At 66.3% G+C, this 230686-nt stretch carries 203 protein-coding genes and 3 pseudogenes (1 of these 206 cut by a window edge); 79 read left to right on the top strand and 127 right to left on the bottom strand.

What is annotated here, in order from left to right; genetic code table 11:
* Window positions 1-339 precede the first annotated feature (339 nt).
* The 3 genes from HWX09_RS14045 to HWX09_RS14035 all read left to right on the top strand — a co-directional run bounded on the left by HWX09_RS14045 (window position 340) and on the right by HWX09_RS14035 (window position 4111).
* Window positions 340-1905, top strand: coding sequence for a sensor domain-containing diguanylate cyclase (locus HWX09_RS14045; RefSeq protein ID WP_027781783.1), 1566 nt, complete (start codon window positions 340-342; stop codon window positions 1903-1905).
* A 144-nt stretch (window positions 1906-2049) separates the two neighbouring features.
* Entirely contained in the window at window positions 2050-3435 is a 1386-nt protein-coding gene (locus HWX09_RS14040) for a cache domain-containing protein (protein WP_027781784.1), read from the top strand.
* A gap of 31 nt (window positions 3436-3466) precedes the next feature.
* On the top strand, window positions 3467-4111 hold the full coding sequence (locus HWX09_RS14035) for a response regulator transcription factor (RefSeq protein ID WP_027781785.1): 645 nt from the start codon (window positions 3467-3469) through the stop codon (window positions 4109-4111).
* An 87-nt stretch (window positions 4112-4198) separates the two neighbouring features.
* Here HWX09_RS14035 and HWX09_RS14030 read toward each other — a convergent pair whose 3' ends face one another.
* Entirely contained in the window at window positions 4199-4795 is a 597-nt protein-coding gene (locus HWX09_RS14030; RefSeq protein WP_027781786.1) for an ABC transporter substrate-binding protein, read from the bottom strand.
* A gap of 326 nt (window positions 4796-5121) precedes the next feature.
* Here HWX09_RS14030 and HWX09_RS14025 point away from each other — a divergent pair, with 326 nt between their 5' ends.
* Together HWX09_RS14025 and HWX09_RS14020 are read left to right on the top strand one after the other, a co-directional pair.
* Window positions 5122-7755 carry an MMPL family transporter gene (locus HWX09_RS14025; protein WP_027781787.1) on the top strand — a complete coding sequence of 878 codons (2634 nt, stop codon included), beginning with the start codon at window positions 5122-5124 and terminating at the stop codon, window positions 7753-7755.
* Window positions 7748-8752 (top strand): VacJ family lipoprotein, encoded by a 1005-nt coding sequence (locus HWX09_RS14020; RefSeq protein WP_027781788.1) that lies wholly within the window; start codon window positions 7748-7750, stop codon window positions 8750-8752. The genes HWX09_RS14025 and HWX09_RS14020 overlap by 8 nt, the downstream gene beginning before the upstream one ends.
* 114 nt (window positions 8753-8866) lie before the next feature.
* Here the strand turns inward: HWX09_RS14020 and HWX09_RS14015 are convergent, their stop codons facing one another.
* The 5 genes from HWX09_RS14015 to HWX09_RS13995 form a co-directional block, all read right to left on the bottom strand.
* The gene (locus HWX09_RS14015; protein ID WP_051421306.1) at window positions 8867-9523 is read right to left on the bottom strand and encodes a phosphorylase; all 657 of its coding nucleotides are present in this window, start codon (window positions 9521-9523) and stop codon (window positions 8867-8869) included.
* A 54-nt stretch (window positions 9524-9577) separates the two neighbouring features.
* A complete protein-coding gene (shc, locus tag HWX09_RS14010) occupies window positions 9578-11551 on the bottom strand; it encodes a squalene--hopene cyclase (protein ID WP_027781790.1) in 1974 nt (657 codons plus the stop codon).
* Window positions 11552-11563: 12 nt separating this feature from the next.
* Window positions 11564-12817: a hydroxysqualene dehydroxylase HpnE gene (gene hpnE / locus HWX09_RS14005; RefSeq protein ID WP_027781791.1), complete on the bottom strand. Its 1254-nt coding sequence runs from the start codon at window positions 12815-12817 to the stop codon at window positions 11564-11566.
* Window positions 12818-12829: 12 nt separating this feature from the next.
* A complete protein-coding gene (hpnD, locus tag HWX09_RS14000) occupies window positions 12830-13678 on the bottom strand; it encodes a presqualene diphosphate synthase HpnD (protein ID WP_027781792.1) in 849 nt (282 codons plus the stop codon).
* Between the two features lie 258 nt (window positions 13679-13936).
* Complete coding sequence (locus HWX09_RS13995) at window positions 13937-14269, bottom strand: hypothetical protein (protein WP_027781793.1); 333 nt, start codon at window positions 14267-14269, stop codon at window positions 13937-13939.
* Between the two features lie 190 nt (window positions 14270-14459).
* Between HWX09_RS13995 and HWX09_RS13990 the strand changes: the two genes are divergently transcribed.
* Window positions 14460-15341: an alpha/beta fold hydrolase gene (locus tag HWX09_RS13990; RefSeq protein ID WP_027781794.1), complete on the top strand. Its 882-nt coding sequence runs from the start codon at window positions 14460-14462 to the stop codon at window positions 15339-15341.
* An 18-nt stretch (window positions 15342-15359) separates the two neighbouring features.
* On the opposite strand, the gene HWX09_RS13985 is transcribed toward HWX09_RS13990, so the two are convergent.
* Genes HWX09_RS13985 through HWX09_RS13975 form a run of 3 tightly spaced genes read right to left on the bottom strand, consistent with a single transcriptional unit; the run spans window position 15360 to window position 17282 of the window.
* Window positions 15360-16298, bottom strand: a complete 939-nt coding sequence (locus HWX09_RS13985) for a diguanylate cyclase (protein ID WP_027781795.1) — start codon at window positions 16296-16298, stop codon at window positions 15360-15362.
* Window positions 16295-16921: a chemotaxis protein CheC gene (locus HWX09_RS13980; RefSeq protein WP_027781796.1), complete on the bottom strand. Its 627-nt coding sequence runs from the start codon at window positions 16919-16921 to the stop codon at window positions 16295-16297. The genes HWX09_RS13985 and HWX09_RS13980 overlap by 4 nt, the downstream gene beginning before the upstream one ends.
* Entirely contained in the window at window positions 16914-17282 is a 369-nt protein-coding gene (locus tag HWX09_RS13975; RefSeq protein ID WP_011548759.1) for a response regulator, read from the bottom strand. The genes HWX09_RS13980 and HWX09_RS13975 overlap by 8 nt, the downstream gene beginning before the upstream one ends.
* 472 nt (window positions 17283-17754) lie before the next feature.
* Between HWX09_RS13975 and HWX09_RS13970 the strand changes: the two genes are divergently transcribed.
* Window positions 17755-20001 carry a hybrid sensor histidine kinase/response regulator gene (locus HWX09_RS13970; protein WP_027781797.1) on the top strand — a complete coding sequence of 749 codons (2247 nt, stop codon included), beginning with the start codon at window positions 17755-17757 and terminating at the stop codon, window positions 19999-20001.
* Between the two features lie 66 nt (window positions 20002-20067).
* Here HWX09_RS13970 and HWX09_RS13965 read toward each other — a convergent pair whose 3' ends face one another.
* Entirely contained in the window at window positions 20068-20622 is a 555-nt protein-coding gene (locus HWX09_RS13965) for an NAD(P)H-dependent oxidoreductase (protein ID WP_027781798.1), read from the bottom strand.
* A gap of 369 nt (window positions 20623-20991) precedes the next feature.
* On the opposite strand from HWX09_RS13965, the gene HWX09_RS13960 reads away from it, so the two are divergent.
* Window positions 20992-21591 (top strand): RNA polymerase factor sigma-70, encoded by a 600-nt coding sequence (locus HWX09_RS13960; protein WP_027781799.1) that lies wholly within the window; start codon window positions 20992-20994, stop codon window positions 21589-21591.
* Window positions 21569-21787, top strand: coding sequence for a zf-HC2 domain-containing protein (locus HWX09_RS13955; protein WP_027781800.1), 219 nt, complete (start codon window positions 21569-21571; stop codon window positions 21785-21787). Before HWX09_RS13960 ends, HWX09_RS13955 begins: the two co-directional genes overlap by 23 nt.
* Before the next feature lie 138 nt (window positions 21788-21925).
* On the opposite strand, the gene arsC is transcribed toward HWX09_RS13955, so the two are convergent.
* A complete protein-coding gene (arsC, locus tag HWX09_RS13950) occupies window positions 21926-22282 on the bottom strand; it encodes an arsenate reductase (glutaredoxin) (protein WP_027781801.1) in 357 nt (118 codons plus the stop codon).
* Window positions 22283-23263: 981 nt separating this feature from the next.
* Between arsC and parA the strand changes: the two genes are divergently transcribed.
* Together parA and HWX09_RS13940 are read left to right on the top strand one after the other, a co-directional pair.
* Window positions 23264-23926: a ParA family partition ATPase gene (gene parA / locus HWX09_RS13945; protein WP_006480195.1), complete on the top strand. Its 663-nt coding sequence runs from the start codon at window positions 23264-23266 to the stop codon at window positions 23924-23926.
* 23 nt (window positions 23927-23949) lie between these two features.
* Window positions 23950-25011: a ParB/RepB/Spo0J family partition protein gene (locus HWX09_RS13940; protein WP_027781802.1), complete on the top strand. Its 1062-nt coding sequence runs from the start codon at window positions 23950-23952 to the stop codon at window positions 25009-25011.
* Window positions 25012-25103: 92 nt separating this feature from the next.
* On the opposite strand, the gene HWX09_RS13935 is transcribed toward HWX09_RS13940, so the two are convergent.
* Window positions 25104-26471 carry a replication initiation protein gene (locus HWX09_RS13935; protein ID WP_027781803.1) on the bottom strand — a complete coding sequence of 456 codons (1368 nt, stop codon included), beginning with the start codon at window positions 26469-26471 and terminating at the stop codon, window positions 25104-25106.
* 1823 nt (window positions 26472-28294) lie between these two features.
* Between HWX09_RS13935 and HWX09_RS13930 the strand changes: the two genes are divergently transcribed.
* On the top strand, window positions 28295-29476 hold the full coding sequence (locus tag HWX09_RS13930) for a DNA-binding protein (protein WP_027781805.1): 1182 nt from the start codon (window positions 28295-28297) through the stop codon (window positions 29474-29476).
* A gap of 136 nt (window positions 29477-29612) precedes the next feature.
* On the opposite strand, the gene HWX09_RS13925 is transcribed toward HWX09_RS13930, so the two are convergent.
* The 3 genes from HWX09_RS13925 to HWX09_RS13915 all read right to left on the bottom strand — a co-directional run bounded on the left by HWX09_RS13925 (window position 29613) and on the right by HWX09_RS13915 (window position 31865).
* The gene (locus HWX09_RS13925; protein WP_027781806.1) at window positions 29613-30632 is read right to left on the bottom strand and encodes a tyrosine-type recombinase/integrase; all 1020 of its coding nucleotides are present in this window, start codon (window positions 30630-30632) and stop codon (window positions 29613-29615) included.
* Between the two features lie 102 nt (window positions 30633-30734).
* The gene (locus HWX09_RS13920) at window positions 30735-31112 is read right to left on the bottom strand and encodes a DUF2471 family protein (RefSeq protein ID WP_027781807.1); all 378 of its coding nucleotides are present in this window, start codon (window positions 31110-31112) and stop codon (window positions 30735-30737) included.
* Window positions 31113-31253: 141 nt separating this feature from the next.
* On the bottom strand, window positions 31254-31865 hold the full coding sequence (locus tag HWX09_RS13915) for an XRE family transcriptional regulator (protein ID WP_027781808.1): 612 nt from the start codon (window positions 31863-31865) through the stop codon (window positions 31254-31256).
* 158 nt (window positions 31866-32023) lie between these two features.
* On the opposite strand from HWX09_RS13915, the gene HWX09_RS13910 reads away from it, so the two are divergent.
* From HWX09_RS13910 to HWX09_RS13895, 4 genes are all read left to right on the top strand, one after another.
* Window positions 32024-33223, top strand: a complete 1200-nt coding sequence (locus tag HWX09_RS13910; protein WP_027781809.1) for a glycine C-acetyltransferase — start codon at window positions 32024-32026, stop codon at window positions 33221-33223.
* 13 nt (window positions 33224-33236) lie between these two features.
* Window positions 33237-34265: an L-threonine 3-dehydrogenase gene (tdh, locus tag HWX09_RS13905; protein ID WP_006480187.1), complete on the top strand. Its 1029-nt coding sequence runs from the start codon at window positions 33237-33239 to the stop codon at window positions 34263-34265.
* Between the two features lie 553 nt (window positions 34266-34818).
* The gene (locus HWX09_RS13900) at window positions 34819-35424 is read left to right on the top strand and encodes a TetR/AcrR family transcriptional regulator (RefSeq protein WP_027781810.1); all 606 of its coding nucleotides are present in this window, start codon (window positions 34819-34821) and stop codon (window positions 35422-35424) included.
* Window positions 35425-35488: 64 nt separating this feature from the next.
* The gene (locus tag HWX09_RS13895) at window positions 35489-35968 is read left to right on the top strand and encodes a nuclear transport factor 2 family protein (protein ID WP_027781811.1); all 480 of its coding nucleotides are present in this window, start codon (window positions 35489-35491) and stop codon (window positions 35966-35968) included.
* Between the two features lie 478 nt (window positions 35969-36446).
* On the opposite strand, the gene HWX09_RS13890 is transcribed toward HWX09_RS13895, so the two are convergent.
* Complete coding sequence (locus HWX09_RS13890) at window positions 36447-37532, bottom strand: tartrate dehydrogenase (protein ID WP_027781812.1); 1086 nt, start codon at window positions 37530-37532, stop codon at window positions 36447-36449.
* Window positions 37533-37647: 115 nt separating this feature from the next.
* Between HWX09_RS13890 and HWX09_RS13885 the strand changes: the two genes are divergently transcribed.
* Window positions 37648-38571 (top strand): LysR substrate-binding domain-containing protein, encoded by a 924-nt coding sequence (locus HWX09_RS13885; RefSeq protein WP_027781813.1) that lies wholly within the window; start codon window positions 37648-37650, stop codon window positions 38569-38571.
* Window positions 38572-38636: 65 nt separating this feature from the next.
* Here HWX09_RS13885 and argC read toward each other — a convergent pair whose 3' ends face one another.
* Entirely contained in the window at window positions 38637-39578 is a 942-nt protein-coding gene (argC, locus tag HWX09_RS13880) for an N-acetyl-gamma-glutamyl-phosphate reductase (protein ID WP_027781814.1), read from the bottom strand.
* A gap of 121 nt (window positions 39579-39699) precedes the next feature.
* Here argC and HWX09_RS13875 point away from each other — a divergent pair, with 121 nt between their 5' ends.
* A complete protein-coding gene (locus HWX09_RS13875) occupies window positions 39700-40584 on the top strand; it encodes a LysR family transcriptional regulator (protein ID WP_027781815.1) in 885 nt (294 codons plus the stop codon).
* Window positions 40585-40625: 41 nt separating this feature from the next.
* Here the strand turns inward: HWX09_RS13875 and HWX09_RS13870 are convergent, their stop codons facing one another.
* From HWX09_RS13870 to HWX09_RS13855, 4 genes are all read right to left on the bottom strand, one after another.
* Complete coding sequence (locus HWX09_RS13870) at window positions 40626-41090, bottom strand: hypothetical protein (protein ID WP_027781816.1); 465 nt, start codon at window positions 41088-41090, stop codon at window positions 40626-40628.
* 60 nt (window positions 41091-41150) lie between these two features.
* Complete coding sequence (locus HWX09_RS13865; protein WP_027781817.1) at window positions 41151-42368, bottom strand: patatin-like phospholipase family protein; 1218 nt, start codon at window positions 42366-42368, stop codon at window positions 41151-41153.
* A gap of 126 nt (window positions 42369-42494) precedes the next feature.
* On the bottom strand, window positions 42495-43280 hold the full coding sequence (locus HWX09_RS13860) for a 3-hydroxybutyrate dehydrogenase (protein ID WP_027781818.1): 786 nt from the start codon (window positions 43278-43280) through the stop codon (window positions 42495-42497).
* 52 nt (window positions 43281-43332) lie between these two features.
* On the bottom strand, window positions 43333-44073 hold the full coding sequence (locus HWX09_RS13855) for an acetoacetate decarboxylase (RefSeq protein WP_027781819.1): 741 nt from the start codon (window positions 44071-44073) through the stop codon (window positions 43333-43335).
* Window positions 44074-44507: 434 nt separating this feature from the next.
* Here HWX09_RS13855 and HWX09_RS13850 point away from each other — a divergent pair, with 434 nt between their 5' ends.
* A complete protein-coding gene (locus tag HWX09_RS13850; RefSeq protein ID WP_027781820.1) occupies window positions 44508-45089 on the top strand; it encodes an undecaprenyl-diphosphatase in 582 nt (193 codons plus the stop codon).
* Window positions 45090-45113: 24 nt separating this feature from the next.
* On the opposite strand, the gene HWX09_RS13845 is transcribed toward HWX09_RS13850, so the two are convergent.
* The 3 genes from HWX09_RS13845 to HWX09_RS13835 all read right to left on the bottom strand — a co-directional run bounded on the left by HWX09_RS13845 (window position 45114) and on the right by HWX09_RS13835 (window position 47073).
* Window positions 45114-45347, bottom strand: coding sequence for a hypothetical protein (locus tag HWX09_RS13845; protein WP_027781821.1), 234 nt, complete (start codon window positions 45345-45347; stop codon window positions 45114-45116).
* Between the two features lie 152 nt (window positions 45348-45499).
* Complete coding sequence (locus HWX09_RS13840) at window positions 45500-46321, bottom strand: siderophore-interacting protein (protein WP_027781822.1); 822 nt, start codon at window positions 46319-46321, stop codon at window positions 45500-45502.
* Window positions 46322-46359: 38 nt separating this feature from the next.
* Window positions 46360-47073, bottom strand: a complete 714-nt coding sequence (locus HWX09_RS13835; RefSeq protein WP_027781823.1) for a PadR family transcriptional regulator — start codon at window positions 47071-47073, stop codon at window positions 46360-46362.
* A 356-nt stretch (window positions 47074-47429) separates the two neighbouring features.
* Here HWX09_RS13835 and HWX09_RS33620 point away from each other — a divergent pair.
* A pseudogene (locus HWX09_RS33620) lies at window positions 47430-47633 on the top strand (winged helix-turn-helix transcriptional regulator); the annotation flags it as partial.
* Window positions 47634-47754: 121 nt separating this feature from the next.
* On the opposite strand, the gene HWX09_RS13825 reads toward HWX09_RS33620, so the two are convergent.
* Window positions 47755-48654, bottom strand: coding sequence for a LysR family transcriptional regulator (locus HWX09_RS13825; RefSeq protein WP_027781824.1), 900 nt, complete (start codon window positions 48652-48654; stop codon window positions 47755-47757).
* A gap of 75 nt (window positions 48655-48729) precedes the next feature.
* Here HWX09_RS13825 and HWX09_RS13820 point away from each other — a divergent pair, with 75 nt between their 5' ends.
* Window positions 48730-49518 (top strand): class III extradiol ring-cleavage dioxygenase, encoded by a 789-nt coding sequence (locus HWX09_RS13820; RefSeq protein ID WP_027781825.1) that lies wholly within the window; start codon window positions 48730-48732, stop codon window positions 49516-49518.
* A 30-nt stretch (window positions 49519-49548) separates the two neighbouring features.
* Window positions 49549-50166 carry an NAD(P)H-dependent oxidoreductase gene (locus tag HWX09_RS13815; protein WP_027781826.1) on the top strand — a complete coding sequence of 206 codons (618 nt, stop codon included), beginning with the start codon at window positions 49549-49551 and terminating at the stop codon, window positions 50164-50166.
* 409 nt (window positions 50167-50575) lie between these two features.
* On the opposite strand, the gene HWX09_RS13810 is transcribed toward HWX09_RS13815, so the two are convergent.
* Window positions 50576-51532 (bottom strand): LysR substrate-binding domain-containing protein, encoded by a 957-nt coding sequence (locus HWX09_RS13810; protein ID WP_051421307.1) that lies wholly within the window; start codon window positions 51530-51532, stop codon window positions 50576-50578.
* Window positions 51533-51788: 256 nt separating this feature from the next.
* Between HWX09_RS13810 and HWX09_RS13805 the strand changes: the two genes are divergently transcribed.
* Together HWX09_RS13805 and HWX09_RS13800 are read left to right on the top strand one after the other, a co-directional pair.
* Window positions 51789-52700 carry an EamA family transporter gene (locus HWX09_RS13805; RefSeq protein ID WP_027781828.1) on the top strand — a complete coding sequence of 304 codons (912 nt, stop codon included), beginning with the start codon at window positions 51789-51791 and terminating at the stop codon, window positions 52698-52700.
* A 62-nt stretch (window positions 52701-52762) separates the two neighbouring features.
* Window positions 52763-53788 (top strand): alpha/beta hydrolase, encoded by a 1026-nt coding sequence (locus tag HWX09_RS13800; protein ID WP_027781829.1) that lies wholly within the window; start codon window positions 52763-52765, stop codon window positions 53786-53788.
* Between the two features lie 205 nt (window positions 53789-53993).
* On the opposite strand, the gene HWX09_RS13795 is transcribed toward HWX09_RS13800, so the two are convergent.
* Window positions 53994-54515 carry a DUF2867 domain-containing protein gene (locus HWX09_RS13795; RefSeq protein WP_027781830.1) on the bottom strand — a complete coding sequence of 174 codons (522 nt, stop codon included), beginning with the start codon at window positions 54513-54515 and terminating at the stop codon, window positions 53994-53996.
* A 122-nt stretch (window positions 54516-54637) separates the two neighbouring features.
* A complete protein-coding gene (locus HWX09_RS13790) occupies window positions 54638-55219 on the bottom strand; it encodes a TetR/AcrR family transcriptional regulator (protein WP_027781831.1) in 582 nt (193 codons plus the stop codon).
* 255 nt (window positions 55220-55474) lie between these two features.
* Here HWX09_RS13790 and HWX09_RS13785 point away from each other — a divergent pair, with 255 nt between their 5' ends.
* Window positions 55475-56605 carry an alpha/beta hydrolase gene (locus HWX09_RS13785; RefSeq protein WP_027781832.1) on the top strand — a complete coding sequence of 377 codons (1131 nt, stop codon included), beginning with the start codon at window positions 55475-55477 and terminating at the stop codon, window positions 56603-56605.
* 155 nt (window positions 56606-56760) lie between these two features.
* On the opposite strand, the gene HWX09_RS13780 is transcribed toward HWX09_RS13785, so the two are convergent.
* The 5 genes from HWX09_RS13780 to HWX09_RS13760 all read right to left on the bottom strand — a co-directional run bounded on the left by HWX09_RS13780 (window position 56761) and on the right by HWX09_RS13760 (window position 61707).
* Complete coding sequence (locus tag HWX09_RS13780) at window positions 56761-57852, bottom strand: porin (protein WP_027781833.1); 1092 nt, start codon at window positions 57850-57852, stop codon at window positions 56761-56763.
* Window positions 57853-58027: 175 nt separating this feature from the next.
* Window positions 58028-58750, bottom strand: coding sequence for an SDR family oxidoreductase (locus HWX09_RS13775; RefSeq protein ID WP_027781834.1), 723 nt, complete (start codon window positions 58748-58750; stop codon window positions 58028-58030).
* The gene (locus HWX09_RS13770) at window positions 58728-59849 is read right to left on the bottom strand and encodes a 2,3-butanediol dehydrogenase (RefSeq protein WP_027781835.1); all 1122 of its coding nucleotides are present in this window, start codon (window positions 59847-59849) and stop codon (window positions 58728-58730) included. Before HWX09_RS13770 ends, HWX09_RS13775 begins: the two co-directional genes overlap by 23 nt.
* Window position 59850: 1 nt before the next feature.
* Window positions 59851-61155, bottom strand: coding sequence for an MFS transporter (locus tag HWX09_RS13765; RefSeq protein WP_027781836.1), 1305 nt, complete (start codon window positions 61153-61155; stop codon window positions 59851-59853).
* Window positions 61156-61173: 18 nt separating this feature from the next.
* Window positions 61174-61707 (bottom strand): 2,4'-dihydroxyacetophenone dioxygenase family protein, encoded by a 534-nt coding sequence (locus tag HWX09_RS13760; RefSeq protein ID WP_027781837.1) that lies wholly within the window; start codon window positions 61705-61707, stop codon window positions 61174-61176.
* Between the two features lie 177 nt (window positions 61708-61884).
* Between HWX09_RS13760 and HWX09_RS13755 the strand changes: the two genes are divergently transcribed.
* A complete protein-coding gene (locus tag HWX09_RS13755) occupies window positions 61885-62865 on the top strand; it encodes a helix-turn-helix domain-containing protein (protein ID WP_027781838.1) in 981 nt (326 codons plus the stop codon).
* Window positions 62866-62960: 95 nt separating this feature from the next.
* Here the strand turns inward: HWX09_RS13755 and HWX09_RS13750 are convergent, their stop codons facing one another.
* From HWX09_RS13750 to HWX09_RS13735, 4 genes are all read right to left on the bottom strand, one after another.
* Window positions 62961-64526: a GMC family oxidoreductase N-terminal domain-containing protein gene (locus HWX09_RS13750; protein WP_027781839.1), complete on the bottom strand. Its 1566-nt coding sequence runs from the start codon at window positions 64524-64526 to the stop codon at window positions 62961-62963.
* 158 nt (window positions 64527-64684) lie between these two features.
* Complete coding sequence (locus tag HWX09_RS13745) at window positions 64685-65653, bottom strand: helix-turn-helix domain-containing protein (RefSeq protein WP_027781840.1); 969 nt, start codon at window positions 65651-65653, stop codon at window positions 64685-64687.
* Window positions 65654-65855: 202 nt separating this feature from the next.
* Window positions 65856-65999, bottom strand: a complete 144-nt coding sequence (locus tag HWX09_RS13740) for a hypothetical protein (RefSeq protein WP_155257278.1) — start codon at window positions 65997-65999, stop codon at window positions 65856-65858.
* A 37-nt stretch (window positions 66000-66036) separates the two neighbouring features.
* A complete protein-coding gene (locus HWX09_RS13735; RefSeq protein WP_027781842.1) occupies window positions 66037-66984 on the bottom strand; it encodes an aldo/keto reductase in 948 nt (315 codons plus the stop codon).
* A gap of 474 nt (window positions 66985-67458) precedes the next feature.
* On the opposite strand from HWX09_RS13735, the gene HWX09_RS13725 reads away from it, so the two are divergent.
* Window positions 67459-68298 carry a DUF3304 domain-containing protein gene (locus tag HWX09_RS13725; protein ID WP_230469050.1) on the top strand — a complete coding sequence of 280 codons (840 nt, stop codon included), beginning with the start codon at window positions 67459-67461 and terminating at the stop codon, window positions 68296-68298.
* Between the two features lie 122 nt (window positions 68299-68420).
* Here the strand turns inward: HWX09_RS13725 and HWX09_RS13720 are convergent, their stop codons facing one another.
* Window positions 68421-69041: a LysE/ArgO family amino acid transporter gene (locus tag HWX09_RS13720; RefSeq protein WP_027781845.1), complete on the bottom strand. Its 621-nt coding sequence runs from the start codon at window positions 69039-69041 to the stop codon at window positions 68421-68423.
* 110 nt (window positions 69042-69151) lie between these two features.
* Here HWX09_RS13720 and HWX09_RS13715 point away from each other — a divergent pair, with 110 nt between their 5' ends.
* Window positions 69152-70045, top strand: a complete 894-nt coding sequence (locus HWX09_RS13715) for a LysR family transcriptional regulator ArgP (protein ID WP_027781846.1) — start codon at window positions 69152-69154, stop codon at window positions 70043-70045.
* A gap of 48 nt (window positions 70046-70093) precedes the next feature.
* Here the strand turns inward: HWX09_RS13715 and fnr are convergent, their stop codons facing one another.
* From fnr to HWX09_RS13700, 3 genes are all read right to left on the bottom strand, one after another.
* On the bottom strand, window positions 70094-70840 hold the full coding sequence (fnr, locus tag HWX09_RS13710; RefSeq protein WP_027781847.1) for a fumarate/nitrate reduction transcriptional regulator Fnr: 747 nt from the start codon (window positions 70838-70840) through the stop codon (window positions 70094-70096).
* Window positions 70841-70943: 103 nt separating this feature from the next.
* Window positions 70944-71411: a universal stress protein gene (locus tag HWX09_RS13705; protein ID WP_027781848.1), complete on the bottom strand. Its 468-nt coding sequence runs from the start codon at window positions 71409-71411 to the stop codon at window positions 70944-70946.
* 506 nt (window positions 71412-71917) lie between these two features.
* On the bottom strand, window positions 71918-72325 hold the full coding sequence (locus HWX09_RS13700) for a DUF3005 domain-containing protein (protein ID WP_027781849.1): 408 nt from the start codon (window positions 72323-72325) through the stop codon (window positions 71918-71920).
* A gap of 278 nt (window positions 72326-72603) precedes the next feature.
* Between HWX09_RS13700 and HWX09_RS13695 the strand changes: the two genes are divergently transcribed.
* Both HWX09_RS13695 and epsC read left to right on the top strand, forming a co-directional pair.
* Entirely contained in the window at window positions 72604-72837 is a 234-nt protein-coding gene (locus tag HWX09_RS13695) for a hypothetical protein (RefSeq protein WP_006480138.1), read from the top strand.
* Window positions 72838-72974: 137 nt separating this feature from the next.
* The gene (epsC, locus tag HWX09_RS13690; protein WP_027781850.1) at window positions 72975-73895 is read left to right on the top strand and encodes a serine O-acetyltransferase EpsC; all 921 of its coding nucleotides are present in this window, start codon (window positions 72975-72977) and stop codon (window positions 73893-73895) included.
* A 57-nt stretch (window positions 73896-73952) separates the two neighbouring features.
* Here epsC and HWX09_RS13685 read toward each other — a convergent pair whose 3' ends face one another.
* The 3 genes from HWX09_RS13685 to HWX09_RS13675 form a co-directional block, all read right to left on the bottom strand.
* Window positions 73953-74756, bottom strand: coding sequence for an SDR family oxidoreductase (locus HWX09_RS13685; RefSeq protein WP_027781851.1), 804 nt, complete (start codon window positions 74754-74756; stop codon window positions 73953-73955).
* Window positions 74756-75391, bottom strand: coding sequence for a GTP cyclohydrolase I FolE (gene folE, locus HWX09_RS13680; protein WP_027781852.1), 636 nt, complete (start codon window positions 75389-75391; stop codon window positions 74756-74758). Before folE ends, HWX09_RS13685 begins: the two co-directional genes overlap by 1 nt.
* Before the next feature lie 96 nt (window positions 75392-75487).
* Complete coding sequence (locus tag HWX09_RS13675) at window positions 75488-76414, bottom strand: LysR family transcriptional regulator (protein ID WP_027781853.1); 927 nt, start codon at window positions 76412-76414, stop codon at window positions 75488-75490.
* Between the two features lie 164 nt (window positions 76415-76578).
* Between HWX09_RS13675 and pobA the strand changes: the two genes are divergently transcribed.
* From pobA to HWX09_RS13640, 7 genes are all read left to right on the top strand, one after another.
* Window positions 76579-77811 (top strand): 4-hydroxybenzoate 3-monooxygenase, encoded by a 1233-nt coding sequence (gene pobA / locus HWX09_RS13670; RefSeq protein ID WP_027781854.1) that lies wholly within the window; start codon window positions 76579-76581, stop codon window positions 77809-77811.
* 142 nt (window positions 77812-77953) lie between these two features.
* On the top strand, window positions 77954-78670 hold the full coding sequence (locus tag HWX09_RS13665) for a 3-oxoacid CoA-transferase subunit A (protein ID WP_027781855.1): 717 nt from the start codon (window positions 77954-77956) through the stop codon (window positions 78668-78670).
* Window positions 78671-78690: 20 nt separating this feature from the next.
* Window positions 78691-79347, top strand: a complete 657-nt coding sequence (locus HWX09_RS13660) for a CoA transferase subunit B (protein WP_027781856.1) — start codon at window positions 78691-78693, stop codon at window positions 79345-79347.
* 88 nt (window positions 79348-79435) lie between these two features.
* Window positions 79436-80809 (top strand): 3-carboxy-cis,cis-muconate cycloisomerase, encoded by a 1374-nt coding sequence (locus tag HWX09_RS13655; protein ID WP_027781857.1) that lies wholly within the window; start codon window positions 79436-79438, stop codon window positions 80807-80809.
* Window positions 80809-81594, top strand: coding sequence for a 3-oxoadipate enol-lactonase (gene pcaD, locus HWX09_RS13650; protein WP_027781858.1), 786 nt, complete (start codon window positions 80809-80811; stop codon window positions 81592-81594). Before HWX09_RS13655 ends, pcaD begins: the two co-directional genes overlap by 1 nt.
* Window positions 81595-81604: 10 nt before the next feature.
* Window positions 81605-81991 (top strand): 4-carboxymuconolactone decarboxylase, encoded by a 387-nt coding sequence (pcaC, locus tag HWX09_RS13645; protein ID WP_027781859.1) that lies wholly within the window; start codon window positions 81605-81607, stop codon window positions 81989-81991.
* A 194-nt stretch (window positions 81992-82185) separates the two neighbouring features.
* On the top strand, window positions 82186-83544 hold the full coding sequence (locus tag HWX09_RS13640) for an MFS transporter (protein ID WP_027781860.1): 1359 nt from the start codon (window positions 82186-82188) through the stop codon (window positions 83542-83544).
* Between the two features lie 131 nt (window positions 83545-83675).
* Here the strand turns inward: HWX09_RS13640 and HWX09_RS13635 are convergent, their stop codons facing one another.
* The 5 genes from HWX09_RS13635 to HWX09_RS13615 all read right to left on the bottom strand — a co-directional run bounded on the left by HWX09_RS13635 (window position 83676) and on the right by HWX09_RS13615 (window position 96427).
* Window positions 83676-83924 (bottom strand): hypothetical protein, encoded by a 249-nt coding sequence (locus tag HWX09_RS13635; RefSeq protein ID WP_027781861.1) that lies wholly within the window; start codon window positions 83922-83924, stop codon window positions 83676-83678.
* Window positions 83925-84034: 110 nt separating this feature from the next.
* A complete protein-coding gene (locus HWX09_RS13630) occupies window positions 84035-84652 on the bottom strand; it encodes a LysE family translocator (RefSeq protein WP_027781862.1) in 618 nt (205 codons plus the stop codon).
* Window positions 84653-85088: 436 nt separating this feature from the next.
* Window positions 85089-85340 (bottom strand): DUF1488 domain-containing protein, encoded by a 252-nt coding sequence (locus HWX09_RS13625; protein WP_027781863.1) that lies wholly within the window; start codon window positions 85338-85340, stop codon window positions 85089-85091.
* 327 nt (window positions 85341-85667) lie between these two features.
* The gene (locus HWX09_RS13620) at window positions 85668-94250 is read right to left on the bottom strand and encodes a glucoamylase family protein (RefSeq protein ID WP_027781864.1); all 8583 of its coding nucleotides are present in this window, start codon (window positions 94248-94250) and stop codon (window positions 85668-85670) included.
* Window positions 94251-95308: 1058 nt separating this feature from the next.
* Window positions 95309-96427, bottom strand: coding sequence for a helix-turn-helix transcriptional regulator (locus HWX09_RS13615; RefSeq protein ID WP_027781865.1), 1119 nt, complete (start codon window positions 96425-96427; stop codon window positions 95309-95311).
* Window positions 96428-96664: 237 nt separating this feature from the next.
* Here HWX09_RS13615 and HWX09_RS13610 point away from each other — a divergent pair, with 237 nt between their 5' ends.
* On the top strand, window positions 96665-98749 hold the full coding sequence (locus HWX09_RS13610; protein ID WP_027781866.1) for a hypothetical protein: 2085 nt from the start codon (window positions 96665-96667) through the stop codon (window positions 98747-98749).
* Window positions 98750-98927: 178 nt separating this feature from the next.
* Here the strand turns inward: HWX09_RS13610 and HWX09_RS13605 are convergent, their stop codons facing one another.
* From HWX09_RS13605 to HWX09_RS13595, 3 genes are read right to left on the bottom strand one after another with little or no spacing between them, the layout of a single operon-like run.
* On the bottom strand, window positions 98928-99662 hold the full coding sequence (locus HWX09_RS13605; protein WP_027781867.1) for a polysaccharide deacetylase family protein: 735 nt from the start codon (window positions 99660-99662) through the stop codon (window positions 98928-98930).
* Between the two features lie 31 nt (window positions 99663-99693).
* Window positions 99694-100254, bottom strand: coding sequence for a hypothetical protein (locus HWX09_RS13600; RefSeq protein WP_027781868.1), 561 nt, complete (start codon window positions 100252-100254; stop codon window positions 99694-99696).
* Window positions 100251-101405 carry a glycosyltransferase gene (locus tag HWX09_RS13595; protein ID WP_027781869.1) on the bottom strand — a complete coding sequence of 385 codons (1155 nt, stop codon included), beginning with the start codon at window positions 101403-101405 and terminating at the stop codon, window positions 100251-100253. Before HWX09_RS13595 ends, HWX09_RS13600 begins: the two co-directional genes overlap by 4 nt.
* Before the next feature lie 608 nt (window positions 101406-102013).
* Here HWX09_RS13595 and HWX09_RS13590 point away from each other — a divergent pair.
* From HWX09_RS13590 to HWX09_RS13580, 3 genes are all read left to right on the top strand, one after another.
* The gene (locus tag HWX09_RS13590; protein ID WP_027781870.1) at window positions 102014-103321 is read left to right on the top strand and encodes a dicarboxylate/amino acid:cation symporter; all 1308 of its coding nucleotides are present in this window, start codon (window positions 102014-102016) and stop codon (window positions 103319-103321) included.
* A 454-nt stretch (window positions 103322-103775) separates the two neighbouring features.
* Window positions 103776-105710: a hypothetical protein gene (locus HWX09_RS13585; protein WP_027781871.1), complete on the top strand. Its 1935-nt coding sequence runs from the start codon at window positions 103776-103778 to the stop codon at window positions 105708-105710.
* Between the two features lie 269 nt (window positions 105711-105979).
* Entirely contained in the window at window positions 105980-108865 is a 2886-nt protein-coding gene (locus tag HWX09_RS13580; RefSeq protein WP_027781872.1) for a beta-propeller fold lactonase family protein, read from the top strand.
* 111 nt (window positions 108866-108976) lie between these two features.
* On the opposite strand, the pseudogene HWX09_RS13575 reads toward HWX09_RS13580, so the two are convergent.
* A pseudogene (locus HWX09_RS13575) lies at window positions 108977-109177 on the bottom strand (GNAT family N-acetyltransferase); the annotation flags it as partial.
* Window positions 109178-109309: 132 nt separating this feature from the next.
* On the opposite strand from HWX09_RS13575, the gene HWX09_RS13570 reads away from it, so the two are divergent.
* Window positions 109310-110140 (top strand): peptidyl-prolyl cis-trans isomerase, encoded by an 831-nt coding sequence (locus HWX09_RS13570; RefSeq protein ID WP_027781873.1) that lies wholly within the window; start codon window positions 109310-109312, stop codon window positions 110138-110140.
* A 25-nt stretch (window positions 110141-110165) separates the two neighbouring features.
* On the opposite strand, the gene HWX09_RS13565 is transcribed toward HWX09_RS13570, so the two are convergent.
* From HWX09_RS13565 to HWX09_RS13490, 16 genes are all read right to left on the bottom strand, one after another.
* Window positions 110166-110603 carry a GNAT family N-acetyltransferase gene (locus HWX09_RS13565; protein ID WP_027781874.1) on the bottom strand — a complete coding sequence of 146 codons (438 nt, stop codon included), beginning with the start codon at window positions 110601-110603 and terminating at the stop codon, window positions 110166-110168.
* A 42-nt stretch (window positions 110604-110645) separates the two neighbouring features.
* Window positions 110646-111599: a hypothetical protein gene (locus tag HWX09_RS13560; protein ID WP_027781875.1), complete on the bottom strand. Its 954-nt coding sequence runs from the start codon at window positions 111597-111599 to the stop codon at window positions 110646-110648.
* 238 nt (window positions 111600-111837) lie between these two features.
* Window positions 111838-112797: a hypothetical protein gene (locus HWX09_RS13555; protein ID WP_051421308.1), complete on the bottom strand. Its 960-nt coding sequence runs from the start codon at window positions 112795-112797 to the stop codon at window positions 111838-111840.
* Window positions 112798-112879: 82 nt separating this feature from the next.
* Window positions 112880-114346, bottom strand: coding sequence for a xylulokinase (gene xylB / locus HWX09_RS13550; protein ID WP_027781876.1), 1467 nt, complete (start codon window positions 114344-114346; stop codon window positions 112880-112882).
* Complete coding sequence (locus HWX09_RS13545; protein ID WP_027781877.1) at window positions 114343-115278, bottom strand: AraC family transcriptional regulator; 936 nt, start codon at window positions 115276-115278, stop codon at window positions 114343-114345. Before HWX09_RS13545 ends, xylB begins: the two co-directional genes overlap by 4 nt.
* A 29-nt stretch (window positions 115279-115307) precedes the next feature.
* The gene (gene ugpC / locus HWX09_RS13540; protein WP_027781878.1) at window positions 115308-116501 is read right to left on the bottom strand and encodes a sn-glycerol-3-phosphate ABC transporter ATP-binding protein UgpC; all 1194 of its coding nucleotides are present in this window, start codon (window positions 116499-116501) and stop codon (window positions 115308-115310) included.
* A 317-nt stretch (window positions 116502-116818) separates the two neighbouring features.
* Window positions 116819-117853, bottom strand: coding sequence for an NAD(P)-dependent alcohol dehydrogenase (locus HWX09_RS13535; protein ID WP_027781879.1), 1035 nt, complete (start codon window positions 117851-117853; stop codon window positions 116819-116821).
* Window positions 117854-117863: 10 nt separating this feature from the next.
* A complete protein-coding gene (locus tag HWX09_RS13530) occupies window positions 117864-118706 on the bottom strand; it encodes a carbohydrate ABC transporter permease (RefSeq protein WP_027781880.1) in 843 nt (280 codons plus the stop codon).
* Complete coding sequence (locus HWX09_RS13525) at window positions 118694-119602, bottom strand: sugar ABC transporter permease (RefSeq protein WP_051421309.1); 909 nt, start codon at window positions 119600-119602, stop codon at window positions 118694-118696. Before HWX09_RS13525 ends, HWX09_RS13530 begins: the two co-directional genes overlap by 13 nt.
* Window positions 119586-120860 (bottom strand): sugar ABC transporter substrate-binding protein, encoded by a 1275-nt coding sequence (locus HWX09_RS13520; RefSeq protein ID WP_027781882.1) that lies wholly within the window; start codon window positions 120858-120860, stop codon window positions 119586-119588. Before HWX09_RS13520 ends, HWX09_RS13525 begins: the two co-directional genes overlap by 17 nt.
* A gap of 201 nt (window positions 120861-121061) precedes the next feature.
* Entirely contained in the window at window positions 121062-122051 is a 990-nt protein-coding gene (locus tag HWX09_RS13515; protein WP_027781883.1) for an amidohydrolase family protein, read from the bottom strand.
* Entirely contained in the window at window positions 122029-122976 is a 948-nt protein-coding gene (locus tag HWX09_RS13510) for a hypothetical protein (protein WP_027781884.1), read from the bottom strand. The genes HWX09_RS13515 and HWX09_RS13510 overlap by 23 nt, the downstream gene beginning before the upstream one ends.
* Before the next feature lie 46 nt (window positions 122977-123022).
* Window positions 123023-124315, bottom strand: coding sequence for an MFS transporter (locus HWX09_RS13505; RefSeq protein ID WP_027781885.1), 1293 nt, complete (start codon window positions 124313-124315; stop codon window positions 123023-123025).
* A gap of 97 nt (window positions 124316-124412) precedes the next feature.
* Window positions 124413-125330 carry a dihydrodipicolinate synthase family protein gene (locus HWX09_RS13500; RefSeq protein WP_027781886.1) on the bottom strand — a complete coding sequence of 306 codons (918 nt, stop codon included), beginning with the start codon at window positions 125328-125330 and terminating at the stop codon, window positions 124413-124415.
* An 8-nt stretch (window positions 125331-125338) separates the two neighbouring features.
* Complete coding sequence (locus HWX09_RS13495; protein ID WP_027781887.1) at window positions 125339-126511, bottom strand: L-rhamnonate dehydratase; 1173 nt, start codon at window positions 126509-126511, stop codon at window positions 125339-125341.
* Window positions 126512-126560: 49 nt separating this feature from the next.
* Entirely contained in the window at window positions 126561-127607 is a 1047-nt protein-coding gene (locus tag HWX09_RS13490) for a 4-hydroxythreonine-4-phosphate dehydrogenase PdxA (RefSeq protein ID WP_027781888.1), read from the bottom strand.
* A gap of 168 nt (window positions 127608-127775) precedes the next feature.
* Between HWX09_RS13490 and HWX09_RS13485 the strand changes: the two genes are divergently transcribed.
* Window positions 127776-128723 (top strand): LysR family transcriptional regulator, encoded by a 948-nt coding sequence (locus HWX09_RS13485; RefSeq protein ID WP_027781889.1) that lies wholly within the window; start codon window positions 127776-127778, stop codon window positions 128721-128723.
* Between the two features lie 101 nt (window positions 128724-128824).
* On the opposite strand, the gene HWX09_RS13480 is transcribed toward HWX09_RS13485, so the two are convergent.
* Window positions 128825-130096 (bottom strand): MFS transporter, encoded by a 1272-nt coding sequence (locus HWX09_RS13480; protein WP_027781890.1) that lies wholly within the window; start codon window positions 130094-130096, stop codon window positions 128825-128827.
* A 120-nt stretch (window positions 130097-130216) separates the two neighbouring features.
* Between HWX09_RS13480 and HWX09_RS13475 the strand changes: the two genes are divergently transcribed.
* Complete coding sequence (locus HWX09_RS13475; protein ID WP_027781891.1) at window positions 130217-130459, top strand: hypothetical protein; 243 nt, start codon at window positions 130217-130219, stop codon at window positions 130457-130459.
* Between the two features lie 22 nt (window positions 130460-130481).
* Here HWX09_RS13475 and HWX09_RS13470 read toward each other — a convergent pair.
* Both HWX09_RS13470 and HWX09_RS13465 read right to left on the bottom strand, forming a co-directional pair.
* Window positions 130482-130904: pseudogene (locus HWX09_RS13470) on the bottom strand (HAMP domain-containing sensor histidine kinase); the annotation flags it as partial.
* Window positions 130905-131392: 488 nt separating this feature from the next.
* Window positions 131393-131548: a DUF3309 family protein gene (locus HWX09_RS13465; protein ID WP_034185249.1), complete on the bottom strand. Its 156-nt coding sequence runs from the start codon at window positions 131546-131548 to the stop codon at window positions 131393-131395.
* Between the two features lie 205 nt (window positions 131549-131753).
* On the opposite strand from HWX09_RS13465, the gene HWX09_RS13460 reads away from it, so the two are divergent.
* The 6 genes from HWX09_RS13460 to HWX09_RS13435 all read left to right on the top strand — a co-directional run bounded on the left by HWX09_RS13460 (window position 131754) and on the right by HWX09_RS13435 (window position 137365).
* On the top strand, window positions 131754-132428 hold the full coding sequence (locus HWX09_RS13460; RefSeq protein WP_027781892.1) for a histidine phosphatase family protein: 675 nt from the start codon (window positions 131754-131756) through the stop codon (window positions 132426-132428).
* Between the two features lie 19 nt (window positions 132429-132447).
* Window positions 132448-133479 carry a phosphotransferase gene (locus tag HWX09_RS13455; RefSeq protein WP_027781893.1) on the top strand — a complete coding sequence of 344 codons (1032 nt, stop codon included), beginning with the start codon at window positions 132448-132450 and terminating at the stop codon, window positions 133477-133479.
* Between the two features lie 69 nt (window positions 133480-133548).
* Window positions 133549-134313 carry an SDR family oxidoreductase gene (locus HWX09_RS13450; protein ID WP_027781894.1) on the top strand — a complete coding sequence of 255 codons (765 nt, stop codon included), beginning with the start codon at window positions 133549-133551 and terminating at the stop codon, window positions 134311-134313.
* 7 nt (window positions 134314-134320) lie between these two features.
* A complete protein-coding gene (locus tag HWX09_RS13445) occupies window positions 134321-135079 on the top strand; it encodes a glucose 1-dehydrogenase (RefSeq protein WP_027781895.1) in 759 nt (252 codons plus the stop codon).
* A 34-nt stretch (window positions 135080-135113) separates the two neighbouring features.
* On the top strand, window positions 135114-136358 hold the full coding sequence (locus HWX09_RS13440; protein ID WP_027781896.1) for an acyl-CoA dehydrogenase family protein: 1245 nt from the start codon (window positions 135114-135116) through the stop codon (window positions 136356-136358).
* Window positions 136359-136459: 101 nt separating this feature from the next.
* Complete coding sequence (locus HWX09_RS13435; protein WP_027781897.1) at window positions 136460-137365, top strand: LysR family transcriptional regulator; 906 nt, start codon at window positions 136460-136462, stop codon at window positions 137363-137365.
* 115 nt (window positions 137366-137480) lie between these two features.
* Here the strand turns inward: HWX09_RS13435 and HWX09_RS13430 are convergent, their stop codons facing one another.
* From HWX09_RS13430 to HWX09_RS13335, 20 genes are all read right to left on the bottom strand, one after another.
* Entirely contained in the window at window positions 137481-138602 is a 1122-nt protein-coding gene (locus HWX09_RS13430; protein ID WP_027781898.1) for a J domain-containing protein, read from the bottom strand.
* A 97-nt stretch (window positions 138603-138699) separates the two neighbouring features.
* The gene (locus HWX09_RS13425) at window positions 138700-139407 is read right to left on the bottom strand and encodes a GntR family transcriptional regulator (RefSeq protein ID WP_027781899.1); all 708 of its coding nucleotides are present in this window, start codon (window positions 139405-139407) and stop codon (window positions 138700-138702) included.
* 64 nt (window positions 139408-139471) lie between these two features.
* The gene (locus HWX09_RS13420) at window positions 139472-140509 is read right to left on the bottom strand and encodes a proline racemase family protein (protein ID WP_027781900.1); all 1038 of its coding nucleotides are present in this window, start codon (window positions 140507-140509) and stop codon (window positions 139472-139474) included.
* Window positions 140510-140521: 12 nt separating this feature from the next.
* Window positions 140522-142003, bottom strand: coding sequence for an aldehyde dehydrogenase family protein (locus tag HWX09_RS13415; protein WP_027781901.1), 1482 nt, complete (start codon window positions 142001-142003; stop codon window positions 140522-140524).
* 15 nt (window positions 142004-142018) lie between these two features.
* Window positions 142019-143311 (bottom strand): FAD-dependent oxidoreductase, encoded by a 1293-nt coding sequence (locus HWX09_RS13410; RefSeq protein WP_175888581.1) that lies wholly within the window; start codon window positions 143309-143311, stop codon window positions 142019-142021.
* Entirely contained in the window at window positions 143308-144324 is a 1017-nt protein-coding gene (locus HWX09_RS13405; protein WP_027781903.1) for a 4-hydroxyproline epimerase, read from the bottom strand. Before HWX09_RS13405 ends, HWX09_RS13410 begins: the two co-directional genes overlap by 4 nt.
* A gap of 56 nt (window positions 144325-144380) precedes the next feature.
* Window positions 144381-145259 (bottom strand): dihydrodipicolinate synthase family protein, encoded by an 879-nt coding sequence (locus tag HWX09_RS13400; RefSeq protein ID WP_027781904.1) that lies wholly within the window; start codon window positions 145257-145259, stop codon window positions 144381-144383.
* A gap of 24 nt (window positions 145260-145283) precedes the next feature.
* The gene (locus HWX09_RS13395; RefSeq protein ID WP_027781905.1) at window positions 145284-145949 is read right to left on the bottom strand and encodes an amino acid ABC transporter permease; all 666 of its coding nucleotides are present in this window, start codon (window positions 145947-145949) and stop codon (window positions 145284-145286) included.
* Between the two features lie 10 nt (window positions 145950-145959).
* Complete coding sequence (locus HWX09_RS13390; RefSeq protein ID WP_027781906.1) at window positions 145960-146631, bottom strand: amino acid ABC transporter permease; 672 nt, start codon at window positions 146629-146631, stop codon at window positions 145960-145962.
* 10 nt (window positions 146632-146641) lie between these two features.
* A complete protein-coding gene (locus HWX09_RS13385) occupies window positions 146642-147481 on the bottom strand; it encodes an amino acid ABC transporter ATP-binding protein (RefSeq protein WP_034185250.1) in 840 nt (279 codons plus the stop codon).
* 100 nt (window positions 147482-147581) lie between these two features.
* Window positions 147582-148415 (bottom strand): transporter substrate-binding domain-containing protein, encoded by an 834-nt coding sequence (locus HWX09_RS13380; RefSeq protein ID WP_027781908.1) that lies wholly within the window; start codon window positions 148413-148415, stop codon window positions 147582-147584.
* A gap of 404 nt (window positions 148416-148819) precedes the next feature.
* Window positions 148820-149143: a DUF4148 domain-containing protein gene (locus HWX09_RS13375; RefSeq protein ID WP_027781909.1), complete on the bottom strand. Its 324-nt coding sequence runs from the start codon at window positions 149141-149143 to the stop codon at window positions 148820-148822.
* Window positions 149144-149296: 153 nt separating this feature from the next.
* Window positions 149297-150262, bottom strand: coding sequence for a LysR family transcriptional regulator (locus HWX09_RS13370; protein WP_027781910.1), 966 nt, complete (start codon window positions 150260-150262; stop codon window positions 149297-149299).
* Window positions 150263-150297: 35 nt separating this feature from the next.
* A complete protein-coding gene (locus HWX09_RS13365; protein WP_034185251.1) occupies window positions 150298-150591 on the bottom strand; it encodes a hypothetical protein in 294 nt (97 codons plus the stop codon).
* A 450-nt stretch (window positions 150592-151041) separates the two neighbouring features.
* Window positions 151042-151989 carry a transcriptional regulator CynR gene (gene cynR / locus HWX09_RS13360; protein WP_027781912.1) on the bottom strand — a complete coding sequence of 316 codons (948 nt, stop codon included), beginning with the start codon at window positions 151987-151989 and terminating at the stop codon, window positions 151042-151044.
* A gap of 209 nt (window positions 151990-152198) precedes the next feature.
* Window positions 152199-153611: an efflux transporter outer membrane subunit gene (locus HWX09_RS13355; protein WP_027781913.1), complete on the bottom strand. Its 1413-nt coding sequence runs from the start codon at window positions 153609-153611 to the stop codon at window positions 152199-152201.
* The gene (locus tag HWX09_RS13350; RefSeq protein WP_027781914.1) at window positions 153605-154504 is read right to left on the bottom strand and encodes an efflux RND transporter periplasmic adaptor subunit; all 900 of its coding nucleotides are present in this window, start codon (window positions 154502-154504) and stop codon (window positions 153605-153607) included. The genes HWX09_RS13355 and HWX09_RS13350 overlap by 7 nt, the downstream gene beginning before the upstream one ends.
* Before the next feature lie 2 nt (window positions 154505-154506).
* Window positions 154507-154731: a DUF1656 domain-containing protein gene (locus tag HWX09_RS13345; RefSeq protein ID WP_027781915.1), complete on the bottom strand. Its 225-nt coding sequence runs from the start codon at window positions 154729-154731 to the stop codon at window positions 154507-154509.
* Window positions 154728-156794 (bottom strand): FUSC family protein, encoded by a 2067-nt coding sequence (locus HWX09_RS13340; protein ID WP_027781916.1) that lies wholly within the window; start codon window positions 156792-156794, stop codon window positions 154728-154730. The genes HWX09_RS13345 and HWX09_RS13340 overlap by 4 nt, the downstream gene beginning before the upstream one ends.
* 497 nt (window positions 156795-157291) lie before the next feature.
* A complete protein-coding gene (locus HWX09_RS13335) occupies window positions 157292-159670 on the bottom strand; it encodes a DNA polymerase II (RefSeq protein WP_027781917.1) in 2379 nt (792 codons plus the stop codon).
* A gap of 140 nt (window positions 159671-159810) precedes the next feature.
* Here HWX09_RS13335 and HWX09_RS13330 point away from each other — a divergent pair, with 140 nt between their 5' ends.
* Window positions 159811-160395: a TetR/AcrR family transcriptional regulator gene (locus HWX09_RS13330; RefSeq protein ID WP_027781918.1), complete on the top strand. Its 585-nt coding sequence runs from the start codon at window positions 159811-159813 to the stop codon at window positions 160393-160395.
* 89 nt (window positions 160396-160484) lie between these two features.
* Entirely contained in the window at window positions 160485-161225 is a 741-nt protein-coding gene (locus HWX09_RS13325; RefSeq protein WP_027781919.1) for an SDR family oxidoreductase, read from the top strand.
* 71 nt (window positions 161226-161296) lie between these two features.
* On the opposite strand, the gene HWX09_RS13320 is transcribed toward HWX09_RS13325, so the two are convergent.
* Window positions 161297-161758, bottom strand: a complete 462-nt coding sequence (locus HWX09_RS13320; protein ID WP_027781920.1) for a nuclear transport factor 2 family protein — start codon at window positions 161756-161758, stop codon at window positions 161297-161299.
* A 49-nt stretch (window positions 161759-161807) separates the two neighbouring features.
* Entirely contained in the window at window positions 161808-162830 is a 1023-nt protein-coding gene (kdgT, locus tag HWX09_RS13315) for a 2-keto-3-deoxygluconate transporter (protein ID WP_027781921.1), read from the bottom strand.
* Between the two features lie 280 nt (window positions 162831-163110).
* On the opposite strand from kdgT, the gene kduI reads away from it, so the two are divergent.
* The 4 genes from kduI (at window position 163111) to HWX09_RS13295 (ending at window position 166135) form a co-directional block, all read left to right on the top strand.
* Complete coding sequence (gene kduI / locus HWX09_RS13310; protein WP_027781922.1) at window positions 163111-163947, top strand: 5-dehydro-4-deoxy-D-glucuronate isomerase; 837 nt, start codon at window positions 163111-163113, stop codon at window positions 163945-163947.
* Between the two features lie 4 nt (window positions 163948-163951).
* Entirely contained in the window at window positions 163952-164758 is an 807-nt protein-coding gene (gene kduD / locus HWX09_RS13305) for a 2-dehydro-3-deoxy-D-gluconate 5-dehydrogenase KduD (protein ID WP_027781923.1), read from the top strand.
* A 59-nt stretch (window positions 164759-164817) separates the two neighbouring features.
* The gene (gene kdgR / locus HWX09_RS13300; protein ID WP_027781924.1) at window positions 164818-165699 is read left to right on the top strand and encodes a DNA-binding transcriptional regulator KdgR; all 882 of its coding nucleotides are present in this window, start codon (window positions 164818-164820) and stop codon (window positions 165697-165699) included.
* A gap of 76 nt (window positions 165700-165775) precedes the next feature.
* Entirely contained in the window at window positions 165776-166135 is a 360-nt protein-coding gene (locus tag HWX09_RS13295) for an SH3 domain-containing protein (RefSeq protein ID WP_227789593.1), read from the top strand.
* A 17-nt stretch (window positions 166136-166152) separates the two neighbouring features.
* Here HWX09_RS13295 and HWX09_RS13290 read toward each other — a convergent pair whose 3' ends face one another.
* Window positions 166153-167760: an EAL domain-containing protein gene (locus tag HWX09_RS13290; RefSeq protein WP_027781926.1), complete on the bottom strand. Its 1608-nt coding sequence runs from the start codon at window positions 167758-167760 to the stop codon at window positions 166153-166155.
* 428 nt (window positions 167761-168188) lie between these two features.
* On the opposite strand from HWX09_RS13290, the gene HWX09_RS13285 reads away from it, so the two are divergent.
* Window positions 168189-168485: a hypothetical protein gene (locus HWX09_RS13285; RefSeq protein ID WP_027781927.1), complete on the top strand. Its 297-nt coding sequence runs from the start codon at window positions 168189-168191 to the stop codon at window positions 168483-168485.
* Between the two features lie 22 nt (window positions 168486-168507).
* Here the strand turns inward: HWX09_RS13285 and HWX09_RS13280 are convergent, their stop codons facing one another.
* The 4 genes from HWX09_RS13280 to HWX09_RS13265 all read right to left on the bottom strand — a co-directional run bounded on the left by HWX09_RS13280 (window position 168508) and on the right by HWX09_RS13265 (window position 172842).
* Window positions 168508-168813 carry a hypothetical protein gene (locus HWX09_RS13280; protein WP_027781928.1) on the bottom strand — a complete coding sequence of 102 codons (306 nt, stop codon included), beginning with the start codon at window positions 168811-168813 and terminating at the stop codon, window positions 168508-168510.
* A 106-nt stretch (window positions 168814-168919) separates the two neighbouring features.
* Entirely contained in the window at window positions 168920-170545 is a 1626-nt protein-coding gene (locus HWX09_RS13275) for a histidine-type phosphatase (protein ID WP_027781929.1), read from the bottom strand.
* 179 nt (window positions 170546-170724) lie between these two features.
* Complete coding sequence (locus tag HWX09_RS13270; RefSeq protein WP_027781930.1) at window positions 170725-171159, bottom strand: phosphatase; 435 nt, start codon at window positions 171157-171159, stop codon at window positions 170725-170727.
* 324 nt (window positions 171160-171483) lie between these two features.
* Window positions 171484-172842: an NAD(P)/FAD-dependent oxidoreductase gene (locus tag HWX09_RS13265; protein ID WP_027781931.1), complete on the bottom strand. Its 1359-nt coding sequence runs from the start codon at window positions 172840-172842 to the stop codon at window positions 171484-171486.
* A gap of 100 nt (window positions 172843-172942) precedes the next feature.
* Here HWX09_RS13265 and HWX09_RS13260 point away from each other — a divergent pair, with 100 nt between their 5' ends.
* Complete coding sequence (locus HWX09_RS13260; RefSeq protein ID WP_006480013.1) at window positions 172943-173896, top strand: LysR family transcriptional regulator; 954 nt, start codon at window positions 172943-172945, stop codon at window positions 173894-173896.
* Window positions 173897-173916: 20 nt separating this feature from the next.
* On the opposite strand, the gene HWX09_RS13255 is transcribed toward HWX09_RS13260, so the two are convergent.
* Complete coding sequence (locus HWX09_RS13255) at window positions 173917-174111, bottom strand: hypothetical protein (RefSeq protein WP_027781932.1); 195 nt, start codon at window positions 174109-174111, stop codon at window positions 173917-173919.
* 192 nt (window positions 174112-174303) lie between these two features.
* Between HWX09_RS13255 and HWX09_RS13250 the strand changes: the two genes are divergently transcribed.
* Both HWX09_RS13250 and HWX09_RS13245 read left to right on the top strand, forming a co-directional pair.
* The gene (locus HWX09_RS13250) at window positions 174304-175221 is read left to right on the top strand and encodes an AraC family transcriptional regulator (RefSeq protein ID WP_027781933.1); all 918 of its coding nucleotides are present in this window, start codon (window positions 174304-174306) and stop codon (window positions 175219-175221) included.
* A 325-nt stretch (window positions 175222-175546) separates the two neighbouring features.
* Complete coding sequence (locus tag HWX09_RS13245) at window positions 175547-176434, top strand: NAD(P)H-binding protein (protein WP_027781934.1); 888 nt, start codon at window positions 175547-175549, stop codon at window positions 176432-176434.
* A 25-nt stretch (window positions 176435-176459) separates the two neighbouring features.
* On the opposite strand, the gene HWX09_RS13240 is transcribed toward HWX09_RS13245, so the two are convergent.
* Together HWX09_RS13240 and HWX09_RS13235 are read right to left on the bottom strand one after the other, a co-directional pair.
* A complete protein-coding gene (locus HWX09_RS13240) occupies window positions 176460-177662 on the bottom strand; it encodes a benzoate/H(+) symporter BenE family transporter (RefSeq protein ID WP_027781935.1) in 1203 nt (400 codons plus the stop codon).
* A 187-nt stretch (window positions 177663-177849) separates the two neighbouring features.
* Window positions 177850-178875 carry a fatty acid desaturase gene (locus HWX09_RS13235; protein ID WP_027781936.1) on the bottom strand — a complete coding sequence of 342 codons (1026 nt, stop codon included), beginning with the start codon at window positions 178873-178875 and terminating at the stop codon, window positions 177850-177852.
* A 301-nt stretch (window positions 178876-179176) separates the two neighbouring features.
* On the opposite strand from HWX09_RS13235, the gene HWX09_RS13230 reads away from it, so the two are divergent.
* On the top strand, window positions 179177-180001 hold the full coding sequence (locus tag HWX09_RS13230) for a PhnD/SsuA/transferrin family substrate-binding protein (RefSeq protein ID WP_027781937.1): 825 nt from the start codon (window positions 179177-179179) through the stop codon (window positions 179999-180001).
* 45 nt (window positions 180002-180046) lie between these two features.
* On the opposite strand, the gene dbpA is transcribed toward HWX09_RS13230, so the two are convergent.
* The 7 genes from dbpA to HWX09_RS13195 form a co-directional block, all read right to left on the bottom strand.
* Window positions 180047-181444, bottom strand: a complete 1398-nt coding sequence (dbpA, locus tag HWX09_RS13225) for an ATP-dependent RNA helicase DbpA (protein WP_027781938.1) — start codon at window positions 181442-181444, stop codon at window positions 180047-180049.
* 1 nt (window position 181445) lies between these two features.
* Window positions 181446-181643, bottom strand: a complete 198-nt coding sequence (locus HWX09_RS13220; RefSeq protein ID WP_027781939.1) for a hypothetical protein — start codon at window positions 181641-181643, stop codon at window positions 181446-181448.
* 442 nt (window positions 181644-182085) lie between these two features.
* Window positions 182086-183771 (bottom strand): malate dehydrogenase (quinone), encoded by a 1686-nt coding sequence (mqo, locus tag HWX09_RS13215; RefSeq protein ID WP_175888580.1) that lies wholly within the window; start codon window positions 183769-183771, stop codon window positions 182086-182088.
* Window positions 183772-184485: 714 nt separating this feature from the next.
* Window positions 184486-184920, bottom strand: coding sequence for a TA system VapC family ribonuclease toxin (locus HWX09_RS13210; RefSeq protein ID WP_208456039.1), 435 nt, complete (start codon window positions 184918-184920; stop codon window positions 184486-184488).
* On the bottom strand, window positions 184917-185144 hold the full coding sequence (locus HWX09_RS13205) for a DUF2191 domain-containing protein (RefSeq protein ID WP_027781942.1): 228 nt from the start codon (window positions 185142-185144) through the stop codon (window positions 184917-184919). Before HWX09_RS13205 ends, HWX09_RS13210 begins: the two co-directional genes overlap by 4 nt.
* Before the next feature lie 212 nt (window positions 185145-185356).
* Window positions 185357-185644 (bottom strand): hypothetical protein, encoded by a 288-nt coding sequence (locus tag HWX09_RS13200; RefSeq protein ID WP_027781943.1) that lies wholly within the window; start codon window positions 185642-185644, stop codon window positions 185357-185359.
* 69 nt (window positions 185645-185713) lie between these two features.
* On the bottom strand, window positions 185714-186202 hold the full coding sequence (locus HWX09_RS13195; protein WP_027781944.1) for an Lrp/AsnC family transcriptional regulator: 489 nt from the start codon (window positions 186200-186202) through the stop codon (window positions 185714-185716).
* Between the two features lie 126 nt (window positions 186203-186328).
* On the opposite strand from HWX09_RS13195, the gene HWX09_RS13190 reads away from it, so the two are divergent.
* The gene (locus tag HWX09_RS13190; protein WP_027781945.1) at window positions 186329-187366 is read left to right on the top strand and encodes a histone deacetylase family protein; all 1038 of its coding nucleotides are present in this window, start codon (window positions 186329-186331) and stop codon (window positions 187364-187366) included.
* A gap of 70 nt (window positions 187367-187436) precedes the next feature.
* The gene (locus tag HWX09_RS13185) at window positions 187437-188579 is read left to right on the top strand and encodes a branched-chain amino acid ABC transporter substrate-binding protein (RefSeq protein WP_027781946.1); all 1143 of its coding nucleotides are present in this window, start codon (window positions 187437-187439) and stop codon (window positions 188577-188579) included.
* A 44-nt stretch (window positions 188580-188623) separates the two neighbouring features.
* Here the strand turns inward: HWX09_RS13185 and HWX09_RS13180 are convergent, their stop codons facing one another.
* Window positions 188624-189046, bottom strand: coding sequence for an NUDIX hydrolase (locus HWX09_RS13180; RefSeq protein WP_027781947.1), 423 nt, complete (start codon window positions 189044-189046; stop codon window positions 188624-188626).
* A gap of 295 nt (window positions 189047-189341) precedes the next feature.
* On the bottom strand, window positions 189342-190211 hold the full coding sequence (locus HWX09_RS13175) for a mechanosensitive ion channel family protein (RefSeq protein WP_027781948.1): 870 nt from the start codon (window positions 190209-190211) through the stop codon (window positions 189342-189344).
* A gap of 332 nt (window positions 190212-190543) precedes the next feature.
* Here HWX09_RS13175 and HWX09_RS13170 point away from each other — a divergent pair, with 332 nt between their 5' ends.
* From HWX09_RS13170 to HWX09_RS13160, 3 genes are all read left to right on the top strand, one after another.
* Window positions 190544-191884 carry a M23 family metallopeptidase gene (locus HWX09_RS13170; protein WP_027781949.1) on the top strand — a complete coding sequence of 447 codons (1341 nt, stop codon included), beginning with the start codon at window positions 190544-190546 and terminating at the stop codon, window positions 191882-191884.
* Between the two features lie 186 nt (window positions 191885-192070).
* The gene (locus HWX09_RS13165; RefSeq protein WP_155257279.1) at window positions 192071-192250 is read left to right on the top strand and encodes a hypothetical protein; all 180 of its coding nucleotides are present in this window, start codon (window positions 192071-192073) and stop codon (window positions 192248-192250) included.
* 91 nt (window positions 192251-192341) lie between these two features.
* Window positions 192342-195641: an autotransporter outer membrane beta-barrel domain-containing protein gene (locus tag HWX09_RS13160; RefSeq protein ID WP_027781950.1), complete on the top strand. Its 3300-nt coding sequence runs from the start codon at window positions 192342-192344 to the stop codon at window positions 195639-195641.
* Window positions 195642-195713: 72 nt separating this feature from the next.
* Here the strand turns inward: HWX09_RS13160 and HWX09_RS13155 are convergent, their stop codons facing one another.
* The gene (locus tag HWX09_RS13155; protein WP_027781951.1) at window positions 195714-196205 is read right to left on the bottom strand and encodes a GyrI-like domain-containing protein; all 492 of its coding nucleotides are present in this window, start codon (window positions 196203-196205) and stop codon (window positions 195714-195716) included.
* A 521-nt stretch (window positions 196206-196726) separates the two neighbouring features.
* Here HWX09_RS13155 and HWX09_RS13150 point away from each other — a divergent pair.
* Window positions 196727-199591, top strand: a complete 2865-nt coding sequence (locus HWX09_RS13150; RefSeq protein WP_027781952.1) for a filamentous hemagglutinin N-terminal domain-containing protein — start codon at window positions 196727-196729, stop codon at window positions 199589-199591.
* Between the two features lie 306 nt (window positions 199592-199897).
* Window positions 199898-201670: a ShlB/FhaC/HecB family hemolysin secretion/activation protein gene (locus tag HWX09_RS13145; protein ID WP_155257280.1), complete on the top strand. Its 1773-nt coding sequence runs from the start codon at window positions 199898-199900 to the stop codon at window positions 201668-201670.
* A gap of 75 nt (window positions 201671-201745) precedes the next feature.
* Here the strand turns inward: HWX09_RS13145 and HWX09_RS13140 are convergent, their stop codons facing one another.
* The 3 genes from HWX09_RS13140 to HWX09_RS13130 form a co-directional block, all read right to left on the bottom strand.
* Entirely contained in the window at window positions 201746-202480 is a 735-nt protein-coding gene (locus HWX09_RS13140; RefSeq protein WP_027781954.1) for a fucose-binding lectin II, read from the bottom strand.
* Between the two features lie 202 nt (window positions 202481-202682).
* A complete protein-coding gene (locus tag HWX09_RS13135; RefSeq protein ID WP_027781955.1) occupies window positions 202683-203552 on the bottom strand; it encodes a fucose-binding lectin II in 870 nt (289 codons plus the stop codon).
* Between the two features lie 120 nt (window positions 203553-203672).
* A complete protein-coding gene (locus HWX09_RS13130; RefSeq protein ID WP_027781956.1) occupies window positions 203673-204062 on the bottom strand; it encodes a fucose-binding lectin II in 390 nt (129 codons plus the stop codon).
* Window positions 204063-205020: 958 nt separating this feature from the next.
* Between HWX09_RS13130 and leuA the strand changes: the two genes are divergently transcribed.
* Entirely contained in the window at window positions 205021-206730 is a 1710-nt protein-coding gene (leuA, locus tag HWX09_RS13125; RefSeq protein WP_196236950.1) for a 2-isopropylmalate synthase, read from the top strand.
* Window positions 206731-206801: 71 nt separating this feature from the next.
* Here the strand turns inward: leuA and HWX09_RS13120 are convergent, their stop codons facing one another.
* Window positions 206802-207515, bottom strand: a complete 714-nt coding sequence (locus HWX09_RS13120; RefSeq protein WP_027781958.1) for an autoinducer binding domain-containing protein — start codon at window positions 207513-207515, stop codon at window positions 206802-206804.
* A 196-nt stretch (window positions 207516-207711) separates the two neighbouring features.
* Here HWX09_RS13120 and HWX09_RS13115 point away from each other — a divergent pair, with 196 nt between their 5' ends.
* Entirely contained in the window at window positions 207712-208527 is an 816-nt protein-coding gene (locus HWX09_RS13115) for a helix-turn-helix transcriptional regulator (protein WP_027781959.1), read from the top strand.
* A 24-nt stretch (window positions 208528-208551) separates the two neighbouring features.
* Here the strand turns inward: HWX09_RS13115 and HWX09_RS13110 are convergent, their stop codons facing one another.
* On the bottom strand, window positions 208552-209898 hold the full coding sequence (locus tag HWX09_RS13110) for an aspartate aminotransferase family protein (protein WP_027781960.1): 1347 nt from the start codon (window positions 209896-209898) through the stop codon (window positions 208552-208554).
* Window positions 209899-209954: 56 nt separating this feature from the next.
* On the bottom strand, window positions 209955-211316 hold the full coding sequence (locus HWX09_RS13105) for a condensation domain-containing protein (protein ID WP_027781961.1): 1362 nt from the start codon (window positions 211314-211316) through the stop codon (window positions 209955-209957).
* Window positions 211317-211712: 396 nt separating this feature from the next.
* Here HWX09_RS13105 and HWX09_RS13100 point away from each other — a divergent pair, with 396 nt between their 5' ends.
* From HWX09_RS13100 to HWX09_RS13080, 5 genes are read left to right on the top strand one after another with little or no spacing between them, the layout of a single operon-like run.
* Window positions 211713-212495: a DUF3050 domain-containing protein gene (locus HWX09_RS13100; protein ID WP_027781962.1), complete on the top strand. Its 783-nt coding sequence runs from the start codon at window positions 211713-211715 to the stop codon at window positions 212493-212495.
* A complete protein-coding gene (locus HWX09_RS13095) occupies window positions 212492-212881 on the top strand; it encodes a cupin (protein ID WP_027781963.1) in 390 nt (129 codons plus the stop codon). The genes HWX09_RS13100 and HWX09_RS13095 overlap by 4 nt, the downstream gene beginning before the upstream one ends.
* Complete coding sequence (locus HWX09_RS13090; RefSeq protein ID WP_027781964.1) at window positions 212878-213804, top strand: diiron oxygenase; 927 nt, start codon at window positions 212878-212880, stop codon at window positions 213802-213804. Before HWX09_RS13095 ends, HWX09_RS13090 begins: the two co-directional genes overlap by 4 nt.
* Window positions 213805-213813: 9 nt before the next feature.
* Window positions 213814-217374, top strand: a complete 3561-nt coding sequence (locus HWX09_RS13085) for an amino acid adenylation domain-containing protein (RefSeq protein WP_027781965.1) — start codon at window positions 213814-213816, stop codon at window positions 217372-217374.
* A gap of 54 nt (window positions 217375-217428) precedes the next feature.
* Window positions 217429-217917 (top strand): SRPBCC family protein, encoded by a 489-nt coding sequence (locus HWX09_RS13080; RefSeq protein WP_027781966.1) that lies wholly within the window; start codon window positions 217429-217431, stop codon window positions 217915-217917.
* Between the two features lie 29 nt (window positions 217918-217946).
* On the opposite strand, the gene HWX09_RS13075 is transcribed toward HWX09_RS13080, so the two are convergent.
* Window positions 217947-218933: a LysR family transcriptional regulator gene (locus HWX09_RS13075; protein WP_027781967.1), complete on the bottom strand. Its 987-nt coding sequence runs from the start codon at window positions 218931-218933 to the stop codon at window positions 217947-217949.
* 118 nt (window positions 218934-219051) lie between these two features.
* A complete protein-coding gene (locus HWX09_RS13070; protein WP_027781968.1) occupies window positions 219052-219825 on the bottom strand; it encodes a helix-turn-helix transcriptional regulator in 774 nt (257 codons plus the stop codon).
* 175 nt (window positions 219826-220000) lie between these two features.
* Between HWX09_RS13070 and HWX09_RS13065 the strand changes: the two genes are divergently transcribed.
* Genes HWX09_RS13065 through HWX09_RS13055 form a run of 3 tightly spaced genes read left to right on the top strand, consistent with a single transcriptional unit; the run spans window position 220001 to window position 224192 of the window.
* A complete protein-coding gene (locus tag HWX09_RS13065; protein ID WP_230469053.1) occupies window positions 220001-221428 on the top strand; it encodes a TolC family protein in 1428 nt (475 codons plus the stop codon).
* A gap of 59 nt (window positions 221429-221487) precedes the next feature.
* Complete coding sequence (locus HWX09_RS13060; protein ID WP_027781970.1) at window positions 221488-222612, top strand: HlyD family secretion protein; 1125 nt, start codon at window positions 221488-221490, stop codon at window positions 222610-222612.
* A complete protein-coding gene (locus HWX09_RS13055) occupies window positions 222609-224192 on the top strand; it encodes a DHA2 family efflux MFS transporter permease subunit (protein ID WP_027781971.1) in 1584 nt (527 codons plus the stop codon). The genes HWX09_RS13060 and HWX09_RS13055 overlap by 4 nt, the downstream gene beginning before the upstream one ends.
* Window positions 224193-224594: 402 nt before the next feature.
* Here HWX09_RS13055 and HWX09_RS13050 read toward each other — a convergent pair whose 3' ends face one another.
* On the bottom strand, window positions 224595-224897 hold the full coding sequence (locus HWX09_RS13050) for an H-NS histone family protein (RefSeq protein WP_080681205.1): 303 nt from the start codon (window positions 224895-224897) through the stop codon (window positions 224595-224597).
* A 495-nt stretch (window positions 224898-225392) separates the two neighbouring features.
* On the opposite strand from HWX09_RS13050, the gene HWX09_RS13045 reads away from it, so the two are divergent.
* On the top strand, window positions 225393-225959 hold the full coding sequence (locus HWX09_RS13045) for a hypothetical protein (RefSeq protein ID WP_034185252.1): 567 nt from the start codon (window positions 225393-225395) through the stop codon (window positions 225957-225959).
* A 105-nt stretch (window positions 225960-226064) separates the two neighbouring features.
* Here the strand turns inward: HWX09_RS13045 and HWX09_RS13040 are convergent, their stop codons facing one another.
* From HWX09_RS13040 to HWX09_RS13015, 6 genes are all read right to left on the bottom strand, one after another.
* Window positions 226065-226733, bottom strand: a complete 669-nt coding sequence (locus tag HWX09_RS13040; RefSeq protein ID WP_080681271.1) for an acyl-homoserine-lactone synthase — start codon at window positions 226731-226733, stop codon at window positions 226065-226067.
* Window positions 226734-226972: 239 nt separating this feature from the next.
* Window positions 226973-227758 carry a LuxR family transcriptional regulator gene (locus tag HWX09_RS13035; protein ID WP_080681206.1) on the bottom strand — a complete coding sequence of 262 codons (786 nt, stop codon included), beginning with the start codon at window positions 227756-227758 and terminating at the stop codon, window positions 226973-226975.
* Between the two features lie 287 nt (window positions 227759-228045).
* The gene (locus tag HWX09_RS13030; protein ID WP_027781973.1) at window positions 228046-228975 is read right to left on the bottom strand and encodes a 3-oxoacyl-ACP synthase; all 930 of its coding nucleotides are present in this window, start codon (window positions 228973-228975) and stop codon (window positions 228046-228048) included.
* On the bottom strand, window positions 228972-230009 hold the full coding sequence (locus tag HWX09_RS13025) for a hypothetical protein (RefSeq protein ID WP_027781974.1): 1038 nt from the start codon (window positions 230007-230009) through the stop codon (window positions 228972-228974). Before HWX09_RS13025 ends, HWX09_RS13030 begins: the two co-directional genes overlap by 4 nt.
* Before the next feature lie 8 nt (window positions 230010-230017).
* Window positions 230018-230590 carry a GNAT family protein gene (locus HWX09_RS13020; protein ID WP_034185253.1) on the bottom strand — a complete coding sequence of 191 codons (573 nt, stop codon included), beginning with the start codon at window positions 230588-230590 and terminating at the stop codon, window positions 230018-230020.
* Between the two features lie 2 nt (window positions 230591-230592).
* Window positions 230593-230686: the end of an acyl-CoA dehydrogenase family protein gene (locus HWX09_RS13015; RefSeq protein ID WP_027781976.1), read on the bottom strand. It continues 1016 nt past the right edge of the window; only the last 94 of its 1110 coding nucleotides appear in the window; its start codon lies off the right edge, out of view; its stop codon occupies window positions 230593-230595.

Genomic DNA, 230686 nt, shown 5'->3' with positions numbered 1-230686 from the left:
TCGCCGTAACGCTTCGCCCGATATTGGCAAGCCCGGGATTACACGATAATTTGACCCCGATCAACGGTTTGCAACATTTTCCGCACACGCAAACACGCGCGTTATACTCCGTGGCATTCGCGTCGCGCGATTCGTCAGATCGTCGAATTGCAGCAGAAGTTACCTGTGAATACAGGCTTCATCGGTTTATCTGGCCGCGCTTGTCGATAACCCGAGCCCGTTTTCTCCGCTGAACGCAACGCGTGCACGGGAAGGGCTGCGCACCGGATCGCCACCGGTAGTTATACGAACAATCGCATCGGCCCGCGGCACGGCGGCGATGCCCCCGATCCACCGACCATGGCAGAAACCGACTACGCAATGCCCAGCGAATCCGGCCTGACGAGCCGTGTCGCCGCTCATCTGCGCCGGTTCCTGCTGCCGCACCTGATCTTCTATGCGGGGCTGCTGATCGCGCTGATCCTGCTGCTCCTGTGCGGGATCGTGCTGTACGAAGGCCGCATCGACGCACGCGACCGCTCGCGCAGCATGCAGCAGAATCTCGCGCTGATGGCGTCGTGGGACATCGAACGCAACATCGAGATCTATTCGCTGTCGCTGCAGGCCGTCGTCGAAGGCATGAACGACCCCGCAGTCGTCGCGTTGCCGATGTCGCTGCGCCGCCAGGTGCTGTTCGATCGCGCGACGACGGCCAAGTACCTCGGCGGCATCTACGTGCTCGACGCAAAGGGCGACATCGAGGTCGACGGCAAGAGCGACGTGCCGCGCAAGGCCAACTTCGCCAACGAGCCGTACTTCACCGTGCACCGTGATCATCCCGACGTCGGCCTGTACGTCAGCGATCCGTATCATTCGCGCCTGCGCGGCGGCTCGCCGAGCATCGCGCTCAGCCGGCGGATCACGCGGCCCGACGGCTCGTTCGGCGGCGTTGCGGTCATGTCGATCCGGCTCGAATATTTCCAGAACCTGTTCTCGCGCCTGTCGCTCGGCGATCGCGGCTCGGTTGCGCTGATCAACACGCACGGCCTGATGCTCGCGCGCGAGCCGTACGACCCCAAAACCGTCGGCCGGGATATCAGCCGCGCGAGCACGTTCCGGCAATTCATGACCGCCAGCGAAGGCAGCTTCGCCGATACCGCGTCGATCGACGGCGTGCGGCGCCTGTACGTGTTCCGGCACCTCGACAGCCTGCCGCTCATCGTCATGGTCGCGCGCTCGGAAACGGACACCTACGCCGCGTGGTACGACCGCGCGATCCCGATCGGCTCCGCGATGGCCGTGCTCGCGATCGGCTTCGTCGGCCTGTCGCTGCTGCTCGACGTGCAGTTGCGCAAGCGCCATCGCGCGGAAACCGAGCTGCAGGCGCTCGCGCGCACCGACGGCCTGACGGGCCTCGACAACCGCCGGATGCTCGACGTCACGCTGGCGCGCGAATGGCGCCGCGCCGCGCGCTCGCAACATGCGCTGTCGCTGCTGTTCATCGACGTCGATTACTTCAAGCGCTACAACGACACGCAGGGCCATCAGGCCGGCGACGACGCACTCGCCGCGGTCGGCCATTGCATCGCCGGTTGCCTGCGCCGCCCGGCCGACTATGCGGCGCGCTACGGCGGCGAGGAATTCGTCGTGGTGCTGCCGGACATCGACACGGACGGCGCGGTGACGATCGCCGAAACGATCCGTGCGGGCGTCCTCGATCTCGGCATCCGGCACGACGCCGGCACGGTCGGCCGCCTCACGGTGAGCATCGGCGTGACGACCAGCTATCCCGAACTCGACGACAACATCCAGGCCGCGCTGAAGCGGGCCGACGATGCGCTGTATCGGGCGAAGGAAGGCGGGCGCAACCGCATCGTCGTGCAGGCGGCCACGCCGGTCGACGATCTCCAATCGCGGCGGGCCTGAGCGTACGGGCAGCGGGGCGGCCGCCGGCCGCATGCAAAATCGCCGACAATGTCGGCTCGATACGCCGCCGCGCCGCCGCACGGCCGATGCGGCCGGCCGCACCTCGCCGGCCGCACCTGGCCGGCCGCACCGTTTCGCACCACCATGAGACTCAAGGCAAAGATCTTCCTTCTGGCCATCGTGCCGTTCCTGCTCGCGATCGCCGGCATCGGCTTCGGCGTGCGCCAGCAGGCGACGTCGCTCGCACGCACGCAGCACGCGACGATCCAGGCCGCATACCTGTCGAGCAAGGAAGTCGAGCTGAAACACTACGTCGAGCTCGCGACGAGCGCGATCATGCCGATCTACGACGCGAGCGGCCGCAATGGGCGCGACGACGCGCTGCTGCGCACGCAGGCGCTCGCGGTGCTGCAGAAGATGGATTTCGGGCCCGACGGCTATTTCTTCGTCTACGACCTGCACGGCAATTCGCTGATGCATCCGCGCGAGCCCGAGCGCGTCGGCCACAACTTCTGGTCGATGCGCGACCCGCAAGGCGCGCTGACCATCCAGAAGCTGATCGGCGCGGCGTCGCAGGGCGGCGGCTACGTGCGCTATGCATGGCAGCGGCCGTCGACGGGCCGCGTCGCGCCGAAGCTCGGCTACGTCGTCGCGCTCGAGCGCTGGGGCTGGATGGTCGGCACCGGCATCTATCTCGACGACGTCGACAACGCGCTGCAGCGCATCGACGCACGGGCGTCCGCGAACATCGAGCGCACGATGAGCTGGCTCACCGCGATCGCGCTCACCGGCGCGGCGGCGATCGCCGTATGCGCGCTGGTGCTGAACGTCAGCGAGTCGCGCAGCGCCGACGCGAAGCTCAAGCTGCTCGCGCAACGCGTCGTCGAGTCGCAGGAGCAGGAGCGCGCGCGGCTGTCGCGCGAACTGCACGACGGGATCAGCCAGATGATGGTGTCCGCGAAGCTGATGCTCGAATCCGCGCTCGCGCGCTTCGAACGCGGCACGTCGCGCGTGCCCGAAGCCGAGCAGGCGCTCGCGTCGGGCGTCGGGCGGCTCGGCGACACGCTGCGCGAAGTCCGGCGCATCTCGCATGCGCTGCGTCCGTCGATGCTCGACGATCTCGGCCTCGCGGCCGCGCTCGAGCAACTCGTGCGCGAGCTGGGCGCCGAAAGCGGCGTCGACATCGGCTATACGCAGGTCGCGCACAGCGGCACGCGGCCGCTGCCCGAAGCCGTCAATACCGCGCTGTTCCGGATCGCGCAGGAAGCGCTGAGCAACATCGTGCATCATGCCCGGGCGTCGCGCGCGGCCGTCACGCTCGACGTCGGCGCGCAAGCCGTCACGCTGACGATCGCCGACAACGGCTGCGGCTTCGACGCCGAACGCTCGCAGGCCGACGCACGCCGCGGCATCGGCCTGCGCAACATGCGCGAGCGCCTCGACGCGCTCGGCGGCACGCTGTCGATCACGTCGCAGGTCGGCCACACCGTCGTGGCCGCGCGCGTGCCGCTGCGGCGCGCCGCCGCCTGAACACGCGCCCCCCAACCCGAGACCTTTGCCCATGAGCACCCCCGACACCGCCCGGCCCGCCGCCCGACTGCTGCTCGTCGACGATCACCCGCTCGTGCGCGACGGCTTGCGGATGCGGCTCGAAGCGGCCGACCTGTCGGTGGTCGGCGAAGCCGGCAACGCGGACGAGGCGCTCGCGCTCGCCGCATCGCTCGAACCCGATCTCGCGCTGATGGACGTCGGGATGAACGGCATGAACGGCATCACGCTCGCCGGCGTGTTCCATGAGCGTTTTCCGGGCATTCGCGTGCTGATGCTGTCGATGCACGACAACGTCGAGTACGTGACGCAGGCGGTGCGCGCCGGCGCGAGCGGCTACCTGCTGAAGGATTCGCCCGCGAGCGAGATCGTCCGTGCGATCGGCGCGGTGCTGGCCGGGCAGACGTTCTTCAGCGAAGGGCTGGCCGCGCGGATGATCCAGGCCAGCGCGACCGCGTCGCCGCTGGACCGGTTGACGCCGCGCGAACGCGATATTCTCGACGCGCTGGCCGAAGGGCTGTCGAGCAAGCAGATCGCGCAACAGACGGGGCTGTCGGTGCGCACGGTCGAGACGCACCGACTCAACCTGAAACGCAAGCTGGAGATCGAAGGGCAGGCCGAGCTGATCAAGTTCGCGGTCGAGCATCGACGGCGGTAGGCGCGAACGCGTGCGCAGTCCACGCGCCGCCATGAAAAAAGGCGCCCGAGGGCGCCTTCCATGCATCCGGACCCCGCGCAGCGGCGCTCAGTTCGTCCGCGAATTGTGCTTCTGCAGATACGCGATCAGCCCGTCGATCCCGCCCGTCGCGAGCTGGCTCTTGAACTGGCCCTGGTAGACCTGGATCAGCCACGCACCCGACATGTCGATGTCGTAGATCTTCCAGTCGTTGCCGACCTTGCCGAGACGATAGCCGACCGACTGGCTGTCGCCCGGCGTCGTCACCGTCGACTGGACGAGCGCGTCGGCGCCCGACGCGCCGCCGGCCTTGAACGAGAACTTCGCGTCCTGGTTGCCGAGCTGCGCGAGCGACGCGGCGTAGGTGCGCGTCATCAGCAACCGGAACTGCTTGTACAGCTCCTGCTGCTGTTGCGGCGTGGCCTGCTTCCACGCGTCGCCCACCGCGATGCGGGTCGTGCGCTCGAAGTTGGTCGCGGGCAGGAAGCGCTGCTCGACGACCTGCGTGACCTTCGCCATGTCACCGCCACGCGCGGCCGGATCGGCCTTCATCGCATTGACGGTGCCCTCGACCGCGGTGCGGACGATATCGACCGGCGCGCTCTGCGCGAAAGCGGAAACCGACACGGCGGCCGCCGCGACGAAAGCAAACAGATGACGTTTCATACGAATTTCGCACTCGATGGAAAAAAACGGCCGGCACTTTGCATCCGCCGGTGGAGCAAAGTATACCGGCCCCGACGCCGCATTGCCGCCCGGTGACCGACTGTTACCTTTCAGCGGCGTTTGTCACAGGCGCGCAGCGGGGCGCCGACGCATCGGCGCGCGGATTATGTAAATATCCCCATACAAATGAACCGGCCGCGCGATCCGATTGCAACGCCCGGAGCAAATATCCTTCCCGCCCCGAATCTCCGCGACGTCACGACCGTCGCCACGCCGCGCCGGTATACTTGGCTACTTTGCCCTAGCCAGCCGCTCCCCACCGCCACATGGTGACATCTCTCATCGTCCGACTCGTTGCGTGGTCGGTGCGCCGCCCCGTCTGGGTCGTCGTCCTGTCGCTCGTCATCGCCGCCTTCAGCGGCGTCTACGTCGCGCAGCATTTCAAGATCAACACCGACATCAGCAAGCTCGTCGATGCGGAGCCTCAATGGGCCGCGCTCGGGCAGGCCGTCGACAAGGCGTTCCCGCAACGCAACGGCACGATCCTCGCGGTCGTCGAGGCGCCCGCGCCCGAATTCGCGACCGCCGCCGCGCATGCGCTGACCGAAGCGCTGCAGAAGGACGCCGACGCCGGCCGCATCGGCCAGGTCGCCGAACCGGGCGGCGGGCCGTTCTTCGAGCACAACGGGCTGCTGTTCCTGTCGACGCAGGACGTCTCCGATACGACCGCGCAACTCGCGAGCGCGCGCCCGCTCGTCAATGAACTCGCGAAGAACCCGAGCCTCACCGGGCTCGCCACCACGCTGTCCACCACGCTCGGCCAGCCGCTCCTGACCGGCCAGGTGAAGCTGCCCGCGATGGCGAAGCTGCTCGCGCGCAGCGCGGCGACGGTCGACGACGTGCTGGCCGGCAAGCCGGCCGCGTTCTCGTGGCGCGCGCTGGTCGACAACGATGCCGCGCGGCAGCCCGCGCGCGCGTTCGTCACCGTGCAGCCGGTGGTCAACTACGGCGCGCTGAAGGCCGGCGCGGCAACGAGCCAGGTGATCCGCGACGCGGCCCGTTCGCTCGACCTCGAAAAGCGCTACGGCGCGGCCGTGCGCCTGACCGGCGAACAACCGCTCGCCGACGACGAATTCGCGTCGGTCGAAGACGGTGCCGCGCTCAACGGCGCGCTCACGCTGCTCGCCGTGCTCGTCATCCTGTGGCTTGCGCTGCGCTCGAAGCGGATGATCGGCTCGGTGCTCGTCACGCTGTTCGTCGGCCTCGTCGTGACGGCCGCGCTCGGCCTCGCAATGGTCGGCTCGCTGAACATGATCTCGGTTGCGTTCATGGTGCTGTTCGTCGGCCTCGGCGTCGACTTCTCGATCCAGTACGGCGTGAAATACCGCGAGGAACGCTTCCGCGACTCGCGCATCGATCACGCGCTGATCGGCGCCGCGCACTCGATGGGCATGCCGCTCGCGCTGGCCACCGCGGCCGTCGCGGCGAGCTTCTTCTCGTTCATCCCCACCGCCTATCGCGGCGTATCCGAGCTCGGCCTGATCGCGGGCGTCGGGATGTTCGTCGCACTGCTGACCACGCTCACGCTGCTGCCGGCGTTGCTGCGCCTGTTCGCGCCGCCGGGCGAATCGAAGACGCCGGGCTTTCCGTGGCTCGCGCCGGTCGACGATTACCTCGATCGCCATCGCAAGCCGATCCTGATCGGCACGCTCGCGGTCGTGATCGGCGGGCTGCCACTGCTCGCGTTCCTGCATTTCGACTTCAACCCGCTGCACCTGAAGGACCCGCACAGCGAATCGATGGCGACGCTGCTCGCGCTGAAGGATTCGCCGGAAGCCGCCGTCAACGACGTCACGCTGCTCGCGCCGTCGCTCGCGCAAGCCGATGCGGCCGCGAAGCGCCTCGACGCGCTGCCCGAAGTCGGCCGCACGACCACGCTGTCGACCTTCATCCCCGCCGACCAGCCGGCCAAGCGCGCGGCGATCGCCGCGGCCGCGAGCGAGCTGCTGCCCGCGCTGACGCAGCCGGCCGCGCCGGCCGCGACCGACGCGCAACGCGTGGCCGCGCTCAAGCGCGTGTCCGACCTGCTGAGCTATGCGGCCGAAGATCACCCCGGCCCGGGCGCCGCGGCCGCGCAGCACCTGTCCGCATCGCTCGCGAAGCTCGCCGCCGCCGACAGCGCGACGCGCGACCGTGCCGAACGTGCGTTCTCCGATACGCTGCGCATCGCGCTCAACCAGCTCGCGTCGCTGCTGCAGCCGCAGGACATCACGCGCGAATCGCTGCCGCCGCCAGTCGTGCGCGACTGGGTCGCGCCGGACGGCCACGCGCTCGTGCAGATCTCGCCGAAGGTGCCGAAGGGCGTCGACCCGAACGACGACACGATGCTGCGCCGTTTCGCCAAGGCCGTGAAGGCCGCGGAACCGGGCGCGACCGGCGGGCCGATCTCGATCCTGCATTCGGCCGACACGATCATCAACGCGTTCCTGCACGCGGCGCTGTGGTCGATCATCGCGATCACGATCCTGCTGTGGGTCACGCTGCGCCGCTTCGGCGACGTGCTGCGCACGCTGGTGCCGCTGCTCGTGTCGGGCATCGTGACGCTCGAGATGTGCGTCGTGCTCGGCATGTCGCTGAACTTCGCGAACATCATCGCGCTGCCGCTGATGCTCGGCGTCGGCGTCGCGTTCAAGGTGTATTTCGTGATGGCGTGGCGCGCGGGGCAGACGGGGCTGCTGCATTCGAGCCTCACGCACGCCGTGCTGTTCAGCGCCGCGACGACGGCGACCGCCTTCGGCAGCCTGTGGCTGTCGCACCATCCGGGCACCTCGAGCATGGGCAAGCTGCTCGCGCTGGCCCTGACCTGTACGCTGATCGGCGCCGTGGTGTTCCAGCCCGTCCTGATGGGCAAACCGCGCGTCAAACGCGCCAAGAACCAATCGCAAGGAATCAATGAATAAGGTGCGAATCATTGCGGCGACCGTCGCCGCCAGCGCGATGCTGACCGGCTGCGCGACGGGACCGAACCGCAATCCCAACGACCCGCTCGAGCCGATGAACCGGGCGATGTACAAGTTCAACGACACGGTCGATTCGAACATCGCGGTGCCGATCGCGAAGGGTTACCAGAAGATCACGCCGACGCCGGTGCGCACCGCGATCAGCAACTTCTTCTCGAACCTCGGCGATCTCGGCAACATGGCGAACAACCTGCTGCAGTTGCGCATCACCGATGCGACGCAGGATCTGATGCGCGTGGCGATGAACTCGCTGTTCGGCGTCGCCGGCCTGATCGACATCGCGACGCCGGCCGGGCTGCCGAAGCATCACCAGGATTTCGGGCTGACGATGGCGCGCTGGGGCATGCCGTCGGGCCCGTACCTCGTGCTGCCCGTGTTCGGGCCGAGCACGATTCGCGACGGCGTCGGCCGCGCGGTGGACGTGCGCTTCAACCTGCTGAACTACATCGAGCCGGCCGCGCGCAATCCGATGTACATCGCGCAGTTCATCAGCGCGCGCTCGGACCTGCTCGGCGCGACCGACCTGCTGAAGCAGGCCGCGCTCGATCCGTATTCGTTCGTGCGCGACGCGTATCTGCAGCAGCGCAAGTCGTTGACGTACCGGAGCCAGTCGGCGTCGGCCGCGCTGCCGAGCTACAACGAACCGGGTGAATCGGGTGCCGTGCCGGCGGCCGCGCCGGGCGTGCCGGGGCTGCCGAACTACGAGGATCCGGGCGACGCGGGCGGCGCATCGGGCGCCGCGCCGAACAACGCACCCGCCGCGCCGGGATTGCCGCAGTACGACGATCCGGGTGCGGACAACGCGATGCCCGCGAGCGCACCGGCTGCCGCACCGGCTGCCGCTTCGGCCGGAGCGACGACGGCGCCGGCCGCCAACGGCGCGCCGATCGCGCCGGCGATGCCGACGCTGCCCGCGAGCAGCCCGGCCGCGCAGTAACGCCGCAACGGCGGCCGCGCAAAAGCAAAGAGCGCTGCATCATGCAGCGCTCTTTTTTTGTCCGCGCGAAACGGCGAACCGGAAAGCGGGGAGAGGGGCAGCGGCGCGTGCCGCTCAGACGATCCGCATCGCGCCCGCCCGCTCGAACGCGTGCCGCGCCTGGATCAGGGTCGTGCGCGCCGCGCGCGCGTCGCTGGCGACCTGCAGCAGCGGGCCGAGCTGCGACGGCTGCTTCAGCAGTTCGCGCAGGATCGGCAGGATCGCCGTGCTGCCGTCGTCGCGCAGGCCGGCCGTTGCCGCACGCGGCAGCGTGCGCCACGCCGGATCGACGATCGCGCGGCACACGGCGAACGGCACGCCGCGCGCGGCCGCGAAGGCGGCGGCGATGTGCGACTCCATGTCGACGGCCAGGGCGCCCTTCGCGTGATGCAGCGACGCCTTGTCCTGTTCGCTGACGACCGGCGCCCCGACGGCCGCGATCGTGCCGCGCGTGACGCGCGCCCACACCGGCGTGTCGTGCAGCGCGGCGACGAGCCGCGTGCTCCAGCCCGCATCGGTCTCCACGTGGCCGAACGGCCCGTCGATCGCGCTCGCGATCACGAGCGCGCCGGGCGCCAGATCCGGCGCGAGCCCGCCCGCGGTGCCGAAGCTGACGATGCCCGCACAACCGCGCGCGGTCGCATCGATCAGCGCGCGCTCGAGCCGGTCGGCCCGCGCGGCGAACACGGCCTCGACGCCGTCGCCGCGCGCGATGCGCGCCTCGAACGCCATCCCCGTCACCGCGATGACGGGCAATGCGCCGTTGTGCCGTGACAGGCCCACGCGTTACATCCCGACCGTGACGCGTGTCGCGTTCGCGCGCTTCAGGCTGCGATAGCGCGCGAGCGCCCACAGCGGGAAGAACTTGCGATAGCCGTGGTAGCGCAGGTAGAACACGCGCGGAAAGCCCGTCGCCGTGAAGCGCGTCTCGTCCCACAGACCTTCTTCGTTCTGCTGCGCGACCAGGTAGTCGACCCCGCGCGCCACGGCCGGGTTGTTCACTTCGCCTGCCGCCATCAGGCCGAGCAGCGCCCAGGCCGTCTGCGACGCCGTGCTCGGCGCCTGCTCGAATCCGCGGTAGTTCAGCTTGTAGCTGTCGCCGTCCTCGCCCCAGCCGCCGTCCTTGTTCTGGATCGACAGCAGCCACTGCGCACCGCGCTTCATGCGCGGATCGTCCGGCGTCAGGCCGGCCGCGTTCAGCGAGCACAGCGCGGTCCACGTGCCGTACACGTAGTTCATCCCCCAGCGGCCGTACCAGCTGCCGTCCGGCTCCTGTTCCTTCAGCATGTAATCGAGCGCGCGGCGCGCCGGCTCGCTGTTCAGCGGCGTCTCGCCGAGCTGCGACAGCATCGACAGGCAGCGGCCCGATACGTCGGCCGTCGGCGGATCGAGCAGCGCGCCGTGATCGGAGAACGGAATGTTGTTCAGGTAGTACTGCGTGTTTTCCGGTTCGAACGCGCCCCAGCCGCCGTCGCTGCTTTGCATGCCGACGACCCATTCGCGCGCACGCGCCATCGATTCGCGGTACGTGTCCGACTGCGTGAGCTTCTGCGCGCGATCCATCGCCATCACCACCACGGCCGTATCGTCGACGTCCGGGTAGTGCGCGTTCGCGTACTGGAACGCCCAGCCGCCGGGCCGAACGTTCGGGCGGCGCGAGATCCAGTCGCCGCGCACGTCGAGAATCTGCAGCGGGCGCAGCCATTCGAGGCCGCGCAGCACGGCGGCCTCCGCACGCGCATCGCCGGTTTCGAGCAACGCATGCGCGGCGAGCGACGTGTCCCAGACCGGCGACAGGCACGGCTGGCAATACGCTTCGTCGTCGTGCACGACGAGCAGCTTCTCGACCGACTTGCGCGCGAGCGCGCGGTTCGGATGGTCTTCCGCATAGCCGAGCACGTCGTACATCATCACCGCGTTGGCCATCGCCGGATAGATCGCGCCGAGGCCATCCTCGCCGTTCAGGCGCTCGTCGACGAACGACACGGCCTGACGGATCGCGCGTTCGCGCGTATAGCTCGGGAACAGGCCGTCGACCGCGCGCAGCGCATGGTCGACCACGCGGAAGAACGCGAACCAGCCGGCGCTCTGGTGCCCCTGGCGCGGCAGCAGCCCGGCGTTGACGGGCGGATCGATGAACAGCTCGTCGATGCGCACGCCGCGCGGGTTCTTCGCGAGCGGACGCTTCGCGTTCAGCACCAGCAGCGGCACGATCACGGTGCGCGCCCAGTACGACACCTTCGACAGATGGAACGGGAACCACTGCGGCAGCAGCATGATCTCGACCGGCATCATCGGCACCGCGCGCCACGGAATCGCACCGTACAGCGCGAGCTGGATGCGCGTGAACACGTTCGACATCTCGGCGCCGCCCATCGCATGGATGGCCTTGCGCGCGCGCTGCATGTGCTCGGCGTTCTCGTCGTCGCCGATCACCTTCAGCGCGAAATACGCCTTCACGCTCGCGCTGATGTTCGGCGCGCCATCGGTGAACAGCGGCCAGCCGCCGTCGGCCTGCTGGATGCGGCGCAGATACTTGCCGATCTTCTGTTCGAGCTCGAGGTTCGGCGTCTCGCCAAGATAGTGGACGAGCAACACGTATTCGGCGGGAATCGTCGAATCGGCTTCGAGTTCGTAGACCCAGTGTCCATCCGGTTGCTGCGCGGCCAGCAGCGCGTCGGTCGCACGCGCGACAGCCGCGTCGACGTCGGCCGGCACGGCGCCGGCGGACAAGGTAGCCATTTCGGTGAGATCGTTCATCGGTCCCTCTCTTTATTGCGTCTGGAGCACGTCCGCGGCCAGCTGGCCGGAACGGATCGCGCCCTCGATCGTGGCGGGCAAACCGGTGGCAATCCAGTCGCCCGCGAGTACAAGATTGGTCCAGCGCGTACGCACGGCCGGACGTTTCATTTCCTGCGACGGCACCGCCGCAAAGCCCGCGCGCGGCTCGACCACGAGCTGCCACGCGGGGATGGTTTCCGGGTTCGCGCCGCTCACGCGCGCGACGTCTTCCCAGATGCGCCGCGCGAGCGTGTCGCGCGGCATGTCGAGCCAGCGGCCCGCATCGCGGATCGTCGCCGCGAGCAGACCGTCGCCGGTCCGCACCGCATCGACGACGCCGTTGACGACGCTCGTCTGCAGCGGAGCGCCGGCCGGCTTTTCGACCGCGAAATACGCGGTGGCGACCGCGCTGAACGTGTCGGGCGCGACGAGTTCGGGCACGAGCGGCTGCGCGACTTCGGGCGGCACGGCCAGCACGACCGCGTCGCCCGGCGCGAGATCGATGCGCTCGCCGCCGACCGACACCGCATCCACCGCATTGCCGTGCGCGCCGAATTCGAACGCGTCGAGCCGCGAATTCAGGCAGATCTGCGCGCCGCCGTACTGCAGCATCCGCAGCGCCGGTTCGACGAACGCGCTGCCGAGCCCGCGGCGCGCGACGAGCGGACGGCAACCGGGGCCGCCCGCGGCAAACGTGCCGCACAGCGCGGCGCGCGCGAGCTCGGCGCTCGCATGGCGCGGCTCGATGTTCAGCACCCCGAGGAAAAACGGTCGCAGCCAGCGATCCCACAGCACGCCGTCGCATCGCATCGTCTGCGCGAGCGAGCGGCCCGTGCGCGCGAACGCGAGCGGGGCGAGCGCGAGGTAGTCGAGCGGCGTCGTGCCCGGCGCGCGCGACGCGGCATCGAACAGCCACGACGGCCAGCGGCCGTTGCCGAAACGCAGCGTCCAGCGCTGCTGCGACGCGACGTCCACGACCGGGAATTCAGCCAGCGCGGGCCCCGCGAGCTGATCGGCCGCGCCGATCGCGCGCAGGTAGCGCTGCGTCGCGGGCTGTCCCGCGAAAACCGTGTGCAGCCCGCTGTCGAGCGTCGTGTTCAGCGTCCCGTCGAACCACGAGCGGCAGCGGCCGCCCGCGTGTGCGTGCGCGTCGTGCAGCACGATGCGCCGCCCGCGGCGTTGCAGCTCGACCGCGGCCGACAGGCCCGCGAGTCCTGCGCCGATCACGTGGACGGTTCTGGGCATCGCGTCGGTGACTCAGAACAGCGCGTAGCGCGCGGCGATCATCAGCATGCGCGCCTTCGGCTTACGCAGCAGCGCGCGCGGCGCGGCAAAGCCGCGTGCGATCGCGGCCTCGAGAATGCAGCGATACGCGCCCGACATGATGCGCGGCGCCTTCACCTGCGCACGCGGGCAGGTGTCCATCACCGCGTCGGCCTGACGGAAGTGCTCGAGCGCGCGCTCGACGAGCGTCGCGCACACGCGCGGCAGCGCCGGATCGCGCACGATCGTCGCGGGATCGGTAATCGCGATGCCTTCGCGCGCGAGCAGTTCGCGCGGCAGGTAGCACCGGTTGATCGCCGCGTCGTCGTCGATGTCGCGCAGGATGTTCGTCAGTTGCAGCGCGCGGCCGAGGTGGTGCGACAGCGTGATCCCTTCGGCTTCCGGCATCCCGAAAATCCTCACCGACAGCCGGCCGGCCGCGCTCGCCACGCGATCGCAGAAGAGGTCGAGCGTCGGCTCGTCGGGCGCGCAGATGTCTTCCGCCGCGTCCATCGCCATCCCGTCGATCATCGCGTGGAAATCGGCGCGCTGCAGGTCGAACGCGCGGATCTCGCGATCGAGCGCGGCCAGGTGGCGCGGCGGGCGGCCGGCGAAGCATGCGTCGATGTCCGCGCGCCAGCGATCGAGGCCCGCGTTACGCTCGGCGCGCGGCAGGTCGCTGTCGGCGATGTCGTCGACCGCGCGGCAAAACGCGTAGACCTGGAACATCGCCTCGCGCTGCGCGGCCGGCAGGATGCGCATCGCCAGATAGAAGGAGCTGCCCGATGTGACGGCAGCGGCGTCGGTTTCTTGTTCGTCCACGACGGAATGGGAAACGGCCAAGACGAGCTCCACGGAGACACCCACGCGGGGCGATTGAAGAAGCCATGCCCGGCTGGGATGGTCAGGGCGTCAAATGCGTGCGAGATATGCGAACGATCGACGCAGACAGGCACAAATTACCGGCCGGAAGCCGGAATTGGGCGAAAGTATAGCAATCTTTGAAGTTCGATGGCGGACACGCGCCATGTGCGGCGGGGCATCGGGCGCCACCGGGAGGCTGATACGGCCGGCCTGCGCGCACGGCCGCCCGAAAGCGCGTCAGCCGTAGACGATGTCGCGCTGCAGATCGAGCGCGATGAGCCCCATTTCGCGCGTGAGCTGCAGCATCGAGCGGCGCTCGAGGCGCGAGCCCATGAAGCTCGTCACGCGGCCGTCGGGCTCGGCGGTGAACTGGAAAACCGCGCCGCCCGTACCGAACCACGCGCCCGGCACGTCGGGCGATTCCTGCCAGTCGATCTGTTCGAACACGCGCGCGATGCCCGCGCGCACCTGGGCGCCCGGGCCGATCGGCGGCGCGACGTCGCCCAGGTCGTCGAGCGAATAGGGGCCGGGTTTATTCGGCTTCCGGTAGAAGAGATAGTCGACGTTCATGGACGCAATCGCAGGCAAAACAACAAATTAGCGCGCTTCGGCACAAATTCAAATCGGATCCGGACGAAATGTGGCCTGCGCGACACAAAGGGGCCGTTCGTTGCAGGTCGAGAAACGCGCGGCGCGATCGCGTCTCGCGGCCGGCGGGTTCGTCTAAGATGACACCTTTCTCGAAAAAAATACGGACACCATGGAGACGAACGACACCGCCACCCCGCAGCCGGATCATCCCGTTTTCGTGCTCGTGCACGGCGCGTGGCATGGCGCGTGGTGCTACGCGCACGTGGCGGCCGCGCTCGCCGCGCGCGGCTACCTGTCGATCGCGCGCGACCTGCCCGCGCATGGCATCCATGCCCGCTTTCCCGCGTCGTATCTCGCCCGGCCGCTCGACAAGGACGCGTTCGGCGCCGAGCCGTCGCCGGTCGCGAACACGACGCTCGACGACTACGCGACGCAGGTGATGCAGGCCGTCGACGACGCGTACGCGCTCGGCCGCGGCAAGGTCGTGCTGGTCGGGCACAGCATGGGCGGCCTTGCGATCACGGCGGCCGCCGAACGCGCGCCGGAGAAGATCGCGAAGCTCGTCTATCTCGCGGCCTTCATGCCCGCGTCGGGCGTGCCGGGCCTCGACTACGTGCGCGCGCCGGAAAACAAGGGCGAGCTGCTCCCGCTCATGCTCGCGAGCCCGCGCGTGGCCGGTGCGCTGCGCATCGATCCGCACAGCGGCGACGCCGCCTATCGCGAACTGATGAAGCGCGCGCTGTATGAAGACGTGCCGCAGGCCGACTTCGACGCGGTCGCCAACCTGATGAGCTGCGACGTGCCGGCCACGCCGTTCGCGACCGCGATCCCGACGACCGCCGCACGCTGGGGCGCGATCGACCGTCACTACATCAAGTGCCTGCAGGATCGCGTGATCCTGCCCGCGCTGCAGCAGCGCTTCATCGACGAAGCCGACGCGCTCGCGCCCGGCAACCCGACCCACGTGCATCAGCTCGACAGCAGCCACTCGCCGTTCGTGTCGCAGCCGGCCGTGCTGGCCGGCGTGCTCGCCGACATCGCGAAAAGCTGAACGCGGCGGCGCGGTCGGTCAGTCGGACGCGACCGACCGATCGCGCCCGAGCCGCTTCGCACGATAGAGCGCGGCGTCGGCCTCGTTGACGAGCACGTCGCAGGTCAGCGCGCCGGCTTTCGCGCACGCGCCGCCGACGCTCGCCGTGACCGGCACGCTGACGCCCTCGGCATCGACCGGCACGCTGCCGATCGCCTCGCGCACCTTGTCGGCCACCCGCATCGCCTCGTCGAGATTCGTGCACGGCAGCAGCAGCGCGAATTCCTCGCCGCCGAAACGGCCGAACGTATCCTGCGCGCGCACGATCGACGCGACCCGGCGCGCCGTCTCGCGCAGCACCGCGTCGCCGGCCGCATGCCCGAAGCGGTCGTTGATCGTCTTGAAGTGGTCGAGATCGAACAGCAGCACCGACAGGTCGCCGCCGTAGCGCTGCCAGCGCGAGAATTCGTCGCCGAGGCGCGCCTCGAAGAAGCGCCGGTTCGCGATGCCGGTCAGCCCGTCGCGATTCGCGTGTTCGCGCAGCTTCGCGACCGCTTCCTCGCGCTCTCTTTGCATCACGCTCACATGCGTGACGTCCGAGATCGTCACGCACACGGCCTCGACGTCGCGGCCGCGCGTGAGCGGCATGAACGTGCAGTCCTGCTGCATGTAGTCGACGCCGCCCGTGATCGGCCGGTCGTGCTCGAAGCGGAACAGATAGGGCCGCTGCTCCCACGAGCTGAACGCGAAGCTGCCGAGCTGAAACACGCTCTCGAGCTTGCGCGACAGCCACGCGCGCGGCAGGTCCGGAAAGCGGTCGAACAGGTTGCGGCCGATCACGTCGGCGGCCGGGATGCCGCTGTGGTCCTGCATGAAGCGGTTCCACATCAGTACGGTCATCGAACGGTCGAGCACGAACAGGCCGAAGCCGACCCGCTCGATCACGAGGTCGCTCAGCGACGGAGCGGCGGCCGTCATAGCGCGGACAGCAACGCGTCGAGCGCGTCGCCCATCAGCCGGATCGAATCCTCGGCCATCAACATCACGAAATGCGCGCGGAACGTGTGGTCCTCGAGCCCGAAGTTCACCTCGAGCAGCAGCGCGACGCTCCACCCCAGCTCGTTCGGCTGGAAGACGTCGTCGAACGACACGTTCGCGCCGAGCAGCCCCGGCGGAAAGAACACGGGCTTGCGGCCGAGTTCGTCGAGGATCGACGCGACGCAGGCGCCCATCAGCACGTTCGCGACGTCGAACACGAGCTCGTCCGGCGTCGCCATCCCGGCGTACACGCCGTCGCCGAACGTGCGGTCGACGACCGACATGAGCCGCGCGACGCCCGCCGTGCGGCACAGCACGATCGCCTCGCCCTTGATGTCGGAACGGAAGCCCTGGCGCACGGCGGTCACGTTGTCGTGGATACCCGTCATCTCGCGCATCGCGTCGCCCGCGTCGGCCGCTTTCACGACGCGCACGCGCGGCACCGACAGCTCGATGAAGTGCCCGAGCAGCAACGCAAGCCGCGCGGCGGCGCGGCCCATTGCAAGGTTGGCGATTTCCTGCAACGCGTCGCGTTGCTCCGCCGTGAACACCGATTCAGGCATACAACCCATACTCCTTGAGAATGGGCAGCAATGCCTCCGACGTCACGGGCTTGGCAACGAATGCGATCGCGCCCAATTCGCGCACGCGTGCTTGCGCCTGCGGCTGGATATCGGCGGATACCACGATCACGAACGTGTTCAGATCTTCGTGGCGCAGTGTTTCCAGGACCTGATATCCGCTCATGTCGGGCATCGTCAGGTCCAGAAACATCACGGAAGCTTTGCCGTCACGATAGAGCGCCAAGGCCTCGCGACCATTCGCTGCATACGCGACGTCAACGTCCCAATCTCCCGGCAGCGCCTTTGTCAGAAGTTTGCGAGCGAGCAGCGAATCGTCGGCAATTACAATCGGCAAAGGCATGGGGCGATGCTGTATACGGAATGGTCTCTCTCGCGTTAACGACCGCGCGGCGCATTTCTTTAGTGCCATGCGTTTCGGGCGCGGGGCAACCGCCTTGCGGCCGCGCACGGGCGCCGCGACGCAGGTGCGCGCGACGCACCGCGCGGCAATCGCCGGCGGGCGCATGTATCTGTCATAGGGAAAGCAAGGCGCGATTCTCGGAGTAAACCGGAGGCGATGCAACTCGCCATTTTCACCATTTCGAACAGAATCGATTCGATTGCGGGCCATTCCGAAAACAGTCGCGACCATTTTCGAGATAAGTACGCAAAATTTTTCCTTGTGTACGTTTGCGCTGCCGGATTCGTCGCGTTTTCAATCTGACGGTTTCCGTCGGCCGGATTCGACGGAATCGCGTGCGTACGGTGCCGCACGGCGGGCCGCCGCAACTCGTTTATGATGGCAGGCACCTCTGCTTCACCCGTATTCCTCGATGACGTCCGAACGGCCTGACGCCCCCCAAGCCCCCGCCCACCCTCCCGCCGACGACTGGCAGGACGACGGCAGCTACGCGTCCGGCGCACCCGAGCACGATTTCGCGGTGCGCCGCGTGACGCTGATCGTGCTGCTCGTCGCGGCCATCGTGCTGCCGTGCATCTACGTGGTGGTGATGGCGTACAACGACCTGAAGGCGCGCGAGGCCGCCGCGAGCGACGTGACGATGCGCACGGTGCGCGTCGCCGAGGAGCACGCGCTCAAGGTGTTCGACCTGAGCGAAACGCTCGATGCGCGCATCGTCGATCTCGTGCAGGACATGGACGACGCGACCGTGCGCAGCAAGGAGTCCGACATCCACGAAGCGCTGAACACGATCGGCGGCGGCTATCCGCAGGTGGCGGCCGTGTCGATCTTCGGCGCGAGCGGGATGCTGCTCGCCAACAGCCTCTACTATCCGGCGCCGTATGCGTCGATCGTGAACCGCGACGACTTCGCCGGCATCCGCGACGGCAAGGTCATCGAACACATCTCGCGGCTGATGATGGGGCCGCTCAAGCTCGAGAACATTCCCGTGTTCAACACGGGCGTCGCGCGACGCCATAGCGACGGTTCGTTCGCCGGCATGGTGTCGATCGCGCTGAAGTCGTCGTATTTCAACGCGTTCTACCGCGACCTGCTCGGCGGCGCGAGCACGCCGATGACGATGGCGCTCGCGCGCTCCGACGGCGCGGTGATCGCGTCGTATCCGCCGCCGCCGTCGCTTGCGCACACCGATCGCTCGGTCACGTTCGGCGATGCGCGCAACGATCCGCGCGCGGGCGTCGTGCGCGTGCGCCACGACGGCGCGAGCGAGATCGTCGCGTATCGCCAGGTCGGCAGCTATCCCGTCTACGTGAGCTGCGCGTACCGCACGTCGGCGATCTGGCATGAATGGTACGAACACCTGAGCGTGCTGTTCATCTCGATGTTCGCGCCGTCGGTCGCGCTGTGGTCGGTGATCTGGCTATCGCTCAAGCGGCTGAAGGCGGAAGAGCAAGCGTGGGACCGCTGGCAGGCCGAAGCGTCGATGCGGCGCTCGATCGAATCGGCGTACCGGCAGTCGCGCAAGATGCAGGCGCTCGGCAATCTCGTCGGCAGCGTCGCGCACGACTTCAACAATCTGCTGATGATCATCTCGAGCAACGTGCAGATCGCGCGGCGGCGCGGCGTGCAGCATCTCGACAAGGAGCTCGGCGCGATCGAACGCGCGCTGAAGAACGGGCAGTCGCTTACGCGCCAGCTGCTCGGCGTCGCGCGCAAGCAGCCGCTGCACAACGAGACGATCGACGTCGGGCAATGGGTCGGCACGTGCCGCGAGCTGCTGAAGACGTCGCTCGGATCGAAGTCGTCGCTGGTCGTCGCGATCGAGCCGGGCGTCTGGCCGATCCGCGTCGATGTCGCGGAGCTCGAGCTCGCGGTGATCAACCTCGCGGTCAACGCGCGCGATGCGATGGCGACCGGCGGACGCTTCACGGTCGGCGCGCGCAACGTCACGCTGCGCCGCGAGGACGGCTTTCCGCTGACCGGCGATTTCGTGCAGATCTCGCTCGACGACACGGGTTCGGGCATGGCGCCCGACGTGCTCGCCCGCGCATTCGAACCGCTGTTCACGACGAAGGCGCAGGGGATGGGGACGGGGCTCGGCCTGCCGCAGGTATTCGCGTTCTGCGAACGCTCGGGCGGCCTCGCGACGATCGACAGCGCGGTCGGCGCGGGTACGTCGGTGCGTCTGTACCTGCCGCGCGCGCGCGCCGAGGATGTCGTCGCGCGGCCCGCGGCCGGCGCGCACGATGCGGGTGGCGGCGCGCTCGCGGGCTTGCACGTGCTGCTCGTCGAGGACAACGGCGAAGTCGCGGCCGGCACGGAAGCGCTGCTGTCGCTGCTCGGTCATCGCGTGACCTATGCGCCCACCGCCGATGACGCGTTGCGCCTGATCGAAGGCGCCGCGGCGAACGACGCGTTCGATCTCGTGATTTCCGACATCCACATGCCGGGCCGCCTGAACGGCATCGACCTGGCCGAAGCGGTCGAAAAGCGACCCGGGAAGCTGCCCGTGATTCTCGTCACGGGTTACGCGGAGGAGCTCGACCGGACGCGCACCGTCAACGTCCGCGTGCTGTCGAAGCCGTTCGACATCGCGCTGCTCGACGAGATCCTGCTGGGCATCCGCGAAGCGCGCGACGCACGCCACACCGGCGCGTGACCCGCTGCGTGCGGGCCGGCACCGGCGCGACGGCGTGAACGGGCGCGGCGATCGAGCCGACGGACGTCAGGCCGATTTCAGCAGGCGAACCCAGCCCGCATAACGATCGACGAAGCCCTGCAGGAACTTGCGAGTGTCTTCGCTGACGATCTGCCCCTGGTCGTCGATGCGCGCCGGATCGTGCTTGATGAACATCTCGGGCTGACCGAGCGTCTTCACGTCGAGGTACGCGAGCACGTTGCGCAGGTGCTGCTGCGCGAGCGCGGTACCCACTGCGCCCGGCGACGTGCCGAGCACCGCGCCCGGCTTGCCCGCCCACGAGTTGGAACCCCATGGGCGCGAACCCCAGTCCAGCGCATTCTTCAGCACGCCCGGAATCGAGCGGTTGTACTCGGGCGTGACGAACAGCAGCGCGTCGGCGGCTTCGATCGACTGCTTGAAGCGTTTGGCGACGTCGGGGAAATCCGCGTCGTAGTCCTGGCTGTACAGCGGCAGCTCGCCGATCTCGACGAACTCGAACGAAAAATCGGCGGGGGCGAGCGAGGTCACGGCGTGCGCGAGCGCGCGGTTCGTCGAAGCGCGACGCAGGCTGCCGACGACGACCGCAATACGATAGGACATGGCATTCTCCTTCCGGTGAGTGAGGAATCGGATCGATTGCTTCCGAATGGGCGACAAAGGTCTGTTTATAGGCAAGCCAGCCCGCGAGCCGTCCCACGGGGCCGTCCGGCCGACTTTCCACAAGGTTTTCCACAGAAATTGTGGATAACTCGACCGTTATGTTCTGACGTTACAGATTGCCCGCCGCGCGGCGGCCTCGACGCGCGAGACGGCGGTTCGGCAAGGATAGCGCAGCGCACCGGCCTGTTTAGCGAATTCGTGACGGAACATTGCATTGCAGGCCGGCACCGCGCCCAGTAAGCTGCTCGCACCGCGACGCGCCCCCTCCGTGACGCACGCGCGATCGCTTCGAGACACTGCCATCCAGACATGCCGTCCGCACACGACGACCCCGCCTATCTCACGCAACTGCGGCGCGACCTGCTGCGCTTCGCGCGACTCCAGCTCCGCGATGCCGACGCGGCCGAAGACGCCGTGCAGGAAGCGCTGGCCGCCGCGTGGTCGCACGCCGGCGATTTCGCGGGGCTGTCGGCCCACAAGACCTGGGTATTCGGCATCCTGCGCAACAAGCTGATCGACGTGCTGCGCGCACGGCAGCGGATGGTGAGCCTGACCGCGCTCGATGCGGAGCTCGACGGCGAATCCGTACTCGATCGCGAACTGTTCAAGGACAACGGACACTGGACCGCGCATGCGAAACCGCGACCGTGGCCGAAGCCCGAAACGCTGTTGCAGCAACAGCAGTTCTGGATGCTGTTCCAGGTCTGCCTCGACCATCTGCCGGAGCAGATCGGACGCGTGTTCATGATGCGCGAATTCCTCGACGTCGAGATTGCAGACATCTGCAGCGAGTTGACGCTGACGACGAATCACTGCAGCGTGCTGCTGTACCGGGCGCGCACGCGCCTGCGAACCTGCCTGAGCGAAAAAGGACTGACGACCGAAGATGCTGCCGGGGAAATGTACTGACGTGACACGACTGCTGTCGGATGCGCTCGACCGGCATCTGACGCTGCACGAGCGCCTGCAGGTGCGCGTGCATTTGCCGGCGTGCAGCGGATGCCGCGCGTATCGCGGACAGATCGCGCTGTTGCGGACGGCCGCGAAAGCGGCGGCGGGGCGTGGCCCGGACGATGATGATGGGTCGCCGCGCGGTGGAGGCTAGGCGGCGCGGTGTCGACGTATCGTTCCGGTGGCGGCGAGCAGGGCTGCCCGGCGATTGCGTCGGCCTGGATTGCCGCTGCGTTTGCCGGGCTCGGCTGGGCCAACGCTGATGCAATAAGAAAAATACGCCGGTCAAGAATTATTCGAACAATGCCTTCACCGACTCAGGCGGGCGACCGATGGCCGCCTTGCCTCGATACACGACGATGGGGCGTTGCAGCAGAATTGGATGAGCGGCGATCGCCGCGTAGGCTTCGGCGTCGGTCAAATCCGCGCGGGCCAGGTTCAACGTCTTGTACGGCTCCTCGCCGTCGCGCAGCATGTCGCGAACCGGACGGCCGAGCTGCCGGTGCAGCGTTTCCAGTTCTTCGACCGTCGGCGGCGTCTTCAGGTACTCGACGACATTCAGCGGCGCGCCGGCGGTATTCAGCGACTCGACCAAGGCCAGCGTTTCGCGGGACTTCGAGCATCGGGGGTTGTGGTAGATCGTGGTCATCATTCAAGCGTGGATGGTGGAGCCTTGTATTGTAGCTAGTCTGCATCGAGGGCTCGATGGGGTGGTTTGACCTGATCTGGTGGCTTTCTTGTCGAGAGGTCGCTGAGACGGTTCGGTTTAGCGATGCGCCGTGATCGGGAGAGAGGCGGGCCTGGTGGCCGGGGAGATACCTCTAAGGGCGGTCGTGTTTATGCGCATAAAGTTGGGCGGCCTGCTTCGCGGGACCAGAAACCGCCGGTAGCCCAATCCATGCTTCGTGAGGGCTCCCGTGGAAAGGGATGCATGGTGGCGAGGCAAGGCAGGTGGTCTATGCGCATAAGGCCCGTGATCGTCGAGCGAGATATTGCGCGACTCAGGGTGTGGACGCATGTCGACGCGAGACGGTACACCGGACAATCGCCGTATCGATCGATAGGCTGTCCCGCCACGACATCATCACGCGCCTGACGCAGGCGAGGTTGCTCCCTGCGGTCCTTCATTACGGGCGATCATCGCGTCCGGTTTATGCGCATAAACGAGGCGGCCCGACAGGCGCCGCTGCGATGCGCGTCTTTCCGCTCGACGATGCAGCTCGTGGACACGCGTCCCACTCGGGCTCGCAAGTCGCTCCTCTCACTCGCGAGTGCCGGGTGCTCAAGCGACGGAGTTGCCCGCCGCGGCCTCCGCAGACTTTATGCGCACAAACTCCCGGCTCGCCGGCGCCGCAGTTCGTCCAGCGAAAGGGCAGCGCACCGAGACATCTCTGCGAGGAACAGCCCTCCGACGCTGTAGAGGTGCGGACCCAACCGTGGAGCGACCCAACCGCCGGATCAGCGCCTCGCATCTCCAATACACCGCCCAAACGCGCCTCTCATCTCCGCCACCTCGTTTATGCGCATAAACCGATAGTCCGAATGGCCAATGCGTAGTTGGCGAATAACAATTTCATTGAAATTCAAATATCGTCCTGTAGAATTCCAACGACCCAAACAGGAGTGAAAATTGGCCGCGGAAATCATTGCAGTCACTCAACAAAAAGGTGGCGTCGGCAAAAGCACGATTGCCATGCATCTCGGCGCCGCGTTCCATGAAAAAGGGAAGCGCGTCCTCGTCATCGACGCAGACCGTCAAAACACGCTGGTTCACTGGTCGAGCGCATCCGGCGACAGCGACAACGGCATCCCGTTTCCGGTCGTCAACCTCGCCGAAGCCGACGGCCAGATCCATCGCGAGATCAAGAAATTCATCAACGACTACGACATCATCGTCGTGGACTGCCCGCCATCGATCACCGAGAAAGTCTCCGGCGTCGTCCTGCTGGCCGCATCGATTGCCGTGATCCCGACATCGTCGTCGCCGGCCGATTACTGGTCGAGCGTCGGGCTGGTCAAACTGATTCAGCAGGCGCAGGTGATGAACGAAGACCTCCGCGCGGTCTTCCTGCTGAACAAGACCGAAGAGAAGCGCATGCTGACCCGCGAGCTCAAGCGTGCACTCGAGGAACTCGGCTTCCCGCTGCTGAAGACGCAGATTCCGACTCGGGAAGCGTACAAGCAGGCAATGGCGCTCGGTCAGACCGTACTGCAGATGAACGATCGCGGCGGCAAGCTGGCCGCCGCCGAAATCCGCGCATGTGCCGACGAAATCGTCGCCATGCTGCCCTGACTTTATGCGCATAAAGGAGTCACATGAAACCTTCCCAATTTGCCAAAGGATTCCAAGCGCGCCCGGATATCACGACGAGCGAGAAGCGCACGGCGCTTGATCGGCTCAATGCGATCGACGGCATCGTCAAGTCCGAGACGCCGGCGCCGGCGCCGACCAAATCCGCGAAGAAAGACATCGCACCGCCGCCTGCTCCGGAATTCACGATCGATCCGTCGATCGACGAATCGCAGCAATATCGCGCATGGCGTCTCGAGAATCGCTATGCGCCGGGGCAGGTGATCGAGCTGCCGCTGAAGGCCATCAAGCACAGCCCGTTCAACCCGCGGCACTTCTATCTGAAATCGTCGATTGCCGAACTCGCGGTCAACCTCGCGAAGCAGGGGCAGCAGCAGGCGATCCACGTGATTCCGGATTACGACAACCCGGGCACGTATTTCGTCAGCGACGGTGGCCGTCGCGTGCGGGCGCTGAAGGAAGCGAACAAGGAGTCGGTCAAGGCAATCGTGATCGACGTGCCGATCGGCATCCAGAGCTACAAGCTCGGTTACGATCTCAACGTTCAGCGCGATTCGCAGACGGTGTTCGACAACGCCGTCGTGTGGCGCCGCTTCCTCGACGACAAGCATTTCCAGAGCCAGAAAGAACTCTCCGAGCATCTCGGTCTCGACGAGTCGACGGTGGCCGTCGCGCTGTCGATCGGCAAGTTGCCGGAAGCGATCATGCAGGAAATGGTCGCGCGCCCTGATCGCTTCGGGTCGAACATGGCGTATCAGGTCGGCCGCTATCACAACGCGCGCGGCACCGAGGCGACGCTGCGGCTGATCAACAAGATCGTGTCGGACGATCTCAGCACGCGTCAGGTATCGGACATCGTCAAGGGCCGCGTCGCGGCGCAGGAGACGCCGAAGGCCGCGGGCCGTCAGCGCTATGCGCAGCGTCTCGAGATCAAGCTCGGCGGCAAGTCGGTCGGCGACCTGAAGTCGTATGGCGAAGATCGCATCGAACTGCGCCTGCGCGGCCTCCCGAAGGACAAGCGTGACGCGATCCTCGAGCAGCTCGAGCGGATGCTGTTGTCGGAGTGATGGAAGCGGCCGGCAGGGCCTAGTGAGGACGCCGGTCCCGCCCGACCAGGGTCGGGGACCGGCGGCGGCCCGTCAGCGGGCCTGAGCGGGCCTCAAGCGGCCCGCGACTGGTTCAGCGTGAACGACAGCAGATCGCCGTCCGTCGGCTCGCCCCAGGTCTTCTGGGCCAGCCAGTCGAAAAAGGCCGTCTCGGCCAGCTTGGAATCGAGGCCGCGCTTGCGCCAGTCGTCGCGCAGATGCGAGCCCATCGTCGGCAATGCCTCCGATTCGAACGACTCGCGCGCCACTTCGCGCTCCGCGTCGCCCTGCTCTTCGTACAGCACCTTCGCTTCCTTGCGGCGGAACGCCGAGAACTCGCTCAGCAAGCGGGCCTTCAAATCGTCCGGCTGCGCAGCCGCGACCTTCGCGGACGGCATGCCGGCCGGCAGCGCGTCGACCGACTCGACCGGCGGCGCATACCCCTTCTTCAGCGCATCCTTGAACAGTGCCGGCGCGCTGCGCACCGGCGGCAGCGTCGTGCTGCGCATCCGCTGCTCGGTCATCTGCAGTGCGGCGCGAATCCGGTTTTCCTCGCTGTCCGCATAGAGCGTCTGCGCTTCCTTCAGCGGGATCCCGAGCTTCACCATCCGGTCGACCAGCGTGCTGTCGAACACGTTCGGGTGTTCGTCGAGCGCGAGCATCGGTTGCTTGCGCTCGGTCACGCGGAACTGGATCTCGGCAACCCGACGTCCTTCGCGATGCTCGATCAGCTCGACGAAGATGTTGGTGACCGCGTTGACTTCCGCGATCGCGGGCCGCAGGTAGTCGCGCTTGAAGTACTTGTACTCGCGCTTCGCTTCGTCGCCGGCTTCCGTGTCGGGCGTGCCCGACAGGATCGGCCGCCACCACTCCCACGGCTCGCGCATCGTCAGGTGGCTCGGATTCGTCAGGTAGCGCACGCAGATCTCGTACAGCGCGAGACCGGCGCTGCTGCGCAGCTGGCTCTGGAACTGCAGGCTCAGGCGCGCATACTGGACCGGGTCGAGCAGTTTCTTCTTGATCTTCGGTGCGAACGAGAATTCGACCCACACGCGGCGGGTGTTCGGATCCTCGAGAATTTCCGCATCGGCGATCAGCGTGGAAATCCCCCACTTGCGGCCCGGTTTCTGGCTCGAGGTCCCCGTGCTCCATTCGACCTGCACCGACACCATGCGGCGCAGGTGTTCCTTCACCAACGCGGTGTCGTTCGAATCGAAAGCGGAGTTGGCGACGATGTCCGACAGCAGCGCGCGGTACGTGTCGCCCGAATCGTCGGCCTGCTGCGCGACGGCCAGCAGGACATTGAACAGCTTGCGAGTGAGGAGCGTGATCTTGCCGCTCTTCGGCTGAATGGCGATCGCCTCGACGGCCTTTCGCAATTCGGCTGAACTGGCACTCACCACATCCACATCGGTTTTCTTGGCGCGCTTCGTCGTGGCCATACGTCGGGTCGGAGGAGAAGTTTCCGGAAGGATAGCGCCTGCGGTGATGTGCGTCCAGAACGACATGCTCACCATAGCCGGTGAAGCGCGTCGGCAAAACGGCACTCACCCGAACCACTCCCGAAAACGCTCACCGGTCCGCCCGTGCGGCGTTCCGGACTCTTCCAGACGTGCCGCGGCATGCGCCGATTCACAGAATTTCACCTGTGCACGACACGTGCGAAATTGGCTCCCGTATCGGCTCACCTTTCGATTTGTCGTAATTTTGCGACTTCGCAGCCGTGAGTTCGACACAGGCTCGCGATTGCACCTCACCGTCCCTCCGCGAGCATCATCCATCGGCCTGTATGCATGTACAGGCACGGCTCGCCCGATGAGCGGTTCGGCTTCGACACGTGGAAAACCGCCGTCGAAACCGGCGCGTGCGGCCCGATCAGCGGGTGCTTGGCCAGCCCGGGCGCGCATTGTACAGCGCCCGAATCGCGTCCGTTCCCGAAAATGCTCACCTCAGGCACAGCATGTTGATTCGTCCGGATGCCGACGAAGGCCCGACACGACGCGGGACTGGCTGCCAACAACTCCCGAAAACGCTCACCTTGCCGAAAAAATGCGGCACAGCAGCGGGCACGGAAACGGCTCCCGAAAAACCTCACCGTAACCGCCGCGGTATCAAAAATCCCAATCTCTTCCGATACTTATGCATAGAAGGCATTTGGCTGTGCATCGCGGAGATCCCCTGAAAAGCCTCACCTTTCGAGCCAAATCCTTCATACGACAACCGTATGTCGGCCCCCGAAAATTCTCACCTGTGCCAAAAGGTGGCACAGCAAAAACGAGATTTCTTCCAGTCCAGGCGGGCTTTTCGGCGAATTCGACCGGTCGCAGGTCCCGAAAAACCTCACCTTTGACCATTTTTTAGGCAAATATAGATCCCGAAAAGCCTCACCTGTGAGCGAGGTCACGGCCTGTGATCCATGCCCCGAAAAAGCTCACCTTAGAGGGATCGGGGCAGGAAAACCCGGATTTCCCTCCCGAAAAGCCTCACCTTTGGGGCATCACAGGCCCCGCCGAGCACTTTTGCTGTGCAAAATGGCCTTCGCCTCCCGGAAATCCTCACAGCAAATTCGCGTGGAGTCCCGTGAAACCTCACCTTTCGCCAAATATGCCCAAAAGATGGGCAGAATCGGGGCACGAAGCAGGTCCCGCAGGTTCTCACCTATGTCTGCACAGGCAGAAAACTGTGCAGCTAGGCACTGCGCGGGTTCCGTGGCTGTGCGGCCCCGAAAACCCTCACCTGTGGGAAAGCTCGTGTTTTACTGTGATCCCGAATCCGCTCACGACCCTTCCTGCAACGGCTCACGCAGCTCCCTGAACCCCATCACGTAAGCTCCCGTAGAAGATCACCTTGGCTCCCGTAAAACTTCACCTTGTCGGCCGGAAAGCCTTGCAGCATAAGGCTGTGCCGTGGCGTTAACGTTTTTAACTAAGGGTTCAAGGGTGTTTACTTCTAATACTCTCAAGACATCGGGCTGACGAGTTTTCCACAGACACCTCAACCCCTGAACACCGACAGCCAACCGGATTCGTCGTCATGTGAAACAAATGCCCAAAATCGGGGCGCGCCGAAAATCGCTTGTAGTACAAGGACTTGGCTGGCTTTCTTCGCTTTGTTTCACGAAATTCCAGGCTACCTTCAACAGGATCGGCGCACAGAGCCGATTTCTGTGCGAAACGACGTAAATTCACAACGGACCCTCGAAACAAGTATCAATAAATACGTATTTCGTTATGATTGCCACACTTCATTGTCTGTGAGTGTTGCCATGACCCTGGACGAAATGCGTCAAGTCATTCGGGACGAACTGGAATCGCTGCGCGCAAGCGGTGCACGGCGCCAGGAGTTGTCGCTGCATGCGTGCAAGCGCTTGTTCTTCGATCTCGGTATCCGGCCGTCGGCCGCCAACGTCCGCGATCTCACCCAGACCGGTAGCGCCAGCGACATCCCGAAAGACATCGACCATTTCTGGGAACGCATCCGCTCCGCCTCCAAGATCAGGCTCGACGGCGCGGCGATCCCGAAAGCCGTCGAGGAAAAGGCCGGCGCGTTGCTCGGCGCACTCTATGAAGAGGCATTGAAAGCCGCGCGCGACAGCCTCGATGGGGATCGGGAACAGGTTCGCGCCGACATGGCCGCCGCCGAGCAGCGGTTGCGCGACGCAACCGTCCGCCAGGAAACGCTCGAGGGCGCGCTCGCGCGCGGTGAAGCGAGAAACGAGCAATTGCAGGCGCGGGTGACCGAACTCGAGGTTCAGCTCGCATCGCAGACCACGCACGGTTCGGCAAGCGAAGCCACATTGCTCACCACAGTCACCCGACTGGAAAAGGAACTGGCCGCGGCTGCCGGCCGGATCGATGCCGAACAGGCACAGAACGCCGCGCTGCGCGACCGCATCGACGCGCTGCAAGCCGAATTGCAGCAGCGCACCGAGCATTACGCGCAGCAAATCAAGGATGCTGTCGCCGAAGCCGAACGCCGCGTCAAGCCGATGCTGGTCGAACTGGACTCGTTGCGCAGCATGGCGTCGACCTACCAGAGCGGGTTGCGCGACGTTCAGCGCAAGGAGTTCGATTTCCTGCAGCAATTGAGTTCGGCCAAGGCGCGCGCCGACCGGCTCGAAGAACAGTTGCGCACCCAGAGCGATGAACTGGCGCGCGCAACGCGCGACATGAGTTCGTTGCGCGCGAACCGCGGAATGAATCCGGAAATCGCCGCGCTGCTGCGGCGTCTGGCCGACGCCGGACAACTGGATGCGGACGCGTATGCCGCGATCGGCGCCTCGCTGGATGACGAGATTCCGGCGCCGGCCCAGTGCCCGCATTGCGATGGCGAACCGGAACTGTCACATGGCGATGAGGGTTTTGAAGTCACGTGCCCCGAGTGCGAGCACGCGTCGGGCGCATGGCCGTCCCGCTTCGAAGCCGTCGCGCGTTTTGCGCATACCTGACCCGGCGGTCGGGGGCGCCGCACAGGTGAGAGGATCCGGGAAGCTTGAGGTGAGGTTTTTCAGGAGCTGTGAAACGGTGAGGCTGCGCCACGCAAGGCCACTCACGGATCGTTTCGCGTGAGCAGCCATTTCCCGATCAGTGAGTTTCGTTGCGGTCGGCCGCGTCACCGTTGCTGTCGGCCAGCCCGTCGCGCCAGTTTTTCCAGGCGCGATGCAGGCGATTCGACGAGATCGGCCGCATGAAGCCCAGCCATTTGCCGACGCGCTCGGGCGGCACGTCGTGCTCGAACAATTCGGCCGCGTAGGTATTGCGCAATGTTTGCGGGCTTGCACGCGCGGTGCGTGACGACGTGAGCCCGGCCGATTCGACGATCGCGTCGATCGCGCGCAGCATCGTCGCCTTGTGCATCGGCCGCCCGGCGTGCGATGCGGGGAAGACGAGCACTCCCGGAATCTCCTGGCGTTTGCGTTCGGTGAGCCAGGCTTCGAGCAATGCGATCGCGAACGAGGCCAAATGGGTTTCGCGCGCGTAATCCGGATGCGTCGACTCGATCCGCAGCGACGTGCCGCTTGTATTGATGCAACTAATCGTAAGTGCGCGCGCTTCGCCGGTTTTGATGCCGGCGCCGAGAAACACGGCGACGAGCGCGCGGTCGCGACGCTCCTTCCAGTACGCGGAACCCGATACGCCGATCGGCGAAAACAGATACGCGAGCAACGCCGCGCGTTCCGCCGGCGTGAGGAAACCGGTCGGTTCATTGTCGCGCGCCTTGCGCCAGTTCGCTTCGCCATCCTGAGCAATGAAACGGGCCGGATTGGTCGATGCATACTCGGTGCGGCGGACATGATCGAGCACACGTTCGATCAGCCGAAGATAGCGCATCCGCTGCGTTTTCTTGATGGGCAACTCGCCGACGAAGTTTGCGATGGTCGGCGTATCGACCGTCGCGAGGTTCTTTTGATGTGCTCGCATCCACGCGAGAAACGCGCCCCATTGTGCGCGATAGACATCGGCCGACGAGCGGCGATAGTCCTGCATTGCCAGCCACGCGTCGAACGCGGCTTCGGGCGAGACGACCCAGTCGGACGCGTCGCGGTCGAACAGATCCTTTTCTTCCGGCGGGGCGGTGGTGTCGGGAGAGGCGGGGAGGGACATGATATTAATTCCGTTAGTTGCGTATATGGTAGCCCTTTCCGCAACGTATCGGGCAGCAAGCGTATAAACCGGCCGCGGTGCGCCGCGGCCGGGGCTGGGCCGTCAGTCGCCCCACGCCTTGGAGTGGCGGTGAGCGCGCTCGGAACGCGCGGTATCGTGCGTCGTTGCCGCGGCTTCATACGAGAGAACGGCGAATGAAAAGACCGCGGGCAACGCATTCGAGCGCCCGAAGTCGATCGGATCGTCCGTTTCGGGAAACGCCATGTCCGACGGCCGTTCGAACAATTGACGCATGCCGGCGTCGTGCCGGCTGGCAAAGCCGAGATCGGCGAGCGCTTCGGCTTCGATCGCGTGCAGCAGGCGCCACGTCAGCGGCACGCGCTGGCGGATGTAGCGCCCGGCGATATGGCGAACGATCAATTCGAGGTCGTGCGCGGCAGCCTTGAAGCTGAGCGCGGCCAAATCTTGTTCTTCTGTCATTGCAGGCTCCTGTCGACCGGGGCGGGGCGCCTCGGTGCGCCGGCTCCGGCCCATGCATGGCGGAATGTCCGTATACTGTACAAACATACAGTACTTTCCGCAACTGGCCTGCGATGTCCTTTTGGCCGACTATCCGCGCCGTCAGCGGTGTATCACGATCAACAAGGCCCGCGCTTCGGTCTTGCCGGGATTGCGGATCGCATGCGGCTCGTCGGCCGGGTAGCGCCCGGTGTCGCCCGCTTTCAGGCGCCGGCTGGCCGCGGCGGCTTCGATTTCCATCGCGCCCTGCAGCACGGTGAGGTGCTCGCGCGTGCCAGGTTCGTGCGCATTCGATACCAACGCGCCGCCGCCCGGCAGCGTCAGCTCGTACCACTCGAACTTGCCGGCGAGGTCGATCGGGCCCCATACGCGCAGCTGGTACCGGCCGTCGTGGCCGGCGAGCGTCGGAATGTCGTGCGGGCCGTCCACGCGGATCGTCTCGGGCGCCTTCGGCTGCGAGAACAGTTCGTCGAGCGTGATGCCGAGCGCGTTCGTCAGCCGCCACGCGACGGCGATCGTCGGGTTGGCCTTGTCGCGTTCGATCTCGGAGAGCATCGATTTCGATACGCCGGCCGCGCGCGACAGGTCGTCGAGCGTCAGCTTGCGCTCGTTGCGCAGGCGCTGGATTTGCTCGCCCACGCGCGGCGGGGTCGCGGCCGGCGGCTGCGGGGCGGCGTCGGCACGCGTGCGCCGCGATCCGGAGGAACTTGCCATTTGGATTCCGTTCGCTTAGAGTTGTTCGGTATTTCGAATTCTAGTTCGGAATATTGGATAAATGCGGTCAACCGAACGACCGACTATAACAGTAGCAGGCCGTTGCGCCGCCACGAGCCGTGCGCCGCGGAATGCGAATCCCTGTCAGGAGCTTTGCGATGCGTGATGCCTTTCTCGCCCAGGTGCGCGGGACGCTCGACCAGATCCGCGCGGACGGTTTTTACAAGACCGAGCGCGAGATCGCGAGTCCCCAGGCGGCAGCCGTGCGGCTCGCCGGCGGCGCCGGCGTGCTCAATTTCTGCGCGAACAATTATCTGGGTCTGGCGAACGATCCGCGCCTGATCGACGCGGCGAAGGCCGGCCTCGACCAGGACGGCTTCGGCATGGCATCGGTGCGCTTCATCTGCGGCACGCAAACCGTCCACAAGCAACTGGAAAGCGCGCTGGCCGCGTTTCTCGGCACCGAGGACAGCATCCTCTATTCGAGCTGCTTCGACGCGAACGGCGGGCTGTTCGAGACGCTGCTCGACGAGAGCGACGCGGTGATCAGCGACGAGCTCAATCACGCGAGCATCATCGACGGCATTCGCCTGTGCAAGGCGAAGCGTTTGCGCTACAAGAACAACGATCTTTCCGATCTCGAGGCGAAGCTCAAGGAAGCCGACGCCGCGGGCGCGCGCCACAAGCTGATCGCGACCGACGGCGTGTTCTCGATGGACGGCATCATCGCCGACCTCAAAGGCATCTGCGATCTCGCCGATCGCTACGGCGCGCTCGTTATGGTCGACGATTCGCATGCGGTCGGCTTCATCGGCACGCACGGCCGCGGCACGCCCGAGCACTGCGGCGTCGAAGGCCGCATCGACATCATCACGGGCACGCTCGGCAAGGCGCTCGGCGGCGCCTCGGGCGGCTATGTCGCCGCGCGTCGCGAGGTGATCGAGCTGCTGCGCCAGCGCTCGCGTCCGTATCTGTTCTCGAACACGCTTACGCCGAGCATCGCCGCGGCATCGCTGAAGGTGCTGGAACTGCTCGGCAGCGACGAGGGCGCGAAGCTGCGCGAGCGCGTGCGCGAGAACGGCGCGCGGTTCCGCAAACAGATGACCGAAGCCGGCTTCACGCTCGTGCCCGGCGCGCATCCGATCATCCCGGTGATGCTCGGCGACGCGCAGCTCGCGACGAACATGGCCGACAAGCTGCTCGGCGAAGGCGTCTACGTGATCGGCTTCTCGTTCCCCGTCGTGCCGCGCGGCCGGGCGCGCATCCGCACGCAGATGAGCGCCGCGCATACGCCCGAACAGATCGACCAGACGGTTGCCGCGTTCGTGCGCGTCGGCAAGTCGCTCGGCATCATCTGACGGAGGCGCGACCATGAAGGCACTGGCAAAGCTCGAACGTGGCCCCGGCCTCACGCTCACGCGCGTGAAGCGCCCCGAAGTCGGCCACAACGATGTGCTGATCAAGATCCGCCGTACGGCGATCTGCGGCACCGACATCCATATCTGGAAGTGGGACGACTGGGCGCAGAAGACGATTCCGGTGCCGATGCACGTCGGCCACGAATACGTCGGCGAGATCGTCGAGATGGGGCAGGAAGTGCGCGGTTTCGCGATCGGCGATCGCGTGTCCGGCGAAGGCCACATCACCTGCGGTTTTTGCCGCAACTGTCGCGCCGGGCGCAGGCATCTGTGCCGCAACACGGTGGGCGTCGGCGTGAACCGCGAAGGCGCGTTCGCCGAATACCTGGCGATTCCGGCGTTCAACGCGTTCAAGATTCCGCCGGAGATCTCCGACGATCTCGCGTCGATCTTCGATCCGTTCGGCAACGCGACGCATACGGCGCTGTCGTTCAATCTCGTCGGGGAAGACGTGCTGATCACCGGCGCGGGCCCGATCGGCATCATGGCCGTCGCGATCGCGAAGCACGTCGGCGCGCGCAACGTCGTCATCACCGACATCAACGACTATCGGCTGGAGCTCGCGCGCAAGATGGGTGCGACGCGTGCGGTCAACGTCGCGCGCGAGTCGCTGCGCGACGTGATGGCCGATCTGCACATGACCGAAGGCTTCGACGTCGGTCTCGAGATGTCCGGCGTGCCGAGTGCGTTCACGAGCCTGCTCGAGGCGATGAACCACGGCGGCAAGGTTGCGCTGCTCGGCATCCCGCCCGCGCAGACGGCGATCGACTGGAACCAGGTGATCTTCAAGGGGCTCGAGATCAAGGGCATCTACGGCCGCGAAATGTTCGAGACCTGGTACAAGATGGTCGCGATGCTGCAGAGCGGCCTCGACCTGTCGCCGATCATCACGCATCGCTTCGCAGCCGACGACTACGAGCAAGGCTTCGCCGCGATGCTGTCCGGCGAAAGCGGCAAGGTGATTCTCGACTGGACGGTCTGAGTCGAGTGTCGAGACGGGGCCGCGCGGCGCATTCGCCGCCTGCCCCGCGTTCGTTTGCACGCGCACCGTCGAACCTCGGAAGTGCGATTCAACGCTTGAGGTGAGATTATTCGGGAGCCGTGTTTGCGCGCCGAATCGCCACACGATTCCACGTCGGTGAGGTGCAGTTGCATGTTCGCTTCACCAGTCGGCGGACGCGTCGTTTCTTTCCATCGCGCCATTCGGTGCTTGTTTCTCCTTTTCCACGTACCTCCCCGCTTCGCTTGGCGTGCGAGCGCTCGCACGCCGCCGTGTGCGATATCGTGCCGAGCCGGAACATCGGCCGTGAGCCGCACGCAACGTCGCGACTCACTGATGCACGATGCGATCGACATCGATCGGCCTTGATCGGTGCGCAGACCACTACATGATCCATTCACCCTTCGATCCGCGCTGGTCGAGCTGAAGGTTCCACACAACGCGTCGACGCACCGGGCACGATTCGGCCCTCCCACCGGCAGGGCCTTCTCATCAGGGTATTGACGACGGAGAACGATCGTTCTACCGTAAACCCATGAACACTCCTCTCGACTCCTCCGGCGAACCCGGCGTTCGCGACCGGCTGCTCGATGCGGCCGAAGCGCTGATCTATTCGGGCGGCATCCATGCGACGGGTGTCGATGCGATCGTCAAGCGATCCGGCGCGGCACGAAAGAGCTTTTATTCGCATTTCGAATCGAAAGAGGCGCTAGTGGTCGCCGCGCTCGAGCGTCGCGACGAGCGCTGGATGCGCTGGTTCGTCGACGCCACGCTGGCGCGCGGCAAGGCGCCACGCGCGCAACTGCTCGGCATGTTCGACGTGCTGCGAGACTGGTTCGGGCAGCCCGACTTCCACGGCTGCGCGTTCCTGAATGCGTCGGGCGAGTTACCCGACGCCGACGATCCCGTGCGCGTCGTCGCCCGCATGCACAAGGCGCGCCTGCTGGCGTTCGTGCGCGAGCGCTTCGACGCCCATGCCGACGAAACCGGCATCGAGCGCCGCGGGCTCGCACGCATCGCGCGTCAGTGGCTCGTGTTGATCGACGGCGCGATCGGTGTGGCGCTCGTCAGTGGCGATGCAAACGCCGCGCGCGATGCGCGCGCGACGGCCGAACTGCTGCTCGATACCGTATCGCGGTAGCCGACGCAGCGAATCCGAACCGGCTGCGTGCATTCGCGGCCAGAACCCTGAACAGGAGCAACCCATGTCCGCTTCCCCCGAAGTTCGTCCGCCCGTTCCGCCTTTCACGCTCGAAACGGCGCGCCAGAAGGTGCGCGCCGCCGAGGACGCGTGGAACACGCGCGACCCGCAACGCGTGTCGCTCGCCTATACGCCGCAAAGCCGCTGGCGCAATCGCGCGGAGTTCGTGACGGGCCGCGACGAGATCGTGGGGCTGCTGCAGCGCAAGTGGACGCGCGAACTCGACTACCGGCTGATCAAGGAGCTGTGGGCGTTCGGCGGCAACCGCATCGCGGTGCGTTTTGCGTACGAGTGGCATGACGATGCGGGCAACTGGTTCCGTTCGTACGGCAACGAGAACTGGGAGTTCGATGAAAACGGCCTGATGGCGCATCGTCACGCGAGCATCAACGATCTGCCGATTCGCGAGGCGGACCGTCTTTATCACTGGCCGCTCGGCCGTCGTCCGGACGACCATCCGGGGTTGTCCGATCTCGGGCTGTGATGCGTGCACGCGTTCAACGGACCGGCGAACGCATCACCAGAGATCAATGGTGAGGAAATTCGGGAGTCGTCCGCTGAAGGTGAGATTTTTCGGGATGAGGTGAAATGGCGCGTCGAGCTGTGTGTTTCGAACAGGTCGACGCGTTGTTGCGCCCGCGAAGCGGCGTATGTCTCGACGTGCAGCGGTGTGCTTCACCGCGTGATGCATTTCGCCGATCTCGCCAATCGCTTCGAGGCAATCGTGCGTCGACGATCGGTGTGCGCGGGCATGACGTGCAACTCACCGATCGGATGGATGTCGACTTTCAACGAAAGACGACGCAAGCCGTGCGCGTTGCGATGTGTCGCTGCTCACCGCTCGGCTTCACCGCCGACGCATCGGCCGCGTGTGCACGAGTGCGCCACCGCGGCGCGTGTCGCTCACCGCAGACGGATTCATGAGCGCAGCCCGGCGCGAGCGCCGGGCACGACCGCGACCCTCAACCCGCAATCCGCCCGGCGATCGCCTCGCCCATTTCCTGCGTGCCTGCTTGGCCGCCGAGATCGCGCGTACGCGGTCCCGTGCGCAGCACGTCCTCGATCGCGGCGACGATCGCATCGTGCGCGTCGCGTTCGCGGCCCGTGCCGTTGCCGAGGAAGTCGAGCATCATCGCGGCCGACCAGATCATCGCGATCGGATTCGCGATGTATTGCCCCGCGATGTCGGGCGCCGAACCGTGCACGGGTTCGAACAGCGATGGGAACGTGCGGTCGGGGTTCAGGTTCGCCGACGGCGCGATGCCGATCGTGCCCGTACAGGCCGGCCCGAGATCCGACAGGATGTCGCCGAACAGGTTCGATGCGACGACGACGTCGAAGCGGTCCGGCTGCAGGACGAAACGCGCGCACAGGATGTCGATGTGCTGCTTGTCGACCGCGATCTCGGGATAGCGTTCGGCCATCTCGGCCGCGCGCGCATCCCACCACGGCATGCTGATCGCGATGCCGTTGCTTTTCGTCGCGACGGTGACGCGTTTCGCGCGCCGCTGCGCGAGCTCGAACGCGAATTTCAGTACGCGCTCGGTACCGTGCCGCGTGAAGATCGACTGCTGCATCACGACTTCGCGCTCGGTGCCTTCGAACATCGTGCCGCCGACCGACGAATATTCGCCCTCGGTGTTCTCGCGCACGATCATGAAATCGATGTCGCCCGCGCGGCGGCCGGCGAGCGGCGACGGTACGCCGTCGAACAGGCGCGCGGGCCGCAGGTTGATGTACTGGTCGAATTCGCGGCGGAATTTCAGCAGCGAGCCCCACAGCGAAATGTGATCGGGCACCGTTGCCGGCCAGCCGACCGCGCCGAACAGGATCGCGTCCATGCCCGACAGCTGCGCTTTCCAGTCGTCCGGCATCATCGTGCCGTGCTGCGCGTAGTAGTCGCAGCTCGCCCAGTCGATCTCGACGAAGTCGAAGCGCACGCCGAAGCGCGCGGTCACGGCCTCGAGTACGCGCAGGCCCTCGGGCATCACTTCGCGGCCGATGCCGTCGCCGGGGATCACGGCAATCCTGTAAGTCCTGTCGATCATGAAAATCTCCTTGGCTGATTGGCCGGCTGCCGGGGAGGCAGCGGCCCGTCACGTCATTCTATTTATTTCCATCTGGATTAAAATCGCGCAAAAGTTAATCGACTTTCCACGAATCGTGAATAAATCGCCGAACCTCGACGACCTGCGCGTGTTCAGCCTGGTCGTCCGCCTCGCAAGCTTCAGCGCGGCCGCCGAGCAACTCGCGGTGTCGCCCGCGTACGTCAGCAAGCGCGTCGCGATGCTCGAGGCGCAGCTCGGCACGCGCCTGCTGCATCGCTCGACACGTCGCATGACGGTCACCGAAGCCGGCGAGCGCGTGTTCGCGCGCGCCGAAAAGATTCTCGACGACGTCGATCATCTCGTCGAGGACGTGTCGACCACGCGCACGGTGCCGCGCGGCACGCTGCGCATGTCGAGCAGCTTCGGCTTCGGCCGGCACGTCGTCGCGCCGGCGCTGCTCGACTTCAGCGCGCGCTATCCGCAACTGAACGTGCGGCTCGATCTGTTCGACCGGCTCGTCGACGTTGCCGGCGAAGGCTACGACCTCGACGTGCGCATCGGCGACGAGATCGCCGATCACCTGATCGCGCGCCGTCTTGCCACGAACCATCGCGTGCTGTGCGCATCGCCCGACTATCTCGCCCGCCGCGGGACGCCGCGCTCGCTCGCGGATCTGGCCTCGCACGACTGTCTCGCGATCAAGGAGCGCGATCATCCGTTCGGCGTATGGCGGCTGAACGTGCGCGGCGAAACGGTCACGGTGAAGGTGGGCGGTGCGCTGTCGACGAACCACGGCGAGGTGGCCGTGCAATGGGCGCTGGCCGGGCGCGGCATCGTGCTGCGCTCGATCTGGGAGGCCGGGCCGCTGATCGAGGCCGGCGCATTGTGCCGCGTGCTGCCGGACGCGATCCAGCCCGCGAACATCTGGGCCGTGTATCCGGAACGCGTCGCGGCGTCGGCGAAGGTGCGCGTGTGCGTGGATTTTCTGGTCGAGACGCTGGCCGGCCTGAATGCCGCCGCGGGTGACGATACGGTCTGAAACCGGCTAAAGGTGAGCTTTTACGGGGGCGTGCGCAGGCACCCTCGACGATGCCTGCGAGAGCGTCACGCCGCGTCTGGCGCACCGAGCATCAAGTCGAGATTCTGCACGGCGGCGCCGGATGCCCCTTTGCCGAGATTGTCGAACACGGCGGACAGCAGCACCTGCCCGGCGTCTGCGTTGACGAACACGCCGAGGCGCAGATCATTGGTGCCGTTCAACGCTTGCGGATCGAGATGCGTTGCCGCGCGTGCGTCCGCGAGCGGCATCACGTCGACGTGACGCGCATCCGCATAGTGATGCGCGAGACAGGCATGCAACCGCTCGCCCGTCACGCCGGCCGGAAGCAGGCGCAGCTCGATCGGGATGGTGAGCACGATGCCTTGCCGATACGCACCGTAGGCCGGCACGAAGAACGGGCGATGCGCGAGCCCCGCATGCTGCCGGATCTCGGGCACGTGCTTGTGCTCGAGCGCGAGGCCGTAGACCTGCAGCGGCAACGCGCGTGCGGCGGCGTCGCCCGATTCGAATGCATCGACGGCGGCCCGCCCGCCGCCCGAGTAACCGGACACCGCATGAATGCTCACCGGGTAGTCGCGCGGCAGCAGCCCGGCCTGCAGCAGCGGGCGAAGCAGGCCGATCGCGCCCGTCGGGTAGCAGCCCGGATTGGTCACGCGCGTCGCCTGCGCGATGTGCCGCGCATGGCCGTCGGCCATCTCGGGAAAGCCGTAGACCCATTCCGGCTGCGTGCGATGGGCTGAACTGGCGTCGATCACGCGTACCGCCGGATTCCGGATGAAGCCGACCGCTTCGCGCGCGGCCGCGTCGGGCAGGCACAGGATGGCGATATCGCACGCGTTGAGTGCGTCGGCGCGCCGCGCCGGGTCCTTGCGTTCGGCGGCGGCAAGCGTGAGCAGCCGCACGTTGGTGCGGTCGCGCAGACGCGCGTGAATCTGCAACCCGGTCGTGCCCTGGTCGCCGTCGATGAAGACAGTGGGGAAGCTCATGATGATCGTGTTCGTCGCGTTCGGTCGTCGGGGGAAGCCGTATCGTCCACCGAACGCCTAGAATAGGAAAAGTTGAATTTGCTGACCGTCCGGTTCAGCTTTCCTGAACGAGAGGTGTGCGATGCGCGAGATCAGTCTGGACCGCCTGCGAACGCTGGTCGCGATCGCGGACCAGGGATCCTTCGTGGCGGCGGCGCAATGGCTTCATCTCGCGCCGCCGACCGTCAGTCTGCATGTCGCCGAGCTGGAAAGCCGCGTCGGCGCGCCGCTGCTGTCCCGCACCCGCGGCAACGTGCGCCCTTCCGTGATCGGCGAAGTGCTGGTGGAGCGGGCGCGGCGTCTGCTGGCGGAAGTCGAATCCACGCTGGACGACGTGCAGCGACAGGTGCAGGGGTTGACCGGGCGCGTACGCCTCGGCGCATCGACCGGTGCGATCGCGCATCTGTTGCCGCAGGCGGTGGCCGGATTGCGCGCACAGCATCCGGATATCGATGTGCAGATCGCGGTGCTCACGTCGCACGACACGCTGTCGCGCATTGCGCAAGGTACGCTCGACGTCGGGTTGGTCGCGCTGCCGCAAGCGCCGGTCGCGGGGCTGTCGATCCGCCCGTGGCGCCGCGATCCGGTGATGGCATTCCTGCCCGCGGACTGGCCGCTTCCGGCCCGGGTGACGCCGGCGTATCTGGCCGCGCGGCCGCTGATTCTCAACGATGCGACGACGCGTCTGTCGCGGCTCACGACCGAATGGTTCGCGCTCGGCGGCCACCGGCCCGAGCCGCGGATCGCGCTCAACTACAACGATGCGATCAAGAGCCTGGTTGCCGCAGGTTACGGCGCGACACTGCTGCCGCACGAGGCGGGCGCCCCGTTGCCGGATGCGCGCATCGTCATGCGGCCGCTACGCCCGGCGTTGTGGCGCGAACTGGGGATTGCCCATCGGGCCGGCCCGGTCGAACGGGCGACGCAGCACGTGCTCGATGCGCTGCGGGCGCTCGGCGCGCGATAGCGGGCCGTCGAGCGGCTGGGCCGTGCGGCCCGAACACGCGTTCAGAGCCGGTTGTCCTTCGCCAGCGTGAGCACGCGCGCCCAGCGCTGCGCATCGCGCTTGTCCGTCATCGGCAGTGTCCATTCGCCGCGCACGGCGTCGCGCACGCGCACGACGAGATGCCAGCGGCCGTCGATCGGTGCGGCCTCGCAACCGTCGAGCTGCGACAGCGTATAGCGGCCGTCCGCGCCGTCATGCGACAGCCACAGCAACCCTTGCGTCGCGGACACGCGCAACTCGCCCCACGCGCGATGCACGATATGCGTCCAGCCGGGTTCCTTCGTGTTCGGTGCGATGTCTCGACGGCGTTTGAGCCACCACGCGATCAGTGCGATCAGGAGCGCGGCGGCCAGCACGGCGGCCGCGATCGCGACCGGCTGGCCGAACTGCGCGGCGATGACGTGAAACAGCTGAACGGCGCCCCATCCCAGGGCGATGAGCGCGAATAGCGCAATGAAAATCGGCATGTCGAACCGGAAAGGAGGACGGACCGGCGCATGCAGCGCACCGGCCCGTTGCACACGGCATTACCGGCGGCGGTGAATGTCGTGCGTGACGAAGCCCGCGTCGTTGACGGGCAGCGCGAGGCCGTCCTTCACCGCGAGCGTCTTGCGGATGTCGTCGAGACCCGCGGACCAGTGGTCGCGCATCGTCGACAGACCGAACTGATAGTCCTTGTAGTGATGCTCGTACGCTTTCTGCTGGTAGATCAGGTGCTGGATGTTGTACTTCTTCCCGCTCGACATCGCGTCGGCCTCGACGCACCACGGGTCGTTCTTGCGCTGCTCTTCCGGCACCTGCTCGAGCACGTGGCGCAGCACGTTGCGGTAGCGCTGTTCGCGCTGCAGCGTATCGGTGACGAAACGCGTGCGGCTCGAATACTGCACGTCCTTCGTGCGCTCGGCGACGTCGGCCATCGTGCGCGGCAGCGGCCCGCGCGCGCTCCACAGATCGACCTGGAACGCGAGCGTGTCGCGGCGCGGCCGGGCGCGGAGCACTTCCATCAGTGGCGTGTTCGACACGACGCCGCCGTCCCAGTAATACTCGCCGTCGATCTCGACGGGCGGGAACGCGGGCGGCAACGCACCGGACGCCATGAAATGCTCGGGCGCGAGACGGATGCGCGAATTGTCGAAGTACACGAAGTTGCCGGTGCCGACGTTGACCGCGCCGACCGACACGCGCGTCTCGCCCGAATTGATCCGGTCGAAATCGCACAGTTTCAGCAGCGTCGTGCGCAGCGCCGACGTGTCGTACCAGCTGATTTTTTCCGGATGGTCGGACACGCCGGGCAGCGGCGGCGGAAAGCGCGGCACGAAGAAGCCCTGCTGGCCCTGCATCATCGCGCTGGCGGCCTGCGACGCGGTGAAGAACGTGCGGATCTGATCGATGCTGTTGAACAGCGCGAATTCGAACGCGGCCGGAATCGTCGGAAAGAACGCCGGCTGGCAGATCGTTTCCCAGAATTCACGCAGGCGCTCGACGCGATGCTCGGGCGCATTGCCGGCGATCAGCGCGGTGTTGAGCGCGCCGATCGAGATGCCCGCGATCCAGTCGAGCGGAATGCCTGCTTCATGCAGCCCTTCGAATACGCCGGCCTGATACGCGCCGAGCGCGCCGCCGCCTTGCAGGACGAGCGCGACCGTTTCGTACGGCAGCGACCGCGCAGCAGCCGGCGCGCCGGCTTCGTGTTGCAGGTCCGCCGCATCGACGGCCTGCTTTTCTGTACGCGCGTGCGGTTTCATCAGTTGCTCCGAGAAATCCCGCCGTGGACGGCGGTGATGGATGGCGTGGCGTCGATCGACGACGGCACGCCATCGCAAGAGTGGAGGCGGCGCGAAAAATCGCCTGCCGTCGGGGAAGCGCAGGTGTTACTGCATGAACCAGCCGTGGCTGACGATGAACGACTGGCCCGTGAGCGCGGCGCTCGGGAATGCCGACAGGAACAGCACCGTCTGCGCGACGTCCTGCACCGTCGTGAACACGCCGTCGACCGTGTTGCCGAGCATCACCTTCTTGATCACTTCCTCTTCGCTGATCCCGAGCTCCTTCGCCTGCTCCGGAATCTGCTTGTCGACCAGCGGCGTGCGCACGAAGCCCGGACACACCACGTGCGAGCGCACGTTGTGCTTCGCGCCTTCCTTCGCCAGCACGCGCGCCAGGCCCAGCAGCCCGTGCTTGGCCGTCACGTACGCCGACTTCAGCGGCGACGCTTCGTGCGAGTGCACCGAGCCCATGTAGATCACGACGCCGCCGCGATCGTCCTTGTACATGTGCTTGAGCGCGGCCTTCGTCGTCAGGAACGCGCCGTCCACGTGGATCGCCTGCATCTTCTTCCAGTCGGAGAACGAATAGTTCTCGATCGGGTTGACGATCTGGATGCCGGCGTTCGACACGAGGATGTCGACCGAGCCGAACGCTTCGGCCACCTTGTCGATGCCGCTGTTCACGGCTTCCTCGCTGGTCACGTCCATCGCGACGCCGATCGCCTTGCCGCCTGCCTTGTTGATCTCGTCGGCGACCGCGTTCGCGCCGTCCTGGTTCAGGTCGGCGATCGCGACGGCCGCGCCTGCCTTGGCCAGCTCCAGCGCGATTTCCTTGCCGATGCCGCTCGCGGCGCCCGTGACGACTGCGGTCTTGCCATTCAGGTTGCTCATGTTCGAATTCCCGTGGTGAAAGGATTGACAGGGAGGAAGGACTGCGGACGTGTTACTGGGCCAGGTAATCGTAGACGACTTCGCCGAGGCCCAGCGTCAAATCCGCGACGAGGTGGCGCGCCTCGACGATCTCGAGCACGGGCAGATCGGCCACCGGCGCGAGCGCGTGCGGCGCCAGTTCGAGCGATGCGGGGCCCGTCCACGCGCCCTTCATCTTGATGTCCTGCATGTAATAGCGCACCAGTTCGCAGACGCGCGCGGTGCCGTCGACGTGCGGGATGATCTTCAACAGGAAATTGGGGCCGGCGAGCCGCTTCATCTGCTCGTCGATGTCGAGTTCCTTGTGCTTGTAGCCCATCGTGCCGGTCGCGACGCGCACCTTGCCGTAGTCGAGCGTGCCGAGGATGTGGTCGGTGTTCACGTGCAGCGTGGGCGACGCGAGCTTCTTCGGGAAGCCCCACAGCTCGCGGCCGCCGGCGATCGGCGGATGATCGTCGAGGTACATCGCCAGCGTATAGCCGCCCGGCTGGCCGTTGTATTCGACGGGGATCACCTGGCCGCTTTCGGTGTAATCGCCGAAGCCGGTCGAATCGGCCATGCGGATGAATTCGTAATGCACGAGCGGCTCGGTGACCTGCAGCGGCTCGGGGACAATTTCACGCAGACGGTCCGGATCGGTGCGGTACGTGATGATCAGAAACTCACGATCGACGAAACGGTACGGGCCCATCGGGAACGCAGGGCTGGTCAACGGCATCGCAAACGCTTTCGATCGGACATCGCTGGGTTTCATGCGGACTCCTTGTTGTTGATCGCTTCGTGGATGAGTGGTCGTAATCGTATGCCTGTGCGTTGCCGTTGTGCGATGCCGCATTTGGAATTAATTGTTGCCGATTTCGAATAATTCAGCGCGTAAATATTGAGATGAACGATGCAAACGGCACGGTCGGCACCCCGGCCGGGCGATGGTGGCACGTGTCGATGACGCCATCATGTGAAAAAGTGAGTCTTTACGGGAGGTGTGGTGAGCTTTTACGGGGACGTTCGCGCGGCAATATGACAATTGTGTGAACTTGTGTTGCAGTGCGGGCTCTAAGTGCGTTCGCCGCGCGGCCTTGTCCGGGTGGCTGCCGCATTAAGCACCGCTTAAGCGGCCACGCCCTAGCATTCGTTCGCATCCGGCCGGGCAACCGGCCGATCTTTTATACGCTCCACGCAACCGGATTCATGCAGAACCTCAATCTCGCCCTCTTTTCCGCCATCAACGCCGGGAGTGCACCGCACCCGGGCGTCGCCCGCCTCGCGATCTTCGCCGCCGACTGGCTCGTCTATGCGCTGCCCGCGATGCTGCTGCTGACCTGGATCTTCGGCGCGCGTCCCGCGCGGCGCCAGGCGATCGAAGCCGGCGTGGGCGTCTGCGTGGCGCTCGTGCTCGCGCAGGTGCTCGGGCATGTGTGGTTCTCGCCGCGCCCGTTCATGGCCGGCGTCGGCACGCAGCTGATTCCGCATGCGCCGGACAGTTCGTTTCCGAGCGATCACATGACGTTCGCGTGGAGCATGGCGGTCGGCCTGCTGCTCGGCGGCACCACGCGGGTCACCGGTTTCGTGATGGCCGCGATGGCCGTCGCGATCGCATGGGGGCGCGTCTATGCGGGCGTGCACTGGCCGTTCGACATGGCGGGCGGCGTGCTGGTCGGCACGGTCGGCGCGCTGGCCGCGCACCTGTACGGGCAACGCGTGACCGCGCTGCTCGAACGGCTCGGCGATTCGGTGCATGCGGTCGTGATGGGACGCCGGCAGGCGCCGTAAGCGGAAGGAAGCGGCGGGACGCCGTCAGCCGGACGAGCCGGGTGTGCGGGCCGATTCGGCCGAGGCGGACGGGCCGCCGCCCGCATCGTGCAGTTCGGGCGTGTCGGCCGGATGCCGCGCGGCATCGCGGTCGAGGGCGCTTTCCTTCAGGATCGCGCACATCGCGACGAACAGCGCGAGGACGACCGCGGCGAGGCCGCAATAACCGGCGATCTTCAGGTGGCGAAGGAAAGGCGAAGCGTGGCTTTCTTTTGTCATGACCGGGCGCTCCTGGGCGGGCTGCGGCGGCTGTCCCCGACAGCGGCGCCGCAGACGTACATATATACCAGCCGCGATGCCGATGCCAAGCCCGCCGCTGCGCCGGCGCCACGATTGTTTCAGCCGCCCGGCAACCGGGTGCCCATCCCCGCTCAGTCTTCCAGCGTTTCGTGCACGGCCGCCGCGCCGCGCTTCCAGTAGGCCGCCGCGCGGATGCGCGACTTGTCGACGCCGCGTTCACCGGTCAGGTGCTGGCGCACCGCGCGCATCGACAGCGCTTCGCCGGCCGCCCATACGTAGCCGTCGCCGGACGACGGCAGCGGCAGGTCGCGAACGGCATTGAGCAGCGCGTCGCCGTTCGCCGCGTCGGCTTCGGCGCGGAAGCGCCAGATTTCATGCACGTCGGCGCGCGTATCGAACGAGGTCTGCGCGGTGCGATCCGCGACTTCCAGCACGACCGCCACGCGCGCACCGGCCGGCAATTCCTCGAGACGCCGCGCGACGGCTGGCAGCGCCGTATCGTCGCCGATCAGCAGATGCCAGTCGAAACCGGTCGGGACGACGAACGAACCGCGCGGGCCGCCGATGCCGAGCCATTGGCCGACGCGTGCCTGCGCGGCCCACTGCGAGGCCGGCCCCGGATGGTTCAACACGAATTCCAGATCGAGTTCGCAGGCCGCGCGGTCGAAGCGGCGCGGCGTGAAGTCGCGCGCGACCGGCTTCGGTTCGCCTTCCGGAAACTCGGGGCCGTTCGCGCCGAGCGTCGGCAGCGCGGGCCGCTCCGCGCCCGGCGGCGGGAAAAAGACCTTCACGTGATCGTCGAACGACGCGGATTCGAAATCGACGAGATCGGGGCCGCCGAGCGTGACGCGCAGCAGGTGCGGTGTCACGGTGTGCACGCGCAGGACCTGCAGCAGGCGGAACTTGAGGGGGTGGCGCACGCGGGTCACGGTGCGCTCGGACGTGTTCTGCATCAATCCGTTCTCCTTGGGTTTTGACGGGCCGGCGCGGATTACGCGGCGGTGCCGCCTTCGATTTCGGCCGTCGCGCGGCGCATGATGGCCGCGATGCGGCGCTGTTCGTCGGCATCGGCGGCGCTCTTGTGCAGCAGCGCGCGCTTGAGCGCGAGACGCGCCTCGACGAATTCCGGCAGCCAGCCGGCCTGCGATTCGTCCTGTGCTTCGTTGCCGGCCGATTCACCGGCGAATGCGCGGCGCATGAATTCCATCTTGCGAGCGAGGTGCGTGAGGCGGGCGAACAGCGTGTCGACGCGTTCGCGCTGCGCGTCGAGATGCGCGCGGCCCGCGTCGGTCAGCGCATAGCGCTTGCGGTTGCCTTCCGGCTGCGACGCGACGAAGCCGCCTTCTTCGAGATACGTGAGCGCCGGATACACCATGCCCGGGCTCGGGCTGTAAAAACCGTTCGAGCGCGTGTCGAGCGCCTTGATCAGTTCGTAGCCGTGGCTCGGTTGTTCGGCCACCAGCGCGAGCAGCAGCAGTTGGAGATCGTCGGAGCTGAACTGGCGGCCGCGCGGCATGCCGTCGTCGCCAAAATCTCCAAAACCGCCGCGGCCGCCCCGGCCGCCGAACGGGCCGCCACCGCCGAACGGATCGTGGCCGCGACGGTGGCGGCCGATCGCGTACCAGAGACCGGCGAACCAGTCGGGGCGGGCATGCGCAGCATGACCGTCGCATCGGGCATGGCCGTGGAAGTGGTTGTGTCGCATGATCGTGTCCTTAGATATGTCGGAAAACATATCTAAAGATATATATCGAAAGATAGGGCGTCAAGGGGAATTATTGGGGTGGGATGGGGGTGCGGGGTGGCGATTTGCTTGGATGTTGGCATCGCCCGGGAAGGCGCAGGCGAAGGTGGGCAAACGCGGTGGGCGGGCGTGCGTCGGAGAACCTTGGCGAAGGATTGTGAGGCGATTGACGCGCAATCGACCTAGGGGGACTGCCTGGAAGTTGGGAAACCTAGCCTGGAGAGGGGAGCAAATCTAGCTTGGTTCGTTGGTCTTTATGGACCGGCCAGCCTTTCGTAGACATCTTCGAGCCATAATTTACGGCAACCGAGAAGGTCCCGATTCAACCGTCGCGCGAACTTGCGGACGACGATGTCATCACTCGCCGCGACTACCAGACGGTTCCGCCGAAGGTGGATTACGAAATGACGCCATTGGGTCTATCGTTGGCGCAAGCACTGAAACCGCTTTGCGCCCGGGGCGATGAAAACCGGGTTCGGACTGGTGGGTTGCAGAAGGAAGCTCAGTCGACCGCTGCCTGACATGGGCCGACAAGAACGCAGGCGCTCGGGGGCGACCCACCGCTTGACACAAGGCGCCGCAGCAACGTAGTCCCGCTCCGCTTGGGAAGTACTTGAGGTTTCCGTAGGACTGCATTCTGTTTCACGGAGACAGACGGCGCTTAAGTTCCTCGAGCAACCAGCGTCCGGCGACTCCCGGCACATGGTCGCGCCGATGGGCCGCATAGATTGTTAGTCCGTCTCGAGGGGTTGGGTCGTTTTCGATCTCGATACGCACCAAGCGGCCCGTCGAAACGAGATCGCTGACGAGATGACTGGGCATGCGGCACCAGCCCAAGCCTGCCAGGACGAAATCCATGCGTCTCGCCAGATCGACGAATCGCCATAGTCTGGCGCTTGAAAGTCCATAGGATGCGCCGCCTGGATCAACTGGATCCGAGAGCACGAGTTGGGTATGAGGCTCCAGGTCGCTTTGCGTTGCCTGTCTCCCGAGTATGGCCAGCGGATGGTCGGGTGCGACGACCGGGATCAGTTCGATGCGCAGTAACGGATACGCGATGATGTCCTCGGGCACGCCAGGGAGCAGCAGGCAGATGGCCAGCGCGGCGGAATCATCGCGAAGACGGCGCAGGGCACCACCGAGCCCTTCGGTCCTGAAGCTGACGGGAAGGTCGGGGTAGGTGCTCCGCAGAGCGTGCAAGCTCTGGATCAATGGCGAAGTCGGCACAAGCGGATCGATCGCAAGCGCAAGTTCGGCTTCCAGGCCGGCGCGGTTGCTGGCGGCCACAGCTTCGAAGCGAGAGGCGCTGGCGAGGACTTGGCGCGCCTGGTCCACCAGCACCTGTCCAATATCGGTGAGCCTAGGCCGGCGGCCGCTTCGGTCAAACAGGCGGACGCCTTGTAACGCCTCCAGTGTCGCAACCGCTTGGCTGATGGCCGACTGTGCGCGCCGAAGCTTGCGGGCGGCAGCTGAAAAGCTGCCAAGGTCCGCAATCGTCACCAGCACCCGCAGCTGATCCAGACTAAGAGTGCCAAGTGCCATGTATCATAAAAACCGATATAAACGATAAGAATTATATCACTTCGCATGAAGGGTGGGCGACGGCAAACTTCGTCCATGCAACCGACTTTCTTCATCAACCACGGCGGTGGTCCTTGCTTCTTTCTTATGCCCGGTCCGCTGCGTGCCGTCTGGCGTGAGTTAGAGATATACCTGCGCAACTTCTCCAACGCGCTGTCGGAACGGCCATCTTCCATACTCGTTATTTCGGGGCACTGGGAGGAAGCGATTCCGACTGTGAATGTCAGTGCGACACCGGAACTGCTTTTTGACTATGACGGATTCCCCGACTACACGTACCGACTGAAGTGGCCTGCATCTGGCGCGCCAGACCTCGCGGTTCGAGTTCGCGAACTTCTCGGTGCCGCTGGTGTGGCGAGCGCAATCAATGAGCGGCGTGGCTGGGATCACGGCGTTTTCGTGCCGATGAAGGTCATGTTTCCGGCTGCGGACATTCCCCTTTTGCAGCTTTCAATGCAGCGTGGGCTTGATCCCGCTGTTCACCTTGCTATTGGGCAAGCGTTGAAGCCGCTGCGCGACGAGGGGGTACTCATCATTGGCAGCGGGCAGACCTATCACAACATGCGTGGTTTTTCGGGCGGCCTCCGGGACCCTGGTGCGGAAGCCTTTGACCGCTGGCTGCGCGCTGCAATGGTGGACAGCTCCACCCGCAATCAAGCGCTGATCCACTGGGAAAGGGCCCCCGGTGCGCGCGCCGCCCAACCACACGAAGACCACCTGCTTCCACTCATGGTCGCCGCCGGCGCAGCGTCTGGCGAGCCGGGGCATGTCGATTTCCATGGCCAAGCACTGGGTAAGCCGATTTCCGGCTTTCGCTTTGGTTGATTTAACTACTGAGACTTAAAGAGGAAACCTATGACCCAACTACTCGTCGTTGAAACCAGCCCTCGTGGTGATTCTTCCATCTCGCGCAACATGACGCGCCGCTTCGTCGCGCAATGGCAGGATGCAAATCCAGGAGGAAAGATCCTCTGGCGCGATCTTGCGGAAACGGATCTGACATTTGTCTCAGCACCTTGGTTGCAGGCGTACTTCACTCCTTCCGAACGCCATACGGCCGAGATGAAGGAGGTACTGCAGCTGTCCGATAAACTGGTCGCCGAACTGCTGGCCACAGACCACATCGTCATTGCCACTCCCGTCTACAACTACAACATCCCTGCTGCCCTGAAGGCCTGGGTCGATCACATCGTGCGCAAAGGACTGACACTGGGGTTCGACGGAAAGGGGCTGGTTACGGGGAAAAAGGCGACGGTTCTGTTGGCGTCGGGCGGCGTTTATACCGAAGGCTCGCCTATTCGCGACCGAGACATCGCGACCCAATACCTGAAGCTGATCCTCAATGTGATCGGCATTTCCGACGTGACGATCGTCGCGGGAGGAGGGGCCAAGGTTGTTGATCTTGGCGAAGAGTCGATGGATAGCTTCGTCGGGAAATTGGACTCTCACCTTAAGCTTGCCGCAGCAGGTTGAGATGGACTTATTGCTCGACGTGGAGACGCGGATCGATGATCTGAGCGAACTGTGCGCCTCACGAGACATCCACACACGAAAACACGATCCGCCGCTCTGAACGGCATCGAGCGCATCACATCAAAGGGGCCCTTGCGCCCCCTTCATATTTGAGCAAAATGCTCGACATTGCGCCGCCGTTCAAGCGCGGTTCCGGACTGCCATCAACAACCAACCCCCTCCGCAGCAAGCGCGCGGGTAAAGAGGAACAGGCGATCTGACCAATGCGCCGGGCTTGGAAACGTAGCGGTAGCACCAGAAACACTTGAAACGCACGACAGGGATTCGACGCGATTGCCATGTGCGGCCCCGAGCTATCCGCGGCTTCCTATGGATGCTGCTCACCCGCCCCGGCAGCATGCTTGCGGACTCAGCTGCCCATTTCCCCAAGCAGCGAGTCGACATCCGCATTCAGCCGCTCGGCACCGCGCCAGGTTTGGCTGTCGATGATTTCGTCGACCATCCCGAGGATCATCCGTTTCCCTTCGAGCACTGCTTGCGAATGCGAGCGCGCCGTATTTTCACAGAGCGCCCAGGTGATATAGGCGCCCCGGATCGGACTCCACGAAATCGAATCTTCCCAGAACGCATTGCCACTGACCGCGCAACATGGTGTCACGGTGTCCGCGATTCCTCGCCGGGCGAGTTCCATCGAGAGATGCATCGCATCGAGTTCGAACAGGATGTCGAGTTCGACATTGCGACGGACCATCGCGTGTTCGATGGTCGAGCGGATGACATTCTGTTTTCCCGCCAGCGCGAGTTTGCGATCGCCGAGACGCGATAGCGGCGCCGACTTGTCGGGTCTCAAGCCGGCATCCTTGGTGCTCACGAGAATGAGCGGCTCCCGAACGAGTGGCGTATGGGCATAGCCCTGCGGCGGTGACGCCTCGAACGGGACGATAGCGAGGTCCAGCATTCCGGAATGCATGACGTCACGCAGCTCGTGGCTCACGCCCTCGTGAACACGAAGCCTCACGCCTGGATAGTCGGCGACCAACCGCGCCACGAAGTTCGATGTGAAGAGATTGCGCCACGACGGCGCAATACCTATCGCCAACTGGCCCGCGGCGCGGTCGCCCACCTGCTCGACCAACGATGTCAACTGACGAAGAATGGGTCTTGCTCGCTCCACCAGCAGCGTGCCGGACTCGGTCAGCTGAACGCCGCCCCGCGTTCGCGTAAAGAGCTTCGCGCGAAGTTGATGCTCGAGCAGCGCGATGTGGCGCGACAGCGCCGGCTGGGAGAGCCGCAAGTCGGTGGCGGCCTTGTTGATGCTGCCGAGTTCGGCCACGCGCAAGAAATACTCGATAAGGCGGGAGTCCACGATGCCTCCGTGCGTTCCAGTTGGGCGATTGCGAAAGCAGGGCAAGCATAACGCCGCTATTCAATATGTGGATAACCACCATAGAATGTCCGCATTATCGGGATAACGCAGCGCTCGTTAGCATTGAAGCAATCGCATACGAGGTCGTCGACCAAAGCAGTCCCATGGCAGCCCCTGATATCGAGCGTTTCACGAGTCCGTGCCTCCGCAGCAAGGAGGCCGCGATCGCCGCATTCGGCAGGCAGGAGGGCGGGAAGTGACGGCGACGACCACGACCCATGCCGGTTGGAGCGCACGTCGCGGCTGGATCGCGCTCGCCGTCGGCTATCAATGGTTCTATAACGGAGCCAATTTCCTGGCTTTCAAGGTTGCCGGCAACGCGTTGCATCCGCTGATGGTGGCGACGTTGCGCTTCTCGCTGGCGGCGCTGGTCATTCTGCCGTTTGCGCTGGTTCGCTGGCGCCGTTCACCGGCGTCGGTCCGCGAGTCGGGTGGGGCGGTGTTGATCGGCATCACCATGCTGGTAGCCAGTCAGGCACTGGCGATCTGGGGGACGCATTTTCTGCCGGCAGGGGTGGCTGCGGTATTCGGCTCGTCTTCGCCGCTCTTTCTGGCGTTGTTCGCATGGGCGGTGTTTCATCGGCCGCTGAGAGGCCGTCAGCTCGCCGGGGTCGCCATTGGCTTTGCCGGTCTCGCGCTGATGGGCTTGACGTCTGCTACCGGCGGCGACTTCCGGCCGATGGGCGCGGTGCTTACGCTTAGCGGGGCGGCGGCCTGGGCAGCCGGATCGCTGCTTGCGCCGCGACTGGCGTTGCCTCGCGATCCCGTCATCAGCCTGGCGATACAGCTGATATCGGCCGCAGCGGTGCTCGGTGCGATCGTCGCCGTATCGGGGATCGCTGCCACGACGCATCTTGCGCGCGTACCGCCGGCGGCATGGGCTGCGCTCGCGTTTCTCGTCGTGGCGAGCACGCTGATCGGCTACGCGGTGTTCCTGACGCTCAACGCTGAGGTGTCGACGACGCTCGCCAACACCTTCAACTATGCGGCGCCGGTGATCGCGCTGGGTCTCTCGGCGCTCCTGCTCCACGAGCCGTTGACGCTCGTGAAGCTGATTGCTGGCGGCATCGCGTTGGTGGGTGTGGCGCTGATGATCGATCGCAAGTAGCCCGGCGAACAGCAGGCTTTTCACCTTCGGCAAACCGCTGAAATCAACCGGAGCCCTGGATCATGACGGAGACATCTCGACACCCGCTGGTATCGCGCACGCTCAACACGACGCGTCAGGTGACGCACTATCTCGAGAGCGGGCCGGCCGAGGGGCCGCTGATATTTTTTCTGCACGGCTGGCCGAGCTCGAGCTTGATGTGGCGCGCCCAGATGGAGGCCTTTGCCGCCGACGGCTGGCATTGCGTCGCGCCGGACCTGCGCGGCTACGGCGGCTCTTTTGCGCCAGAAGCGAACGACGCCTACACCATCGAGGCAGTCGTGGCGGACATGGCCGAACTCCACGATCACGTCGGCGGTGCGCCTGCGATCTGGGTTGGGCACGACTGGGGCAGCGTCGTGGCCGCCGAGTTGTCCGCGCACGAGCGCGAGCGCAGCCGCGGTGTCGTGCTGACCTCGCTGGCCTATCAACCCGACGGGCACGCCCTGAGCACGGTCGTTCCGCTGATCGACCGGGCGATTTATCCTGCCGACGAATATCCCGATGGCCAGTGGGATTACTACCGCTACTACATGACGCATTTCGAAGCGGCGGTAGCAGACCTGGATGCGGACCGGACAGCATCGCTGGCGTCGATTTTTCGACGGGGCGACCCTGACGGGATCGACAAGGTATCGCCGAATGCGGTCGTCACGCGCAATGGAGGGCGTTTCGGTGCCGCGCATCGTGCGCCGCCGACTCGCCCCGATCCGGCTCTGTGGCCGCCGGCGGACTTCGAAGCGCTGGTAGAGTCGTTCAACGCTCATGGCTTCCGTCCCGCCTGCGCGTGGTATCTGAACGATGAGGCCAACATCGCATACGCGCGCAACGCGCCGGATGGCGGCCGTCTCTCGCAGCCGGTGCTGTTCGTCAACGGCGAATTCGATCAGATTTGCAGCATCACCGGAAATCGCCAGGGCGACCCCATGCGTGCGGCATGCGCAGACCTGACCGTGACGACGATGCCGGCCGGACACTGGTTGCCGCTGGAATGCAAGGCACAGCATGTCGAAGCGCTCCGCGTCTGGCTTCGGAGCAAGAATCTTTGATGCGGCGAGACATCGCTCGGACTGTTTGCCTCGATTCACGCGTTACAGAGCACGCTTGCAAGTTCGCACTCCTTGTTGACTGGGGCGCAACCGGCGACGATCGACAGCACCAGCAGCCATGCGTGCCACGTTACCCTCGCGATGCGCTTCAGCCGTACGTCTTCCCTGATCCGATGGAAACGGGTCGCCATGCCTGACCTCACCGCTACCGGCCGGGCCATCCGAGCGTCTGTGCCCGGTCGAGCGAGGCTCGCACGACGAGGCGATGGAAAGGCGCGATAACGCCGAGATAGGCGCGGCCCAGCAGACGATTGTAGAAGACGAGCGTCGTGAGTATCAGTTGCCGGGGCCGATCGCCGGAGGCAGGCTGCACGAGAATCGACACGCGGAAATCGAGATGCGCGTCGTCCTCGCCCAGAATGATCTCGTCTTCGTGCCGTTCGAACACGCGGAAAATACTGAGCCGGTCGTCTTTCGCGGCTTTCAGGTCGATCGTTCTTTTGAGGCCGAACGGCCGGACGGCAATGTCGCGAATTTCCTGCAGCATGGCGATCCACTGGGGTTGTCCTGCAAAGACGTATCGAGCGAGAGACTCTGCGTCGTTGCAGGCAGTCGCCGGCAAGTCCACCGAAAATGCGTCGACGAAATCGGCGTCGCCGTACGACCGGCTCAGCCTCGAGGTCGCCGGCGGGCCGATCTGCTTCGCCTTTTTCGGTTGCTGCTGCATGCCCATTCTCCATGCGTTCAAGTTGTCCGGCTGCCTCGGCGCGACCCAAATGAGCGTGACCTTTTCCTGCTCGAGCCGAAGCGAACTGATCGTGGTGGCCCGGCAATGAACATCGGACCGGATCACCCCTCGGGAGCAGCCCACCTTTGGACACTCACCTCTGCCAGCGCTTCGAATACGGCCGGCGTGCGTTCCAGGCGGGCGATCGTTCGCGCGCCTTCGAGGGCGGCTACCAATGCGGCCGCGGAGGAGTCCGCGCGCGCGGGAGCGAAACCGCAGCCCCTGAAATGCTCCGCAATAATCGCGGTCGACTCGGCAAATCCATGCGCCACGCGTTGGGTCAGCTCGGCGTCGAGCGCCGGTAGCTCGTTCGCCAGATTCTGCATCAGACATCCGTACTGGAAATCGGAGGCGACCATTTCGGCCGCGAACGTGCTGAAAATTCGATGAACGAAATTCAGCGCATCGCCCGCCGTACTCGCCGAGATATCCCGCAACACGGCCATTCGATTCGCAACATAGTTATCGATGGCTTCTTCCGCGAGTTGCGCCTTGCCCCGTGGGAAATGAAAGTAGAACGATCCTTTGGGCGCGCCGCTTTCCTCGAGTATCTGGGTCAACCCGGTCGCCGTGTAGCCCTGGATGCGGAATAGTCGCTCGGCCGTGGCAATTGCGCGAGCGCGCGCGTCAGTCTTGCGTGTCATGCCGAGAACCTATCACGTTCCGCTTGACGTGGCTATGGTGACCGCCATAGTATGGTGATCACCATATATCGGAGATGTGCGATGTCCTGTTACTCGATCAAGCCATCGGCATCCCGACGAGCGGTCCTGGCGATGGGCGCGGCCGGCCTGGTTGCGGCGTTCCTTCGACCCGCCCGCGCAAACCCTACGGGAGGAATTGATTTGGCCACGTCGACATATGGCGAAGGAACGCTTCCCACCGGGGTCCGCTCACGCATGATCCATGGGGTCAACGGCCTCGATGTCCATGTTCTCGAGGCCGGTTACGAAAGTCCCGGCCGGCCGCTCGCGCTGCTTCTGCACGGTTTTCCGGATCTGGCTTACGGTTGGCGACACCTGCTCCCCATCCTGGCTGACGCCGGATATCACGTCGTTGCGCCCGACCAGCGGGGTTTCGGGCGCACCACCGGCTGGGTGAACGGCTATGACGCCCCTCTGGCGCCATTCGGTCTCCTGAATATGACGCGCGACGCCCTCGGATTGGTTTCGGCGTTGGGGTATCGGCGGACGACGATGCTCGTCGGGCACGACCTCGGCTCGCCGGTGGCGGCCTATTGCGCGCTGGCGCGGCCTGACGTCTTTCCGTCGGTGGTGCTGATGAGCGCACCGTTCCCCGGGCCGCCGGCCCTGCCGTTCAACACCGCGCAAGGCGACGCATCGTCGGCTCGTCCGAACACCGAGAATCAGAAGTTGGCGGCCGCGCTGGCATCGCTCGACCCGCCCAGGGAGTATTACCAGCAATACTTGAGCACACGGGAGGCGAACGATGACATGTGGCATCCCCCTCAAGGCTTGCACGCCTTTCTTCGTGCATTTTTCCATGTCAAGAGCGCGGACTGGCCGGGAAACAAGCCGTATCCGTTGAAGGCGCGGACCGCCACGGAGCTTGCACGGATGCCCACCTATTACGTGATGGATCTCGGCAAGACGATGCCCCAGACCGTCGCGCCATTCCAGCCATCCGCCGCCGAGGTCCGGGCCTGCAAATGGCTCACCGAGCCGGAACTCGGGGTGTACACGGCCGAGTATGGCCGCACGGGATTTCAAGGCGCCCTGCAGGCGTATCGCGTCTTTTCCGATCCTGATCTGAACGCCGAGTTGCGTCTGTTCTCGGGCAAGACGATCGATGTCCCATCGCTCTTTATCAGCGGAAAGAGCGATTGGGGTACCTATTCGGCGCCGGGCGCGCTCGATCTGATGAGGACGAAGGCGACGACGAGAATGAGCCGCATCGAGTTGATCGACGGCGCCGGTCACTGGATCCAGCAGGAGCAACCGGGTCGGCTCGGCGAGCTGCTGCTCGCCTTCGCCAAGGAGGTCGGCGCGGCGGATCGTGCTGGCGATTAGTTCGGGAGCGGCGGTCGTTAGGGCGTCGGCGCCTGCCCCCACTGTCTTCGATCGCGGAGTGAAACATGAAGAGGGACGAAGGCAGCGGCCGAACCGGCGTCGCGCCTTCGTCGTCGGCCGCGCCGGATGCCGGAACACCGACAGCCGGCGCCGGCTCAGAACCGCGTACTGAACCCGATCCGCGCGATCGACTGCAACGCGCCGCTCGACGCGCCATTCGGATCCAGCACGCCGTTGATCCGCGCGTTGCTGCCGTGGCTTGCGCGCTGATGCACGCCCGCCACATACACCATCGTGCGTTTCGACAGCCAGTACTGGACGGCGGCCAGGACCTGGTGCGCATGCGCGTTGTCGAGCGTGTCGTTGCCTTTCATGTACGTGTAGCTCGCGCCGACCACCCAGGCGGGCGACGGATGCCACGACGCGCCGGCCTCCGCCGACCAGACGCCCGCGCCGTTCCCCGAGTTGCGCACGGTCGTCACGAGCGCCTTCCCGGTGACCGTGCCGAGCGTGTAGTGCACACCCGCGCCCCAGTTGCGCACGCTGGTCGCCGGCAGCCCGGCCGCCGCGCCGTATTTCTGGTTCGTATAGGCGGCACCCGCGCCGAACGGACCGTTGTCGTAGCTCGCGCCGACACTGACCGTGTTGTTCGCGCCCACCGACCCCGCGACGTTGCCGAAGCCGTACAGCGCGCCGACGGTCAGGCCCGCCAGCGACGGGCTCGTGACCTTGACCGAATTCGCGACGCGATTGCTGCCGGCGACGCGGTCCCAGTCGAATGCGCCGGTCGGGTTGTTCGGCAGCGCGAGCCGGTCGAACGGCCCGTTACGAAAGCCGTACAGGCCGACGAGGTCCTGCGCGATCTCGTTGCCGCTGGCAGCCAGCGAATCGACCATGAACTCGTACTGGTTGCCGAGCGTCAGCGTGCCGTACCGGTCGTTCTGCAGCCCGACATAGGCCGTGCGCGCGAACAGCCCGCCACCGATGATCGAGCCGTTACCGAGCGAATACTGGTTGACGAGCCGGAAGATCGCACGCGTGCCCGCGCCGAGATCTTCCTTGCCCTCGAAGCCGAGCAGGTTCGGAAAGAAGATGTTGTCGTCGAATTTCGGGTTGCCGTGGCCGCCTTCGTTGCTGACATAGCTGATGCCGGCGTCCATCAGCCCGAACATCGTCACGCTGCTTTGCGCGAACGACGCAGCCGGGATCGTGCAGGCCGCGAGTGCCAGAAGGGTCTTTTTCGTCATCTCCAATGTGCTCCTCACATGTTTCCGATCGGGTCGGATATTTTTAATGGGACTACTTATTGTTGTGACGAATGCCGAAGCGGATACGTCTCGGCATGGTCTTGATGAAACGGAATCGGACGGCGCGTCGCGGCGTCGGCGTAAGCCTTTCGCCGCTGCCGCGAGGCGCCGGTTGCTAGACCGTCGAATACCCGCCGTCCACCGGTACGATCGCGCCGGTGACGAACGATGCACTGGGCGAGCACAGGAACAGGATCACTTCCGCGACTTCGTCGGCCGTGCCCCAGCGCCCGAGCGGCGTGCGATCGAGGATCCGCCGCGACGCCTGCGTATCGGCCATCAGCCCGCTGCTGAGCGGCGTGTCGATCCAGCCGGGCGCGACCGCGTTCACGCGGATGCCGCGATCGGCCCACGCCTGTGCGAGCGAGCGCGTGAGCTGTGCGATGCCGCCCTTGCTCGCGCTGTACGCGGGCCGGTCCTTGCTGCCGAAGTACGTGTACATCGACGCGATATTGACGATGCTGCCGCCGTTCGCCGACAGTGCCGGCCGCGCGGCGTCGGACGCGCGCATCACCGACGTCAGGTTCACGTTCAGCACGAGTTCGAACTGATCCATCCGGTATTCGTCCGCGTGCCGGCTGATGCCGACGCCGTTGACGAGCACGTCGAGCCGCGGCAACGCGGCGATCGTGTGCGTCAGCGCGTCGCTGTCGGTCACGTCCAGCTCCATGCACCGGACGCGCGGATGCACGGGCGCATGCGGACCGGCGACGTCGAGCCCGAGCGCGACGACCGACGCGCCCGCTTCCGCGAAGCGCCAGGCGGTGCTCGCACCGATGCCCGACGTGCCGCCCGTCACGACGACGGTCTTGCCTTCAAACGCCCACTGACGACTCATGTTCGAGGCTCCCGATGATGTGCGTGCGGCAGGCCGGCCGCTGCGCGGGTGAAACGAGGATCTTGATCTGCGTGCGGTCGGCGAGCAGCGCGTCGAAGCCGTCGGCGACGGCGTCTTCCAGCGACACGGTGCGCGTGACGATCGACGTCAGATCGAGCGCACCCGACGCGACGATGCGCAGCAGGTCTCCGTACGCATGCCGGTAGCCGACGCTCGCCGTGAAGGTCAGCTCGTCGTTGACCGCGCGGAATGCGTCGAAGCCCGCATGCGGCATCAGGCCGACCATCACGACGCGGCCGCCCTTGCGCAGCGCCCGCATCGCCGATTCGAACGTGGCCTGCAATCCGGCCGCTTCGAAACTCGTATCGACACCGAGCCCGCCCGTGGCCGCGCGAATCGCGTCCTGCAACGCCGACGCATCGAGCCCGCGCGCATCGAACGCATGCGTCGCGCCGAAGCGCGTGGCGGCCGCGAGCCGTTCGGGCGACACGTCGACGGCGACGATCGTCGTCGCGCCCTGCAGCTTCGCGAGCATGATCAGCAGCAGCCCGATCGGCCCGAGCCCGAACACCGCGCAGGTCTCGCCGAGCCGCAGTTCGCCGCGCCGCAGCGCGTGCAGTGCCACGGCGGCCGGCTCCATCACCGCGGCCTGTTCGAGGCTCACGCCGTCGGGCAGGCGATGCAGCATGTAGGCCGGCACGACCGCGAAGTCGGCCATCCCGCCGTCGCCCATCAGCCCGGCGAAGCCCATCGACACGCACAGGTTGTACGACCCCGAGCGGCAGTACGCGCACTGGCTGCAGCGATACTCGGGCTCGACCGCGACGCGGTCGCCCGCGCGCAGCGTGGTCACGCCTTCGCCGACTTCGACGACGGTTCCGCAGAACTCGTGGCCGAGCGTCAGCGGCGCGGTGCGGCGCGACAGCGGATGCGGCACGTCGACCGGAATCGCGTGCGGGCCATCCGCGTATTCGTGCAGGTCGCTGCCGCAGATGCCGCAATACGCGACCGCGATGCGCACGTCGCCGGGGCCGACGCGCGGCGTGTCGATTTCCACGAGACGGACGTCGCGCGGGCCATGCCATTGAAGTGCGCGCATGTCAGCGTCCTCCGAGGTTCTGCGTATCGAAGCGGCTAGCGGCGGCGCCTGCGAGCGCGCGCTTGCGCAGCACGGCCGGCGCGGTTTCGACGAGGCCGAACGACAGCACGCATGCAAGGATCGCGCCGGTGCTCGACGTCCACATCGCGAATTGCAGGCCGTACCTGTCCGCCGCGAAGCCGGCGACGGTCGGCGCGACGAAGCCGCCGATCAGCTCGCCGGCGCCCATGATCAGCCCGAGCGCGCTCGCGATCGCGCGCGGCGGCACCGTTTCGGCCGGGATCGTCGCCATGAACAGCGTGAAGCAGCCGAGGCCCGTGTACGTGACGAACACGAGCGCGCCGAGCGCCCAGACCGAGCCGACGTGGATCAGCACGACCGGGCACACGGCCGCGATCAGCGCGAACACGATCATCGTCGGCTTGCGGCCGATCCGGTCGGAGATCGCCGGCACCGCGAAGCCCCAGAACACCCACGCGGCGCCGAGGCAGGTCATCACGACGCCCATGTCGGCCGGCGACAGGTGGCGGCTTTCCACGAGGAACACCGGTGCGAACGAGATGATCACGACGAACCACGTGAGGAAGAAGCAACTGATCAGCACGCACAGCAGGATGTTGCGTTCCTTCAGCAGCGCCCAGCGGCTGACCGCCGCGCCGCCGGCGACCGGCACCGCGGCGGTATCGGCCTGCGCGTGGCGCACGCCGCCGGGGGGCACTTCGCGCACCCAGCGCCAGATGCAGAACGCGATCAGGAAGCCCGGAATGCACGACACGTAGAACGCCTCGCGCCAGCCGTATGCGGTGGCGATGCCGATCACGACCGGCGGGCCGATCATCGCGCCGAGCAGGCCGGCGGCCGAGCCTTGCAGCAGGCCCATGTTCAGCCCGCGGCGGCTCGGCGTCGAACTCTCGACCATCAGCGATTGCGACAACGGCAGCACGGGGCCTTCGGCGATGCCCATCAGCGCGCGAAACGCGATCAGGCTCGCGAAGCCGCCGACGAGGCCCGACAACGCCGAGCACACGGAAAAGCCGAGCACGGCCGCGATCAGCAGCGGCTTGCGCGTGCCGCGCGCGTCGGACCATGCGCCGGTGGCGGCGCCCGACAGTGCCCACGTGAGCGCCAGCGCGGACGACACCATGCCGAGCTGCGTGTTCGTCAGGTGCAGCTCGGCCGACATGAACGGAAACAGGAACGACAGCGCGAGGCGGTCGAAGAACACGAAGCCGAACGTCATGAACAGGATCAGCAGCAACCTGTTCTCGTACGTCCATGCGGATCGGGAGGAGGAAGGGGAAGTCATCGCGAGCCTCGCCGTGCGTCAGCGGAACAGCTTCTCGATCGCTTGCGCGCCGAGGCCGACCTTCTCGTAATGCGCCTTGCACATCGCGATGTACGAATGCACGTCGAAGTAGCCGTCGGGATTGCCTGCGTCGTCGAGCCAGATCAGCGGACCCTTGACGATGAAGAACGCGCGCATCGGCTCGGGATGATCGAACGCGACGAGCGTGTGGCCTTCGCCCGGCGTCTCGTACACGAAATCGCCGCGGGTCGCGGTCCATTCGTGTTCCAGGTAGCCCCATTTCCCCGAAAGCGTGTACGCGAAAACCTCGTGCGGGTGATAGTGCCGGTTCACGAGCCCGGCTTTCTTCGCCATCAGGATGTCGCACCATTTGTTCTGCGACGGCGAGATCCACAGCGGCCGCGACGAAACCGTTTCGGTGAACGGAACGTAATAACGCTCGTCGTCGGTGGCCGCGTTCGGGATGTAGGCTTCGGGCAGCGCATCGGGCTTGAACGGATTGGCAATTGCCGGGATGTTTTGCCAGAATTCGGATACGGCTTGGTCGACCACGGTATGTCTCCTTGTGTAGGGGTATCGTGGGCTCGACTTTAGCCAGCCGGTGCGCGCCGCTCTTGACTGGGCTGGACGAATTGCTTGACCGCGCCGGACATTGCATCGCACCAAAACCCAGACGGACCATCCCCCAATCCGTGCCGTTCCGCACGACAGGCGCCAGCAGGAGGCGACGTGACGAATTCGACCGTTTTTTCACGCACGCGAGGCTCGACGGCCGACGTACCGGCGCGCGACAGGATGGCGTACTGGGATGCGTTCAACGCGGCGACGCTGGTCGGCCTGCGCTGCTCGTCGCTGTCGCCGGCCGGGCTCGAAGTCGAGAAGACCGACATCGCGCTGCCGGGCCTCGGCATCGCCGACATCAGCGGGCAGGATCACGTGATCGAACGCAGCCCCGCGCTGGTGCGCCAGTTGCCAAAGGAGTCGCTGTTCGCGTGCCAGATCGTGAGCGGGCGCGCGTATTTCATTCAGCGCGACCGGTGCCTGCTCGCGGAAGCCGGCGATGTCGTCGTCTACGACACACGTGTGCCGTATCTGTTCGGATTCCTGACGCCGATGCGGCAACTGCTGATCGATATCCCGATCACGACGTTCGACGACCGGCTCGATACGGCACTCGCCGCGCTGCCGCTGCGGATCGCGCCGAAGCCGGGCGCGGGCGCGATGCTCGGCGCGACGTTGCGCGCGAGCGTCGAGCGATTCATGAAGACGCCGGTCGAGCGCGACGCCGCGCGGTTCGCCGAGCACACGCGCACGCTGATCGCGGAGCTCATCGACGCCGAAATGAACGGCGCGGGTGCCTCGCGCGCGTCGCTGTCGTATCTGCTGACCGCGAAGCAGTACATCGCGACGCATCTCGGCGAGCCGGAACTCGCGCCGCAGGCCGTCGCCGATGCGGTCGGGCTGTCGCTGCGGCATCTGGGCCGTCTGTTCGCGGCCGAAGGCGAGTCGATCACGCAGCACATCTGGTCGGAACGGCTGTCGCACGCGCATCGCGAACTGACGGATGCGCGGCTGCGCAAGACGAGCATCGGCGAGATCGCGTTTCGCTGGGGGTTTTCGAGCCAGGCGCATTTCAGCCGCGCGATCCGCGAGCGCTACGGCGCGTCGCCGATGGCGCTGCGCGATGCGATGCATGCGGCCGGCGGGTGATACCGGTTTTCAGATGGTTCGGCGGCGGCGCATGCATCATGCGCCGCTTTCTTTTTCGGCGCGGCACGGCGCGGTGCATGCGCACGCGCATCGCATCACGCTGCCAGCATGAACTCGGCGCAGCGCTCCGCGATCATGATCGTCGGCGCGTTCGTGTTGCCGGACACGATGCGCGGCATCACCGATGCATCGCAGATCCGCAATCCGTCGACGCCCTGCACCGCGAGACGCGGCGAGACGACCGCGTGCGCGTCGTTGCCCATGCGGCACGTACCGGCCGGGTGATAGACGGTTTTCGCGCGACGCCGCACGTAGTCGGCGAGCGCGGCATCGGTCAGCGTCTCGGCTTCGCGAACGATGCGCGCGAGCGACGGCGCACGCAGAATCCGCCGCGCGAGCGCGACACCCCGCACGAGGCCCTCGACGTCGGCCGGATCGGACAGCGCGCCGCTGTCGAACCGGATCGGCGCGGCCGGATCGTTGCCGCGCAGTTGCACGGAGCCGCGCGAGCGCGGCCGGAGCAGGCACGGGTTGATCGACAGGCCGTGGCCGGACAGCGGTTCGCGATCGACGTCGCCGACGAGTGTCGGCAGCACGTGGAACTGGATGTCCGGGCGGCCGCTGCCGGTCGTGTCGACGAACGCGCCCGATTCGACGACGTTCGACGTCAGCAGGCCCGAGCGGCACAGCATCCATTGCAGCCCGTGCCGCAACGCGTTCCACCCGCGATCCTCGCCGAGCAGGCTGATCGGCGCTTCACTGCGGCCGTAGATCGATACCTCGAGATGATCCTGGTAGTGCGCGCCGACGTCGCGGCTGTCGTGCAGCACGTCGATGCCGTGCGCGTGCAGGTGTGCGCCGGGGCCGATGCCCGACAGCATCAGCAGCTTCGGCGTGCTCAACGCGCCGGCCGCGAGCACGACGTCGGCGCGGGCGGCGGCCGATCCCGATGCGCCGCTCGCGGTGCGCCATTCGACGCCGGTCGCCCGGCGGCCGTCGAACCGGATGCGCGTCGCGCGGCAGCCGGTCAGCACGCGCAGGTTCGGATCGGCGATCGCGTCGGCCAGATAGGTGGCCGCGGTGCTGCCGCGCTGCCCGTCGAAGATCGTCGTGTGATAGAAGCCGACGCCATGCTGCGCGGCGCCGTTGAAGTCGTCGTTGTACGCGATGCCGGCTTCCTGCGCGGCCTTCACGAACGCGAGGCTCAGCGGATGCCGGAAGCGCGTGTCGCCGACCTTCAACGGCCCGTCGGTGCCGTGATACGGCTCGGAGAGCCGCAGATGCGATTCGGCGCGCTTGAACACGGGCAGCACGTCGTCCCAGCCCCAGCCGGTGCAGCCGAGCGCGGCCCAGTCGTCGTAGTCCTCGCGCGTGCCGCGTACGTACAGCATCGCGTTGACCGAGCTGCCGCCGCCGAGCGTGCGGCCCTGCGGCACGTAGGTCTTGCGTCCCGCCGCGCCCGGCTGCGGCTCGCTTTCGAACGTCACCGTGCGCTGCGTGCCGAGCACGCGGATGAACGTCGCCGGAATCCGGATGAACAGGCTGTCGTCCTTCGGGCCGTCCTCGAGCAGCAACACGCGCCGGCCGGCCTTCACGAGCCGGTGCGCAACCGTGCAGCCGGCCGAACCGCCGCCGACGACGATGTGGTCGTACGTCTCCATCCCGCTTCTTCTCCTTGCTGTCGGGCGGCGGAACGCATGCCGCCGCGCAGGAGGTCAGCTTAGCGAGCGGGTTGCAGCCCCATTTGACCGGGGCGGACGCCCTGCTTGCCTCGCCGGGACATGAGGCGAGTGGCGGTGTGGGCGGCCGGGCGCGTGCGCTAGCACGCGTCGGCCGGCGCGCGCGTGTCGCTCGGCGTCTCGCCGAACCGCGCGCGATAGCTGCGGCTGAAGTGCGCGCTGTTGTTGAAGCCCCAGCGGAACGCGATCTCGCTGACCGTCAGGTGCTTCAGCGACCGGTCGCGCAGGTCGGCGCGACAGCGTTCGAGCCGCCGCGCGAGGATGTAGCGCGTGAGCGGCATCCCCTCGATCTCGAACACGCGTGCGAGCTGGCGCGGCGACAGGTTGATCGCGCGGCTGACCGACCGGCTGTCGAGATCGTCGTCGGCGAGATGGCTTTCGATGAACGTCTTCGCACGCGACAGCGTGTGAACCGTCGACTTCGTCGGCGATGCATCGCCGTCGCGCAGCCGCAGCATCGACTGCACGAGATCGAGGATCGCGGCGGCGCGCCGTTCGCGCGCGTCGGGCGTCGGTTCCGGCAGCGCGGCGAGCAGCGCATACACCTGCCGCACGGCCCACGACGCGACGCCGTCGCCGCGGTCGATCTTGACGAGACTGCGGTAGCGCCACGGGCCGACGCGCGCTTCGAACACGTCGCGCGGCACGTCGAGCACCGTCATCGCCATGTCGGCGGGAAAGCCGTGACCGTACGGCATCGACGTGTCGTACAGCACGAGGTCGCCAGGCCCGTGCTGCATGCAGTCGACGTCCTGGAACGTGTAGCCGTGCCCTTCGTGCATCAGGCAGATGAAGACGGCGTCGCGCTGGTCCGCGTGGATGTTGTGCGGCGTGCGCACGACCGCGTGCCGGTTCGCGACGATGTCGCACGCGCGGAACAGCCCGAGATCGCGTTTGCGCAGCGACGCATCGATCCCTTCGGACGACCTTCCGCTGCATTCGATCCGCACGAGCGTGCGCGCGACATGGTCGACCCAGAAGTCGACGCGCTCGGCGCCGCGTACGGCGCGCGTCGAGATCGTGGCGATCTCCGTGCTGGTGTCCGGCATGACGTTCTCCCGATGACGGCCCGAGCGGCGCAGTCTCGGGCACGCCGAACGCCGCGGTCAATCCGTGAAAGACCGGGGCAGGCGCGTGAAGCGCTTGCAGCGGGGCGCAGCGGGCGATTGCGCGGTCGATGTCCTTGCCGGTCAACGGAGGCGGCCGTATGAGTCAAGACATCGGTGCGGCTTTGGGGTAAGCGCTGCCGGTTTACTTCGACGAAGGCGACGGCAGCCCGAGCGAGACGTCCTGCTGATAGCCCATCTTGCCGCCGCGGAACTCGACGCTCACGTCGTCCGGCGGCTGCGCGCCGGTGACGTTCGCGTAGGTCGCAGGCAGGCCGTGGAAGCGCAACGCCGTTCTCCCGGCCTGCCCGCCGTCGCCACGCACTTCAAGGCGCGCTGGCTGCGTCGATCTGACGGATGTCGTCCTGATCGAGCGTGACGCGGATCGCTTCGCCGAGCAGGGCCAACTGCGCGAGCGACGTCGCGCTCGCGATCGGTGCGGTGATCGTCGGCCGCGCGATCTGCCACGCGAGCGCGATCGCGGCCGGTTGCGTGCCGTGCTTCGCCGACACGGCGTCGAGCGCCGCGAGGATGCGCAGGCCGCGTTCGTTCAGATAGCCGGCGACGCGATCGCCGCGCACGCTCTTCTTCAGGTCGGCCTCGCTGCGGTACTTGCCCGACAGGAACCCGCTCGCGAGCGCGTAGTAGCTGACGACGCCGAGCTTCAGGTCGCGCACGACCGGCTCGAGATCGCGTTCGTAGCCGGCGCGGTCGAGCAGGTTGTATTCGGGCTGGATGACCTGGTATGCGGGCAGCCCGTCGCGCGCGCTGATGGCGGCCGCTTCGCGCAGGCGTGCGCCGCTGTAGTTCGACGCGCCGATGATGCGTACCTTGCCCGCGTCGATCAGCGTTTGATAGGCGCCGAGCGTTTCTTCGAGCGGGGCCGTGTCGGTCAGATCGCGATGCGAGAAATACAGGTCGATGTAATCGGTCTGCAGCCGGCGCAGCGAATCGTCGACGGCCTTCAGGATGTTGTCTTTCGACAGCCCCGCGCGTGCGTCGAGCAGGCCGACCTTGGTCGCGATCACGACCTGCTCGCGCTTGCCGGAGCGCTTCAGCCACTTGCCGATGATCGTTTCCGATTCGCCGCCGTGGTTGCCGGGAACCCACGCCGAATAGACGTCGGCCGTGTCGATGAAGTTGATGCCGGTGTCGGCGAGCGCGTCGAGCAACGCGAACGATGCGTTTTCGTCGACGGTCCAGCCGAAGACGTTGCCGCCGAACGCGAGCGGCGAAACCTGGATGGGGGAAGTGCCAAGGGTGCGATGTGCCATGTTCTGCTCCGATATCTGCGGGTGACGGGACGGGACTGCGGTACATGAAGCCTGTCGCGTTGAGACGGCGAAGCGCGTGGCGAGGTTCCGCCGCCGGCGCGCTAATCTGCGGGTTTCGCGCTCGCGTGTCGGCATGGCGGACGATGCGACGTCATCGTGGCGGCGAGATCCGTTCGGGCGGCGGTCTGGCACGCAAAAATATTGTATTTATTACCGATTTTCGTGAAGGATTAGGGAAATGACGCAGGGCGCAGGAGGACGATCTGCTCGCCGCCTGCTATTCGTACACGTTGCTCGAGCGGCTGCGTGCCGAAAAGCCCGCGCTGCTGGCGTCGTTGCCGGTCGCGCAGCATTACGGCTTCGTGCGCGATCAACTGGCACGCTGCCGGGCGCACGGCGCCGAAAGCGCGGCGTCGCTGCTGATCTATTGCGAATGGGCTTGCGTACGGCGCGCGCTTCGACGAAGACCCGGCGATGGCCGCCGTGTTCGACGTGGTGGCGCGGGGTAAGGCACTTCCGGAGGCGCTGGCGCGGGGTGCCGGCGGACGATTGGCGGCGGATGCTGGAAGCGGCCGCAAGATGGCGCCTGCGCGACGCGACTTGAATGAAATCGACTGGAAGAGAAGGAAGTTCAATATGAACCGCTGCTGGATCACCTTGCTGTCCGTGGTGGTTTTTTCCACGGCTGCGTGCAGCAAGAGCGTGAACGATGCCGAGAAGGACCGCCTTGCGCCCGGCGACGTGAATAAATGGAACGACCCGAACTACGACATCATCACCGCCGGGTCCTTCAACTATACGGATTACGACATCTACGGCGTCTATCTGCTGCCGCCGGACAAGAACAGCCTCGACGACGCGGCAAGCGCCGATGGGGCAAGCGCCACGCCGCGGAGCGCGACACACTGGACAGGCGGCGGCGGGCAAAGACCGAGTGTCGCATGGGATTTTCGATGGACCACGCCTCGCAAGTTCAAGGTGTGGTGGGAGCGAGTGGTCGACAAGCGCGCATTGGAAGCCTCGTCCCCCGATTACGACGAATACACGCATCGCGAAACCCGACCCGGGATGGCGTGGTGCGAAGGCGAGATCACGGTCACGCGCCCGCCCGTCAAGGACAAGAGCGGCGGCATCGTGCTGCACTTCTTCCCCGACGGCCGGGTGGAGGGCGACATGGATTTCGGAGTCGACGGCCCGGACCCGAAAGTGGCCCTTGCGGAGCGCGACGCGCAGCGCAAGCTGACCGACCGCGCCTGCCTGAAGGAAATTCCCAATCCGTTCTATGGGCGCAGGAAGCCGGCCCAGTGGAATTGACGCTGGACGCCTGATAGGAACAGGAGCGTAACCGCCATCAGCAACCCCCCTCATTCGACGCATCGCCGATATCACGCCGGTCGAGGATTCGATCCGCCGCGGATACCGCGACACTCCCCTCCCTACCGCAACTGCACGGCCGCGAGAAACAGCACCATGCCGCCGATCGCGCCATCCAGCACGCGCCACGCGACCGCCTTGCGGAACCACGGCGCCAGCAATCGCGCGCCATAGCCAAGCCCGAGGAACCATACGACGCTGGCCGTCATCGCGCCGATCGCGAACGCGAGTCGCCCGCCTTCCGGCTCGCGTGCGCCGGCCGTGCCGATCAGCAGGAACGTGTCGAGATACACGTGCGGGTTGAGCCACGTGAACGCGAGCGTCATCAGCACGATCGCGAGCGCGCTCTGCGGCGGCGGCGCGACCGCGTCGCCGCGCACGTCGAGCGTGTCGTGGCCCGGCTTGAACGCACGGCGCAGCGCGTTGATGCCGAACCACGCGAGATACGCGAGGCCGACGTACAGCACCGCATGGACGAAGGTCGGATAGCGTTCGACGAGCACCGATGCGCCGCCGACGCCCGCGCCGATCAGGATCATGTCGGACACCGCGCACAGCAGCACGATCTTGCCGACGTGCGAGCGCATGATGCCCTGGCGCAGCACGAACGCGTTCTGCGCGCCGATGGTGACGATGAGCGACGCGCACAGTGCGGCGCCGTGGGAAAAAGCGAGCCAGTTCATGGTGAGGGACAGCCGTGGAAGCAGTAGACGAATGAATCGGGTAGCGCTAGTCTGCGAGCAGCACGGAAATAAGAGAAGCTAAATCACCTAATGCAGATTAAGGAAATCTAATGCTCGACTACGCGTTGCTCGATGCGCTCGCCGCGGTGATCCGGCACGGTTCGTTCGAGCGGGCGGCCAAGGAGCTAAATGTCACGCCGTCGGCGGTGTCGCAGCGCGTGAAGCTGCTGGAGGAGCGGGTCGGCAGCGTGCTCGTCAAGCGCGGGCAGCCGTGTGTCGCGACCACGTCGGGCGCGCTGCTGTGCCGGCATACCGAACGCGTGCAGTTGCTGGAAGCCGAACTGGGCGGCCGGATGCCGGCGCTACCGGGCCAGATCGCGAGCGCGTGGCCGACGTTGCGCGTGGCCGTCAACGACGACAGCGTCGCGACGTGGTTCATCGACGCGGTCGGGCCGTTCTGCACGGAACGCGAGACGCTGCTCGACCTCGTGATCGACGATCAGGATTACACGGCCTCGCGCATTCGCGACGGCAGCGTGCAGGGCGCCGTGACCGCGCAGGCCGAGCCGATCCACGGATGCCGGTCGGAGCGGCTCGGGCGGATCCGCTATCGCGCGGTGTGCTCGCCGGCGTTTTACGCACGGTATTTCGATGCGGGGATCACGCGCGATGCGCTGCGCCGCGCGCCGTGTGTGATGTTCAATCCGAAGGACGGGTTGCAGGCGCGCTTCATCCGGCGCGTGACGCGCGCCGATCTCGATCCGCCGCAGCACTGGATACCGCACGTCGCGGGCTATTTGCGTGCATGCGAAACGGGATTGGGATGGGGGATGTGCCCGGACCGGATGGTCGATCGCCAGCTGGCGGCGGGTGAATTGATCGACATGTCGCGCGGGCGAACCATCGACATCGATCTGTACTGGCAGAGCTGGCGTCTGTCGATCGGCTGGCTCGATGATTTCAGCGCGGCGCTGAAGGCGCGTGCCGCGCTGTTTCTCGATTGACCGGCGACGTGATGCAAGCGGCGCGCGCGAGACGCGCGCCGTGCGGTGTCAGAGATGCTGCAGGCCGTCGAAGTCGACGATCTGCACGTGGCGGCCGTGCATTTCGATCAGGCCGCGCTTCTGGAATTTCGACAGCGTGCGGCTGACCGTTTCGAGCGTCATGCCGAGATAGCTGCCGATGTCTTCGCGCGTCATCCGCAGGTTGAATTCCGACGGCGAGTAGCCGCGCTTCAGGTAGCGCGACGACACGTCGAGCAGGAAAGCGGCGACGCGCTCTTCGGCGTTCAGCGAACCGAGCAGCATCGTTTGCGACGTTTCGCGCACGATCTGTTCGCTCATCAGCTTGTGCATGCGCAACTGCATCGAGCCGGCTTCCGAGCACAGCGCCTTGAGCGCGCTGTATGGAATCACGCAGACGGAGCTGTCTTCCAGCGCGACCGCGGTGCGCGGGTGCGTATCGTCGCAGATGCCGTCGAGGCCGAGCGCTTCGCCGGCGAGATGCAGGCCCGTGACCTGTTCACGGCCGTCGTGGCGCGTCGCGACGGTTTTCAGCGAACCCGAGCGCACCGCGTACAGGTTGTCGAATGCGTCGCCTTCGCGGAACAGCGCTTCGCCGCGCTTGACCGGGCGTGCCGCGCAGATGACCGACTCGAGGCGACTGAGCGCATCGGGCGCCAGGCCTTGCGGCATGCACAGGTGCCGCATCGCGCACGACGAGCAGTGCGGGGCCTGACGGGGAGCCCAGCTACCGGCATGAGGCGTGGCGGCGGGGCGGGTGGCGACGGGCGTCAGCATGATCGTTTACTCCGGCGTTGAATCGACGAAATCATTGTCCCACCGCAAGTTGCCGCTGTCGGGTGACAAAACGTCGCGACCGGTCACGCCGGCCGAACGCCGCTCAGGCGGCCGGCTCGTCTGCGTTGGCGGCCGCCGGAATCAGCAACACGGGCAGCGTCGCGTGGCGCACGCATTGTTCGGCGATGCTGCCGAGCACGAGGCGGCGGAAGCCGCGGCGGCCATGCGTGCCGAGCACGAGCAGATCGGCGCCGAACGCTTTCGCGCCGTCGAGGATCAGCGACGATACGTCGTTGAGCGACGTCGCTTCGTTCTGCCGCGTTTCGCCTGTCACGCCGGCGGCCTGCATCAGCTTCGCGAAATCCTGCGCGAGCGCGTTGCCCTGCGCGACGAGCTGATCGCGCAGCACGGACGGATCGTAGCCGGGCACGTTGTAGTAGATCGCGGCGTTCTCGACCACGTAGAACGGCTGCAGCTGCGCGCCGTGCGCTTTCGCGAGCGCCAGCGCGGCATCGAACGCATGGCGGGACGTGTCGCTGCCGTCGACGGCAACCAGAATACGCTTGTACATAGTGTCTCCGAGTGGCGAGTTGAAACGAAGTCGGCCGGATGGCCGATCGGGCCGGGCAATGCGCAATGCTGCGAGGCAGAGTAAACCAACGGGCACGATCGTGCAGCGAGATGCCCGCGGTGAGGCGCGGTCGCGCGGGCCTGTCGCCGTCGTGCATGGCCATGCGCGCGACGCATGCTGCACCGCGCGATGCGTGTCGTGTGTTCGGCCGCCTCGTCGGCGAAAACGCATGCGCACACATCGACCTGGCACGGCAACCATGCCGATGCGCCGCACGCATCGTCATTCAATCGCAATCGCGGCGTGGCGCCATGACCTCGGTCAATGCATCTGCGTCGATGCGATGCGCTGCACGCATGACTCGAATGCCGATGCCCATGCGCGGAATCGTTTGCTTCTGCCCCGTACGAGCACGGATCGGCGCGCGGTCGAATCGCACGCGCCGATTCACCGGCATCGATCGATGGCGGGTCCCGAACGAACGATCGATTCAAACGCCGCGCCGGCTATCCCGGCACGACCGTCAACTCGATGACGCGCTCCGGCCGGCGGCCGTGGCCGGGCCAGTACGCGCTACCGTGCATCCGGTGAACGGGACCAAACGGCGTGTCGCCCGCGGGCGGCGCGTCGAAGCCTTTCTCGATCACCCTGTAGCCGGCGCGCAAGGCGAACGCCGGATGATTGCCGTCGGGGCGGCTGTCGAAGCCGGCGAGACCGTCGCCGGCTTCCGGCATTGCGTTGACGAGCGACGCGTTGCTGCGCGTGACCTGGTCGGGCGAGATCGGCCCGGCGCCGGCGAGGCGCGACGCTTCGCGGTTCTTGCCGTCGGTGTCGACGGTACTGTCGTGCGTGTCGTCGTTGTCGAGTTCGACGCTGCGCGGATGCGCACGCGCTGTTCGAGCGGATGATTCCATCACGGCTCTCCTGGCGGCGACACGCTCCGGATCGAAGCAAATCCCGTTCCGGGCACAACGGGAAAAGGCGCGCGGGCGATCGCCGCGGTCGCGCGACGCGCACTGATTTGTCATGATTTATTTCAGCTAGAAGACACGTTTTCTACAGAGTATGATTCTTTTCCTGCGAAGCGGCGACAGGGGATGAAGTCTCGCCGCCTCTGCCCGCGCCGGGGCGCCGCAGCACCCTTAAAGACGGGTAGCGAACAACAAAGCAAGGGACTAGAGGTGGCGGATTCATGCAAGCGACTACTGCCTTCACGCACCGCGGTTATCTGTTGAATTGCGCGCCCGCACGCGCCAGTGACGGTTCATTCAAGCCCTACGTCGTGATCTCCCGATCGAGCGACGGGGAGCTCGTCGCGAACCGGTTTTTTCCGATCGAGCTCCAGTTCAACGACGAAGGCGACGCGATCGCGCACGCGCGCGACTGGGCCGTACGGTGGATCGACGCGAGCAGCATCTCGATGTGACGCCGTCGCGCTCATGCGGCGTCGGCCGTCCGGCCGACCCCCGGCGTGCCGCTCCCGGACAAAAAACGCGGTAATCTTGCGGAACCCGTCACTTTATTCGCGGCCGTGCAACCGAGCGCGGCTGCCCGCATTGGCATATGTCGACATCACCCGCCCGTCAGTGGGGCCTCGAAGAAATCGTCGCCGGCTTGCGCGAGTCGCGCGAGGAACTCCATCGCACGCGCCATCCGCGCGGCATCCGCGAACTGCCGTCGCGCGATGCAATCTGCAAGATTGTGACCGGCCTGCGCGCGTCGATGTTTCCGACGCACTACGGCGCGCCCGACCTGACCGACGAAAGCGTCGACTACTACGTCGGCCATACGCTCGAAAGCACGCTGCGCGTCCTGTCCGAGCAGATCCGCCGCGCGTTGCCGTTCCTGCCGGAGCATGTCGATACGCCGTTCGCCGAGCTCGACGAACGTGCGTTCGAGATCGCGCGCGAATTCGGCCGGCAATTGCCGGCGATCCGCGCGCTGCTCGTGAGCGACATCCAGGCCGCGTACGCGGGCGATCCGGCCGCGCAGCACATCACCGAGATCCTGCTGTGCTACCCCGGCGTGCTCGCGATGATGCACCATCGGCTCGCGCATGCGCTGCACCAGCTCGGCGTGCCGCTGCTCGCGCGGTTCATCAATGAAATCGCACACTCGGCGACCGGCATCGACATCCACCCGGGCGCGCAGATCGGCCCGAGCTTCTTCATCGACCATGGCACGGGTGTCGTGATCGGCGAAACCGCGATCATCGGCGAGCGCGTGCGCGTGTACCAAGCCGTCACGCTCGGCGCGAAGAGTTTCCCGGCCGATGGCGAAGGCGCGCTGGTGAAGGGCAATGCACGGCATCCGATCGTCGAGGACGACGTGGTGATCTATGCGGGCGCGACGATTCTCGGCCGCGTGACGATCGGGCGCGGCTCGGTGATCGGCGGCAACGTGTGGCTCACGCACAGCGTGCCGCCCGGCACGAGCGTCGCGCAGGGCAAGGTCCGCGAAGGCGGCAGCGCCGAGAAGCCGTAACGCGGCGGGCGGCGGCGCGCTCGATCCGAGCGGACGCTCGCCCGCGCCGTGCGTGCGTCAGTGCTTGCCGTCCGGCGAGCGGTGCTTGTACAGCACGTCCTGATCCACGCGGATCAGGTTCTGGCCCGCATCGACGACGAAATCCACGCCGTTGTACGCATTGCCCGTCAGCAGCAGGATCGCGCTTGCGACGTCGTCGGGGCCGGCAATGCGCGCAAGCGGCGTCGATGCGCGGCTCGCGTGTTCGAAGTCGGCCTGGGTCTGGTCGTCGCTCGGCAGCATCAGCCCCGGGAACACCGCATTCACGCGCAGCACCGGCGCGGACGATAGCGCGAGCATCTGCGTCAAGTTGCCGAGCGCGGCCTTCGCGACCGTGTAGCTGAAATGGTCGCGGTGGAAGTTTTCCTTGATCTTCTGGTCGACCACGTTCACGACGACACCCTGCGTGCCGGCCGCGCGGGCCCGCTCGTAGAACGCACGCGTGAGCAGGATCGGCGCGCGGCAGTTGACGGCCCATGCCTGGTCGAACGCCGCGAGATCGAAGCTCGGAAAATGGTCCTGCCAGAACACCGACGCGTTGTTGACCAGCACGTCGAGGCGCCCGAAGCGCGCATAGACTGCATCGATCAGCGCGGTGATCTGCGCGGCATCGGACAGGTCGGCCTGCAGCGCCGCCGAATCGTGCCCGCGTTCGGCCATCGCGCGGGCGGCGGCCTGCGCGGCATCGGCCGAACGGTCGTAGTGCACCGCGGTGCGATAACCGTGCGCGGCGAAATACTCGGCGAACGCGCGCCCGGCCCGGCGCGCGGCGCCGGTCACGAGCACGACGGGCGCGTGCGCCGTTTGCTTCGTCTGCTCCATCAGGTATTCGTCAGGTTGACCGAGGAAGGATTCGCGACGATCGACAGGAATTCTCGACGCGTCGACGGATCGGTGCGGAACGTGCCGAGCATGCGCGACGTGACCATCTCGACGCCCGGCTTGTGCACGCCGCGCGTCGAGATGCACTGGTGCGCGGCTTCGAGGATCACGCCGACGCCCTTCGGCTGCAGCACGTCGAACAGCGTGTCGGCGATCTGCACGGTCATCTTTTCCTGGATCTGCAGGCGCTTCGCGAACGCGTCGACGAGGCGCGCGAGCTTCGAGATGCCGACGACGCGATGGTTCGGCAGATACGCGACGTGCGCGCGGCCGATGATCGGCACCATGTGGTGCTCGCAGTAGCTCTCGAAGCGGATGTCCTTCAGTACGATCATTTCGTCGTAGCCGTCGACTTCGCTGAACGTGCGCGCGAGGATGTCGCGCGGTTCCAGCGCATAGCCGGCGAAGAATTGCTCGTAGGCGCGTACGACGCGTGCGGGCGTGTCGAGCAGGCCTTCGCGCGCGGGATCGTCGCCGGCCCAGCGCAACAGCACGCGCACGGCGTCTTCCGCTTCTTCGCGGCTCGGCCGGGAGGCGACCGCCTCGGGCGGCGCGGATTTCTTTCCCTTACCCATGTAGTGGCTCCATCGAAGGCCGCCTGGGGCGGCCGATATCCGGGCATTGTTTCATGCTTTCGCCGGTCGTGCGTACGGGCCGTCGCGCCCGCTTCCTCACTTCGGCCATTCGTCCTGCTCGTCGTTGAACAGCGACGCGACGACGCCGCGCAGCCACGCGGTGCGCGGGTCGTTGTGGTACTTGCGATGCCAGTGCTGCTTCAGGTCGAAGCGCGGCAGCGCGAGCGGCGGCTCGACGGGCACGATGAACGCGTGCTCGGCCGCATACGCATAGCCGATCGCGTGCGGCACCGTCGCGATCAGGTCGGTGCGGCTCAGGATGAACGGCAGGCTCATGAAGTGCGGCGTTTCGAGTACCGCGCGGCGCTGCATGCGCTGCTTCGCCAGATATTTCTCGAGCACTTCCTGGCTGCGCCCTTCGGCGCGCACCACCGCATGCCCGCACGCGAGGAACTGCTCGACCGTGAACGGCGGCGTCTGCTCGAACGGATGGCCGCGCCGCATCAGGCAGACGAACCGGTGCGTGAACAGCCGCTGCTGGAAGAAGTTGTTGCCGTCGAGATCGGGGAAGTAGCCGACCGCGAGATCGATCGACCCGGCTTCGAGGCCGCGTCCGACTTCGTCGTGCGCGAGGGAGACCGAACGCAGGTTCGCGTGCGGCGCCAGCGTCGCGAACGCCTGCAGCAGCTTCGGCAGGAACACGATCTCGCCGACGTCCGACAGCGCGATTGAGAACGTATGCGTGCTCGCGGCCGGGTCGAAATCGTGCGGCGCGACGAGGCCGCGCTCGATCTGCGCGAGCGCGTCGCGGGCGGCCGGCAGCAGCGCGAGCGCGCGCGGCGTCGGCTCCATCCCGCGCGACGTGCGCACGAACAGCGGATCGCCGAAGTACTCGCGCAGCCGGCCGAGCGCCGTGCTCACGCGCGGCTGGCTCACGCCGAGCAGGTCGCCGGCGCGGCTCACGTTGCGCGTGTCGTCGAGCGCGACGAGGTAGGGAATGAGGTTCAGATCGAGCGAATCCATCGGCGGGCCAGTATCTCCAAAACGTATACAACATATCTCCTGAATCGCGTTGCCGCATAGTCGGGAAAGCGCTCAAATGTGTTCCATTACTCGAACCAATTTGCTTTGCATGGGGCCCGACTAAGCGCTGAAGCGCTAAGTCGGGCCGACACAGGAGACGAACAATGCGCACCCAAGTCGCGATCATCGGCGCCGGCCCGTCCGGCCTTCTGCTTTCCCATCTGCTGCGCCTGCAGGGCGTCGATTCCATCCTCGTCGAAGCGCGGTCGCGCGAATACTGCGAGAACCGCATCCGCGCCGGCGTGCTGGAGCAGGGCACGGTCGACACGCTGAACGAAGCCGGCCTCGGCGACCGGATGCGCCGGGAAGGGCTCGAACATCACGGCATCGAACTGCTGTTCTCGGGCCAGCGCCATCGCATCGACTTGTCCGCGCTCACCGGCGGGCGCGCGATCACCGTCTACAGCCAGCACGAAGTCGTGCGCGACCTGATCGCGGCCGGCGTCGAACACGGCCATCAGATGCATTTCGAAGTCAGCGACGTCGCGCTGCACGATGTCGAAAGCGAGCGCCCGTTCGTCACGTTCAAGCACGCGGACGGCCGCGCGGACCGCATCGACTGCGATTACATCGCCGGCTGCGACGGCTTCCACGGCATCGCGCGCCAGACGATCCCCGCCGAGCGGCTGAATACGTTCGAGCGCGTCTACCCGTTCGCGTGGCTCGGCATCCTCGCCGACGCGGCGCCGTCGCTGGACGAACTCGTGTACGCGCATCACGACAACGGCTTTGCGCTGTTCTCGATGCGCTCGCCCACGGTCACGCGCCTGTACCTGCAGTGCCAGCCGGATGAAGACCTTGCCGAGTGGTCCGACGCGCGGATCTGGGACGAGCTGCACACGCGCTTCTCGAACGACACCGGCTGGACGCCGACCGAGGGCCGGATCACGCAGAAGAGCGTGACGCCGATGCGCAGCTTCGTGTCGGAGACGATGCAGCACGGGCGCCTGTTCCTCGCCGGCGACGCCGCGCACATCGTGCCGCCGACCGGCGCGAAGGGCATGAACCTCGCGGTGGCCGACGTCCGCGCGCTGTCCCGCGCGCTCGGCGCGCGTTACCGGACGGGCGACGCGACGCCGCTCGACGCCTATTCGGCAACCTGTCTCGAACGCGTATGGCGCGCCGAGCACTTCTCGTACTTCATGACGAACATGCTGCATGCGTCGCCGGACGATTCGCCGTTCGTCAATCGCCTGAAGTTTGCCGAGCTGAAATACGTGACGCGTTCGCGGGCCGCCGCGCAGTCGCTCGCCGAAAACTACGTCGGCTTGCCGTTCGACGACGCGACGGCCTCCGAGGCAACCCGTCTTGACAACGCGCTGTGCGCGCCTCTATGATCGGCCCATCGTTCGCTAATCGAATCTAGGTTCGAATAGCGAACAAATGCCGGAGTCGACATCGGCCCCGGTGCGGCACGCGACACGCGCGTGTCCCCTCGACAGGCCGCGCACGAGCCGCGGGTTCGCATCAGGAAGAGACATGGTCAACAAGATTTTCGAATCGCTTCAGTCGGCGGTTGCCGACGTCCACGATGGCGCGACAATCATGATCGGCGGCTTCGGCACGGCCGGCATGCCGTCCGAGCTGATCGACGCGCTGATCGAACAGGGCGCGCGCGACCTGACGATCGTCAACAACAACGCGGGCAACGGCGAGACGGGCCTCGCGGCGCTCCTGAAGGCGAAAAAGGTGCGCAAGATCATCTGCTCGTTCCCGCGCCAGAGCGACTCGCAGGTGTTCGACGCGCTGTACCGCGCGGGCGAGATCGAGCTGGAACTCGTGCCGCAGGGCAACCTCGCGGAGCGCATCCGCGCGGCGGGCGCCGGCATCGGCGGTTTCTTCACGCCGACGGGTTATGGCACCAAGCTCGCGGAAGGCAAGGAAACGCGCGTGATCGACGGCAAGCCGTATGTGTTCGAAACGCCGATCCATGCCGATTTCGCGCTCGTCAAGGCGTACAAGGGCGATCGCTGGGGCAATCTCGTGTACCGCAAGACCGCGCGCAACTTCGGGCCGATCATGGCCAGCGCCGCGAAGGTCGCGATCGTCCAGGTGTCGGAAGTCGTGCCGCTCGGCGCGCTGAACCCGGAACACATCGTGACGCCGGGCATTTTCGTCCAGCGTGTCGTCGAGGTGCCGCAGGCCGCGCACGCGGCCGAACTGGCCGCCGAACACGCCGCAGCGCAAGCCGCCTGATCGCCTTGAGGAAAACCGACATGAAACGACTGACCCGCGATGAAATGGCCAAGCGCGTCGCCCAGGACATCCCCGAAGGCGCGTACGTGAATCTCGGCATCGGCGTGCCGACGCTGGTGGCGAACCACCTCGATCGAAACAAGGAAATCTTCCTGCACAGCGAGAACGGCCTGCTCGGCATGGGCCCGGCGCCCGCGCCCGGCGAGGAAGACGACGAACTGATCAACGCCGGCAAGCAGCACGTGACGCTGCTCACCGGCGGCGCATATTTCCACCACTCGGATTCGTTCGCGATGATGCGCGGCGGCCACCTCGACTACTGCGTGCTCGGCGCGTTCCAGGTATCGGCGAACGGCGACCTCGCGAACTGGCATACGGGTGCGCCCGATGCGATTCCGGCCGTCGGCGGCGCGATGGACCTCGCGATCGGCGCGAAGCAGGTGTTCGTGATGATGGAGCACCTGACGAAGCAAGGCGAGAGCAAGATCGTCGCGCAGTGCTCGTATCCGGTTACCGGTGTGCAATGCGTGAGCCGCATCTACACCGATCTCGCCGTGCTCGACGTGACGGCCGATGGCCTCGCGGTGAGCGAGATCTTCACCGACCTGTCGTTCGACGAGCTGCAGACGCTGACCGGCGTGCCGCTGATCGACGCGACGCGAAAGGCCGCCGCCTGAACGGCAAGCATGCCGGCGCGCGCATTCGAGCGCACGCCGGCACGCTTGGGTAGACAATAGGCGCACGCCGTTTCCCCATTCTGATGCCATGCTCGAAGACAGCGCCCGCCTGACCTCCCTGATCTGCGGCACCGAGCCGCTCAACCGGATCTGGTCGCCCCGCGCGACGATCCAGCGAATGCTCGACGTCGAGGCCGCGCTCGCTCGCGCGCTCGCCGCGCGGCAGGTGATTCCCGCCGCCGCTGTCGCGCCGATCGAACGCGCGTGCGATGCCGGCCGGCTCGACGCCGAGGCGCTCGCGCACGGTGCGGCGCTCGGCGGCAATCTCGCGATTCCGCTCGTCAAGCAACTCACCGCGCAAGTGAAGGCCGACGACCCCGAGGCCGCGAAGTTCGTGCACTGGGGCGCGACGAGCCAGGACATCATCGATACCGCGACCGTGCTGCAGTTGCGCGACACGCTCGACCTGCTCGAACCGATGCTCGACGAAGCCTGTGCGTCGCTCGCGGCGCTCGCGCGCACGCATCGCGCGACGCCGATGATCGGCCGCACGTGGCTGCAGCAGGCGCTGCCCATTACGCTCGGCCTCAAATTCGCCCAATGGCTCGATGCGCTGCTGCGCCATCGCGCGCGTTTTGCCGAGTTGCGCGAACGTGCGCTCGTGCTGCAGTTCGGCGGCGCCGCCGGCACGCTCGCGAGCCTGCGCGAACACGCGGCCGGCGTGAGCGCCGCGCTCGCGGCCGACCTGAAGCTCGCGGCGCCGGCCGTGCCGTGGCATACGCAGCGCGACCGCATCGCGGAAGCCGCGTCGTGCTTCGGGATGTTGACCGGTACGCTCGGCAAGATCGCACGCGACGTGTCGCTGCAGATGCAGACCGAAGTCGGCGAGCTGGGCGAACCGGCCGCCGCCGGCAAGGGCGGTTCGTCGACGATGCCGCACAAGCGCAACCCGGTCGGCTGCGCGGCCGTGCTGACGGCCGCCGTGCGTGCGCCGGGCCTCGTCGCGACCGTGTTCGCGGGGATGGTGCAGGAGCACGAGCGCGCACTCGGCGGCTGGCAGGCCGAATGGGATGCGTTGCCGGACCTCGCGCGCCTGACGGGCGGCGCGCTCGCGCAGATCGCGCAGATCGTCGCGGGCCTCGACGTGAATACCGACCGCCTCGCCGCGAACCTCGACCTCACGCACGGGCTGATCCTCGGCGAAGCCGTGATGCTCGCGCTCGGCGACCGCATCGGCCGGCTCGATGCGCACCACGTCGTCGAGCATGCGTCGAAGGAAGCCGTGCGCACCGGCGCGACGCTGTTCGACGTGCTCGCCGCCGATGCGACCGTGTCGGCGCACCTGTCGCGCGACGCGCTCGCGCAACTGCTCGATCCCGCACATTACGTCGGCGAGGCGCAGGCCTATGTCGATGCCGTGCTCGCGCTGCATGCGGGTGCGCAACAACCAGGAGAACATTGATGCCTTTCGCCACTGTCAACGGCGTGAAACTGCATTACCGGATCGACCGTGCCGCGCGCGCCGACGCGCCGTGGCTCGTCTTCTCGAATTCGCTCGGTGCCGACCTGCAGATGTGGGCGCCGCAGATTCGCCCGCTTGCGCAGCACTTCAACATCCTGCGCTACGACACGCGCGGCCACGGCCACTCCGACGCGCCGGCCGGTTCGTACACGATCGAGCAACTGGCAGGCGACGTGATCGGCCTGCTCGACCACGTCGGCATCGAGCGCGCGCATTTCTGCGGGATCTCGATGGGCGGGCTGACCGGTGCCGCGCTCGCCGCGCGCTACCCGTCGCGCATCGTGCGCGCCGTGCTGTCGAATACCGCCGCGAAGATCGGCTCGCCGGAAGTGTGGGCGCCGCGTGCGCAGAAGGCGCGCGCCGAAGGCATGGCCGCGCTCGCCGACGCCGTGCTGCCGCGCTGGTTCACCGACGCATTCGTCGAACGCGAGCCGCGCCTGTTCGATGCGATCCGCGACACCTTCGTGCATACCGACAAGGACGGCTATGCGGCGAACTGCGACGCGCTGAACGCGGCCGACCTGCGCGAGGAAGTGAAGGGCATCGCGTTGCCGGTGCTCGTCGTGACCGGTGCGAAGGACATGTCGACGCCGCCCGACCAGGGCCGCGCGCTGGCCGCCGCGATTCCCGGTGCGCTGCACGTCGAATTCGACGCCGCGCACATTTCGAACATCGAGTGCACCGGCGGTTTCAACCGCGCGCTGCTCGATTTCCTGACTGCGTGAGGCTTCGGCGATGGATGACCAGGAACGTTATGAAGCAGGGATGAAGGTGCGTCGCGCCGTGCTCGGCGACGCGCACGTCGACCGTTCGCTCGAGAACCGTACCGAGGTGACCGAGGAATTCCAGAACCTGATCACGCGTTATGCGTGGGGCGAGATCTGGACCCGGGAAGGGCTGCCGCGCCATACGCGCAGCCTGCTGACCATCGCGATGATGGTGGCGCTGAACCGTGGCGAGGAACTGGCGCTGCACCTGCGCGCCGCGCGCAACAATGGCGTGACGCGCGACGAGATCAAGGAAGTGCTGCTGCAGACCGCGATTTATTGCGGCGTGCCGGCCGCGAATTCCGCATTCCATCTCGCGGACAAGATCTTTAAGGAGCAGGATGCAGCCGGCTGAGTGCCGGCGGTGATCCGAGCGGGCGGTTCGCCGAGGTGGGCGGGCCGTCGTCGATGAAGACCGCGCCGGCAGCGAATCGGTGCGTGAACGAAGGAAAGGCGCGGCCACGAGGCCGCGCTTCGTGCATATATCAACGTTGCATGGGACCGGAGTGGGCGCTGAAGCGCGCGTTTCGGCCGACAAGGAGACTAGCGATGAATCGCGCACCCGTGGTCGATGTCCAGACCTTCATCAACGAGCAGCCGTTCGGCGGTTTTCAATGGCTCGTGTTCCTCATGTGTTTCGTGATCGTGCTGCTCGACGGCTTCGATACGGCCGCGATCGGCTTCATCGCGCCGTCGCTGCTCGGCGAATGGAACCTCACCAAGCCCGATCTCGCGCCCGTGCTCAGCGCCGCGCTGTTCGGCCTCGCGTGCGGCGCGCTCGTGTCCGGCCCGCTGTCCGACCGGCTCGGCCGCCGCTCGCTGCTGCTCGGCTCGGTGTTCCTGTTCGGCGTCGCGTGCCTGATGTCCGCGTTCTCGAACACGATCGGACACCTGACGATCCTGCGTTTCATTACCGGTGTCGGGCTCGGCGCCGCGATGCCGAACGCGGTCACGATGATGGGCGAATTCTGCCCGGACAAGCGCCGCGCGACCGTGATCAACCTGATGTTCTGCGGCTTCCCGCTCGGCGCCGCGTTCGGCGGTTTCCTGGCCGCGTGGATGATTCCGCATTTCGGCTGGCGCAGCGTGCTGATGCTCGGCGGCGTGACGCCGCTGCTGCTCGGCGTGCTGTTGCTGCTGAAGATGCCGGAATCGGTGCGCTTCATGGTCGCGAGCGGCCAGGGCATCGACAGGATCCGCGGGACGCTCGCGCGCATCTCGCGCGACGCGCTGAACGCCGGTTCGTTCGCGTTGACCGAAGCCGCGCCGCAGACCGGCAGCAAGGGCCTCGGCGTCGTGCTGTCGCGCTCGTACATCGTCGGCTCGGTGATGCTGTGGCTCGCGTACTTCATGGGGCTCGTGATCTTCTACGCGTCGATCAACTGGATGCCGATCTTGCTGAAGGATGCGGGTCTGACGCCGAAGAGCGCGACGCTGATCTCGGCGCTGTTCCCGCTCGGCGGTGTGGGCGCCGTGCTGTGCGGCGTGCTGATGGACCGCTTCAACGCGAATCGCGTGATCGCCGTGTGCTACGCGCTGACGGCGGTGAGCGTGTATGCGATCGGACAGGCGGCCGGCAACGTCGGGCTGCTGGTGCTGGTCGTGTTCGTGGCCGGCGTGCTGATGAACACCGCGCAATCGTCGATGCCGGCGCTGGCCGCCACGTTCTATCCGACCGAAGGGCGCGGCACGGGTGTCGCGTGGATGCTCGGCGTCGGCCGTTTCGGCGGGATCGCCGGGTCGTTCCTCGTCGCGGAGCTGACGCGCCAGCACTTCTCGTTCGCAGGCGTGTTCGCGACGATCGCCGTCGCGGGCGTGCTCGCGTGCGTCGCGCTGCTGATCAAGCAGATGGCGCGGCCGCATGGCGTTGCGCAGCCGACAGGCAAGATCGAGTCGCTCGGGCATTGAGCGGCGGTGGGGCCGGGTGATGCGCCGGCCCCAAGCATGAGCGATTCAGGCCGGTCGCACGCAGATCGATTGGCGCACGAGGATAGACCGGGCCGCTTTCGCGGCCCGTCGACATGTCGGCCGTCGCACCGTTACTCCTCCGCGTCGTGCTCCTTGACGAAGTTGCGCAGATACGCGCGCAGCGCGGCTTCCCGGCCGCGATGATCGTCGTGGTTCGCGGCGCCCATCCCTTCCTCGTCGCCGAACAGCGTCGGCGGCGCGCAGTACGTGCCCACTTCGATGTTCTCGCGCAGCACGCGGATATCGTGCGTGAGCGGGTGATACTCGGCGATCCAGTGCATTCCCTCGATGTGCTCGCCCGTTCTCAGCATCGGCTTCATCGGCAATCTCCATGCAGAGCAGCGGTGCAACGGCCGAAGCGATTGCACGCGCCCGTACCGAAAGGGTACGCCTGCATCACGTGAAGCTCAACGGGCGCGCTCGTGAGCGCTTACTGCGGCAGCAAGTGCGCAATGAGCGGGTACAGCGACAGGATCAGCAGCACGGCCATCGTCACGTTGAAGAGGCGCAGCGCGCGGGGATTCGACAGGAAGCGACGCAGGCCGAGACCGAACGCGGCCCACAGGCAGATGCACGGGAAGCCGATCAGGATGAACACGACGGACATCCAGGCGGCGTTCATTCCGTAGTCGGCGGACAGGCGGATCGTCGTCGCGGCGGTCAGTACCATCATCCATGCCTTCGGGTTGACCCACTGGAACGCGGCGGCTTCGATGAACGTCATCGGCCGCGGCTTGGCGCCGTGCGCCTTCACCTCGCCGGACGTGCCGATTCGCCAGGCGAGGTACAACAGGTACGCGACGCTCGCGGCCTCGAGGATCGTGTACAGCAGCGGCAGGCGCTTGAACGCTTCGCCGAGGCCGAAGCCGACGCAGAGCATCAGGATCGCCACGCCGATGCTGATGCCGAACAGGTGCGGCATCGTGCGGCGGAAACCGAAGTTGACGCCGGACGCGAGCAGCATCGTGTTGTTGGGGCCGGGCGTGATCGACGTGACGAGCGCGAACAGCATGCCGGCGGGCAACGCGCTGAGGGTGAGGAATTCCATCGCGGACTCTCCATTCGGTTCGAGGCTGGGATGGAGATCAGTTTAGCGACGGGTTTATGTACAGTACCGGTACAGTTGGATTGACGATTGCCGGTACGGGGAGAGAGTTGCTGGGGGCTGGGTGGGTTCTTTTCTTGGCGCGACGCCCCCTTCAAATTCCTGACTAGCCAGGAAACTTGGCGGCTAGCTCAACAGGTAAGACCGTGACCCGGTGGAAGATGGAAGAACGATGGTCGGCGACATCGCCGCTTGGGATTGAACGCGCAACGCCCGGGGGTGCGCCGGATGCCATGTATCAGCGAGAACTTGCCCTGTCTCCAGCTAGCGGGATGATCAGGATTCTCGCCTAATCCGCAGGGCCAAGGATGAGATCGATGGCAGCCTGGCGAGCGATTTTCGCAACGAGGTAGGCCCAGCAACGGGAAAGCCCCGCCGATCACGAAATTGAGTAGCGAGTTTGCGGACCACCCACATACAGTTTCTTCGCGATTTCGAGCAGCTGCTCGCGCAACTCGTCGAACGCACCGAGTATCGAGCGTTCGTCATTGCCCACGCCAGGCTGCAGATTTTTCAGCATCGCATCGTCGACCACGAAGGTGATTTCGCGCGAATTGTCGTATCCCCAGAAGCTCACGCATTGACGGGCAGCATCGTGGCTACGGCTGGGATTGGGAAATTGGAGCGCCATGATCAGATTTTCACGTTGATGGCCGAATAGCGCCACTTGCTCGCGTTTGAATTGATGGAGGCGTAGCTGATGCGTCTCGCCTCAGCGCGTAGGGCGTCCGCTGTCTCGAGTCGTAGCGCACGGGCCTTGCATTCGATGGCGTATTCGCTCTGGGGACCGGTCGATCTGGAAGCAGGTTTGATGGGAGATTGCATGATCGCCCTCGCAGCAGTAGGTCGCGCAAGGCGACCGGTCAGACCACTGTATACCCTTTAGGCATTACCAGTGTCCTTTCTTGGCGGAACGTCCAGGGGCTTGGCTCGCTCCTCCTTGAATGTGTGCCTCCGGCTAACTTTCAGATAAGGCCGCGGCTGACACGGATAAGTCCAGCGACAGCGTATGTGATCCCGCGTCCAACGGCACGCGGACGCCTTCCCCATTGCAGTCAACGGGCTCGCCGTCGAGTACGGCACGCATCGCATCGCCGTGCGCGAGTGATTCGACGCGGATCTCATACCGCGTCGAATGCATATCCACTGTTGCCGTGAAGCCCGGCCACGCATCCGGAATACAAGGGTTCACCACTAGATAATCGCCTTCCCGCCGGATGCCCAGAATGCCCTCCACACCGGCGCGGTACATCCATCCCGCCGACCCCGTGTACCAGGTCCAGCCGCCGTGCCCGACATGAGGTTCCACCGAATAGACGTCGGCCGCAACGACATAGGGCTCGACCTTGTAGCGATCGACCTCGACCGGCGTACGCGCGTGATTGACCGGATTGAGCAGCGCAAACAGTTCGGCTGCGCGGTTGCCGTCGCCGAGTTTCACGTATGCCAGAATCGCCCACATCGCGGCATGGCTGTACTGGCCGCCGTTTTCACGCAACCCCGGCGGATAGCCCTTGATATAGCCCGGATCGCGCGACGTGCTATCGAACGGCGGCGTGAACAGCAGCGCTATTCCGTCGTCGCGGCGGATCAGATGCTTTTCGAGCGAAACCATCGCCCGCGCGGCACGCGCCGGGTCCGCCGCACCGGACAGCACCGCCCACGACTGGGCGATCGAATCGATCCGGCATTCGTCGTTCGCGTGCGAGCCGAGCCACGTGCCGTCGTCGAAGGTCGCACGGCGATACCACTCGCCATCCCATGCGTCGCGCTCCAGCGCGATGCGCACCGTCGCTGCATGCGCGCGCCAGCGTGCGACACGCTGTGCGTCGCGCGGTTCGGCGAGCGGAGCGAACAGCTCGACGGTGCGCAGCAGCAGCCAGCCAAGCCAGACGCTTTCTCCGCTGCCTTGCGCACCGACCCGATTCATCCCGTCGTTCCAGTCGCCGGTGCCGATCAGCGGCAAACCGTGCGCGCCGGTCAATTCGATGCATTGATCGAGGCCGCGCGCGCAATGCTCGAACAGCGACGCGGCTTCGTCCGCGATCATCGGCTGGAAGAACGCATCGTGCTCGCCGGGCCGCAGCAGTGGCCCATCGAGGAACGGTACGATTTCGTCCAGCACCGCAGCGTCGCCGCTGCAACCGATGTACGTCGCGGCCGCGAACGCGAGCCAGACGCGGTCGTCGGAAATCCGCGTGCGCACCCCTTGCCCGGAGTGCGGCAACCACCAGTGCTGAAAATCGCCTTCGACGAACTGCCGCGACGCCGCGCGCAGCAGATGCCGCCGCGTTTCATCGGGCTGCACGTGCGTGAGCGCCGTGCCGTCCTGCAACTGATCGCGGAACCCGTATGCGCCGCTTGCCTGATAGAACGCCGAGCGTGCCTCGATACGACACGCGAGCGTCTGATACAGCAGCCAGCCGTTCAGCATCAGGTCCATCGCGCGGTCGGGCGTTTTCACCTGAATGGCACCGAGCACGTTCTGCCAGTGGTGCGTGACGTCCGCGAGCACGGCGTCGAGATTCGTGCTGCGATAGCGCTGGATCAACGCGCGCGCCTCGTCAACGGACGCACATTGACCGACGAACGCGACCACTTCGACGGTCTCGTCCACACCCAGCTCGATACAGCCCTGCAATGCCGCACATGGGTCGAGTCCCGCGCCGGTTGCGCCGGACAGCGGTGCGTCGCCCGTCAGCCCGAGCGGCGCGTCGGCAGCGCCGTGACGGCCGAGGAATTCGGTACGATCCGCGGTCCACGCGGTTTGCCGGCCACCGAGGTCGGCGAACGCGACGCGCGTGCCGAATGCCATGTTCCACGGATTGTGCGCGAACATCGCGCCGGTGACCGGATCGATTTCCGTTACGACGAACGGCCCCGACGCACCGCGCGATGTGCCGAGCACCCATTCCATCCACGCCGTCACGGATAAGCGCCGGGCGATACCGGACGTATTGCGCAGCGTGAGCCGGGAAATTTTCAGCGGATCGGCGAGCGGCACGTATTGCAGCAACCCGAGCGCGACGCCGTACGCCTCGTGTTCGAAGTGGCTGTAGCCGTGACCGTGACGCGCAATGTAGGTCCCGCTGTCGCGGATCGGCAGTGCAGTGGCGCCCCAGATGTCGCCGGTCATTTCATCGCGGACGTAGAGCGCTTCGCCGGCGGGATCCTCAACGGGATCGTTCGACCACGGCGTGAGCTGGTTCTCGCGGCTGTTCTCCGCCCACGTATAGCCGGTACCCTCCGCCGCGACCTGAAAGCCGAACCCCGAATTGGCGATCACGTTGATCCACGGTGCCGGTGTCGCGGCGCCCGCGGTCAGCACGGTCACATATTCGCAGCCGTTCTTGTCGAAGCCGCCAAGGCCGTTGAAGAATTCGAGTCCGGCAGTCATCGGGAGCGGTGCGGCGGGGGCATCGAGCGGGTTGGGCCACGGCGACAACATCGGCCGGCTTTGCCGGCGCAGCGCTGGCGTTTCGTCCTGAGCCTGCGGCATGCGAGCGAACTGAGTCGCGATAGAGCCGCGCCGGGCGATCAGCGCGACTCGCGCGATCGATTGCAGCAGCGCACGCGTGTCCACGCTTATCAGATCGGCACGCAGCGTATAGACCGCTCCTTGCGCCAGCTCTTCGCCGAAGCGGGGACGCGTCTGGCTGCTGCGCACGGCTGTCTCGATGGCTGTCTGCAACTCCTGGATATACGACGAAGCCCGTTCGTTGACGATGACGAGATCGACGGCGAGCCGCTTCATTCGCCAGTATTCGTGGGCCTTCAACAACTGCCGGACCTGGGCGATGTCTTCGACGTCGCTGATACGCAGCAACACGATCGGCAGATCACCCGAGATCGCCTGCGGCCACAGCCCCGATTGCATGCCGGCTCCGCGCATGATCGCCTCGGACGGTGCCCTGAAGCGCGGATCGGCGTACAAAATAGGCGCGGCGAGCCGCTGGAAGTCCGCGGCCTCCTCGGCTTCGATGTCAAGGTAGCGCAACTGCACCTGAGCCTGGGTCCACGCGAGTGTCTTCGCGCGGTCGAACGCGTTGCGATCGTGGTGCTTGTCGATCAGGTCGAGCAACCGTGCACGCGAATCGGCCACCACGGTCCAGAAGGTCACGCGTACCACCTTGCCCGGCGGTACCAGCACACGGTAGCGCAGCGCAAAGACCGGATCGAGCACGGTGCCGGTGGTATTGCCAAGCGGTTCGCCGTCGACGATCGATGCGGCGTTACCCACACTGTGTCCGCGACCGAGAAAACGCAGGCGGTCGGTTTCGTATTGCGGCTCTGCAGCGATTTCGCCGTCGACGACCGCAAAATGCGCGGCCCAGATCTGCGGGTCGTCGGGCGAGCGCAGGCGTCGCGTCGCCACCAGTGCGCCGAATTCCGCGAGGTGCTCGGTCTGCACGAACATGCGGGAAAAAGCCGGATGCGCGTTGTCGGCGGCCGGGGTCGCCAGCGAGAGCTCGGCATACGAGGTCAGCTCGATTCCGCGCGCGCCGCGCCCGCTGTTGGCAAGCGATACGCGACGGACTTCGCCGTCGTCCTCGCCGGACACGAGCACGTTCATCGTGGTGGTGAGCGATCCGTCGCGCCGGGTAAATTCCGCGTGATCCTCGCCAAACACGACACTGCCAGCCTCGACTTCGCCGGTGAGCGGCTGCGCTCCCGCGGACCAGACGTGCCCACGCAGCGTGTCGCGCAGGAAGATGAACGAGCCCCAGTTGTCGCGGGTCGTGTCTTCACGCCAGCGCGTGATCGCCAGATCGCGCCATCGGCTGTAGCCTGCGCCGGTCGCGGTCAGCATCACCGCGTACCGTCCGTTGGACAGCAGATGCGTGATCGGTGCCCGTACGGCGGATGTCTGCTCGACGACACGGCGCACGGTGAGCGGCGCGGTGCCGGCGTCGGTCGCCGATTTGTTCACTTCTTCGGCGCGCGGGTGCGCGACGGCCACGTCGCGTGGCATGCGTTCCTGCAGCAGCAGCTCGCTTGCCTGGATCATCGGCTCGCGATGGAAGCGCGCCCGCATCTGCGCGTCGAGCAGGGTATTGGCGATAGCCACGATCGTCATGCCCTGGTGATGCGCCATGAAGTTGCGCACGATGGCGAAGGGCTCGCCGTCAGGCAAACGGGCACGGGTGAAGTCGAGCGCTTCGTAAAAGCCGTAGCGTCCCAGCGCACCCAGCGCAGCGAGCTGCGCGTAGTTTTCGCAGGCGGCCTCCGGCGCAACCATGGCGGCGAGGCCCGTCGCATAAGGCGCGATCACCCGGTTTTCGGAGAGGCCGCGTTTGAGGCCGAGGCCCGGTACGCCGAAGTTCGAATACTGGTAGGTGAATTCCATGTCGCGCGCGTTGTAGGCGGACTCCGAGATGCCCCACGGAATACCGAGTTCGCGGCCATACGAGCGTTGTCGTTCCACGATCAGGGTACTGGTCTGTTCGAGCAGACTGCCGACCGGCGCGCGCATCACCAGCGATGGCATCAGATACTCGAACATCGATCCCGACCACGAGATCAGCGCGGAGCCTGTGCCGACCGGCGTCGCGGCGCGGCCGAGACGAAACCAGTGAGTCGTCGCGACGTCGCCCTTCGCGATCGCGAACAGGCTTGCAAGTCGCGCCTCGGAAGCCAGCAGGTCGTAGCAGCTCGGGTCGAGGCTGTTGTCGACATGCGAGTAGCCGATCGACAACAACTTGCGTTCGGGATCGAGCAGGAACGAGAAGTCCATGCCGAGCGCCATCGCGCGCGAAGTTTCGGCGAGCGAGATCAGGCGCGTCTGCAGCGATTGCGGGTCGGCCGCGTATTCCATCTGATCGCGAGCGTGCTCGGCCACGTTCTTCGTCAGCGCTTCGATCCAGAACATCAGATCGGAGTAACCGTCGTCGCCGGCGGCGGGCATGATGTCGCGCGTAGCATCCAGTGCTTTCTTCGTGAGACGTGCGAACACGGGTGACAGCGCGTCGAGCGTCTGCGGGCCGCGCAGCTGGGTGTCCATTTCTTCGAGAATGCCGAGCAGTTTCTTGCCGCGCTCGCCGTTGGACACACGCAGGGCATCGAGTGCCGCTCGCGCCAGATGCAGGTTGTCGAGCATGCCGGAGCGGGCCACCGGTGCGGGCGGCGGCGGCCGCCATTCTTCGCATGCGTTGGCGAGTGCGATCAGATGGCCGGCCAGATTGCCGCTATCGACCGACGACACATACGCAGGCGCCAGCGCCTGCAAGTCCTGCGTGCCGTACCAGTTATAGAAATGCCCCTTGAAACGCGTCATTTTCTGCATCGAAGCGAATGCGGCTTCGAGCCGTTCGACGGTCTGCATCGTGCCTGCCCAGCCGAAATCGCGCGCGGCGACGGCTGAAAGCAGATACAGGCCGAGGTTGGTCGGCGACGTGCGGTGCGCGACGACAGGCTTCGGGTCATCCTGATAATTGTCCGGCGGAAGCATGTGTTCCTCCGGGGTCACGAACGTCTCGAAGAAGCGCCACGTGCGCCGTGCGATCAGGCGCAGATACCGCGCGTCCTGCTCGGAGGCGGCGAGACGCTGCGCGGTGGCGGGCGACCGACTCGACCACAAGGCGAACGCGGGTGCGGCGAGCCACAGCAATGCGATGGGCAGCACGAGCGGCCAGTGCGACGGCGCAAAGGCGATCGCCCCCGCCGACAGCGCGAGCGTGAGCGCGATCGAACCCGCCATCTGCCGATAGAAGCCGCTCAGGGTAAGTCGGGGGGCGCCTTTCGACTGCGCGGCGGTGGTCCATTCGAGCAGGTGCCGGTGCGTCACGAACAGCCGCATCAGCGTCCGCACGATCGCATCTCCCATGCGCCACGCGTGGTCGACGAGAAACGCGGCGGACAGCAGCGTTTGCAGCGCGGCGAGCCGCGCGTCGCCGCCGAGCGTACGAAGGCGGCTGCGCAGACGAACCCCTGTGCGACGCTGCAGGATCGCGAACACGGTCGGCAGGAAGGCAGGAATCGCGAGCACGCATAGCATCCACGCCACGCCGGCAATCCCCGCAGGCAGCGGCATGAGCCAGCACAGCGCAAGCCCGGCGACCACCAGCGGAGCAATCAGTGAGCGGCGCAGATTGTCGAGCATCTTGAGACGGCCGATCAATGGCATCGCCTGACGGTCCCGGCGCCGATGCCCGACGATCCACGGCAGCAACTGCCAGTCGCCGCGCGTCCAGCGATGTTGACGCTTCGCTACCACGTCGTAGCGAGCCGGCGCTTCTTCGACCACCTCGACATCCGATGCCAGCCCGGCACGCGCAAAGACACCCTCGAACAGGTCGTGACTGAGCAACGCGTTCTCCGGCACGCGGCCCTGCAACGCAGCTTCGAATGCATCGATGTCGTAGATGCCCTTGCCGGTAAACGAGCCTTCGCCGAACAGATCCTGATAAACGTCGGAGACAGCAGCAGCATAGGGATCCATTCCGCTGGGGCCGGAGAACACGCGCTGATGCAGCGACCCTTCCTGGCCTACCGGCAGCGAAGGCGTCACGCGCGGCTGAAGAATCGCGTATCCGCCCACGACGCGTTGCTCGACGCTGCTGAATCTCGGCCGGTTCAGCGGATGCGCCATTTTGCCGATCAGGCGCAATGCGGCGTCGCGCGGCAGCCGGGTGTCCGCATCGAGCGTGATGACGTAGCGCACATCAGGCGGCACATGCGGCGTGTATCCGGCGATCGGCACGAACGTGGTGTCGGTCGCGCCGCGCAGCAAACGGTTGAGTTCGTGCAGCTTGCCGCGCTTGCGCTCCCAGCCCATCCAGCAGTTTTCGCCTGCATTGAATACGCGTCGGCGAACCAGCAACAGGAAACGGTCGCCGCCCGGGCCCGGTCCATAGCGGTGGTTCAACGCTTCGATGGCAGCCGCGGCGACGGCGACCAGCTGCGCGTCGCCGGCGAGGGTCTCCTGATCGGCGTCGAGCCCGTCGGCCAGCAACGCAAACGACAGATCGCCGCCCGCGCCCGCCAGGTGATGAACCTCGAGACGTTCGACGAGTTCGCGCGTATCGGCTTCGCTGGTCAGCAGCATGGGTACCGCGATCAGCGTACGCAGCGACGACGGCACGCCGGCGGTCAGTTCGAGTGCCGGCAACGGGTTCGCACCGAAACTCCAGGTCACCGTCCGGTTGACGAGCGCGACGGCGATTTCCGTGGCGGGCAGGAATCCGCATACGGCGAACAGCACGAACACCCAGGGATCGTGCCATTGCGGCGCTAGCGCCGACACCGCCCACAACGCGAGCGCAAGCAGCATGGCAGCGACCGCCATCACCTCGCCGACGTAACCGATGATGCCCAGGCGGACGTTGAAGCGCGTGAGCCGCAAGCCTGTCGGAGGACGAAAGCCGATCGCGTCTTCCAGCGCGCGCCGTCCCTCGGCAATCAGGTGGTAGCCTGGGTCCGCGGTGCGTTCTTCATGGGCGGAATCGGTGGCGGGCCCGGCCGTCGTATGCGCCAGATGCAGCGCGAGGTCGGTGATTTCGAGTTCGGTAAAGGCCGAGCCGCGCGCCAGTTGCTCGATTGCGCTGCGATACAGATTACGGGTCGGAAAATCCATCGCCGAGAAGGCGCTGCCCGCGCGTAGCCGTTCGTCGACGAGGCTCACGCTTTCGAACAGATCGGTCCAGCTGATGTCGGAAATCATCCGCATGCTGGTGATCACGTTGCGCACGGTGACATTGGACGCGCCTTGTCTCTGCTGCGCATGGAGCACCACTTCCTCCACCGACGAGCCCTGCTGCCTGAGCCGCTCCTCCAGCCAGCCGAGCGCCGGCGTCGTGCGGGGGTCCTGGTCGCGCAGCCGCTTCGCGAGTTGAGCCGCGAACAGTTCCGACAGCAAGCCCGACGAGCGCGTCGAAATATCCGCTTCGAGCGCGGAGCGCGCGCTACCCGATTCGAGCAGACGTTCGGTCAGTGCGTCGGCATCGGCGCGTGCGATCCGGCCGGCGGTGATCTGGTCGGCGAGGCGTCTCAGGTTCTCGATCAGCACGATACGCAGCGTGATCGCGACCGCCCATAGCTCACCGATCGTCAGCGGTTGAACCCGCTGATATGCGTCGATGAAACGCCGCAGGATCTGCGGGTTGAAGTGGCTGTCGGTGTGCGCGACGAACGCCCATGCAAGACCAAACACGCGCGGGTAGCCGGCGAACGGACCGCTCGAGAGTTTCGGCAGCAGCCGGTAATAACCGGGAGGCAGATCGTCGCGGATCTCGCGGATCTGTTCTTCGACCAGGTGATAGTTGTCGAGCAGCCATTCGGCAGCGGGCACCACGCTATGGCCGCGCTCCAGTTCTCTGGCGCTTGCGCGGTAGGCGGCGAGCAGGACGGCGGCGTTGTCGTCGAGCCGCGTGTGCAGCGACAGCACGACAGGCGGTTGATCCGTCACCGGCTGCGCGGCGGCGAGGCTTTGCGCGTGCTGTTCGAGGCGTTCAATTCCGAACAGTTCGTCCCGCACCGGCGCGGTGTCGGTCCATGGCGGCGAGCGCGGACGCAATCGCGCGGCGAAGTGGAGGAGTGTTTTCATGAGCGTCCGTCCTGCGGTGTCGATGATGTCGATGGACGGGGCAAATACTTCGCACGCGCGATATTTCTGCGGGGCGTACCGCGCGCTATCGTCGCAGCGATGCACGGCTTGTCGAGTTGAGACATGATCGGTTCTTCCTTCGGGACAGCCGGACGAGGCGCGGCGTGTGCGGACTGAGGTGGCGCTCGTTCTGTGCGGTTGAACACACGCAAACAGATGCAAACGGACGGAACGAAGAAACGGTCGTGTGCTACCGCGGGTCAATGCGCATGCGGCCGCTGAGACCACCGATGGCAGCCGAAGCGACACGAGACCCGGTCGAGTGCCCGCGGCCATCACCATGGGCCGCCGGTGTGACGGATATTCCGGTGCAGCGGCACAAACCGCGGACGAGGAAACCGCGCGAGGACTTCGCGACGGGTGGAGGCTCATGCCGGGATAACAGCAATTGCATGCAGGTCATCCGCGACCTGCGCAATTCATTCCGGAGCGGGTGAGCGCGTGGGGTGTTGCCGTCGCCGATCCGTATGGCGCTGCGACAGGCAGGGGTGGAGGAGGTAAGAGAGACGCAGACCTTGGTCTGCGTGATCGGTTGCCCGCTATTTCTTCTTTGCTGGTTCGCCGGATGAGGTGGTCTTCGGAACGGCCGTCCATGACGTACCTGCTGCGGGAGACGGCAATTTCTTCGGTTGCTTAGGCTTTTTCGCCTCTCGGTTACTGCGCGCTTGGCCCTTTGCCATAATGTTTCCCCAATTTCACCGGCCGCAGACGCGGCCGTCGTGTCAGGCAGTTTGGGCGCATTTCATGATGCTGTCGCGATCTATTTTCGGCGGCACGCATGCAGACCTTCCGGACGGGCGATTCAGGAAAGACCGCCGATGCCCGGCGGTGGCGGCGCTGACGCTGTCGTGGGTAGCGGAATCTGAGACGAATACCATGCGGCCGTCTTGGAAAAGATGTCCGATCCGTTGATTTCCATAGGATCCAAAGACAACTTTTCCGGCAGCCTGCATTTCTCGGGTCACGCTCCTGATACGACTACCCCCAACTCCGCCGTATCAATCCTTGCGCTTGTGCTGCGGGAGCACCCAAAGCATCCGTCCGACCGCTTCGGCCTGATTCCGCGAATGGGTCTTTTCATAGATCGCCCGCAATTGGGTGCGAACCGTCGCCAGCGACACGCCGGCGATGGCCGCGCATTCGTCAGGCGCCTTGCCGTTGATGAGCGCTTCGGCGACGGCGGCTTCGGCACTCGACAAACCGAACGACTGCCGCAACTGTTGTGCGACGACGAGCGGGGCAGCGCCGCGTCGCCTGACCGTGATCAGTATCGTCGCATCGCCGAACGTCGCATGGAGCGCTTGTCCGGACAGTGCCGCAATACTGAGAAAAATTTCGTGCGCCGCCACCCGCGTGCCGGAAAGTGCAAGGCTCTCGCTCTTGCGGGTCTTCGCGACGCGCGTCAATGCCGCCTTCAGTGCATCGTTCTGCGGCGCGCTCGTCGCGCTCAGGTATCCGTTCTCGAGCCTGAGGCAGGTGGTGGCGCGCAGCATCGACTCGGCCGCGCGGTTGACGAAGACGACGCGCGCGTGCCTGTCCAGTGCAAAGACGGAAAGACCCAGCTCCTCCAGCAATTCGGCGCCGAGCGTGGCGTCGCGATGCAGCACGCGCGCGTCTCGCCACAGGTTGATCGAGCGCTGCAGATGCCCGGCCATACGGGTCAGGGCCGCACGTTCTTCCGACGAATACGGTGTTCGGCCGTGTGCCCGGAGTAACCCGAGCAGAATGTTGTCGCTGCCGGGGCGCGCGAAGCGAATCCCCATCAGGTAGCGAAATCCCGACGGAATCTGAAAGTCCTGGAAGAACTCGCTGCGTTCGACGTCGCAGTCGGTGAGGTGATCCTGACAGCAAACGAATTCGCCGAGCGGTGCGTTCTCGACGAAGCCGCGGCGTGGATCGAGCGCGCCGTAATACTGGTCGTAGAGGGCGATGATCTCGTCGAACTCCGCGCGCGGCGAATAGATCGAGAATTGCGGGGCATTGCGTGCGGCGTCCCAGCTGAACATGTGAAATACATTTGCGCCGAGCGATTCGGATACCCGATGAAAAACATCGAGAAAACCGTCCGGCTGCAGCGCGGCCTCATAGAGGTCCCCGATGAGTTCGTCCCGTTGCATGCTTCCCCCGTCGCTTCGCGATCTTCGTATGTGTATTTTGTCTGACGATATCGCTTCGAATACCGAATTTTTTTCAGGCTAACACAGGTTATTTGCATTTCACGCGGTGTTATTTCCCGATTTTCATCCACCTGAATGATGATCGCAAAAATCGTCTTTGCGAGAATCCTCGCCGTCCAGCGTGCATGAGCAGTGCATATGACACGCATCAACCAGAAGGATGTCGGGGGAAACGCAATGAAACTCACGCCTGTCGTATCCGGTATTGCAGCGCTCGTCCTGTCGGCTTGCGGGGGTGGCGGCAGTTCGTCGTCGCCGCCGCCGGGCGAACCTGCGGCTCAGACGGTCAGCGGGGTCGCGGCCGCCGGCGCTGCGATGCAGGCCGCCACCGTGAAACTGGTCGATGCGACCGGCAAGACGGTCGACTGCCCGGCCGATGCGTCAACCGGCGCGTTTCATTGCGCGGTGACCGGCCTGAGCGCGCCATTTGCGTTGTCCGCATTCGGCAACGTCGCCGATTCGCAGGCCACGCTGATCGCGCTCAGCGCCACGGCCGGCACGCAGACGATCAACATCACGCCGATCACGAACGCGATCGCCGCCACGATCATCGGCGACAATCCGGCGAAGCTGCTGGCCGACACCGGTTTGCTCCAAAGCAAGGTGACGGCCCAGGCGGTTGCCGGCACGATGCAGGCCTATTCGTCGGCGCTGGCCGACCTGCTGGCCGCTACCGGCAATACGGGCGTCGACCTGATTTCCGGTCCGTTGACCGCGGGTGCGCCGGGGCTCGACCGGTTGCTCGACCAGGTGAAGATCAACGTCCTGCCGGATGGCGGCGTGCAGATCAGCTCGGTGGCAGGCGCGTCCAGCGATACGCCGGTGCAGCTTCAGCTCGCGCCCGGCGTCGCGCCGCAGGCGAGCGACAAGGCCAGCCTGCCGGCCGCCGCGACGATCAATGGCGCGGTGGTGTCGAACCTGCCGAGCGCCAGCGATCTGGCGGCATTGCAGCGCGCGCTCAACCAGTGTTTCGCCGGTTCGACCGGCGCTGCGCGCACGGGCGGCAGCGTATCGGCATGCGGCCAGATCTTCGTCGACGATGTCGCGTCCGGCGCGCTGAATGCCGGCGTGCCCGCCACGTATCTCAACAACGGGATGTCGGTCGGCCAGGAGTTCGGTGCGGTCGCCGACGGCGCGCCGGGCATCGCGGCCGACGACGCGATGAACAACGCCAGCTTCAGCTTGCCGGAAGTCATCCGCGTCGTCGCCAGCGACACGATGTGGGTCAAGCTCGCGTGGACGCGCAGCGACGGCATTCGCGACGGCATGCAGCAGCATGTCCAGCTCGCGGTGCGGGCGAGCAGTCTCGCGAATGGCGATACCGGTTGGCGCGTGATCGGCAATCAGCGCGCGGTACTGAGCAAGATCAACGCGAATGCGCAGAAGTGGGATTGGCTGAATCCGGCCAATCCGTCGACGGGGACCAACGCGTTCGTCGATTCGCTCAACCTGCAGGTGGGTACCGTCGACGCGGCCGGCACGGCGGTGGACTTCGCGATCGTCAACGGTCCCGGCTTGCGCAACGGCGTGTTTCTTCAGCCGTCGAGCGGCACCTGCGACACGCTGAACATCCGTGCGCAGATCGCAAGCGGGCAGACGCCGGCGCAGCTCGCCGCCCTGGCGAAGAGTGCGCAGTGCCGCAACAACTTCCGTCTGGCCGGCGTCGCGCAGGACCCGGCCAACCAGGGCCTGTTCACGTGGCCCGGCGACGCGCCGCGCAACAATACCGCGTGGGCGAAGCCGCAACTGAGCGCCGCCGAGCTGGCCGACATCAAGCCGTTCGGCGCCTATACGATCGACGTCTACCAGCACGGCAACACGTCGACGCCGGCCAGGCACTACACGGTGCGGGTGCGTATGCCGTCGCCGTCACCCGACGCGCTGCGTCAGTACGCGTGGCACGATCTCGCGCAGTCCACGCGCGACAAGCTGACGCCGGGATCCGCCGGCACGTTCGCGGGCGGCGCGACCTTCCCGCTGGGCTGGACGTCGAAAGCGGCGTTGCCGTTCGTCAAGCGCGGCAACGTGCAGATTCGCGCAACCGCGGCCGGGCAGACCGTGGCGACGTTCGTCAACGGTGTTGCATCGGCGTCGCCGGTCCAGCCGGGGGCGGCGGTGACGCTCAACGTGCCGGGCGATCAGGGCGTCGCGTTCCCGTCGGTGGCCGGCTGGGCGGGCAGCACGGATTTCTCGTTCGTGAGCCTGAACTGGTCGGATTCGAGCGATACGTTCTTCACCGAGTCCTTCGAGTACGACCGGTAACGGACAGCCGGTCCGATGCGTCCGGCGAACACGCGATCGGCGGGACGATTCGCCATCCCGTCGGCGCGTTCCGGCTCGCCGGCTCTCCGGCTTGGCGTGACGGCGATGCCCGTCCTTGCGCACGCTTGGCATGGACGGGTATCGGGACATTGACGGATGAGTCGCGCTCCGGCTCATGCTACCCGCGCCCTCCAACCCACCCCTTCACACACTTGACCCACAGCCTCACGGCCCCGACCCCGCCCGCCACCGGAATTCGCGGCAACAGAAACGGATCGTCGGCCGCACCGGCACATCCGCGCCGGGTCGTCGTCGCATTGCCGTAACCGGCATCGACGACCTGGTCGCGCACGCGTGCGTCGAGGTCACCGTATGGATAGCAGAACGATTCGACATGCTGGCCACTCAGCATTTCGAGTTGCCGCTTCGATTCGGTTAACTGAAAGTCCGATACGGGCGCCGGCACATACGACAGCGCGACATGATCGAGCGTATGCGAGCCGATTTCATGGCCGTGATCGCGCCACGCGAGCATGTCCTCGCACGTCATCAGCGGCGAGCGCGCGGTCGGGGCGCCCGCGTCCCAGTCGTTCGCGCCGCCGAACCGGCCGGCGACGAAGTAGCAGGTCGCTGTGAACCCGAGCGAGTCCAGTACGGGCATCGCATGCGTCAGCACGTTGAGAAAGCCGTCATCGAACGAAATGCCGAAGACCTTGCCCCGCCGCTCCCCGCGCAGGTACGGCTGCAGTTCGCGCACGCTCAGGCCGCGGTAGCCGAGCCGCTTGAACAGCGTCATCTGGCGGCGGAATGCGTCGGGCGCGACGCTCAGGCCGCGCAGCCGGTCGGTCGGCGGCGGCAGCGGGCGGATCTGGTGATACATCAGGATCGGATAGCGTGGGGTGCGCGCAAGCATCGGCGGATCGCAGGAAAGCAGAAAAGCGGGATTACGCGGCCTTGCGGAAAATCCGCAGGGTCTTGAAGTCGCCGACTTCGGCGAAATCGGCATGCGCGGCCCACCGCGCGATGATCGGCTCGGCCTTTCGGTAGGCCGACGATTCCTTGTAGAACAGCAGGTGACCGTTGGGCGCGGTATGGCGCGCGAACAGGTCGAGCACCGCTTCATCGGTCTTCGCGCCGTAGCGGCTGTTCGCTTCGTCGCGGAACCCGCATAGATGAAACAGCGTGACGGCGTCGAACGTCGGCAGCAGGCCCGAATTACTCGTATAGATGTCGCCGAAATACGCGAGGTAGGTCTTGCTCACCTCGGGCTGGCACGTGATGAGATCGACATACGACTTGTATTCCTTCGGCGACGCCGTCACGCCGAAGACGGTGTTGTTCAGGTGCGGCCGCGCGCATTCGACGCCGACATGGTGGTGGCCGCCGGTGCCGAAGTGATAGATGCGAATGCCCTTGAGGCGCACGGATTCCAGCCATTCGACGAAGTGCACGTCGCACGGACATTCCTGCGTGCGCAGGTCCCAGTATTTCTTCCAGATGTTCATTGCCATTTAGTGGGTCTCAAGGCGGTCACCCAGCGGGAAGGGTTGTGTCGAACCGATTTCTGATAGACGGACAAGGTCGCGTCGACGAACGTGTCGAACGAGAATTCGCGCTTGCCTTTCAATCGCGCGCTGCGTCCCATCGCACGGACGCAGCCGGGTTCCTGCGCGATCGCGCGCAGGATCGCTTCGATCGCCGCGGGCTCGCGCGGCGGGACGACCCAGCCGTCCACGCCCGGTTCGACGTTCTCGGGCAGCCCGCCTACCCGTGTGACGATCGCGGGACAGCCGAGCGACATCGCTTCGCGGCACGCATACGACAGGCTCTCGTGGTACGACAGCACGAACGACACGTCGATGATCGAGAACGGTGCCCACACATCGTCGAGCCGTCCGGTGAACGCGGTGCGCGATGCCATGCCGTGCCGCACGAGCTGCTCGCACTGCTCGCCGGACGGCTGCGCGCCGACCAGCAGCACGCGAAACCGCTCGCGCTCGGCTTCGGGCAGGCGGCCGAGCGCCGCGATCAGGTCCATCCAGCCTTTTTCCGGCGCGGTGCCGGCGCTGCTGCCGAGCACGATCGCGTCCGCGCCGGCCACTCCGAACAGCGCGATCTTGCGGCGGCGGATCTCGTCGCACGCAAGTCGTTCGGCAGCCGGCCGGCGCACACCGTGCTTGACCACCGTGACGTTTCCGTACGGCGAGCGCAGCGCGAGCATGCTCGCGACGTAGTCGCTGACCGCGATCGTATGGTCGGTGGCCAGCCGGGCGCGCAACTGGTTGCCGAAGCTGTCGGCGCGATAGGTGTTGTGCTTGGTCAGCACGACCGCGGGCCGATGCCGGCACCCGAGCAGCGCCAGCATCACCTGCCGGTGATCGGCGGACCCGTTCACGTGGATCACGTCGAAGCGCTCCGCGGCGATCCGCCGACGCAGCCGCAGGATCTCCCGGCACAGCCGGTTCCAGCGCGGCTTGAACTCCATGTCGAAGATGCCCACGCCGGGGCTGTCCTGCAGCAGTCGCGACAGGCGGCTCCCTTGCGGCGACGCCACGGTCACTCGATGATGGTGGCTCATCGCGACGGCCAGATCGCGAACGTAGGTGTCCTGGCCGCCGCCATAATCGCCGTGGAAGTTGGTGTATAGAATGTTCATCACGATGCCGCTTTTTCTCCGTCCTTCATTTAAAAGGATTACTGATGAAATGAAGGAATCGACCTGATGGAAGGGAAGCAATGACGTGAACGCGGTGCCGCGTTTCCGGCTCGAGATTGCGAGTTGCCGTCAAGACGTGGCGTCAACGCGAATCATTTCCAAATATTACAGACCGGTTACGTGCCGTAGTGTCGAGGTCTGCGCATCTTTGTGCGAATGTGTCGCGATCGCTGGATCGTGTCGTCTCGTGCATGACGATCTCCCGCGATCGTGACCGGTACGGCGGGGCCGTTCGCTGGCCTGCCGCGTCGTTCCCGGCAAGCCGCTTCCTGCCTGTTCACCTGAAATTCCCCGGCATCCGGCCGCGCGGGGAACAGGCCGGACCGCGACGCAGCCCCTTCGCGGCGACACCAGGACGCAAATCAACCGATGCCGCTTTCAGAGTTGTAAGCCGGTGCACCATTTGCGTTAGAATGCCCCCCCTGTCCGTCCAGGCGACCGCCCGAAGCGGACAGGTCGCCCGCTTGGCGACACGGGTTTCGATTCGCAGCCGGACGCGAATGATTGGCCAGCCGTTGGCAACACATGCTTTGTAATTTGGATCACTAATGAAAAAGAAGCACAACATTACCAAGTACATCGTTGTCGCGATGATTCTTGGTATCGCCGTGGGTTACGCCTGCCATAGCGCGTTTCCCGACCCGAAGATGGCGAAGGAGATCGCCGGTTACGTGTCGTTGCTGTCCGACGTGTTCCTGCGCCTGATCAAGATGATCATCGCGCCGCTGGTATTCGCGACGCTGACCGTCGGCATCGCGCAGATGGGCGACGGCGGCGCGGTGGGCCGCGTGGGCGTCAAGGCGTTCGGCTGGTTCTTCATCGCGTCGTTCACGTCGCTGCTGCTCGGCCTGCTGACCGCGACGCTCCTGCAGCCGGGCAGCCACCTGAGCCTGCCGCTGCCGGCCGCCGATGCGGCGCTCAACCTGAAGACCGGCGCGTTCACGCTGAAGGACTTCGTCGTCCATCTGGTACCGAAGTCGATCGCCGAGGCGATGGCGAACAACGAAATCCTGCAGATCGTCGTGTTCTCGATCTTCTTCGGCACCGCGCTGTCGGCGCTCGGCGAAGCGGGCAAGCGCCTGACCGCCGTGATCGACGATCTCGCGCAGGTCATGCTGAAGGTGACGGGCGCCGTGATGGGGTTCGCGCCGGTCGCGGTGTTCGCGGCGCTGGCGTCGACGATCACGACCGAAGGGCTCGGCATCCTGCTCACGTTCGCGAAGTTCATGGCGAGCTTCTATTTGGCGCTCGCGCTGCTGTGGACCGTGCTGACGCTGGCCGGCGTGACGTTCCTCGGTAAGCGCACGTTCACGCTGATCCGGCTGATTCGCGAGCCGTTCCTGCTGTCGTTCGCGACGGCCAGCTCCGAGGCCGCGTATCCGAAGCTGCTGGATGCGCTCGATCGCTTCGGCGTGAACCGCAAGATCTCGAGCTTCGTGCTGCCGATCGGCTATTCGTTCAACCTCGACGGCTCGATGATGTACTGCACGTTCGCGGTACTGTTCATCGCGCAGGTGTACGGCATCCATTTGCCGCTCGGCACGCAGATCACGATGCTGCTGATGCTGATGGTGACGTCGAAGGGGATGGCGGGCGTGCCGCGCGCGTCGCTGGTCGTGATCGCGGCGACGCTCAACCAGTTCAACCTGCCCGAAGCCGGGTTGCTGCTGATCATGGGCGTCGACATGTTCCTCGACATGGGGCGCTCTGCCACCAACGCCGTCGGCAACTCGATCGCGGCGGCCGTGGTCGCGAAGTGGGAAGGGCAGCTCGGCGACCCGCGCGACGACGCGGATTCGGATGGCGACGCCGGGATCAAGCAGGTGGAAGCGCGGGAGACGGCGACGTCCGCATGATGTCCCCGTCCTGGTAGACGATGTAAGCCGGCCGGGATTCGACATGAGTTCCGGCCGGCGCGCGATACGCTCCGCTGGTCATTCCCTTGACCGCATCCGGCGATTTACCCGATTCGCCGAATCAACTCTCCGCTATCTCCGCCTTCGCCATATCGATACGTCGCACCCGAATCAGCGGCGTTATTCCCGAAGGCAAAAAGCCTGATTTTCCCGATATCGAATCGGGCCGTAAGTGAACGTTCACTGCGTCGGAGACACCCGTCTGCGCGGGCGGTCCGCAATTTTTTTCGATTTATATGAAGTTATGCTCGGCGTGGCCGAGTATCGAATGCGCGCCCGATGTAATACCGACCGGGCCGGATGATTCAGCGGAAGTATTTACGCGTGACCGATTTTCAAACCATCCGGCCGCCCCTTCATGTGAATGACACCACCATTCAGGAGAGCATCCGCCATGGTCGCCCGAAAACCGATTCAGGCCGTGCTGCTCGCCGCCGCGATTGCTACGATCGCGCCGGCCGGATACGCGGGCAATACCACCGACTGGATCGCCAATACCTACGGCACGCTCGCCGCCCACGTCGGTAACGTCGCGCGTTCGATGTGGGTCGCGCCCGAAGGGGTGATCTACACCGCGTCGATGTGGGACGAATATGAGGGCGGCGTCGCGATCTACCAGAACGGCAAGAGCGTCGGCTCGATCGGAACGCATTCCGAGTTCCAGGGCAGCGCGATCACGGGCAACGCGACGTCGCTGTTCGTCGCGCTGCAGCCCGGCAGCGGATACGGCAGCGGCGCGGTCGGGCGCTACAACCGCGCGACCCGTTACCGCGACAAGCTCATCCAGGTCACGGCGGCGACCAACCAGCCGCGCATCGACGTCGTCACCGGGCTCGCGACGGCCGGCTCTTTACTCTATGCGAGCGACTTCTACGGCAATCGCGTGCGCGTGTTCACCACCGATGGCGTGTGGCAGCGGGACATCGGCGTGTCGGCGCCGGGCGCGCTCGCGGTGGACGGCGCAGGCAACGTGTGGGTCGCGCAGAAGAGTGCGGGCTCGATCGTCGGCTTCAGCCCGTCCGGCGCGCTGCTGAATACGATCCGGCTGGCTGCCGGGTCGCGGCCGTCGGCGCTCTTCTACGATGCGGCGGCGGCGCAGCTGATGGTCGGCGACGAAGGCCCCGACATGAACATCAAGCGCTATACCGTGTCGGGCCGGCCCGCGCTGGCCGGCACGTTCGGCGTACGCGGCGGCTATCTCGACACGACGACGGGCATCAAGGGACAGGTCGGCCCGCAACGCTTCACGCGCATCGTCGGGATCGGCAAGGATACCGGCGGCAACCTGTATGTGCTCAACAACCCGTGGGGCGGTAGCTGGGATCTCGGCCGCAACGGCGCGACCGACATTCATGCGTACGGCAGCAGCGGCAACCTGCGCTGGACGCTGCAGTCGCTGAACTTCGAAGGCATCGCCGCGCCGGACCCGGTCACGGACGGCGCGCTGTTCTACGGCGGCACGCACGTCTACAGCGGCAGCGCGGGCGGCAAGTTCGTCGCGAACGCCGTCGATCCGTTCACGTATCCGTCGGACCCGCGCATCAACATGAGCGACACGCAGCGCGACGAGCATTTCGGATTGCTCACGTCGGTCGGCGCGAACCGGATCCTCGTTGCGGCCGGCCAGAATCCGCCGGTCTTCTACTTCTATCACTTCAACGCGGCGAACGGCTACATCGCGATTCCGGATGCATCGATCCCGGGCGCCGCGTTCAACACGACGCGGCGCGTGTCGGCCGGCTTCAGCCTCGACAGCCGGGGCGGCGTATGGGCCGGCCTCGACAAGACCGGCGCCATTTATCACTATCCGCTGACCGGTTTCGATGCGAGCGGCAAGCCGTCGTGGGGGCCGGGCGTGCCGACGCCGATTCCGGCGAGCATCCAGCCGCTCACGCGGATCGTCTATCTCGCGGACAGCGACACGATGGTGCTCGCGCAGGGCGCTGTCGGCAGCAACGACTGGACGTCGATCGGCACGCGCATCGAGGTGTATCACGGCTGGCTCGCGGGCAACACGACGAAGCCGAACCCGGTGATCACGCTGCCGCACAGCGGCGCGAAATCGATCGACGCGGCCGGCAACCACCTGTTCGTCGGCTACTGGTTCAGCAGCAGCGGGCCGCTGTGGCCGAACATCGATGCGTTCAACCTCGACACCGGAAATCTCGACACGACGCTCGTCAACGCGAGCCCGGCGACAGTTGACACCAGCAGCGCGATCGATGCGATGTACAGCGTGCGCGCGTATCGGCGCACGAATGGCGAATACGTGGTGACGAAGAACAACGTGAAGGGGAACAGCATCACCGTGTATCGGTGGACGCCGTGACGGGGATGCGTCGATCCCGGCGATGACAGTGCGAAGGCTGTCATCGAAACGCCTTCGCTGTAACGATGTGTAATTGTCCGGTCCGCAATGGAACCGGTCACGTGCTTGACATTGGGCGGCGATGTAATGCCGGCACGTCGGCGCTCGCCGACGCAACGTATTTCGATCGATTGGCACGGGCTCCCGCCGCTGTGCGATACGGGCAGACGACGCCAGGATCATGCCGGATACGTCAGACGATACTCGCCCCACTCGTACAGAGGATTCCTATGAGAAATGTCCCGATCAAGCGCGTGCTCCGGCTCGGCGCCATCATGTCGGCCGTGCTGCTCGCATCGCAGGCATACGCGGAGGGGTTCAATGCCGCCGATGCCGCCCGCGTGCCGAGCGGCCAGTTCGTCACGCCGCTGGCCGTGCGCGGCGCGGTCCAGCAGTTCCTGAATCCCGGGTTGCCGGCCTATCCGCATTTCGTCGCGGGCGAGGCCGTGCGCTCGCAACTGAGCCCGGACGGCAAGACGCTGGCGATCATCACGGCCGGCCAGAACTCGCTGTACAAGCCGGACGGTTCGGTCGATACCGCCGCGTCGACGCAATTCATCTTCCTGTATGACGTCGCGGGCGCGAACAAGACGCGTCCGGTGCTCAAGCAAGTGCTCCAGCAGACCAACGCGTTCGTCGGCCTGGTGTTTTCGCACGACGGCGGCACGCTCTATGCGACCGGCGGCAGCGACGATGCGGTCTACGTGTATGCGCAGCACGGCGGCGCGTGGGCGCTGTCCACCACGATCGCGCTCGGTCACGGCGGCAAGGGCGTCGGCATCCGCGTGCAGCCGAACGCAGCCGGTCTCGCGCTGTCGGCCGACGGCAAGACGCTCGTCGTCGCGAACAACTACAACGATTCGATCAGCGTGATCGATACCGCGACGGGCAGCGTGCGCTACGAGCACGACTTGCGCCCGTTCTTCTCCGGCAACGAAGGCCGCAGCGGCGATGCCGGCGGCACGTTCCCGTTCGCGGTCGTCATGAAGGGCAACGGCGTCGCGTACGTATCGTCGGATCGCGATCGTGAAATCGTCGCGGTCGACGTATCGTCGCCGTCGCATGGCCGCCTCGTGAAACGTATCAAGCTGGACGGCAACGCGCTCGGCATGACGCTCGACGCGTCGCAGTCGATGCTGTTCGTCGCGCAGGACAACGCCGACCAGGTCGCGGTGATCGACACCAACAGCAACGCGGTCGTGAACCGGATCGATGCACGCGCGCCGGCCGGCGTGCTCGCGCACGGCCAGGCACATACGGGCGCGGCAACGTACGCGGTGACGCTGTCGCGCGACGGCCGCACGCTGTATGCGACCAACGCCGGCGCGAACGAAATCGCCGTCATTCCGCTCGTCGGCGAGCGCGCGTATCGCGTCACGGGTCTGATCCCGACCGCGTTCGAGCCGCACGACGTGACGTTCAGTGCCGACGGCACGTGGATGTACGTCGTGAACGGCAAGAGTACGACCGGCCCGAACCCGGACCACCTGTTCGGCGCAACGCCGGCGCAGGCAGCCGCGTCGCATGCATCGAACGAATACCAGTTCCAGCTTGAGCGGGCGTCGCTCGTGAGCGCGCCGGTGCCGGCGGCCCGTGAACTGCCGATGCTCACGCAGCAGGCCGCGCGCAACAACTTCTATCGTCCGGAAGACAACGACCGCGACAACGAAGTGATGGGCTTTTTGCGCCGTCACATCAGGCACGTGATCTACGTCGTCAAGGAAAACCGCACGTTCGACCAGGTGCTCGGCGACATCGGCAACGGCGCCGACGGCGATCCGCGGCTGGCCCAGTTCGGCCGCAACATCACGCCGAACTTCCATCGTCTCGCGAGCCAGTTCGTGACGCTCGACAATTTCATGAACCCGGGCGACGGCAGCATGGACGGCTGGTCGTGGGCGCTGCAGGGGCGCGTCACCAACACGGAGACGATCACCCAGCAGATCAATTACGCAGCGGTCAATCGCGGCCTGTCGTACGAGAGCGAAGGCACCAACCGCAGCGTGCCGGTCAACTGGGACACGGTTCAGCAGCGCGACGCGGCGGCCGGCCCGGCCGGCACGACGAACTACAGCAACGCGGCGGCGGCCCTGCCGGGCGGCGCGGCGAACCTGCTGCCCGGCACCGGCAACCATGCGTCGTCCGATGCGCCGTTCGGCCGCCAGCGCGGCTATATCTTCGACGCGGTGCTGGCCGGCGGCGGCACCGTCCGCAACTACGGCTTCCTGGTGAACAACATCGGCAGCATCGGCACGGCCGCGAACCCGATCGTCGATCCGCACGCGGCCGGCATCGTGCAGGCCGCCGCGCTCGACCCGCGGCTCGCGCCGATGACCGACGTGTATTTCCGCGGCTTCGACCAGACGTATCCGGATCAGTGGCGTCTCAACGAGTGGAAACGCGAGTTCGACCAGTACGTCGCGAGCGGCAACCTGCCGACGCTGTCGCTGGTGCGCCTGTCGCACGATCACATGGGGGCGTTCGGCACGGCGTTCGCCGGCGTGAATACGCCGGAAACGCAGCAGGCGGACAACGACCTGGCCGTCGGCCGGCTCGTCGAGGCCGTGGCGAAGAGCCCGTATGCGAACGACACGCTGATCGTCGTGACCGAGGACGACGTGCAGGATGGTCCCGATCACGTGGATTCGCACCGCGGGCCCGCGTACATCGTCGGGCCGTATGTGAAGCAGGGCGCGGTGATCCGTACGCGCTACAGCCAGGTCAATGCGCTGCGGACCATCGAGGACGTGCTCGGCACGCAGCACATGAACCTGAATACCGCGTACCAGCGGCCGATGACCGACGTGTTCGACGTGCATGGCCCGGCATCGTGGAGCTATACGGCCGTCGCGTCGACGGCGCTGAAGGGCACCGGGCTGCGCGTGGCCGAAGAGGCGGGCGAGAACCCGCTGCGATACGCGGCCGGCCCGGACGTCACGCCGACGCATGATGCCGCCTACTGGGCGAAGGTGACGGCGAAGTTCGACTTCGACGATGCCGACGAGGTACCGGCGGATCAGTTCAACCGCGTGTTGTGGAAGGGGATGATGGGCGCGCGGCCGTATCCGAAGCTGCGCGGCGTGACGCAGAAGGTCGCGAGCCGCGACGACGACTGATCGTTCGAGCGGGCGATGTGGAAGCGGGCCCTTCCGGCGGGAGGGCCCGTGTTTTTTTGGGCGCGCATGGCAACCGCAGGTATCGCCGACAGCCGACGGGGCCGCGCGACGTCACGCGCTCCATATCAGCGTCGCACTGCGTTCCGTTTCCGCCGCAAGCCGGAACCCGAGCCGTTCGTAGAGCCGCCGTGCGGGATTGCCGTGCAGCACGCCGAGCGATACGGGTACGTGCTCGCGTGCGGCTTCGGCCGGCAGTTCGCGCAGCACGGCTTCGCCGATGCGGCCTCCTTGCCGCGACGGGAGGATCTGGATCCCCAACCTCCCGACGCACGAACGCGGTTCCGTGCACAATGACAGCGACCCCCGCGGATGCTGCGCGGGCGTGCCCGATGAACGGGCGCGGCTGCCTCCTGCCGCGTTTCTCATGCTCGAAGTGACAACCCGATGAAAATGAAAACGACACCGAACCGCCTGTTGACGATCGTCGCGCTGGCCGGCGCGCTGAGCGGCCCTGTCCACGCACAGACGGCCGCGACCGTCGCGACCGTCAACGGCACGCCGATCACGCAGACCGACGTCGATACGCTGCTGCGCGCGTCCGGGCAGCCCGATTCGCCGCAGATCCGCCAGGCGATCAAGAATCAGTTGATCACGCGCGTGCTGGTTCAGCAGGCGGCCGAGAAGGCGAACTACGCGGACAAGCCCGAGGTCAAGGCGGCGATGCAGCAGGCGAAGGTGACGGCCGAGGTGCAACTGTATCTGCGCGACAACGTGAAGCCGGAGCCGGTGACCGACGAGCAGGTCAAGGAGCGCTACGACGAACTCGTCGCCGCGCTCGGCAAGAACGAATACAAACCGCGCGTGATCGTCGTCAAGGATCCGGTCGCGGCGGCGACCGTGCTGAGCGAGCTGAAAGCGGGCAAGTCGTTCGACGGGCTCGCGCGCCAGTACAGCGTGGCGCCGAGCCGCGATACCGGCGGCGAGCTGCCGTGGGTGAGCTTCAACACGCCGGCGGCGGAAGGCAAGACGGCCGGGTTGCCGCTGCCCGTCGCGCAGGCACTCGAGAAACTGACGGTCGGCGCGGTGACGAAGGATTCGATTCCGGTCGATGGCGTGCGGGCGATCGTGAAGCTGGATGCGAAGCGGCCGACGCAGGTGCCGGCTTTCGAAACCGTGAAGCCGACGCTTCAGCAGCAGTTGCAGGCGATCGCGGCCGAGAAGGCGAGTGCGCAGATGATCGGCAATCTGCTGAAGGACGCGAAGATCACGCAGTAACGCGACGGCGTCCAATCGCCGGGCGTCACGCGTGCCAGATCAGGTTCGCGCTCGTGTCGGTGTCCGACACGACGCGAAAGCCGAGTCGCTCGTAGAGCCGCCGCGCGGGGTTGCCGTGCAGCACGCTGAGCGATACCGGCACGTGCTCGCGCGCCGCGTCGGTCAGCAGTGCGTGCAGCACGGCTTCGCCGATTCCCTGCCCCTGGCGCGCGGGGAGGATCTGGATCTGATGGACGTGCCATTCGCCGGCGGCGCGCGTCACCTTCAGCAGGCCGATGGCGTCGGCGCCTTCGCAGACGATCATCGCGTCGTCGAAGTTCGCGCGGATGCGCCGGTCGTGCGCTTCATCGTCGGTCGGCGCGCCGACGCGCTGCAGGTGCTCGGTCATCGTGAGCTGACGGAGCGTCAGCAGGAATGGGAGATCTTCCTGAGACGCAGCACGCAGATGGATCGCGGGTTTCATGAGTGGTGAGCGGCTGTGTCGGGCGCGAGGCTTTGGTGCGGATCACAGGCCCGACAACGGAATCTGCAGGCCGGCCGGGCGATGTTCGAGGACATTCGTGACCTCGTACTCGGTTTTTGCGCCGTCCGAAGTTTGCCACTGCTGCATACGGACATTGCACAACAGCACGTCCCCCTTGCTGAAACTGATCTGGCTGTTGTTCACGCGCGACAGGAAGCCGGCATCGGTGATCGTCGCGTGAATCGTCGACGTGCCGTCGTACAGGCGCCACTTGTTGTCGTCCTTGAACGCGAGCGACACGATCGAGAACGCCATCTTGCGATGCTCGTCGAGCAGGAGCGCATCGGTTGGCTCCGGCGCGTGAAACCATGCGATCTCGTTGCGGGCGACCGTCTCGTACACCTCGGTATCGGTGCCGGCCGCGAAAATCTCGATGCCTTCGCGCGCGAGCGGCGCAAGCACTTGCGCGGTGGCGCGGCGAACGCGGACGTCGCGCAGCAGCGTGAGCACGGGCAGGTCGATTTCGAGTGTGTCGCCGTCGACGTCCAGCACCGCGGTGTGATCCTGCATCCGCACGTGCGTGATCTCGCGCCCGCGCAGCCATTTGAGGACGGCGAAAAGCCCCGTCCTCGCCCTGGGTGCGGCGATGCCGAGCGCGGTCAGGATCGTGACCGCATTGGCGAGCGCCGTGCCTTCGTTGCCGCTCAGCATGTCGCGCATGCGGCCGAGCAGCGAGGTCGCGAGTGTGAAGTCGATGCCGAAGCTGCCGGTCTTGAAGCTGCCGCGCACGTTGACCTGTGGCCGGACCTGATCGCCGCATAGTGCGCGCGTCGACGCGTCGAGCAAATCGCCGAAGGCGAGCAGCGCGGGCGCGAGTTCGCGCACGTCCATCTCGGACGAATCGAGCGTGGGCCCGTCGTATGTGATGCGAAATCGGCTCATCGCGTCGCAGGGGCCGAGATCGGCCGGGCCGGTACTGTTTCCATTTGCGGTCATGTGGCGTGCTGGCAGGAGAGGTGGACGATACCCGAAACGAACGCTTTCGGATGTCCTTCATGTTGCACGTGAATGACCGTCTGCGCGCGATTTTGGCCATCCGGACAAGACGACTTGCCGACGTGTCCCGATAACGCCCGGCAGGCAGCGAACTTGTCCGATCGCGTCGATCCGGATGCGAATCCATGTCAGGTTCCTGCGACGTCGAGGTCGATTTCTACCCGCTTGTCGCGTGCCATCATGTTCTCCGACGGACAGGTCGCGACAGGTTCATTTCCCGCTCCGTGCGAAGCATGATGGCGCGCGCTTCCGGCCGCCGCGCGATCCGCTCCCGTACCTCCGGCGCCGCGAGGCACGTGGCCACCGCTTCATACCCCGGCGCGCCCGGGTAAGGCGCCACGCGCGCAGGCGGGCTGTGATTGGCCGGGCACAACAGGATGGTTTCGTCGGGGCCGACCGCTGCCAGATCGAGGATCGCCGTCGAGCGCGTCAACAGGAACAGCGGCCGCATGCCGACGGCCGCACATTCGCGCAGATGCGCGATCAATGCCAACTGCGTGGCCCGGTCGAGGCCGTGCTCGATCATGTCGACGATCCGCACGCGCGGGCTTTCCGCTTCGAGGCTGACGAGCAGCGCGGTCAGCGCCGCCGACGGTGTCGCGCCCCGGCCGGCGAGCAACGCCGACGTGCGATCGACGCGCGACTTCAGTGCCGGATCGGCGCGCAATGCAGCGGATGCCGCCGCACAATCGTCGTCCAGCCGATCGAGGCCCACGAACACGGCGCCGGGCAGTGCGTCGGCCAGCTGAAGCGCGAGCCGCGTCTTGCCGCTCCCCAGCGAACCGATGATGTAGTTCAACGGGCGGATATCGCGACACTCGAACCGTTCGCCGCCCCACGGCCACGGCAGGCTGAACGCGATACCCGCGTCCGTTTCGCCGAGCAGCCGCGTCAGTTCGCCGTCGGCCGGCATCCGGCCGCGCGCGAGGCCGGCGCGCATCGCGCGCACGCCGTCGAGCTTGCTCACGAGCGCCTGAATCCCGTGATCGAGCGCCGCTTCGTGAGCGGCCAGCGCGGCATCGAGACCGCGCGCGTCGCCGTCGAGCACGCTCGCCACCTGCGCGAGCGTGAGGCCGAGCTTGCGCAGCGCCGCGATGTCGGCGGCCGATGCGTTCAAACGGGGTGTGTCCGTACCCATCCGTCACCTCTTTGCCGTCGATTCGTTGCGGTCAGCATAAAGGCGATCCCAAGGGCCGGGTCAAGCGCGATCGCGCTGGCGCTCAGTCGGCGGCCGCGAACTCGTCCCGCAGCGCGCGATACAACCGTCGATAGCGCGCGAGCCGCCCCGCCAGCAGATCGACCGAAGCGGCATCGGGCACGACCGTCTCCGTGACGGGCGGCGCGACGCAGACTTCAGCCAGGGTGTCGCCCGTCGCCGCAAGGCGCGCAAGCCGCGCGGCGCCGAGCGCCGCACCGACCGCGCCGTCCGCATGGCGTTGCATCGCGAGCCCGGTCGCATTTGCGCACAGCCGCGCCCAGAACGCGCTCTTCGAGCCGCCGCCGATGAACGACACCGCGTCGAGCGCCGTGCCGGCCGCGCGCAGCGCGTCGTAGCCGTCGGCCATCGCGAACGCGACGCCCTCCATCACCGCATACGCGAGATCGTCGGCGTCGTGTTCGTTCGACAGCCCGAAGAACACGCCGCGCGCATGCGCGTCGTTGTGCGGCGTGCGCTCGCCGCCGAGATACGGCAGGAACAGCGGCGCGCGGGCCGGATCGGCGCGTTCGGCGCGCGCGGCCAGCGCGCCGGCGGTCGTGCCCTGCGCGCGCGCGAGCCAGTCGAGGCTCGCGGCCGCCGACAGGATCACGCTCATCTGGTGCCAGCGCCCTTCGACGCAGTGACAGAACGCGTGCACGGCGGCGTCCGGGTTCGGCGCGAAGCGGTCGTTGCCGGCGAACAGCACGCCCGACGTGCCGAGCGACAGGAAGCCGCTGCCGGCGCCCGTGACGCCCATGCCGATGGCGGACGCCGCGTTGTCGCCGGCGCCGCCGGCGATCGTCACGGGCCCTGCGATGCCCCATTCGCGCCGCAGCGCGTCGCGCAACTGCGCGGCGGCCGCGTTGCCTTCGACGAGGCGCGGCATCTGCGCGCGCGACAGCTCGGTCGCGGCGAGCATCCGGTCGGACCAGTCGCGGCGCGCACAGTCGAGCCACAGCGTGCCCGACGCGTCGGACAGGTCGGACACGAATTCGCCGGACAGGCGCCAGATCAGGTAGTCCTTCGGCAGCAGCACCTTGTGCACCGCGCGAAACACGGCCGGCTCGTATTTCGCGAGCCACAGCAGCTTCGGCGCGGTGAAGCCGGGCATCGCCATGTTGCCGGTGATCGCGCGCGATTCCGGCACCAGCGCCTCGAGCTGGATACATTCGGTGCCGGCGCGCGTGTCGTTCCACAGGATCGCGGGGCGCAGCACCTGGTCCGCGCGATCGATCAGCGTCGCGCCGTGCATCTGGCCGGACAACGCGATGCCGCGCAGCGCGGCGAAGCCGGCCGGGTGCGCGGCGCGCACCGACGCGATCGCGTCGAGCATCGCGTGCCACCACGCCTGCGGGCTTTGTTCGGACCAGTGCGGATGCGGCCGGCTGATCGACAGCGTGGCCGAGCCGGTCGCGAGCGGGACCGATCGGGAATCGGTGAGGAGAACCTTGACCTCGGACGTGCCGAGATCGATGCCGAGATATGTCACGTATGAAGCGTCCTTTCTGGGGCGCGCGGCGGCGCGCGTCGCGGGGGCGGCGCGTCGTCGCGGCCGTGCGGTTCGTTGAGCCGGTGCAGCGCGCGGAACTTCGACGGCGGCACCTGCTTCATCGCGAGAAACTGACGGTTGAAGTTCGACAGGTTGTTGAAGCCAACCCGGTAGCAGATGTCGGTCACCGTCAGGTCGGAAAACATCAGCAGCTCGCAGGCCTCGTTGATGCGCAGCCGGTTCAGGTAGCGCACGAACGACGAGCCGGTGTGACGCCGGAAAAACCGCGTGAAGGTGCTGACGCTCATGCCGGCGAACGCGGCGACGTCGGCTTCGCGCAGCATGCCGGGCAGGTTCTGCTGCAGGTACGACAGCACCTGGTTGATGGTCGACGACATGTAGTGCTGCGCGTCGCTGCGGTAGCCGGGCCCCGCGAGCACGCGCCGTTCGCGGCACGACGACAGCCGGTCGAACAGCGACATCAGGATCTCGACGCGCCGGCAGCCGTGCGCGTTCGCGAGTTCGAGCATCAGCGGCGCGACCTCGATGCCCACGCGGTCGGGAAACTGCACGCCGCGCGCCGCGTCGTCGATCAGGTCGATCACCGGCTGCAATTCGCTGAACGCGCCGACCATCTTCTCGATCGCATCGCGCGAGAACTGCAGCACGACGTCGCGCGACGGCACGCGTTCGCCGCCAGCGAGCTCGCTGACCCAGTTGTGCGGCAGATTCGGCCCGGTGACGATCAGGTTGCCCGGACCGAAATCGCCGATGTGGTCGCCGACGAACACCTTGCCGCGCGACGCCTGGATCAGGTGAATCTCGTACTCGGGATGGAAGTGCCACTTCGCGACCGAATGCGGATAGTCGTGGACCCACGCGCGGAACGATTCGTCGCGGTGGGTGGGAACGATCTCGAGATCCGGATTCATCGTGTGCTCCGTCGGGATGTGCCGGCGTGCTACGAACGGGACATCGACCAGCCCGTCGGGGCAGGCGGCGCGGCGCGCGTCGCGGCCGCCGGCGCCGCCGCGTGCGCGATCGGGTTCGCCTCCGGCAGCGAGACGTTGCGCTCGGTGCCGGCGTCGAACAGATGCAGGGCTTCTTCGTCGAAGCGCAACGCTACCACGGCGCCCTGCGTCGGGGCCATCGGGGCCGGCACGAGTGCCGCGCACGGCTGGCCGCGCCAGTCCAGCGTGACGAGGGCCTCGGCGCCGAGCAGCTCGACGAGTTCGACCGTGCCGGTCAGCGTGAGCTCGCCCGGGGTCGGATCGCCGTCGGGGACGAGCCGCAGGTGGTTCGGGCGAATCGCGGCCTTCACCTGCTGGCCGTCCTGCAGCCGGGCGAAGCGTGAAGACGCGAGCGGCCAGCGCGCGCCGTTGCAGTCGAGCAGCACGTTCGTGCCGACGCGCTGGATCGTGCCGTCCGCGAAGTTCATCGCGGGCGTGCCGACGAAGCCGGCCGCGAACACGGTATGCGGCTGGCCGTACAGCTCGGCCGGCGTGCCGATCTGCTCGATGTGGCCGCCGCGCATCAGCACGACGCGGTCGGCGAGCGTCATCGCTTCGAGCTGGTCGTGCGTGACGTACAGCGTGGTCGTTTTCAACCGCCGGTGCAGCCGCTTGATGTCGCCGCGCAACTGCGTGCGCAGCTTCGCGTCGAGATTCGACAACGGCTCGTCGAACAGGAACACGGCGGGCGTCTTGATCATCGCGCGCGCGATCGCCGCGCGCTGCTGCTGGCCGCCCGACATCGCGCGCGGACGGCGCTCGAGCAGCGCGTCGAGGCTCAGGATGCGCGCGACGTCGCGCACGCGGCGGTCGATCTCGTCGGCCGGCACCTTCAGGCGCCGCAGGCCGAACGCGATGTTGTCGTACACCGTCATGTGCGGATACAGCGCGTAGTTCTGGAACACCATCGCGACGTTGCGCTCGCGCGACGGCAGGTCGTTGACGACCGCGTCGCCGATCACGAGCTCGCCGCCGGTGATCGCCTCGAGGCCCGCGATCATCCGCAGCATCGTCGACTTGCCGCAGCCGGACGGGCCGAGCAGCACGATGAATTCGCCGTCGGCGATCTCGAGGTCGAGCGGATGCAGCACGGCGGGGCCGCCGTCGTAGTGCTTCGACAAAGCCTTGCAGGTGATCTGGGCCATGGTTTAGGGCGTGTTCACGCTAATAACGGGTTTGCGCTGGCCCCCAGAAGGGCCGAGCGAGAGGATTGCGACGAAGCGAATACTCGACGTATTCGCGAGGAGCATGACGCGGCGATCGGCCCTTCTGGGGGCCAGCCCCGCGAATGAATTTTTCCAAACAGGGGAACGTGCCTTTCCGCCCACATTGCGGCGTCGTGCGTCGCTTGTTTGGCGCGGCCAAACGGCGCTCCTTTCTCCTTGCACGCGCCCAAAGGAAGTCCCCTTGGGGGACGGGCGGAAAGGCACGTTCGCAAACCCGTTATTAGCGTGAACACGCCCTAATCCATTTCGATCTGAATCTTGATGTCGCGCGGCTGCCCGCTCGCCGCTTCCTCGAACGCGCGCACGCTTTCGGAGAAGGGGAACGTGCGCGAGATGAATGGCTTCACGTCGATCGCGCCGGACGCGATCAGCGCAAGCGCGCGCGGGAAGATGTTCGCGTAGCGGAACACCGATTCGATGCGGCCTTCCTTCGCTTGCAGCGCGACCACGTCGAGCGGCACCGGCGCGACCGGCATCCCGATCAGCACCGCGCAGCCGCCCGGGCACATCAGGTCGACGAGGCCCGCATACGCGTTCGCGCTGCCGCTGGCCTCGAACACGACGTCCGCGCCCCAGCCGCCGGATGCGTCGGCCACCGCGTCGGCCAGCGCCTGCGTGCGCACGTCGACGGTCGTGACGGCCCGATTGCCGGCGAACAGCGCGAGCTTGTCCGGCACGACGTCGGCGAGGATCACGCGCGCGGCGCCGCCGGCCAGTGCGGCGAGCGCCGTCATCGCACCGATCGTGCCGGCGCCGATCACGACCGCGAGGTCGCCCGGCTTCATCGCCGCCTTCTTCGCGGCCTGCAGGCCGATCGACAGCGGCTCGACGATCGCGCCTTCGGCGAACGACACGTTGTCGGGCAGCCGGTACGTGAACGCGGCCGGATGCACGACGAACGGCGTCAGGCAGCCGTGGATCGGCGGCGTCGCCCAGAAGCGCACGTCGGGATCGAGGTTGTAGAGCCCGCGCAGCGTCGCGGGCGAATCGAGGCGCGGCACGCCGGGCTCCATGCACACGCGGTCGCCGACGCGCAGATGCGTGACGCCGGCGCCGGTCTCGACGACGGTGCCGGACGCTTCGTGACCGAGCACCATCGGCGCATCGACGCGGAACGGGCCGATGCCGCCGTGAACGTAGTAATGCACGTCGCTGCCGCAGACGCCGACCGTGTGGATCCTGATCCGGACGTCGCCGGGGCCGACTGCCTGCGGCAGGTCGATGTCGCGCAGCGCGAGCTCGCGCGTGCGTTCGAGTACGAGCGCTTTCAACATGTTCTCCTTATTTTCCCTTGACCAACGAATTGAGCAGCCGGCTCAGCATGCCGACGAATACGAGCGGCGGCAGCGCGAGCAGCACCGTCGACGCGTTGATCACGCCCCACGGCACTTCCTGGCCGAGCGACGTGAACGCGGACGCGACCACCGGCAGCGTCGCGCTGCGCGACGAAGTGAGTGCAAGCGCGATCATCAGTTCGTTCCACACCAGTACGAAGCTGAACACGATGCCGCCAAGCAGCGTGCTCGCGCACACCGGCAGCGCGATATGCCAGAACACCGCGTACGGGCCGTAGCCGTCGAGCGCGGCGGCTTCCTCGATCTCGCGCGGCAGCCGGCGAAATACGGGAATCGACAGCCATGTGATGGTCGACAGCGTGACGAGCAGGTACGTGACGATCATCGACAGCTTGGTGTCGTACAGCCCGAGATCGACCCAGATCGCGATCAGCGGCAGCGCGACCGCGACGGGCGGCAGGAAGCGCAGCGACAGCAGGAAGAACTGGATGTCGCGCTTGCCGCGCACCGGGTAGCGCGCGATCGCATACGCGGCCGGCACGCCGAGCACCGCGCCGATCAGCACGGCCGCGCCGACGATCGCGATGCTGTTGCCGAGCCCGATCAGGACTTCGGGGCTCGACAGCACCTGTTCGTAGTTCGCGAGCGTCGGCGTGAAGAAGAAGCGCGGCGTCGGCGTGACGATGTCGAGCAGGTGCTTGAGCGAATTGAGCACGGCCCAGAACAGCGGGAACGCGGCGACGAGCAGGATCGCGCCGGCGATCGCGACGGTGGACACGGTGGCGGCGGAGCCGCGGCGAGCCATTCGGCGAGCCGTCAGTCGTCCCATTTGTTGACCCTCTTCCAGATGAGCGTGAAGACGAGCGTGGTCGCGACCATCATCAGCACGGCCATGCCCGACGCATACGACACCTTGCCGGCGAGGCCGATGCCCTGCTGGTACGCGTAGAGATCGAGCGTTTCGGTCGCGATGCCGGGGCCGCCCTTGGTCATCACGTAGATCAGGTCGAACGAGCGCAGCGACTCGACCATCTTGATGAACACGAGGCTCACGAGCGGCGCCTTCAGCATCGGCAGCGCGATGTACGCGTGCACCTGCCACGTCGTCGCGTAGTCGAGCCGCGCGGCTTCGAGCGGCTCGGGCGGCAGCGTCTCCAGCAGCTTCAGAATCACGACCGCGAAGAAGAGGCCCCACTGCCACACGTCGACGAGCGCGACCGCGTACAGCGCGAGATGCGGATCGGCGAGGAACGCGGTGTGCTCGACGCCGAGCGTGCCGAGCAGCCAGCTCAGGATCCCGGTGAGCGGCGCGTACATGAACTTCCAGATGAACGCGGCCGACACGCGCGGCAGCAGCACCGGCATGATCAGCACCAGCGACGCGAAGCGGCGCCAGCGACCGTGCACGCGCTCGAACAGGAACACCGCGAGCGCGATGCCGACCAGCACCGCGCCGGCGACCGTGACGACTTCCCACAGTACCGACACCTCGATCGCGTTCAGGAAGCGCCGGTCCGACGCGAGCCGGACGAAGTTGCGCAGGCCGACGTATTCGCTGTCCGGGTAGCGCAGCACGCGGTTGCGCAACGCGAGGTTGATCGCGGCGATCGTCGGGACGAGGCTCAGGACCGCGAGCAGCGCGAGCGTCGGCGCGAGGAACACCCACGGCAGGCTCGTGCGGTCGCCGAGCGCGCGTCCGCCGGCGCCGTCATTTGCGAGCGCCATGTTCGAGCGCGTCCTTCGCGTACTGGTCCGCGTCGTCGAGCGTGCCGCGGATATCCGTCTGCGTGCCGGTGAACACCTGTTCGAGCGCGATGCCGAGGTTGTCGCCGATGTCCGGCCACTGCGGCGTGCGCCAGATCGTCACCTGCGTGACGGGGTTGGTATCGTTCAGCCCGGCCTGGATCTGCGGCGCGACGTGCTGCTTGAAGTACGGGCTGCCGATCGTGCTCGCGCGGTTGTAGTCGCTGAATACGCCGTTGCGCAGCCGCGCTTGCTCCTGGTCCTTGCTGGTCGCCCACGCGATGAAGCGGCCGGCGGCCATGCGCGTGCAGTCGTCCTTCGCGCCGACCGCCGAGATCGCGAAGCCGTGGCCGTACGCGGCCGACGGCAGCGGCGCGGGCGGCCGCGTGTAGCCGACCTTGCCGGCCACGCTCGACTTGCTCGCATCTTCCATCCAGTCCGCGAACGGCGTCGATTCGATCATGAACGCGACCTTGCCGGAACGGAACGCTTCGAGTGCGTTGCTCCAGTCGTAGGTGGCGGCGCCGGGCGGCGCGTACTTGAACAGGTCGCTGTAGAGCTGCGTGGCCTTCACGGCGGCCGGCGAGTTGAACGCGGGCTGGCCGCCCTTGTCGGTCCACGCGCCGCCCATGCCGAGCATGAACGGCGACCAGCGCCACACGTTCATCCCCGAGCCGCGCTGGCCGCGCGCGACCCAGCCGTACAGCTTCGGCGGCGCGTTGAGCTTCTTGATCGCGGCGACGAGCTGGTCGAGCGTCTTCGGCACCGGGATGTGCGCGGCGTCGAGCAGGTCGCGGCGGTAGAACAGGAAGTCGCCGCCGCCGATCAGCGGCGCGAAGTACGCGACGCCGTTGTAGCTCGCGACCGCGCGGCGGCCGGGCAGGAAGTCGTCGTAGTCGTATTCCTTCGGGTAGTACTTGAGGAGCGGCACGATCCAGTTGGCCGACGCGAATTCGGCGACGTTCGCCTCGTCGACGTAGTAGATCTGGTAGGAGCCCGCGCCGGTCGACGCGTCGAGCCGCGATTTCGCGCGGCGGTCGTTCTCGCCGAAATAGCTGATCTCGACCTTCGTGCCGCTCTTCTTCTCGTAGTCGGCCAGCGATTTCTCCATCACCGACAGGCCGAGGCTCTTTTGCGCGAGCACCCGAAGGGTCGGCACCTTGCAGACCTGCGCGGCCGCGACGCCCGGCAGACAGGCGCCGAGCAGCAGGCCGGCTGCGACGATTCGCATCTTGTTCACCCGTGTCTCCTTGATTCTGCTTGTTCGATCGCCGTCAGGCGACGGCAGGATCAATGGTGGGACGCGGGCGATGTGTTCACCACATCAAAAGAAAAGACGGACCGATACTTTTTGCTCAGGATCGGTCGTGCGATGCACAAAATGTGGTGGTCGGGGCGGGTGCGGCGCCCGGCCGAGGGGAGGCACGGAGGCAATGCGGCGTTACCCGCGCGCCGGACGCTGCGGTGCGTCGAGCGCGATCCGGTAGACGCGCATCGCGTTGTCATGCCAGATCGCACGGCGCGAGACTTCGTCGAGGTGCCCCATCGCGCCGGCAAACGTGCGCAGCAGCGCCGGATACGACACCCGCAACCCCCCCACCGGAAAATTGCTCGCGAACAGGCAGCGCTCCCAGCCGAAGATCGCGATCGTGTCGCGGATGATCCGCGCGTTGTCCGCGTCGTTCCATACCGCATCGCGCAGGCCGAGCTCGGAGATTTTCACGGTCGCGCGCGGCAACGCGGCGAGCGCTTCCATACCGCTGCGCCAGCGCGCGAGCCCGGCTTCGGAACGATCCCACGGCAGCCCCGCGTGCTCGAGCACGACGTCGACTTCGGGCGCGTCGGCCAGCATCGCGGCCGCGTCGCCGAGATGCCAGAACGGCACGCGCAGATCCCAGCTCAGGCCGTGCGCGGCGAGGCGTTCGAGCGCGGCCGGCCAGCGCGGATCGTGCAGCGTCCCAGGCGCGCCGTCGATGACGGCATCCGGCGACGCGGCGGTGCGCGGTTTGAACCGCACGCCGCGCACGCGCGGCCATGCGGCCTGTTCGGCGAGCCGTTCCTCCGCGTCGTCGGCCAGCAGATCGACCCAGGCGACGACCGCCGACGGCAGCCCGTGCGCGGCCGCGACCTCGTGCAGCCAGCGCGTTTCCGCGAGCGCCTCGTCGCGCGCGCGTTCGGCTTCGACGTGCACGCTGGCGACGAGCGGCGCCGCTTGAGCGGCGAGCCGGTAGTCGGCCATGCCAAAATCGCGGCACAGCGCCGCGTAATCGCCGAACATGAAACGCGCGGGATCGTACTGCGCCTGCAGCCACGGGTAGTGCGCGCCCGCATCGAGCCGCCACAGGTGATGATGCGCATCGACGAGCGCCGCCGGCATCGCATCCGCCGGCGGCACGTCGCCGAGCCGCTCAGCGCGCGCCTGCGAGCACATACGACGCATCCGGTTCGCGCAGCGTCGGCAGTGCGCTGACGAAACGCCACGCGTCTAGATCGAGTTCGCGGACATGGTCGTCCTGGAACGACACGTACGCGGCGCGCCGGGACGGATGGAACGACAGCGCGGTCGGATTCGCGGGCAGCGCGATGCGCTCGATCTCCTCGAGCTGCCGCGCGTCGAACACCGAGATCGACTGCTGGCCCGAATTGGTCAACAGCAGCAGGTCGCGACCGTCGGGCGCGCTCGTCCGGTAGATGCGATTCGGATCGCTGCGCGTTTTCACGCGTCGGCCGCAGGTCATCGTCTCGGTGTCGATCTCGACCAGCGTGTCGTCGCCGCGATTCGCGACGAACAGCGTGCGCTCGTCGCTCGACAGCGCATTGCCTTCGGGGCGGGGGCCGGGCATGACCGCGCGCGGCGCGAGCGTCGCGTCGCGCGGATGGAATCGCGTGACCGTGTTCGACAGCAGATGCACGCCGTACGCACGGCTCGCGTCGCGCGTGAGCGTCACGAGGTGCGTCTTCACGCCGCCGGACGGCACGGCCATGTTCGGTACCGGTTGCCGGGTCGGCTCGTCGAATACGAGCAGCATGTCGTGCGCCTCGCTCATCGCGTACAGCCGGCCGTCTCGGTCGCTCGCCATCCCGTGCGGCCGATAGTACGGCCACAGGTCGAGCATGCGCGTGTGCGTGCGCTCGACGAGATCGATCTCGGCGATCCGGTGATCGCCTTCATGGCCGCGCGACCATGCGGTCTCGATCCCGAAAATGCCGACATACGCATGGCGCTCGGTCACGTCGACGGTGAATTCGTGCGGGAAGTTCGGCAACACGATGTGCTTGAGCGGCGCTTTCGTATCGAGGTCGTAGAAACTGAAAGTGTGGGCGCATTTCTGCACCAGCAGCAGGATGTCGTTCATGGTGTGTCTCCGGTGTTTCGTTCGCGTGGCCGCGTGTCGATGTGCTTCAGTCTTCGCAGCGGCGGGGCAGCGTCAGCGCGAGCAGGCCGGCCACGGCCAGCGTGACGGCGAGGCTGTACACGCCGGCCGCCGCGCTCACGTGCTGCGTCAGCACGCCGACCGCATACGGGCCGCAGAAGCCGCCGAGATTGCCGAGCGCGTTGATGAGCCCGCGTGCGCTGCCGGCCGCCTCGACGCTGCAGAGCTTCGGCGGAATCGCCCAGAACACGCCGGCCGCCGCCTGCAGGAAGAAGCCGCAACCGATCAGGAACGCGAACGACACGGCCATCGACGCATGCGTGAGCACCGACAGCGCGAGGCATGCGGCGAAGCCGACGAGCGGCAGCAGCACGAACAGGCGCCGCTTGCCGGTCCGGTCGGACCAATACGACGTGACGAGCATTCCGATCACCATCGCGACGTACGGCAGGATCGCGAGCAGGCCGATCCTGCCCATCCCGCTGTGCGTGAGGTTTTTCAGCAGGGTCGGCAGCCACATCGTATAGCCGTAGATGCCGGCCTGATAGCAGAAGTTGATCGCGATGAGCAGCCAGATCGTCGGGTGGCGCAGCAGCGCGCCGAACGAGGCGGCCGCCGGCGTGCCGGCCGCGCACTTGCGTTCGCGCTCGTCGCGCAGCGCGTCGAGGATGTACGCCTTCTCGCGCGGCGACACCCACCGTGCGGTCTCCGGGCCGTCGTCGGCGAACAGCATCCACACGACGAGGCACAGCAGCGACAGCGCGCCCGCGCTGAAGAACAGGTGATGCCAGTCGTACGCGGCGAGGATGAAGCCGGACAGCGGCGCGGTGATCATGCCGGCGAGCGGCACGAACAGGATGACCATCGCATTCGCGCGGCCGCGTTCGCGGTCGGGAAACCAGTGGCTGACCATCGTCAGCACGACGGGCAGCATCCCGCCCTCGGCCACGCCGAGCAGGAAGCGCAGCGTCAGGAGTTGCCACGTATGGGTGACGAGCCCGGTCAGCACCGACAGCACGGCCCAGCTCACGAGCGACCACGCGATGAAGGTCTTGCCGCTGCCGAGCGCCGCGCGCCGGCCGCCGGGAATCTGCAGGAACAGGTAGCCGAAGAAGAAGATGCCGCCGGCGAGGCCGGCCATCGTCGCATCCATGCCGAGGTCGGCGTTCATCCCGCCGGGCATCGCGAATGCGATGTTCACGCGGTCCATGTAGGAAATGATGCAGGCGAGCAGCAGCGGCGGGATCACGCGCAGCCAGCGGCGGCGCGGAATGGCTTCGCCGGCTTCGTATGCCGGGGTCGCGGGGTTCAGCAGGGTCATGGTGTCTCCGTCCATCCGATGAGCGGCGGCGGCCTTCTGTCGGGCCGCCGTCACGCCGATGCGCAACGCACGCGCGTTGCGGGTGCAAAAACGAGGTCTAGCGCCCCCAGCGCAGCACGAGCGGGTCGAGCCGCCGCGCCGTATCGAGCAGGCCGGCGCGTACCTGCGGATGCAGCTCGGGCCACGGCGCGCGCGGCCGATCGCACGCGATCACGCCGCCCGCCTTCATCAGCGCCTTCGCGGTGAGGAAGCCCGACTGGCGGTTCTCGTAGTTGATCAGCGGCAGCCAGCGCGCGTACTGCGCGTACGCGTCGTCGCGGCGCCCGGCGAAATACGCATCGGTGATCCGGCGAATCCCGTCCGGATAGCCGCCGCCCGTCATCGCGCCGGTCGCGCCGGCATCGAGGTCGGCGAGCAGCGTGATGCCTTCCTCGCCGTCCCACGGCCCTTCGATCGCGTCGCCGCCGAGCGCGATCAGCTCGCGCAGCTTCGACGCGGCGCCGGCCGTCTCGATCTTGAAGTACGACACCGCGTCGATCTCGCGCGCGAGCGTCGCGAGCAGCGACGCGGACAGCGCGACTCCGCTGGCCGGCGCGTCCTGGATCATCAGCGGAATGTCGAGGCCATCGGCGACTTCGCGGAAGAACGCGCGCACCTGCGCTTCAGGCACGCGGAAGGTTGCGCCGTGGTACGGCGGCATCACCATCACCATCGCCGCGCCGAGCGCCTGCGCGTGCCGGTTGCGTTGCGCGCAGATCCGCGCGCTGAAGTGCGACGTCGTGACGATCACCGGCACGCGGCCTGCGACGTGCTCGAGCGTGGTGCGCGTGAGCAGATCGCGTTCGTCGTCGCCGAGCGCGAACTGCTCGGAATAGTTCGCATGGATGCAGAGGCCGTGCGAGCCGGCATCGATCATGAAATCGATGCAGCGGCGCTGGCCGTCGAGATCGAGCGCGCCGTGCGCGTCGAAGATCGTCGGCACGACCGGAAAGACGCCCTGGTAGCGTGGGTTCATGGCCGGCCTCACTCGACGATGTCGAACTGGTCGAGGAATTCGGTCTTCAGCGTGAGGCCGAGGCCCGGCACGTCGTCGCGCAGTTGCAGGAAGCCGTTCTCGGCCACCGGCTCGCCGTCGAAGATGTAATAGAACAGCTCGTTGCCGACCTCGACGTCGAACATCGGGAAGTACTCGCTCATCGGCGACGCGAGCGTGCTCATCGTCAGGTGGTAGTTGTGCATCTGGCCCGCGTGCGGAATCACCGGCACGCTGTACGCCTCGCACAGCGCGTTGATCTTGTGCGCCATCGTGATCCCGCCGACGCGGTTCGTGTCGTACTGGACGACCGACACGGCCTTGCGGTCCAGCAGCTGCTTGAAGCCGTACAGCGAGAACTCGTGCTCGCCGCCGGAGATCGGGATGCTCGTGAGCCGGTTCAGCTCCGCGTAGCCGTCGAGGTCGTCGGCGATCACCGGTTCTTCCAGCCAGCGCGGCTGGTACTTTTCGAGCTTCGGCAGGATGCGCTTTGCATACTCGAGATTCCAGCCCATGTAGCACTCGAGCATCAGGTCGTTGTCGTAGCCGATCACCTCGCGGATCGCCGCGACCGACTTCAGGTTCTCGACCACGCCCTGCTGCCCGTGCGCGGGGCCGTAGCCGAAGCGCATCTTGAACGCGCGAAAGCCTTCCTTCAGGTACTGCTGCGCTTCCTCCTGCATCGCCTTCAGGTCGGTGCGGTAGAGCTTCGAGTAGTAGCAGGGAATCCTTTCCTTGGTGCGGCCGCCGAGCAGCTTGAACACCGGCTTGCCGACGCTCTTGCCGAGGATGTCCCAGATCGCGATGTCGACCGCCGAGATCGCGGCCATGCCGATGCCCTTGCGGCCCCAGGCGTGGGTCGCGCGGTACATCCGCTGGTTCAGGTACTCGTAGTCCCACGGATCCTGGCCGATCACGAGCGGCGCGAGGTACTGATCGATGATCACCTTCGCGACGTGCGGCGCGAGCGCGACGTTGCCGAGGCCGACGATGCCGTCGTCGGTTTCGACCTCGACGACCGTCCACGCATGGAAGCGGAACGTGCTCATCGTTTCCTGCGGCGCATACAGCAGGTCCATCGCGTTCGAGCAGAAATTGCCTTGCGGCGGGACGGTCTTGCCTTTCCACTGGAATACGCGGGCGCGTACGGAGCGGATCTTCATGATGGTGTCTCCAGAATCGATGTCGTCGTGTGTGAAAGGCGTGCGGGCGTCACGCCGAAACGGTGGGCGAGCGCCGCGCGGCACCCATCCGGCACGCGATCTGCAACGCCTGCCAGGTCGCGCCGACGTCGGCCGTGCCGCGGCCCGCGATGTCGTACGCGGTGCCGTGCGCGGGCGTCGTGATCGGCACGGGCAGCCCGCCCTGCACGGTCACGCCGCGCGAGAAGCCGAGCAGCTTGATCGCGATCTGCCCCTGGTCGTGATACATCGTGACGATCGCCTGGTAGTCCCCGGCCTGCGCCTTCAGGAAGATCGTGTCGGCCGGGAACGGGCCGTGGAACGGCGCATCGGTCGGCCAGTCGCGCGCCTGCAAGCGGCGCACGGCCGGCTCGATCACGTCGACTTCCTCGCGGCCGCAACTGCCGCCGTCGCCGCCGTGCGGGTTGAACGCGGCGATCGCGACCTTCGGCGCGGCGACGCCGTTCGCGAGCAGCGACCGATAAATCAGCTCGGACGCCTGTTCGATCCGTTCGATGCTCAGTTGGGCTGCCGCATCCTTCAGCGGAATGTGCGACGAAATCCGCGCGGTCCACAGTTCGCCGAGCGTGTTGAATTCGCAGAAGTAGCCAGTCACGCCGAGCGCTTCGGCGAAGTGGTGCAGTTCATCCTCGTGGCGCAGCCCGCCGAGCTTCATCGCGTACTTGTTCAGCGGCGCGAAGCAGATCGCGTCGATGTCGCCGGCGAGCGCGGCGTCGAGGCAGCGGTCGAGCACGGCGAGCGTCGAGCGGCCGCCGGCGGCACCCGCCTGGCCGACCGCGACCTGCGCGGGATCGATCGTATCGACCGCGACGAACGCGGCGCGCGCGGTGGACGGCCGGCCGCGCACGGCGGCGAGCGACGCGACGGGTTCGACGTCGATCTTGACGCCGGCGACACGCTGGCCGGCTTCCCACAGCCAGCGATCGCCGATCAGTACGAGGTTCGCGCCGGCAGCCGCGTCGGGGCGGGCGAGCAGTTTCGCGATCAGTTCGGCGCCGATGCCGGCGGGGTCGCCGAGCGTCAGCGCGACGACGGGCAGGGAGGCGGCGGGCGTCATGTGGCGGCTCCGGTGCGGGGCGTGCGGCGGCCGAGGGGGGATTCGAGGTTCATGTGGCGTCTCCGGTGGCGGCGCGTGGCCGTTGGTCTATGGGGTTGATGCTAGGTAGACGGAATGAGTCGGTAAATTGAAAACTCTTGATGAATCGATAACCTGGAGTAATCAAAGATGGGCTCGATCGACCGACGAGACTCGACGCCGCAACTGCTGAACCGGCTGCGGATGCGGCAGATCGCGCTGCTGCTGGCCGTGGACGAATGCTCGACGCTGCGCGCGGCGGCCGAGCAGATGGGCCTCACGCAACCGGCCGCGACGAAGATGCTGGCCGAACTGGAGAGCGCGCTCGGCCAGCGGCTGTTCGATCGCATCGGGCGCGGGCTCGTGCTGAACCCGGCCGGCGAGCGCGTGCTCGGCTATTTCCGCGGCATCCGCGGCAGCATGGAGGCGCTGAACCGCGAACTCGGCGAACTGCAACTGGGCAGCGCGGGGCGGCTCGCGATCGGCAGCATCATGGCGGCGTCGCCGGGGCGGCTGACCGAGGCGCTGGTGCGGTTGAAGGCGCGTTATCCGCTGCTCGCGATCGACATCGCGGTGGATACGAGCGATCGGCTGATGCCGCAGCTTCGCGACGGTGTGCTCGAAGTGGTGATCGGGAGGAACGCCGGGGCCGACTGCGACTTCCGTGTGGTCGACGACGAGGCGCTCGCGATCATCGCGGGCCGCGACCATCCGCTCGCGGGCGCGGGGCTGGTCGAATTCGATGCGCTGCTCGATTACGCGTGGATCCTGCAGCCGGCCGGCAGCCCGGCGCGCGAGGTCGTCGAGCGTGAATTCCGCGCGCGTCACCAGCCGATGCCGCGCGGGCTCGTCGAAACGGGCTCGATCCTGACCACGATGAATCTCGTCGACCGTTCGTCGATGCTCGGCGTGATTCCGCTGACGGTCGCGCAGCGCAACGCGGCGCACGGCCTCGTCTCGATCATCGATTACACGCTCGAACAGAAGCTGCCGTCGTACGGCAGCCTCGTGCGGCGCGACCGGCCGTTGAGCATTCCCGCCCAGCAGTTTCTCGCGCTGTTTCACCAGGACGCCGTGGGGGCGGACGGCGGCGCCTGATCCGGCGGCGCGTTGCCGCGCCGGCCGCGCGTCGCGGAACGCGGCGATGCGTGATGAGCGATGACGGCGCGGGCGGGACGACAGCGGCAGCGAAGACGGCTTCAGTGTGCCGAAGGCGCGGCGGGTGCGTCGGCGAGCGCCGGCATCGAATCGGACAGCGCGCGGTCCGGCCGAATCCGCAGCGCGGCGACGATGCCGATCAGCAGCATCGCGACCGAGCCGATGAACGGCACCGTCCAACTGCCGGTGCGATCGACGAGATAGCCGAACAGGATCGGCGACAGGATCCCCGCGATCGCGGAACCGGCGTTCATCATCCCGCTCGCGATGCCGGCATGGGCAGGCGCGATATCGCTCGGCACGGCCCAGATCGGCCCGATCGTCAGTTCGAGGCAGAGGAACGATCCCGACAGGCACAGCGCGACGCCGGCCGTCGCGTGCACGAACGCGAGCGGCAGCAGGCAGACGAGTGCACCGACGAAGCTCGTCACGATCACGCTCTGGCGCGACAGCGCGAGGTTGCCGGTCTTCCGGTAGATCCGGTCGCAGAGCCAGCCGCCGAGCGTGTCGCCGACGACGCCCGCGAAGAACACGCCGGACGCGAACAACGCGGTCGATTTCAGGTTCAAGCCCTGGCCGTTCAGGAAAAAGGTCGGCAGCCACGTGAAGAACAGCCACGCGGTCCAGCCGTAGCAGAAGTACACGAAGATGGTCGGCGCCATCCGGCGCAACAGCGGCCCCCACGGCGTGGGCCCGGAGGGTGCGGCGGGGCGGCGGCTGTGCGTGCGGCCGTCGTCGTTGCCGACCGGATGCTCGCGGAAGCCGGCGATCCACCACGCGAGCCACACCAGCGTGACCGCGCCGATCACGAAGAACGCCGCGCGCCACGACAGCCACGTCATCAGCGCGGCGACGATCGGCGGCGTGACCGCGTTGCCGAGCCGGGAGAACGAGTGCGTGAAGCCCTGCACGACGCCGCGCCGCTCGCGCGGGAACCAGTGCGTGATCGCCCGGGCCTGGGCCGGCAGCGTCGCGCCTTCGCCGATGCCGAGCAGCAGGCGCGCGGCGAACAGTAGCCCGAGGCTGTGCACGAGCCCGGTCGCGAACGTGGAGACGACCCAGATCAGCCCGCAGCCGATCAGCGTGATGCGGGCGCCGAACCGGTCGGCGATCCAGCCGCCGCCGATCTGGCAGATTGCATACGAATACGCGAATGCGGAGAAGGCGACGCCAAGTTCGGTATTCGACAGCCCGAGTTCGGCCTTGATCGCGCCGGCCGCGGTCGCGAGATTGACGCGATCGACGTAGAGGATGAACGAAAGCGCGCACAGCAGCCACAGCGTGTGGCGCCGTTGACGGTGATCGGTAGGCATGTGTCTCACTCCATGTTCGTGCGCGGCGTTGCAATGACGCTGCGTTCACGGGCGAGCCCAGCATCGCGCGGCGGCGGAGACACTGTCCAATGAATCTTCGGGATCAATCGATAACCGCAGGTGTTCATTCGCTTGCCCGGCCTGGCCCGCCGCACGCGCCGGGCCGGGCGGGCGAGGCAACGCGATGCCCGGGCAGGGGAGACCCTGAACGATATCGACGAACTTTCGCTTCAACAGGACAGCCGCTTCTGGCGGCTGCCGCTGGTGACATGGTGGATCCACGGGGACGGCCGTGACGGCCATGCGTTCCGGCTACTGCCGTTCCCGCCGGTCACCGTCTTCGTGCTCGAACCGCGGACGTGACGCGGTGCGGCCCGCGCCGGCATCAATGCGCCGGAAAGCGCTCGTTTTCGGGCGCCGGCACGAGGTTGTCGGGCCACTGCACCTCGAACCGCGTACCACCCGCGCCGGTCGGCACGCAAACGGCTTCGCCGCCGTGCGCATGCGCGATCGCCGCGACGACGGCGAGCCCGAGGCCGCTGCCGCCGGGTTGCGACTCGTCGACGCGCCGGAATGCCTGGAACACATGCGGCGCGAAATCGGCCGGGATGCCGGGGCCGTCGTCCTCGACGCGCAGCCGGCACATTCCGTTCTCGATGCGCGTCTGAACCCGGATCGCGCCCGGCACCGCATGGCGGCGCGCGTTCTCGAGCAGCGCGAGCAAGGCCTGGCGGATGCGGACCGGGTCGCAGTGCATGCGACGCGGATCAAGATCGAATTCCGGATGCTTGTCGGCGGCATGCACGCTGCGCAGCCCGCTGCGTGCCAGATAGGCGGTGAGGATCTCGGCGATTTCGGGTTCGTCCTCGGCGATGAGGACGAGCGCCTGCGCACGCTGGCCGGCGCCGGGAGATGCAGAAAATTCGGGCATGGCCACTCGTTCAGATCCATCGGGGTTCCATCGAATCGCCATACTACCGTACGGCCAACTCCATCGAATGGAGACGGGCGGGGCGTGCGAATCGGTGCGCAACGTGCCGCGTTGCGCGCTGCAGATGGATCATCCGATGCCGCACCTGTGTATCGGAGAGACGTTGTGTCCGCTGGAAATGACGCGCGTGATCATGCGCCGCACCCTCGCGTGTCCGTGGGTGGCCGGACCGGGACCGAGCGGACGCGCGAGTGAGCGTATCGGATGCCGTTGCGTTTTTCTTTACGGCTTACTTTTGCGTGTAAAGAAGTTACGACGGTGCAATCGAAACGCGCGTGCCCATGCCGCGGCACGCGCGTCCGTACTCAGATGCGACCGAGTAGCACCAGTATCACGACAATGACGACGATCAGCCCGACGGTCCCCGATGGCCAATAACCCCAGCTTCGGCTATGCGGCCATGAAGGAAATGCTCCGATGAGCAGCAGAATCAGAACGATGATGAGGATCGTACCGAGCATCGCATCCCTCCTGGATTTATTCGACACGGTGGGGGCTGGCGCAATTCGCGTGCCGCGACGCGGGTGCCGGTGAAAGCACGCGCAAGCGCATTGTTGGAATCCCCGAAATTCATTCGATGAATACCGATTGATTCAGAAAATAAATTTCAAAAATGCACGTCCGGTCGCTATGCTGGGCCTTCGGTTTCAACCAGTCGGGCATGCAATGGCTGAACTCTTTCTGGTACGGCACGGGCAGGCGTCGTTCGGCACCGACGACTACGACCGGCTTTCCGCCGCAGGCGACCAGCAGGGCGTCTGGCTCGGCGAATATTTCGCGCGGCAGGCCCTGACGTTCGACCGCGTGATCTGCGGCACGATGAACCGCCATGCGCAGACGGTCGCCGCGATCCTGCGCGGGATGGGCCGCGAAGGCGTCGTCGTCGACCGCCATCCGGGCCTGAACGAATACGATTTCCACGGGCTGTTCGCGGCAGCCGCCAGCGACTATCCGGAGATCGCGCGGCTCGCGGCCGGCTCGATGAAGGAACACTTCCGCGCGCTCCGGCAGGTGCTGCACCTGTGGACCGAGGACAAGCTGGGCGATGCGGCCCCCGAAACCTGGGCCCATTTTCAGCAGCGCGTGGCCGATGCACGCGCCGCGATCCGCCACGGCGGCGGCCAGCGCGTGCTGGCGGTGAGTTCCGGCGGCCCGATCGCGGTCACCGTGCAGCAGGTGCTCGCGGCGCCGCCGTCGAGCGCGATCGCGCTGAATCTTCAGATCCGTAACAGCAGTCTTTCGCAGTTTTTCTTCAACGCCGACGCGTTCCACCTCGCGTCGTTCAACGGCATCCCGCATCTGGAGGATCCCGAACGACACGCGCTGCGAACCTACGGCTGACCCACGAACGATCGCGACGATGACGAACCCTTCCCAGCCACTCGACGTAGCCCGCCTCACGCGTTATCTGGAAACGCACGTGCCGGGCTTCGAAGGCCCGGTCGATATGGAGAAGTTTGCCGGCGGCCAGTCGAATCCGACTTTCCTGCTGACTGCGAAGAGCGGCCGCTACGTGCTCCGCCGCCAGCCGCCGGGCGAACTGCTGAAATCCGCGCACGCGGTCGACCGCGAATTCCGCGTGCTGAGCGCGCTGTCGGGCACCGCGGTGCCGGTCGCGCATCCGTATCACCTCTGCGAAGACCGCGACGTGATCGGCAGCCTGTTCTACGTGATGAGTTTCGAGGATGGCCGGATCTTCTGGGATCCCGCGCTGCCGGAACTGCCGAAGGCCGAGCGCGCGACGTGTTACGACGCGCTGCTGCGGACGATGGCCGCGCTGCACGACGTCGATGTCGACGCGGTGGGCCTCGCCGACTACGGCCGCCCCGGCAACTACTTCGAACGCCAGATCGGCGTGTGGACGAAGCAGTATCGCGCGGCCGAAACCGGGCGCCTCGACGCGATGGAGACGCTGATCGACTGGCTGCCGAAAGCGTGCCCCGAGGACACGGGCCGGCCGGCGCTGGTGCACGGCGATTTCCGGATCGACAACCTGATGTTCGCGCATGACGGCTATCGCGTGCAGGCCGTGCTCGACTGGGAACTGTCGACGCTCGGCAACCCGCTCGCCGACCTCGCGTATTTCTGCATGTGCCTGCGGCTGCCGTCCGGCGGGCAGGTGCGCGGGCTCGCGGGCCAGGATCGCGCGGTGCTCGGCATTCCGGACGAAGCGGCGATCGTCGCGCGCTACTGCGAGCTACGCGGCATCGCGCCGATCCGCGACTGGCACTTCTACCTCGCATTCAGTTTCTTCCGGCTCGCGGCGATCGTGCAGGGCGTGAAGGCGCGCGCGCTGCAGGGCAACGCATCCAGCGAGCAGGCGCTGCGCGTCGGCGAAATGGCCGGCCGGCTGGCCGAGACGGCCGTCGGCGTGATCGACGCGCATCGCTGACATCACCGCGATTCGCCACGGTCGCTGCACGGCGACACGACAACACAATCAATGGAGGAGCACAGCAACATGGCAACGAATCTATTCGACCTGACCGGCAAGATCGCATTGGTGACGGGCGCGAGCCGCGGCATCGGCGAGGAAATCGCGAAGCTGCTCGCGGAGCAGGGCGCGTATGTGATCGTATCGAGCCGCAAGCTCGACGACTGCCGGGCCGTGGCCGACGCGATCGTCGCGGCCGGCGGCCGCGCCGAGGCGCTGGCGTGCCATGTCGGCCGGCTGGAGGACATCGCCGCGACGTTCGAGCATATCCGCGGCAAGCACGGCCGCCTCGACATCCTCGTGAACAACGCGGCCGCGAACCCGTATTTCGGGCACATCCTCGATACCGATCTCGCCGCGTACGAGAAGACCGTCGACGTGAACATCCGCGGCTACTTCTTCATGTCGGTCGAGGCCGGCAAGCTGATGAAGACGCACGGCGGCGGCGCGATCGTCAACACGGCGTCGGTGAATGCGTTGCAACCGGGCGACCGGCAAGGCATCTACTCGATCACGAAGGCGGCCGTCGTCAACATGACGAAGGCGTTCGCGAAGGAATGCGGGCCGCTCGGCATCCGCGTGAACGCGCTGCTGCCGGGGCTCACGAAGACGAAGTTCGCGGGCGCGCTGTTCGCCGACAAGGACATCTACGAGACGTGGAAGGCGAAGATTCCGCTGCGCCGCCACGCGGAGCCGAACGAAATGGCCGGCACCGTGCTGTATCTCGTGTCGGACGCGGCGAGCTACACGAACGGCGAATGCATCGTCGTCGACGGCGGTCTGACGATCTGAGCGCGCGATGAAACTCGACAGCTACGCCGGGCAGGTCGTGATGATCACCGGCGCCGCGAGCGGCTTCGGCGCGCTGCTCGCGAGCGAACTCGCCGCGATGGGCGCGCGGCTCGCGCTCGGCGACCTGAACGGTGACGCGCTCGAACGCGTGGCCGCGCCGCTGCGCGCGGATGGCGCCGACGTGATCGCGCAGCGCTGCGACGTACGCGTCGAAACGGACGTCGCCGCGCTGGTGCATGAAGCCGTCGCGCGTTTCGGGCGGCTCGACGTCGGCATCAACAACGCGGGCATCGCACCGCCGATGAAGGCGCTGATCGATACCGACGAAGCCGATCTCGACCTGAGCTTCGCGGTGAACGCGAAAGGCGTGTTCTTCGGGATGAAGCATCAGATCCGCCAGATGCTCATGCAGCGCGAAGGCGTGATCCTGAACGTCGCGTCGATGGCCGGGCTCGGCGGCGCGCCGAAACTGGCCGCGTATGCGGCGTCGAAACATGCGGTGGTCGGGCTCACGAAGACGGCCGCGCTCGAATACGCGCGCCACGGCATTCGCGTGAATGCGGTGTGCCCGTTCTACAGCACCACGCCGATGGTCACCGACAGCGATATCGGCGACCGCCAGGATTTTCTGGCGCAGGGCTCGCCGATGAAGCGGCTCGGCCGGCCCGACGAAATCGTCGCGACGATGCTGACGCTGTGCGCGAAGGAAAACACCTATCTGACCGGACAGGCCGTCGCCGTCGACGGCGGTGTCTCGGCCTTCTGACCGAACGGAACACGACAATCTCGAGGAGTCGATCATGGACTTTGGCTACACCCCGAAAGTGGAAGCACTGCGCGAACGCGTGCGCGCATTCATGGACGCGCACATCGTGCCGCGCATCCGTCAGTGGAACGACGAAGTGCACGCGGGCCAGTATCCGGTGTCGTTCATGGAGGAGCTGAAGGAGCGCGCGAAAGCCGAAGGGCTGTGGAACCTGTTCCTGCCGCACCTGAAGGCCGACGAGCCCGGCACGGGCCTGACGAACCTCGAATACGCGCCGCTCGCCGAGATCATGGGGCGCGTGAGCTGGGCATCGGAAGTGTTCAACTGCAACGCACCGGACACCGGCAACATGGAGCTGCTGCACATGTTCGCGACGCCCGAGCAGCGCGAACAGTGGCTGCTGCCGCTGCTGCGCGGTGAAATCCGTTCGGCGTTCGCGATGACGGAGCCCGACGTCGCGTCGTCGGATGCGACCAACATCACGACGCGCATCGAGCGCGCGGGCGACGAGTACGTGATCAACGGCCGCAAATGGTTCATCACGAACGCCGCGCATCCGAACTGCAAGATCTTCATCGTGATGGGCAAGACCGATCCCGATGCCGAATCGCACCAGCAGCAGAGCATGATTCTCGTGCCGCGCGACACGCCGGGCGTGACGGTCGTGCGCAACATCACGGTGGTCAATCACCACGCACCGGAAGGGCACTGCGAGATCACGTTCGACAACGTGCGCGTGCCGGCGCGCAACCTGCTCGGCGAGGAAGGCAGCGGCTTCGCGCTCGCGCAGGCGCGCCTCGGGCCGGGCCGTATCCATCACTGCATGCGTTCGATCGGTGCGGCCGAGCTGGCGCTGGAACTGATGATCGACCGCGCGCAGTCGCGCGAGGCGTTCGGCAAGCCGCTGAACCGGCACGGTACCGTGGGCGAATGGATCGCGCGCTCGCGCATCGAGATCGACCAGGCGCGCCTCCTGGTGCTGAAGGCCGCGTGGATGATCGACAAGGTCGGCGCGAAGGCCGCCCGCAAGGAAATCTCGATGATCAAGGCGCTCGTGCCGACCGTCTATACGGACGTGTGCGACCGCGCGATGCAGGTGTTCGGCGCGGCGGGCTTGAGCCCGGATACGCCGCTGGCCGATCTGTGGACCTGGGGCCGCGCGCTGCGCTTCGCCGACGGCCCGGACGAGGTGCATCTGCAGGCGATCGCGCGGATGGAGATCAAGGGCGGCGAGCCGGGTTCGACGGCCGCCTACCTGACGCCGCCGCCGCGCGGCTGAGCGGGGCGCAGCGGATGCGCAACGCGTCGACTGCGACTCGCGGGCCCGGCGTGGACGAACGGACGGCGCCCGCCGTAAGATCTCGGCAAGGAGATCCGGCGATGCGCCTTTCGAAGCTTGACCTGAACCTGTTCGTCGTATTCGACGCGATCTACACCAAGCGCAACCTGACGCGGGCGGCCGAGGTGCTGAACCTCACGCAGCCGGCCGTCAGCAACGCGCTCGCGCGGCTGCGCAAGTCGCTGAACGACCCGTTGTTCGTGAGCACGCCGGCCGGGATGATGCCGACGCCGATGGCGGAGAACATCGTCGGCCGCGTGCGCGAGGCGCTGCAATTGCTCGATTCGAGCGCGCACGAAGGCGACGTGTTCGATCCGGCGTCGTCGACTCGCGTGTTCCGGCTGAGCATGAGCGATCTGACCGAGGCGCTGCTGTTGCCCGCGCTCGGCGAACTGCTGCAGCGGGAAGCGCCCGGCATGCACGTGCGCAGCTACACGATGGACCGCGGCGAGGTGGCGACCGCGCTCGCGAACGGTTCCGTCGACATCGCGATCGACGCGCCGCTGATCGGCGATCCGCATCTGCACCAGGCGCTGCTCGTGCAAGACCGCTACGCGTGCATGATTCGCGACGATCACCCGTTCAAGGGCGATACGCTGACCATGGACGACTACCTGTCGATGGGGCACATCCACGTGTCGAGCCGCCGCAAGGGCAGCGGGCACGTCGACGCGGAACTGACGCGGCTCGGGCTGCGCCGCAACATCCAGATGCGCGTGCAGCATTACATGGTCGCGCCGCTGATCGCGATGCGCGGCGATCTCGCGCTGACGGCGCCGCTGCGGCTGCTGCAACGCTATCCGGCGCGCATCCTCGAACTGCCGTTCGAGATGCCGGGGCTCGATTACTTCTGTTACTGGCATCGTAGCGCCGATCAGGATCAGGGCAGCCGGTGGCTGCGCGAGCAGTTGGTGGCGCTGATGGGCGGGATGGGCGAGGGGCGGTGAGGGAGTGCCGCGCAGGCGATCGTAGGCGTTGTATCGAGCGGCCGCTCTCGGGGCGCGCGGCGTAACGCGGCTCGCGTGAACGGGCGGCGGCGCGCAGATGCGTGCCGCCGTTTCATCAAAACGGCTCGTCGTCGAAGCGTGACGACACCGGCCGGCGCTTCATGTCCTTCAGCCAGCTCCTGACGTTGTCCGGATCCTCGAATTCGCGCAGCGCGATGGCCAAGTCCTGGTTGCTGCGCTGCATGCCGGCAATGTCGCGCGTAAGCATGCGCAGCACGGTATCGGGCGCGACCTTGGTGGACGGCGCGATGCCGTACGTACCCCTGAAATCGTTCTCGACGTGCACGATCTCCTGATCGAGCTCGCGCAGCTGTTCCTCGAGGATGCCGTTGTAGCGCGTGAGCCGCGCTTCGCCGAGGCCGTCGATCGCACGCCGGTCGATCTGTTCGATCTCCAGCTGCAGTTCCAGCAGTTGCAGCAGGTTGCCCTTCTCGTAGGCACGGTTGACCCGCTGCATCAGCACGGTTTTGCGCTGCTGCTCCTGCGGATCGGTTTCGCGGTCGGGATGCAGCGCGCTCGCGAGCTTGCGATAGATCTCGCGGATCGACTTGCTCGATTCGGCCCGGTCCGCTTCGATCCGGGCTTGCGCGGCCGATTGCTTCGGTGCTTTCTTGCGCTTCGCGCGCTGCGCCTCGCGGGCCGCGTGAGCGGCCATGTCGCGCTCGAACTGGGCGTCGAGTTCGGCTTGCATCCGCTCGGCAAGTTCGTCGGGGGACAGTGAGTCGAGATCTTCTGGCGGTTGCGATTCGGATTCCCATTTCGGCTTCGTCGGCTCGGGAGCGGCCGTTGCGTTGCCGGCGCGGTCAGATCCGACATGCCGGTTGTAAATCACCTTCAGCGCCGGGTCGTCGCTCACGTTCAGCAAATCGCCCGCCATATCGGCGATCAACTCGGACAGCGTGCGTTGCTCGGCCTTGCTCAAGCCTTTCTGCAGAAACGCGTCGTCGAGCAGATGGATCAGCCGGATGCGCAGCGCCGTCGCTTCCTGTTCGAGCGGCAACAGAGCGTCGACGAACTTCTTCTGGAACGCCGGCATCACGGCTTCCCACGCGCCGAGCCGCTCGCGGCGCTTTTCGATGTGCTTGACGAGCGTATTGAACGTTTGCTGGGCTTTGGACAGGCTGGCTGTCTCGTGGCCGGGCGCGATGGCGACCGCGGCACCGCGACGTGCGGTCATGGTTGAAATCCTCCGGCCGCGGCGGGACGCGCGGCAGGACGGTATTTTAGCTGGATGGGCGCGCGCGTTCCGGCCGCAGCGCGCCGACGCCGATGCGTTACAGCACCGCCATCGATTCCGTCATGTTCTGCTTCATGTAGTCGAGGAAGCGCTTCTGGAACAGCATCGTGTGCTCGTGCGCGGCCCGTTCGGCGGCGTCTGCGTCGCGTCGTACGATCGCGTCGATCAGTTCGTCGTGGTCGCGCCCGAGCTTGGCGGCCGTCGGCGAACTCACGGTGAAGTCGAAGTGCAGGTGGAGCAGGCGTTGCCCTTCGCCGAGCAGCCGTTCGTAGTAGCCGACGAAGTACGGGTTGTTCGCGGCGTGCGCGATCGCCATGTGGAGCGCCTTGTTGGTCTCCGACATCGCCTGGAAGTCGCCGCTCGCGACGGCCTCCATGTAGACGTCGTCGGCCTTGCGGATTTTCGCGAGATCGGCGTCGGTACGCTGCGTGGCCGCGAGCCGCGTGACGGCGCGCTGGATCAGGTCGAGCGCCGAGATGTACTTCGGGAATTCCTCGATCTCGAACGGCGTGACGAGCGTCGTGCGGTTCGGCAGGATCGTGACGAGCCCCTCGCTGCTCAGGCGCGCGAGCGCGTCGCGCACCGGCGAGCGCGACAGCCCGAACTGCGCGGCCAGCGAAATCTCGTCGAGCTGTACGCCGGGTTTCAGCTTGAGCGTCAGGATCTGCTTGCGCAATTCCTCATACACATACCGCCCGCCGTGCCGGCGGCCGCCACCTTCGGTTTCAACGGCCTCTTTGCTCATCTCGCTACCCTTCCTGTAATCGGCCCGGGTCGCCGGGCGCGCTCTGGAGTTTAGCATCGCGTCCTCACGTGCCCGAGGGCCCGAATCCGTCGCCCCAGGTATCGCTCAGCATGAACCCGGCGGCCAGCGGATCGTCGGGATCGACGCCGAGCTGCTGGAACCCGAACACCCACGCGCGCCCGGTGACGCGCGGCAGCACGGCCGGCCGGTCGCCCACCTCGGTCATGCCCAGCAGTTCGACGCCGAATTCCCCGCCGATCGTCGAGCGCGACGTGAGGCGGTCGCCGACCTTCACGCGCCCGCGCGCCGCGAGCGTCGCGAGATTGGCCGAGCTGCCGGTCCCGCACGGCGACCGGTCGACCCGCCCGGGCGGCAGCGTCGTGCAGGTCTGGTAGACCGTGTCGCCGACGCGGTGCCTGAACATCACGTACGCGACTTCGTTGATCTCCGGGTAGAGCGGATGCTGGACGGCAACCTGCCGGTTGATGATCTCCTTCAGCCGCACGCCGTGCGCCGCGAGCTGCCGCGCGTTGCCCGGCGCGATCTCGAGCCCGATCTGGTCGACGTCGACGAGCGCGTAGTAGACGCCGCCGAACGCGATGTCGGCCTTGATCGTGCCGAACGCGTCCGTTTCGACGGCGACGTCGAGATGCTCGACGAACGACGCGACCATGTCGAGCGATACGCCGGTGCAGCGGCCGTCGCGGCAGGTCGCCCGTGCCGTGACGAGCCCGGCCGGCGTGTCGAGCACGACCGTGGTCTCGGGTTCCTGCATCGGCACCATGCCGAGCTCGAGCAGCGCCGTCACCACGCAGATGCAGTTGCTCCCCGACATCGGATGCGCCTTGTCGGCCTGCAGCACGATGAATCCGGCATGCGCGTCGGGCCGCGTCGGCGGCAGCAGCAGGTTGACCGACATCTGCAGGCAGCCGCGCGGTTCGAGCACGACGAGCCGCCGCAAGCTGTCGTCGGTCTCGTTGAGGTAGTTCATCTTGTCGAGCATGGTCGCGCCCGGCACGTCGAGGACGCCGCCGGTGATGACCTTGCCGATCTCGCCTTCGCAATGCACGTCGACGAGCTGCAGCGTTTTCTTCCAGCGCATGATCGCTTCACCTTACTTGATGTACCACGCCCACGGCTTGTCGCTGTCGTAGCGCGTGATCTGCTTGATCTCGAGGTAGTTGTTCAGGCCCCACTCGCCGAGTTCGCGCCCGATCCCGCTCTGCTTGTAGCCGCCCCACGGCGCTTCCGTGAACGTCGGCTGCGAGCAGTTGATCCATACGATGCCGGCGCGCATCGCGCGTGCGACGCGCTCGCAGCGCGGCAGGTCGGCCGACATCACCGCCGCCGCGAGGCCGAAGCGCGAATCGTTGGCCGACCGGATGGCTTCGTCTTCCGTATCGAACGGCCGGATGCACACGACGGGCCCGAAGATCTCCTCCCGCCAGATCCAGCTGTCTTCCGGCACGTCGGCGAACACGGCCGGCTCGATGAAGTAGCCGCGGTCGAGATGCGCGGGCCGGCCGCCGCCCGTCACGAGCCGCGCGCCTTCCTCGCGGCCGCGCGAGACGGCCGCCCGCACCTTGTCGTACTGCCCGCGGCTGACGAGCGGGCCGAGCAGCACGCCGTCGTCGCGGCCGTTGCCGATCGTGATCTTGCGTGCTTCCTGCGCCAGCCGCTCGACGAGCGGCGCGTACAGCGAACGCTCGACGAGGACGCGCGACGTGGCCGAACACACCTCGCCCTGGTTCCAGAAGATGCCGAACAAGATCCACTCGACGGCCGCTTCGAGGTCGCTGTCGCCGAATACGATGAACGGCGACTTGCCGCCGAGTTCGAGGCTCACGTTCTTGATGTCGCGCGCGGCGGCCTGCATGATGCGGCTGCCGGTCGGCACGCTGCCCGTGAACGCGAGCTTGTCGACGCCCGGATGCTCGGCGAGCGGCGCGCCGGCGTCGGCGCCGAGGCCGGTCACGACGTTCAGCACGCCGGCCGGCAGCCCGGCCGATTCGGCGATGCCGGCCAGTTCCAGCGCCGTGAGCGGCGTCAACTCGGACGGCTTGAGCACCATCGTGCAGCCGGCCGCGAGTGCGGGCGCGACCTTCCACGCGGCCATCAGCAGCGGGAAATTCCACGGAATGATCGCGCCGGCGACGCCGATCGGCTCTTTGCGGACCACCGTGCTGAAGCGCGCGTCGGCCAGCGGCACGGGGGCTTCGGCGTTGCCGTCGAGCTGCTCGGCGAGTCCCGCATAGAAATCGAAGCAGCCGGCGGCATCGCCGAGATCCCACATTGCTTCGGGCAGTGGCTTGCCGTTGTCGCGCACTTCGAGCTCGACCAGCTCGGGCAGGCGATCGCGAATACCTTGCGCGATCGCGCGCAGCACCGCAGCGCGCGCCGCACCGGTCATGCGCGGCCACGGGCCGTCGTCGAACGCGCGGCGCGCCGCGTTGACGGCGAGGTCGATGTCTTCGGCGGTGGCGGCCGCCACTTTCGCGATCACGGTTTCGTCGCTCGGGTCGATCGTGTCGAAGGTGTGTCCGCGAACGGGCGCTACCCAGCGGCCGTCGATGAAAAGTCGTTCGTAGGATTGCATGAAGGGTCTCGAAGGTCAGGCGAAGCGATAGGCGCTGAACGGCGACAGGTCCTGCCGCGTCGGCCGGCCGGCAACGAGGTCGCCGATCAGGCGGCCGGTCGTCGCGCCGAGCGTGAGGCCGAGCTGGCCGTGGCCGAATGCCATGTACGTGTTGGGCAGGCGCCGCGAACGGTCGATCACCGGTTTGGTATCGGGCAGGAACGGCCGGTAGCCGACGCCGTATTCGACGCGCGCGGTCTGCAGCTCGGGCAGGATGCGCCGGGCTTTTTCCAGGATGATGTCCGCGCGCCGGAAATTCGGCTGCGCATGGCGGCCCGCGAATTCAATGGTGCCGCCGATCTGCAGGCCGCGCGTCATCGGGGTGAAGCAGAAGCCGCCGTCCGCGTAGATCACGGAGTGGCGAAATTCGACGCCCGGGTCGGCGAGCAGCGCCTGGTAGCCGGCGATGCCTTCCAGCGGAACGTGCACGCCGAGCTGGCTGAAGAATGGCCGCGAACCGGTGCCGGCCGCGACCACCACGTGATCGGCCGCAATGCGCTCGCCGCCGGCGAGCGTCACGCCCGTCGCGCGCCCGGATGCCTCGTCGATGCGCGTGGCGTTCGCCCGGATGCGGCGCCCGCCTTGTGCTTCGAAGCTGGCCGTCAGTGCCGCGATGAAGCCTTCGGTATCGTTCACCGCGCGCCAGTCCGGAAACAGTAGCCCGTGCCGGAACCGGCCGGCCAGCGTGGGTTCGAGATCGCCGATGTCGGCGGCCGTCAGCCGTTGCGACTGGAATCCCAGCGACTGCCGCAAGTCGAGATGCGGCTGCTCGCTCGTGATGCCGGCCGGATCGTCGAACACCTCGAGCACCGGCCGCTGGCCCAGCAGCGCGCTGTCGCCGCACGCATCGAGCAGCGGCGCATAGTCGGGATAGACGTCGTGCGTCAGCGTGGCCATGGCCTGCGCGATCGACACGATCTTCGCGTGACGGGCCGACGCGACGAACCGGAAAAACCACGGCAGGATGCCGGGCAGCGCGCCGGGCCGCAGTGCAAGCGGCCCCTTCTGATCCATCAGCCAGCGCGGCACCTTCATCAGGATGCCCGGCTTCGACAGCGGGATGACCTCGCTGACCGCCATCTGCCCGCAGCTCCATTTCGCGGTGCTGTCGCCGGGGGCGGCCGGGTCGATCAGCGTGACGGCATGGCCGTCGCGCTGCAGATAGAGCGCGCAGCATACGCCGACGATCCCGCCGCCGATCACGACGGCCGTTTCATCGCGTGCCGCGCCGGGCGACACGGGTGCGTGTCGTTGCGCAATCGCGTTCAATTGACGAACTCCTGCAGGCTGAACCCGTGCGCATAGGGCTGGGACGAATCGACGCGATACTGCGCGCGCCCGGTGACCCACGCGCGTCCTTCGATGCTCGGCCGCACGGCGTCGAGCCCGCTGTCGAGGCGCGTGACCGATTCCACGCGGCCGATGAAGCGGCTGCCGATCAGGCTCTCGTGGCAATACGCGTCGCCGGCCTTCAGCCAGCCGCGCGCGAAGCGCTGCGCGACGCGTGCCGAACTGCCGGTGCCGCACGGCGAACGGTCGATCAGGCTGTCGCCGGCGATCACCACGGCGCGGCCGTGCGCGTCGCCGGCGAGCGGCTTGCCCGTCCACATGCAGTGCCGGACGCCGCGAATGGCCGGATGGTCGGGATGCACGACGTCGATCGCGTTGTTCACCGCGCGCTGCACGTCGCGGCCCCACGCCAGCAGTTCGTCCGGCGTGAAGTGCTCGCAACCGGGGAAGTTCGGCTGAACCTCGACGATCGGATAGAAGTTGCCGCCGTACGCGATATCGACGGCAAGCGTGCCGAGCGCCGGAATGGCGATCTCGACGTCGCGCGCGAGCAGGAAGCTCGGCACGTTGGTGAAGCGCACCGACGTCACGCGCTCGCCGTCCATCTCGTAGCGCGCGACGATCTGCCCGGCCGGCACGTCGACGGTGACCGTTCCCGGCTGCTTCGGCGCGACGAGGCGCTCCTCGATCGCAAACGCGATCGAGCCGATCGTCGCATGGCCGCACATCGGCAGGCAGCCCGACGTCTCGATGAACAGCAGGCTGAAATCGGCGTTGTCGCTGACGGGCGGGTAGAAAATCGTGCCCGACATGTGGGCGTGGCCGCGCGGCTCCAGCATCAGCGTGCGGCGAACCCAGTCGTGATGCGCGACGAATTCCTCGCGGCGCGCATTCATCGTCGCGCCCTGCAGCGCCGGCGCGCCGTCGATCACCATGCGCACCGGCATCCCTTCGGTATGGCCTTCGATACAGGTGAAGCTGTGCATCGTCATGTTCAGGTTTCCTCGGTCGGCGTACCGGCGCCGCGCGGCGCCGGTACGTGTGCGCATCACGCCTGGGACGCTTCGAAGATCGCGCGGAACTCCGCCTTTTCCTGGTCGGTCAGCGGCTGCAGCGGCATGCGCGCGTTGCCGACCTTGAAGCCGGCCAGTTCGCAGCCGTACTTGACCTTCTGGATAAACTTGCCCGCTTCCATGCTCGCCATCACCGGGAACAGCGAGCGCATCACATTCTGCGCGCCTGCGATGTCGCCGGACGAGAATTTGTCGTAGAAGCTCACGACCTGCTTCGCGAAGCAGTTCGCGGGCCCGCAGATCCAGCTCGTCGCGCCCCACAGGAAGAAGTCGAGCGCCTGGTCGTCCGAGCCGCACGACAGCTGATAGTGCTCGCGGTACTTGCCGCCGATCTCGATCGCGCGCAGCAGGTTGCCGCTGCTTTCCTTGATGCCGATCACGCGCGGGTGATCCTTGAACGCGTCGAGCACGCCGAAGCCGACCTCGACGTTCGTGCGTACCGGATAGTTGTACAGGATCACGTTCACGTCGGTCACCGCGGCGAGGATGGCGTCGTAGTGCCCGATCAGTTCTTCCTGCGACGGCAGCGCGTAGTACGGCGGCGCGATCAGGATGTTCGTGTAGCCGGCATCGCGCGCCTGGCGGACCTGCTCGATCACTTCGCGCGTCGACGAGCCGTTCGCGCCCGCGACCAGCGCGCCGCGGTTGCCGACCACTTCGCGCACGGTCTTCATCACCGCGCGGCGCTCTTCGTTCGTGAGCGCGTAATACTCGCCCGTCGAACCGAGCGGCACGAAGCCGCTGACGCCCGCGGCGAGCTGAAACTCGAGGATCGAGGCGAGCGTGTCGTGATCGACCGCGCCCGATGCGTCGAACGGCGTGACGAGTGCGGGCAGAATGCCTTTCAGTTGCATGAGATTTCTCCGGCTTGACGAGAGTTAGTAGGCATAGCGCCTGAGCATCCTGGACTCCACTACGCCGACCAGGCGGGTCAGCGGAAAGGCGACGAGGAAATAGATGACGGCCACGGTGGTGAGAAATTCGACGGGCCGTGCCGTGCTGTTCGACACGTTCTGTCCGACGAACATCAGGTCGGCGATCCCCACCGACGAAATGAGCGCGCTCTCCTTGAACAGGCTCACGACGTTCGACAGCAGCGGCGGAATCGCGCGCAGCAGCGCCTGCGGAAAGATCACGTAGACGATCTTCACGTGCGGCGACAGGCTGAGCGCGATGCACGCGTCGTGCTGTTCGCCCGCGATCGACTTCAGCGAGCCGCGAAACGTCTCGCTCGTGATCGCGGCCATGTAGAGCGTCAGCGAGATCAGCACCGACAGGTACGGCGGGATCGGCAGCCGCAGCACGACCGGGAAGCAGAAGAACACCCAGAACAGCTGGATCAGCAGCGGCGTGCCGCGGAAGAATTCGACGAAGGCCACAACCGGCCCGCGAAGCCAGCGCGACGGCGACATCCGCAGCAGGCTCAGCACGAAACCGAGCAGGCTGCCGACGATCGCGCATGTCGCGGTGAAGGCGAGCGTCAGCCCGAGGCCTTTCGCGAGCACGAGCCAGTAGGGCCAGACGACGGAAAAATCGAGATTCACGACGGGCTCCTCAGCGCTGGACGGCGGCGTCCTGCCGGCGCTCGACGACATGGACGAGTTTCGCGATCGGCAGCGACAGCGCGAAATACACGAGCGCGACCACCGAATACGTTTCGAGCGGCCGGTATGCCTCGGTCGCGAGGCTTTTCGCGACATACATCAGGTCGGCCACCGCGACGATCGCCACCAGCGCGCTCTGCTGCAGGCTGCCGATGCCGTTCGTCAGCAGCACGGGCATCGCGCTGCGCAGCGCCTGCGGCAGCACGACGAAGATCGTGCGTTGCCACGGCCGCAGGCCGAGCGCCACCGCGGCATCGAGATGTTCCTTCGGCACGGCCTGCACGCCGGCGCGATATGCCTCCGCGTTGAAGGCGGTCAGGTTCAGGCCGAGCGCGAGCACGCCCATCGCGATCGGATCGATGAACACGTCGACCATCATCGGGATGCAGTAGAAGAACCAGATGATCTGCAGCAGCGCCGGCGTGCAGCGGAAGAATTCGATGAAGAGCCGGGCCGGCCAGCGCACGACCGCCCAGCGGCTCATCGCGAGCAGGCACAGCACGAAACCGAGCACGAGGCCCATCGCGTTCGCGGCGACGGCCAGCACGACGGTGACTTTCAGTCCGTCGAGCAGTGCCCCGATGCTGCCCGCGAGGAAACTGAAATCGAAGTGGTAGTTCATGGCTTCGGCCTCAGTCGAGATGCAGGACTTTCTCGAGGAATTCCCGCGTGCGTGCTTCCTTCGGACACTTGAAGATGTCAGCCGGCGCGCCTTCCTCGACGATCTTGCCGTTCGCGCAGAACACCACGCGTGTCGCGATGTCGCGCGCGAAGTGCATGTCGTGCGTGACGATGATCATCGCCATCTTCTGCTCGGCGAGCTGCAGCATCACGTTCTGCACTTCGACGACCATTTCCGGATCGAGCGCGGACGTCACTTCGTCGAACAGCATCAGCTTCGGTTCGAGCATCAGCGCGCGCGCGATCGCCACGCGCTGCTTCTGGCCGCCCGACAGCTGGCTCGGATACGCGTGCAGCTTGCTTTCGAGGCCCAGGCGCGCGAGATACGTGCGCGCGCGCTCGGTGGCCTCGGCTTTCGACAGCCCGCCGACCCTGACGGGCGCGAGGATCAGGTTGCCCAGCACCGACAGGTGCGGAAACAGCGTGTAGTGCTGGAACACCATGCCGACCTGCTTCTGCAGCTTCGCGTCGATGCGCCACCCGCCGCGCGCGTCGCCGCCGCGGATATACGGCGCGCCCTGGAACGCGATCTCGCCGCGCTGGATGCCTTCCAGCCCCATCATCACGCGCAGCAGCGAGCTCTTGCCGCTGCCGCTCGGGCCGATGATGACGAGCCGGTCGTCGGCGCGCATGTCGAGGCTCATGCCGTCCATGACGACGAGGTTCGGACCGTACGACTTGTGCACGTCGTGCAGCCGGACGAAATCGCCTGCCGCGGCGGACGCAGCGCAGCGCGTCGTCGAAAGGGGATGCATGGCCGACCTGACGGCCGTCGTTTGAGGCGACAACATGACTGTCTCTCCAGCGGCGCCCGACGTCGGCGCGCAAAGTGCGAATCTGAAAATCGAGGGCCGTTCGACGATCCGGCGGGCTCGTCTGCGCGGCCGGCGCTTACTTGCCCGGGGTCAGCATCGCTTGTACGGAAGTCTTGATGAGCCGATTCACGGCGCCGGACTTGACCTGCTGTGCGAGATAGCCGTTGAGGACGTCGAGGTCGGCCTTCGGCGTGTCCTTGCGCAGGCCGAACGCCACTTCCTGCTGCGCGAGCGGCGGCGTCGGGTTGAAGCTGGCCGCCCAGTCCGGGTGCGCTTCCGTCAGCAGCATGTTGGTGATGTTGGCGTCGGCGAGCAGGTCGGCACGCTTCGAGATCAGCGACAGGCGCGTTTCGTCGTTGCCGGGCAGCCGCATGATCCGCGCCTGCTTCAGCTCGGCGGAAATCGCCTTGTCCTGCGACGTGCCCGACATCACCGCGACCGTGACGCCCGGCTTGTCGATGTCGGCGACCGAGCGGAGATTCTTCGGAATCCTCGGGTTGTTCTTGTTGTAGACGAACGAGACGTTGTAGTCGGTCGCCGGCGCGGAGAAGGCGACGGCCTTTTCGCGCTCGGGCGTGTCGTTCAGCGCGAGCGACAGGTCCCACTTGTCCGACTGCAGGCCGGCCACGATGTTGTCCCAGCTCGTATCGACGAACTCGACCTTGACCTTCAGCACGTTCTGCCCGAAATCGCGGCACAGATCCGAGAAGAAGCCGCTGTACGCACCCGTCTTCGGGTCGCGCATCACGTACGGCGGCGCGACCGCGGCACCGCAGCGCAGTACGCCGGCCTTCTTCACGCCGGCCCATGCGTCGGGCCCGGCGGCATGCGATGCAGTGGCGGCGAACAGCGATGCCGCTGCCACGGTGCACGCGGCGATTTGACGGGAGAAACGAGACAGTCGATTCATGGTGTCCTCACTGGATATGGGTAAACCCGCATGTCGGAGCTATCTGATACACATCTATGTGTGTTTTATTGTGTGCAGCGTTGTGTGCATATTAGAAGGGCAAAAATCGCCGTGTCAACGAGAAGTTGTCCTGTGAGGTGGTCGGGTTTTCCCCGGGGCAGGTGCGGGGCGGCGCGGGAAGATGTGCGGGGAAAGGCGGTGCGGCGCGGGCCGGGGAACGGCGACGCGAGGTCGGGACAGGGAAGATCAGGGAGAATGCCGCGGCCGGTCGGATGGGGCGTGCGGCGAAACCGGGGCCGCCGACAGCGAGGCCGAAGGATGCCGTCGTGCCGGCGGCATCCACCGCGTCAGGCGGCGAGAGGGGGACTCGGGAAGCCGCCCTCGGCGCGCCGATCGACGTCGCGTTACCGCTTCACTGCCGCAACAGCCGGCGCGCCGGAGGACGTACCCGGCGCGCCGGCCGAACCGTAAGCGGCTTCACTCCCCTTGTGTTCCGCGAGGCGCTTCGCGGCCAGCCGCTCTTGCGCGGCGACGATGTCGTCAGGATAGTTGTCGCCGTCGCCAGCTGCCGGATCGTAGCCGACGGATTCCAGGTCGAACAGTTCCTGGCGCACTTGCGCGCGTGTGAGCGTCGAGTGCGACGACTGCGCGTACGACGCGGTTGGTTGAGCGAGAAGCACGATGGCGGTAGCGGTGACGGTGGCGATGGTAACGATGATGGATTTCACGATTTCCTCAGAAGGTTTCGTCGCGGTTCGGCGCGAATGCGATGAGCTGAACCGACGTGACAAGTTTAGGAACCCGGATCGAGCGGATATACGGCAAATCCTGGCGAGCTGTGTTCCAGAATGAGCGAGAGTGACGACGCACGACGGCGCGGTTCACGCATCGGCAGCGGCCGCGACGGCGGCCCTCGCGTTGGCCGCGGCGCCTGCGCGCGGCATGGTCATGGACGGCAGCCTGAACCGTTCGGCGACGAGATCGACGAACGCGCGTACCTTGCCCGGCAGGAATTCGCGACCCGGATACACGAGCGATACGGTCACGCCGTCGTTGACGATCCGGTAGTCGCCGAGCACGTGCGTCAGCGTCCCGATGCGCAGGTCGTTCGCGACCGCGTATTCGGGCAGCAGTGCGATGCCGCTGCCGGCCAGCGCGAGCTGGCGCTGCATCAACGTGCTGTTCACGGTGATCGGCGCATCGACCTGGATCGCGTCGAGCGTGCCGTCCGGGCTGGCCCACCGGCAGGTTCTCGCGGCCGCCGCGAGACCGACGATCCGGTGGCCGTCGAGATCGGCCGGCCGTCGCGGCACCGTCGCGCCGAGCAGGTAGCCGGGCGACGCGACGGCCACCAGCGGCGCTTGCATCAGCGTGCGCGAGACGACGGACACCGACGTGATCATCGTGTTTGCGACGATGCCGGCGTCGAATCCGCCGCCGAGCAGATCGATTTCCGATTCGGTCAGCGTGACGTGCAGCGACACGTCCGGGTGGCGCGACTGGTATTCGGCGAGCAGTCCGGCCAGCTCCGTCGACATCAGGCTGTGCAGCACGACGACATTCAGGTCGCCGCGGATGCGGTTCGACTCCTGCGTGGCGCGCGATTCGATTTCGGAAAGATCCGTCAGCAGCGCGCGGCATCCTTCCGCATAGCGGACGCCGACTTCGGTCAGCATCGTCCTGCGCGTCGAGCGGTGCAGCAGCTTCACGCCCAGATGCGATTCGAGATCGCCGACGTAGCGCGTGACCAGCGACGGCGAAAGATTCAGCTGGTGAGCGGCGTGGGAGAAATGGTGCGTGTCGGCAACCTTGAGAAAGACCCGCATCGCACTGAACAGATGGTTCACGACGGTTCCTGGAAGGGGCGTTGGAGAAGGCGGTATCAGCTGCCGAAGTAGACGTTGCAGAAGCTCGCGGGGCCGACGCAGTCGGCGGCCGGTGCGGCCGGGGTGCGGGCCGGCGCTTGGCGAAGCGGAACCGCGATCTTCGGCGCGACGTCCGAGCGCACGCCGCCGCCGTCGTTCGAGCGCGCGGCGAGTTGCGTGGTGCCGGCCGCGCTCGATTGCGGCTGGACGGCGGCTGCCGGCTGTTGTTGTGCGTATGCGCCGACGGTGGCGGTGACGCCGGAGAGCGCGATGAGGGTGGCTGCGACAGAGGTAATGAAAGAACTAGACATTTAGGATTCCGATAAGAAAAACGTGGTTTATTGCCAGCTCGATTCGGTATGCCGGTTTGGTCGAGTCGTCTTGCCGATGGCCGGGGCCTGTGTCGGATTCTTCTTGTCGAGTGTGTCGGCGTATTGCGGAAGGATCGTGCGACATGGGCGCCGGGCCCTCGACGCCGGGATTCGGCGCGACCGATTCACCAGGAATCGATAACGAAAGGATGAAGGAAAACCCTGATCGTGTCCAAGGCGAATTTCCGATGTGGTCGATAAGGCAAATCGATCATTCGTCGGCTAATTGCGCGGGTATTCGATGAATCAATAAATATGGAATGCGAAATAAAATAGTGATGCATGAACCCGGACATGCTCAGGGGTTGCGCCCGCCATAGGGGCGCGGCATCGAACCGGCCTGACTGTTCGAGCGGAACGCCTACCGTCCGGTGGGCGACGCAGCGGGCATTACGACTGACCGCGTACCGTCAACGTGCGCAGCGACGACAGGCTGCCGTGTTCGAGCATCTCGCGCACCAGCGCCGCGAACGCCGTCGATGCGACGGTGCGATAGGCGCTCTTGCGGCGGAGCAATGCGACCGTGCGCACCGGAAACGGCGGATCGAGCGGCACGTACTGCAGGTCGCGATGCTCGAACTCGATCGTGCCGGGCAGAATCGTCGCGATCTTGCCGCGGCTCACGATCTTCAGCACCGCGCTGATCGAATTCGCCTGCAAGGCGACGTCGGGCTGCATGTCGTACGACTGGAAATAGCTGTCGACATAGAAGCGCGACACGAAGCTCGTCGTCAGCAGGGCGAGCGGCGTGTCGGCGAGCTGCGTCGGCGTGACGGGTTCGCGCTGCGCGGTCAGCGGATGCGTGCGGCCGACTACGAGCATCAGTTGTTCGGGAAACAGCGCCTCGGCCTCGATTTCGTCGGAGCGGACGTCGACGAAACCAAACGCGAGGTCCACCTGATCGTCGCCCAGCGCGGTCTCGACCGCATCGAGCGACATCTCGGTGATCTCGATGACGATGCCCGGATAGCGCTCGTGAAACTGCTCGATCACGGGTGCGACGAGATATTCGGTGAAGGTCGGCGTAAAGCCGATCCGCAGTTGCCCGCGCGACAGGTCGTGCACGTCGTGCAGCGCGCGCTGCGCGGTGAGCAGGTCGTTGTGCGCGCGGCGCGCGTATTCGAGGTAGACGCTGCCGAAATCGGTGAGCTGGACCATGCGCCCGCTGCGGTCGAACAGCTGCGCGCCGAGCTCGTCCTCGAGCTGGCGCACCTTCTGCGACAGCGCCGATTGCGACACGCTGAGGGCTTCGGCGGCCCGTGTGAAATTGCGGTGCTCGTCGATCGCCAGCAGATAGCTGATGTTGCGAAGCAGGGGGCTACGTTGGGTGAACTTCATCTTCCGCGGATTGAGTCGCTGGTCGCGTGGGTCGGGCATCGCGACATTATGCGCCGGTTGCGGCGCGGCGGTTCGGGGCGACGCGTGGCGTTCGGCGGCGTTGTCGCGCGGGTCGGCCGTTCCGGCGGGCAGGTGCCCGGCCGCGGCGCCGGCGTGCCGGCCCGCGTCGGGCATTGCCGGCCGTTCGATGATCAGGTCGTCGGGGGCGCTCATTGCCAGCCGCCTCCGAGTGCGAGGAAGGTCGCGATCTGGTCGTCGTTCACATCCTGCCGCGCGGCCGCGACGGCTGTTTCGGCGGCAAGCCACGTGCGCTCGGCGTCGAGCACCGCGAGCCCGCCGACCCGGCCGCCGCGGCGCAGTTCTTCGGTCCGCTCCATCACGTCGCGTGCGGCGTCGCGCGACGCCTCGAGGCGTTGCAACCGGTCGAGCGCACCCGCGTAAGTGTTGAGCGACGTCTCGGTTTCGCGCAGCGCGGTGAGCACGGTGGCGTCGAAATGCGCGAGACTCGCGTGGCTGTCGGCCCGCGCGGCTTCGATGCGATCGCGGATCGCGCTGCGATGCAGATCCCACGTCACCATGGGGCCGACCGCGAAGCGATTCGTCAGCGGCGTGAAGAAGGCGGCGGCGCCGCCCGTCGAACCGATGCTCGCGCCGAGCTTGATGTCCGGATACAGTTCGGCCGTTTCGACGCCGATGCGTGCCGTCGACGCGGCGAGCCGGCGCTCGGCTGCGCGCACGTCCGGACGGCGCTTCAGCAGCGCGCGCCCGTCGCCGGACGGAATCGGCTTCGACAGTTCGAGCGGCGCGCGGCACGACAGCAGCGCGCGATCGTAGTTTTCCGGCGGCTGCCCGGTCAGCGTGGCGAGACGGAACGCCGCGTTCAGTCGACGCGCCTTCAGCGGCGCGAGCTGCGCGCGGCTGTTCTCGATGCCGCCCCGGTCGCGCTGCTGCTCGAACGTGGGCGCACGGCCGTTCGCGATCAGCTGGCGCGTCAGCGCGAGGCGCTGCTGCTGGACCGCGATCGCGCGCTGCAGCACATCGATCCGGTTGCCGGCGTTGCACAGGTCCGAATATGCGCGGGCGACTTCCGCGGCGATGTTCACACGCACGAGATCGCGCGCGGCGGCGACGGCCTCGTTGTCGGCGGACGCCGCCTCGATCCCGCGCCGGATCCCGCCGAACAGGTCGAGGTCGTAACTCATCGTGAGCCCGATGTTGTAGATCTCGTGGCGCGGCGGCTCGACATGCGAGAGCACCGACGCCGCGGACTGCTGCGTGTAGTAGGTCGACGCGTCGACCCCGACGCTCGGCTCGCGCGCGGTGCGCGTCGCCGCGAGCAGCGCGTTGCTGCGTTCGAGATTCGCCTGCGCGGCGCGCAGGTCGACGTTGCTCGCCAGCGCCCTTTCGACGAGGCCGTCGAGCACAGGGTCGGCGTAGAGGCGCCACCAGTGATCGGGCAGCGGATCGTTCGTCGCGACCGATGCGCTCGCAACGAACGTCCCGTTGGCGGCCGGTGCGTTCACGAGTGCGTCCGACGGAACGCGATAGTCGGGCCCGACCTCCGCGCACGCGCAGAGCGCAATGCACAGCGCGGCGATGGCGGTCGTACGCAGGCTCACCATGGCAGGCTCCGGCGCACCGTGACGTCGCCGGCGCGCGCATGAATCTCGACCGACGCGGTCTGCCCCGGCACGAGCCGCACGCCGGGCGGCACCGAATCGATCGCGACCCGCACCGGGATGCGCTGCGCGAGCCGTACCCACGTGAACGCCGGGTTCACGTTCGCGAGCTGCGCATCGCCGCCCGCGCGCTCGCGGTCCTCGACGCCGCCGGCAATGCTCTGCACGTGGCCGCGGATCTCGCTCGCGACGCCCATTAGATAGATGCTGGCCGGATCGCCGACGTGAATCGCCGGCAGCTTGGTTTCCTCGAAGTAGCCCTCGGCGCGCAGCGACGCGTCGTTCACCAGCGCCATCGCGCCCTTGCCGGCGTTCAGGTAGACGCCGGGCAACAGCCCGACGTTGGTCACCGTGCCGTCGATCGGTGCGCGCACGAGGGTGCGTTCGAGGTTCAGTGCGGCGAGGTTGCGTGCGGAGCGGGCCTGGGCGAGCGCCGCGTGCAGCTTCTCGACGCGTGTCGTGCCCTGCTGGGTCGATTCCTCGGCGACCACGTCCGGCATCGCGCGATTGCGGCGGTCCTCGCGAATCGCTTCGTCGAGTTCGGCCTGCTCGCTCGCGACGTTCGCGTCGGCCTGTTCGAGCGCGATCCGATAACGCGACGGATCGATCACGAGCAGGACCTGACCTTTCGTCACTTTCTGGTTGTCGTGCACGCGCACGTCGGTGACGAGGCCGCTGACGTCGGGCGCGATCGGCACCACGTCCGCGCGCACCTTGCCGTCGCGCGTGAGCGGTTCGATCTGGTAGCGGATCCACAGCCCGTAGATCGCGCCGAGGATGCCGAGAATGATCGCGACCGTCAGCACGGTGCGCAACAGGGGGATGATTCGCTTCATGTTCAGGAGAGAAGGCGATACGGGAAATAGGCGTCGGCGAGACGGGCGATGCCCCACCACAGCAGGAAGAAAGTCGCCAGCTCGAGCAGCGCGGGTTGCCACAGCAGCACGCGCAGCGGCAGGCGCAGCAGCACGCCGCGCAGCATGAACGTGGCGGCCAGCGCGACGACGGCCCAGGCGAGCGCGGACGGCATGTAGATGCCGAAAATGTGGATTTCTTCGATCATCGCGTCGTTTCTTCGACGAGTTGCACATGCGGGAACAGGTTGCAGCGCATCCCGACCAGCGCGAGCAGCGTGGCATCGTCGCGGCCGGTGGTATTGCGTGCGGCCGCGCCGATCGCGCGGTTCAGCGCGCGCATCAGCGATGCCGTGGCCGGGATCGGATGATGTGCATCGGCGCGGGCGCGATACAGCGTCGACACTTCCTCGAGCGCGGCCTCGATTGCGTCGCGCGTGTGGGCATCGCCTCTGTCGAGGCCTTCACGCACCTGGATGATGTTGCGGCCGATGCGCAGGTCGCTCAGCCCGTCCACCGCATGCAACGCATCGCCCGGATTCGCGAAAGCCATGCGCGCGGCGACCTGGCCGAGCCGGTCGACCGCCCGCGCGGTCCACGTGGGTGCGTCGAGCGGCCGGTGCGGATCGGCCATCCGCGCGAGATCGGCCCAGTTCTGCCGCACGATCCGGTAGGCGGTCCAGCGTGTGCTGGCCGAGCGGAAGAGTTTGGTCACGACCAGCGTCGTGACGATGCCGCCGACCTGTGCGAGTCCCGTATTGAGGAACAGCGCGAAGTCGGCCTGGAAACGATCGAGAAAACCCATGGCGACGATGAAGCAGGAGAACATCGGGAGCGCGCGAGCGGTGCGCGCGGGATCGGCCTGGATGTAGCCCATCCAGATAAAGGCCGGTGCGAGCGTCAGGATCAGCATCCCGGCGCCGTCGACACGCGGCAGGATCACGAACAGGTACAGCGCGGCGAGCGGAAAGGTGACGAGCGTCGATACCAGATAGCGGCCGATCATCGGCGCGGGATCGTCCTGCGCCGCGAACGAGCAGGTGACGAGCGCGGCGAACGCGGCGGTCGCCGAACCGTTCGGCCAGGTGAGCAGGATCCACACCGCGCAGTAGAGGATGATCGCGGTGGTCGTCGCGGCGCCGGCGAGCAGCGCGAGACCGTGATCGCGCGCGAGCTGGAAGCGGCGTGTGCCGTCGATGGGCGGCAGGTGGCGCTCGAGTTCGGCGTCGCTTTCCGCGAAGGTGCGCACGAGCCCGCGTGCCGCATGCAGCGTGTCGATGAAATCGGCGGTGCGGTCGAACAGGTTCGCGGCGAGCAGCGACGCCCAGGCCGGATCGATGAGGCGCTCGGCCGCCAGCGCGCGGCAGCGCGCGGCGAGGCCGACGTCGAGCACGTCGCCGACTTCCTGCGACGCGTGCAGGTCGTCGATCACCGCATCGATCAGCGCGGTGGTTTCCGCATCGACCGCGTTCAGCGCGCGCAGCTGGTCGAGCCGGTTCGCGGCGGCCGACGCGATCGACAGCAACGCGGCGAGACGGTGCTGCAGCGCGGTGACCGTGTCGCGCGTCGCGAGCGCGAAGCGCTGGTCGAACGGCAGCGCCGTCGCGATCATCCCGAGCTCGGTGACGTCGGCCGCGAGCTTGCGGCGATGCTCGTGTTCGAGTCGCGTGTGGTGTGTGCCGAACGCGTCGGCCGTCCAGCGGCACGCATCGCCGAGAAACGACAGCGCGCGCTCGTGAATCGCGGGCCGGCTGTTCGCGGGCTTCAGCAGCATGTGCGTGATCGTCACGCACAGGATCGCCACCGTCATTTCCTCGACGCGCGACACCGCGGTGATGAAGATGTTGGTCGGGTCGTCGAGATACGGGAAGCAGATCACGGCCGAACTGAATGCGGCCATCTGGAACAGGAACGCGCGCGGCGTGCGATCGAGCACCGCGAGATAGATACAGAAGCCGATCCACAGCGCGAGGCACAGCACCAGCAGGGCCGGCGAGTTCTGCAGATTGGGTGCGGCCACAACCGTCACCGCCGCCCCCGCGGCGATGCCCGCGAGCCGGTAGATCGTCTTCGGGCGAAACGCGCCGGCCATCGGCTGCGCGGTCACGTAAACCGTGAGCAGCGCCCACCACGGACGCGGAAAGCTGACGGTAAACGAGATCAGCAGCACGAGCGCGGCTGCGATAAAAGTGGTGATCGAGAAAAGGAGTTTTCTCGGATCGATGGAGAATGGATCGCGCGGCCGTAGCGGCGCGGCGGTGGCTTGCGACACGTCGGTTTCCTTGGGCGAGACAGGCGGAATGTATTGCTGCGACTGCGTTACGGCGTGGGAGGCGGCGTGCCGCACGTCATGTCGTGCAGCGCCGGTTTGCGGCATGCGCCGTGGCGGAGGAGAGCGAAGCGTGCGGGAACGGGGGATCGCACGGAAAGGAGGTTTGTTGCAGGCATTTCAAGCACGGAGTCCGCGCCTTTTCCTTTTTATTCAAGTGCATGGCGACACACATCCGCGAGCGCGGGGGCCACGAAAACTCGGGTACGAAGGATCAGGGTTTCATTCAATTGCGATGTGCGAAATTGTGCGCTGCGGCGCCCGCGGCGTCCAAGTCGGATTTCCGACCGGGTCGATCGGTTTTACTTATTGCTCGACCGGCGGGCACGTGTAAATGCCGATCGTGCGGATGATCGGTTCGACGAGAGCGAGGCGCAAATCGGTTGCGAGCGCAGCCGTATGACGGAACCGACGAGCATGATGTCGCCGTGCCGTCGGCCTCAGAACAACTGTCCTTGCCCGGAGATCACGCGTTCGAAATCGTCGCGCAGGAACGGCAGGATCGCATCGGCGACAGGCTGAAGCTGGCGGCTCAGATAGAACGCATAGTCGATCGGCGAGCGCATCGTCTCGAGGGGCTCGGGGCCGGCCGTCGTCATCACGTAGCTGATCCAGCCGCCGCGCTGGTACTGCAGCGGCCGGCCCTGCGCGAGGTTGAACTCGTCGGCGATGCGCGCCGCGCGCACGTGTGGCGGTACGTTGCGCTCGTATTCGCGCAGCGGCCGGCGCACGCGCTTGCGGTAGACGAGCTGCTCGTCGAATTCGCCGGCCAGCGTGCGCTGCACGTAATCGCGAATGAAATCCTGGTAAGGCTCGCGCCTGAACACGCGCCGGTACAACTCGCGCTGGAACTGCTGCGCGAGCGGCGTCCAGTCGGTGCGTACCGTCTCGAGTCCCTTGAACACAAGATCCTCGCCGCCGTCGGCCGTCGCCGCGAGGCCCGCATAGCGCTTCTTGCTGCCTTCTTCCGCGCCGCGCACGGTCGGCATCAGAAAGCGGCGGTAATGCCGCTCGTATTGCAACTCCAGCGCGCTGTCGAGCCCGAACTGGTCGCGCAGGTGCGCGTGCCACCAGCGGTTCACGTGCTCGACGAGGGCGCGGCCCTTGGCGCCGGCTTCGTCGTCGTCATGCGCGCGGCCGAGCCACACGAACGTCGAATCGGTATCGCCGTAGATCACTTCGTATCCCTGAGCTTCGATCAATTCGCGCGTGCGATGCATGATTTCGTGGCCGCGCATCGTGATCGACGACGCGAGGCGCGGGTCGAAGAAGCGGCAACCCGTCGAGCCGAGCACGCCGTAGAACGAATTCATGATGATTTTCAGCGCCTGCGACAGCGGCGCGTTGCGCTGGCGCTTCGCATCGTCGCGGCCTTCCGACACGCGTCGCACGATATCGGGCAGGCAGTGCGCGGTGCGCGAGAAGCGCGCACCGAGGAAACCGGGCACCGATGCATCGTCGCCGGGGTGCGCGAGCCCCTCGATGAGGCCGACCGGATCGATCAGGAACGTGCGGATGATCGACGGATAGAGGCTCTTGTAGTCGAACACGAGCACTGAGTCGTACAGCCCGGGGCGCGAATCCATCACGAAGCCGCCGGGGCTGTTCTGCCCCGTCACGTCGCCGAGGTTCGGCGCGACATAGCCGAGCCGGTGCATGCGCGGCAGGTACAGATGCGTGAACGCCGCGACCGAGCCGCCGGTGCGATCCGCGGCGAGCCCCGTGACGCTTGCGCGTTCGAGTGCGAAGGACAGCAGGTCGGCCTTGTCGAAGATGCGCGTGACGAGCTCGCAATCCTTCAGGTTGTAGCGCGCGAGCGCGGGCTTGTCGCGATCGAAGCGGCGCTGGATCTCGTCCATCCGCTGGTACGGATTGTCGATCGACTTGCCTTCGCCGAGCAGCGACTGCGACACGTATTCGAGGCTGAACGACGGAAACGTCCACGTCGCGGATTTCAGCATGTCGATGCCGTCGAGGATCAGCCGGCCGGCCGCGCCCGCGAAGAAGTGGTCGGGCTGCTGGCCGTGCGCGCGCCAGTCGAGCACGCTGCCGCCACGCCCGAGCTTCAGCGGCACGCCGTATTGCTCCGCGTGCGCGTGCAGGATGCGCAGGTCGAACTGCACGAGGTTCCAGCCGATCACGGCGTCGGGATCGTGTTCGTCGAACCAGTCGTTCAGCCGCGCGAGCATCGCGGGTCGGCAGTCGCAGTAGTCGAGGTTGAAGTCCAGGGTGCCGGCGCTGCCGCTATCGTCGCCGTTCGGCGGGCCGAGCATGTAGACCTGGCGCTGCCCGCAGCCTTCGAGCGCGATCGAGTACAACTCGCCGTGGACGCTGGTTTCGATGTCGAGCGACACGCAGCGCAGCGCGGGGCGGTAACCGGTTGCGGGCTTCAGCTCGCCGCCGGTCAGCGTGCCGTCGCGGCCGGGCTGGCCGCGAAACTCGACGCATGCGGTGATGAAGCGCTCCATCGCGTAGCGGTCGGGCGGTTGCACGTCGGCTTCGTAGACGTCGACGCCCGCAGCGGCGAGCCGCTTCTGGAGCCCGGACAGATGGCGGTAGCGCTTGCAATAGAGGCCGACGATCGGGCGCTGGCTGAAATCGCGCAGTGCGAGCGGGCGCAACTCGGCGTCGCGCTCGCCGGCCAGGGTGCGTTCGGCAAGCGCCTGCTGCTCGGCCGGGATGAATGCGACGGCTTCCTGCGGGCGCAACCGCACGCGGCGCGGACCGTGTTCGGTTGCCAGCCAGAACTCGATCTCGATGCCGGATGCGGTGTCCCGCCAGTGGCGGGTAAGGATGAAGCCCTGCTCGAACGCCGTCAAAACGCTTGCTCGTCGTGGATGCCCAGGCGGCGGATTTTAGCGCTTGGGCGGGCTCCGTGCCTGACACGGGCACGGACGAAATGGGGATGGAGCGATATCGATTTATTGACTGATCTGTCCATAACGCCTATTCTGTGGCGATGGTGAGACCACGTGAATTCGATCGGGACGAGGCACTGGAGCGCGCGTTGCGCGTGTTCTGGGAGAAGGGCTATGCCACGACGTCCACTGACGACCTGCTGAGTGCGATGCAGATCGGCAGGCAGAGCCTCTACAACGCGTTCGGCGACAAGCGCAGTCTGTACGTCGAAGCGCTCGAACGTTACCAGGCGGAAAGCGTGTCGGGCCACGTCGCACGTCTGACGGCGCCGGCGTCCGCGATCGCGGGTATCGAGGCGCTGCTGCTGGGCGTGATCGCCGGCAACGCGGCCGAGCGCGTGCTGGGTTGCATGGGCGTCAATGCGATCTGCGAGTTCGGCACGGCCGATCCCGAGCTGGCCGAGCTGCGCGAGAAAGCGGGTGCGATGCTGCACAAGCAGGTCGTCGCGCGCATCCGCGAAGGGCAGGACGCGGGCGAGATCGACCGCGCGATCGATGCGCGCGAGGCCGCGAGTTTCATCCTGACGACGATGCAGGGTATCCAACTCGGCGCACGTGCCGGGTCGAAGCTGCAGGCGTTGCGCACGACCGCGGAATTCGCGGCCAACCGCCTCCGGGCGCGCTGATACCGATAGTCGCAAGACAACGCGCCGGCACGGCTGCCGGCGTTTTTTTGGGTAAGTTATTGACTGATTAGTCCATAAAGGAGCGAATCATGACGGACATTTCCGGCGGCGCACGCAAGGCCGCGATCGTATTCGGCGGGTCGCGCGGAATCGGCGCCGCCATCGCCCGGCGGCTCGCGGCCGACGGCGCGGATGTCGCGTTCACCTACGTCTCGGCGCCCGAGCGCGCGCAGGAAACCGCAGCCGCGATCGAAGCGAGCGGGCGGGTTGCGCTGCCCATCCGGGCCGACAGCGCGAACGTGGACGAGATCCGCCAGGCCGTCGCGCAGGCAGTCGGGCGCTTCGGGCGGCTCGACGTCGTCGTGGTCAATGCGGGCATCCTGAAGCTGGGCGACGTGGCCGAGGTCGGCGTCGACGATCTCGACCGGATGTTGGCGATCAACGTGCGGGGCGTGTTCCTGGCCATCCAGGCCGGCGCCGCGCAGCTGACGCACGGCGGCCGGATCGTCACGATCGGCAGCAATACGGCCGCGCGCAGCGGGCATCCGGGGTCGAGCGTCTATTCGATGACGAAGGCCGCGGTGGCCGTGATGGTCAAGGGTATCGCCGTCGATCTCGCCCCGCGCGGGATCACGATCAACAACGTGCAGCCGGGGCCGGTCGAGACCGACATGACGGCCGATCACCTCGACCAGATTCGCCCGCTGATTCCGCTGCGGCGGGCCGGCAGCCCGGACGAGATTGCCTCGCTGGTGGCGTGGCTCGCGAGCGCCGAATCGGGATACATGACGGGCTCGAGCCTGACGATCGACGGCGGGATGGCGTTGTAGCGTGACGCGCGACGGAGCGCACGGGATCGGGGCAGTGCGACCGCGCTGCACGATGCCCCAGGATCGCGCCGTCACTCCTTCGGCAGTAAATATGCTTGCCGCGCGAACAGCCGCCATCCGTCCGGATGCCGCTTCCACACCTGCAGCACGCCGATATGCGCGGTGCTCGTCTTGCCTTCCGGCAGGTTGTTGACGGAATCGAACGTATGGCGCACCCATGCGCTGTCGCCGTTCACCGTCACCGTCTGGCCCGACAGTGCGATCGACTGGAACGCGTGCGTGCCGTCGAGCGTCTTCAGGAATGCGGCGCGGTCCTGCAACTGGCCGGACGAGTGGCCGTAGGTGAGATCGTCCTCGATGAGCGTGCGCAGCGCGGCGCCGTTGCTGTCGAGCATCGCGACGCGCAGGCGCTCGACCGCATGCGCGACGCGCTCGGCATCGGCATCGGCGGCATGAGCGGTGGCGCTTCCGGCAAGCAGCACGGCAACGGCGAGGAAACGGGCGGCGGCGCCGAAGCGCTTGAGCAATGACATGGCGAACGGATTTCCTGTGACGGGAGTAGGGAACGACGTCAAAAGCGCATCACACATGCCCTTCGTGCTCGATCGGGCTTCCATGCGCGGGCCGCGCGGCCATCGACGGCAGCGACGCACCGCTTGCCCTCGCCGCCCGTTTCGCCCACATCGCCGTCAGAATCGGCACGAGAATCGCCGTCACGAGGCAAGCAGTCGCGACGATCGCGGTCGCCGCCGGCACCATCGGTTTGAACTTCGGAATCATCTCGCCGATGATGGCCGGGTTCGCGACCGCGGCGCCGGCCGTCGACGACGCGGCAAGCCCGGCCGTCCCGTTGCCGCCGCCCAGAAACTTGTCGGCCAGAATCAACGGCACGCCGGTCACGACGATCACCGCGAGCCCGAGCGCGATGCCCGGCAGCCCGCTCTTCGCGATCACGTTCAGATCGATGCCGTTACCAAGCGCGAACCCGAAGAACGGAATCAGCGGATGCACGCAGCGCCCGAACAGTTCGCGCAGCTCAACATCGAGGTTGCCGAGCGTGAAGCCGATCACGAACGGCAGCACCGCGCCGACGAAGAGCCGCGTCTCGAACACCGCGACGCCGGCCGCGCCGAGAATCAGCATGCTGACGAGCGGCCCCGATTCGATCGACATCAGCACGAACGCGCCGGCCTCTTCCTTGCTGCCGTACTGCTGCATCACGGCCGCATACAGGCCGCCGTTGGTCATGTCCATCGACGTCGTGATCGCGAGCAACGACAGGCCCGCGAAGAGGCCCGTGCGGATGCCGTCGTCGGGGATGAACTGCGCGGCGATCACCGTCGCGAGCCACGCGACCACGATCTTCGTCGCGAGCAGCGTGCCCGATTTGCGCAGCACGACGCCCGTCGCGCGCAGGTTGATCGTCGCGCCCATGCAAAAGAACCAGACGGCGAGGATCGGCACCGTGCCGGCGATCAGGCCGTTGGTGAACGAGCCGAAGTACTTGCCGGCGTTCGGTGCGAACGTATGCACGCACGCGCCCAGCAGCATCGGGACCAGCATGAGCCCGCCCGGAATGCGGTCGATGGCCTGTTTCAGCTTCACGTCTCCTCCGTGGACGTCGATGCGTCCCGTTGTCGAATGATGTCTGCCGACTGACTATAGAACATGATTCGGAACGGTGGTCCGTTTTTATGAACTTCGACGGTAGTCGTATACCCGTAATACGCAACTGCATTGATACGAAAGGAATTTATTGATCGACACGCCTGGATCGAAAATACGGATCACCGTTCCGAATTCAAGAAATATGTGCTTCAATCTTCATCAGGGCGATCGGCGGCGACGGTGCCGGCGGCGTGCCCATTCCCGATGGAGAACCGGCATGGAAGTACGGCAGGGCATTCACAGCGAACACGCGAAGGCGCTCGACACGGCCGGCCTGCGTCGGCATTTCCTGGTGGAGAACGTGTTCGCGCCGGACGCGCTGTCGCTCACCTACAGCCATATCGACCGCATCATCGTCGGCGGCGCGTGGCCCGCCACGCGGCCGGTCGAGGTGCCGGCGTCGCTCGGCGCCGCGATGGGCGTGAGCCATCTGCTGGAGCGGCGCGAGCTCGGGGCGATCAACATCGGCGGGCCGGGGTGGGTCGAGGTCGACGGGCAGCGGCATGCGGTGGGCACGGAGGAGGCGATCTACGTCGGACGAGGCGGGCAGGGCGTCGTGTTCGGCAGCGACGATCGCGCACAGCCCGCGAAGTTCTACCTGAACTGCGCGCCCGCGCACGCGGCGTATCCGACCCGCACGATCACGCTCGCGCAGGCAGCGCCCGAAACGCTCGGCGATGCGGCCACGAGCAATCGCCGCACCATCTACAAGTTCATCGTGCCCGACGTATTGCCGACCTGTCAGCTGTCGATGGGGATGACGAAACTCGAGCCCGGCAGCCTGTGGAACACGATGCCGTGCCATACGCACGAGCGGCGAATGGAAGTGTATTTCTACTTCAACCTCGCCGCCGACGCAGCCGTGTTCCACATGCTCGGCGAGTCGCGGGAGACGCGTCACGTGGTGGTGCACAACGAGCAGGCCGTGATCTCGCCGAGCTGGTCGATTCATTCCGGCGTCGGCACGAAGGCGTATACGTTCATCTGGGGGATGGTCGGCGAGAACCAGGTGTTCAAGGACATGGACCACATCGCCGTCGCCGATCTGCGCTGACATCATGAAACGCGATACGCCCGATCTTCCCGCCGCCGATGCGCATGCCGCGCTCGCCGCCCTGTTCGACCTGACCGGCAAGGTCGCGATCGTCACCGGCTGCAACACGGGGCTGGGCGCGGCGATGGCCGTCGCGCTCGCATCGGCCGGGTGCGACATCGTCGGCGCGAACCGTTCGTCGTCCGATGCAACGTCGGCGCGCGTCGCGGCCGCGGGGCGGCGTTTCGTCGAGGTGCGCGCGGATCTGTCGACGCTCGAGCCGGTCGAGCGGATCGTCGGCGGCGCGATCGACGCGTTCGGCCACGTCGACATCCTCGTCAACAACGCAGGCATGATCCGCCGCTGCGATGCGCTCGAGTTCACCGAAGCCGACTGGGACGCCGTGATCGACGTGAACCTGAAGAGCGTATTTTTCCTGTCGCAGGCGGTCGCGCGGCAGATGATGCGGCAGGGGCGCGGCGGCAAGATCGTGAACGTCGCGTCGATGCTGTCGTTCCAGGGCGGCATTCGCGTGCCGTCGTACACGGCGTCGAAGAGCGGCGTGCTGGGCCTCACGCGGCTGCTCGCGAACGAATGGGCCGCGCGCGGGATCAACGTGAATGCGATCGCGCCCGGCTACATGGCGACCGACAACACCGCGCAGTTGCGCGAGGACAGCCGGCGCAGCGACGAAATCCTCGCCCGCATCCCGGCCGGCCGCTGGGGCGTGCCGGACGATCTCGCGGGCGCGGCGGTGTTCCTCGCCTCGCGCGCGTCGGACTACGTGCACGGTCACACGCTCGCCGTCGACGGCGGGTGGCTCGCGCGCTGACCGCCTCGCGCGATGAACGCGTTATGCTCTCCCGATTCGCATCTCACGGATTCACGGACATGACAGCAACGCCCAGGCAGCGCAAGCGCGATCAGGCGAACCAGGAAACCGGGGCGGACCTTTCGGCGGCAGGCGCCGTCGAGAAGCCCGATTCGGTTGCCGCCGTCGGCAAGGTCTTCACGATCCTCGCCGCGCTCGGCGAGCGCCGCGAGGTCGGCATCAGCGAACTGTCGCACCAGCTCGGCATGTCGAAGACGACGGTGCATCGCTTCCTGCAGACGCTCAAGGCGCTCGGCTATGTCGCGCAGGAAGGCGAGACCGATCGCTACCGGCTGACGATCCGGCTGTTCGAACTCGGCAGCAAGGCACTGGAGAGCGTGGATCTCGTGCGCGAGGCCGATCTCGAGATGCGCCGCATCGGGCAACTGACGCGCGAAGCCGTGCATCTCGGCGCGTTCGACGAGGACGCGATCATCTACATCCACAAGATCGACGCCGATTACGGGCTGCGCATGCAATCGCGGATCGGGCGGCGCAATCCGCTGTACAGCACGGCGATCGGCAAGGTGCTGCTCGCATGGATGTCGCCCGCCGACGCGCGGGCGGTGCTGGCTGGCATCGAGTTCAGGAAGTCGACCGCGAAAACGCTCGCGTCGGCGGATGCGGTGATGAGCATCCTGCCGCACGTGCGGCGGCAGGGCTACGGCGAGGACAACGAGGAGCAGGAAGATGGCCTGCTGTGTCTCGCGGTGCCCGTGTTCGACCGTTTCGATCGCGTGATCGCGGGGCTGTCGCTGTCGTTTCCGACGATGCGGTGCGGCGCGGACACGAAGGCGCATTATGTCGCGTTGCTGAAGGAGGCCGGTCAGGCGATTTCCGTGCGGCTCGGGCATCATCCGGAAACGGCCGGCGTCGAAGCGACGACGCTCGCGCAGGATTGAGAGCGTGGGGCCGCCCGCGAACCGGCAAACCGAAAAAATACGGCGTAAAGAACGGATCATGCAGATGAAAACGACGATGCGCATGGGCATCGCGATGCTGGTGCTCGGCGCGAGCCTGGGCGCGCACGTCGCGCACGCGAAAAGCACGGTGGATTGCAGCCGGCTCGACGCAGCCACGAGCGGCCCGGACGACAACTTCCGGCCGCCGGCATTCGGCACGGTCATCGGCACGGGGCGCGCGTATTTCTACTCGGCGCCCGACGCGCAGTGCATGACGAAGCGGACCTTCATCGTCCCCGGCGATTCGGTGACGGTCTACAAGTCGCACGGGCGCTGGTACAACGTCATGTACGTGAACGGCAAGACCGGCGACGACTTCGAAGGATGGGTCGAGCAGGGCCGCGTGCACCTGGGCGGTCAATACGGCGCGCAGTAGCCGCCGTCGGCGGCCCGCTACACCGTCGTCGCCCGTGCGAAATCCAGCTTCAGGTTCTCCGCACGCAGCGGCCGCTGGTACAGGTAGCCCTGCGCGTACTGGATTCCGACCGCATGCAGCGCGCGATGCTGCGCTTCCGTCTCCACGCCTTCCGCGATGATCTTCAGGCCGTAGTGATGCGCGACGGCCGAGATCCCCTCGATCAGCCTCGCGCTGCCATGGTCCAGTTGCGAGACGAACTGTCGATCGATCTTCACGTAGTCGAACGGAAAGCGCGACAGCATGTCGAGATTGCTGTGATGCGTGCCGAAATCGTCGATCGCGAACTTCGCGCCTTTCGACCGCAACGCCTGGAAGATCTCGGTGGTTCGCGCGTTCTTCTCGAGCAGGATGCGCTCGGTGACTTCGAGCACCAGCGTGAAGCCGGGCGGCAGCGCGCGGATCGCCTCCTCGACGACGGTCACGAACCGCCCGCGCTCGAGGTCCTGCGGCGCAACGTTCACGGCGATGCGCAGCGGCGCGGACGGCGTCAGCGCAGTCAGCTCGGACACGGCGGTGCGCAGCACGAATTCGGTGACCTTTGGCAGCACGGTGCTCGATTCCACCTGCGGGATGAACACGGCCGGGCTGATGGCCCCCCACTTCGGATGGTGCCAGCGCAGCAGCGCTTCGACGCCGACCGTCCTGCGCGTCTGCACGTCGACGATCGGCTGGTACACGACATGGAACTCGTTGCGCCTGAGCGCGTGGCGCACGGCCTTCAGCAACAGCCGCCGCGGTGCCATCGCGAGCAGGTAGGCGGCCATCACGAGACTATCGGCCAGCAGCACGATCGTCGCGCAGATCAGCCGGTAGTGGCGCTGGACCTGTGACGCATAGTGCGCGGATGCGATGACCGACACCGTGAACGGCCAGCGCCGCGAAGCAATCGTGCTGCCGCCCGCGGGGGCTGCGTCCGTTTCCGGCGCGAATTTCCCGTGCTGATCGAGACGGCCCGAACCCGCGATCGACAGCATGGCCGTTTCCGCGTCATTGCCGGTGCCGCGGGCGAGCGCGTCGGCCACGTAATCGCCTTCGATCAGGTACAGGACGCCCGCGCCGCGGGCGGTGGCGCGGAACGCGGACAGCACCGGAATGTTGGGCTGGAACGGCGTCTGGCGCAGCAGCGTGACGATCATCGGTCCCGGGTCGGGTTCGCGTGCATAGGTGGCGAGCGGCAGGTCGATCGAACCGAGCGCCGACGAGCACGTGACGCGCCCGTCGTTCACCAGCGCGACCGCGCGCAGGTAGCGCAGGCGAGTGCCCACTTCGGCCAGCGTCCGGAACACCGTCGCGCAGGGTCGCCCGACGAGGGCGGTCAGCTCGTCCGCGTGTCGAAGGCGAACGCCGTCCAGGATGCGGTCCACGGATGCCACGATGTCGTTTGCCACGACGCGCTCATGCGCGGTGACGGCCTCGCGCGCGTAGCGGTCGGCCAGCACGATCGCGAAGGCGGGCACGAGCACGCAAATGATCGCGGCGGCGAAAAAGACGACGCGCGGCCACGCACCGCGGCGATTGAAAAGGGGTTTCGAGCCGGGCGCGAGCGCCCGCAGTCCTGCGGTTGCCTTTGGTGTTGTACGCATGGCGTGGCAAGTCGAACCGGTCGATGCGCAAACGGCGCGCACGCCGCATGCCTGATTCGGGCCGTGCGGCTCGCGCGCCGGTTTCGGGACGCCGGTCGATTTGGCCGTCGCGACGGGCATCGGCACGAGCCTGTCGCGATCGGCCATCTATTCCGGCAGCATTTCGCAATAACATGCCCGCATTCGGCATGTATGTCGACGCAGCGTACCGAAAAAAGCCCCGGCCGCACAGTGCGTGCAGCCGGGACGAAAGACACCGTCTCTTGGCACGAGGATGGTGCGCGGCAAGTATAAGATGCGGCGCGGTATTACGAAATATTGTCGTTTAAATATTGATGAGATTTGCCGATTGTGTCTCAAAAAGAAACATTTTCATGCGGCGGCGGTGTCGGCAGTCTGCTGCCGGCGCGTGAAATCGGAGCGTTGCGATGAAAGAAAATATATCGACCGCGGTCATCGTGACGGATGGCGCCGCCGCGGCGGACGGCGGTTCGCTGTGGATCCGTATTTCGGTGGACGGAGCGGCCCGCGACTATTCGCTCGATCGTGCGCTCGCGTCGCGCGGTACGCCGCGTTACGACAGCATCCGCGGCGAGCACGGCTTGCTGTCAAACGCAGAACGACGGGAATTGCGGGTGCTGCTGGAGCGCATTGCCGACCCCGCGATGTGGGCCGGCATCGTCGGCACGTTCATCCAGGTGCTGAAGCGCCCCGACGCGTCGTGAATGACGCGGTGCCGGCGGCGATTCAGAAATCGTTGCGCATCTTATGGAGCAGGCCGCTGGGCGACTGGTGCGTGTCCACGGCGGTGAGGACATCGGTCAGGAACCACGGCAGGTTCAGTTGCGTGTCGGAATCGCCGACGCAGACGCGGATCGGCGGCGCGCTGGAGGGGGAACGGACGCCTTGCGAGGCATCTCGCGACGGCACGCAATTCTTTCCGTACATATGAGTCGGAGCCGTCGGGACGGCACCGGATGGCGCACCGGCGACAGCCGGCACGCTGATGGCAGAAAACAGGGTCAGGACAGCGGCAAGCGCGACGCGTTTCATAAAGGTTCTCCGGCGATGCTCGTTCGACCGGGCGAGCCGCCGCGAGTTCGTCGGCGCGAGATGCCGGCAGCCCGACCGGCTATCGGCTGCGCCGCCGCGCATCACGTCACTGATACCCGTAACACTGCTTCAGCCCCGCGTAGTCGTAGAAGTGGCTGCCCGGCGCGATCTTCGCGCCGTCGCACGCGGCCTGGAAATCCGTCTCGCGCTCGTTGTACAGCATCTTCACGATGAGCCGCGACCCGTTGCGATAGACGTCCCACTGCATGTTCGCGGCCATCGGCGACACCTGGTCGCCGCGCCACGGGTTGTTCGCATACGTGTACGTCTGTGCCTGCGGCGTCGGCACGAACACGTTCTTCAGATTCATGATCGACGCGAACGGAATCACGATCTCCGCATGCGTGAAGCGCAGCTTCGCGGCATGCGTCAGGTCCCCGTGCGCGATCGCGTCGACTTCGCCGAAGAAGTCGTCCTGCAGCACCTTCGCCATCCGGTACGTCACCGGGTTCGCTTCCTGGATGCCGGGCCCCTTCTGGTAGTAGTCCTCGGCATCCTGCAGATACGCGAGATACTGCGCCTGCTCGGCGCCGATGTACTTCTCCATCGTGACGCCGCCGGTTTCCGCGGTCATTGCGGGCGCAACCTGCAGCAGGTTGTACAGCACGTTCACCGCGTCGACGGCGGTTGCGATCTTCGTCTTGCCGTCGCCCTTCAGCGTGTTGGTGAACTTGCCGTCCGTCGACGTGAACGCATAGGTGCCGGTGTTCGCGAACGTGTAGCCGTCGGTGCCGAGCTTCGCGATGAAGGCCGGCGACACGAGCGCGGACAGCACCGTTTGCGCGACGTCGGCCGCCTGCGGCGCGGCCTTGATTGCCTTCAGCTTCGCGGCGACCGTCGCGTCGTTCGCATAGGTCTGGTACGCCTGGCTCGCCTGATAGGTCGCGTAGTACGGATCGCTCGTGTCGGTCACGAGATCGGTGGCCGGCTTCAGCGAGTGGAAATACAGCAGGAAGCGGTTGGTGCCGGCCGGCTGCGCGACCGGTGCGCTCGCCGGATAGCCGGCGGGCGCCGCCGGCAACGTGATGGCTGGCGCCAGTGCCGGCTGCGCGGCGACGAGCGCCGCCGAGAAATACGTCGAACTGTCGACCGCGCGATCCTGGCCCGAGTTGACGACGACCACCTGCCGGTTGCCCGCGGCGAACAGCGCAGGCAGCCGCTGCGCGAGACGCGCGGCGAGTTGCTGATGTTCGCGGATGCCGGTTTGCGTCAGGTTGCCGTACCCGGGTGTCGAGATGCCCTGCACGCCGTAGCCGAGCAGCGCATTGGCCTTCATCATCGCGTACGTGTCGGCCTTGAGCTGCGCGCCGAGCGCGGTCAGCGCGCCGTCGGCCTCGGCCTTGACCAGCATCGCGTAGATCGCGCCGTCGTACTTGAAGCCCGACAGCCCGCGCGAGCCGTGACGTGCGACGAGTTCGGTATAGACCGGCGCGTAGCCGGCCGGCGGCGCTTCGTACGTCGCGGCGTCCTGCTGCGGGCGGTACGGCGTCTTCGTCTGGTAGTAGGTCGCGGGTGCCGGGGGCGGCGCGGGCTGAGGCTGAGGCTGCGGTGTGGGCGCCGTGCCGTTGTTGTCGGCGGACGTGGCGGCCGGCGTCGAGTCGTCCCCGCCGCAAGCGGCGAGCAACAGGCAGGCAATCGTGAGGGCGGCGGCGGTGCGGGTCGGGCGTGTCATCGTGGCGGGCAACGGACGGGCGATGCGCACGCGCGTCGTCCCGTCTCCGGGGAATGGATCGAGCCCCGAAGTGTTGCAAGCGATTTTGACAGCAGAATGTCAGGGTGCGGTCGGGCAATCGTCGGATTGCCGCCGGATCCACGACGGTGGCCGGCTCAGGCCGGCCCGTGTGCAGGCATTCAGTGCAGCTCGGTCGATGCGATCGAGCGCACCGTATCGGTGATGTTCACACAGCGCGACAGCCCGAAATGCTCGGCTTCGCGGCGTTCCGGTTCGCTGCTCGCGATGCCGACCGCGCGCTCCCGCGGCACGCCGAGCGCCTGCAGCGCGACATCGAACGGATGCTGATTCGATCGGGAGTCCTGTTGATCGGTGTCCGTGACGACGACCGAGAAGCGGTCGAGGTTCGCGCGGCCGAACTGGCCTTCGAACATGTCGTTGAGCCGCGCGGCCGGCAGCGTCGTGACGAGACCGAGTCGATATCCTTCTTCCGATGCCCGGTCCAGCCACTGGATGATCGCGTCGCGCTGATGGCGCGATTCGCGCGAATCCGGCGTTGCTTCGATCTGCGCGAATGCTGCGTCGAGACGGGTGACGATGGCTTCGATGACCACGGTGATTCCTTTTCAGAAACGTGATGATCCGTTCGCCGACGGGAATGCCACACACCTTAGCGTCGATCCGGAAAACGCGACTAATTAATATTTATAGTCGACTCATACGTTAATACTAATGAATTGGCGGCGAGCCAGAGCGGGCGCGGGATGGGTGTCGTACGGCATTTCCCGCATGAATTGATCGTATCGACGGCTTTCTATGCGATGCACCGACGTGGCGCACGTTCCGGATGCATCGCGCATATGCATATAAAGAAACGGCATATCGGGCGAGGCTCGCCCGATATGCCGTGCTGCGATGTTGCGTGCGACCAGGTGCGATCAATGCAGCTTGATCGACGGCTGGTTGCGGCTTTGCAGCCAGTGGCTCAGCGACTGGAACAGCGCGCGCTTCGTGCCGACCACGCTGAACAGGTGCTTGCGATACAGGAACTTGTACAGCCCGATCGCCGCCAGCCCGTCGACGATCAGCGAGCGTGAGCGCACGCCGATATCCGCCTGATACACGGCGCCCGCATGCCCGAGCGACACGACGGTGCCCGCATCGCGGAACGTGAAGCCGGGCACCGACTTGCCGGCGACGCGGCGTGCGAATGCGTCGACCAGATACACGGCCTGCTGGTACGCGACCTGCGCACGCGGCGGCAGGCACCCGCTTGCACCGGTCGACGGGCACGCGGCGCAGTCGCCGAACGCATACACGTGCGGATCGTCGGGCGTCTGCAGCGTGTCGGTCACGATCACCTGGTTCGACCGGTTGAGCGCGATGTCGCCGATGTCCCGCAGCATCGCGGGGCCCGCGACGCCGGCCGCCCAGATCGTGATGTCGCTCGCGAGCCGTTCGCCGGTCGCGGTCGTCACGGCATCCGTGCCGACTTCCGCCACGCGCGTATCGGTCAGCACGTCGACGTTCAGCGCGCGAAGCTGCGCGTGCATCTTGCCGGACAGCCGTTCGTCGAGCGCCGGCAGGATGCGCGGGCCGCCTTCGATCAGCCGGATGTGCACGTCGCGCGCGGACACCAGCGCCTTGAAGCGGTACGTCGTCAGTTGCTGAACCGCATGCCGCAGCGCGGCGGCCAGCTCGACGCCCGTCGCGCCCGCACCGATCACGTTGATGCAGATCGGCGCGCCGGGCCGCGCGGGCTGCTGCTCGGCCAGGTGATTCGCCTTCGTGCAGGCAGCAAGGAACTTGCGGCGGAAATCCTCGGCCTGGTCGAGGTTTTCGAGCGGCAGCGCATGACGCTCGGCGCCCGACACGTTGAAGAAGTTCGTCACGCTGCCGACCGCCAGCACGAGATCGTCATAGTCGAGCGTGCGCTGCGGCAGGATTTCCGTGCCGTCCGCATCCTGCACGGCCGCGATCGTCGCCGTGCGTGCCGCGCGATCGACCCGCTGCAGCGCGCCCTGCACGAAGCGGAAGCCGTGGCGCTTCGCCTGCGCCGCGTATTCGATCGTGTGGGAAGCCGGATCGCGATGGCCCGATGCGGCTTCGTGCAGCAGCGGCTTCCAGAAGTGCGTCGGATAGCGGTCGACGAGCACGACGTCGGCCTGCCCGCGGCGTCCGACCGTATCGCCGAGACGCGTCGCGAGCTGCAGGCCGCCGGCGCCGCCGCCGACGATCACGATGTGCGGCAGGCGCGGTGCGCGGTCCGTTGCAAGGTAGGGCGTGGTGTTGTCCATGTTGGGCTCCCGCTGAATGACGATTCGGATGACATTGCTCATGAACCGACGATATAGTTTCGAATCCACTCGAACAATTTAATGTTTATAAGCGACTCATATGTATTCACTTATAGGAAAGACCGCGACGTTCCGGCAGTTGAAGGCGCTGGACATGATTGCGCGGCTCGGCAGCGTGTCGCGCGCGGCCGAGGAACTGAACCTGACGCAGCCGGCCGTGTCGCTGCAGGTTCGGCTGCTCGAGGAGGCCGTGGGCGCCGCGTTGTTGCAGCGAGTGGGGCGTGGCGTGCAGCTGACCGCGGCCGGCGAGATCGTGGCGCGCTACGCGCGAGAAATCCTGCATCTGTGGAGCGAGGCCGGCGACGAAGTGGCCGCGCTGACGGGCGATCTCGGCGGCACGCTGCGGATCGGCGCGATCACGACGGCCGAATATTTGATCCCGCCGCTGCTCGTCAAATTCACCGCGACGCGTCCGCACGTGAAGACGTATTTCAAGGTCGGTAATCGCGACGACATCATCCGCATGCTCGCGACCCATGAAATCGATCTCGCGGTGATGGGCAGCGCGCCGAAGGAGCTGCGTACGCACGCGGTCGAGTTCGCGAAGCACCCGATGGTGTTCGTCGCGGCGCCCGGCCATCCGCTGATGCAGCGCAAGCGCGTCGCGCTGAAGGATCTCGAATCCGCGCACCTGCTCGTGCGCGAACGCGGCGCGGGCACGCGCTCGACCGTCGAGAGCCTGTTCAAGAACGCGGGCCATCGCTTTCATGTGGGCTCCGAACTGTCGAGCAACGAGGCGATCAAGCAGATGGCCGAAGCGGGGCTCGGCGTCGCGTTCCTGTCGTTGCACGCGTGTGCGCTCGAACTGCGCACGGGGCTGCTCGGGCAACTACCGTTCCCCGGCAACCCGATCGAGCGCGAATGGTATGTGGTGACGCTCGCCGACCGGCGCATCTCGCAGGTGACGGGGCTGTTTCGCGACTTCCTGATCAAGCAGGGCGCGCCGGTGATCGACGGCGCGACGGTCGCGCCGCACGAGCGGCGGCGCAAGTAGGCGGGGTGTCGACCGGCCGGTCAGCCGAGCCCGAAATCGTCGTTGCTGTCGGGAATCGACGCGAGCAGCCGTTCGAGCCGGTACCAGCCGACGATGCGCAGGCACCACGCAGCGATGGCGGTGCGGCCGCGGCGGCCGTGGGGGCCGGATGAAGGGCGGGCGGCGCAGGGCGAGCGCGCGATGAACGCCGCGCGTTGAGGGCAGTAAGGGGGCATGACGGTTTCCGTAGGTGTCGGACGAGCCGATCGTAAGCGGCGCGGCGCCTGCCGGCGCGCACGCAAGGATCGTCCGGAGCAGAAACGGATGATCTTTTTCTGCTTGATCCGGAGACGGCCGCGCAGGGCCGGCACGCCGGCGCGAAACGCGTCACAATGCGCATTCGTCACCTGATCTGGTGGAGACCATCAATGAGCGATCCGATTCTTGCCGCGCCGACGGACAACGGCGTCCCGGTCAGCCTGCGCTCCAGCCGCAGGCTCGGCTGGCACGGCTTCGGCGCGTCGCTTCTGCAGATCCGCACGGGCACGTACTGGATTCCGGCAGCCGAGCATCACCGGATCGGCGTGCATGTCGGCGCGCCGGTGCGGGCGGATTGCGTCTGCGACGGCGAGCGCGTGTCGCGTATCCAGGCGCACGGCGACGTCGACGTGATTCCGGCCGGCCTGCCCGGCCGGTGGACCGACAGCGCTGACTGCCGGATCCTGCACATCGCGCTCAGCGACACCTTCGTGCGGCGCACGGTCGAGCAGCTCGAACTGAAGCCATCGCACGCGCAGATCCGCCGGCGGCTGCAAGTGCGCGACCCGCGGCTGCAGCACATCGCCTGGGCGATGGCCGCCGAACTCGAAGCGGAAGACGCATCGGATCCGCTCTATGCGGAAAGCCTGTGCACGGCGCTCGTCGCGCGGCTGGTCGACGGCCAGCCGGCGTTTCGCGAACGCCGGCGCACGCTGGCGCCGAAGGCCGCGGCGCGGGTGATCGACTATGTCGAAGCGAATCTCGAGCGGCGCATGACACTGGCCGAGCTTGCGGCGCTCGTGTCGATCAGCGTGCCGCATTTCAAGGTACTGTTCCGCGAAACGCTCGGGATGCCCGTGCACCAGTACGTCGTGCGGCGCCGGGTGGAGCGCGCGAAGGCGCTGCTGCTCGAAGGCCGGCTCAGCATCAGCCAGATCGCGCTGGAAGCCGGGTTCGCGCATCAGAGTCACATGGCGAACTGGATGAACCGCGTGCTCGGCGCGACGCCGACCGAGATTGCGCGCTCGGGCGCGCGGGGCGGGTTGCGGCTGGCTTATGACGGCGAGGATGGGGGTAGCGACGCATAACGAAACAGCGGTGCACGGGCGTTGCATTTGATCCGGCGGCAATTGTCCAACAGGTTGTTGGACAATTGCCGCGCTCACTTTTCCGGCCCCGACGAGCGCTGTTGAAGCGCGACGCCTTGGATGTGACCGGCTGTTCGTTTTAGGTGTGTTGCTCCTCGTGATCGGCAGATCGTCCGACCCGAAGCGATCGGTGTCACATCGGACAGCGCGCATGGCTACCGCCATTCATCCCGTCATCCTTTCCTGCTCGATTCATCCCACCGTGCGCGCCACTCGGCCCGCGCATGCCGACAATCACAGCACTTTCATTCCTCAGGAGCAGATCGTGTTCGTGATCTTCGGAGCATCCGGCAACGTCGGCCTGTCGACCGTGACGGCCTTGCGCAACGCAGGCCATTCCGTGCGCGCGGTGCTGCGCGACGCACGCCATCGTGAACGATTCGCGCAGCTCGGCTGCGATGTCGCGATCGCGGACCTGACGGACGCGAACGCGATCGCCGCGGTGATCGACGGCGCGCAGGCCGTGCAGATACTGTGCCCGGTGCCGACCGCCGACCCCGATCCGGCCGCGACGATGACGCGGACCATCGATGTCGCGACCGCCGCGCTCGCGGCGAATCCGCCGCCCGCGCTGCTGGCTTTGTCGGACTACGGTGCGGAGCTGGAAGGCAATACCGGTATCACGCGCCTGTTCCATGACTTCGAGGAACGACTGAAGACGGTTCCGACGCAGCTGACGCTGCTGCGCTCGGCCGAGCATCTGCAGAACTGGGCGCGCGTGCTGCCGGTCGCGCTGGGCGCCGGCGTGCTGCCGAGCTTCCACCATCCGGTCGGCAAGGTGTTTCCGACGGTCTGGGCGCCCGATGTGGGCGTCGTCGCGGCGCGGCTGCTGCTCGATGCGCCGGAAGGCGGTAGCGGGCCGCGCATCGTCAGCGTCGAAGGGCCGCGGCGGGTGAGCGTGACGGCGATCGCGGAGATGCTGGGCGCGGCGGCGGGTCGTGCGATCGTCGCGCACGAGCTGCCGCGCGACACGTGGAGCGCGACGCTGCTGCGGGCAGGGCTCAGCGAACGCCATGCACAGCTGATCGTCGATCTGTACGACGTGCACAACGCGGGGCGGATCGACGTCGAGGCCGACGTGTCGGAGCGGGCCTACGGTACGACGCCGCCCGAGGAGGCGCTCGCGCAACTGGTGCGCCGGCACGCGCGTTGAGTGAAGGGGCGGTGCGCGGCGCGTATCACGCAGGCCGCCGCACCCTGTTGAGCACCGCATACGACAGCGACCCGATCACGATCCCCCAGAACGCGGAGCCGAGCCCGAGCCACGTCATCCCCGACGCGGTCGCGAGGAACGTGATCACCGACGCTTCGCGGTGGTTCTCGTCCTCGAAGATGCCGTGCACGTTCGCGCCGATCGCACCGATCAGCGCGAGCCCCGCGAGGATCGCGACGAATGCCTTCGGCAGCGCGAAGAACAATGCGACGATCGTCCCCGCGAAGAGCCCGCCGATCAGATAGATCGCGCCGTTCGCGAGCCCGGCGACATAGCGCCGGGCCGGATCCTCGTGCGCGTCCTTGCCGGTGCAGAGCGCCGCGGTTATCGCCGCGACGACGATCGTGATCCCGCCGAAGCACGCGACGGCCAGCGACATCACGCTGGTCGCGGTAATGATCGGGCGCGCCGGCGTGTGATAGCCGGACACGCGCAAGATCGTCATCCCCGGCAGGAACTGGCCGGTGAGGCTGACGACGACGAGCGGCAGCGCCAGGCTGAGCGTCGTGCCGAGCGTCCACTCGGGGGCGATGAAGATCGGCCGCGCGAGACTCGGAGACACGTTGCCGAGATGCGTCATCCCGAGCAGCGTCGCGAGCGCGGCGCCCGTCAGCAGCACGAGCACGATGCTGTAGCGCGGCAGCAGGCGCTTGAAGATCACGTAGGCCGCGATCATCCCGAACGCGAGCGCGGGTTGCTCCGACGCGGCGGAGAACGCATGCATGCCGAACGGCAGCAGGATGCCTGCCATCATTCCGCATGCGATGCCGCGCGGAATGTGGCGCACCAGCCGGTCGAAATAGCCGGTCACGCCGATCACCAGGATGATCAGCGCGGCCGTGATGTACGCGCCGACGGCCTGATTGAGCGTCAGTTTCGGAAACAGGCCGACGAGCAGCGCGGTGCCGGGCGCCGACCATGCGGTGACGACCGGCACCTTCAGCTTCCAGCTGGCGAACAGGCCCGACACGCCCGCGCCGATCGAGATCGCCCAGACCCATGACGACACCATTTCGTTGGACGCATGCGCGGCCTGCGAAGCCTGGAAGAAGATCGCGAGCGGGCCGGCATAGGAAATCAGCACCGCGAGAAAGCCCGCGGTGATCGCGGAAACGGACCAGTCGTTGCCGATCGTGCGGATCGCGCCGGGTGGGGTGTTCGGTTGCATCGTCGTCGGGGAATGCGGCGCGCGGCCGTGCGGCGGAGCCGGGGCGAATGATGGTTGGAAGCCCGGATGAGCCGCCATTCTGGGCATTGCCGACGCAATTGGCAATTCGCGGGCGGCGATCGGCCGTCGGTATTTTGTAAGGATTTGCGCGGAAGCCCGGAGGATGGGCGGCGCGGGCCGGGCGACGTCAGGTGCTGATCTGCAGCACCTTGTCGACCACCGCCACTTTCACGCCGCTGCCCGTCGACAGCGATGCCGTGCCCTCGTCGAACGGATGCACGGGCGGATCGGTCGGCGTCCACGCATGTCGTGCGAGCAACGCGCGATACCCGCCGCGGATCACGAAGCCGCCGCATTTGTGCGCATACGCGTCGCGCCGCATCCGGTACGCGCGCGGCAGGTCATACCACGGCAGCTTCGGCAGGTCGTGATGGACGAGGTGATAGTTGTTGTTCAGGTACAGCAGCCGCATCGCGAAGCCGGCTTCGTTGATCGTGATGCGCGCCTTCGGATGCGGCGAGGCGCGATGCTCGTACAGCGACCGGATCATCGCGAGCGACAGCGCGGGCCATGTGACCGCCAGCAGGTAATACCACCACGGCACGCCGATCGCCCATTGCAGCCACGCGAGCAGCGCGGCCACGCACGCGGCATGCGTCGCCCACATCGGCAGATAGCGGAAGTCGCCGCGCCGGAACGCGGCGAACGCATCGCCGAACGTCGCGGCGATGGCCAGCGGCGGCCCGACGACGATGCGTCCGAGGAAAGTCTTGCGCGCGACCGTCAGCGCTCGGCGCCAGCGTGGCAGCCGCGCCCAGCGTTCGCGCGTCACGTAGTTCGTTTCGGGATCGATGCCCGGCACGGTCAGGTCTTCGTCGCGATGATGGTCGAGGTGCGTGTCGCGATAGAGCGTGTACGGATACCAGACCGTCAGCGGCGGATAGCCGAGCAGCTTGTTCACGAACGCGGAACGCGTCGGATGGCCGTGCAGCAGTTCGTGCTGCAACGACAGGTGCCACGCGCCGAGCAGGACCAGCGGCGGCGTCGCGGCGGCGAGCGACAGGTGCCCGTCGCGCACGAGCAGCAGAACGGCGAGCCAGCCGCCGTAGATGACGACGACCAGCAGCCAGGTCGGCCACTCGGTGCGGGCGGTGAAGCGAGCGTCGAGCGCGGCGATCGCGCGCGCGTGGTCGACGTCGAAGTATTCGGCCATGGCGTTGAGGCGGGATGGATCGGGCAGTGCGGGGAACGAGCAATCGAGCCGATGCGCTGGCCCGGATGCCCGGTCGTCGCGCGGATCGCGGTCGGCCTGCCGCGCATGGCGCACGGCGGCGCGATGCGGGGCCGGCATCGGGACGTTACCGGGAGGGCGCGGCGCGGCCAACCAATCGATTCGCATTTGCTTATCGTCGCGTGGTCGATAAGTATTCGGCCCGTCCTCGCCCGTTCGGCCCCGGCTTTGGCGCGCTCGAACCGGGTGCCTCCGCGCCAACGCCGATGGGTAGAATGCGGGCATGAACTCATGGATCGCGGCACTGCCGATGTACAACGTGACGCCGCGCCACGCCACTCTGTGGCGCGCGCTGCTGCGTGACGCGCTCGACATGTTCGCGAACGCGGGCGGGCCTGCCGGCGTCGCGCTGCCCGATGCGCCGTTCGACGACCTGCATGCGCTGTGGCGGCGCGACGATCTGCTGCTGTCGCAGACCTGCGGCTACCCGTACCGGATGCTGGGCCTGCGGGATGCCGTGCGATTGATCGCGACCCCGGTTTTCGACGCGGACGGTTGCGACGGTGCGCGCTACAGCAGCGTGCTGGTCGCGTCGGCGCGCGTGCATGCGGGCGGCGCGACGGCGCTCGCCGCATGCCGCGGGTTGCGGGCCGCCTTCAACGGCGAGGATTCGCACAGCGGAATGAACGCGTTCCGGCACGCGGTCGCGCCGCATGCGCGCGACGGCCGGTTTTTCGGCTCGGTCACGCCGTTCGGTTCGCACCTGAACGTGCTGCGTGCGCTGGCGTCGGCAGAGGCTGATTGCGCGGCGATCGACTGCGTGACGTTCGCGTACGTGCGCGACGCGCTGCCCGGTCTGCTGAAGGATATCCGGATCATCGGCACGACGGCATCCGCGCCGGGATTGCCGTTCATCGCATCGCGGGCGCTGGCGGACACGCAGGTCGGCGCGTTGCAGGAGGCGCTCGATCGCGCGGTCGCCGCCGATGCGCAGCGGGCGCGCGTGCTGAGGCTGAAGGGATTCGACCGGCTGTCGCCGGCCGACTACGACACGATTGCGCGGTTCGAGCGGGAAGCCGCCGCGCGCGGCTATCCCGAACTCGCGTGACGCACGGCGCGTGGCGGTACTGCCACCGCCCGCGCCGCGGCCCGCTTACTCCTCGTCCATCAACCGGACCTTGACCCGCTTGCCCTTGATCTTCCCGGCATTGAGCTTGCGCAGCGCGTCGCGCGCGACGCCGCGCTCGATCGCGACATAGGTCGAGAACTCGGTCACGTTGATCTTGCCGATCTGCTTGCCGTCGAACCCGGCGTCGCCGGTCAGCGCGCCGAGCACGTCGCCCGGGCGGATCTTGTCCTTGCGTCCGCCGAGGATCTGCAGCGTTTCCATCGGCGGCAGCAGCACGCTGTCGTCCGCCGGCTTCAGTTCGGCGAGCGGATGCCATTCGACTTCGCGCTTCTGCGCCTGCTCGATCGCGCCGACGCGGCCCATCTCGTCCATGCTCGCGAGGCTCAGCGCCCAGCCGTCCTGATCCGCGCGGCCCGTGCGGCCGATGCGGTGCACGTGCACTTCGGGGTCGGGCGTCACGTCGACGTTGATCACCGCTTCGAGCTGCGCGATGTCGAGCCCGCGCGCGGCGACGTCGGTCGCCACCAGCACCGAGCAGCTGCGGTTCGCGAACTGGATCAGTACCTGGTCGCGCTCGCGCTGGTCGAGCTCGCCGTGCAGCGCGAGCGCGTGGAAGCCCTGCGCGTGCAGCACGTCGAGCAGGTCGCGGCACTGCTGCTTGGTGTTGCAGAACGCGATCGTGCTCACCGGCCGGTAGTGGTTCAGCAACTGGCCGACCGCATGCAGCCGCTCGTCCTCGGTCACTTCATAGAAGCGCTGGCGGATCTTGCTGTCGTCGTGGCGTTCCGCGAGCTTGATTTCCTTCGGATTGCGCAGGAACTGCTGGCTCAGCTTCACGATGCCGTCCGGATAGGTCGCGGAGAACAGCAGCGTCTGCCGCGTCGTCGGGCACATCCGTGCGACCTTTGCGATGTCGTCGAAGAAGCCCATGTCGAGCATCCGGTCGGCTTCGTCGAGCACCAGCGTATTCAGCGCGTCGAGCTTCAGGTTGCCGCGCTCGAGGTGATCCATGATGCGGCCCGGCGTGCCGACGACGATGTGCGCGCCGTGCTCGAGGCTTTGCGCCTGCGGGCGCATCGGCGTGCCACCGCACAGCGTCAGCACCTTCACGTTTTCCTCGCCGCGCGCGAGGCGGCGCACTTCCTGCGCGACCTGGTCGGCGAGCTCGCGGGTCGGGCACAGGATCATCGCCTGCACGTCGAAGCTGCGCGCGTCGAGGCGCGACAGCAGCGCGAGCGAGAACGCGGCGGTCTTGCCGCTGCCCGTCTTCGCCTGCGCGATCAGGTCCTGGCCGGCGAGCGCGATCGGCAGGCTGGCGGCCTGGATCGGCGTCATGTCGACATAGCCGAGCTGCGCGAGGTTCGCGAGCGTGGCGGGCGTCAGCGGCAGCGCGCTGAACGGCGTGGCGGTCGGTTGGGTCATGTCAGGACACGTCTCCGAGGTAGGGTCGGCCTTCCATCTGCTCGTAGACGACGTTGCCTTCGTCGTCCTCGAAGCGTTCGAGATAGTTGCGGGCGCCGCACAGCGGGCAGCGGAACAGCAGCCCCTGGCCCTCGTCCTTGATGACGACGTCGGACGTCTCCCACGGCGAGCCGCAGCTCTGGTTTCGGCAGGTAAACACGGTCTTTCTCCAGCTGAATTCGGTTGTGCGCCCTTGGCGGGCGGGCGCGGGCGTCGCACGGCCACGGCGGTCGCGTGCACCCGCGGGAGCGGGGCGGTGCGGACGGTGGCGTAAGGGCGCGACGCTGCGGATGATGGATCGGGAGGGCGATTCGGGATCGCGCGTGCCGCAATTCTAGCGGATACCGCGCGCCGCGCCGGGCCGGATGCGGCGGAACCGGCCCAATCGGTCGATTTCGCCCGGGTGTCGCGACCGTGCGGCTGGGTGGCACGCGCCGGGCCGCCGGGCGCCGACGCAAAAACGGCCATCCTCGCGGATGGCCGTAGATCGCCGGCTGCCTCCCCTTTCTCCGGCGCGAGGGGCTGTCGCTTTCACGCAAAACGGGCCGGAACGGGCAACGGCCCGCGCGTCGGGTTCGTGTTGCGTGTCGCCGTTCGGCGCGTTACAGCGCCATGTCGGCCGCTGCCTTCGCCGGGCGGGCCGGCGCGGCACTGGCGCCGGACGGGGCCGGCGCGCTCAGGTCGATCTTCGGCGACGGCGCGAGTTGCAGCACGTTGCTCGTGTAGGTCCATTCCTCGACGACCTTCGCCGGGCTGTCGTTCAGCTTCGTGCCGTAGCTCGGCACGATCTGGCGGATCTTCTGCTGCCACTCGGGCGTCGCGACCTTGTCCTTGAACACTTTCTTCATCAGGTTCAGCATGATCGGCGCGGCGGTCGATGCGCCCGGCGACGCGCCGAGCAGGGCCGCGATGCTGCCGTCCTGCGACGCGACGATCTCGGTGCCGAGCTTCAGCACGCCGCCCTTGACCGGGTCGCGCTTGATGATCTGCACGCGCTGGCCGGCCTGCCACAGGCGCCAGTCTTCCTTCTTCGCGTTCGGGAAGTATTCCTTCAGCGCGTTGAAGCGGTCGTCGTCGGACAGCATCAGCTGGCCGGCGAGGTACTGGACCAGCGGGAATTCGTCGACGCCCACGCGCATCATCGGCGCGACGTTGTGCAGGTTGGTGCTCTTCGCGAGGTCGAAGTACGAGCCGTTCTTCAGGAACTTGGTCGAGAACGTCGCGAACGGCCCGAACAGGATGATCTTCTTGCCGTCGATGATCCGCGTATCGAGGTGCGGCACCGACATCGGCGGCGAGCCGACCGACGCCTTGCCATACGCCTTCGCGAGATGCTGCTTCACGACCTCGGGGTTGTCGGTCACGAGGAACGAGCCGCCGACCGGGAACGCGCCGTAGTCCTTCGCTTCGGGGATGCCCGACGCCTGCAGCAGGTGCAGCGCGCCGCCGCCCGCGCCGATGAACACGAATTTCGCGTCGACCGCTTGCGGCGGTTCATCCGAATGCAGCTTGACCCACGACACGTGCCACGTGCCGTCGGCGTTGCGCGTGATCTCGCGCACTTCGCTCGACAGCGACAGCGTGAAGTTCGGCTGCGTCTTCAGGTAGCCGACGAACTGGCGCGTGATCTCGCCGAAGTTCACGTCGGTGCCGATCGGCGTCCACGTCGCGGCCACCTTCTGGTTGCGATCGCGGCCTTCCATCATCAGCGGCACCCACTGCTTGATCTGGTCGTAGTCTTCCGAATACTGCATGCCGCGGAACAGCGGGCTGGCCTGCAGCGCTTCGTAGCGTTTCTTCAGGAAGCGGACGTTGTCGTCACCCCAGACGAAGCTCATGTGCGGTGTGGAGTTGATGAACGCGTGCGGGTTCTTCAGCACGCCCTGCTTCACCTGCCACGCCCAGAACTGGCGCGAGATCTGGAACGACTCGTTGATCTCGATCGCCTTCGAGATGTCGATCTTGCCGTCCGCCTTCTCCGGTGTGTAGTTCAGCTCCGCGAGCGCGGAGTGGCCGGTGCCCGCGTTGTTCCAGCCGTTCGAGCTTTCCAGCGCGACGCCGTCCAGGCGCTCGACCATCGTCATCGACCAGTCGGGCTGGAGTTCGTGCAGCCAGACGCCGAGCGTCGAGCTCATGATGCCGCCGCCCACCAGCAGGACGTCGACCTTCTTCGTGTCGGCGGCGTGCGCGGACGATGTCGCGACGCACAGCGCGAGCGCCGACAGTATTACCCGTAACGTTTTGATCACAGCAGATCCCTCTTCAACTTGGATGCATCGGTTTGCCATGCCGCCCGGCGCGCGGTTCCGTTGCGCCGAAACACGGATCCGGAGATCCGGACCGCGAATCCGGAATTCCGGATCGACGCTGCGCGCCGTTGCATTTGCGCACGCGAAGCCATTCGGAAGGACACCTTCGGATCGGCTTCCCGCGAGCAGGCAAGCGCCTGCGTCGCGACGGTGCGTCACGCGTGCGGGCCCTGGCGGCAAGCCTGAGCGGACGGCGCTTCAGGCTGCGTTGAAAGAGGCCGCGTGCGACGCGTTTTGCGGGGGCGGGATGGCAAGGGGCGCGTAATATAACCGAACTCGGACAACGTGTCGCAGACGCTGAATATCCCTGTTTTCGTGGGGTTTTTGTGCGTCCGGGTTTCCGGAATGGCGGTGTGGGAAGCGAGGTTCTGGGGGAAGGGCAGGGGCGTCGTGCGGCCAACGTCAACGCTTCGCCGGCGAGGCTGACCGGGCTGCGCCGCGCGATGGCTGAAGGGAAAGCGCAAGAGGCGGATTCGAGCCGTATCGTGACCTACTCGCGCACGGCTACGATGGAGAGTTGGCCGAATCCATCTTTGCGCAAATTACTGGCTGTGGCGAGTGCCGGTTCCACGAGGGGGCGGTTGGCGTGCCGTCGCCTCCCATCCCGCCCGCGCGGCTTCGCTCGGAAACGAGTCAGAACGGCCGAACGAAACGTGACAAGCGTTGCGGCCTCGGTTCTCCGTCGATTGACGCTCAAGAAATCAATTCGAGGTGCTTTCTGCCGTTCGGCACAGCGTCGACTACGAGTCGCCGATCGAAGCTCGCGAGCTTGCCGTTGTGCGCGCGAGCGAGCGCGAGCAGATACGTGTCGGTCAGGTGCGCAGAGGACAACAAGCGAGTGGCATCGACGTGTTCTGCGTCGAGCAAGCTCACATCGTCCGGCCAGAAAGTGTGCCCTGCGTGGCCCCGCAGTTGCGCGACGAGCGGCGCAACGGATACCGGGGAACCCATCGTATTCGGGTATTTCGGATTGCCGATTATCCGAAGGACGCCGTTCTCGGTCAGAGGGCATGTGGCCCAGTCAGCGTATCCGACGCGACCGAACCATGCATGCGCGGATTCGTGCTGAACGTGCGAAGGGTCCAGCAATGCAATAAGAACATTGACGTCGAGAAGGTAGGTGATCAAAGCGAATCGTCACGAAGTTGATTAACAGTATCAAGCGTGACCGGGTGGGCTGACGACGAGACCGGCATCAGCGGTAACCCGTTGCGGCTCGTCTGGTTGGCCGGCGTTCGCTGCAATGCGGCGCGAGCGAGTTCGGAAATGACCTTGCCGATACTTGTACCCGGCCTTGCACGTTCCCGGGCGAATGCGAGGACGTCGTCATCGATATCGATCGTGGTACGCATGAGGTGGTTCTCCCATTCAGCATCAAACATCACCCATTTTACTACAATCGCATCAAGCATCAAGCATCAAGCATCAAAGAGGCAAAAGGTCTAGCAGGGCCTTCGATTTACCGGAGATTTGCCTGGTGTTTTCATTCAAGTTATTGATTTTTATGGAAATAGCTGTACGCCGCCGTTGGTGCGCTGATCTAGGGACTGCCCCGATCGCAGCATCACTTCGACGAACCGTTCCGGCAGAACTGCTCATAAGCCTGCGCCGAATTCGCGAAACCGTGCGCCTTCGCGAGCTCCCACGGACGCTCGCATTGTTGCGTCTGTTCGCACCATGCGTAGCCGGCCGAGCCGATGCAGCCATGCGCGTCGCGATCGCACCCGACGAGCGGCGGTGCGGCAGGCGCCGACGCATCGGCCGGCGCAGAGGATGGCGCCGCGCAGGCACTCAATGCGAATGCGCATGCAAGCGCGGCGGCAAGCGACGCGGAAGGAAGGCAACGTTTCATCGGGTAGCGCTCCATGGGATGACGATCGACAGCGGATGCCCGTGTGCGGGCGCTTGAAAGCATGAACGGTCACGCGTTGGGCACCGGCACGCGCGACGAGAACTTCACCTCGCGCAACGCGAGGCTCGACTGGATCGACGACACGCCGGCCTGCTTCCTCAGCACGCGCTCGACGAATTCCGCATACGCGTCGAGATCGGCCGCGACGACCTGCAGGATGTAATCGGCCGCGCCGGTGATCTTGTGGCACGACGTCACTTCGTCGTGACGCCGCATCACGTCCTCGAAGTGATCCGAATCCTGGTCCGAATGCATGTTGAACGTCACCTGCACGAACGCGAACACGTTCATCCCGAGCGCGCGCCGGTCGAGGTTCGCCTGGTAGCCGGTGATCACGCGTTCGTCCTCGAGCCGCTTGCGGCGGCGCCAGCACGGCGTGACGCTCAGCGACAGCTTTTCGCCGAGCGTGGCGTTCGACAGTGCACCGTCTTCCTGCAACAGGCGGAGCATCGCGCGGTCGACGCCGTCCAGTTCAACTGAAGCGCGATTTTTGCTCATATTCGGCATTCCGTAGGCGGTTTTCTCAAAATTGTACGAAACGCGGAAGTGAAAAGCAAAGTTATTGCCGGGCGCCCTCAATAGACTGTTGCTACCCCCTCTCAGTCATCCCTGCAACGGTCAACCATGCTCACGGTCTACAGCAGCGATCACCACCTGCATCGCGGCGTCGAACTGAAGGACGGCGCGATCACCGAGTCGTTCGAAAACCCTCTTCGCGCCGAAACGGTGCTCGCGCAGGTCCGCGCGGCCGGCCTCGGCGACGTGATCGCGCCGCGCGCGTTCGACCGCGCCAGCTACGTTGGCGCACACAGCGCGCGCTACCTCGATTTCCTCGCCGGCGCATGGGACGAATGGCTCGCGACCGGCCGCACCTGCCAGGCGCTGCCGCTCGTGTGGCCGGTGCCCGCGATGCCGGCGTCGGCGACGCTGCCGGGCTTCATCGACGGCAAGCTCGGCTTCTTCGCGATGGACGCCGGCGCGCCGATCAACGCCGGCACGTGGGATGCGGTGAGCGCGAGCGCGAATTCGGCGCTGACCGGCGCCGACCTGTTGTCGCGCGGCGGCGCGTGCGCCGCGTTCGCGCTCTGCCGCCCGCCCGGCCACCACGCGGGCCGCGAATACATGGGCGGCTACTGCTACCTCAACAACGCGGCGATCGCGGCGCAGCACGGTATCGCGAGCGGCGCGTCGCGCGTCGCGGTGCTCGACGTCGATTTCCACCACGGCAACGGCACGCAGGACATCTTCTACGAGCGCGCGGACGTGCTGTTCGCGTCGCTGCATGGCGAACCGTCGGTGTCGTATCCGTACTTCTCCGGCTACGCGGACGAGCGCGGCGCGGGCGCCGGCGCAGGCTTCAACCTGAACCTGCCGCTGCCGAAGGGCACGCAGTGGGACACCTACTCGGCGGCGCTCGATCAGGCCGCGGCGGCGATCGCGAAGCATGCACCCGACCTGCTCGTCGTGTCGCTCGGCGTCGACACGTTCGAGCACGACCCGATCAGTCATTTCAAGCTGCGCTCACCCGACTACCTGCGGATCGGCGAGACGCTCGCACGCCTGAACCTGCCGACGCTGTTCGTGATGGAGGGCGGCTACATGGTCGACGAGATCGGCATCAACGCGGTGAACGTATTGCTGGGATTCGAAGGGCGTGCGTAAGCGCGCGGCATGACCTTCGGCGAACGACGGATCCGAACACGAACGAAGCGCGACCAGGAAGGAGACAGGCATGAATCGGCATCACAAGACGGTATTCGCCACCGCGGTTGCGCTGACGTGCGCGCTGCCTGCATGGTCCGCGCATGCGGACAACGCCGTGCGCATTGGGTACGTCGCGCCGCTGACCGGCGCGATCGCGCATCTCGGCAAGGACAGCGAGAACGGTGCGCGGCTGGCCGTCGAGGAAATCAACGCGAAGGGGCTCGTGATCGGCGGCAAGAAGGTCACGCTGCAACTCGACGCGCAGGACGATGCGGGCGACCCGCGCACCGCGACGCAGGTCGCGCAGCGGCTCGTCGACGACAAGGTCGTCGGCGTCGTCGGCCATCACAACTCCGGTACGTCGATTCCGGCGTCGCGCGTCTATCGCGACGGCGGCGTCGTGCAGATTTCGCAGGCCGCGACCAACCCGACGTACACGCAGCAGGGCTTCAAGACGACCTATCGCGTCGTCGCGACCGATGCGCAGCAGGGGCCGGCACTCGCGATGTACGCGGCAAGGAATATGGGGATCACGACGGTCGCCGTGGTCGACGATTCGACCGCGTACGGGCAGGGCCTCGCGACCGAATTCGAGAAGGCGGCGAAGGCGGGCGGGATGAAGGTCGTGTCGCGCGACGCGACGAACGACAAGGCGATCGACTTTCGCGCGATCCTCACGAAGATCAAGGGCGCGAACCCCGACGCGATCATGTACGGCGGGATGGACGCGACGGGCGGCCCGCTCGCGAAGCAGGCGCGCCAGCTCGGTATGCGCGCGAAGATCCTCGCCGGCGACGGCGTGTGCTCGACCGACCTGCCGAAGCTTGCCGGGCCGGCATCGGACAACGTCGTGTGTTCCGAGGCCGGCATCGCGCTCGAGAAAATGCCGGGCGGCGCGGCGTTCGCGAAGCGCTACGAAGCGCGTTACCACCAGCCGATGCAGGTGTATGCGCCGTTCTCGTACGATGCGGTGTACATCATCACCGACGCGATGAAGCGCGCGAATTCGACGGATCCGGCGAAGGTGCTGGCCGCGATGCCGACCACCGACTATCGCGGCGTGATCGGCGAAACCAGCTTCACGCCGCGGGGCGACCTGAAGCACGGTGCGATCTCGGTGTTCACGTACAAGAGCGGCAAGAAGGCACTGCTCGATATCGTCGGGATGTAACGCGTGGGCGGCCCGGGATCGCGCGCCAGGCGCAGGCGAAGATCTCAGGCCGCGATATCGGCGAACATGTCGTGGCCGATCACGCCTGGCACAAGGCGGGGCTGCCGCAGCCAGTCAAACGCGAGTTCGACGATGAACGGCGTCGGCTGGCTGCAATGCAGCGACCCGAGCGATTCACGGTCGATCCACGCGCAATGCGCGATCTCGTTCGCCGGGCGTGCGGTTGCATCCGCATCGATCTCGGCGAGGAACACGTGATGCAGCTTGTGCGTGCCTGCGATCCGGAACAGATAGCGGGCGTGGCCGCAGGCGAGCCCGGTTTCTTCCAGCAGCTCGCGGCGCGCGGCGTCGCGCAGCGATTCGCCGCGCTGCGGCTTGCCGCCGGGCAGCACCCAGCGGGCATTCAACCGGGCGACCAGAAGGATCCGGTCGCCGCGTCGGCAAAGGACGGTGGCGCGTTCTTTCATTGAGGTTTCCTGATTGCATGCCCGCGCATCGAATCGACAGGCAAAAAGATGCCGCCCGCGAAGGGCGGCAAGGAACGGAGAGATTCGCTACTACGTGCCGGACGAGATGACCGTTTCGTCCAGCAAGGCCATTGTCGCGAGGGGATGCCGCGCAGTGAATCAGACGGGTCTGATTCGAACGCGGGCCGGGCGGAAAATCGAATCGAAGGGGAGCGATTGCATGCCGCGACGCGGTAATCGGCGCCGTGGTCGTGATGGCGGCAGCGCGATCCGGGCGCGCTCGCCGCCGCGTCGGTTACATCTGTCGGGCGCGCATGCTGTCCGCGCGGCGCTCCGCATCGTGCACGATGTGCAGCTCCCGCGTGCGAATCGGCAGCGCGCAATCCGCATCGGCGAGCGCCTTGCGCACCTGGCGCGCGAGGCGCCAGCGCATCGCCCAGAACTTGTCGGTATGCGTCCACACGCGCAGATTCGCGACGGCCGTGCTGTCGTCGAAGCGCATCACCATCACGTCCGGCTCCGGATCCTGCAGCACGTCGGGATCGGCCACGGCCAGCGCGTGCAGCGCAGCGAGCGCGCGATCGATGTCGTCATGCACGGACACCTCGACCTCGAGATCGAGGCGGCGTGTCGGGTTGCGCGTGTAGTTGCGGATCGAGCTGCCCCACAGCGCGCTGTTCGGCACGTACTCGCAGATGCCGTCCGGCTTCGTGAGGCGCGTCATGAAGAGCCCGACTTCGTCGACGGTGCCCGCGACGCCCGTGCCGCCGTCGATGTAGTCGCCGACCTTGAACGGCCGCAGCAGCAGAAGCATGATGCCGGCCGCGATGTTCTGCATCGTGCCCTGCAGCGCGAGCCCGATCGCCAGGCCAGCCGCACCGAGCACCGCGACGATGCTCGCGGTTTCGATGCCGAGCTGCGACAGCGCGCCGACGATCGCGACGATGCGGATACCCCACACGGCGACGTCGCAGAGGATCGGCCGCAGCGTGTCGTCGACGCGCTCCTTGTTCGAGAGCAGCCGGTTCAGCCAGTTGCCGACGCGTTTCGACAGCCACCAGCCGGCGACGAGCAACGCCAGGCCGGCGCACAGCTTGATGGAAAGGGTGGACAACGCGTTCCACAGGAACGTCCAGCGTTCCGGATGAAGATGATCGAGAAACATGACGGGATTCCGGTTTGAAGACACAGTGCGCGATGCGTCGCGCGGCCGACGCATTCGGGCCGGCTGCGCGCGAGCGCGGGCAGCCCTCGACTGTACACGGCGCACGATGTTTCGCGCGAGCGTTTGGGGGCGGGGCGACGTGCTGTCGGACGGCGAAATCGCGATTTCGTTCTCGTACGAATGGGCTTTTCCATCAAATAGGATTGGTCCTATTTAGCCGTTTCAAGCATGCCGATACACTCGTCTTCACGTTGCCGGATCGCGACGATAGTCTTTCCGCGATACCTGGCTCTTTCCCGATTTTTCATTGATAGACAGCGAGTGACGACGTCATGCGGTTAGACCTGCGTTTCCGTCTCGCACGCGAACAAGGTCAACCCGCGCAACGTGGCGTTCGCCGTTTTCCGATTCGCCGCGCGCTGCTGCGCGGCGCCGTCGCGGCGGCCTGTGTGGCCGGCGCACCGGGTGCGACAGCGCAGGCGTTTGATGACGCCGCGCCGTTCGCGCCGGTGACGGCGGAAACGACCGACCTTGTCGACGTGCCTTTTTTCAGTTCCGCCAGAACCACATGGGGCGGCTTGCACGCAGCGTCTGCGTCGTACGTACCGACGGGCGTCGATCATGACGGCGCTGCCGCGCGCTTCGGCGCGTGCGCGGCTTACAGCGTGCTGTGCGACGCGGCGCGCGGCGCGATCGAACGTGGCTACGCAACGCGGTTCGCCTACGGCATCGCATCGCCGTTGCCCGTGATGGGCGCGCGGCCGGCGTTCGAACGGGGCGCCGTCGATCTGGCATCCGCCGAGCCGTTCGTGTTCGCGCAGCCGGATCGTGGCACGCGCGCCGGCGCGATTGCCGGCAGCCTGCGAACGTCGCTGGCGCGGGCCGAATTGCCGGCCGGCGTCGCCGCGCAGATCACCCGCATGCTGGCTGGGCGCATCGATCCGACGCAGCACGGCGCCATCGGCGATACCTTCCGCGTGGCATACGAACCCGACCCCACCGCGACGCTGCCGAGCGGCGTGCGCGTGACGGCGCTCGAAATCCGCTTTCGCGGCCAACATGTCGCGGGTGTGTGGTTCGCGCCCGATGCAGGCACGCCGGGTGCCTACTACGACCTCGACGGCATGCCGCTCGCCGGTTCCCGGTTCGCGATGCCGGTCGACGCGACGCGGATCAGCTCGCATTTCGGCGCACGCGTGCATCCGGTAAGCGGCGCGCGTCACGTGCATACCGGCGTCGATCTCGCCGCGCCGGCCGGGCGCTCCGTTCACGCATCGGAGCGCGGCGTCGTGTCGTTCATCGGCACCGAGCCGCGCGGCTACGGCAAATATGTGGTGATTCGTCACGACGGCGGCTATGCGTCGTACTACGCGCATCTGTCGGCATTCGAGCCGACGCTGCGAACCGGCGCGCGCGTCGTTCGCGGCCAGCGCGTCGGCGCCGTCGGCAGTACGGGGACGGCGACCGGCCCGCATCTGCACTTCGAGGTACGCCGGCATGCCCGTCTCGTCGACCCGATCGCACTGGTGCAGGCGGCCGAAGCGGCGACGCTGAAGGGCGAACGGCGTGTCGCGTTCAACCGCGTGGCCATCGATGCGCGTACGCGTCTGGCCTCGGCAGCGTGGTCGCTGCCGGTCGCGATGTCGAAGCCTGTCGCATCGGATGCCGGCTGACAGTGACTGGATGCCGGCCACGGCGGCCGGCATCGTTGCCTGCGCGATCGGCTTGCGAATTGCTGCTCATCGTGCGGAGCAACATGGCCGAATGGCGTGAAGCCATTGCACGGTTAATCGATCGTCGAATAACGTCATTTTTTCTGGCTTGTTCGATTCGCATTCTTCTTCGCTTTCGAGATTCTCGTGAAAATCGGAAAATTCAACCGGTTTTCCTTCCCTTTTCCCGCCATCCCTATCCCGCAGGGTTTTCCGCAACGCAACAGTGCGGCTATTCCCGTTATTTCCGAATGCGAAATTAATCCAGTGCTGATTTCCGATATCACGCGGTTGGATCTTGCGATTGTTTCACGGCAGGTGATATAACCCGTTTCACGCACCGGTTTGCTGCAATAACGTCACCAATAAAGGCGGGCAGAAAATGAAAAGAAAGGCGCGGAACCTGGGTTTGGGTGGAATGGCGATTCTGAGCGGCGCGATGCCGGTCGGTGCCCATGCGGCATGCTCGGCCACCGCGCCGGGCAGCGGTACGACGGTCACGTGTTCCGGCGCCAATGCGCCATCGGTCGTGGCCGCAGCCGGCAGCACCAACGTGACGATCGACCTCGATTCGACCGCGACGGGCAGCTATGTGCTGACGTCCACGCCGACGCCGTTCTCCGTCGACACGTCGAGCGCGATCACCAACAACGGCAACCTGTCGATGTCCGGCAACGGCACGGGCGTCGCGAACCGCGGCGCGGTGCTGCTCGGCGTGAACAACGGCAACACGCTCACCAATGCCGCCACCGGCGTGATTTCGACGACCGGAATCTATAACGACGGGATGGCCGCGAACGGCAACAACAATACGCTCGTCAACAACGGCACGATCACGACCACCGGCAACAATTCATACGGGATGACGGCCGCGTGGGGGCAGAGCAATCCCGGCGCGTCGGGCAACCGGATCGTCAACACCGGCACCGTGACGACGTCCGGCAACAACGCGCGCGCGGCGTCGTTGCTCGGCGGCAACGGCACGATCACCAACAGCGGCACGCTGACGTCGAACGGCCGCGATGCGCCAGCCGTGTACATGCAGGGCAACAACGACACACTGGTCAACAGCGGCACGATCCAGACGACCGGCACGGCGACGAGCGGCGGCAGCGTCGATGCGGTCGTGTCGAACACGCTCGGCAGTTCGTTTACCGCGACGATCACGAACCAGGCCGGCGGCAGGATCATCAGCAACAACGGGATCGGCGTGCGCTCGACCAACGGCGCGACGACGATCACCAACGCGGGGCTGATCCAGGGCGGCGGTGGCACCGCGATCCAGGGCGGCAGCGGCAACGTGACGCTGATCCTGCAGACTGGCTCGCAGATCGTCGGCACGGCCAACGGTGGCGCGGGCACCAACACCGTGATGCTGCAAGGCACCGGCACCGCATCGAATGCGTTCACGAACTTCCAGAGCCTGACGATGGCCGGCACCGACTGGACCTGGGCCGGCACCGGCACGTTCTCGACCGCGCTGGTGCAGAGCGGCACGATGAACCTCACGGGCACGCTCGGCACGACCACGGCTTCGGTCGTCGCGACCGTGAACGCGGGCGCGACGCTGCAGGCGAATGCGTCGAACCTGCCGCTTTCCGTGACCGACAACGGGCTCGTGCGCTTCCAGCAGGACAGCTCCGGCACATACACGGGCACGATCGGCGGCGCGGGCGCCGTGGAGAAAACCGGTGCGGGCATGCTGACGGTCGCGCCTGCTGCCGCCGGCGGCAATACGTATTCGGGCGGCACGACGATCACGCAGGGCACGCTGTCTATCGCGGCCGACAATGCGCTCGGTGCTTCGTCAGGAAACCTGACGTTCAATGGAGGCACGCTTCAGCTCGGCAGCGCATTCAACGCCGCATCGGGCCGCGCGGTGTCGATCACGTCGAACAACGGCACGATCGATACGCAGGGTTTCAACTCGACGTTGACGCAAGCGATCGCGGGTGCGGGTTCGCTGACGAAGCTCGGCAGCGGCACGCTGACGCTGAATGGCGCGAACAGCTACGCGGGCGGCACGAACGTGAATGCGGGCACCGTGATCGTCGGTGACGGCACGAGCGCGTCGGCCGCGTTGAGTGGCGGCGGCCCCGTTTCAATTGCATCGGGCGCGACGCTCGGCGGCTACGGCAGCGTGACGGGCAACGTGACGAACAACGGCACGATCTCGGTCGCGAATGCGCTCGCGAGCCTCGCCGGCGGTGCGACCGGCAACTTCCAGATCAACGGCAACCTGACGAACGCGGGGCTCGTGCAGATCGGCGGCAGCGGCGTGGGCAACACGCTGACGGTGGTCGGCAACTACGTTGGCCAGAACGCGACGATCGCATTGAACACGACGCTCGCCGGCGACGGCGCGCCTTCCGACAAGCTGATCGTCAGCGGCGGCGCGGCGAGCGGCGCGAGCACGCTGAAGGTGACGAACGTCGGCGGTGCCGGCGCGCAAACGGTGGCCGATGGCATCCAGGTCGTGCAGGCGACCAACGGCGGGACGTCGAGCGCGGGCGCGTTCACGCTGTCGGGCGGCACGGTGAGCGCCGGCGCGTATTCGTACTTTCTCGCGAAGGGCGGCGCGGCGAACGGCACCGGCGAAAGCTGGTATCTGCGCAACACGGTGCCGCCGAAGCCGGTGCCGCCGGTCGTCCAGCCGGGACAACCGACGCCGCCGCCCCAGTCGCCGATCACGCCGGCCGAAGGCACGCCGGAGTCGATCGTCGAAGCCGTCGACAATGCCGGGACGGGCGGCGCGGCCGAACCCGTCTACCGCCCGGAAGTGCCGCTGTACGCGGAAGCGCCGGCCGTCGCGCGCCAGCTCGGCCTGCTGCAGATCGATACGTTCCATGACCGCCAGGGCGAGCAAGGGCTGCTCGCCGAAAACGGTTCGGTACCCGCGTCGTGGGCGCGCGTATGGGGCGGCAACAGCAACATCAAGCAGAAGGGCGACGTGACGCCGTCGTTCGACGGCACGGTATGGGGGATGCAGGTCGGGCAGGACCTTTACGCCGATACGACCGCCGGCGGACACCGCAATCACTACGGCTTCTTCCTCGGCTTCGCGCGCGCGGTGGGCGACGTGAACGGCTTCGCGCTCGCGCAGCAGGACATGGGCGTCGGCACGCTGCAGGTCAATGCTTACAACCTCGGCGGCTACTGGACGCATATCGGCCCTGGCGGCTGGTACACGGACGCGGTGCTGATGGGCAGCGCGCTGACCGTGCGCACGCATTCGAACGACAACGTGAACGGCTCGACGAACGGCAACGCATTCACGGGTTCGGTGGAGGCGGGCTTCCCGGTCGCGCTCGGCTACGGGCTGACGCTCGAACCGCAGGCACAGCTCGTGTGGCAATGGCTGTCGCTCGATCGCTTCAACGACGGCGTGTCGAGCATCGCATGGAACAACGGCAACACGTTCCTCGGCCGGCTCGGCGCGCGGCTGCAATGGGCGTTCGATGCGAACGGCGTGAGCTGGAAGCCGTACTTGCGCGTGAACGTGTTGCGCTCGTTCGGCGCCGACGACAAGACGACGTTCGGCGGCGCGACGACGATCGGCACGCAGGTCGGGCAGACGGCCGGGCAGATCGGCGCGGGGCTGGTTGCGCAACTGACGAAGCGCGGCAGCGTGTATGCGACGCTCAGCTACCTGACGAACCTCGGCGGCGAGCACCAGCGCACGGTTACCGGGAATGCGGGCGTGCGGTGGGCGTGGTGATTGCGAAGTGCTGATGATGCGTCGATCGATCGGCCGTGGCGCGCGTCGTCGCGGCCGATCGGCACCGGCTACTCACGCAGATCTTTCTACAGGCAACCAGATTTCAAGCACGCCTGTACCAGCGACCGGATCGTAGTCCTCGCTGTAGCGTTCGAACTCGGGCGCTTCCGCCGCCTTGAATCCCGACGTCGGCAGCCATCCGTTCCAGATGCTGTGGAAAGTCTGGTGAATCGTCGAGAGGTGTCCGCTGTGTTCGAAGACTGCATACCGCTGCGGTTCAAGTTCGATGCAGCGGAACGGGGCAGGCAACCGGTCGCAACGCTTCACCTCGACGCCGGCGATGTATTCGAAACTGCCGTCCGCACCCGGGTTGCAGCACACGCCGTAAGTCACGCCGCCGACCTGACCGGGTATGTTGCCGATGTACGGGATAAAGGTTTGCCAAAGCGCCGGGATCCCGTCATTGGTTTCGAAGGTATACCGGTCGCTCATGCCTGCGATCAACCACCTTTCGCCGTCTTCGAAGCGTGGCGATGCTAGGTCGACGATTTTCAGTTCTTTCATGCGTAGCGGCGCCACAAGCGATAACCCGTCGAGTGCGCGACGTGCCCGCACTTCTTCGGGTGTCACGCCGAATAGATCGCGGAAGGCGCGCGTAAATGCCTCATGGGAGCCATAGTGATGTGGCGACCTTCCTGACTATCGGTCGACGGCTCATACACCACGTTCGGCTGCTCAGGGGTTCCGGATGTCGATTTGCGTTAGGATTTCTTCGTGTCACTCGCGTCATCGATATCGGACCAGTCCTAGCGTGCCTTAAGTCACGGCGCGATCCGAATCGCACACATCAATCGACGCGGTATTTTTGCCGGCGTGAGTGTCAAGAACTGTGCGCCTCTGTGCCAAATCAGCCCGGTCTGATGGACGCGCCAAAAGTGCCTGCGTAGCATCCAACCAATTGCATCGGTCGCTATATCTCGCGCGCCGGGATTCTGTACCAACTCGGTCTTTTCGATCCGATGCAACGGAGAAAATCGGTGCGCGTGGAATCCGGTCCGTTATCGATCAGGTGAGGAATAAGGAAAATGAATTCGAAGCAGTCCTTGCAATCAGATGCGAAAAAAGCACGTCAATGCGTGCTGAAACCGCTCGCCGTGCTGGTGCCGCTGATCGCCGCTGGCCACGCGTACGCGGCCCAGGGCGGAGCGATCGCGGCTGGCGCCGGCAGTATTAGTCAAAACGGTGCGAACACGCAGATCGACCAGACGTCGTCCAAGATGATCGTCAACTGGAAGAACTTCGACATCGGCAAAAACGAAGCGGTCAACATCAAGCAGCCGGATGTCAATGCCGCGATCCTGAACCGTGTGCAGTCGGGCGACATGACGTCGATTCAAGGCGCGCTGAACGCGAACGGCCGTGTGTTCGTCGTGAACCCGAACGGCATCGTGGTCGGCAAGGGTGCGACGATCAATGCGAATAGTGTGGTGCTGTCCGCGGCCGATGTGTCGGATAGTGATTTCATCTCGAATCGCTTACTGACGCTGCAGAACGGCAATGGCGCGACAGGTACCGTACAGAACGACGGTACGATCGCGACGCAGAGCGGCGCGCTGCTGGCGGGAGCGCGTGTCATCAACGGCCCGGACGGTGTCGTGACGGCCCAGAACGGCAACGTCGCGCTCGCGGCTGGCGGCAAGGTGATGCTCCAGCTCAATGCGGACGGCAGCATGGGCCAGGCCTATGTCACCGAGGGTGCGTCGGGCGCATTGGCGGCCAACGACGGGAAGGTGATCGCCGACAACGGCTGGGTACGGCTCGAAGGGAAAACGACCGACGCGTTGCGTGGCGAAGTCGTGCGCAATACCGGCTACACCGAAGCGGCGTCGCTCGAAGGTCTGGGCGGCGCGAATGGCGCTGGCACCGTGACGCTCGGCGCAAGCGGCGACACCCCGGCGAGCGCTGGTATTCGTGTCGCTGGCGATATCACCGCGCGTAACATCGCAATCGAGAGTTCCGGCGACCTGACACTCGACGGCGCGAACTTGAACACTTCCTCGCTGGAAATGCCCCGCTTGGGCAGCACGGCCCTGAAAGCGAATCGGGTCACTGTATCGGAAAAGGGTGCGGTGTCCAACGGCGCGCTGAGTGTTACCGGATCGGGTGACGATGCGGCTTATCTCCAGCAGGGAGATTTGATCCTGACCAACGGCGCCATGAGCGCGTCGGGGCTCGATCGCATTGTTCAGAGCGGGGGGCAGCTGTATGCAGCGGGGCCCATCGATCTTCGCGCGGGCGACATCGTACTCGGCGACGTGCAGACGCCGGGCGCCTTGACGGCGAGCGCGGATCGCAATCTCGACGTGAATGGTGCGCTGAAGGCGTCGGCTGTGGATGGGACATCCGGGAACGACCTGACCATCTCCGCGCCCGGCGCGGTCACGACGCAAATTGCCAGGTTGAATGCCGGCAACGACCTGAACGTCGACGGACAGGTCAATGCGAGCAATATTGGGTTGCTGATTGGCAAAAACGTGAATATTGCTGGCGCGGTGACGACGCCAGGCGACTTGCCGGCCGCGAATCTGGCCATCGGCGCGACGAGCGGGGTGCTTCGTATCGATGGCTTGGTCGACGGAACGACCCTTCAGCTTATCGGCTCCCGAGGCGTCGAGCAATCTCAAGGCGGAGTCCTGCGCAGTACCCGCGGGCTCAGGGTCGGGTCCACCGAGGGAAGCGTCGCGCTCAACGGTGCGGTGCATGCGCCGCTCGGGTATTTCGTGACGGAGAACGACACCTTCAACTATGCGCCGGGCGACTATGCACCGGGGCAAGCGCACGGCGCGACCACCGCACCGGTCGACCCGGTCAAGCCGGTGCAACCGGGGCGCGGCGGCTCGATCGTGGCCGGTGCGGGCACCATTGCACAGGACGGCAAGACCACCGATGTCCAGCAATCGACCGACCGGCTGGTCGTCAACTGGAAGGATTTCGATATCGCGCGCGACGAGGCCATCAACTTCCGGCAACCGAATGCGAATTCAGCTGTGCTCAATCGCGTCGCGTCCGGCAAGGTCACGTCGATCGATGGCGCGCTGAGCGCGAACGGCCGCGTCTTCGTGCTGAATCCGGACGGCATCGTGGTCGGCAAGGATGCGACGATCAATGCGAACGGCGTGACGCTCGCAGCGGCGGACACGTCTGACGACGACTTCATGCAGAAGCGCACGCTGCGCTTCAACATGGATCCGGCCAAGCGCGGGATCGTCCAGAACGAAGGGACGATCGCGACCAGGACCGGCGCGGCGCTGATCGGCCGCGAGTCGACGAATCTTGCTTCGGGGCGCATCACGAGCGGCAACGGCAACGTCGCGCTGGCGGCGGGCGGCGGCGCAACGATGTCGCTGAATGCGGACGGCAGCCTGAACCAGATCGACGTGACGAACGCGACCGACCATGCGCTTGTCGCCAACGACGGCCGGATCACGGCCGACAACGGCTATGCCCGCCTGCAGGCCTACGCGTCCGGCGCTGCCGATGCGGAAGTCGCGCGCAATCGCGGTCAAATCGATGCGATCAACCGGTCGAACGCGAGCCGGTCGGCGAGCGGCTCGAGCAAGGGCGACGTGCTGATCAGCGGCCGCAACGCCGACAACGGCGACCAGGGCGGTATCGTCAATATCCGCGGCCGGATCACCGGACAGAACATCCGTGTGGACAGCACGGGCGATCTGAATGTGTCGAACGGTGCCATGCTGGGCACGCGCAACGTCGGCCCGAACTACGGCGTGACACTGGCCGGCCGACGGGTGGCGATCGCGTCGACCGGTGCGACGATCAACGGTGACGCAACCGTGCAGGGTGTGGGCGACGACGCGGTGTTCGTGCAGGACGGGCCGCTGAACACGTCCGGCCGATTGTCGATGAGCAATATCGTCACGTCGAAGTAAGTCGCGCTGCATGCCGCACGGAATCGCTTCCGTGCGGCATGGGCGGGCGGCAACGTGACGTTTGCGTTGGTCGTTTCGAGCTAGGGGCAGGCGGTGGGTACGCCTGCCCCGTTTTGACTTCATGGCGTCATCGTCGCGGCTCGAGCCGCGAATCATCATCCGACGGAAGCACGGCATCGCGCCGCGTCCCCTCCGTCGTATCCGCCGCAGCGCAGGCATGCGGCGTCGAATCCTGAATCCCGAATCTCTTGAAGGGCCGCATGACCGGAAGCCGCAACACGGCGTCCGCGCCTGACTTGCGGCTGCTTGTTAGCGGAACTCATCATGAAATCGAGGTTAACGTTTGGCCGTCGCGTGGATGTGACGACGGCACGCATTTCCGCGTCCGCGCTGCTGCTGTTTGCTGCAGCCCGTGCGGAGGCGCAGACGCCGCAACCGCCCGGGAACGCGGGCCAGTTGTTGCAGCAGAACCAGTCGTTGTTGTCGCCTGACGTCGATACCGCGCGCCAGCCAGGCAGCGCGGACGATACCGTCGTCGACAAGCGCACGAGTGCCGCAGGCAGCAGCACGGCGACGCTGCATGTCGAACGCTTCGAGTTGAACGAAACACTGGGCGGGCCGCTCGACAGCGAGATCGCGCGGTTGTTCGGGCGCGCGGCAGGCCGCGATCTGACGTTCGAACAGATCACCGCGGTGCGGATCCAGCTCAATGCGCTGCTGCGCCAACAACTTGGCCTGCTGGTATTCGCGACCCTGCCGGAACAGGATGCGAGCAACGGCGTGGTGCGCTTCAGGATCGTGCGCGGGCATGTCGAAAGCATCGAACTGAATAATCGTTCGCGCGTGTCGAATGCAACACTCGAGCGAGCCGTGCCGGGCGCGGGAGAGAGCGGGGTCGCGTTGCTGTCGATCACGCGGCCGGATTTGCGCGAGGTGCAGCATGCCGCGCAAATCGCGCGCACGCTGCCCGGCGTCGCATCCGTGACGCCGATGCTGACGCAAGGCGACACGGAAGGTGGCACGCGCGTCGTGCTCGACGTCGCACCTGAACCGGCCATCGAAGCCACGGCGGTCGCCGATAACGCCGGTTCGCCGAGTACCGGACGCTACCGGATCGGCGCGCAAGTGACGGCAAATAGTCCGTTGGGCATTGGCGATCGCGCGCGCGTGCTTGCCTACAACGCACCGTCCGCGCTTCAGGATCGAGACGGCGCGCATGGCAAGACGTGGATCGGTCTCGCTTCGTACGACGTCCCGCTGGGCGGCGCGGGCACGCGCGGTGGCGTCCAGTATTCCCGCGTCCAGTATGCGCTGGGCGGGCCCTTGCAGGACCTTGGCGACGGCTACGCGGACGTCATCGGCGCGTACGTCAGGCATCCGTTGATATTGACGCCCAAGGACGATCTGAGCGTCGGCGTCGCCTATAACCGGAAGCTGCTGAAGGATTCTTTTTTCTCTTACGCGTTTCAGCGACGGTCGAACGTGGCGAGCGTCTCGTTGAACGGCTCGCATTTCGGCGACTGGAAAGGGCGGCCGAACGGATTGCAGTATGCGTTCACGGTCGACGCCGGCGATGTGAAGCAGCTCGACGTCGGATTGGGCGATCCTTCCACGCAGGGACGTTTCGTGAAGTGGGGCGGCTCCGCCGACTTCACGCAAGTGTTGTGGCCGGGGACCAATGTCCGGGCGCGGATGAGTGCGCAATTCGCGAGCACGCACCTCGATCCGTCGGAGCAGATGTCGCTTGGTGGTCCGAATGCGGTGCGCGCCTATGGATACGACGCGCCGAGTGTCGATCAGGGCGCGATTGCGTCGGTCGACCTGACGCAGCAGATCGCGGCCGTGCCCGGTCTTTCGGCGCGCGTGTTTGCGGATGTCGGTCGAGGCCAGATCAACAAATCGCGCGCGCTCGCCGGCGCGGACAACACCTGGAACGCGCGCGGCTATGGCGTCGGCGCTTCCTATCAGTACAAGGCGCGTGCGCGAATCGACGTATCGCATGCGTTCCGGGTTGGCGAGCCGGCCGGGCAGCGGCCGGCCAGCGGCCAGACGTGGGTTACGGCGACGCTTAATTTCTGACTGCCGTGAAACGGGATCGCCGGACCATTCGGCCCGGCGATGGCTAGTGCGTGTCCGCCGGTGTCGACCCGACGCTCAACCCAACGGCCAGTTCAGGATCGCGATGCCGTCGTTGTAGTCGCCGTCGCCGCCGTCCTCCGAGCCGACCAGCCCGAAGTAGGTCTTCTTGAAGATGTCGACCTGACGCGAGCCGATCTTCGACGGCTTGCCGTTCGCGGTCACGACCACCCGCACCTTCCCCTTGCCCGAGTTCACGACTTGCGTGTTGAGGTTTGCGTCCTGCGTGCCGGCGCCCGTGAACGTCGCGGCCGGTTTCGGGTTGTCGTCAACGAAGACCTCGATCGTCTGCTGGGCGGACGAATTGACCAGCGCGGTCACGCCGAAGGCGATGTTCGGCGGTAGGTTGAAGACGCCGTCGCGTTCGCCGCCGCCGGTCGGCACGGGCGCCGGCTGCACGGGTTGCGGTGTCGCTTTCGAGAAGTAATTGACCACCGCGCCGAGGCCGAACTTCGCCGCCGCACCGGGCAACACACCCGGCGCGCCGGCCCACGTCACCGTGCAGGCAACGACCTGGCCCGCCGCATCGGTTTTCACCTTGTTCTGCCAACTGCCGACGTCGAAGCTGTACGGGATCGTCGCGATATCGACGAATACGTCGTATTGCGGCAGTTTCTCGACGAGCTGCGTGGTCATGAACTGACGCATCCGGTCGAGCACGGCCTGATCGCCGTTGGCCTGCACGGCAGTGGCGTCGTTGCCCGCGAGTTGCAGCAGCGCGTACAGGTCATCATGGGTAAAGGGTTGTGACATGTCGTCCTCGTCTTGATGGAAGGTCTGCCGTCGTGCGGCTGGCGAATGGATTTCACCGTGCAGCGCGCGGCGCAAAGCGCGGGGCAGCACAGCGCTGCTCCGACTCATTCGCAATGTGTGGTCGGCCCCGTTGCCATTGCGATCCCGACAGCGGCGCGCAATCCGTGCCGCGCCGCGCATCTCGGTTATCGACGCCTGTCGATCAGCCCAGCGGCCAGTTCAGGAGCACGATGCCGTCGTTGTAGTCGTCGTCCGCGCCGTCCTCTGACCCGACGATCCCGAAGAACGACTTCTTGAAGATGTCGACCTGTCGCGAGCCGAGCCGCGACGGCTTGCCGTTCACCGTCACGATCACGCGCACGCGGCCCTTGCCGGAGTCGAGCACCTTGGTGCCGAGGTTCTGGTCCTGCACGCCCGCGCCCTTGAACGTGGCGGCCGGTTTCGGGTTGTCGTCGACGTAGATGTCGATCGTCTGATCGTTCGCGGCGTTGGTAAGTGCGGTGACGCCGAACTTGATGTTCGCCGGGAGATTGAACAGGCCGTCGCGTTCGCCGCCGCCGCCGATGGTGCCGGTGCCGGTGCCTCCGGTTCCAGTGCCGGTGCCACTACCGGTGCCGGTTCCAGTGCCGCTGCCGGTTTCGCTGCCTTGATTCCCGCCGCCCTGCGACGATGATTGCGCGGTGGTTTCACCGATCGCGGAAATGCTCGCGTACGAATCGATATGCATCGCGCTGCCGCGCACGCTTTTCCACTGGCCTTTCACGAACGTGACGCCGCTGCCGACGTCGATCGTCGTGACGAGCGTAAACGGCATGCGCCCGGTGCTTTCGGGCACCTTCGACGAGTAAGTGAAGCAGCCGTCCGCGACGACACCCTTGTCGGTCGCGATCGCGAAATAGATGCCGGGGAAATTATTGCCGGTGGCGTACGGCGTCGGCACGTTGAGCGTGACCAGCAGCTTGCCGTCGCGAATGTTTTCTTTCGCGACGTCGATATGCAGGCCCGGAATGTCGACGTAAGTCTCGGACGTGACGACGGGAGCGTTATTGATTGAAGCCGAAAGAATGGGCATGGCGGTCTCCTGAGGGCGAAACGGGTTTCGATTGAGTCGCTTCGCGTTTTCGATGCGGGACCGCCGGGCTGCCTTGCAGGCGGCAGCCCGGCGGTCATCGGTCGATCGGCACTCAGCCGATCAGCCGATCGGCCACTGCAGCACGACGATGCCGTCGTTGTAGTCGCTGTCGTGACCGTCTTCCGACACGACGATCCCGAAATTGACCGTGAACGGCGAGCCGTCCGACTTCTTGCCGTTGATTGGCGCGAGGCGCGCGTCGGTGGCCGACGTCTTGCCGTTCACCGTCACTTCGAAGCGCAGCTTGCCGTTGCCGGAATTCAGCGTGGCTTCACGCGGGCCGTCGCGCGTCGTCAGCTTGTGATAGGCGGCAGGTTCCTTGCTGTCTCCGATAAACAATTTGATGTGTTGTTGCTCGGCGGCATTCGCGAAGAAAATCGCACGGAAATCGGTATTCGGCGGAATGGAAAACTCGCCAGCGCGATTGGATGACGTTTGATTATCGGCCATGCTTTCCTCCTGAGGAGTGTTGGGTAACGCTTCAGACCGTGTCTCGCAAACGTTTGCTGTTTGAAACACGGCCTGTCGAGCATGCCGAAAAATAAATGAAAAAATATTCGCTTGAGAATGATTATTGTTCAATAAATCGAAAATGAAGTCGGTTCGATTTAATGAAATGGTTTTAATTGGACGTGAATCAATATATTCGAGAAATTATATCGATGTGTGTATCGTTTTTATGAATGATGCGCGGCCGTGCAGGCCGTGCGGGAGGTAGGGCAATCAGGCTTCGGCGCAGACGCTCGGCGTTCGCATATGGCAGCGTTTCGTTTCAACATCAACATCTCTGTCGTGGCCGCGCCCACCGGCCACCACCGAACGCCCACGCCGAAGCCTGGTCGCGCAGGAAAGGGGTGCGGCAACCGGCGAAGATTGTTGACCGACTCACTCCGAACATGAATAGGGCTTCACCGGCGCCGCACCCGTGAAGCATAGCGACGAGGCCCGTCGCCGCCTATCGGACTGGACTGATTTTGGCGGCCGTGCCGCCGAGCGATTCGTGTCCGTCCGGCGTGCGGCCTGTTGACAGCTTTCCGCGCCTGTGATTTGATGCCGCTCATGCACGCCGCCCAAATCGTCTTCTCGCTACGACTACTAGCCCGCTTCTCCGGGCTGGGTCTGCGGCTGCGCGCTTTCCATCTGCTTCTTTCCTGAAGCGCCAGATTTTCCCCGCATCACCGACCTGGCCCCGGTTGTCGACCGGCGCCTGAGTTCGTCTTTCTTCCGTCATTACTCTGCTCCGTCCCGGTCGCTCAACCGCCAAGCCGTCGTTTGCCGTACCGCTTTGCCGCTTCGCCGTTGTGCCGCTTTCTTGCCGTTTTCACCGCTGCGCGCGTAGCCGGCCCCTGATGCCGATGGCCGCCGCGCTGCGCTTCATCGACAAACAGACCGAGGACCGAACATCATGATGCTGAAGAACCCCGCGACGAAATACCGACCGTTCACGCCCGTCAACCTGCCTGACCGCACATGGCCGTCGCGCACGATTACGCAGGCGCCGATCTGGATGAGCACCGACTTGCGCGACGGCAACCAGGCGCTGTTCGAACCGATGGACGCCGCGCGCAAGATGCGGATGTTCAAGACGCTGGTCGCGATCGGCTTCAAGGAGATCGAGGTCGCGTTCCCGTCGGCGTCCGAAACCGATTTCAACTTCGTGCGCGAACTGATCGAAGGCGGCCACATTCCCGACGACGTGACGATCGAGGTGCTGACGCAGGCGCGCGATGACCTCATCGAGCGCACCTTCGCATCGCTGCGCGGCGCGAAGCGCGCGATCGTGCACCTGTACAACGCGACCGCACCGGAATTCCGCAAGATCGTGTTCGGCCTCGATCGCGACGGCGTGAAGCAACTCGCGGTGAACGCGGCGCGCACGATCAAGCGCTGCGCCGATGCAGCGACTGACACGCAGTTCACGCTTCAGTACAGCCCGGAAACGTTTACGGCGACCGAGCTCGATTTCGCGAAGGAAGTTTGCGACGCGGTGTTCGACGTGTGGCAGCCGACGCCCGAGCGCAAATCGATCGTGAACCTGCCGGCCACAGTGGAAATCGGCACGCCGAATTACTATGCGGACCAGATCGAATGGATGCACCGGAATCTCGCGCGCCGCGATTCGCTGATTCTGTCCGTGCATCCGCACAATGACCGCGGCACCGCGGTCGCGGCGGCCGAACTCGCGGTGATGGCCGGCGCCGACCGGATCGAGGGCTGCCTGTTCGGCAACGGTGAACGCACCGGTAACGTCGATCTCGTGACGCTCGCGCTGAACCTGTATACGCAGGGCGTCGATCCGGGCCTCGATTTCTCGCAGATCAACGAAGTCGCGCGCACGGCCGAGGAATGCACGCAGTTGCCGGTCCACCCGCGCCATCCGTATGTCGGTGACCTCGTGTTCACCGCATTTTCCGGCTCGCACCAGGACGCGATCAAGAAGGGCTTTGCCGTGCAGCGCGCCGACGCCATGTGGGAAGTCCCGTACCTGCCGATCGACCCGAACGATCTCGGCCGCACGTACGATTCGATCATTCGCGTGAACAGTCAGTCGGGCAAGGGCGGTATCGCGTATCTGCTCGAACAGGGCTACGGCGTCGCGCTGCCGCGCCGCATGCAGGTTGATTTCAGCGCGGCAGTGCAGCGCCTGACCGACGAGAGCGGACACGAGGTGACGAGCGCGCAGATCTGGGCGCTGTTCCAGCAGGAGTACGTCGAAGGCGACACGCCGCTGCGTTATGTCAGCCATGAGCTGACCGAACGCGACGGCCGCGAAACGATCGTGCTGACCGTCGACGTGCACGGTGAGCGCCGCGTGCTGCACGGCGAAGGCAACGGGCCGCTCGATGCGCTGATGCATGCGCTGCGCACGCCGCTGCGGATTCAGCATTACGAGGAGCGCGCACTGTCGCAGGGCGCCGATGCGAAGGCGATTGCAATCGCCGAGCTGGCCGGCACGGGCGTGCGCGGCAGCGCGTTCGGCGTCGGCGTCGATGCGAACCTGACGACTGCGTCGCTTCGTGCGGTGATCAGCGGCGTGAATCGCGCGTATGCCCGTTCGGATGAGGTTGTGCAAGCAACCTTCTTTGCCGAACAGCCGGCGGTGCAGGCCGTCGCATAACCGGGTCGAAACCCGGGCGGCATGGCCCGCCCGGGTTTCTTTTTCGGATCACGGCGTGCGCGTTCGCGCCGTCACGGCAGCAGCCCGAGCATCGCGGCCTTGGTGGCCGCATGCGTCTTGTTCATCGCGTCGAGCTTCACGACGGCGTTCTGCAGGTGGAACTTCACCGTCCGCTCCGCGATCCCGAAGATCATCCCGATCTCGTAGGCCGTCTTGCCGTCGGCCGTCCACGCCAGCACTTCACGCTCGCGCAGCGTCAGTCCGCTACCTGCCGGCGCAATCGGATCAGCAAGGCGCGGCATCAGGTACGCGTGCGCCGCATGCGCGAGGCTCGCGCAGGGTGCACGCAGCAGCGAAACTTCGTCCGCGTCGAGCGGCGTCGTGTCGCGCACGAGCGTTAGCACGCCGAGGTTGCCGGCCCGGTCGTAGCCGCCGTGCGACCAGCCGTAACGCATCCCGAAGCACGCCGCGTCGTGCCAGAACGCGGTGTCGCCCGGTTCGTCGAACGCATTCCAGACGACCGGCCGCGGCTGGCTCGCCACCCGCTTGATGATCGGATCGATGGTGACGTAGCCGAATTTCACATAACGGTGTTCCCATTCGCGTGGATGATTGCCGACGATCTGCATGTCGGGCCGGGCGAGCGGCAGCGTGCGGCGCAAACCGTACACGCAATACTGAAACCCGAGCGCGGCCGCGGCGGCGGCAATCGGTAGGAGCGCGGCTTCCGCCGTGGGTGCGCGCTGTAGTGCGTCGAAACAGTCGTGCAGTATTGTCAGGTCCATCGGTGTTCCTCGTCGGTGTGGGCGGGCCGTGCATTGCGGCCCGCGCGTATCCTGTTCAAAAGGACAGTTTTGAGGCGAAGCCGACGCCGGTTTAATGGCGGCTGTTCGCACGACGGCCCCGCTTGTGCGGGCACCTGTCCCCCCGTCGTTTCACGTGTTGCGGTACCCCTCCGGTTTCGTATCAGGACGATCGACCATGACCAGCGTTCAAGACGTGCCTCTCCTCGCGCGCGCCGGCGCGCGCGCGTTCGCCTTCGGCGGAATCCGCGCGATCGAACCGCCCTGCGCGTCGGCCCCCGCCCGCGCGCTTGCTCACGAGTATGCGCCGCACGCGCATCAGGCCGGGCAACTATTATTTACGACACGCGGCGTATTAGTGCTCGACGTTGAAGGCCAGCGCTGGATCACCCCGCCGCTGCGCGCGATCTGGATTCCGGCGCGCACCGTCCATGCGATGCGCGTGGCCGCCGACGTGCAGCTCTGCTCGCTCTATCTCGGCGACGCGCTCAGCGCGCGGCTACCGGCCAGGTTGTGCGCGATGACGGTATCGCCGCTGCTGCGCGAACTCGCCACGCGCGTTTCGCATCCGTTCGATTGCAGCGTTGACCGCGATCCGCTCGCGCGCCTGTTCGCCGACGAACTGAGCGAACTCGCGCAGACGCCGCTCACGCTACCGCTGCCGCGCGACCGGCGCCTGCTGAAACTGTGCGAGCGGCTGCAGCGCGAGCCGCACTGCGAATTGCCGCTCGAAACGCTCGCGCGCGACGCCGCGCTGAGCGCGCGCCACCTGGCGCGCCTTTTTCGCAGCGAGACTGGCATGAGCGTGGCCGCGTGGCGCCAGCAACTGCGGCTGTCGATGTCGCTCGCGCTGCTCGCGAGCGGCATGCCCGTCACGCAGGCCGCGCATCAGGTCGGCTATCGCAGCCCGACCACCTATGCGGCCACCTTCAAGCGCGCGTTCGGCGTCACGCCGAGCCAGTACCTTGCGGCGGCGGAAGCGGCAGCGCGCTGACCGCCACCGCTGTCGCTGTCGCGCTCAGCGTGCGGCCCAGCGCGGCACCACTTCGAACGCATGCACGAGCGCGTGCACGATCCGGTCGACGTCCTCACGGCCGATCACGAGAGGCGGCGCGATCGCGAGCCGGTTACCGAGCGAGCGGATCAGCACGCCCGCATCGCGCGCCGCGTCGGCGAGCGCGGCCGCATAGCCATCCGACGGATCGATCGATTCGCGCGTCGCTTTGTCCTTCACGAGGTCGATGCCGACTAGCAGCCCCTTGCCGCGCACGTCGCCGACAACCGGATAGCGGTCGACGAGTGGCTGCAGTCGCTCCAGCAGGTACGCGCCTTCGCGCGCCGCGTTGCCAGCGAGATCCTCGTCGACGATGATCTGCAGATTCGCGAGTGCGGCCGCGCAGACGATCGGGTGGCCGGAGTAGGTGTAGCCGTGCATCAGCGTGCCGATGCCGCCCGGATTGGACGCGAACGCGTTCTCGATACGGCGATTGACGACGGTCGCGCCGAGCGGCAGATAGCCCGACGACACGCCTTTTGCCAGACACATGATGTCCGGCGCGACGCCCCAGCCGCGGCTGCCGAATGCCGCGCCGGTTCGGCCGAAGCCCGTCACGACCTCGTCGGCGATCAGCAGCACGCCGTGGCGGTCGCATACTTCGCGCACCAGCGGCCAGTAGTTCGCGGGCGGCACGATGATGCCGCCCGTCGCCTGTACCGGTTCGGCGATGAAGGCGGCCACGGTATCGGGCCCCTGGAACAGGATCTCACGCTCGACGAGCGACGCGCATAGCCGGCCGAGCTCCTCAGGGTCATGCGTGAACGGGTTGCGATAGATCCACGGCGTTTCGACGTGGAAGCAGCCGGCGAGCGTCGGCTCGTAGTTGCGCCGGTAGACGGTGTTGCCGGTGACGGAGCTGCCGCCGAAGTGTGAGCCGTGATAGGCCTGACGCAACGCGATGAACTTGGTGCGCTCGGGCTGCCCGGACACCTTCCAGTACTGTCGCGCGATCATCAGCGCGGCCTCGACGGCGTCCGAGCCGCCGGAGCCGAAGATCACGCGGCTCATGTCTTCGGGCTGCAGCATGCCGACCAGTCGCGCCGACAGCTCCTCCGCGCGGGGATGGCTGAACCCGGCGAATACCGGGTGATATTCGAGCTCGTCGAGCTGGCGGACGATCGCCTCCTTGATCTCCCGTCGGCCGTGACCGACGTACACGTTGAACAGCGACGCAACCGCGTCGAGATACGGGCGGCCGGTATCGTCGTACAGGTAGCAGCCTTCGCCGCGCGTGATGCGGATCGGCGGGCGCGACGCGGCGAGCGGATGTTGCCGGGGATGCCAGAAGCGTGATTCAGAATAGGACATGACAGGACTCCGTAGTGAATCGGTTGGACGGGGCAACAGGGTGAAGCAGATGACGCTCAGCCGGCGAGCGCCGCTGATTGAGCGTCGAGCCGGCTTTCGAGTGCGCCGAGCGTTGCGAACGGTTCGTCGAGCGCCACGCGCATGAAACTCAGGAACTGTCCGACGTGGGCGTTCAGCGCGTCGCGGCTGTAGTACTGCGGGCTCGCGTCGAAGTCAAAGCGCAGCGGCTCGCCGTTGCGGCGATCGGTCAGGTTCACCATCAGGTCGTCGGTCGTACCGACGGACAGGTTGTGCGACGTCGTCACGCAGTCGCCGAACCGCAGGTCGTAGTCGAACGCCATGATGTTGATCTCGGGGCCGAACACGCCCTGGCCGTTGTCGAGCGACGTCAGCTCACGGTGCAGGTCGCCCATCCGGTAGCGCTGGTGTTGACGCAGCGCGGTCATCTCGCGGTTTGCCTGGCGGCACAGGTCATCGAGCGTGTGGCCCGGCTCGACGTGCAGGCGCAGCGGGAGCATGTTCGCGCACTGCGTCGGCGTGCGGCGCTCGCGCGCCGACGTGCGGGCCATCGCGGCGACCGACAGCACGATGTCGTGCGCGCCGGTGTTCAGGTACAGGTACGCGGCGGTCAGCGCGGTGACGAGCCGCGGTACTGTCGACGTGAACAGCTGCTTGGCGACCGCCTCGATGCGCGCGCTCTCGTTCGCGCTCGCGATGCGCGTCTCGCGCAGGTCGGGTCCGTCGTCGCGCTCGGGAAAGCGTGCGGGGCCGGCGAGCGTGACGGTGCACGGCTGGTCCGCGAAGCGTTCGAGCCAGTAGCGGCGATCGTGCGCGAACTGCTCGGAGGAGCGGTACGCGTCTTCGTCGAGTTGCAGCTCGGCGAGCGACGCGAAGCGGGCGGGCGGTGCCTTGGCGCCCGCCGCGAATGCGCTGTAGAGCTCGGCGGCGCGCGTGGCGATCAGGCTGCCCGAATAGCCGTCGACCAGGATGTGCGCGTAGCCGTGATACCAGTAGTAGTGATCCGGCGCGATGCGGTACAGCGTGTGGCGGAAGAACGGCCCGCGCGCCAGCTCGATCGCGCCCGTGCAATGCGCGCGCATGCCGGCGAGCGCGATGGCGTGCGCGTCTTTGGTGCCGGCGAGATCGACGCGTTCGAGCCTCCAGTCGTCGGCGAGCGCGGCATCGAGCACGCGCACGGGCGTGTCCCCATCCAGCACGATCCGCGTCGTGTGCAGCGTCTGCGCCTCGCGAATCACCTGCCGCAGCGCGCGTTCGAATGCATCGGTGTCGAGGGCGCCGCGAATCTCGAAATACTCGGCCGCGTAGATATGCGTCGACGGGACGCGATACGCGAGCGCTGCCTCCCAGAAATCGCGCTGCGGCGCGGACAGCGGCAATTGAAGCGTCGAATTGGTCACGTCGTTTCTCCTGGAAAGCTTATTCCGGTGGATGAATTAAATGCGCGTATTTGTTTAATAAAAAATACATATTCGCATCATGCATTTCATTTCTGATGAATCGCAATTGTTATCCTAGACAGTCCGATTTGTGGCTGTCAATTCCGTGAGTTTTTGTTGTCAATTCGTCAAAGCCTTGTCGGTAAAGGATTCGAGGGGGTTGTGAGTGGTCTGGTCCGGAAAGAATATGAGAATGTCCGTTTTGAATAGGCGGCAAATTGTCAGCTTATTTAGCATCGACGCCTGAAATTGCTGCGCAAGCCGAAAACGGCATGCAGGCAATTCGCCGGAAACGGTTTCCGGCGCCGGAAGCCGGCGCAGCGGGCTGGCGCGAGCGGACATTACTAGGAGAGTGCCGTGAATCAACTGGAAGGGCTGGAGCGAAAAATCGGCGAGCAGCACGAGCGGCTCGCGCATCATCCGGTGTTCGGATCGATCCGTACCATCGATGAGCTGCGCGTGTTCATGGAATGGCACGTATTCGCCGTGTGGGATTTCATGTCGCTCGTGAAGCGGCTGCAGCAGGATCTGACGACCGTCGCGGTGCCGTGGGTCGCGCCGCGCAACGCGAACGCGTCGCGCCTCATCAACGAGATCGTGCTCGGAGAGGAGTCGGACGAAACGCCGAACGGCCACATGAGCCACTACGACCTGTACCTGCATGCGATGCGCGATGTCGGCGCCTCGACGTCGCGCATCGAGGAAATGGTGTCACTGGTGCGCTCGGGCTTCTCCGTGTCGGCCGCGCTGAAGGCCGTCGATGCGCCGGAGCCGGTGATCCGTTTCGTCGAGGCGACGATGGCCACGTGCACGTCGGGCGCGACACACCAGGTGCTGGGCAACTTCTTCTACGGCCGCGAGAACGTGATTCCCGACATGTTCCGCACGCTGCTCGACGAATGGAAAATCGAGCGCTTGTCGATTCCGCTGCTTGTGTACTACCTCGACCGCCATATCGAAGTGGATTCGGGCGAACACGGGCCGGCGGCGCGCGCGATGATCCGGGAAGCGGCCGACGGCGACGCGGCGAAGCTCGAGGAAGCGCTGCAGGCCGGGCTCGACGCGATCGACGAGCGAATGCGCCTGTGGGACGGGCTGCTCGCGCATCTCGGCCAGACCCGCAACGTGGTGCCGGCATGAACGCGCGCGGTCTGTCGGAGCGCATCGTCGATTTCGCGGCGCTCGACTGGGAGCACCCGGCGGCGTTCGACGACGGCATCGACCAGGTCGTGCTCGTCGATACGCTGGACGAGCATGCGAAGCGCGGTATCCGGACACGGATCGTGCGGTTCGATCCCGGTGCGGGCACGCGCGTGCCGTTCCTGCACGACTACCACGAGGAGGTGCACCTGATTGACGGCGACCAGAGTCTGGTCGACGTCACGACGCGCGAGTATCGCGCGACGTATCGGGAAGGCAGCTACTTCGTGCGTCCGGCTGGCACGCCGCATGGCCCGTTTCGCAGCGACGCGGGCTGCCTGCTGCTTGAAATCCATTACTACGGTTTCCCGGAGGACACGCGATGACGACCGCCGTCACATACGTGAGCCACGTCGACCGCTGGGAGGCGCGCGCGACCGTGCGATCGCGCCCACGGCGGATCGTCGAGGACGACGAACTGCGCTACTACCCGCTCGAACGCCAGCCGTTGTGCGCGCACCCGGCGATCGTCGACGCGGGCGACGCGGTGCGCGACTTCGTCCTGCTGCAGAGCTTCTACAAGTACATCCAGGACGTGATCATCTTCGAGACGGAGATCGTCAACGCCACCGCGTTGCGCATTGCGCGCGGCCGGTTCGCGCACCCGTTTCCGTTCGCGTGCCGGCAGGACGCGATGACTGTGGTGATCGATGAGGATTATCACGCGTACGTCGCGATGGACTACCTACGGCAGGTCGAGGAGGCCACCGGCATCGCGCCGCTGCCGCCGAACAGCGAGATCGAGCTGTCGCGTGCGATTCCGCGCGCGGTCGAGCGGGTCGGCGCGCAGTATCGCGACGGCATGGAGCTGCTGTGCGTCGCGATCTCGGAGAACACGGTCACGGCGGAAGTCGCGGCGTTCTCGCGCGACGCGACGCTCAAGCGCTCGGTGAAGGGCGTGATGGCCGATCACCTCGCGGACGAAGGCCGTCACTCGGCGTTCTGGATCAATCTCGTGAAGCTGTACTGGTCGCAGATCGACGGACCCGCGCGGCTCGCGCTCGGCGAAGGGCTGCCGTGCTTCCTGCGCGAATACCTGAGCGCCGATCTGCAACTGCAGTTCGATCGCCGCCTGATCGACGCACTCGATCTGCCGGCCGCCGAGCGTACGCGCATCGCGGACGACATGGTCGGTGCGTATCCGATCACGAGCCAGCATCCGATGATCGTCAACATCCGGCAGTTCTTCCGGATGAGCGGCCTGCTCGATCACGCGCCGACCCGCGCGGCCTTGTCCGACTACCTGTGAGTCACGTCGATGAAAGCGATCATCATTGCGATCGGCGGCCAGACCCGTCTTGCTGCACGGCTGGCGGCTGAACTCGAGGCGACCGGCCATACCGTGTGCATCGCCGACGGACGCGACGGCCCGTTACGCGACGCGGCCGACGCGCTGCTGTTGCCGGCGCCGGCACCCGACACGTTGCGCAACGCGGCCGAGTGGTCGATCGTCTGCGGCGCGCCGGACCCGGCCGTACACTGCGCGCACGCTCGGCCGCTGCGGTGCGAGATCGTCGCCGATGCTTTTCCGCCGCGCGAGGTATGCGTCGCGTGGCTCACGGACGTGGCGCCGGGCGACACGCGCGAGCTGGCCGACGCGACGCTCGCGTTCGGCGCGGCGCTCAACGGTGCCGATCTCGCGAACGAGATTGCCGCGTGCGCAGTCGACCTGATGCACGAAGTCGCGAGCGCAATCGCACGCGAGCTAAGCGACCCGCACGACGCGCCGCGCGCGACACCGCCCGGGCCGGACGACATTCTGATCGATCTCGAACGGCTGGCCGGCTGGCACGCATCGAACGACACGGCCGCTGCGTGGCCGTGCGAGCCGTCGTTGCCGGAACTCGTCTCGCGTGCGGCGGCCGCAGCGCCGGACGCCTGCGCGCTCGTCGCGGCCGACGGTCGGTTGACCTATCGTGAGCTGCTCGCGCGTGCCCGCCGTGTCGCCGCGCGTATCGCCGCTTGGCGTGCCGCGCCACGCGTGGTCGCCGTGCGACTCGACAAGGGCGTCGCGCTGTATCCGGCGATCGTCGGCGTGCTGGGCGCCGGCGCGACTTGCGTGCCGCTCGATCCGGCGTTTCCGCCCGAGCGCGCTCGCGCGATCCTGCGCGAATCGGGCGCGCAGGCGCTCGTCGTCGGCGGTACGGTCGAGCCGGTGCTGCTCGACGGGCTCGATCTCGACGTAATCGACTGCGGCACCCACGCGGAAGCGGACGCTGCGCCCGACGCGCTGGCCGGCCAGTGGCCGCTCGAGCGGGATGCCGATCGCGATGCGCGCTGCGCGGTCGCGATCTACACGTCGGGTTCGACCGGCGTGCCGAAGGGTGTGATGCTGTCGCACCGGAACATCGTGCAGTTCTGCCACTGGTATCGCGCGCACGTGTCGCTTAATGCGTCGTCGCGCGTGCTGCAGTTCTCGACGATCGCTTTCGATGCGTCGCTGCTCGACATGTTTCCGACCTGGCTCGCCGGTGCGACGCTGGTCGCGCCGAGCGAAGCGCAGCGCCGCGAACTCGACACGCTCGCGGCGCTCGTCGCCGACGCGGGTATCACACACGCGTTCCTGCCGCCCGCGCTGCTCGCGGCGCTGCCGGATTGCGACTGGCCCGCACTCGCGCATCTCGTCACGGGCGGCGACGTGTGCGATCCCGATACGATCGCGCGCTGGAGCGCGAACCGGCGGCTGCACAACATCTACGGGCCGACCGAATGCACCGTGCTCGCGACGACGGGCGAACTGCGCGCCGGCGACAGCAACCGGCGCATCGGCCGGCCGATCGCGAACGCGCGCTGCCATGTGCTCGCGGTCGACGGCCGTCCGGCGCTCACCGGCGAGGAAGGCGAGCTGTGTATCGCCGGCGCGGGCGTCGGGCTCGGCTATCTCGGCCGGCCCGACCTGAGCGCCGAGCGCTTTGTCGCCGATCCGTACGGCACGCCGGGCGAGACGATGTACCGGACCGGTGACATCGCGAGCTGGGAGCCGGACGGCACGCTGCGCTACGTTGGCCGCCGCGACGCGCAACTGAAGATTCGCGGCTTTCGTGTCGAGCCGGGCGAGATCGAGACGGCCGCACTGGCGGCGGGGCTGTACCACCAGTGCGCGGTGGTACCTGACGAGCGCAAGCGCATCCGGCTGTTCGCCGCGAAGCCGGTCGACGCGGCAGCGACGCCCGACGCGCTGCGCGCCGTGCTGGCCGGCACGCTGCCCGACTACATGGTGCCGTACGACATCACGGCGCTCGACGTATTGCCCGCGACGCCGAACGGCAAGATCGACCGCGCGGCGCTGGCGCGCCTGCCGGTATCGCGTGCGGCGAGCGACACGCGCGATGCACCGCGCGGCGCGCTGGAGACGCGTCTTGCCGCGTTGTGGGCGACGCTGCTCGAACTCGCGCCGGAAGAGATCGGCCGCGACGCGTCGTTCTTCGAACTGGGCGGCCATTCGCTGCTGGTGTCGCGGCTGATGCTGGCGATCAAGCGCGAGCTGGGCGGCAACGCGGCGCTCGCGCGTTTCATGGAACGGCCGACGGTGGCCGCGCTCGCGGCACTACTGAGCGATGAGTCGGTCGAGCGCGGCGCGAACGTGCCGGCTCGCGTGCACGACGACCGCCGCTTGCCCGACGACGTGCGACTGCCGGCCAGCCAGCCGGCGGGCGACGGGCCCGGCGCGGTGCTGTTGACCGGCGCGAACGGCTTTCTGGGCAGCTTCATCCTCAGCGAGCTGATCAGCCGCACGAACCAGACCGTCTACTGCGTCGTGCGCGGCGACGACGATGCGAGCGCGCGCCGGCGGCTCGACGAAGCGGCGTTCGTCAACGGGCTCGGCCATCTGTGCGGGCACCCGCGCGTGCGGGTGCTGCGCGGCGATCTCGGCGCGCCGCACCTCGGGCTGTCGGACGCGCAGTGGCAGACGCTCGCGGCCGAGGTCGGCGTGATTCATCACAACGGCGCGCACGTGAACCACGTGTACGACTACCCGTACCTGCACGCGGAGAACGTCGGCTCGACGCTCGAACTGCTCCGCCTGTGCTGCAGCGGCCGCCGCAAGGCGCTGCATTTCGTATCGACGCTATCCGCGGCGAGCGCGACGGGCCCGACGGGCCGCCTGATCGAGGCGGCCCCGTCGGAGGCCGGCCCTGCCTTCGTCAACAACGGCTACAACCTGACGAAGTGGGTGTCCGAGCATCTCGTTGCCGAAGCGGCCGCGCGCGGGATCGACACGACGATCCTGCGGCCTGGCAACATCACGGGCCATTCGCGCACGGGGCTGTGCCAGCCGGGACGCAACCGGATCCTGCTGCTGCTCAAGGGCGCGGTGCAACTCGGCTGCGCACCGCTCGCGAGCGAGGGCGGGCTGTTCGACCTGAGCCCGGTCGACTACCTGGCGCGGGCGATTGTCGCGTGCACGCTCGACGGTGCGCGCACCGAGCGCGTGTTTCATCTGCACAACCCGCGCCCGCTCGATTGGGCCGGGTACCTGCGCGCACTCGCTCGGCGCGGCTACCCGCTGCGCTTCGAGGCGCCCGAGGTCTGGCGCGAGCGACTGTTGTCGATCGACGAATCGAATGCGCTGTTCGACGTCGTCGCGTTCTATCTGGACGACCGGCAGGACGATATCGGCGACATGGCCGTGATCGACCACGCGCGCACCGAGGCGACGCTGCGCCGGCTCGGCGTCACGTATCCGGACAAGGACGATGCGTTGCTCGATGCGCATTTCGGCTATCTCGCCGAATGCGGCTTCATGCCGCCGCCGGCCGAGCCGGCTGCGCGCGCGAACGACGCCCGCCGCGACGCCGAGCCCGAACCCGCGTGGTGAAGACGTACCCGTTTGATTAATCGCTGTCATCGCATCATTCATCAAGGAGGCATCATGCTGGAACGTACTGCAACGCAACCCCGTCCGTCCACGCTCGTCTACGCGCCGCAAACGCCGATCCTGTCCGGCTCGGCCGATCTCGACGTGCCGGCGCGCGACGCGTGGCGCGTGGTCGGTGATTTCGCCGGCTTCTCGCGCTTCATCACGGGGCTCGACCATACCGACATGATCGGCGACGGCGTGCGCTCGCTGCGCATCAAGCATTTCGCGGACGGCAACGTCGTCGTCGAACAGCTCAACAGCCACGATGACGAAGCGATGGTGATGACGTGGAGCCTGATCCATACGTCGTTCGACATCGGCAATCTGTGGGCGCTCATGCGCGTCGAGCCGCGCGGTGAGCGGGCCTGCACGGTGACGTGGGACATCGCTGGTGAACCGTCGCACGGGGGCGCCGCGCGCCAGCCGGAATTCGACGCGTTCGTCACCGGTTTTCTCGACATGGCGATGACGAACCTGCGCGCGCTGTTCAAGCCGCAGTAACCGTGCATTGCGCCGCCGGCGCCGTGCCGCTACGCGGTGGCGCCGGCCCACGCGCCGGTCTTGCCCGGCGCGTGGCTTTTTTTCCCGACCGGTTGTGCGCATGCGTCGTCGAGCATCTGCGCGAATGCGTCGCGCAGCGCGGCTTTCATGAAGTCGACCCACGCGCGCGTTTTTGCATCGAGATGCTGGCGCGACGCGTACACCAGGAACACGCCGATTTCTTCCGCCTGGTAGTCGGGCAGCACACGCACGAGCGTGCCGGAGCGCAGGTCCGCCGCGGCGACGAAGTCGGGCAGCAACCCGATTCCCGCGCCCTCGCGCACCGCGATCGCGAGCGACGCGGCGACGTCGGCCGTCATCGACGGATCGACGTCGACCGTCTGCGCTTGCGCGCCGCTCCACAGCGTCCAGATGCGCTCGTGATACGCGGGCGCGACCAGTTGCACGCAGCGATGGTGGACGAGCGCGCCGGGCGAATCGGGCATGCCATGCGCCTCGAGATACGCGGGCGATGCGCACAGCACGCTGCGGATCCGGCCAACGTCGATCGCGACCTCTTCGGAACTCGGCAGGCTTGGCATCGCGATCACCGCGACGTCGTAGCTGTCGCGCACTAGTTTCGGCAGGTGCGGCGCGAGCGTCAGGTCGACGCTGACGTCCGGGTAACGCGCCTGGAATTGCCCGATCAACGGAACGATGAAATGGTTCGCGATGCTGGCACTGCAATGCGCGCGCAGCCGGCCGTGCGGATGCACGCGCGCGTCGCGCGCCTCGCGCTCGCTCGCGTCGACGGCGAGCGTGATGTCGCGCGCGCGTGCGAGATAGCGCTCACCCGCTTCGGTCAGGCACATCGAACGCGTCGTGCGGTTCAGCAACCGGATGCCGAGACGATGCTCGAGCGACGCGACGAGCCGGCTGACATGCGCGGTCGTGATGCCGAGCCGTTTGCCAGTCTCGGTGAAGGTGCCCGCGTCCGCGAGCGTGACGAACGCCTGCATGCTTTGAATCAGATCCATCGGATAACGAAACCTGCGGCCGGCCATATGGCAATGCCGCTACTGTAGCGACGGCAGCGACACGCCGCGCGCGCGCATTAGCGATCGATCGTCGCAAAACGGACAATCGATACGCGCGTCAGCGCCGCCGGAAGTATTCGCTCGGCGCGACGCCGAGCGCCTTGCGGAACATCGCCGCGAACGCGCTGGGGCTGTCGTAGCCGTGTTCGAGTGCGAGCTCGAGGATCGGCGTGCCGGCGGCGAGGCGCGGCAGGCTCAGCAGCAATCGCGCGTGACGGCACCATGCGCCGTGCGTCATGCCCGTCTCGCGCTTGAACGCGCGCGCGAGCGTGCGCTCGTTCATGTGCGCGTCGCGCGCCCATGCCTGCAGCGTGACGGCCGACGACGGGTCGTTGATGAGCCGCGTGCACAGCGCGGCGAGCGCGGGGTGGCGCGGCATCGGCACGTGTAGCGACAGTGGTGGCGCGATCTCGATCTCGTCGAGGATCAGCGCGAGCACGCGGCCCGCGCGGTGCGACAGGTCGTAGTCGGCGGGCAGGTCGCAAGCCGTCACGATCAGTTCGCGCAACAGCGTGCCGACTTCGATCACCCGGCATTCGGTCGGCAGGCTCGGCCGCACTTCCGGGCCGACGAACACGGTGCGCATCTGCACGTCGCCGGCCGAGCGGATCTCATGCTGCGTACCGCCCGGCACCCACACCGCGCGGCCCGTCGGCACGACCCAGCTGCCTGCGTCCGCGTGCACGATCATCACGCCGGAAATCGCGTGGATCAGCTGGCCCTGCCGGTGCGAATGCGGCGGGTACGCCGTGCCCGCCGGCGAGTCGGATGCGACGACGGCGATCTGCTTGTCGCGCGCCTGACGCTCGAGTGCGACGAAGAAGTTTTCCAATTGATCTGTGTGTCCTTTTCTCGACGACGAATGCGCTTTACGCGTGAGATCGACCACTTAGGTCGAAATTACCATAAACCCATCGTTTGTTCGACCTACTTGCCACCCGATGCGCGTTCCAACCATTTCGTCCGCTTCGCCTGTTTCTCCCGCCGTCGATGCACGCTTGCCGCGCGTGCGGCGCGCCACCTGTGCGGCCGTGCTGCTGGCATCGGCCGCGCTGGCCGCGTGTTCGGTCGGCGAGCCGTACCGGCCGCCTGTGTCCGATACGGCGCGCACCGGGCCGTTCGACGCGGTGGCCGACGTGCCGGTCGCCGCCGCCGGCGAGCCGCCACAACGCTGGTGGCGCCTCTACGACGACCCCGTGCTCGACGGCCTCGTGCGCGATGCGCTCGCGCAGAACCGCGATCTCGCGGCGGCCGTGGCGCGGGTTGAGCGCGCGCGCGCCGTGTTCGACGAGGCCGGCGCCGCGCGGCTGCCCGACACGACGGCCGGGTTCGGCGTCGACTACGGTAAGCACGCGCCCGACCAGATCGTCGCGGCGGCCAAGGGTACCGATGCGCATACGCGCTGGGGTTTCGCGCCGTCGTTCTCGCTGTCGTGGGAAGTCGATCTGTGGGGGCGCGTGCGCCATCTGGTCGACGCCGCCCGGGCGGACGCGGAGGCGGTGCAGGCTGCGTCGGACGCGATGCGCGTCGTGGTGGCCGCCGAGACGACGGCCGCCTATGCGCAGGTGTGCGCGTACGGCGAGCGGATCGACGTGGCCGAGCAGTCGGTCGGGATCGCGGACCGGCTGGCCGCGCTGACGGCGAAGCAGCGCGCGCACGGGCTCGTGTCCGACCTCGAGGTGGCGCGTTCGCGCGCGTTCGCCGACGACACGCGTGCCGATCTGCCAGCGCTTGTCGGCTTGCGGCGCGCAGCGCTGTACGAACTCGCGGTGCTGACCGGGCGCGCGCCCGGCGCGCTGCCTGACGCGGCCGCGCATTGCCGCACCGCGCCGGTGCTTGCGCGGCCGTTCCCGGTTGGCGACGGCGCGTCGCTGCTGCGCCGCCGCCCCGACCTGCGCGAGAGCGAGCGCCAACTGGCCGCCGCGAATGCACGCATCGGCGTGGCGACGGCTGAGCTGTATCCGTCGATATCGCTCGGCGGCTCGGTGAACTGGCTGTCGAGCGGCGGCGATCCGTCAACGCTCGGTGACAAGTACGCGATCGCCTGGGGCGTCGGCCCGCTGATCACGTGGCGCTTTCCGAACATGGCGGCAAGCCGCGCGCGACTCGCGCAGGCCCGCGCCGACGACACGCTTGCTCGCGCGCAATTCGATGCGCAGGTGCTGCGTGCGCTGAAGGAAACCGAGCAGGCGCTGGCCCGGTACGGTGCGGCGTGGCGCCGCCGCGCCGCGCTCGAAACCGCACGCGCTGAGCATGCACGCGCCTATCACCTCGCCGAGCTGAACTACAAAGCCGGCGCACTCGATTTCCTCGGCGTGCTTGATGCGCAGCGCAGCCTCGTTGCGGTCGATTCGGCGCTGGCCGAGTCGACGCAGCAGGTCTCGCTCGACCAGGTCGCCGTGTTCAAGGCGCTCGGAGGCGGCTGGCAACCGTAGCCGGCCGCGTTCGCAGCGTCCTTGCCCGTTCTCTTGCACGCCAACTCATCTTTCCGATCATGAGCACGACTGCCGTACCCGAAAAAGCCAAAACCGCCCGGTTCTCCCGGCGCCAACTGATCGCCGCGGGCACCGTGCTCGCCGTCATCGCGCTTGCTGTGTTCGGCTGGCACTGGTGGACCGTCGGCCGTTTCATCGAAGGAACCGACGACGCGTATGTGCGCGCCGACGTCGTGACTGTCAGCTCGCGCGTGTCGGGTTACGTCGCGCAGGTCGCCGTCGACGACAACCAGCCGGTGAAGCGCGGTGACGTGCTCGTGCGGCTCGACGATCGTGACTATCGCGCGAAAGTCGACGATGCTAAGGCCGCGGTGGCAGCGGCCGAGGCGACGCTGCAAGCCGAGCAGGCCGCGGCCGCGACGCTCGACGCGCAGGTTGGCCAGCAGCGCAGCCAGATCGCGCAGGCCGATGCTGACGCGGCCGCCGCGCGCGCTGAAGCCGCACGGCGCGACGCCGATGCGACGCGCTACAAGCAACTGTTGGCAGAATCCGCCGCGAGCGGACAGCGCTGGGAGCAGGCCCACGCGGATGCGCTGAAGGCGCGTGCCGAACTGGCCCGCGCCGGCGCGGCCGTGCGCGTGCAGACCGACCAGCAGACCGTGCTGCAGCGCCGCCGCGAACAGAGCACGGCTGCGATCGCGCAGGCGCGCGCCCGGCTTGCGGCCGCCCAGGCGAAGCTCGCGCTCGCGCAGCTCGATCTCGACCACACGGAGATCCGTGCGACGCGTGACGGCAGCGTCGGCCAGCGCGCGGTGCGGGCCGGCCAGTACGTCGAGGTCGGGATGCCGTTGCTTGCGGTGGTGCCGCTGAGCGACGTGTATGTGGTCGCGAACTTCAAGGAAACGCAGTTGGGCGCGATGCACGACGGCCAGCCCGTTGAGATCGACGTCGACACCTATTCGGGCCGCACGCTGCATGGCCACGTGATTGGCCTCGCGCCGGGCTCCGGCGCGCAGTTCGCGCTGCTGCCGCCCGACAACGCGACGGGCAACTTCACGAAGATCGTGCAGCGCATCCCGGTGAAAATCCGTGTCGATGCGCCGCCGGCTGGCGTCGTGCTGCGGCCCGGCATGTCGGTGATCGCGCGCGTCGACACGCGCGGCACGCAGGGGGCTGGCTCGTGAGCGCGACGACCGCGCAGGCTGCGCACGAAGACACTGTTTCGCTGCGCGCGTGGGTCGCGGTGCTCGGCGGCGTGTTCGGCTGCTTCATGGCCGGCATGAACGTGCACGTGACCAATGCGTCGCTGCCCGACATTCGGGGCTCGCTCGGCGCGAGCTTCGAGGAAGGCTCGTGGATTACCACTGCATACCTGGTCGCCGAAATCGTCGTGATTCCGCTCACTGGCTGGCTCGTGCAGGTGTTTTCCGCGCGACGTGTGCTGTTGGTTGGTGCCACCGGCTTTCTCGCGTTTTCGCTCGCGTGCTCGGTCGCGCCGAGCATCTCGACGATGATTGTCGCGCGCGCACTGCAGGGCGCGTTCGGCGGCGTGCTGATCCCGCTGTCGTTCCAGCTAATCGTCACCGAGTTGCCGCCGTCGAAACATCCGCTCGGGATGGCGCTGTTCGCGATCGCGAACAACGTCGCGCAGGCAGCGGGCCCGTCGGTGGGCGGCTGGCTGACCGACATGTATTCGTGGCGCTGGATCTTCTATCTGCAGATTCCGCCGGCGATCGCGCTGGTTGCGGCGATCGGTTGGGCGATCCGGCCTGTGCCCGTGCAGCTCGGGATGCTCAGGCGGGCCGACTGGTTCGGGATCGCGACGATGGCGGTGGGCTTGAGCGCGCTGCAGATCGTGCTGGAGGAGGGCGGTCGCAAGGACTGGTTCGCGTCGGACATGATCGTCGAGCTGTCGATCGTCGCGGCGCTCGGGCTGGCGGCGTTCGTCGCGATCGAACTGCGACGCAAGGAGCCGTTCATCAACCTGCGCCTGCTCGGCCAGTACAACTTCGGGATCGCAAGTCTGATGCAGTTCCTGTTCGGCGCAGTGGTGTTCGGCGTCGTGTTTCTCGTGCCGAACTACTTTGCCGAGCTACACGGCTACAGCGCGCGCGACATTGGCCTTGCGATGATTCCGTACGGGCTGGTGCAGTTCGCGATGTCGTTCCTGACGCCGCCGCTGATGCGCCGCACGAGCCCGCGCACGACAATCGTGCTCGGCTTCGTGCTGGTCGCGGCCGGGTGCCTGATGAACATCCACCTCGACGCCGATGCGGCGTCGAATGTGATCGTCCCGTCGCTGATCGTGCGCGGGATCGGGCAGTCGTTCGTCGTGATCGCGCTGGCCGTGATGGCCGTCGACGGGATCGAGAAGGCGCAGCTTGGCTCCGCGTCGGGCGTGTTCAACATGGTCCGTAACGTCGGCGGCGCGATCGGTATCGCGGTGATGAGCCAGATCGTCGTCGAGCGGCAGAAGCTGCACGCGATGCGCATCGGCGAGGCCGTCACGCCGTTCTCCGAAGCGTTCCAGGAGCGCATGGCGATGCTTGCACGGCTGCTCGCGCGCGTGCATGCGCCGCGCGCGGACGTGCTACCCGGCGGGTCGATCTCCGGCGTACAGGAACTGGCGCTCGGGCTCGTGAACCAGCGCGTGATGCGCGAGGCGCTGCTCATGGCATACAGCGATACGTTCCTGATCGCCGGCATCGCGATGATCGCGTGTACGGCAGCTGCGTTCATACTCAAGAGTAAGAAGCACGCATGACGCGGCGGAGGGGACATTTCGAAGATGGCCGTTCGCGCCTCCACGGGGTCGGCCCGTACGGTCAGCTCCGCGTAGCTCGCTCCGCTTTCAACTTGTGACACACGGCGTCTGAGAAGCGATGCGGGTCCAACATGTCAACGTGGCGCTACACATTGTCGCGTGGCGATGTCGATCTCGTTGGGTGCCCTCGGCAGTGTTCTCGGCTGGCATCGTGCGGGTATCGCGTGTTTTCCGCGCGCTAAATCAACGAGCGTTGTGCGGGCCGCATAGCTGCGCGGCCCGCACGCCGAGGGCAGGTGAGGCATCGCGATAAGACGACGACATCGCGCATTGCATGTAGCGAGCGCATCTGATACGGCCCGCGAGCAGTGTATTTCGCGCCAAGGGCCACCTAGCGTGTGCTTACTCCTGCTCGATCAGGAACCGCTCACGCCTTTTACCCTTAATCCAGCCCGGTTCGCGTCCGCGACCGCTCCACGTTGCGCCTGTCTTTGGATCACGATATTTGGGTGACACGCTGCTTTGAGCTGCACGTGTGCCAGATGCCGCCCGGCGACGCCCAAAGACTTGCTCAGGCGTTATTCCATATTCGGCCACGCGGGCGCGCACTTCCTGAAGAACGGTTTCAAGCTCCGCTTGCCGCGCTTCCTCCGCTTGCTGCATCAGTCGTTCCGCTTGGGCTTTCAGCTCGAGATACGTTGCCATCGAAGTTCCTCCTGTCGGATGTACTGCGACTATAGACGGTAATGTCACACTCAAACACGTGATGCGCGAGCAATACGATGTGGCTACATAAGTTTAAATTTCAATTGCCGACATGAATTAGCCGGTATCGGCCGGTGTTGGATGGAAAATTTGCAACGTCATCGTAAAATATCTACAAACTATTTCAATTTCAGAAATATCAAGCGAAATTTTGGTAATGCGTTTTCAATAACGATGTGTGATACGTGCGAATGACATTTTGTCACGAAGACCGAACGCCTCTATCCTCCCGAGTTTGGTAGTTGACGATCCGCGATACACGAATCAACAATGCCGTGGCAAGCACCCGGCGTTCGATGGTGACTGCGATATGGACGGGCGGCAGTAGAGTCAAATGGGCGTGTGGTGCAAGTGGACTGTCTCGAGCGAAATGGTTTGTGGTGAGCGAATGCCGACCCGAATCGCGAATGTTCGCACTCAGGTTGAGGTAAATCCATGGAGCAACGTGAGAATACGTGTCAATCCGATGAGAAGGTGGCGTGCACGCTGCCGACTGACGAATGCGCGGTGTTGCGCGAGCGACTACGGCTTGCGGAACTGGAAATCGGTCGGTTGCAAAACTGCCTGGGGCTCAAGACCCAGGAGCTTGACAGGTTGACTCGGGTCATCGTCAATTTCTCGATTGTTCATTGTGATGTTGAGACAAGATTGCAACGCGAGCTCGACGCGGCGCGCACCGGCGTGTTCGGCAACGCAATATCGAATTCCAACGCCTTCGTCAATGCTGACTCGTCGGATAGTCTCATCACTGTAAAGCTGCCTTATATAACGAGCATTCTGTCCGTGTTGTTCGATAGCATGTTCGAATTCTGGGCTGACTGCGATCCTCAGCGCTTACCCAAATCCTCTGCTGTCGCGCACGCGATCGACGCGCGTCTGGGGCTGGCCGCTCAAACTAACGGCGAAGCTTCTCGCAGCGGTCAGGCATACGCGTCGGCAATTCGCCCCGATTGGGTCAAAGACGCGGATCGCCGACATCATCGCCACGGGCAGCGACACTGATCCGGCCACGGACTCGCGTTCCAGATGCAAAATTGCCGCACGATTTAAGGCCGGCACCGAGCACCACGCTCAACGGGTTTGGTCACTTTTCGAACGGTTGTATGCTCAATGATCATGGAATGGGGTATGGCCGGCCGAACTCGCAAACACGGCGGCAGAGCACGGGCTGAGCCAGGTCACATTGCGTAGCAACGCGCTGGCATCGCAGCCCAAACGCTCGAACGTCGAAGCGCTGAGATTGATGGCGCAGACGAGATAGTTCGCCGCATTCGCACGTTCGGCGATTGGCAGGGTTTCGAGTTCAAGCCCGGCGCGGCGGTAAAGGCGCGCTATCGCGTGAGAGAGCGCACCGATAATGCGCGTTGCACCTAATGAAGCTGCGATCGCGAGGACCGGTGGGAAGAACTGCATCCCGTTCGAGGGACCCATTGACCGAACGTGCCGGGTGCTGGCGGCAAATCGAGATAGCTCCCATACGGTGGGGGAGACGGGTAATACGCAATTCGGTGAATGTGCGTGCAGCGTCTGGAGCAAATACGGTCTGGTCGTTTGCATCAGCCTCGCACAGCCGCAGACTTGTTCCATCGGATCCAGTAACACGACGTGGATCGTATCGCCTCGGTCGAAGTGGTCCCACTCGGTGGCGCTGACGGCGTCGGCATTGGGCAACTGCCAACCGAGGCGCTTAACGAAGATTTCATATCGGAATTCGCCAAGGCGGCGACGTAACGGGTGGGGTATATCGACAAGCCTGCCTGCAAAAATCGATTGCACGGTTTTTCCCTCGCACTCAAGAAACCGTGTCACGCTAGCAAGTAGGCAGTCTGAACGGAACTAGTGATCTAGGGAGGGTGTAGGTCGCAAAAGGCGCGTGCGGGTGCGCACACGGGAGTGCGAACGTTAGGTGTCGCTGCGATGTGTGTGCGCGAGACGCATCGAGTATTCCGACAGCGTAAGGCATGTGCGAGAAGGCGCGTGAGATGATACGGCGCGCCGGGCGGATGAACTGCCGATCAGACCAGAATCAATCCGTGGGCGGCCGCATACACGGCCGCGGCGGTTCGGCTATTGATGCGCAGGCTCCTCTTTGCCTCGTCGATGTGGTAGTCAACCGTATGGGGCGATATACCGAGAATGCCTGCGATCTCCCACGATGATTTGCCGCGCGCGACCCACGTAAGACATTCCTTTTGGCGCGGGGATAGTTTGGGCAAGGGGCCGACGCAGCGCGGGCGGGTTAAGCGATTCAGCTCTTGATGAAACAATGCGCTAATGAGGCTTGCGAGCCGCAAATTGACTTCGGTCTTGATCTCCGGTGAGGGGCTTGCGAGATTGACGAGCAAGATGTTGCCATCGGGCTCGTGAATCGGGATGCTTACCCCATTAGCTAATCCGGCCTCGCGCGCTTCGTCGAGCACGCGCTGCTCGATGTGGTTTAACCCCGCTATATCGGTCCAGCGATAGGGAGTGGCATGCACGAGCGCCATGCGATGAACGGGATCGACCGGACCATAGTCGTGCTTCGCATAATGAAAAACCCAATTGTCGGGATAGCGCGTGCAAAGCGTGTCGACGGCCATCGCTACGCGCGAGCGAGCACGTGCGCGTGAGAGCCGGCTGACGGCAAAACGAGGAAACCCTAACGAAGCGGCCACGTCACCGAAGAGCTTCACGAGTGACGAGAGATCCACGGTGTCGAGAAAGGATGTGGCCAGTGGCGCCCATCGCGCAATCGCGTGTGAAGGTTGCAGCGCCGCGACGGGCGTGTTGCCCACGCTGCAGGGAAATATCTGATCCACCGAGGTCCCTCACAGAAAATCGTCGCGCATCGGGCCCGCGTGATGACCATGCGCGCAAAAATTCAGGCTCAAACAACACAATGCTTGGCAATGGCGCTTGTTTTACTCGTGACGGATATATGCGCGTTGTCCATCATTATTTTAGACGCTTGCGGGCCAACTATGGGTATCAATATTTAATGTCGTGATACATCCACGAGCAACCAACCAGTACACGCAGTAGGGGTATTCGGTATATCCAAGCCTCAGGTTGCGCGCTTGCCCATGGCCGCGTTCGAACGGCTCGTCTAATGAATGAGTAGCGTTGCTGCGGAAAAGCCGCCTACACCCTGCGCGTAGAGCACGAGCGGGGTGCCTGGCGCGAGCGCATGGCAGTCGGCAAGGTTGATAAAGGGATCGCTCACGGTCACATGTGCGATGCGCGAGAAGTTGCGAATAAAAAGACGCTCAGGCGGCAGGTCCAGCGACCGGACAAGCCGCTGCCACGCCGGTAGATCGAGATGCGGTGGCAAGATGTAACACACATCGGCTAGCGCGATCGGAGCCTTGCTCGCGAGATGCGTGATGAGCTTTCTAGCGGCCAGCTGGTATTGGGCGACGGAATTCGGATCGGCTTGGCCGAGCATGCCGCGCCAACCTTGCCCGGTGGCATGCGTGGCTATCGCAACAAGGCGGTTGATACGGGCGTGGCGCTCGATCGTTGCGGAAAACGCCCCGTCGCCCAGAAGCGCGGAGGTACCCATGCGACGCTCTGCCTCAATGGGCATCGTGTCTGCTCCGACGAGCAGCACGCGATTGAGCGAGGGGTGTGCGGCGAATAGCGCGCGCACAATGCGCAGCGCGCCGAGCGAGGACGCGCAGTGCTGTTGGGCAAACGAAAACGACTGCGCGCGGGTGAACCCAAATCGCTCGCATAGCGCGCGTGGCAGTGATTGCGGCGGCGGCGCGATGCTGCCTTGCAGCGTATGGGTGTACAGGAGATAGTCGATCGAGTCTGGCGCGATCGGCGCGGTGCGCAACAACGACTCGACGGCTTTGACCGCGAGGCTGAGCGCACTTTGTTCATATGCCACGTGAAAATCGCATACGCCTGATCGTTCGAGCTTTGCGATGATTGTGTCGGGCTGGCGCGTACGGCGGCCCCACGCCCGGACTGTGTCGACACGCTCGGGCAGATAGTACGCGACGTACGGAATACCGATCGACACGTCCGTCATCGAGTGCTCCGACTAGGGGCACGCGAGATGGCGGGCGCATCGCACGCGTCCAGCAGTGCGCAGCCCACGTAGCCGCACACGCTCATCCCCCCTATCAGGAGATGACCGCGCGTAGGCAATGTGTTGTCCGCGAGCCTCTCGGTCAGTTGGATGATTGGTTCTGCTGAACCGAGGTGCGCATCATGAAGGCGCGCATGGGTGTGCGCCTTCATGTTCAGACGATGTGATGCGCGCTTGGTCCATGTCGGATCGAGGTCCTGTCCGATGCCAGTGACATCGCACGCCGCGAGCGCGTGTTGCGCGAGCATCGCGTCAATGAGTTGCCGCAGAATCCGCTCCGAGGCGGAATCGGAATATGAGCGTTGATGCGACGGGCAGTCGGGCCGCACCGGGCATTGACGCGTTTGCGCGTCCATCACGCGAAAGCCGCGGGTTGTTGCCGTGGCTCGCTCAAGCAAAGCGGCGGCTGCGGCATCACCTTGCGCTGCCCCCTGCCCGGTCCATCGTGAAAACGGTAGTGCCCATTTTTCTGCCGCGACAATCAGCGCACACTGGACATCGGACTCAGCGACCATCAGGTCCCGGACGAGCTGCAATGCGGAAAATAGCGAGACGCTGTGCTGCTGGGAGATGGAAAACGCAAAGCATGGTCCTACCACGCTTGCCAGACGCCCCGCCGTTGTGGTCGATACGTGCTCATCGACGCTGCTGTGGCAAAACACAATGATATCGATGGGGACAGCAGCCGGATGCCGGATGGCGAGTATCTCCTTGGCCACGCGCACGGCGAGCCCCGATAGTTGCTCTTCGGGTTCGACGGGAATACGAAGCGGCCGAGCATGGTGATCGACACTATCGTCGGCACCGGCTGTCAGTGTATGGACTGCGCCGAAGTCAGCGCGCCAGGACGCGATCCAGGCCTCCCAGCCGGTGTGTGGCGCGGTGAGCTCAGCCTCTGTCGATCGCGGCGCACGCGTGAGCGCCATGGTAGGCGGAACATAGGTACTCAGTGCGGTAATGATTGGCGACATCATGGCGCGCGTCAGGCGAGATTTTCCGGGAGCAGATCGTAGAGTAGACGCCCCACGCGCTGGCCGGCGATGACATGGCAGTTGCGCTGCAGGCCGATCAGGCAAAAACCCAGACGTGTGAGCAGGCGTTGTGATCGCACATTCGTCTGAACCGCCCAGGCGCTGATGCAGTGCAGCCGATCCAGTTCGAAGCCCTCGCGCAGCACGCGTCGGGAAGCGTCGAATGTCATGTTCGCGCAAGTGGGCCGCAAAGGATCACGCAGCACCCAGAACGAACCCAAACCGAAGCGATGCGTGATATCGCTAATGGCTACCAGACCGCTCGGTTCGGCCGTTCCGAGCGAGCCAAATACGCGTATGCGGTGCCGCTCGCTTTGCACCATCGCCTGAACGGCGAGTGCACTCAATCCTTGCCGACCCAGTCCGAAATCGAACCACTGCGCGATCTCCGGGCGCGCAAGCCAGCGCGTGATATCGCGAACGTCTTCTGAATTTGCATCGCGCAGCCAGCAACCAATCGACGATCTCGCGGCAACTCTGGAGGGTGAGTCGCAGTGCCGGCGGAGGCGTTTCTCCTCGCTCATGGCTAGGCTCCCATTGCCGAGCGGGGTGAGCCGAGACTATCGAGCTCGCCGAGCGCTGCATCGACTTGCCTGAGCAACATGGCAAACCAGTGACAT

The sequence above is a fragment of the Burkholderia sp. BCC1208 genome (assembly GCF_902833095.1).
Classification (GTDB): Bacteria; Pseudomonadota; Gammaproteobacteria; order Burkholderiales; family Burkholderiaceae; genus Burkholderia.
This window is presented reverse-complemented; position numbering and strand designations above follow the sequence as displayed.

Excerpts from the sequence above, each read along its gene's own strand:
- HWX09_RS14045 (WP_027781783.1), top strand. The coding sequence starts at position 340 with ATGGCAGAAACCGACTACGCAATGCCCAGCGAATCCGGCCTGACGAGC.
- HWX09_RS14040 (WP_027781784.1), top strand. The coding sequence starts at position 2,050 with ATGAGACTCAAGGCAAAGATCTTCCTTCTGGCCATCGTGCCGTTCCTG.
- HWX09_RS14035 (WP_027781785.1), top strand. The coding sequence starts at position 3,467 with ATGAGCACCCCCGACACCGCCCGGCCCGCCGCCCGACTGCTGCTCGTC.
- HWX09_RS14030 (WP_027781786.1), bottom strand. The coding sequence starts at position 4,795 with ATGAAACGTCATCTGTTTGCTTTCGTCGCGGCGGCCGCCGTGTCGGTT.
- HWX09_RS14025 (WP_027781787.1), top strand. The coding sequence starts at position 5,122 with ATGGTGACATCTCTCATCGTCCGACTCGTTGCGTGGTCGGTGCGCCGC.
- HWX09_RS14020 (WP_027781788.1), top strand. The coding sequence starts at position 7,748 with ATGAATAAGGTGCGAATCATTGCGGCGACCGTCGCCGCCAGCGCGATG.
- HWX09_RS14015 (WP_051421306.1), bottom strand. The coding sequence starts at position 9,523 with ATGGCGTTCGAGGCGCGCATCGCGCGCGGCGACGGCGTCGAGGCCGTG.
- shc (WP_027781790.1), bottom strand. The coding sequence starts at position 11,551 with ATGAACGATCTCACCGAAATGGCTACCTTGTCCGCCGGCGCCGTGCCG.
- hpnE (WP_027781791.1), bottom strand. The coding sequence starts at position 12,817 with ATGCCCAGAACCGTCCACGTGATCGGCGCAGGACTCGCGGGCCTGTCG.
- HWX09_RS13995 (WP_027781793.1), bottom strand. The coding sequence starts at position 14,269 with ATGAACGTCGACTATCTCTTCTACCGGAAGCCGAATAAACCCGGCCCC.
- HWX09_RS13990 (WP_027781794.1), top strand. The coding sequence starts at position 14,460 with ATGGAGACGAACGACACCGCCACCCCGCAGCCGGATCATCCCGTTTTC.
- HWX09_RS13985 (WP_027781795.1), bottom strand. The coding sequence starts at position 16,298 with ATGACGGCCGCCGCTCCGTCGCTGAGCGACCTCGTGATCGAGCGGGTC.
- HWX09_RS13980 (WP_027781796.1), bottom strand. The coding sequence starts at position 16,921 with ATGCCTGAATCGGTGTTCACGGCGGAGCAACGCGACGCGTTGCAGGAA.
- HWX09_RS13975 (WP_011548759.1), bottom strand. The coding sequence starts at position 17,282 with ATGCCTTTGCCGATTGTAATTGCCGACGATTCGCTGCTCGCTCGCAAA.
- HWX09_RS13970 (WP_027781797.1), top strand. The coding sequence starts at position 17,755 with ATGACGTCCGAACGGCCTGACGCCCCCCAAGCCCCCGCCCACCCTCCC.
- HWX09_RS13965 (WP_027781798.1), bottom strand. The coding sequence starts at position 20,622 with ATGTCCTATCGTATTGCGGTCGTCGTCGGCAGCCTGCGTCGCGCTTCG.
- HWX09_RS13960 (WP_027781799.1), top strand. The coding sequence starts at position 20,992 with ATGCCGTCCGCACACGACGACCCCGCCTATCTCACGCAACTGCGGCGC.
- HWX09_RS13955 (WP_027781800.1), top strand. The coding sequence starts at position 21,569 with ATGCTGCCGGGGAAATGTACTGACGTGACACGACTGCTGTCGGATGCG.
- arsC (WP_027781801.1), bottom strand. The coding sequence starts at position 22,282 with ATGACCACGATCTACCACAACCCCCGATGCTCGAAGTCCCGCGAAACG.
- HWX09_RS13940 (WP_027781802.1), top strand. The coding sequence starts at position 23,950 with ATGAAACCTTCCCAATTTGCCAAAGGATTCCAAGCGCGCCCGGATATC.
- HWX09_RS13935 (WP_027781803.1), bottom strand. The coding sequence starts at position 26,471 with ATGGCCACGACGAAGCGCGCCAAGAAAACCGATGTGGATGTGGTGAGT.
- HWX09_RS13930 (WP_027781805.1), top strand. The coding sequence starts at position 28,295 with ATGACCCTGGACGAAATGCGTCAAGTCATTCGGGACGAACTGGAATCG.
- HWX09_RS13925 (WP_027781806.1), bottom strand. The coding sequence starts at position 30,632 with ATGTCCCTCCCCGCCTCTCCCGACACCACCGCCCCGCCGGAAGAAAAG.
- HWX09_RS13920 (WP_027781807.1), bottom strand. The coding sequence starts at position 31,112 with ATGACAGAAGAACAAGATTTGGCCGCGCTCAGCTTCAAGGCTGCCGCG.
- HWX09_RS13915 (WP_027781808.1), bottom strand. The coding sequence starts at position 31,865 with ATGGCAAGTTCCTCCGGATCGCGGCGCACGCGTGCCGACGCCGCCCCG.
- HWX09_RS13910 (WP_027781809.1), top strand. The coding sequence starts at position 32,024 with ATGCGTGATGCCTTTCTCGCCCAGGTGCGCGGGACGCTCGACCAGATC.
- tdh (WP_006480187.1), top strand. The coding sequence starts at position 33,237 with ATGAAGGCACTGGCAAAGCTCGAACGTGGCCCCGGCCTCACGCTCACG.
- HWX09_RS13900 (WP_027781810.1), top strand. The coding sequence starts at position 34,819 with ATGAACACTCCTCTCGACTCCTCCGGCGAACCCGGCGTTCGCGACCGG.
- HWX09_RS13895 (WP_027781811.1), top strand. The coding sequence starts at position 35,489 with ATGTCCGCTTCCCCCGAAGTTCGTCCGCCCGTTCCGCCTTTCACGCTC.
- HWX09_RS13890 (WP_027781812.1), bottom strand. The coding sequence starts at position 37,532 with ATGATCGACAGGACTTACAGGATTGCCGTGATCCCCGGCGACGGCATC.
- argC (WP_027781814.1), bottom strand. The coding sequence starts at position 39,578 with ATGAGCTTCCCCACTGTCTTCATCGACGGCGACCAGGGCACGACCGGG.
- HWX09_RS13875 (WP_027781815.1), top strand. The coding sequence starts at position 39,700 with ATGCGCGAGATCAGTCTGGACCGCCTGCGAACGCTGGTCGCGATCGCG.
- HWX09_RS13870 (WP_027781816.1), bottom strand. The coding sequence starts at position 41,090 with ATGCCGATTTTCATTGCGCTATTCGCGCTCATCGCCCTGGGATGGGGC.
- HWX09_RS13865 (WP_027781817.1), bottom strand. The coding sequence starts at position 42,368 with ATGAAACCGCACGCGCGTACAGAAAAGCAGGCCGTCGATGCGGCGGAC.
- HWX09_RS13860 (WP_027781818.1), bottom strand. The coding sequence starts at position 43,280 with ATGAGCAACCTGAATGGCAAGACCGCAGTCGTCACGGGCGCCGCGAGC.
- HWX09_RS13855 (WP_027781819.1), bottom strand. The coding sequence starts at position 44,073 with ATGAAACCCAGCGATGTCCGATCGAAAGCGTTTGCGATGCCGTTGACC.
- HWX09_RS13850 (WP_027781820.1), top strand. The coding sequence starts at position 44,508 with ATGCAGAACCTCAATCTCGCCCTCTTTTCCGCCATCAACGCCGGGAGT.
- HWX09_RS13845 (WP_027781821.1), bottom strand. The coding sequence starts at position 45,347 with ATGACAAAAGAAAGCCACGCTTCGCCTTTCCTTCGCCACCTGAAGATC.
- HWX09_RS13840 (WP_027781822.1), bottom strand. The coding sequence starts at position 46,321 with ATGCAGAACACGTCCGAGCGCACCGTGACCCGCGTGCGCCACCCCCTC.
- HWX09_RS13835 (WP_027781823.1), bottom strand. The coding sequence starts at position 47,073 with ATGCGACACAACCACTTCCACGGCCATGCCCGATGCGACGGTCATGCT.
- HWX09_RS13825 (WP_027781824.1), bottom strand. The coding sequence starts at position 48,654 with ATGGCACTTGGCACTCTTAGTCTGGATCAGCTGCGGGTGCTGGTGACG.
- HWX09_RS13820 (WP_027781825.1), top strand. The coding sequence starts at position 48,730 with ATGCAACCGACTTTCTTCATCAACCACGGCGGTGGTCCTTGCTTCTTT.
- HWX09_RS13815 (WP_027781826.1), top strand. The coding sequence starts at position 49,549 with ATGACCCAACTACTCGTCGTTGAAACCAGCCCTCGTGGTGATTCTTCC.
- HWX09_RS13800 (WP_027781829.1), top strand. The coding sequence starts at position 52,763 with ATGACGGAGACATCTCGACACCCGCTGGTATCGCGCACGCTCAACACG.
- HWX09_RS13795 (WP_027781830.1), bottom strand. The coding sequence starts at position 54,515 with ATGCAGCAGCAACCGAAAAAGGCGAAGCAGATCGGCCCGCCGGCGACC.
- HWX09_RS13790 (WP_027781831.1), bottom strand. The coding sequence starts at position 55,219 with ATGACACGCAAGACTGACGCGCGCGCTCGCGCAATTGCCACGGCCGAG.
- HWX09_RS13785 (WP_027781832.1), top strand. The coding sequence starts at position 55,475 with ATGATCCATGGGGTCAACGGCCTCGATGTCCATGTTCTCGAGGCCGGT.
- HWX09_RS13780 (WP_027781833.1), bottom strand. The coding sequence starts at position 57,852 with ATGACGAAAAAGACCCTTCTGGCACTCGCGGCCTGCACGATCCCGGCT.
- HWX09_RS13775 (WP_027781834.1), bottom strand. The coding sequence starts at position 58,750 with ATGAGTCGTCAGTGGGCGTTTGAAGGCAAGACCGTCGTCGTGACGGGC.
- HWX09_RS13770 (WP_027781835.1), bottom strand. The coding sequence starts at position 59,849 with ATGCGCGCACTTCAATGGCATGGCCCGCGCGACGTCCGTCTCGTGGAA.
- HWX09_RS13765 (WP_027781836.1), bottom strand. The coding sequence starts at position 61,155 with ATGACTTCCCCTTCCTCCTCCCGATCCGCATGGACGTACGAGAACAGG.
- HWX09_RS13750 (WP_027781839.1), bottom strand. The coding sequence starts at position 64,526 with ATGGAGACGTACGACCACATCGTCGTCGGCGGCGGTTCGGCCGGCTGC.
- HWX09_RS13745 (WP_027781840.1), bottom strand. The coding sequence starts at position 65,653 with ATGCCGGACACCAGCACGGAGATCGCCACGATCTCGACGCGCGCCGTA.
- HWX09_RS13735 (WP_027781842.1), bottom strand. The coding sequence starts at position 66,984 with ATGGCACATCGCACCCTTGGCACTTCCCCCATCCAGGTTTCGCCGCTC.
- HWX09_RS13725 (WP_230469050.1), top strand. The coding sequence starts at position 67,459 with ATGGCCGCCGTGTTCGACGTGGTGGCGCGGGGTAAGGCACTTCCGGAG.
- HWX09_RS13720 (WP_027781845.1), bottom strand. The coding sequence starts at position 69,041 with ATGAACTGGCTCGCTTTTTCCCACGGCGCCGCACTGTGCGCGTCGCTC.
- HWX09_RS13715 (WP_027781846.1), top strand. The coding sequence starts at position 69,152 with ATGCTCGACTACGCGTTGCTCGATGCGCTCGCCGCGGTGATCCGGCAC.
- fnr (WP_027781847.1), bottom strand. The coding sequence starts at position 70,840 with ATGCTGACGCCCGTCGCCACCCGCCCCGCCGCCACGCCTCATGCCGGT.
- HWX09_RS13705 (WP_027781848.1), bottom strand. The coding sequence starts at position 71,411 with ATGTACAAGCGTATTCTGGTTGCCGTCGACGGCAGCGACACGTCCCGC.
- HWX09_RS13700 (WP_027781849.1), bottom strand. The coding sequence starts at position 72,325 with ATGGAATCATCCGCTCGAACAGCGCGTGCGCATCCGCGCAGCGTCGAA.
- HWX09_RS13695 (WP_006480138.1), top strand. The coding sequence starts at position 72,604 with ATGCAAGCGACTACTGCCTTCACGCACCGCGGTTATCTGTTGAATTGC.
- epsC (WP_027781850.1), top strand. The coding sequence starts at position 72,975 with ATGTCGACATCACCCGCCCGTCAGTGGGGCCTCGAAGAAATCGTCGCC.
- HWX09_RS13685 (WP_027781851.1), bottom strand. The coding sequence starts at position 74,756 with ATGGAGCAGACGAAGCAAACGGCGCACGCGCCCGTCGTGCTCGTGACC.
- folE (WP_027781852.1), bottom strand. The coding sequence starts at position 75,391 with ATGGGTAAGGGAAAGAAATCCGCGCCGCCCGAGGCGGTCGCCTCCCGG.
- HWX09_RS13675 (WP_027781853.1), bottom strand. The coding sequence starts at position 76,414 with ATGGATTCGCTCGATCTGAACCTCATTCCCTACCTCGTCGCGCTCGAC.
- pobA (WP_027781854.1), top strand. The coding sequence starts at position 76,579 with ATGCGCACCCAAGTCGCGATCATCGGCGCCGGCCCGTCCGGCCTTCTG.
- HWX09_RS13665 (WP_027781855.1), top strand. The coding sequence starts at position 77,954 with ATGGTCAACAAGATTTTCGAATCGCTTCAGTCGGCGGTTGCCGACGTC.
- HWX09_RS13660 (WP_027781856.1), top strand. The coding sequence starts at position 78,691 with ATGAAACGACTGACCCGCGATGAAATGGCCAAGCGCGTCGCCCAGGAC.
- HWX09_RS13655 (WP_027781857.1), top strand. The coding sequence starts at position 79,436 with ATGCTCGAAGACAGCGCCCGCCTGACCTCCCTGATCTGCGGCACCGAG.
- pcaD (WP_027781858.1), top strand. The coding sequence starts at position 80,809 with ATGCCTTTCGCCACTGTCAACGGCGTGAAACTGCATTACCGGATCGAC.
- pcaC (WP_027781859.1), top strand. The coding sequence starts at position 81,605 with ATGGATGACCAGGAACGTTATGAAGCAGGGATGAAGGTGCGTCGCGCC.
- HWX09_RS13640 (WP_027781860.1), top strand. The coding sequence starts at position 82,186 with ATGAATCGCGCACCCGTGGTCGATGTCCAGACCTTCATCAACGAGCAG.
- HWX09_RS13635 (WP_027781861.1), bottom strand. The coding sequence starts at position 83,924 with ATGAAGCCGATGCTGAGAACGGGCGAGCACATCGAGGGAATGCACTGG.
- HWX09_RS13630 (WP_027781862.1), bottom strand. The coding sequence starts at position 84,652 with ATGGAATTCCTCACCCTCAGCGCGTTGCCCGCCGGCATGCTGTTCGCG.
- HWX09_RS13625 (WP_027781863.1), bottom strand. The coding sequence starts at position 85,340 with ATGGCGCTCCAATTTCCCAATCCCAGCCGTAGCCACGATGCTGCCCGT.
- HWX09_RS13620 (WP_027781864.1), bottom strand. The coding sequence starts at position 94,250 with ATGAAAACACTCCTCCACTTCGCCGCGCGATTGCGTCCGCGCTCGCCG.
- HWX09_RS13615 (WP_027781865.1), bottom strand. The coding sequence starts at position 96,427 with ATGCAACGGGACGAACTCATCGGGGACCTCTATGAGGCCGCGCTGCAG.
- HWX09_RS13610 (WP_027781866.1), top strand. The coding sequence starts at position 96,665 with ATGAAACTCACGCCTGTCGTATCCGGTATTGCAGCGCTCGTCCTGTCG.
- HWX09_RS13605 (WP_027781867.1), bottom strand. The coding sequence starts at position 99,662 with ATGCTTGCGCGCACCCCACGCTATCCGATCCTGATGTATCACCAGATC.
- HWX09_RS13600 (WP_027781868.1), bottom strand. The coding sequence starts at position 100,254 with ATGAACATCTGGAAGAAATACTGGGACCTGCGCACGCAGGAATGTCCG.
- HWX09_RS13595 (WP_027781869.1), bottom strand. The coding sequence starts at position 101,405 with ATGAACATTCTATACACCAACTTCCACGGCGATTATGGCGGCGGCCAG.
- HWX09_RS13590 (WP_027781870.1), top strand. The coding sequence starts at position 102,014 with ATGAAAAAGAAGCACAACATTACCAAGTACATCGTTGTCGCGATGATT.
- HWX09_RS13585 (WP_027781871.1), top strand. The coding sequence starts at position 103,776 with ATGGTCGCCCGAAAACCGATTCAGGCCGTGCTGCTCGCCGCCGCGATT.
- HWX09_RS13580 (WP_027781872.1), top strand. The coding sequence starts at position 105,980 with ATGAGAAATGTCCCGATCAAGCGCGTGCTCCGGCTCGGCGCCATCATG.
- HWX09_RS13570 (WP_027781873.1), top strand. The coding sequence starts at position 109,310 with ATGAAAATGAAAACGACACCGAACCGCCTGTTGACGATCGTCGCGCTG.
- HWX09_RS13565 (WP_027781874.1), bottom strand. The coding sequence starts at position 110,603 with ATGAAACCCGCGATCCATCTGCGTGCTGCGTCTCAGGAAGATCTCCCA.
- HWX09_RS13560 (WP_027781875.1), bottom strand. The coding sequence starts at position 111,599 with ATGACCGCAAATGGAAACAGTACCGGCCCGGCCGATCTCGGCCCCTGC.
- HWX09_RS13555 (WP_051421308.1), bottom strand. The coding sequence starts at position 112,797 with ATGGGTACGGACACACCCCGTTTGAACGCATCGGCCGCCGACATCGCG.
- HWX09_RS13545 (WP_027781877.1), bottom strand. The coding sequence starts at position 115,278 with ATGAATCCGGATCTCGAGATCGTTCCCACCCACCGCGACGAATCGTTC.
- ugpC (WP_027781878.1), bottom strand. The coding sequence starts at position 116,501 with ATGGCCCAGATCACCTGCAAGGCTTTGTCGAAGCACTACGACGGCGGC.
- HWX09_RS13530 (WP_027781880.1), bottom strand. The coding sequence starts at position 118,706 with ATGGGACGACTGACGGCTCGCCGAATGGCTCGCCGCGGCTCCGCCGCC.
- HWX09_RS13525 (WP_051421309.1), bottom strand. The coding sequence starts at position 119,602 with ATGGCGCTCGCAAATGACGGCGCCGGCGGACGCGCGCTCGGCGACCGC.
- HWX09_RS13515 (WP_027781883.1), bottom strand. The coding sequence starts at position 122,051 with ATGTGCTCGCAGGCGCGCGCTGAGCGGCTCGGCGACGTGCCGCCGGCG.
- HWX09_RS13510 (WP_027781884.1), bottom strand. The coding sequence starts at position 122,976 with ATGAACGACATCCTGCTGCTGGTGCAGAAATGCGCCCACACTTTCAGT.
- HWX09_RS13505 (WP_027781885.1), bottom strand. The coding sequence starts at position 124,315 with ATGACCCTGCTGAACCCCGCGACCCCGGCATACGAAGCCGGCGAAGCC.
- HWX09_RS13500 (WP_027781886.1), bottom strand. The coding sequence starts at position 125,330 with ATGAACCCACGCTACCAGGGCGTCTTTCCGGTCGTGCCGACGATCTTC.
- HWX09_RS13495 (WP_027781887.1), bottom strand. The coding sequence starts at position 126,511 with ATGAAGATCCGCTCCGTACGCGCCCGCGTATTCCAGTGGAAAGGCAAG.
- HWX09_RS13490 (WP_027781888.1), bottom strand. The coding sequence starts at position 127,607 with ATGACGCCCGCCGCCTCCCTGCCCGTCGTCGCGCTGACGCTCGGCGAC.
- HWX09_RS13485 (WP_027781889.1), top strand. The coding sequence starts at position 127,776 with ATGGGCTCGATCGACCGACGAGACTCGACGCCGCAACTGCTGAACCGG.
- HWX09_RS13480 (WP_027781890.1), bottom strand. The coding sequence starts at position 130,096 with ATGCCTACCGATCACCGTCAACGGCGCCACACGCTGTGGCTGCTGTGC.
- HWX09_RS13465 (WP_034185249.1), bottom strand. The coding sequence starts at position 131,548 with ATGCTCGGTACGATCCTCATCATCGTTCTGATTCTGCTGCTCATCGGA.
- HWX09_RS13460 (WP_027781892.1), top strand. The coding sequence starts at position 131,754 with ATGGCTGAACTCTTTCTGGTACGGCACGGGCAGGCGTCGTTCGGCACC.
- HWX09_RS13455 (WP_027781893.1), top strand. The coding sequence starts at position 132,448 with ATGACGAACCCTTCCCAGCCACTCGACGTAGCCCGCCTCACGCGTTAT.
- HWX09_RS13450 (WP_027781894.1), top strand. The coding sequence starts at position 133,549 with ATGGCAACGAATCTATTCGACCTGACCGGCAAGATCGCATTGGTGACG.
- HWX09_RS13445 (WP_027781895.1), top strand. The coding sequence starts at position 134,321 with ATGAAACTCGACAGCTACGCCGGGCAGGTCGTGATGATCACCGGCGCC.
- HWX09_RS13440 (WP_027781896.1), top strand. The coding sequence starts at position 135,114 with ATGGACTTTGGCTACACCCCGAAAGTGGAAGCACTGCGCGAACGCGTG.
- HWX09_RS13435 (WP_027781897.1), top strand. The coding sequence starts at position 136,460 with ATGCGCCTTTCGAAGCTTGACCTGAACCTGTTCGTCGTATTCGACGCG.
- HWX09_RS13430 (WP_027781898.1), bottom strand. The coding sequence starts at position 138,602 with ATGACCGCACGTCGCGGTGCCGCGGTCGCCATCGCGCCCGGCCACGAG.
- HWX09_RS13425 (WP_027781899.1), bottom strand. The coding sequence starts at position 139,407 with ATGAGCAAAGAGGCCGTTGAAACCGAAGGTGGCGGCCGCCGGCACGGC.
- HWX09_RS13420 (WP_027781900.1), bottom strand. The coding sequence starts at position 140,509 with ATGCGCTGGAAGAAAACGCTGCAGCTCGTCGACGTGCATTGCGAAGGC.
- HWX09_RS13415 (WP_027781901.1), bottom strand. The coding sequence starts at position 142,003 with ATGCAATCCTACGAACGACTTTTCATCGACGGCCGCTGGGTAGCGCCC.
- HWX09_RS13405 (WP_027781903.1), bottom strand. The coding sequence starts at position 144,324 with ATGACGATGCACAGCTTCACCTGTATCGAAGGCCATACCGAAGGGATG.
- HWX09_RS13400 (WP_027781904.1), bottom strand. The coding sequence starts at position 145,259 with ATGCAACTGAAAGGCATTCTGCCCGCACTCGTCACGCCGTTCGACGCA.
- HWX09_RS13390 (WP_027781906.1), bottom strand. The coding sequence starts at position 146,631 with ATGAACTACCACTTCGATTTCAGTTTCCTCGCGGGCAGCATCGGGGCA.
- HWX09_RS13385 (WP_034185250.1), bottom strand. The coding sequence starts at position 147,481 with ATGTTGTCGCCTCAAACGACGGCCGTCAGGTCGGCCATGCATCCCCTT.
- HWX09_RS13380 (WP_027781908.1), bottom strand. The coding sequence starts at position 148,415 with ATGAATCGACTGTCTCGTTTCTCCCGTCAAATCGCCGCGTGCACCGTG.
- HWX09_RS13365 (WP_034185251.1), bottom strand. The coding sequence starts at position 150,591 with ATGTCTAGTTCTTTCATTACCTCTGTCGCAGCCACCCTCATCGCGCTC.
- cynR (WP_027781912.1), bottom strand. The coding sequence starts at position 151,989 with ATGAAGTTCACCCAACGTAGCCCCCTGCTTCGCAACATCAGCTATCTG.
- HWX09_RS13355 (WP_027781913.1), bottom strand. The coding sequence starts at position 153,611 with ATGGTGAGCCTGCGTACGACCGCCATCGCCGCGCTGTGCATTGCGCTC.
- HWX09_RS13350 (WP_027781914.1), bottom strand. The coding sequence starts at position 154,504 with ATGAAGCGAATCATCCCCCTGTTGCGCACCGTGCTGACGGTCGCGATC.
- HWX09_RS13345 (WP_027781915.1), bottom strand. The coding sequence starts at position 154,731 with ATGATCGAAGAAATCCACATTTTCGGCATCTACATGCCGTCCGCGCTC.
- HWX09_RS13330 (WP_027781918.1), top strand. The coding sequence starts at position 159,811 with ATGGTGAGACCACGTGAATTCGATCGGGACGAGGCACTGGAGCGCGCG.
- HWX09_RS13325 (WP_027781919.1), top strand. The coding sequence starts at position 160,485 with ATGACGGACATTTCCGGCGGCGCACGCAAGGCCGCGATCGTATTCGGC.
- HWX09_RS13320 (WP_027781920.1), bottom strand. The coding sequence starts at position 161,758 with ATGTCATTGCTCAAGCGCTTCGGCGCCGCCGCCCGTTTCCTCGCCGTT.
- kduI (WP_027781922.1), top strand. The coding sequence starts at position 163,111 with ATGGAAGTACGGCAGGGCATTCACAGCGAACACGCGAAGGCGCTCGAC.
- kduD (WP_027781923.1), top strand. The coding sequence starts at position 163,952 with ATGAAACGCGATACGCCCGATCTTCCCGCCGCCGATGCGCATGCCGCG.
- kdgR (WP_027781924.1), top strand. The coding sequence starts at position 164,818 with ATGACAGCAACGCCCAGGCAGCGCAAGCGCGATCAGGCGAACCAGGAA.
- HWX09_RS13295 (WP_227789593.1), top strand. The coding sequence starts at position 165,776 with ATGCGCATGGGCATCGCGATGCTGGTGCTCGGCGCGAGCCTGGGCGCG.
- HWX09_RS13290 (WP_027781926.1), bottom strand. The coding sequence starts at position 167,760 with ATGCGTACAACACCAAAGGCAACCGCAGGACTGCGGGCGCTCGCGCCC.
- HWX09_RS13285 (WP_027781927.1), top strand. The coding sequence starts at position 168,189 with ATGAAAGAAAATATATCGACCGCGGTCATCGTGACGGATGGCGCCGCC.
- HWX09_RS13280 (WP_027781928.1), bottom strand. The coding sequence starts at position 168,813 with ATGAAACGCGTCGCGCTTGCCGCTGTCCTGACCCTGTTTTCTGCCATC.
- HWX09_RS13275 (WP_027781929.1), bottom strand. The coding sequence starts at position 170,545 with ATGACACGCCCGACCCGCACCGCCGCCGCCCTCACGATTGCCTGCCTG.
- HWX09_RS13265 (WP_027781931.1), bottom strand. The coding sequence starts at position 172,842 with ATGGACAACACCACGCCCTACCTTGCAACGGACCGCGCACCGCGCCTG.
- HWX09_RS13260 (WP_006480013.1), top strand. The coding sequence starts at position 172,943 with ATGTATTCACTTATAGGAAAGACCGCGACGTTCCGGCAGTTGAAGGCG.
- HWX09_RS13255 (WP_027781932.1), bottom strand. The coding sequence starts at position 174,111 with ATGCCCCCTTACTGCCCTCAACGCGCGGCGTTCATCGCGCGCTCGCCC.
- HWX09_RS13250 (WP_027781933.1), top strand. The coding sequence starts at position 174,304 with ATGAGCGATCCGATTCTTGCCGCGCCGACGGACAACGGCGTCCCGGTC.
- HWX09_RS13240 (WP_027781935.1), bottom strand. The coding sequence starts at position 177,662 with ATGCAACCGAACACCCCACCCGGCGCGATCCGCACGATCGGCAACGAC.
- HWX09_RS13235 (WP_027781936.1), bottom strand. The coding sequence starts at position 178,875 with ATGGCCGAATACTTCGACGTCGACCACGCGCGCGCGATCGCCGCGCTC.
- HWX09_RS13230 (WP_027781937.1), top strand. The coding sequence starts at position 179,177 with ATGAACTCATGGATCGCGGCACTGCCGATGTACAACGTGACGCCGCGC.
- dbpA (WP_027781938.1), bottom strand. The coding sequence starts at position 181,444 with ATGACCCAACCGACCGCCACGCCGTTCAGCGCGCTGCCGCTGACGCCC.
- mqo (WP_175888580.1), bottom strand. The coding sequence starts at position 183,771 with ATGGCAAACCGATGCATCCAAGTTGAAGAGGGATCTGCTGTGATCAAA.
- HWX09_RS13205 (WP_027781942.1), bottom strand. The coding sequence starts at position 185,144 with ATGCGTACCACGATCGATATCGATGACGACGTCCTCGCATTCGCCCGG.
- HWX09_RS13200 (WP_027781943.1), bottom strand. The coding sequence starts at position 185,644 with ATGAAACGTTGCCTTCCTTCCGCGTCGCTTGCCGCCGCGCTTGCATGC.
- HWX09_RS13195 (WP_027781944.1), bottom strand. The coding sequence starts at position 186,202 with ATGAGCAAAAATCGCGCTTCAGTTGAACTGGACGGCGTCGACCGCGCG.
- HWX09_RS13190 (WP_027781945.1), top strand. The coding sequence starts at position 186,329 with ATGCTCACGGTCTACAGCAGCGATCACCACCTGCATCGCGGCGTCGAA.
- HWX09_RS13185 (WP_027781946.1), top strand. The coding sequence starts at position 187,437 with ATGAATCGGCATCACAAGACGGTATTCGCCACCGCGGTTGCGCTGACG.
- HWX09_RS13180 (WP_027781947.1), bottom strand. The coding sequence starts at position 189,046 with ATGAAAGAACGCGCCACCGTCCTTTGCCGACGCGGCGACCGGATCCTT.
- HWX09_RS13175 (WP_027781948.1), bottom strand. The coding sequence starts at position 190,211 with ATGTTTCTCGATCATCTTCATCCGGAACGCTGGACGTTCCTGTGGAAC.
- HWX09_RS13170 (WP_027781949.1), top strand. The coding sequence starts at position 190,544 with ATGCGGTTAGACCTGCGTTTCCGTCTCGCACGCGAACAAGGTCAACCC.
- HWX09_RS13160 (WP_027781950.1), top strand. The coding sequence starts at position 192,342 with ATGGCGATTCTGAGCGGCGCGATGCCGGTCGGTGCCCATGCGGCATGC.
- HWX09_RS13155 (WP_027781951.1), bottom strand. The coding sequence starts at position 196,205 with ATGAAAGAACTGAAAATCGTCGACCTAGCATCGCCACGCTTCGAAGAC.
- HWX09_RS13150 (WP_027781952.1), top strand. The coding sequence starts at position 196,727 with ATGAATTCGAAGCAGTCCTTGCAATCAGATGCGAAAAAAGCACGTCAA.
- HWX09_RS13140 (WP_027781954.1), bottom strand. The coding sequence starts at position 202,480 with ATGTCACAACCCTTTACCCATGATGACCTGTACGCGCTGCTGCAACTC.
- HWX09_RS13135 (WP_027781955.1), bottom strand. The coding sequence starts at position 203,552 with ATGCCCATTCTTTCGGCTTCAATCAATAACGCTCCCGTCGTCACGTCC.
- HWX09_RS13130 (WP_027781956.1), bottom strand. The coding sequence starts at position 204,062 with ATGGCCGATAATCAAACGTCATCCAATCGCGCTGGCGAGTTTTCCATT.
- leuA (WP_196236950.1), top strand. The coding sequence starts at position 205,021 with ATGCTGAAGAACCCCGCGACGAAATACCGACCGTTCACGCCCGTCAAC.
- HWX09_RS13120 (WP_027781958.1), bottom strand. The coding sequence starts at position 207,515 with ATGGACCTGACAATACTGCACGACTGTTTCGACGCACTACAGCGCGCA.
- HWX09_RS13115 (WP_027781959.1), top strand. The coding sequence starts at position 207,712 with ATGACCAGCGTTCAAGACGTGCCTCTCCTCGCGCGCGCCGGCGCGCGC.
- HWX09_RS13110 (WP_027781960.1), bottom strand. The coding sequence starts at position 209,898 with ATGTCCTATTCTGAATCACGCTTCTGGCATCCCCGGCAACATCCGCTC.
- HWX09_RS13095 (WP_027781963.1), top strand. The coding sequence starts at position 212,492 with ATGAACGCGCGCGGTCTGTCGGAGCGCATCGTCGATTTCGCGGCGCTC.
- HWX09_RS13090 (WP_027781964.1), top strand. The coding sequence starts at position 212,878 with ATGACGACCGCCGTCACATACGTGAGCCACGTCGACCGCTGGGAGGCG.
- HWX09_RS13085 (WP_027781965.1), top strand. The coding sequence starts at position 213,814 with ATGAAAGCGATCATCATTGCGATCGGCGGCCAGACCCGTCTTGCTGCA.
- HWX09_RS13080 (WP_027781966.1), top strand. The coding sequence starts at position 217,429 with ATGCTGGAACGTACTGCAACGCAACCCCGTCCGTCCACGCTCGTCTAC.
- HWX09_RS13075 (WP_027781967.1), bottom strand. The coding sequence starts at position 218,933 with ATGGATCTGATTCAAAGCATGCAGGCGTTCGTCACGCTCGCGGACGCG.
- HWX09_RS13060 (WP_027781970.1), top strand. The coding sequence starts at position 221,488 with ATGAGCACGACTGCCGTACCCGAAAAAGCCAAAACCGCCCGGTTCTCC.
- HWX09_RS13050 (WP_080681205.1), bottom strand. The coding sequence starts at position 224,897 with ATGGCAACGTATCTCGAGCTGAAAGCCCAAGCGGAACGACTGATGCAG.
- HWX09_RS13045 (WP_034185252.1), top strand. The coding sequence starts at position 225,393 with ATGGAGCAACGTGAGAATACGTGTCAATCCGATGAGAAGGTGGCGTGC.
- HWX09_RS13030 (WP_027781973.1), bottom strand. The coding sequence starts at position 228,975 with ATGACGGACGTGTCGATCGGTATTCCGTACGTCGCGTACTATCTGCCC.
- HWX09_RS13025 (WP_027781974.1), bottom strand. The coding sequence starts at position 230,009 with ATGATGTCGCCAATCATTACCGCACTGAGTACCTATGTTCCGCCTACC.
- HWX09_RS13020 (WP_034185253.1), bottom strand. The coding sequence starts at position 230,590 with ATGAGCGAGGAGAAACGCCTCCGCCGGCACTGCGACTCACCCTCCAGA.